Origin of the sequence: Sphaerisporangium fuscum, from assembly GCF_018531465.1 — a bacterium.
Taxonomy (GTDB): Bacteria; Actinomycetota; Actinomycetes; order Streptosporangiales; family Streptosporangiaceae; genus Sphaerisporangium; species Sphaerisporangium fuscum.
The window spans coordinates 1-223,402 of record NZ_JAHDTF010000021.1 but is presented as its reverse complement, the minus strand read 5'-3'; the positions used below and the strand labels follow the sequence as shown (position 1 = coordinate 223,402).

Here is a 223,402-nt window from a genome sequence, read left to right as displayed (position 1 = left end):
CCCGCCGCCGAGCCGCGCGAGGAGCGCGCTCCCGCGGCCGAGGCGCAGCCCGCCGAGCAGGCTCCGGCCGCCGCGGCGACCGCCTCCGCGCCCGCCGCCGAGACGGCGACGGCCGAGGCGCGTCCCGAGCGTGGCGAGTCCCGCCGTGAGCGCGGCGAGCGCCGTTCCCGCAACGAGCGGCGTGAGCGTGGCGACAACCGCCCCGACAACCGCAGCGACAACAGCCGTCCCGAGCAGCGCGCCGCCGACGCGGGCGAGGGCCAGGGCCGCCGCGAGCAGAGCCGCGACCAGGCCCGTGGCGACCAGGGCCGCGACCAGCAGCGCGACCAGTCGCGTGACCGCGACCAGTCGCGTGACCGCGACCAGGGCCGCGACCAGCAGGGCGACGACGACCGCCGCGGGCGCCGCGGACGGTTCAGGGAGCGCAACCGCCGGGGCCGCGACCGCTTCGACAGCAACGAGCCCGTGATCGGCGACGACGACGTGCTGATCCCGATCGCCGGCATCCTCGACATCCTCGACAACTACGCGTTCGTGCGCACCAGCGGCTACCTGCCGGGCGCCAACGACGTGTACGTCTCGCTGGCGCAGATCCGCCGCAACGGGCTGCGCAAGGGTGACGTCATCACCGGTGCGGTGCGCCAGCCCCGCGACGGCGAGCGCCGCGAGAAGTTCAACGCCCTCGTGCGCCTCGACAGCGTCAACGGCATGGACCCCGATCAGGCCCGCAACCGCCCGGACTTCACCAAGCTCACCCCGCTCTACCCGCAGGAGCGGCTGCGCCTGGAGACCGAGCCCAACATCCTCACCACGCGCATCATCGACCTGGTGGCGCCCATCGGTAAGGGCCAGCGTGGTCTCATCGTCTCCCCGCCGAAGGCCGGTAAGACGATGGTGCTCCAGGCGATCGCCAACGCGATCACCCGGAACAACCCCGAGTGCCACCTGATGGTCGTCCTGGTCGACGAGCGTCCCGAAGAGGTCACCGACATGCAGCGGTCGGTGAAGGGCGAGGTCATCCACTCGACCTTCGACCGTCCCGCCGAGGACCACACCACCGTCGCCGAGCTCGCCATCGAGCGCGCCAAGCGTCTGGTGGAGCTGGGCCACGACGTGGTCGTCCTGCTCGACTCCATCACCCGCCTCGGCCGCGCCTACAACCTGGCGGCCCCGGCGTCCGGGCGCATCCTGTCCGGTGGTGTCGACTCCACGGCGCTGTACCCGCCGAAGCGCTTCTTCGGCGCCGCCCGCAACATCGAGAACGGCGGCTCGCTGACGATCCTCGCCACGGCGCTGGTCGAGACCGGCTCCAAGATGGACGAGGTCATCTTCGAGGAGTTCAAGGGCACCGGCAACGCCGAGCTGAAGCTCAACCGCTCCCTGGCCGACAAGCGCATCTTCCCCGCGGTGGACGTCGACGCGTCCGGCACCCGCAAGGAGGAGATCCTTCTCTCCAAGGACGAGCTGCAGATCGTCTGGAAGCTCCGCCGCGTGCTCCACGCGCTCGACATGCAGCAGGCGCTGGAGCTCCTGCTGGAGAAGATGCGCGAGACGCAGTCCAACGCCGAGTTCCTGCTCCAGGTGCAGAAGACCACGGTCAGCTCCGACCGCGACTGACCCGCGCGAGCGCCCTTCGACGCCGAGCGTGGCGAGGCGATCAAGTATCGCCGCCTGAAGGCGGCGCCCTGAGCCGCCGAGCGGAGTGAGGCGATCCGGCGTAGGCGCCGGTGACCCGCTGTGCGAAAGGGGGCGGCAGGCTTTTCGGCCTGCCGCCCCCTTTCGCGTGCGCGCGGGCATCATGGGTTCGGCGGCGAGGCGGGTCGTCCGCGGGTGGGGCTGGCCCTACTCGGAAACTGGGGCCGGCTCCATGGCACGGCGTCCGGTGGCCTGGCAGGCTCGTCATCAGGCCGGGCCGACGCCCGGTCCCGGTGGTCGGCGGAAGGGGCGCGACGATGACTGCGGGGGCGCCCGGTGCCGCTCGCCGACCGCTGCGCGAACGCGTGCCGCTGGGGCCCCGCGGTCCCCTCGGCCTGCTCGCCGACCCGGCGACCTGGCGCGCCGTGCCGTACCCCTTGCTCAGCGCGGCCTTCGGCCTCACGTGGTTCGTGATCATCGCGGTGGCGGTGCCCGCCTCGCTGACCATGGTCGTCATCTGGGTCGGCCTGCCGCTGCTCGTGCTGACGATACTGGTGTGGCGCGGTGGCGCCATGCTCGAACGCCGCCTGCTCCGCCTGGCCCTCGGCGTCGTCATCCCCGACCCCTACCGTCCGCGCCCCGCCGGAGGAGGGCTGTCGGCGCATCTCGGATGGCTGTTCGGCGACCCCGCCACCTGGAAGGACCTCGGCTACCTCCTGCTCCTGTTCCCGCTCGGCCTGGTCGAGCTCGTGGTGTCGATCGCGTTGTGGTCGTGCTCCGCCGTGCTCGTCGCCCAGCCGATCGAGGCGCTGCTCGGACGGCCCATGGTGATCGGCCGGCGGCTCGCGACCGGCGGCGTCGTGGAGTCGCTGCCGTGGGCGCTCGGCGGCCTGCTGCTGGTGCTGGTGACGTTGTACGCCGCACGTGGCATCGCGTGGCTGCACGGCACGCTGGCCGCCGCGCTGCTCGGTCCGGGCGACGAGGCGAAGGTGTCCCATCTGCGGGCCAGCCGGGCCAGGGGCGTCGACGCCGCAGAGGCCGAGCGGCGCCGCATCGAGCGCGATCTCCACGACGGCGCCCAGCAGCGGCTGCTGGCGGTCGCCATGGAGCTCGGCCGCGCGCAGGCCAAGCTCGACTCCCACCCCGAAGAGGCCAGGGCGCTGCTCGCCCAGGCGCACCAGGGCACCAAAGCGGCGATCAGCGAGTTACGCGACCTCGCGCGGGGCATCCACCCGGCCATCCTCACCGACAGGGGCCTGGACGCGGCGCTGTCGTCGCTCGCGGCCCGAGCGCCCGTCCGCGTGGAGGTGTCGGTGGAGATCACCGACCGGCCGCCGGCCGCGGTGGAGAGCACCGCGTACTTCGTCGTCGCGGAGTCCCTGACCAACATGGCCAAGCATTCCAAGGCGACCGAGGCCTCGGTCCGGGTCACCCGGGAGGCGGGCCGTGTCCTCGTGGAGGTGCGCGACAACGGTCAGGGAGGCGCGTGGGCGAGGCCGGGCGGCGGCCTGGCCGGGCTCGCCGACCGGGCGGCCACCATCGACGGCACGCTGACCGTCCGGAGTCCGCCAGGAGGCCCCACGGTCGTCCGTGCCGAACTACCGTGCACCTGGTGAGGCGAGTGAGCGGGAAGCCGGGGTGGTGGCCGTGCGGGTGGTGATCGCGGAGGATTCGGTCCTGCTGCGGGAGGGGCTGATCAGGCTGCTCGACGACGGCGGCATCGAGACCGTGGCCGCGGTCGGCGACGGGCCCGCGTTCGTCGAGGCCGTCCGCCTGCGGCGGCCCGACCTCGCGGTCGTCGACGTCCGCATGCCGCCCACCCACACCGACGAGGGGCTGCGGGCGGCGCTGGCCGCGCGGGCGCTGCTGCCGCGCCTGCCGGTCCTCGTGCTCTCGCAGTACGTCGAGGAGCGGTACGCCACCGAGCTGATCGGGAGCGGCGCGGGAGCCGTGGGGTACCTGCTGAAGGAGCGGGTCGCCGACGTCGCGGAGTTCCTCGAAGCGGTGCGTAGCGTGGCGGCGGGCGGTACGGTGATCGACCCCGAGGTGGTGATCCAGGTGCTCGCCCGGCGCCGGCACGGCGAGCCGCTCGACTCGCTGACGGCCAGGGAGTCGGAGGTGCTGGCGCTCATGGCCGAGGGACGCTCCAACACCGCCATCGCCGCGCGCCTGGGCGTCACCGAGGGGGCGGTCGAGAAGCACATCACGGGCATCTTCGGCAAACTCGGCCTCGATCCCGCCCCCGACGACCACCGCCGCGTGCTCGCCGTCCTGGCCTACCTCGGCCACGCCTGACCGGGCGGTATGACCGGTGACGCTATGGCGTAGAGGATCTGTCACCCGAAGCCGGTCGTTACCCAATCTTTGCGCTCAAAGGCGGAGATTTCGGTGAATGTTGCCGCCCTCTGACCTAGGCTCGGGCGGGTCGCCGGGGCGTCACCCTGCACCGAGTGTCAGGTTCCTCATGCCACAGGGAATGACCGGTGGCCTGGCGTGGTTGGAGGATCTGGCACACTGGTAGCCGAACCACGGCGGTTCCGGTTCCCGCCCGCCCGCGCGTCACCTGACCGCGAGAGACGAAGGCGACCCGGCGACCGCGCCAGAGAGGATTGAGATGAAGCCCGACATTCACCCGGATTACGTCGTCACCACGGTGACCTGCAGCTGCGGCAACAGCTTCACCACCCGCAGCACCGCCAAGAACGGCGTCATCCACGCCGACGTGTGCTCGGCCTGCCACCCGTTCTACACGGGCAAGCAGAAGATCCTGGACACCGGTGGCCGGGTGGCCCGCTTCGAGAAGCGTTTCGGCAAGAAGGCCGCGAGCAAGTAGCTCAGCAAGGAACGCCGGCCCGGCACCGCCCTTCGCCAAGGGGGCGTGCCCGGGTCGGCGTTCTTGGTGATGGCCCAGGTTCTCGCCGGCTGTGAAGGAAGAAGGACGCACGGTGAATCTCGACGAGTTGCTCGGTGAGTACGCGGAGCTCGAGCTCAAGCTCGCCGATCCCGCTGTGCACGCCGACCAGGACCAGGCCCGCATGCTCGGCAAGCGCTACGCCCAGCTCACGCCCATCGTCTCGGTCTACCGCGAGCTCGAAGGCGTCCGCGACGACCTGGAGGCGGCCAGAGAGCTGGCCACGGAGGACGCCGCCTTCGCCCAGGAGGCCGGCGAGCTCGAAGGCCGCCTCGGCCCGCTCGAGGAGCGGCTCAAGCACCTGCTCATCCCGCGCGACCCCAATGATGAGAAAGACATCATCATGGAGATCAAGGCCGGAGAGGGCGGTGAGGAGTCCGCGCTGTTCGCGGGCGACCTGCTGCGCATGTACCTCCGGTACGCCGAGCGGATCGGCTGGAAGACCGAGATCATCGACGCCCAGCACTCCGATCTCGGCGGCTACAAGGACGTCACGGTCGCGGTGAAGGGCAAGGGCTCCGACGGCGTCTGGTCGCGCCTGAAGTTCGAGGGCGGGGTCCACCGGGTCCAGCGGGTGCCCGTCACCGAGTCGCAGGGGCGCATCCACACCTCCGCGGCGGGCGTGCTGGTCTATCCCGAGGCCGAGGAGGTCGACGTGCAGATCGACCCCAACGACCTCCGCATCGACGTGTTCCGCAGTTCCGGCCCCGGAGGCCAGAGCGTCAACACCACCGACTCGGCGGTGCGCATCACCCACGTCCCGACCGGCGTGGTCGTCTCCTGCCAGAACGAGAAGAGCCAGCTGCAGAACAAGGAGTCCGCGCTGCGCATCCTCCGGGCGCGGCTGCTCTCCATCGCGCAGGAGGAGGCGGAGGCCGCGGCCTCGGCCGAGCGCAAGTCGCAGGTCCGCACCGTCGACCGCTCCGAGCGCATCCGCACCTACAACTTCCCCGAGAACCGCATCTCCGACCACCGCGTAGGGTTCAAGGCCTACAACCTCGACCAGGTTCTGGACGGCGACCTCTCCGCGGTCATCCAGGCCCTGACCGACGCCGAGATGGCAGAGAAGCTCGCCGCCCACTCCTGACGATGATCACGAAGCTCCCATGACCTTGCTGATGGACGAGATAGCCCTCGCCACCGCCCGGCTCGCCGAGGCGGGGGTCCCCTCACCGCGAACCGACGCTGAGGAGATCGCGGCGTTCGTCCATGGCGTGCGGCGTGGCCAGCTCCATACGGTGCCCGACTCCGAGTTCGACGCCCGCTTCTGGGAAGGCATCGCGCGGCGCGAGGCGCGGGAGCCGCTTCAGCACATCACCGGGCGCGCCTACTTCCGCTACCTGTCGCTGGAGGTCGGGCCCGGGGTGTTCGTGCCGCGCCCCGAGACCGAGGTGGTCGCGGGGTGGGCCATCGACCGGCTGCGCGAGATGGACGTCGCCTCCCCGACCGTGGTCGACCTCGGCACGGGCTCGGGCGCCATCGCGCTGTCGATCGCCCAGGAGGTCGCGCTCGCCCAGGTGCACGCCGTGGAGATCGACCCGGTGGCCTACGGCTGGGCCAAACGCAACATCGTCGAGCACGGCCAGGGCCGCGTGTCCCTCCACCCGGAGGATCTCGCCGACTGCCTTCCCGAGCTCAACGGCAGGGTCGACCTCGTGGTCTCCAACCCGCCCTACATCCCGCCGGGCGCCGTGCCGCGCGACCCCGAGGTGCGCGACTACGATCCGTCGCGAGCGCTGTACGGCTCGGGCGAGGATGGTCTGGACGAGGTCCGCGCGGTCGAGCGTACGGCCAGGCGGCTCCTGCGGCCGGGAGGCCTGGTGGCCGTCGAGCACGCCGACCAGCAGGGGTCGGCCGTCTATCTGGAGTTCACCGAGGAACGAGGCTGGCGCGACGTGCGGAACCACGCCGATCTGGCGAATCGCGATCGCTTCGTCACCGCACGCTTCGGCCAGGAATGACGGCCGCGCTCCTGATCCCGGCACACCGTGGCCCCGCCCGCGTGGGAGGATGACAAGTCGTGAGTCGACGTTATGACTGTTCGAATGCCGAGCAGCGTGCCGCCGGGGTGGCCGACGCCGTGGCCGCCGTCCGGGGCGGCGAGCTGGTCGTCATCCCGACCGACACGGTGTACGGCATCGGTGCCGACGCCTTCACCCCTTCCGCCGTCATGGCGTTGCTCGACGCCAAGGGGCGCGGCCGCGACGTGCCCGTGCCGGTGCTCGTGGGCACGGTGCGCGCCGCCTCCGCCCTGGTGGAGGACCTCGGCCCCTACGGGCAGGATCTCATCGACAACTTCTGGCCCGGGCCGCTGACGATCATCTGCAAGGCCAGCCGCTCACTGAACTGGGACCTCGGCGACAGCAAGGGCACGGTGGCGGTGCGGATGCCGCTGCACGCCGTCGCCCTGGAGCTGCTGAAGGAGACCGGCCCCATGGCGGTGAGCAGCGCGAACCGCTCCGGGGCGACGCCCTCCACGACCGCCGCGGAGGCCGAGGAGCAGCTCGGCGAGTCCGTCGCCGTCTACCTCGACGGTGGAGCGTGCGTCGACAGCACCCCCTCCACCATCGTCGACCTGACGACGCCGGTGCCGCGGGTGCTGCGCAAGGGCGCGATCTCCGTCGAGAAGCTGCGCGGCGTGATCGGGTACGTCGCCACCGACGACACCCCCGAGCCCGCCGCCGGCAGCAGCGAGAAGCCCGAAGGCACCGCCACCCCCAACCCCACCGAGCCGGAGGTCGCCGAGGCCACCAAGCCGGACGCCTCTGACGTTGTGAAGCCGGCTACGCCGGAGGTCGTCGAGGCGGCGAAGCCCACGGAGCCGGAGGCCGCCAAGCCGGACGCCTCCGATGCGGTGAAGCCCGCTGAGCCCGAGACCGTCGGTACGGCGAAGCCCGCGGAGCCGGAGGTCGCCGACGCCGCCAAGGCCGCCGAGCCTCAGGTCGGCGGGCTGGCCAAGTCTGCCGAGCCCGGTAAGCCTGAGGAGACCGGGGACGCCGGAGCGGCGAAGGTCGCCCCCGTGTCCGGCGCGGCAGAGGCCGCCAAGAAGCCGGCCGACGGAGCCTGAGGCCGTCCGTCGGCCTGAGGCCGGCCGTCCATCCTCTGCTATCGGCGGGTCGATCACCGACGGTGAGGCCACCGGCCCCGGTAGGGCGGGAGGTCCCCGGTCGGCGCTCGCCTGCGTTCGATGCCGGGCCCGCCGCCGCACCGACCTGCGGTGACTTATGCCTTATGGATATCGCCGAGCCGTACGGCGGGTGGTTCTGAGTAGCGTGAGGTGCGGCTGTGCTCTTGAGTGGTGAGCTACCGCGAGGGAGCATAGCTGCGGGCGGGCGCGAGCCTGTCTGCGCGTGCGGAGCTGGGAGCGCGACCACGAGCATCGGAGACGCACATGGGCAAGCTCGACGGCATGGATCCTCAGCTGGTCCGTCAGCTGCTGGCCGAGGTGGGGCGCGCCGGTAAGGAGATGCGCACCGTCGAGGCCCGCATCAGCCAGCTCACCAGTGCGGCGGGCGTCTCCGTCCCGGCCACTCATCGTCCCGCGCAGGTGGCGGACGCGGGACAGACGCTGGTCCGCGACGTGAACGCCCGCCTCGTCCTGCTGGAGAAGAAGGAAAAGCAGCCGGAGCCGGTCACCGGCCCGAAGGGCATGAAGCAGACGGCACCGGACAAGCATCACGCCACCGCGCAGGACGACAAGTCCGGAAAGGCCGACAAGGGGGAGAAGGCCGACAAGCACGGCGGCCACGGTGCCGAGTCGCAGGACAAGGCACACAAGCAGGATCCTCCCCAGCCGGACAAAACCCAGCGGCACGACGACTCCAAGGGCGACAAGCACGACGGCTCGGTAGGGGACAAGACCGACAGGCATCACGCCCCCAAGGCGGAGAAGCCGGATCATGCGCCCAAGGGCGACGAACACCCCGCGCCGAAGGCGGAATCCCAGGACAAGGTCCACAAGGTGGAGCCCCCGCAAACCGACAAGCCGGAGAAGCACCACGCTCCGCAAGGCGACAAGCCGGAGAAACACCACGCTCCGCAGGCCGACAAGCCCGAGAAGCACCACACCCCCCAGGCCGACAAGCCCGACGGTTCGCAGGGTGACAAGCCGGACAAGCACCACGTGCCCAAGAGCGATCACTCGGATTCGCCGAACGCCGACAAGCCGGACAAGCACGCAGGGCCCAAGGCGGAGAAGTCCGACCCCGTGCCGAAGGTCGACCACTCCGACAAGCACGAGGGCCCTAAGGCGGACAAGCCGCAGAACAACTACGTCGAGCCTCAGGGGCCCAGCTCGCAGCCCAGTCCCCAGGGTGACACCACCGGCCCGGCACCCCAGGGCGACACGACCCCGTACGTCGAGGGGGGTCCCTACAGCGATCAGGCTCCGAACGGACACGCGACGCCGAACGTCCAGACGCCTCCCGACGGAAGTGCGGCCCCACACGGCGACGCGACCCCCAACGGCAGCGCGGGCCCTTACGGTGACTCCGGTGTCCAGGCGGACCCCGCGCAAAGCGGTGATTCCGCTCCGATAGTGGAGCAACCGCAGCACGTCACACCGACCGGCGACGCCCAGCAGCCCCTGAACGGTCAGGCCCAGCCTTCCCCCACCGGCCACGAACAGCCATCCCCGAATGGTCACGGGTCCCCCACCGGTCACGCTGACCCATCCCCGAATGGTCACGCGTCCCCCACCGGTCACGCTGGGCCGTCCCCTACCAGCCACACGCAGCCGTCGCCGACCGGGCACGCTGACCAGGCGCCGACGGGTGGGGCGCAGCAGGCAGCGCCCGATGGGCAGCTCGACACGCCCAGGGTCGACAACCCGAACGACATCGACACCTCCCAGGAGCGGACCCGGGTGATCGATGTCGACGGGGTCAGGGTGGTCGAGGTGACCATGAAGCCGCCCAGCGCCGAGCATCTCCACTGGCTGATGCAGAACATGGACAAGATTCCGCCGATGGAGCAGCCCGTGGTCGTACCTGACGGGTCCGCGCCCGGCCATCCGCACGCCGACGGCCCGGTGGGCTACGTCCAACCCAACGATCCGTCCGGCGTGGCCAAACCCACAGCCCCACTCGCCCCGGATGCCGGGAGCGCGGCGGCCGCCCACGGCGGCAGCGCGGCCGCCACGCACGCCGGCGGCCCAGCCGCCACGCACGCCGGCGGCGCGGGAAGCAGCGCCTCCCACGCCGCAGGTCCGGTCTCGCACATGGGGGACGCCTCCGGCCACCTCGGCGCGGGGGCTCAGCACGGTACAGCGGCTCAGCACGGCGCCGGAGGTCAGCATGGCGCGGGGCCCCAGCACGGCGCGGGGGGTCAGCAGGGCACGGCGGCTCAGCACGGTATGAGCGGTTCCCAGGGGAGCGTGGAACCGGGCCGGTTCGCGTACTCGGGCCCGCACCTCACCCCCCACGAAGCGGCCCGCCACGGCGACCTCAGCGGCGCCGGCGAGCCGGGCCGGGCCGTTTCGGCATGGAGCCCGCACGGCGGGGAACCGGGTGGCCGCGGGGATGACGGCTCGTATGGTGGGGAATCGAGCCGAGGGGATGACAGCTCGCATGGTGGGGAACCGGGCCGAGGGGATGACGGCTCGCATGGTGGGGAACCGGGCCGAGGGGATGACGGCTCGTACGGTGGGGAGACGGGGCGGGGGGATCAGGGTTCGTATGGTGGGGGGCCCGGGTTGCGTGAGGGGGACGTGTCCGGTGAGGCGGGTCCTGGTTCGCGGGACGGTTCGTAGAGGAGGGTTGCCTGAGATGTACTCCGATCCACCGGCGCCGCAGCCGCTCCAGCCGGGAGAGACGCCGCCGGCCTCGTCGACCGACCCGTTCGGCGCGGGCGGTCAGGCGTCCAGCTGGCGCTTCAACCCCGAGTACCAGAAGCTCGTCGACCTGTGGCAGCAGGTGCGTCCGATGCTGGACGGGCTGACGGGGTCGCTCGACAAGGCGTACCAGATGGCCCGCAGCCGGGATGTCTGGGACGCGCCGGTGGCCGAGCGCTACGTCCAGGACATGACCGAGTGGCGCAACCGGCTCGTCATGTACCGCCAGGCCGTGCTGACCGCGATCAGTGACCAGGCCGCCGACACCCCCCGCTGGATCCCGGCCTCGTCCGCGGCTCCTCACGCCTACAGCTGATTGCCGCCGACGGTTCCGGCTGCCGGCAGGCATACAGTGGGGGGATCCGGTGTTCCTCGCCGCGCGCGGCCTTCGCGCGGGGGGAAGGAGAGTGGTGAGCCGGCATGCATGCCAAGCGACGCGGCCCCGAGCGCGCCGACGATTTCTACGGCCCCGACTTCTCCCTGCTCCAGCGGCAGGATCCCGAGATCGCCCAGGTGCTGCTGGACGAGGTCGCGCGGCTGCGCGGCGGCCTCCAGCTCATCGCCAGCGAGAACCTCGCCTCGCCGGCCGTGATCGCGGCGCTGGGGTCGACGCTCACCAACAAGTACGCCGAGGGGTACCCCGGCCGGCGCTACTACGGCGGCTGCCAGGTGGTCGACCGCGCCGAGCGGCTCGCGATCGACCGGGCCAAGGCCCTGTTCGGAGCCGACCACGCCAACGTGCAGCCCCATTCGGGCGCCTCGGCCAACCTCGCCGCCTACGCCGCGCTGCTCAAGCCGGGCGACACCGTGCTGGCGATGGCGCTGTCGCACGGCGGTCACCTCACCCACGGCTCGAAGGTCAACTTCTCCGGCCGCTGGTTCGAGGTGGTGGCGTACGGCGTCCGGCGCGACACCGAGACGATCGACTACGACGAGGTCCGTGACCTGGCCCTGCGGCACCAGCCCAAGCTCATCATCTGCGGCGCCACCGCCTATCCCAGGCTCGTCGACTTCGCGGTGTTCCGGGGCATCGCCGACGAGGTGGGGGCGTGGCTGCTCGCCGACGTCGCCCACACGATCGGCCTGATCGCGGGCGGCGCGGTGCCTTCGCCGGTCCCGCACGCCGACGTCGTCACCTTCACCACGCACAAGTCCCTGCGGGGGCCGAGGGGAGGGGGCATCCTGTGCACCGAGGAGCTGGCGGCGAGGATCGACCGGGCGGTGTTCCCCTTCTCGCAGGGAGGGCCGCTGATGCACGCGGTCGCGGCCAAGGCGGTGGCGTTCGGGGAGGCGCTGCGCCCGGAGTTCCGCACGTACGCCGAGCAGGTGATCGCCAACGCCCGTGCCCTGACCGACGGGCTGGCGGCCGAAGGCATGCGCCCGGTCTCGGGCGGCACCGACACCCATCTGGCACTGATCGACCTGCGGGATCTCGACGTGACGGGCCTGGAGGCGGAGGAGAGCTGCGCTCGCGCGTCGATCACTCTCAACCGCAACAGCATCCCCTATGATCCGGAACCCCCGACCGTGACGTCCGGAATCCGGGTCGGCACACCGTGTGTGACGACCCAGGGTATGGGCGTCGCGGAGATGAAGGAGATCGCGTCGATGGTGGCGCAGGCCGTACGTGACCGGCATGCTGTACCGTCGGTGGCCGACCGGGTGGCTCAGCTCACGCGCGGTCACCCGGCCTATCCGCGAGGTTAATGAGCGGTTCTGTGCAGTTTTCCGGTCACATTTGGCCGGACAATCCGGGAAACTAGGTCCGTGCGCGAATACACTCTCATAGCGCTGGTGGCGGGGGCTGTCACCTACCTGCTGGTTCCGCTGGTCAGGGTCTTCGCGCTGCGCATCGGCGCCGCGCCCGAGATCCGCGAGAGAGACGTGCACACCGTCCGAACTCCGCGTCTCGGTGGTCTGGCGATGTACGCGGGCATGCTGGCCGGCCTGTTCGTCGCCGGCAATCTGGAGCACGTCGGGGTCAAACTCGCCGACCCACGCGTCGGGGACGGCCAGACGATCCTCGCTCTCGCCCTGGCGGGCGGGGTCATCGTGGTCACCGGCTTCCTCGACGACTGGTGGGGGATGGACGCCTTCATCAAGCTCGGTGGGCAGATCGCGGCGGCCGGGCTGCTCGTGGTGTTCAAGCTGACCCTGTTGTGGGTGCCGCTGCCGAACGGCGAGACCGTCAGCCTCGACAGCACGCTGCAGACCATCATCACGATCCTCGTCGTGGTCGTGGCCATCAACGCGGTGAACTTCGTGGACGGCCTGGACGGCCTGGCGGCGGGCATCGTCTGCATCGCGGCCATGGCGACGTTCGCCTGGACGATCGCGCTCACCAGCAACCTGGACCAGGGGCGGCTGAGCGCGACGGCGGCCGTCACCGCCGTCCTCATCGGGATGTGCCTGGGCTTCCTCCCGCACAACTTCCATCCCGCCAAGATCTTCATGGGTGACACCGGCGCGATGCTGATCGGGCTGGTGCTCGCGGCCTCGGTGGTCTCGGTGACCGGCACGGTCGACTACGGCGCCGCGGGCAACATCAACCGCTTCCCCGTCGTGCTGCCGATCCTGCTTCCCCTGGCCGTCATGGTGCTCCCGCTGGCCGACCTGCTCATGGCGGTGGTGCGGCGTACGTCGTACGGCAAATCGCCGTTCGCGCCGGACCGCGGCCACCTGCATCACCGGCTCCTGCATATCGGCCACTCGCACCGGCGCACGGTGCTCATCATGTACGCCTGGACGTTCCTGTTCGCGGCCACCGTCGTGGGCCTTTCGGTGGGCGGCGTGCCGCTGATCGTCTTCCCCGTGGTCGTGCTGCTGGCCCTCGTCGTGCTGGTGATGATGGGCCTGCCGCTGTGGCGTTCGGGGCGGGGCGGCCGGGGCGGCGGGGCCCACGCGTCCCGGCAGGAGCCGGGGCCCGGCCAGGGCCCGGGGGGCGATCCCCAGGTGCCCGGCGCGGCCGCCTCGCACGCCCGCGCGACCACCGGCTGAGACCCCTGCCGACTTTGTTCACACAGCGCTGACCTGCTGATCCTCTGAGGTCGTATCCTCACTGGGATCACGGGTTCACCTGCACGAAATCGCAGGTAAAGGCGGTACTTGCCGAGCTTGTGATACCTTTCACTAGCAGGGAGAGGGTAGCCTCACTCTGCAAGGTAGCAATCGCTCGCTTGACAATTTTTCTTGGAGCACCGATGCAGGCCAACGACGTGCGCGCACTCAAGAGCGCGGCCATACCGACCATCGCGGTGGGGTTGGTCGCGGTCGTCGTGGCGGCACTGCTGGCCGGTGGCGCGGGCGCACTCGGGGCGGCGATCGCGGTGGCGGTCGTCGCGGTGTTCTTCACACTGGGGCTCGCGGCCGTCACCTGGGCCGGCCGGGTCTCGCCGCAGATGATGATGCTCGCCGCCGTGCTGGGCTATCTCGTCAAGGTCGTCCTGCTGATGGTGCTGCTGAGCTCCTTCGCCGATGCCACGGCGTTCTCGCCGCGGGCCTTCGGATGGAGCGTCATCGTCTGTACGCTGGTGTGGACGATCGGCGAGGTGCGCGCCTTCCTCAAACTCAAGATGCTCTACGTCGACCCGGACACCCAGGTCCCCGGACAGGGTGCTCCGCGATGAGGCGTAGGATTCCTCGGGGCGCCGTGTGGGGTCCGATATGACTAGTCCCCTCACCGCCTGCTATCGTCGTGCCCGCGATGAGCGAGCAGCGCAAGCCCGAGGAAGACGGTCGCGACTTCGCCAATGCCGCATGGTCCATCCCGAGCACACTTCTCGCCGGGATGCTGGTCTGGGGTGGCATCGGCTGGTTGCTGGATCGTTGGCTTGGCGTGGGCGCGTTCTTCCCGATAGGCATCATCCTCGGGGTCGTGCTCGCTGTCTACCTGGTCTATGTGAAGTACGGCCGCTGAGCGCGCCGTCCACATCCCGCAGTCTTCTGTTGAACCACCATCTTGGAGGGAACGCCGCGTGAGCGCGCTGACGGTCCTCGCCGACGGAGGAGAGTTCGAGGCCCCCGGGCCCTCGATCTTCGACTTCCCCTCGCTCTGGCACGGCGCCCCGGCCTGGGCGAACAAGCCCGTGCTGCTCGCCGTGCTCGGCACACTCATCGTGTGCGTTCTCGCCTGGAGCGCCTTCGCCAGGCCGAAGCTCGTGCCCCGCGGCATCCAGAACCTCGGCGAGCTGGGCTATCTCTTCGTCCGCGACCAGGTGGCACGGCCGTTCCTGGGCAAGGACACCGAGCGGTGGATGCCGCTCATGGTGTCGCTGTTCTTCCTGATCCTGCTGTGGAACTTCTTCGGTGTCGTGCCGGTCGTGCAGTTCCCGGTGGCCTCGCACATCGCCTTCCCCATCGTCTTCGCGGTCACGATCTACGTGATCAAGGTCTACCTCGGCATCAAGCACCAGGGCTTCATCGGTTACTTCAAGAACATGATGTTCCCGCCGGGGCTGCCGAAGTTCATCTACGTGCTGCTGGCCCCGATCGAGTTCCTCTCCAACCTGATCCTCGCGCCCTTCACCCACGCGGTCCGACTCTTCGCCAACATGTTCGCCGGCCACATGATCCTGGCGTTCTTCAGCGCGGTCGGCTTCTGGTTCCTGTTCGAGCGGCTCACCATCGCGGGCGCCGGGATCGGCGTCGTGGGCGTCATCATGACGATCCTCATGACCGGTTTCGAGATCTTCATCGAGTTCCTGCAGGCGTTCCTCTTCACGATGCTGGCCGCGATGTACATCGGCGGCTCGCTGCACCCTGAGCACTGAGACTCTCCACTGACCTGGCACTGACCGGTGAACCCACACCGGCCGACAAGTAAAGGAAAGCATCACAATGAGCCTTCTCGCTGAGGTCTCCGGCAACGTCACCGCCATCGGCTACGGTCTCGCCGCCATCGGCCCCGGCATCGGCGTCGGCATCATCTTCGGTCAGGGCGTCCAGGCGATCGCCCGCCAGCCCGAGGCCTACGGCCTGATCCGCCAGAACATGCTGCTGGGCTTCGTCCTCACCGAGGCGCTGGCCCTCATCGGTCTGGTCGCGCCGTTCATCTTCCGGGCCATTTAGTAAATCGACGCGACCGTCGCTGACGGAAGGCGGCATCCATGACACTGGCAAGTAAATTCCTGGCGGAGGGGACCGAGAGTCCCCTGATCCCGCACGCCTACGAGTTGGTCGTCGGCACCTTCGCGTTCCTGGTCGTTTTCATCGTCGTCGGCAAGATCCTCACCCCGCGCATCCAGAAGACGCTGGAAGAGCGCACCGAGGCGATCGAGGGCGGCATCAAGAAGGCCGAGGACGCGCAGGCGCAGGCGCAGCGCACGCTCGAGGAGTACCGCGCCAAGCTCGAGGAGGCCCGTCACGAGGCGGCTCGCATGCGCGAGGAGGCTCGTGAGCAGGCCGCGCAGCTCAAGGCCGAGCTCCGCGAGGAGGCTCAGGCCGAGGCACGGCGCCTGGTCGAGGCCGCGCACGCGCAGATCGAGGCCGACCGTCAGCAGGCGTTCGCCCAGCTGCGCGGTGAGCTCGGCCGTCTGTCCACCGAGCTGGCCGGCCGCATCGTCGGCGAGTCGCTCGAGGACGAGGCCCGGCAGAGCCGCGTCATCGACCGGTTCCTCGAGGAGCTCGAGACCACGGGCGGGGCGGCGGTGCGCTGATGAGAGGTCTGAGCCGTAGCTCGTTCGCCGAGGTCGAGGAGCGTTTCAACGCGGTGGCCGCGACCGCCGACCTCGGCCGGCTGGCCGAGGACGCGCACGCGGTCGCCGTCCTGCTCGACCGCGAGCACGGGCTGCGCCGCAACCTCGCCGACCCGGCACGGCCCGCGGAGCAGAAGGCCGGCATCGCCCGGTCGCTCCTGGGCGGAAGGATCAGTGAAGCCGCGCTGGAGACGGTCGTCGCGGCCGTCTCCGCCAAGTGGTCCAAGCCCGGCGACCTCGTCGACGCGCTGGAGAGGTTCGGCGTCATCGCCTCGGCCGCCGAGGCGGAGTCGCTGGGGGTTCTCGACGACGTCGAGGACGAGCTGTTCCGGTTCGGCCGGATCGTCGAGGCCAACCCGCGGCTGCGGATGGCGCTGGCCGACCCGGCCGCCCCCGCCGACGCCAAGGCGGGACTGCTGCGTGAGCTGCTGGGCGGGCGGGTCTCGACCGTCTCGCTCGCGATGATCATCAGGCTCGTGCAGCACCCGCGAGGACGTAGCTTGGAAGCGGGGCTCGACGAGTACATCCACCTCGTCGCCGCGCAGCGACAGCAACTCGTCGCCGTGGTGCGCAGCGCCGTCCCGCTGAGCGACGGCCAGAGGCAGCGCCTCGTCTCGTGGTTGCGCACCACGTACGGACGCGACGTTCACCTGAACACCGAGGTGGACCCGCGGGTGATCGGTGGATTCTCGATCCGGCTGGGAGACGAGATGATCGACACCACGATCGCAGGACGTATCGAAGAAGTCCGCCGCCGATTGGCCGGCTAGAGAGTCAGGGCGGCCGATGATTAGGGAGACTGAAGAGAGATGGCGGAGCTGACGATCCGGCCGGACGAGATCCGGGACGCGCTTGAGCGCTTCGTTCAGGCGTACGAGCCGGAAGGCGCGGCGCGCGAGGAGATCGGGACCGTCGTCGACGCCGGTGACGGCATCGCCCACGTCTCCGGCCTTCCCTCCGCGATGGCGAACGAGCTTCTGGAGTTCGAGGACGGCACCCGTGGCCTGGCGCTGAACCTCGACGTCCGTGAGATCGGTGTCGTCATCCTGGGTGACTTCAGCGGCATCGAGGAGGGCCAGTCGGTCCGCCGGACGGGTGAGGTCCTGTCCGCGCCGGTCGGCGACGCCTTCCTCGGCCGTGTGGTCGACCCCCTGGGCAACCCGCTCGACGGCAAGGGCGCGATCGAGGCCGAGGGTCGTCGTGCCCTCGAGCTGCAGGCGCCTTCGGTCGTCCAGCGCCAGCCGGTGAAGGAGCCGCTGCAGACCGGCCTCAAGGCGATCGACGCCATGACGCCGATCGGCCGCGGCCAGCGCCAGCTGATCATCGGTGACCGCGGTACCGGCAAGACCGCGATCGCCGTGGACACGATCCTCAACCAGCGTGAGAACTGGGCGTCCGGAGACCCGACGAAGCAGGTCCGCTGCGTCTACGTCGCGGTCGGCCAGAAGGGCTCCACGATCGCGCAGGTCCGGGCCCGTCTGGAGGAGGCGGGCGCGATGGAGTACACCACCATCGTCGCCGCCCCGGCCTCCGACCCCGCCGGATACAAGTACCTCGCCCCCTACACCGGTTCGGCCATCGGCCAGCACTGGATGTACCAGGGCAAGCACGTCCTCATCGTGTTCGACGACCTCACCAAGCAGGCCGACGCCTACCGCGCCGTCTCCCTGCTGCTTCGCCGCCCGCCGGGCCGCGAGGCGTTCCCCGGTGACGTCTTCTACCTCCACTCCCGCCTGCTCGAGCGCTGCGCCAAGCTCTCGAACGAGATGGGCGCGGGCTCGATGACCGGTCTGCCGATCATCGAGACCAAGGGCAACGACGTGTCGGCGTTCATCCCGACGAACGTCATCTCCATCACCGACGGCCAGTGCTTCCTGGAGACCGACCTGTTCAACGCCGGCGTCCGCCCGGCGATCAACGTCGGTGTCTCGGTCTCCCGAGTCGGTGGTTCGGCGCAGATCAAGGCGATGCGGAAGGTCGCGGGCACCCTGCGTCTGTCGCTGTCGCAGTACCGCGACCTGGAGGCCTTCGCGGCCTTCGCCTCCGACCTGGACGCGGCCTCCCGTGCCCAGCTGGAGCGCGGTGCGCGTCTGGTCGAGCTGCTCAAGCAGCCGCAGTACACCCCGTTCCCGGTGGAGAGGGAAGTCGTCTCGGTCTGGGCCGGCACCAGCGGCGAGCTGGACGACGTGCCGATCGAGGACGTCGCCCGGTTCGAGGCCGAGTTCCTGGAGTTCCTGTCCTCCACCAAGCACAAGGGCATCCTCGACGGCATCCGCGAGACCAAGGAACTGTCCGACGACACGGTCACGGCGCTCAAGGAGGCGATCACGGAGTTCAAGAAGGGCTTCCAGACCTCCTCCGGTGAGCTGCTGGTCAAGGACGAGCCGGTCGAGGCCCTCCAGGCGGACGAGGTCGGCCAGGAGAAGATCGTCAAGCACGTCCGTCCTTCCACCGAGAAGAAGTAGCCCATGGGTGCCCAGCTAAGACTGCTGCGGCGGCGGATCCGATCGGTCAAGTCCACTGCGAAGATCACGCGCGCCCAGGAGCTCATCGCCTCGTCGCGCATCGTGAAGGCGCAGCAGCGCATGGACGCCGCCGTGCCGTACGAGCGAGAGATCACTCGTGCGGTCTCGGCGGTCCTGAGCAACACCGCCGACGTCGACCACCCGCTGACGGTGGCCAAGGAGAACCCCACCACCGCCGGCGTCCTGATCGTGACCAGTGACCGCGGCTTCGCCGGAGGCTTCAACGCCAACATCCTGCGCGAGGCCGAGGCGCTGGCCGGCCACCTGCGCGGCCGCGGCATCGAGCCCCGGCCGTACGTCGTGGGCCGCAAGGGCATCGGCTGGCACCGGTTCCGTCACCGGGAGATGACGGGGGAATGGTCGGGCTTCTCCGACAACCCCCAGTACGTCAACGCGAAGGAGATCGCCGACGTCCTCGTCGACGCCTTCGTGGACGAGAACGGCATCGACGAGATCCACATCGTCTACACCGAGTTCGTCTCCATGCTGACGCAGAAGGTGCAGGCCAAGCGGATCCTGCCGCTTGAGGTGGAGGAGACGACCGAGCAGCCCGCGGAGGGGCCGCTGCCGTACTACGAGTTCGAGCCGACGGCGGGTGAGGTGCTGAACCAGCTCCTTCCCCGCTACATCGAGTCGCGCATCTTCAACGCGCTGCTCCAGTCGGCCGCCTCGGAGCTCGCCTCCCGCCGCCGGGCTATGAAGTCGGCGACCGATAACGCCAACGAGCTCATCCGCGTGTTCACGCAGCAGATGAACCAGGCTCGTCAGGCCGAGATCACCCAGGAAATCAGTGAGATCGTCGGTGGCGCGAACGCGCTCGCCGATGCCTCAGCGGGGAAAGAGTGAGTAACCACAATGACTGTTGAGACCGTCGCGACCGCCGTGGGCCGTGTGGCCCGCGTCACGGGTCCCGTCGTCGACGTGGAGTTCCCCGTCGAGGGCATGCCCGACATCTACAACGCTCTCACCGTCGAGGTCTCCCTCGGCGAGGAGACCAAGACGCTGACGCTGGAAGTCGCCCAGCACCTGGGTGACAACATCGTCCGCGCCATCTCCATGCAGCCCACCGACGGCGTGGTGCGCGGCGCTCCCGTCACCGACACCGGCGCCCCGATCTCGGTGCCGGTCGGCGACGTCGTCAAGGGCCACGTGTGGAACGCCCTCGGCGAGGCCCTGGACACCAAGACCGCGTCCCTGGAGATCAACGAGCGCTGGGGCATCCACCGGCCGTCCCCGGCCTTCGACCAGCTCGAGTCGCGCACCGAGATGCTGCCCACCGGCATCAAGGTCATCGACCTGCTCACCCCGTACGTGCGTGGTGGCAAGATCGGTCTGTTCGGCGGCGCGGGTGTGGGCAAGACCGTCCTCATCCAGGAGATGATCCGCCGGGTCGCCCTGAAGTTCTCCGGTACCTCGGTGTTCGCCGGCGTCGGCGAGCGCACCCGTGAGGGCAACGACCTCTGGCTGGAGATGGAGGAGGCGGACGTCCTCAAGGACACCGCCCTGGTCTTCGGCCAGATGGACGAGCCCCCGGGCACCCGTCTGCGCGTCGCGCTCTCCGCGCTCACCATGGCGGAGTACTTCCGTGACGTCCAGAAGCAGGACGTGCTGCTGTTCATCGACAACATCTTCCGGTTCACCCAGGCCGGTTCCGAGGTGTCCACCCTGCTCGGCCGTATGCCGTCCGCGGTGGGTTACCAGCCGACCCTGGCCGACGAGATGGGTGTCCTGCAGGAGCGCATCACCTCCACCCGCGGTCACTCGATCACCTCCATGCAGGCGATCTACGTCCCCGCGGACGACATCACCGACCCGGCCCCGCACAACGCGTTCGCGCACCTCGACGCGCAGACCGTTCTGTCGCGTCCGATCTCGGAGAAGGGCATCTACCCGGCGGTGGACCCGCTCGACTCCAGCTCCCGGATCCTCGACCCCACCATCGTGGGCGAGGAGCACTACCGGGTCGCCCAGGAGACCAAGCGGATCCTGCAGAAGTACCGCGAGCTGCAGGACATCATCGCCATCCTCGGTATCGACGAGCTCTCCGAAGAGGACAAGGTCACCGTTCAGCGGGCGCGTCGCATCGAGCGGTTCCTGTCCCACCCGATGTACGCCGCCGAGGCGTTCACCGGCCAGCCGGGCGAGTTCGTGCCGGTCGACGAGACCATCCACTCCTTCAAGGGGCTGTGCGAGGGCGAGTACGACCACCTGCCCGAGCAGGCGTTCTTCATGGTCGGCGGCATCGACCAGGCCATCGCCAAGGCGAAGGAACTGGCCCGCTGACGACCGGATGCCGGTACGGCGCCGCCGTACCGGCATCCAAGGAAGGTGTGTGATGGCAAAGCTCCGCATCGGCGTGGTGTCGCCGGAACGTGAGATCTGGTCCGGCGAGGCCGACATGGTGATTGCCAAGACCGTGGACGGCGAGATCGGTATTATGCCGAACCACGCCCCTGTGCTCGGCGTCCTCGTCGAGGGCGGCGTCCTGCGCATCAAGCGCAGTGACGGAGGCGACCTCGCCGCAGCCGTCCACGGCGGGTTCATCTCGGTCGCGAACAACGACGTGTCGATTCTGGCCGAGATGGCCGAACTCGGCTCGGAGGTCGACGTCGCGGCTGCTCGCGACGCTCTGCAGCGGGCGCTCGCGTCGGTCGAGGCCGACGACGAGGACACCGGCGCGCAGGTCGAGGCCAAGCGTGCCCGGGCCCGGCTGCGTGCGGCCGGCGAAGAGGTTTGATAGACAGACGAAAGTAGACGTGGGGGGCGACGATGGCGGCGCTGGACATACTGATAAGCGTTGTGGTGGTCGCCGCCCTGATCGTCCTCCGCGGGGTCCTGCTGGCTCGGTCCCGCGGGAACGTCGTCTGTAGCCTGCGAACGGGGAACCGTGCCTGGAGGAGCGGAGTAGCCCGCTATGCGGGAGGGGAGCTCCACTGGATCCCGTTCCTCGGAGTGCGACTGAGGCCGCGCCACGCGATCGCGAGGCGCGGCCTCACCGTTTCCACCCGGCGTCCCCTCACGGTCGGTGAGGGCCCCGAGGGGTACTGGACGGTCGACTGCGCCGGTGTCTCTCTCGCCATGAGCGAGGACGCCCTGACCGGTTTCCTCGCCTGGGTCGAATCCGCCCCTCCCAGCGCCCACCTGGACGCCGCCTGAGGTCCGCTCGCCGGGCTCGGGCCTGCCTGAGGCGGCGGCCCCTCGTCAGCGGGTGCCGCCGGGTTTCCAGAGGAGTTCGTGGCCCGCGGCCGCGGTGCGGCAGAGGATGAACATCAGGTCGCTGAGGCGGTTGAGGTACTTCGCCGTCAGCGGATTGACGTCGTCGTGGGCCTCCAGGGCCGACCACGCGGTGCGTTCGGCGCGTCGGACGACCGTGCGGGCCAGGTGCAGCCACGCGGTGCCGGGGGCGCCTCCCGGCAGGATGAAGCTGCGCAGCGGCTTGAGATCGGCGTTGAACCGGTCGCACTGCGCCTCCAGCCAGTCGATGTAGGACTGTTCGACGCGCAGCGGCGGGATCTCGGGGTTCTCCGTGACGGGCGCGCACAGGTCGGCCCCGACGTCGAAGAGCTCGTTCTGGACGCGGGCCAGCACCTCGGCGATCTCGGCGGAGAGGTCGCCCATCGCGACGGCGACGCCGATGGCGGCGTTCGCCTCCTCCACGTCGGCGTAGGCGGCGAGCCGGGGGTCGGTCTTGCGGGTGCGGCTCATGTCGCCGAGTGTCGTGGTGCCGTCGTCCCCGGTACGGGTGTAGATGGTGGAGAGCACCACGGGCTTGTCGTTGTCAGCTCGGGTCATGCCGACAGCGTAACGGCCGTGAGATCCCCGCTGCCGGACGAGGTGTTCCCGGAGGTACGTCTCGGGTTCTGAGACGCTCCTGCGTGCCCTGTGGCCCCGGGAAGAGGCCAATGCGAGCCAGGCTCACAGGAGATCCCCAGGAATGACGGTGCGAGGAGTGGGCAGGGAAGCCGTGCGGTCTGCCGGGGCCGCCGGACGAGAGGAGACGGCATGCGGAGCCGAGGGAGTCCGAGGCGCCAGGTGGTCTTCGTCGGGTCACGTCTCGACGGGGGGACGGTCGCGATGCTGCGGCCGCGCCTGCACGAGGCGGTCGACTCGGGCGACGGCGAACTGATCGTCGATCTGTCGGAGCTCGAGATGATCGACGCCGCGGGTCTCGGGGTCCTGGTCGGCACGCACCGCAAGGCGCTGCGGGCCGAGCGCCGCCTCGTGCTCCGCGCGGTGCCGCCGCGGGTCATGCGGCTGCTCGCCATCACCCGGCTGCACCGCGTCCTGCGGGTCGAACTCCCCGAGCCCGCCGCGGCCGCCTGATCGTCCCCGCGAGGGCCCGCCGGTGGCCGTACGAGGTCCGCTCGCGACGACGGTCCCCTTCAGACGTCGAAGGTACGACGGAAAATGTGGACGGCGGCCTCGATGAGATCCTCCAGGGGCGGTTGCTCGGCGGCCAGCACCCAATCGATGAGCAGTTCCTGAATCGCGCCCACCATCCCGAGGGCCAGCAGATGCGACTTCCCGGGCAGCCCGCCGGGGAGATCCCCGAGGTTCTCCTTGATGATCCGGGTGAAGCCGTTGACCGCGCGCTGCCGGTGGGCGGCCAGTATGTCGCCGGCCCGCCGTACCTCCAGGTGCAGGATCCGCGCACGCCGGACGTCGCGCGTCACGAAGATGATGTATTCGCTGATGCCCGCCTTGATCCTGCTCTCCGGATCCGAGGGCGCCTCCGCGATCGCCTTGGCGACCGCGAGGAGGCTCTCCTCGACGCAGCGGTTGTAGACCGCGCGCATCAGGTCTTCGCGTCCGGTGAAACATTCATAGAACGCGCGGTTGGAGATGCGGGCGGAGGCGCAGAGCCGCTCGATGGTGGTGGCGGTGAACCCGGTTCCGGAGAACAGCGTGTAGGCGGCGGTCAGCAGCCGTTCCTTGCGGTCGGCTAATCGCTGCTCCGCCGTCATTCCGCGGTAGTCGCGTCCCGTCGCCACCTGTGCACCTCGCGTCCTGCTGGCCCCGTAAGAACCCATCATTATGGACGCAAGATCGTTTCTCGTGAAGTATCAGGACAACGGGCTCTTGCGCCGACCATGGAGAAAAGTGACCAATTTCACAAGCCTTTCCATCTCGGCCGGCGAGCGGGTGAACGATGTGATCTTCATTCCGGGAAGGGGGAACCGCTGCCGGGAGATCGCTTTCGGCCGCGTGAACTCGCGCAGCCCGTCGGCGCCGTGGATGCGCCCGAACCCCGAGTCGCCGACGCCGCCGAACGGCAGCGCGGGCACTCCCACGAAGGAGATGACCGAGTTGATCGCCGTCATGCCGCTGAGCATGGCCCTGGCCAGCTCCATCGCCCGGCGGGGGCTGCCGGAGAAGATCGTGCCGCCCAGGCCGTAGGCGACGGCGTTGGCCTTCTCCAGGGCTTCTTCCAGCGTCGCGACCTTGCGCACCGTGATCGTGGGCCCGAAGGTCTCCTCGCGCACGGCACTGGAGTCCTCGGGGACGTCGGTGAGCACCACGGGGTCGACGTACGGCGGCCGCACCGACTCCGCACCGCCGACCACGGCCTTCCCGCCCCGGGCCAGGGCGTCCTCGACGTGCCGGCGGATGATGTCGGTCTGGGCGGGCATGGTGATCGGGCCGTAGTCCTCGCCGCTGCGCAGCGCTCGTGCGCGTTCGCCCAGCTCGCGCATGAAGTCGTCGTAGGCGCGCTCCACGACGTAGATGCGCTCGACGCCCACGCAGGTCTGGCCGGCGTTCGACATCGCGCCCCACAGCGCCGCGTCGGCCGCGGCCGGGATGTCGGCGTCGGCGTCGACGATCAGGGCGTCCTTGCCGCCGCACTCGGCCACCAGCGGCGTGAGGTTGGCGGCACAGGCCGCCATGACGCGCTTGGCCGTGGCCGTCGAGCCCGTGAAGGCGATCTTGCCGATGCCCGGGTGACCGGCGAGGGCGGCGCCGGTCTCGCCGAGCCCGGTCACCACCTGGAAGACCTTCCGCTCGGGGACGCTCTCGGTGAACAGCTCGGCGAGCAGCACCCCGACGCCCGGGGTCAGCTCGCTCGGCTTGAACACCACGGCGTTCCCGGCCGCCAGCGCGTAGCCGATCGAGCCCATCGGCGTGAACACCGGGTAGTTCCACGGCCCGATCACCCCGACCACGCCGAGCGGCAGGTACTGGAGGGTGGCGGTGAGGTTGACGCCCATCAGGCCGGTCGGGACGCGTCGCGGGCCGAGCACCTTGCGGGCGTTGCGGGTGGCCCAGTCGAGGTGGCTGATGGCGAACACCGTCTCCAGGACGGCGTCGTCCATCGGCTTGCCGGTCTCCTCGTGGATCACCCGGGCGATGCGCGTCAGGTTGCGGGTGAGGACGGCCTTGTAGTCGAGCAGGCGGCGCTTGCGCCCCTCGAAGCCGAGCGACGCCCACCACCGCGCCGCCTCGCCGGCGCTCTCGACGGCCGCGTGCACCGCCGCGGCGTCGTGGAGGGGATGGGTGCCCACGACGGCCCCGGTGGCCGGGTTCACCGAGTCGAAGGTGCGCTGCTCGGTAGCCGTTGACATGGCGTCTCCTCCTCGGCCCTGGCGGCCGACGCTCCGCCCCGGGTGCGGGGGCCCGGGTCCACGCTGCTCCCGCGCGGGGAGATCTGGGGCCACCATAGCCCTATCGTTGCGCTCGAAACCATCGCTCGCGGCGCCGGAGACACCGGCGCCCCCGTACGGCACGCCGTACGGGGGCGGCAGTTCGGCGGGCGACGGTCAGGAGGACGTGCCGAGGGAGCAGTCCGGGTACTCCTGCGGGCTCTCCAGCTCCGACAGGAGCGCCTCCCAGCGGGCGCCGATGACCTCCTGGTCGTAGTTCGCGGCCGTGCGCAGCGCGTTGGCGCCGAGCGTGCGGCGGAACTCGTCGTCCTCGATCACGCGGCAGATGCCGTCGGCCAGCGCGACGGCCTTCTTGGAGCGGATGAGCAGGCCGTCGTACCCGTCGGTGATGATCTCCTTGGGGCCGTGGGGACAGTTGAAGCTGACCACCGGCACCCCCTTGCTCATCGCCTCCAGGATCGTCATGCCGAAGCCCTCGTAGCGGGAGCTGACCGCGTAGATGGACGACTTGGACAGCTCGATGCCGATCTCGGGGGTGCTGCCCATCAGGAAGACCTTGTCCGACAGTCCCGCCTCGTCGATGCGGTTCTGGAGCTTCGCCTCGCGCTCGGGGGTGCCGCCGCCGTAGATGCGCAGAACCCAGTCGGGGTGCGACTCGGCCACGGTCTTCCAGGCGTTGACCAGCCGGTCGAAGCCCTTGACCCACACGATGCGGCCGATGGCGATGACGACCTTCTCCTCCAGGGTGGAGATGTCCCCGGCCAGCTCGGTGATCGCGTTCGGGACGCGCAGCAGGTGCTTGGGGCGGTTCGACTTCAGGGCCTTGCTGTAGGCCTTCAGGTCGGCCTCGGTGAGCGTGGCGAAGGCGTCCAGGCGGCCGTACCGCCGCTTGATCTTGGTCTGGAGCTCCGGTCCGTGCGACTCGAAGGTCACGTGCTCCTGGCCGATGGTGATGACCTCCGGGGGCGCGAACAGGCTCATGATCAGGTTGAAGCCGGGGCGTGTCCCGATCACGACGCCGCCGCGCAGCGAGCGGAGGTAGCGCACCAGTCGCAGGTCGGTGAGGAGGCTGTTGGTGAGGTAGGCCTTCTCCTCCTGCGGGACCAGGCGGCTCGGCCGCTTGGCGAGGAACTCGGCGAACCGGCCGCGCGGGACGGTCCTGTCGTCCAGGAACGTCACCTTCACGCCCGGAGGTATGTCGAAGAACGGCTCCTCGTTCGTGCGCACGAGGCTGACGATCTCCACCTCGTGGTTTCGCGCGAGGTACCCGGCGAGGTTGAGGACGGTGCGGATCGTGCCGCCCATCCCGTAGGCGTGCAGGAGCAGAATGCGCACCGTCCGGGCGCTGCGTGGGGGCGCCTTTCGCGCCCGCCGCCTGTTCAGCAGCCCGAGTAGCCCGAACCCCGTACGGGCTACCGCCTGACGTGCCCTCGTCAACACGCTGCGGACTCCTCGCGTAATGCAGTCATCGTCATTGCCCTTTGTTTGACCCGTGGCAACGGGAGCGCGCGTAACCCCCGGGTGAGAGTAGTGATTGACCCCACCGCAGAAGGTAAGAATTCGGTTAACGCTCCCCTTACCTGTCCCCCGTGTTCATGATCTAGACGTTCGAGGGGGGCAGAAGCGTTGCACTGATTTTCCATGAATTCCCGCCGTAGCCGGTCGACTACGGAAGATTGCCCGGGTGCGCCCCTCCGCGGTCCGGCCGCGAGGTCCCCCGTGCCTCACGGCCGGACCGCGGAGGGGCGCCCCTGTTTCTACTTGCCCGAAACCCCGATCCGGGTTCCCGCTTTCTCGTGTCCCCATGGCTGTACCTACTGGTATGTACGCTGGAGGCATGGACACGGTCGAGCGGTTGATCCAGAGCACGCAGGAGCTCCTGTGGGAGCGCGGGTACGTCGGCACCAGCCCCAAGGCGATCCAGCAGCGCGCGGGGGCCGGGCAGGGCAGCATGTACCACCACTTCGACGGCAAACCTGACCTCGCTCTGGCGGCCGTCAGGCGCACCGCCGAGCAGGTGAGGGCCGCGGCGGAGGCCGACCTCGGCGGCCCCGGCACCGCCCTGGAGCGCGTCACCGTCTACCTGCTGCGTGAGCGCGAGGTGCTGCGCGGCTGCCCGGTCGGGCGGCTCACGCAGGATCCCGACGTCATGGCCAGCGATTCGCTGCGGCAGCCGCTGGAGGAGACGTTCGCGTGGCTGCGCGGGCGGCTGGCGGAGGTGCTCGCCGAGGGCCAGGCCCACGGTGAGCTGTCCGATCGGCTGGTGCCCGAGGAGACCGCCGCCGCCATCGTCGCCGTGCTCCAGGGCGGGTACGTCCTCGCGCGGGCCGCGGGGTCGGAGGAGCCCTTCGCTCAGGCCGTGAAAGGTGTGCTCGCGCTGCTCGCCTCCCACGCGCTGTCGTGAGCGCCCCCGCCGGGCCGCGGGCGGTCAGAACAGGGTGTCGGTGCGCTCGATGCCGCGCAGGGCGTCGTAGTCGAGGGTGACGCAGTCGATGCCGCGGTCGGTGGCCAGCACGCGGGCCTGCGGCTTGATCTCCTGCGCCGCGAAGACGCCCTTCACCGGGGCCAGCAGCGAGTCGCGGTTGAGCAGCTCGAGGTAGCGGGTGAGCTGCTCGACGCCGTCGATCTCACCGCGCCGCTTGATCTCGACGGCCACCGTGGCGCCCTGGCGGTCGCGGCACAGGATGTCGACCGGGCCGATCGCCGTGGGGTACTCCCTGCGGATCAGGCTCCAGCCCTCGCCGAGCGTCTCGATGTGCTCGGCCAGCAGCTCCTGCAGGTGGGCCTCCACGCCGTCCTTGCGCAGGCCGGGGTCGACGCCGAGCTCGTGGGAGGAGTCGTGGAGGATCTCCTCGATGGTGAGGATCAGCTGCTCGCCCGTCTTGCCGTGGGTGACTGTCCAGGTGCCGTCGTCCTCACGGAGCTTGCACGGGGGGTTCATCCAGTTGAGCGGCTTGAAGGCGCGGTCGTCGGCGTGGATCGACACGCTGCCGTCCGCCTTGATGAGGATCAGCCGGGGCGCCATCGGAAGGTGCGCCGTGAGCCGTCCCACGTAATCCACGCTGCATCGCGCGATGACCAGCCGCATGAGCGCCAACCTTACCGCTTGTCCCCGCCCCGGCGGGCGTGCTTGGCCGGGGGGCCGTCGCCGCCGGCGGGAGCGCTCTGGGAGACTTGCGGGCGACGGGACAGGAGGGGTGATGGCACGCGGTTTCGACAGGGTCGGAGTGGTCGGGCTCGGCACCATGGGTGCCGGCATCGCCGAGGTGTTCGCCCGGGCGGGCCTCGGTGTGATCGGTGTGGAGGTCGGCGCCGAGGCGCTCGAGCGCGGCCGCGGGCACATCCACAAGTCCACCGACAAGGCGGTCGCCAGGGGCAAGCTCAGTGAGGCCGAGCGCGAGGAGATCCTCGGGAGGGTCACCTTCACCACCTCGCTGGACGACCTCGCGGACGCCGACCTGGTCGTCGAGGCCGTCCCCGAGGTCATGGACTTCAAGCGCGCCCTGTTCACCGACCTCGACCGCATCTGCAAGCCCGAGACGGTGCTGGCGACCAACACCTCCTCGCTGTCGGTGACCGCGATCGCCGCCCTGACCTCCCGGCCGGGCCAGGTCGTCGGCATGCACTTCGTCAACCCGGCCCCGGTGATGAAGCTGATCGAGGTCGTGCGGACGGTCGTCACCGACGAGGGTGTGGCCGACGACGTCGCCGCGCTGGCGCGGCGGCTCGGCAAGACCCCGGTCACGGTCGGCGACCGGGCCGGGTTCGTGGTGAACCGCCTGCTCCTCGGGTACCTCAACCACGCGGCCACGCTGCTGGAGCGCGGCGTGGCGTCACTGGACGACATCGACACCGCCATGCGGCTCGGCGCCGGGCTGCCCATGGGCCCGTTCACCCTGCTCGACCTGATCGGCCTGGACACCTCTCACGAGGTCTGCGAGGTGCTCTTCCAGGAGAGCCGCGACCGCGTGCACGCCCCGGCCCCGATCCTGCGCGAGCTCGTCACCGCGGGCCTGCTCGGGCGCAAGACCGGGCGCGGTTTCCGTTCCTACCAGGGCGACCAGGCGCCGTCCGAGCCGGAGCCCGCGGGCGGGCCCGCCGTCGCGTCGGTGCACGTGCTCGGCGAGGGCGCGGAGCGACTGTCGGACGAGCTCGCAGCCGCCGGGTTCCCCGCCGCCGACGCCCAGGACGCGGACGTGGTGATCGCCCTGTCCGGCACCCCGGTGGTCGAGCACGCCGTACGGCTGGCGCGCCCCGAGCGCCTGGTGGGCCTCCACCTCGTCGGCGACGCCGTGGCGGAGGTCGTCTCGACCGTCGTCACCGCGCCCGAGGCGGCGCGGGCCGTCCACGACCTGGTCATGGCACTCGGGCGCACTCCGGTCGCCTGCGCCGACCGCGCCGGGTTCGTGGTCGAGGCGCTGCTGTACCCCTACATCAACGACGCCGTGCGCATGTACGACTCCGGCTACGCCTCCATCGACGACATCGACACCGCGATGCGGCTCGGCTGCGGCTACCCCGCCGGGCCGTTCGAGACGCTGGACGCCATCGGGCTGCGCGCCGTGCGCGACGGCCTGCGCGCGCTGTACGCCGAGTACCGCGAGCCGTCCTTCGCCCCGGCCCCGCTGCTCGACCGTCTGGTGACCGCTGGTGTGACCAGTATCCGGGATCGGTGACGGAAGAACGCCCGCGACATCGACGTTTGTGCCGATATGAGCCCCCGCCGCGCCCGCCGTTCGGACCCCCGCGACAAGGGCCGCCGCGGTGTCCCCGACCGGCCGCTGGAGGCCGCGCTCTGGGGCATGGAGCGGGTGGAGGACTGGCCGGACGGCGAGTGGAAGGTGCGGCGGATCTCCGGCGCGGGCTCGGAGAAGGTCTACCGCTGCCCGGGGTGTGACCAGGAGATCCACCGCGGCGTGCCGCACATCGTCAGCTGGCCCAACTGGACCGGCGGCGAGGGCGAGCGCCGCCACTGGCACACCGCCTGCTGGCGCAAGCGCGTCGACCGGGGGCCCGGCCGCTCCCGCTACTGAGCTTCGCATCTTCGCATTTGAGGAGTCCGCCTTGGAGATTCGCTCGTCGACGGTCCTGCCCGCCGTACGGGAGGACATCGAGCTGCACACGGCCGACGGGCTGACGCTGGTCGGCGAGCTGGCGCTGCCCCCCGAGGGACGGCGGCCGGTGGCGACGCTGCTCTGCCTGCACCCGCTGCCCACCGCCGAGGGCATGATGGACAGCCACGTGCTGCGCAAGGCGTCCTACCGCCTGCCGGCGCTCGCGGACATCGCGGTGCTGCGTTTCAACACCCGCGGCACCGCCTCGGCCCGGGGGAGGTCGGAGGGCGTCTTCGAGGAGGGCGAGGGGGAGCGGTTCGATGTGGCGGCGGCGCTGGAGTACGCCGAGTTCCACGAGCTGCCCCAAGTATGGCTGCTGGGCTGGTCGTTCGGCACCGAGCTGGCGCTGAAGTGGGGTCACGACCCGCTCGTGCGGGGGGCGATCCTGCTGTCGCCGCCGCTCAAGCGGGCCACCGACACCGATCTCGCGGCCTGGGCGGAGTTCGGACGGCCGCTGGTCGCGCTGGTGCCGGAGTTCGACGACTACCTCCGGCCCGACGAGGCGCAGCAGCGCTTCGCCGTGGTGCCGCAGGCCGAGGTGGTGGGTGTGGACAACGCCAAGCACCTGTGGGTGGGCGAGCCGTACGTCCGCATCGTCCTGAACGAGATCGTCAAGCGGGTGAACCCCTCGGCCCACCCTCTGCCGACCGAGGTGTGACGCCCCCCTTGTGCGGCGGGCGGCGCCTCCTCGTAGAATCTTGTTCGGTTTCTAGCGAGGAGGCTGCCGTGCAGGCGTTTGATCTTTCAGGGCGGAACGCGTTCGTGACCGGCGCGTCGCGGGGCATCGGGCGGGCCATCGCCCTCGCCTACGCCGAGGCCGGCGCCGACGTGGCGCTGGTCGCGCGATCGGAGGAGACCCTGACCGGGGTCGCCAAGGAGGTCGAGGCCCTCGGACGGCGAGCGGTCGTCATCCCGTGCGACGTGGTCGACCGGGACGCCGTGGCCGCGGCCGTCGGGCAGGCCGTCGAGCGCCTCGGGTACCTCGACATCGTCGTGAACAACGCGGGCGGGTCCAACTTCATCGTCCCCTTCAAGGACCTGCGCCTGTCGGGGTGGGACAAGCTGATGAGGCTCAACCTCGACTCCGCCATGACCGTCTGCCACGCGGTGGCCCCCCACCTGCTGGAGCGCGGCTCCGGCTCGGTGATCAACGTGGCCTCCGTGGCCGCCCTGGGCGCCCCCTTCATGGCCCCGTACGCCGCCGCCAAGGCCGGGCTCGTCGCCCTCACCAAGACCCTGGCCCTGGAGTGGGCCGCAAGCGGCGTGCGCGTCAACGCCCTGTGCCCCGGCTGGACCGCGACCGACCTCAACCGGAACCTGTGGGAGGACGAGAACGCCAACAAGGCGACCGTCGCCAACGTCCCCATGGGCCGCTGGGGGACGCCCGAGGAGATGGCCTACCCGGCGCTGTTCCTCGCCAGTGCCGCCTCCGCGTACATGACCGGCCAGGTGCTGTTCGTCGACGGCGGCGCCACGGCGGTCTGACCGTCCGCCGGGCCCGGCCCCGTCACAGCCGGGCCTGGCGGGGGAGCAGGACCTCGCGGATGATCAGTGCCACCGCGGCGGCCACCGGTATCGCGAGCAGCGCGCCCACCGCCCCGAGCAGCGCCCCGCCGAACAACGCGGCGATCACCGACACCGCCGGGGCCACGTCGACCGACCGGCTCATCACGCGCGGGTAGATCACGTAGTTCTCGACCTGCTGGTAGATCACGAAGAACACCACGCAGGCGATGCCCAGCGGCACCGACTGCAGGAACCCGACCGCGGACACCAGCACCGCGCCGACCGTCGCGCCCACCAGCGGGATGAGGTCGGTTACCGCGACGACCAGCGCCAGCGCCAAGGCGTACTTGGCCCCCGCGAACGTCAGGAACAGCCAGGACAGGCCACCGGCGATCACCGAGATGAGCACGTTGCCCGCCACGTACCCGCCGATGCCGTCGAGGATCTCGTCCCCGATCGCCCGGGTGCGGGGACGACGGGTCGCCGGCACCAGCAAGAGCAGGTACTCCTTGATCGCCGGGAGTGACCCGAGGAAGTACAGCGTCAGCACCAGCAGCGAGAACCCGGAGAAGAACGCGTCGACCACCACCGCGCCGGCACCCAGGATGCCGCCGGCCAGGGTGGCGCCGAGACCGCCGTTGGTGATGTAGTCCTGCAGCTTGTTGAGGATCTGGTAGTCGGCGTCCAGCCGCTTGATCGTGGGGTTCGCCAGGAGGTCCTGCACGTAGCCCGGCACGGCCTTGACGAAGTCGCTGGTCTCCTGGCTCACCGGCGGGACGATGGCCAGCCCGAACAGCACGAAGAAGACGATCACGCCGAGGAAGACGATGGAGATCGCCCAGCGCCGGTGCAGGCCCCATCCCTGCAACGCCTCGACGATGGGGTTCAGCCCGACCGCGAGGAACGCCGCCACCACGATCAGCACGATCACACTGCGGGCGCTGACGAGGGCCTGAGCCAGCCCCCAGGCCGTCAGCACGCCGAGAGCGGCTGTCAGGCCCCACAGGAAGGGGCCGCGGGTCAGCGGCTTCCCGGGCACGCCGTACGGCAGCGCCTCCGCCGCCGAGCCGTCCGCGTGGTCGTCCTCGGCACGCGGGACGGACGCGGTCGCCGTCCGGGCGGCGGCACCGGAGGGCGGCGCCGACGGCGTCACGGGCAGGATGTCCGTCGCCTCTCCTGCGCCGTCCGGGCCACCCGGGGCGCGAGGTGAGGGCACCGTCTCCGGGGCGGAATCGGGCACTGCTGCTCCTAGAGGCATCGAACGGGCGGACAACAGAGGAGAGCCTAGCGATACGAGATCGCCAGGCTCTCCTGATAGCCGTCCCTAACGCCCCTTTGGTGGTGAGGTTGTTACTCCTGCCACCACTCTGAGTCGTCGTCCGCGGCGGAGGTGGTGGTGGTCGACGCCGGTGCCGGTGCCGGTGCCGGGGCGGGCTTCTCGCTCACGCTCGGCGTCGGAGCCAGCGCGGGCTTCGGCGGGGCCGGGGCGACCGCCGGGGCCTCCTCCATGCCCGGCAGCGGCGCGCCGCCGAGCAGCTGGCGCAGCTGCGCGAGGTGGCTGGTGATGCTGTCGCGCTGGCGGGTCAGCTCGTCGACCTGGCGCTGCGCGACCGTGCGGTTGCGCTCGGCCTCGGCCTTGGCCTCCGACACGATCGTCTCGGCGCTGGCCTTGGCCTCGGCGACCAGCTGGTCGGCGTTCTTGCGGGCGTTGGCGAGCAGCTGCTTGGCATGGGTGTCGGCCTCGCGGCGGCTCTGCTCGGCCTGCTGGGTGGCCTTGGTGGCCCGCTGCTCGGCGGTCGCGGCGCGCTGCTCGGCCTCGGCGACGAGCTTCTGGGTGGCCGCCTGGGCGGTGGCGTGACGCTCGGACTCCTGCCGCTCGGCCTCCTCGCGGCGGGCGGCCAGCTGGATCTCGAACTCGGCCTCGTCCTGCGCCCGCTTGGCCTCGGACTCCTCCAGCACGCGCTGGGCCTGGGCCCGCATCTCGTCGGCCTGGCGCTTGGCCGTGGTGAGCACCTCGTCGCGCTCGCGCTTGGTGTTGGCCCGCAGCTGGGCGACCTCGCGCTCGGTGGTGGTGCGCAGCTTGGCGATCTCACGCTCGGCGTCGGCGCGCTTCTCGGCGACCTCGTGGTCGGCGGTGGCCCGCAGCTTGGCGACCTCGCGCTCGGTGGTGGAGGTCAGCTCGTCGGACTCGCGCCGCGCGGTGGAGCGGATGTCCTCGGCCTCACGCTCGGCGGTGGTGCGCATCTCCTCGGCCTCACGGGTGGCCAGCGCGCGCTTCTCGGCGGCTTCGTTCTCGGCGGCGGCCCGCAGCTCCGCCGCGTCGACCTTCGCGGCCGCCTTGATCTCGTTCGCCTCGGACCGCGCCGCCTGGACCAGCTCGGTGGCCTGCTCCTCCGCAAGGCGCAGCAACTGCTCGATACGAGCACCGAGCCCGGAATAGGTCGGGCGCTCCTGCTCCTGCAGCTGGCGCTGGGAGTCGGCCAGCTCACGTTGCAATGCGGAAAGCTGCTCACGGGCCTGTCGCAACTCTGTGTCAAGTTGCTTCAGGTGGTCGTGAACCTGGTGCCGGTCGTAGCCACGGAGAACCACGTCGAATTCCCGCGTGGGGGCGTCTTCAAAGAAATTGTTCAGCTGGGCGTCGATGTCGGACTGCATGAGGCTCGATCCTGGGTTGTCGAGACGGCTACACGGGCCGGACGGGGGGCGGACATCCGAGGCGGGGACCCGTGCCCGTGGTCGCGCTCGCGGAGCGCGGCTCACAAGGGCTCGCTGGCGCTCGCCCATGATCATCCTGCTCGGCTTGCCCATCCATGGCGGGGTCCACGTCCGGTGGTACGCCAGCGTACTCCGGTGTTGCCGAATTGGAGGTCCCGTCCGACTTTCTGCGCGACTTGTTACGAATAAGCCATTGTTAAGTTTCGACTGCTAGGACGGACGAGGGGGGGACTCGACCAGCTCTGTCAAGACTCCTCCCACATCTTTCGGATGAAGAAACGCGATTGAGGTGCCCATTGCGCCGTGCCGGGGCTGCTTGTCGATCAATCGCACCCCCGTACCGCCGATCTGCTCGATCGCCTGGGTGATGTCGCTCACGCCGTAGGCCACGTGGTGAAGGCCCTCACCACGCTTCGCGAGGAACTTCCCCACGGGGGTATCGGGGTGGAGCGGTTCCAGCAACTGGATGTAGGACCCGCCTCCCTCGCCGTCGGCCACGTGCAACATGGCTTCTTTCACCCCCTGCTCCTCGTTGACCTCGCGGCTGACCACTGTCACCCCGAAGGTCGACTGGTAGAACGCGATCTTCTCATCGAGATTCTCGCAGGCGATGCCCACGTGGTCGATTCTCAGCAGCATTGCGTGTCCCTCCGTCCGCGTTCGCGGTCCGCGCGGGCCGGGAATGTCCCCGGCGAGCCCCTTGTCGGCCATACCGGAGGCCTCGCGCGGGCCGGGTGGTTCGTCCTAGGTATGGTGGCAAAGTCGTCCAAGAGCCCATCATGGAGGTTCTGGTGTCCAGTTCTCCCGCTACGGCGTCCGGCATGTCGCGATCGGTGATCGTGGCCGGGGCCCGCACCCCCATCGGCCGGTTGCTCGGCTCCCTTTCCGGCCTGTCCGCCGTCGAACTGGGCGGGATCGCCATCAAGGCGGCCCTGGAACGCTCGGGAGTCGCGCCCGAGCAGGTGCAGTACGTCATCATGGGCCAGGTCCTGCAGGCAGGCGCCGGCCAGATCCCCTCGCGGCAGGCCGCCGTGAAGGCCGGCATCCCCATGACCGTGCCGTCGTTGACGATCAACAAGGTCTGCCTGTCCGGCCTCGACGCCATCGCCCTGGCCGACCAGCTGATCCGCGCCGGCGAGTTCGACATCGTGGTCGCGGGCGGCATGGAGTCCATGACCAACGCCCCGCACCTGCTGCCCGGGCTGCGCAAGGGCGTGAAGTACGGCGGCGCCGAGATCGTCGACGCGATGGCCTTCGACGGCCTCACCGACGCGTTCGACCAGGTCGCGATGGGCGAGTCGACCGAGCGGCACAACACCCGGCTCGGCCTCGGCCGCGAGGAGCAGGACGCCTTCGCCGCCCGCTCGCACCAGCTCGCCGCGGCGGCGGCCAAGGACGGCCGGTTCGACGACGAGATCGTCCCGGTCACCCTGCCGCAGCGCAAGGGCGACCCGATCGTGGTCTCGGCCGACGAGGGTGTCCGCCCCGACACCACTGCCGAGGTGCTCGCCAGGCTGCGGCCCGCGTTCGCCTCGGACGGCACGATCACGGCCGGGTCGTCGTCCCAGATCTCCGACGGGGCCTGCGCGGTCGTGGTGATGTCCAAGGCCAAGGCCGAGGAGCTCGGGCTGAGCTGGCTCGCCGAGATCGGCGCCCACGGCAACGTCGCGGGCCCGGACAACTCCCTGCAGTCGCAGCCGGCCAACGCCATCCGCCACGCCCTCGGCAAGCAGGGCCTCACCGTCGACGACCTCGACCTGATCGAGATCAACGAGGCCTTCGCCGCCGTCGTGCTCCAGTCGTCCAAGGAGCTCGGCGTGCCGGAGGACAAGGTCAACGTCAACGGCGGCGGCATCGCCCTCGGGCACCCCATCGGCGCTTCGGGCGCCCGCATCGTCCTGACCCTCGCCCACGAACTCCGCCGCCGCGGCGGCGGCACGGGCGCGGCGGGCCTGTGCGGCGGCGGCGGCCAGGGCGACGCCCTGATCATCACCGTCCCGTCGGCCTGACGCTCTTCTGAGACGGCCCCGGCGCGTGACGCTTGGCGCCACGCGCCGGGAAAAGGTGCCTTCGGCACGCCTTATTTGAGGCGACCCTCGCCTCCCCCGGACCTCACCGCGCCGCAGCCTGGCGTGGTCTCCTGGCGCGGTCGATCATTCGAGGGTCAATCCGTCTTGTCCCATATGGAGGTGCCGTACACCACCTGGTGCCTGTCGACAGGGATCACGATGTCGGCGGTCTCCACCGGGCGGGCGTCGGCATAGTAGGTGCGCTCGATCGTGAGCACGATCGCTCCGGGGGAGATGTCGAGCGCGGTGGCCTCTTCGGCGAGTGCCTGACGAGCCGAGACGACCTCGGCGGCATGTGTGATCTCCACACCGATCTGCCGCATTCGTTCGACCACTCCACGTCCCGCGTGAGGACCGTCTTCCGGCAACACGACAGGTGTGCCACGTGTCAACGCCAGCGGTTCCCAGCTGCTGCTGAGCTGGACGGGCTCTCCGTCGCCGCGGAAGACATATCTGGTGAACATCACATCCGGCTCGTCGCCCTCAGATGCCGGCAGCGCCAGTCGCTCTCGTACGTCAGTTGAGGCGTGAGCGGTGCGGCTCTCGTAGTCCCACGTGCCGCTCTGCGCGTAGTCGGTCATCGACTGGGCGAACGGACTGCCGCCGACCGCGTTCCGGTGCCAGTTACGTACCAGCCGACGACGCCGTGGTCGCGTGCGCACGTACGTTCCCGATCCCGGACGTGCCACCGCCAGACCTTCGGTGACCAGCAGGCCCAAGGCGTCCGACGCCGTGTTGCGCGCCACGCCGTACGTCTTGGCGATCTCGGGCGACGACGGAAGCCGGTCCCCTTCCGTCAGCTCTCCGGACAGGATGCGAGCCCGCAGCTCATCCGCGATCCGCACGTACACGGGTCGATCGGTTTCGTGATCCACCCGAATAGCTTGACGGGTTGCCTATGCAGCTTGCAAGCTGTGCATGCAGCTACTCAATCTGCCTAGGAAGCTGATGGTGACCGTGATGGGCGAGCCCTTCCAGCAGGCGTTTCCGGGGGAACCGGCGGCTGTCGAGGCCGCATGTACGTGGATGGGCGCGATCCTCCGCAGCCTGCAGTTCGATCAGGTCGACCTTGCCCTGAGGGTCACGAGAGAACTGATGACGGCAGCCGTGCGGCACACGCCCTTGTCGGAGAGGGTGCACCTTCGCGTCATCGCCTCCGAGACGAGCGTGGTGATCGAGGCATGTGATCCCGATGTTCCGGTCGGCGGCGGGAGGGCGGATGGCTCATGGGCCGTCGTGTCCCGGGCGGTCGTCGAGTTCGGCGCCAGGAAGATCGCAGGGCAGGGACATGTCGCCTGGGTCCTTCTCCCGCTGAGGAGGGCCCCGCATGACCGATCCTGAGGCGAGAGTGCCGCGGCGGGGACGACATCGGCGTGGCGAGCCCACAACGTACGTCGCTCCGCGCGTATGGGATCCCGCTGAGCAGGCCGCCGCCCAGCAGTTGAACCAGATCGAGCCCGGCTGGGTCATCTGGTACGGCGTGGGCGCGCGCCGTTTCTACGCGGTAGCTCTCCGCGTGACCCCTGAACCTCTACTCGTCGAGGCTCGCACGCCAGCCGAGTTGCGCCATCTCATGCGCGAGGCCGAAGGCGTCGGCTCCGCGCACAGCCCGTTTTCGGGAACCCCCTCACCTTCAGGAGTCGCCATGACCGAAGTGCCGGCCGGCCTGCGGACCGCCTGCTGGGATCTGCCGCCGGACCTGTCGGTGATCGGCAAGACCCGCGGCATGGTGAGCGACGTCCTCGTCTCCTGGTCGCTGCGGCCCCTCGCCGACGATGTGGTCCTGGTGGTCGGGGAGTTGCTGGCCAACGCGATCTCGTACGGCAGGCCGCCGGTCAGGCTCGACCTGTCGGCGGCCGAGGACCTGCGGGTCCAGGTCACCGACCACGGCCCTGCGCAACCTCGGCGGCTCGATCTCGGCATTGACGCCGTCCATGGTCGTGGCCTGGCCATCATCGAAGCGCTCGCCGACGAATGCGGCGTCATCCCGTTGCACGGCACTCCCGGCAAGACCGTCTGGGCCTGCTGGCGCCTTGCTTGACGTCGGAGGCCCTCGGGCGCGTCCTTGAGGCGCTGTAGAGGGGGTTTCCGCGTCGTTCCTGTGGCCTCAGGGCGTGGTGGTGAGGTGGGACGGGGGGATGATGCCCTCGATCTCGACCAGGAGGTCGTCGCGGCAGATGTCCACGTTCAGGTAGGCCACCGCCGCCTCGGAGGCGAGGGCGGTGGAGCAGATCCGCCGTACGACGGGGATGTCGGCCGCGTGCTTGACGTACACCTTCACGTTGTCGAGGTCCTTCAGCGTGGGGGCGGCGTCGATGCCGTGATTCGCCAGGTTCTCCCGGCTCACCAGAGCGGCGATATTGTCCAGGGTCGTGACGCACTGCCGTTCGACGTCGTCCTGGTGAACGGTTTCCGAACCGATGATGCTGGCCGTGCCCGAAATGAAAAGGGAGCCGGACCCGTCTGACGAAAGACAGGTCGCACGGGCGAAGCTGGGCGGCTTGATTCCGTATCGGGAGGGATATTCGTAGGCAGGCGTCTGCCTGGGGTTCTCGATATTGACGACGCCACCGGAACGGCACGCCAGAAAATAGAACGCCACCCCGCCGCCGTGGCTGCCGACGCAGGTCGCCGCGGGCATGAGTTTCGCCGAGACCTGACGTCGTTCGAAGGCCTGGGCCCGGCCGGCGCAGAATCGCATGTACAGATCGTGCCCCTGGCCGTCCGCCTCGTTGATCCTGTGGACCATGTTCCACACCCGGACGACGTTCCGGTAATCGAGGCGGTCGATCAGTTCGAGTGCCGCCAGGTAGGCCGCCTCGGTCGACGTCAGGTAGTCCTCGTCCTCGCCGGTCGCCCCGCAGCAGAACAGGTGCTCCCCGTCGTGTGCGTACGTGAGTCCCTTGTACGCCCCGATCGCGACGGGCGCGGCGGTGCGCCACACTTCCGTGAACCCCGGCCCCGCCGCGCCGGACATCGGGACGGCCAGGGCCGGATGGCCGTCCCGCAACGTCGGGCCGCCCGGCCGATCGGCGAATTCGACCACGCCGAGAACGCCGTCGCCGTGTCCGTATACGGCACCCACCGGCCGGAATTCGCAGTCCAGGGCAGGCAGGTACGTTTTGATGGTCATCGCTGTTCCCGTCCGCAGGAGACAATCCACGCTCAAGGATGATCGAACGGCGACGGGGTGCTCATCTCTCATAGTGCGGCCCAGGCGGCGTTCATTACTCCGGTGTTTCGGTCGCGACGAAATGGCCGACGTGAATGTGGGCCGGTCGTCGAGAACGCTTTCTGGAAGAAGCCGGGCCGGATCGAATGCTGAAATCGTTGGCCGGACAGGCTTCCCGACCGGAAGGCTCGATGATGAGGCAGCTGAAGGTTGAGCGGTACGGCGACCAGATCTTCAACCACTCCACGGTGACCGAGGACGAACGCCTCCTCGCGCTGGCGGCGGAGCTCGACCCGGGGACGTTCCGGCGCATCGAGGCTCTTCCCGTCCGGCCCGACTGGCGGTGCCTGGAGCTGGGCGCAGGCACCGGCACCGTGGCCCGCATGCTCGCCGAGCTCTGTCCCGAGGGCAGTGTGATCGCCACGGACCTCGACCTCGAGCTGGTGCGGGCGCGGCGCGAAGCCCAGCCGAACCTCACCTGGCTCCACCACGACGTCACCCGCGACGACTTCCCGGTGGGGACCTTCGACTTCATCCATGCCCGCTACCTGTTCTGCCACCTGCGCAGCCGGGACGTCGACCTGTCACGTGTGGTGAACTGGCTGGCGCCGGGCGGGTGGCTGCTGCTGGAGGAGCCGGCGAGCTTCCCGATCGAGTCCTCCCCGCACCGCGCCTACCGTGCGACCGGCATGGGCGTCTTCACGGTCCTGGCCGATCGCATCGGCACCGACTGCCGCTGGACGCGCGGGCTGTACGACCATCTCGCCGGCACTCGGTTGCGGGACGTCGGCCTGCAGATCGACCACTCCCTCGTCGGCGGCACCCATCCGATGGGCCGCTTCTGGGAGCTGACCGTCGAGCAGCTCGCCCCTGCCCTGGCCGCCCTCGACGGCATCACCGAGGAGATGATCGAGGAGACCCTGGCCCGGCTCCGCGACCCTGACTTCCGTGAACTCGGCATGGCCACCGTCGCGGCCTGGGGCCGCCGCCCCTGACGTTCGACGCCGAAGACGGGTGCCCGAGGCGCCGTCCCGAAGTAGCGGACCGGTTGGACGCGTAGGAAATCTCCTACCTATACTCGGGCAGGTGAACATCACCAAGATTCAGATGCTGTCCCTTCCTGTCGCCGACCAGGACAGGGCCAAGGACTTCTACGTGAACACGCTGGGGCTGGAGCTGGTGCGGGACAATCCGATGGGGCCCGACCAGCGTTGGGTGGAGGTGGCGCCGGCCGGGTCGCCCACCGGGATCACCCTGGTCACCTGGTTCCCGACCATGCCCCCGGGCAGCACCAAGGGGCTGGTCCTGCAGACCGGCGACATCGACGGTGACGTCGCCCGGCTCAAGGAGCGAGGCGTCGCGGTGGACGGCCCGCAGGACGCGCCCTGGGGACGGTTCGCCACCCTGGACGATCCGGACGGCAACGGCATCGTCCTCGCCGGCCCTCCGCCCGAGGGTGCGTGAAGCAACCGATGAGCCAGGCCCCGCCTGTGGGTACGTGAAGCACCAGTGGTCACGGGTTCCTCGACGCAGCCTCGCTGTGGACGAGCACCGCATCCGATGAGTGTGCCTCGACCGGTGCGCACCAGCCGGGCAGCGCAGGCAGGTCACATCGTGACGACGACCTTGCCCGTGGCGTGGCCCGCTTCCTGGTAGGCGACGGCCGCCGGGACGTCCTCGAAGGGGTAGCAGCGGTCGATGACCGGAGTGATCTTCCCGGTTTCGATCAGTTCGGTCAGCGTCAGCAGGTTGCGCTTGTTCTCCGTGCAGCGGACCACGTCGGCCATCGCCACTCGCTGGGGCACGAACGGGCCCGCCGCGAGCGCCGCGAAGACGTGTCCGACGGGTTGCAGCCAGCGGCCGGCCGGGCCGCCGACGCTGACGTAGGTCCCCTCGCGGGTCAGCGCCCGGCGGCAGGCCGACCCCCCGTGGCCTCCGGCGATGTCCACCAGAAGGTCGTACCGGCGCCCGTCCCGCGTGAAGTCCTCTTCGGTGTAGTCGACGACCTCGTCCGCGCCGAGCGACCGGACCAGGCCGAGATTGCGGGTGCCGCAGACACCGGTGACCTTCGCGCCGAACGCCTTGGCGAGCTGTACGGCGAACGTCCCCACGCCTCCTGACGCCCCGTTGACCAGGACGGACTGCCCCGGCTGGATCCGTCCCTGGTCGCGCACGGCCAGCAGGGCGGTGAGGGCCGCCAGCGGCACCGCCGCGGCCTGCTCGAACGACAGGTTCCCCGGCTTGGGCGCCAGCTCGCCCTCCCGGACGCACACGTACTCGGCGAAACCGCCCTGCTTGGGCATCGCGTACACCTCATCGCCCGGACGGAACTCCGTCACGTCGTCGCCGACGGCCTCGACCACGCCCGCGACGTCGGCGCCCAGGATGGCGATGGCCGGCCTGAACAGCCCCGGCCCGCCGGGCATCAGGCGCGCGATGTACGGCTCGCCGCGCATGAGATGCCAGTCGTACGGCTGGACGGAGGTGGCGCGCACCCGTACCAGCACCTCGTCGGCGCGGGGCACGGGCGTGCCGACGTCGGTGAGCTCGAGCACGTCGGGTGGGCCGTACGAGCGCTGGGCGAACGCCTTCATCACCGTCTCCTCTCATGCCGGACAGAAGCAGTGTGCCGAGGCCCCGGTCGCAGGCACCACGGCCGGAAGTACGACGTCCTGCTCGGCTGATCGGCCAGGTCAGGTCGGGCCGCCGGGGCGATGAGCCGGAGGCGCCCCGGCCGCGACGATCGGGTCATGACCGACGAGAGCATGACGATGGAAAAGGCCCGTCCCCACGGCCGGTCGGCGGACGTCCGGAAAAGGTCGGGCGCGGGCAGGGATCGGCTCGTGGTGGCCGGGCTGATCGCCCTCAGCGCCGTCCCCGTGATCGCCGGCTCCGCCCGGCTGACCCAGCTCGCCGGGGGCGCGCAGGTCACGGCGGACAACGCGCGGTTCTTCGCCTCACCCGTCTCGGTGGTGCTGCACATCATCGCCGTCACCCTGTACAGCGTCCTCGGGGCCTTCCAGTTCGCGCCCCGGCTCCGCCGCCGGAAGCTCGGCCTGCACCGCGCCGCCGGGCGGCTCCTGGTCCTGTGCGGGCTCGTCGCGGCGCTCTCGGGGCTGTGGATGACCCTGTTCTATCCCCGCCCCGCGCTGGACGGCGATCTCTTGGAGGCCTTCCGGCTGGTGTTCGGCTCGGCCATGGCGCTGTCCGTCGTCCTCGGGTTCGCCGCGATCATGCGGCGGGACGTCGCCCGGCACCGGGCCTGGATGATCCGCGCTTACGCGATCGGCCTCGGCGCGGGCACCCAGGTGCTGACCCACGGGTTCTGGTACCTGGTCCTCGCCGCGACCGGCCGGCCCGCCTCGCTCGACGAGCTCAGCAGGGCGATGCTCATGCTCGCCGGCTGGGTGATCAACGTCGCCGTGGCCGAATGGCTGATCCGCCGGGTCAGGTCCTGACGCGGTCGGTCTCGTACGCCCACATGGCGATCTCCACGCGGTTGCGGACGCCGAGCTTGGTCATCAGGCTCGCGATGTGGCTCTTGACCGTGCTGAGCGAGATGTGCAGCTCGTCGGCGATCTCGCCGTTGGTCCGCCCGCGCGCCACGGTGAGCAGGATCTCCTCCTCCCGCTCCGTCAGCGGTTCGATGGGCTGCGCGCGCGAGGCGGCCGGCGCGGTGCCGGCGAACGTCCTGAGCAGCCGCGCGGTGACGCTGGGCGCGATGAGCGCGTCGCCGTTGGCGGCGGCGCGGACGGCCTGGGTGAGGAGCTCGGTCCCGGCGTCCTTGAGCAGGAAGCCCCGGGCGCCGGCCCTGAGCGCGGCGTGGACGTACTCGTCGAGGTCGAACGTGGTGATGACGACCACGGCGAGCGGGTCGGCGACGTCCGGTCCGGCAAGGGAACGGGTCGCCTCGATGCCGTCGAGGAGGGGCATGCGGATGTCGAACAGGCACACGTCGGGCCGCAGGCGCCGCGCGAGCTCGACGGCCCGCCGCCCGTCGGCGGCCTGGCCGACGACCTCGATGTCGGGCTGGGCGTCGAGGATCATCGCCAGCCCCGTGCGGGCGATCTCCTGGTCGTCGGCGACGATCACCCTGATGCTCATGTCGCGGCCCCGGTTCGCGGTAGTACGGCGGTCACGGTCCAGCCTCCGTCGGGGTTCGGCCCGGCCTCGCAGGTGCCGCCGAGCAGGAGCGCCCGTTCGGTCATGCCGATCAGCCCGTATCCCGGCGACGCCGACGGGCGCATGAGGCCGCTCTCGCCGTCGTCGCTCACCCGCAGGCGTACGGAGGTGTCGTCGCCGGTCACGCGGACCTCGACGCGGGTGGCGTGCCGGGCGTGCCGCCGGGCGTTGGTGACGGACTCCTGGGCGATGCGGTAGATCGCGGCCCCGACCGACGGAGGGATCTCGTCGAGGTCGCCCGAGAGCTCCACCTGCACGGACGGACCCGAACGGCCGCTCCCGGCGAGCTGTTCGAGATCGGTGATCATGTGCTGGCCGGCCGCCGGTTCGGCCGACTCGCTCAGGCGCAGGACGCGGACCATCGCCCGCATCTCGGCCAGGGCCCGTGACGCCTCGGCCTCGATCACCCGCAGCGCCTCGGTGGCGGCCTCCGGCCGGGACGCCGCGGTGGCGAGGCCCGCCTGTGCGCGGATCGCCATCGCCGAGACGTGGTGGGCGACGATGTCGTGCAGGTCGCGGGCCAGCTGCTCGCGTTCGAGCAGCTTGACCTGGTCGAGCTCGCGCATCCGTGCCTTGGCCCGGTACCGGAACGCCGTGCCCAGGGTGACGGCCGAGAACATGACGGCGAACGCGCCGCCCGCGTTGGGAGGATTCAGGTCGTAGAAGGCCGTCGAGACGCCGATGGCGAGGAGCATGAGCGCCAGCCCGGTGACGGCCTCGCGGCCGGATCCCCAGCGGTACAGCGAGTACACCAGCAGCACCGCGAACCCCATGGTGTTCGTCTCCGCGCGGTGGCCGCCGGTCAGCAGGGGCGCCAGGCTCGTGACGGCGAAGGTGATCGCGAGCATCTGCAGCGGCCGGGTGCGGCGCCACAGCAGCGTGGGCACCAGCGCGATCGTGACGGCCACCGAGAGGGCCCGCCACTGGAGATCGGTCCGCAGGGCCCCTTCGAGCAGCGCGAGCGGCACCAGCACTCCGGCGAGCGCCCAGTCACGCCATGTCCGCATCGGCGGGCGCGGGGGGCGGGGCTCGTTCCACACGGAACGGAGGAGGCCGGGCACGGCATCATCGTACGAGAGCCGGCGCCGGTCCGGTTCGCCCCGAAAGCGCATCATTTGGTGACCCGTGGGCGGGCCGCCGGGTCAGGGCTCGTCGGCGTACTTCACCGTGACCTTGGTGAAGCCCAGTGACTTCAGCATGCCCTCCAGCATGAGCTTGGTGTTCTGGTCGGCGCGGTTGCGCAGGTCGCTCGACCGGGCCGCCTCGGCGATCTTCTGCTCGGCCAGCACGTAGAGCTCCTGCTGGTTCTGCGGCGAGCTCGACAGCATGTCCTGCACGCGGTCGAGGATGCCGCGCTGCTGGGCGTAGACGTAGGACTTCTTGTTGTCGAGGTTCGGCTTCTCCAGCTGCGCGCGGGGGAGCCGCACGGTGACCGCGGTGCGGTCCGGCGAGACGGTGATCGCGTCCTTGGGCAGGCCGGAGAAGTCGACGTAGGCGTCGACGCTGCCGGCGCCCACGAACAGGGTGCGCGATCCCTTGATCGCGTCGGGCAGGAAAGCGGCGTCCTTCTCCAGGTCGACGATCACCTGGAAGTTGCCGCTGGCCGCCTCGAAACGGCTCATGTTCTGGATCGACTGGAGCAGGACCGGCTGGCTGCGGTCGATGGTCGACTCGCCGAAGGGGTCGAGGTACGACCAGACCAGCTTGGCGCCCACGACCAGGAGCACGAGAAGGACGAGTAAGCCCGCGAGGTAGCGCCAGCCGCGGCGGGACCGGCGCTCGGCCGGCTCCTGGGGCGCCGCCGCCTGGGGGGTCGACGTCTGGCGGTTCACGGCCTTTGTCCTTCCCGAGATCGCGTCCTTCTCACATCATGCCCGGGGTACGGCAGTGTGACCCGGAGACGTTGAAGGATGCCGGAAAGCCCGTGCCCGCAGGGGGTCTCAGCCCGCGCCGGTGGCGGAGCGCGGGCTCGGCATGGTCGGGTAGGGAGAACCGACGGCCTCGCCGGGGGCGAAGGCCGCGGCACGCCCGTGACCGTGGGGCAGCGGACGCGAAAGGCCGCCGTTCGCCGGGCCCCCGCCGAAGTGCGACGCCTTGAGCCGGCAGGTGGCGAAGTCGGTGTAGAACATGCGCAGCCAGTCGCGGCGCTGGCTCTCGGCCAGCGCGGAGAACCACGCGGCCGCCGCCTGGTGACCGGGCAGGGGGCCGCTCGGAAGCGGCTCGCCGCGCAGCCAGGCCGTCACGATGGCCCGGTAGCCGTCGGCCTGGACGTCGCCGCAGGGCCGCGCCAGCCGTTCGACGAACTCCGCCGCCGCCCGCGCGGCGAACCCGGGGCTGAGGTCGTCGACGTGGACGACCACCACGCCCTGAGCCGGGGCGTCGTCGCCCCGGGGACGCTGCTCGACCCGGGAGAACGCCGCGGGCGTGCCGGTCAGGCGGGCGGCGATCGTGGTGAACACCGCTCCGAGCTCGGTCAGCCCGCTGCGCATCCCCGGATGGACGCACACCGTGATCGGCCACTCCTGGCAGCTGTAGATCATCGGGTCGGTGGCCGCGACCGCGCGGGGCTCCCCGAGCAGCCTCGCCATGCCGACGGCGGCGGCGAGGACCGCCAGCAGCGCCACGGCGAGCGCGAGCGGGCGCCTGCTGACCACCGCCGCCCAGGCGAGCAGCAGGGCCGCGGTGAGGCCGAGCAGCCACAGCGACTGGTTGGCGAACGCCGCCGGGCTCAGGCCCTCGAACGGGTCGTACGGTTCGGACGCGGCCGGCAGGAGCCTTTCGACCCAGGCCGGGCCCACCGCCAGGGTGGTGAACAGGGCGTAGCAGCCGACCCCCGCCAGCAGCGGCGTGACCGTCCACGGCAGCAGCCAGCCGATCACCCAGCCGATGACCCCGTACAGGGTCAGCCCCGCGGCCCCCACGGCGAGCCCGGTCGGGGCGAGGTGCCCCGCCTGCTCGGTGAGGGCGGCCTTCACCGCGAGCACGGTGACGGTCGCCCCGAACGACCCCACGACGACACCCAGGATCGCCAGGGGCACCCGGAGCGCGTGCCACGCGCCGAGCAGCCGCCCGCGCAGGGCGCGCCGCTTGCGCACGGCCACCCAGGCCGCGAACGCGGCGGCGACCGGCCCGGTCAGCCGGAGCGAGCCGATGACCGCGACGACGATGTTCTCCCATGCGGAAATGCCAGGAACCAGGACGCTCCACGCGGCGAGCAGGCCCAGCGCGAGCAGTATCCCTACCGCCACCAGCGCGCTGTGCTTCAGCTCTTCGCGTGAAACGCCCCTGTGCTCAAGCACGGCCCCGCGTGGACCGGATGGCCGGCCACGCGGCCCGTGCCGCACTCGTGATCTTCATTTAGGAACCCCCGTGCCTGGATGAGCGGCGCTGTCGGCACCGGTGCCGGCCCCTTGGCACCCGTGCCCGATCCGATCACGCCACGCCGTACGTCCACGGGCTCGCATAGCCGCGCCTCGCGTCGTACGTCTCGGCTTTCCCCGTGCTTTGGATCGGGCTTTGCCGCGCCTCACCTCTTGACGTGCCAACCATAACGGAGCGTGATGTTTGATGTCCCGCTTCTTGGGCAACCGATGAAAGATGGTCACCCTGCGTCAGTGGTCGCGGCAGGCGCTAGCGTAGCGTTGTGTCAATCGGTGCACCGAAGCCGCTTAACCTGCCGTTCGACCCCATCGAGCGCGCCGCCGAGACGTGGAGCGCCCGCTTCGGGCCGTCATCAGCCATGGCAGCCGTCACATCGATCATGAGAGCGCACCAGATCCTTCTCGGGCAACTGGACACGCTGCTCAAGCCGCACGACTTGACGTTCGCGCGGTACGAGGCGCTCGTGCTGCTGACCTTCAGCAAGAGCGGCGCGCTGCCGCTGTCGCGCATCGGCGAGCGGCTCATGGTGCATCCCACGAGCGTGACCAACACCGTCGACCGGCTCGAGCGCGCCGGCCTGGTGCGGCGCATGCGCAACCCCAAGGACGGCCGCGGGGTGCTCGCCGAGATCACCGGCAAGGGGCGCGAGGTGGTGGAGCGGGCGACCGCCGACCTCATGGCGGCCGACTTCTGCATGACGATGTACGGCGAGGGCGAGCTCGCCGAGATGTTCGAGACGCTGCGCACGATCAGGGTGGCCGCGGGGGACTTCAAGCCCGGCGAGTAGCCAACGAGGGCCGGCGGCCCCACGGGAAGGGGACCCGTTCCGGCGGAACGGGTCCCCTGACGGCAGGCGGGGCTCAGCGGCCGATCGCGCGGAGGGCGTCGACGATGCCCTTGCCGTAGAAGCCGTTCGACAGCGGCGTCCCCTCACAGGTGTGGGTCGCCGTCACGGTGGTGCCGGTCGGCAGGTGGCGGGTGTAGGTGTAGGCGGGCGGGTTCGGGCAGGCGGTCTTCGTGGCGGTGCCCTTCATGATCGCCTCGACGACGTCGGGGGCGAGGGTCTTGCCGCCGTCGCGGTCGCGGTGGCCGTACCTGCTGACGATCAGGGCGGCGACGCCGGCCGCGCGGGGCGAGGCCATCGAGGTGCCCTGGAGGTACTGGTAGTACGCGCAGGTCGCGCCGTCGCAGTCCTTGACCACGTAGTTCACCGTCGGGTTCCCGTCGGCGTCGATCTCGCCGTTGGCCACGGCGAGCGACTTCGGATAGGCCGACAGCGTGGCCTTGCTGATGTCGCGGGTGTTGTCCGGGGTGTCGTACACGTCGCCGCCGGGGGAGGCCACGTCGACGTACCCGTTGCCGTAGTCGGAGTAGTACGCCTTGCGCTTGCTGATGCCCGTCGAGGACACCGAGATGACGTGCTCGCCCTCGCTCGGCATCGAGGTGCAGCTCGGCGGGATGGTGCGGCTGTAGGGGGCCTCACCGGGCGTACTGGCGAAGTCGGGGCTGGTGGTGTCGACGAACGTCTTGGTGTAGTCGGAGGCCTGGTTGCCCGCCGCCGACACCAGCGTCACGCCGTGCCGGTGGGCGTAGTTCAGGGCCCGCTGGGTGGCCTTGACGATCGTGCTCTGCTCCAGCCGGTTCTCCGGCGAGTCGGCGGGGTTGTCGGCACAGTTGAACAGCCAGGGGTCGATGTAGTAGCTCATGTTGACCACGTCGACCCCGATGTCGCCCGCGTAGGTCAGCGCGTCGACGGTGGGCTGCAGGAAGAACAGGCCCGAGTCCTGGCCGACGCGGAGGTTCACCAGCGACACCTTCGGGGCCACGCCCGCGATGCCGAGCTTGTTGATCGGCGCGGCGATCGAGGAGGCGACGTGGGTGCCGTGGCCGTCCTCGTCCACGTCCGCGGGGTCGTTGCACGACTTGTCGGGCTCGGCGTCACACGGCCCGTCGACCACCGCGCCGTTGGCGTCGTAGGGGATGTCGACGGTGAAGTTGCGGCTGAGCGCCCGGTTGAAGTTGGGGGCGATGTCGGGGTGGGAGCCGTCGATGCCCGTGTCCATGACGCCGACCAGCACGCGCGGGTCGCCCTGCTCGTACTTGTGGGCCACGTCGGCGTGGATCTGCTTCATGTCCCACTGGAGGTCGGCCAGGGGCTCGTCCTTGACGTTGCGGCCGTGCTCGACGGCACCCCGCTCACGGCCTTCCTTCTCGACGGCCTTCGCCGCGTTCTGGGAGTTCTGGGCACGGGCGCCGGGGGCGGCGAGCCTGTCGGCCTTGGGGACGGCGCCGATGACGCGGTCACGGGCCACTCCCTCGATCGCACCGCTGTCCTTCAGCGCCGAGACGAACCCGGCGTTCGCGGTGGTGACGGTGGCGAGCCCGACGGCCTCGTTCACCTTGACGACGCTGCCTCCGGCGGCCTCGACGGCCTTCTGCGCCTCCGCGGCGGGGACGCCTTCCTTGTAGAGGACGACGTACTGGGTGGTCGGCGCGGGGTCGGCCGACGTTCGGACGGCCTGCGCCGGGAACGCCAGCGACGCGGCGATCACGGCGGCCGAGGCGGAGACGACGATGACGCGTTTCACACTCACCTCCATGTGAGCTTGCTTCGTGTCCGGGCCCATCGTTCGGGATGACCCGGCTACATGACAGATCCGTAGCAATTCGCGATAAAGGCGTGACAAAGCGCTGCCGCGCTCCGGCGAGGCACGGTCGCGACAATGAGCACGCGCCGGATGCGGCAGGATTGGATTATGAGCCCAAGGGACTTCACTCGACCGGCATCGTTGCAGGGGGCCATCGATCTCGGTGCGCGCAAGCAGGCACTGGAAGCCCAGGCGCGTCGCGAGGCGGCGGCGGCGAAGGCCGCCGAGGGAGGCGGCCCCGCGACTCCCGCCGCCCAGGCCGTCATAGACGTGACCGACGAGACCTTCGCCACCGACGTGATCGAGCGCTCCATGCGCACGCCGGTCGTCCTCGACCTGTGGGCGACGTGGTGCGAGCCGTGCAAGCAGCTCAGCCCGATCCTGGAGAAGCTCGCCGCCGAGGCGGGCGGCAGGTGGGTGCTGGCCAAGGTCGACGTCGACGCCAACCCCCAGATCAGTGGTGCCCTGCAGGTGCAGAGCATCCCGACCGTGCTGGCCGTCTTCCAGGGGCAGGCGGTGACCGGCTTCCAGGGGGCGCTTCCGGAGGCGCAGGTGCGCCAGTGGCTCGACCAGCTGATGGCGGCCCTCGCGCAGTACCTCCCGCCCGCGCCCGAGGGGCCCCAGGCCGCGCAGGGGCAGCAGCCTGCCGAGCCTCCGGCCGACCCCGACCTGCTGGCGGCCGAGCGGGCCGTCGAGGAGGGCGACCTCGACGGGGCGGCGGCGGCCTACGAGCGGCTCCTCGCCCGTTCTCCCGCCGACCCGGACGCCAAGATCGGCCTGGCGGGGGTGGGCCTCGTGCGCCGCACGCAGGGGCTCGACCCGGGCGAGGTGCTCCGTCGTGCCGCCGACGACCCCGGCGACGTCGAGGCGCAGACGCAGGCGGCCGACATCGAGATGCTCGGCGGCCGGGTCGAGGAGGCGTTCGACCGGCTGGTCGCGGCCGTGCGCCGCACCAGGGGCGACGAGCGCGACAGGGTGCGCCGCCACCTGCTCGGCCTCTTCGACGCCCTGCCCGCCGGCGACGAGGCCGTCGCCAAGGCCCGCCGCGCACTCGCCAGCGCCCTCTACTGACCCCCGGCGCCGCGCGAGGGGCGCGGCGGTGGTCTGAGGAGGAGGGAGGGTGAGGTACGAGCCCGTACGACGACGAAGACCACCGCCTCAAGGGCGCCCCTCGCCGCCGAGCGCAGCGAGGCCATCGAACACAGCGAGGCCATCGAACACAGCGAGGCCATCGAACACAGCGAGGCCATCGAACACAGTCAGGCCATCGAACACAGTCAGGCCATCGAACACAGCGACCGCTCCGCTTGGGGCGGTCGCTGTGTGGCGTAAAAATTCATCGCAGCCGCCACAATCGCCACAGAATGCGGCGGGTGTCGCGGGTCGTAGTGTGATCGTTCCTTCTGGGAGGCGGAAGCGCTCGGCGGTGTCTGGCACGATGGATTCCACGAACTGAGCAGGCGAGCCGGATGCACGACCCCGAGCAGCCGAGCGCGCGCGCGATGACGAGCACCCGCAAAGGAGCGCATTGACGTGGCCACCGTGCCGAGCGTGTCGTACTCGATAACCGTCCGTCTCGAGGTCCCGGCGGGCGGCAAGGCCGTCAGCCAGCTCACCCACGCCGTGGAGAACGCCGGGGGAGTGGTCACCGCCCTCGACGTCACCACCGCCGGCCACGAGAAGCTGCGCATCGACGTCACCTGCGCCGCCAAGGACACCGACCACGCGCAGGCCATCGTCGACAGCCTCGACGCCGTCGACGGTGTGGTCCTGCACAAGGTCAGCGACCGCACCTTCCTCATGCACCTCGGCGGCAAGATCGAGATGCAGTCGAAGGTGCCCCTGCGCAACCGTGACGAGCTGAGCATGGCCTACACCCCGGGCGTGGCGCGGGTGTCGCTCGCCATCGCCCGCAACCCCGAGGACGCCCGCCGCCTGACCATCAAGCGCAACACCGTCGCGGTGGTCACCGACGGCTCGGCGGTGCTGGGCCTCGGCAACATCGGCCCCGCGGCGGCGCTGCCGGTCATGGAGGGCAAGGCGGCCCTGTTCAAGCGGTTCGCGGGCATCGACGCCTGGCCGATCTGCCTCGACACGCAGGACGTCGACAAGATCGTCGAGATCGTCCGGGCCATCGCGCCCGGGTTCGGCGGCATCAACCTCGAGGACATCTCGGCCCCGCGCTGCTTCGAGATCGAGCGGCGGCTGCGTGACCTTCTCGACATCCCGGTCTTCCACGACGACCAGCACGGCACGGCCATCTGCGTGCTGGCCGCGCTCACCAACGCCCTGCGTGTCGTGGGCAAGTCGCTGCCCGACGTGCGCATCGCGATGGCGGGCGCCGGCGCCGCGGGCACCGCCGTGCTGCGCCTGCTGCTCGCGGCCGGCGCGCGCAACGTCGTCGTCTGCGACTACCTCGGCGCGGTGCACAAGGGCCGAGAGGACCTCGACGACTCGCTGCGCTGGATCGCCGAGCACACCAACGCCGAGGGCTACAGCGGCGACCTGCGGGGCGCGGTGAAGGGCGCCGACGTCTTCATCGGCGTCTCGGCCCCGGGCATCCTGACCGGCGACGACATCGCCACGATGGCCGAGTCGGCCGTGGTGTTCGCGCTGGCCAACCCCGAGCCCGAGGTCTCGCCCGACGACGCCAGGGAGCACGCCGCGGTGGTCGCCACCGGCCGCTCCGACTACCCCAACCAGATCAACAACGTGCTGGCCTTCCCGGGCGTCTTCCGCGGTCTGCTCGACGCGCAGTCGCGTACGGTCACCGAGTCGATGCTGCTCGCCGCGGCCAACGCCCTGGCGAACGTAGTGTCCGAGGAGGAGCTCGGGCCGAACTACATCATCCCCAGCGTCTTCCACCCCGACGTCGCCGGAGCGGTCGCGGCCGCCGTGCGCGAGTCGGCCGGCGGCCGGGTGCGGGGCCTCACCGAGGCGTAGGACGCCGTCCGCCGGGCCGGCCGCCCGCGCCCGAGCCTACGGGCGGCGGCGGCCGTACGGCGGGCGCGGGCGGGTGAGCGCCTGCTCGGGCACGCGGCGTGGCCAGAGCATGCCGACCCAGAGCAGCATCGCGCCGAATATGATCATGCCGGCGGCTGTGGCGATCTTGCCGTAGAAGTCGGCGGGCGGCCCGGTGTACGGCAGGTGGTTCGGCGCGGTGCGGATCAGCGGGTTGTACCTGTGGCGGCGGGTGACCGCGCCGCCGCTGTCGTGGCTGTCGCTGTCGCTGCTCTCGCTGTACACCCGCCGGTGGTACTCGCCGTACGACTCCTCCTGGCTGCCGCACCGCGACCGCACCTGGTATGTCGTGGTGCCCTGCCCGTCGAGCCGCACGGCGATGCGCGCGGTGCCGTCGTGCTCGACGTAGACCGGGATGCTGCGCTGGACTCCCGACCAGAGCACGCCGTCGCGCACGAGGCCGTTGTCACGGTAGACGGAGTATTCGACGGTGTCGTGGCCCCGGGGCGAGGTGAGCACGACGTCGGCCCGCCCTGCGGGGCACTCGACGCGGGAGACCGAGATCCGCACGCGCCCGCCGTCGTCACCCCTGTCGCCGAGGGGACGGGACGTCAGGACGCGTACGCGCCCGGTGCCGTCCCCCCTGTCGGTGACGGGACGGGACGCCAGGACACGGGTCCGCCCGGTGTCCTCCCCCCTGTCGGTGACGGGACGGGAGGTGAAGATCCGTACATGCGCGTCGTCGCCTGTGGGATGGGAGGACGTGACCGGCGGGCGGCCGCCCTCGTCGCCGGCGGCGCGCGTGCCGTGGGCCGCCGGGATGGCGATGGCCGCTCCCACCGCCACAAGCGTCACAAATATGAGGGGGGTCATGGGAAGTCTCCCCTTTCGTCACGGCCTTCTGCTCGGCATGCTCTCGGCGAACCGGTCCTCCTTGGCACGGATCTATGCACGGACAGTTCCCGTTCGAGCGCTCTCCGTAACATATTCGCAGATGGGCACCCGTCTGACGGGGGTCGGGCGCGCGGTCGGGGGGTGACGCGTCATGATGGATGCATGGCGGAGGCGATCTACGTCGGCGCGCTGCTGGTGGCGACGCCACTGCTTGACGACCCGAACTTCCGGCGCGGTGTCGTGCTGATCCTGGAGCACGACGATGACGGCGGCACTCTCGGTGTCATGCTCAACCGGCCGAGCGAGATCAGTGTGACCCAGGTGCTCCCCTCCTGGGACCCCCTTGTGAGCGGCCCCTCCGTGCTCTTCGAGGGCGGCCCCGTCCAGACCGACAGCGCGCTCGCCCTCGCGGCGGTCCCGAGCGGGCAGGAGCCCCTGGGGTGGCGGCGTCTCCACGCCGGCACCTCGGCGGTGTCCAAGCTCGGCACGGTCGACCTCGACGCGCCCCCGGAGATCCTGGCCGGCGAGATCACCCAGATGCGCATTTTCGCCGGGTACGCGGGCTGGACGGGCGGTCAGCTGGAGGCCGAGATCCGCGAGGGCTCGTGGTACGTCGTGGAGGCCGAGCCGGGCGACACCTTCGACTCCCGCCCGTCGAACCTGTGGCGCTCGGTGCTGCGCCGTCAGCCGGGCGAGCTGGCCTTCGTGGCGACCTGTCCCGACGACCCCAAGCTCAACTGATCCCAGCCCGAGCGCAGCACCTGTTCGGTGAGGTCGAGGGCGTGTTCGACGTTGTCGGGCACGGCGTCGAAGGACTCGGCGTCGGACAGGCATTCGAAGCCCACCCTCATGGCCGATGTCACCAGTGACACCAGCAGGTGGGGGCGCAGGTCGGTGGTGGGGTCGACGCCCTCCCGCCGCGCGATCTCCGCGGTGAGCCTCTTCTCGATGTCGCCCATGCGGGCGATGCTCTTCGAGATGAGGATGGGGTCGGCCTCCATGACCCGGCGCTGCTTCAGCGCGCGGCCGTGGTCCTCGGCGGCCTCGGCCCTGATCTGCTGGACGACCTCGCGGAAGGTCGCGATCAGGGCGGCGAGGGACGGCTCGTCCGCCGGACGGGCGGCGAGAGCCGAGGTCGCGATCCGCTCGAACTCGGTCGTGTAGTAGAGGACCAGGTCTTCCTTGCTGCCGAAGTAGCGGAAGAACGTGCGCGGCGAGATCTCGACGGCGGCCGCGATCTGATCGACGGTGGTGGCCTCGTATCCCTGGGCGAGGAACAGATCGAGGGCGGCGTCGATCAGAGCCTCCCGTGTCTGGTGCTTCTTGCGTTCGCGCAGACCCATGCCGGACACCTCCTCGACATCTTCACGTCACATTGTGCCACAAGTCACCATCTGTCGGATAAAAGCGTTTGTCATCTGTCATGGACTGTCATAATCTACCCAACAACGACTACTGAGGAAAACAACGAAAACAGGGGGACCTTTCCATGGCTCAAGTGCTGGCCGCGCCCGCTGACGCGCCGGCCCGACGCGGTCACGGTCATCCGTGGCTCACGCTGCTGGCGGTGGCGCTGGGCGTGATCATGGTAATGCTCGACGGCACCGTCGTCTCGATCGCCAACCCGGTGATCGGCAAGGAGCTGAACGCCTCGATCTCCGACCTGCAGTGGATCACGAGCGGCTACCTGCTCGCCCTTGCCGTGTTCCTGATCACCGCCGGCAAGCTCGGTGACCTGTTCGGGCACAAAAAGGTCTTCATCGTCGGCATCGCCGGATTCGCCCTCACCTCGCTCGCCATCGGCCTCACCTCGTCCATCGGGATGCTGATCGCCTTCCGGGTGCTCCAGGGCCTGTTCGGCGCGCTGCTCCAGCCGGCCGCCCTCGCGCTGCTGCGCGCCGCGTTCCCGGGCGAGCGGCTCAACATGGCGTTCGGCATCTGGGGCGCGGTGATGGGCTTGTCCAGCGCGGCCGGCCCCATCGTGGGTGGCCTGCTGGTCGAGAACGTCAGCTGGCAGTCGGTGTTCTTCATCAACGTGCCCGTGGGCATCGTCGCGGTCATCGTCGGGCTCTGGGTCATCAAGGAGAGCAAGGCCGAGGCGCTGTCGAAGATCGACATCCTGGGTGTGGTCCTGCTGTCCGGAGCGATGTTCTGCCTGGTGTGGGCGATCATCAAGGCCCCCTCCTACGGCTGGGGCGACGCCAAGACCATCGCCTTCCTCGCCGGCGCGGTCGTGCTGGGCGCGGTGTTCGTCTTCTGGCAGAGCCGCGCGGCCGAGCCGTTGCTGCCGCTCAGCCTCTTCCGCAACGCGTCGGTCTCCATCGGCACGGTGCTCATGGTCCTGATGGCCTTCGCGATGTTCGGCGCGATGTTCTTCCTCACGTTCTACTTCCAGGGCGTGCACGGGCTCTCGCCGCTGGACTCCGGCCTGCGCATGCTCCCCATGAGCGCGGGCATGATCGTGGCATCGCCGCTCGCCGCCGCCATGCTGAGCAAGTTCGGGCCGAAGCTGCCCATCGCCGCCGGCATGCTGATCACCGCCGTCTCGATGTTCCTGCTGTCCCGGCTCGGCCTGGAGGCCGGCTACGTGCAGACCGCGATCCCGTTCGCCCTGCTGGCCTTCGGCCTCTCGCCCGTCATGGTCGGCGCCACCGAGGTGATCGTCGGCAACTCGCCCGAGTCGCTGAGCGGCGTCGCGGGCGGCATGCAGCAGTCGGCCATGCAGGTGGGCGGCTCGCTCGGCACCGCCGTGCTCGGCGCGCTGATCACCGCGAAGGTGGCCGACGTCCTGCCGGGGCACTTCGCCGCCGTCAAGATCCCGATCAACGCCGAGCAGGTCGACCAGATCAAGAACGTCGTGGCGCTCGGTGTCGCCCCGGTGCAGCCCGGGATGCCGAAGCCGGTCGCCGAGGCGCTGACGCAGGCCGCGCACCAGTCGTTCCTGGACGGCATGCACTTCGGCTTCGGCGTGAGCGTCGCGGTCGCGGTGGCGGCGGCGCTGCTGGCGCTGTTCGTCAAGGCGGGCCGCAAGACCGAGGGGGCTCCGGTCCACGTCGGCTGATTTCTGGCCTGTCGAGGGTACGGCTCGCGCCCGGCGCGGGCCGTACCGTCGTTTCCGTGACCGGGCCCGGAGCCACGTAGACTCGGATGGCGTGAGCACGAAGATCCTTCCCGAGAGCGAAGTACGGCCGCGCCTGTCCCACGGTGACGACGGCGACCACGAGCGGTTCTCGCACTACGCCGACAAGAACAAGATCACCGAGAGCTACATCACCGGCGTCCCGATCCGCGCTCTGTGCGGCAAGGTCTGGACGCCGAGCCGCGACCCCAAGAAGTATCCGGTCTGCCCCGAGTGCAAGGAGATCTACGAGGGGCTGCCGAAGGGCGACTCCGGCGAATAAGGGCGGCCGCGCCGGGCCCGATCGAGTGTTGCTCCCGGCCGATCGGCGTCGTTGGGTTTAGCGTCAGCACTCTGACCTGAGTAAACGGGGGAGTGCATGGTGCGGCGCGCGATGGCCGTGTCTTTGGTGTGCCTGTCGGCGCTGGGGAGCGTGCCCGTTCCTGCTCGCGCGTCCGCCGTCCGTCCCTGCGCGCTCACGCGGCAGCCGCTGCGCACGCCGGCGCGGGGCGTGGAGCCGTACACGCCGGGTGCGGGCGAGGCGGCGCGCATGCTGGCCGAGATGCGCCGCAGGCTGCGCGCCACGCCCCACGCCCCCGTCCCGGCGTCGGTCATGGTGCCGCTCTGGGTGCACGTGATCACCGACGGACGGCTCGGCGCGCCCGACAGCGCGGTCCACGCCCAGGTCGACACGCTCAACGCGGCCTACGGGGGGCGGTACGGCGGCGTCGACACCGGCGTCCGTTTCGTCCTGAAGGGCGTGACGCGCACCGACAACTCCGAGTGGTTCCGGGAGCCGCTCGGCAACGAGGCGGCCATGAAGGAGCGCCTGCGCAAGGGCGGTCCCGAGACGCTGAACCTCTACATCGCCCAGTTCAGCCAGCTCGTCCTCGGCTACGCCACCTACCCCCACTGGTACCAGGACCACCCTTCCCTCGACGGCGTCGTGATCGACTGGCGCAGCCTGCCGGGCGGATCCCTCCGCGACTTCTCCAAGGGCTACACCGGGGTGCACGAGATCGGCCACTGGCTCGGGCTGCTGCACACCTTCGAGAACGGCTGCAACCCGCCCGGTGACTCCGTCGACGACACCCCGCCCGAGGCGCAGCCCACCCAGGGGTGCCCGCCGCGCAAGGACACCTGCCCCGAGAACGGCGACGACCCCGTCCACAACTTCATGGACTACTCCCACGACCGCTGCATGACGGAGTTCACGGCCGGGCAGGCCGGCCGCATGCGCGAGATGTGGAACGCCTACCGCGCGCCCGCCGTCTGATCCACGCCCTGCGCGCCCGATGTTCCGTCGTTTCCTTACCCAGAGTGCGGAAGTGCGTTGACGGATGGGCGGTCCCGGTGGCGATACTCGGTGCACCGGGAGGAGGCGTCGTGGACGAGCATCGGACCAAGCGGCGGCCCTACGGCGACCGGGTGTGGCCTCCGGCCGCGGAGGAAGGCCTGCCGCCATCCGCGCGGCTGTACGGCGCACCCGCCCCGCCGTCGCGCGTCAGGGTGCCGTTCTGGCTCAGGCGCACGCTGGCCTACCTCGCCGCCGTGGCGGCCGGGACCGCCGTGGTCGCCGGGGTCGTGGCCTTCGCGGTGGGCCGCCTGAACGCCCCAGGGCCCGCGCTGACGGTGGTGGACGCGGCGGCCGGGGTTCGCTACCCCCTGCCGCAGGGGTGGCGGCAGGGGGCCGTACCGCCCGTCACCGGCTTCACCTCCGCGGCGAGCCTCGACGGTTCCGCGGTCGTGATGGCCCGCCCCGCCGCGCCGGTCGGCACGGCCGGGCCGCGTCCCGCCGCCCTCGAACTGGCCGACCTGTACGCGCGGCTGCTGCTGCACGGCGACACCGTCGAGGTGGTGGACGACCGCTACGTCGCCGTCGGCGGGTACACCGGCCATTCACGATCCCTTCTCGCCAAGTACAGCGACGTGGTCAACCAGCCGTCGTACCTGCGCGTGACACTTCTCACCAAGGGCGACCGCAGCGTGGTCGTCGTCGGGCTCGCGCAGCCCGACGACCCGCGGCGGCGCGCCGAGATCGACGCCGTCGTAGACGGCCTGAAGTAGGCGGATCCGCGCCGGCCGGGCGGCCGTACGGGCCGGTCGGCGGGGTCCGGACGGCCCCGTGACGGGAGGCGCGGCGCGGCGGCCCTTCGCCGGATCGGCGCTTCCTGTCGGTGGTCCCCGCTATCGTGGCTTCACTGTGAGGGACGGACACGAGCGCAGCGACAAGATCATCAGTGGGGGAGACGCCACGGCGGCCCTGAGAGACCATCTGACGAGGAGGTCGGCGTGAGCTCCTTTGCCGCGTCCCATCTGTCACCCTCCTACCCCAACCGCGCCGCGTGGGGCACCGCCCCCAAGCTCCGCGCCTGGCAGCAAGAGGCCTTCGACCTCTACTTCCGGCGCGAGCACCGCGACTTCCTCACCGTGGCGACCCCCGGCGCCGGCAAGACCACCTACGCGCTGCGCATCGCCAGCGAGCTGCTCGCCCAGGGCGTCGTGCAGCGGATCACGATCGTCGCGCCCACCGAGCACCTCAAGCGGCAGTGGGCCGACGCCGCCGCTCGGGTCGGCATCGCCATCGACCCCGAGTTCAAGAACAGCCAGGGCACCACCTCCCGCGACTACACGGGTGTCGCGGTCACCTACGCCCAGGTCTCGATGCACCCCGCGCTGCACCGCACCCGCACCGAGAACCGCCGCACGCTGGTCATCTTCGACGAGATCCACCACGCGGGCGACGCCAAGTCGTGGGGCGACGGCGTCCGTGAGGCCTTCGAGCCCGCCACGCGGCGCCTGGCGCTCACCGGCACCCCGTTCCGGTCCGACGTCAACCCCATCCCGTTCGTCACCTACGCCGAGGACGGCGAGGGCGTGCGGCGCAGCGTCTCCGACTACTCCTACGGCTACGGCCCGGCCCTCGCCGACGGCGTGGTCCGTCCCGTGATCTTCCTGGCGTACGCCGGCGAGATGCGCTGGCGCACCCGCGCGGGCGACGAGATCGCCGCGACACTCGGCACGCCGCTCACCAAGGACCAGCTCGGGCAGGCCTGGCGCGCGGCTCTCGACCCCAAGGGCGACTGGATCCGCCAGGTGCTGCGGGCCGCCGACAAGCGGCTCACCGAGGTGCGCAGGCACATCCACGACGCCGGGGCCATGGTGATCGCCAGCGACCACGAGACGGCGCGCGCGTACGCCAAGCACATCCGTGAGATCACCGGCCAGGGCGCCACCGTCGTGCTGTCCGACGACCCGGGCGCCTCCGACAAGATCAAGCAGTTCAGCGCCTCGGAGGAGCGGTGGCTGGTCGCCGTCCGCATGGTCTCCGAAGGCGTCGACATCCCGCGCCTGATGGTCGGGGTGTACGCCACCAGCACCTCGACCCCGCTGTTCTTCGCCCAGGCGGTGGGGCGTTTCGTCCGTGCCCGCAGGCGGGGCGAGACCGCGTCGGTGTTCCTGCCCTCGGTGCCCACGCTGATGGGCCTGGCCTCCGAGATGGAGACCGAGCGCGACCACGTCCTCGACCGCAAGGTGCCCGAGGAGGGGCTCGACGACTTCCTGGTCGACGAGTCCCGCCAGAAGAAGGACAATCCCGACGTCCTCGGCGACGAGCTGCCGTTCGAGACCGTCGAGGCGTCGGCCACGTTCGACCGGGTGCTGTTCGACGGCGGCGAGTTCGGCACGCCCGCCGAGCCCGGCTCGCCCGAGGAGGAGGATTTCCTCGGCCTGCCCGGCCTGCTGGAGCCCGACCAGGTCGCGGTGCTGCTGCGCAAGCACCAGGCCGATCAGCAGGCCGCCAGGCGGCGCAAGGCCGCCGAGGCCCCGCCGCGGCCCACGCTGTCCCCCCACGAGGAGATCGCCGCGCTGCGCAAGGAGCTCAACGGCCTCGTGGGCGCCTGGAACCACCGCACCGGCCAGCCCCACGGCGTCATCCACGCCGAGCTGCGGCGGGCGTGCGGCGGCCCCGCCATCGCGCAGGCCACGGCCGACCAGATCCGCCAGCGCATCGACATGATCCGCAAGTGGGCCACCCAGAGGTCCCGCTAGCCGACGATGTGCCCCGGGGCGACGACGTACGCGGGCGTGCGCTCGTGATCGCCCCGAGTGGCCCCGAGCCTCGTCCCTTCACGCGCACCGCTCAGGTGGGCGCCGTGGAGGCCGGGGCGGTGGGTCAGCCGCAGTGGGTCCGGTACTTCGCGTTGTAGGCCGTGCCGTCCGCCCCGGCCCAGTCGATGCAGCTGCCGGCGGCCTGCAGGTAGATCGGGCCAGCGAAGTGGGTGAAATTGCCCTCGTTCTTGACCTGCCAGCTTTCGACGGACGACCGCTTGAGGTAGGCGCCCATGTGGTGCGCGGTGCCCTTGGTGTTGCGGATGGTGACCAGGCAGTTCCACCCGTTGTTGTAGGTCAGGAACATCGTGGCGTTGCTGCCCACCGCCGCCGAGTCGATGACCCGGTAGCCCGAGCCGCAGGAGCCGTTGTACGAGGCGGCCGACGCCGGTGACGTCACCGTTCCGGCCAGCGTCGAGGCGGCAACCAGTCCACCGAGCACCAGCGCTCTGAACTTCATTCGCTTCCTCCTTTTGGGTCGTGCGGTTACCCGCTTAATGGCGCAGTAACTTACTTGATCAAGATCCAAATGATCAAGAAACGACCAGTAGGTGAGAAAGCCCAGCCCAGAGCGCCGGTGAGCGTCCCCCGGCGTCAGCTCGTCCTGACGATGGGGGTGCCGGCCAGCTCCACCCCCGCGGCCTTCAGCTCGGCGAGGGCCGCCTCGGTGGTCTGCGGGGCCACCCCGGCGGTCAGGCCGAGCAGCACGCGCACCGCGAAGCCGTTCGCGGCGGCGTCCAGGGCCGTGGCCCGCACGCAGTGGTCGGTGGCGATGCCGACCACGTCCACCCGCTCCACGCCGCGCGAGGAGAGCCATTCGGCAAGGCCCGTGCCGTCGCCTGCGGCGCCCTCGAAGCCGCTGTAGGCCGCGCTGGTCCTGCCCTTGCTGAACACCTCCTCGACGGCCGAGACGTCGAGCGCGGGGTGGAACTCGGCGCCGCCGGTGCCGACGACGCAGTGGGCGGGCCAGCTGTTCACGTAGTCGGGGCTGTCGGCGAAGTGGGATCCGGGGTCGACGTGGTAGTCGCGGGTGGCGACCACGTGGTCGTACCCGCCCGTCGCGGCCTGCGGCCCGATGGCGGCGGCCACCTCGGAGCCGCCGGCCACCGGGAGGCTGCCGCCCTCGCAGAAGTCGTTCTGCACGTCGACGATGACAAGCGCGGTCTTCATCACGTTCTCTTTTTCAACGGGGGCAAGGGGTCAGGAGAAGACGGTGGGGATCACGGCGTCGCCCTGCGAGAGCTGGTGGGCGAGGACCGGGAGCTCCGCCACCGCGGCGCGGTGGCGCTCCCGGGCGGCCTCGAGGGGCTCGCGGCCGACGATCTCGCCGCCGCGCACCAGCTGATGGAGCAGCGGCCGGGCGCCGTCGGGGGCGGCGGCGCCGGGGGAGCAGGTGACCAGCTCGGCGGTGGCGACCCCGTTCTCCAGGGCGCGGAAGGCGGTCTTGCGGCCGCCCCTGCTCGGCTTGCCGACCGACTTCTTGGCCACCGGCCACAGCGCGCCGTCGGCGTCCTCACGGGCGACCAGCTTGTAGACCATGGCGGCCGTCGGCACACCGGAGCCGGTGACCACCGAGGTGCCGACGCCGTACCCGTCGACGGGGGCGGCGGCGAGGGCCGCGATGGCGTACTCGTCGAGGTCGCTGGTCACCACGATGCGGGTGCCGGTGGCGCCGAGGGAGTCGAGCATCTGGCGCACCTCCCGGGCCACCACGGCGAGGTCGCCGGAGTCGATGCGCACCGCGCCGAGCTCGGGCCCGGCCAGCTCGACCGCCGTGCGCACGCCCTTGGCGACGTCATAGGTGTCGACCAGCAGCGTGGTGTCGGCGCCGAGGGAGTCGATCTGGGCCTGGAAGGCGTCGTACTCGGAGCTGTGCAGCAGCGTGAAGGCGTGGGCGCTGGTGCCGGCCGTGGGCACGCCGTACATGCTCCCGGCCATGAGGTTGGAGGTGGAGGAGAAGCCCGCGAGGTAGGCCGCCCGCGCCGCCGCGACCGCCGCCAGCTCGTGGGTACGCCGCGATCCCATCTCGATGATCGGCCGCGAACCCGCGGCGTGCACCATGCGGGACGCCGCCGAGGCGATCGCCGAGTCGTGGTTGAGGATCGACAGGATCAGGGTCTCCAGGAGCACGGCCTCGGCGAAGGTGCCGTCGACGACCATGATCGGGGAGCCGGGGAAGTAGCACTCGCCCTCGCGGTAGCCGTACACGTCGCCCTGGAAGCGGTAGGAGGCGAGGAAGTCGAGGGTCTCGTCGTTCACCACCCTGTTGTCGCGCAGGAACGCCAGCTCGGCCTCGCCGAAGCGGAAGTCGGCGAGGGCGTCGAGGAAACGCCCGGTGCCCGCCACGACGCCGTACCGGCGCCCTCCCGGCAGGTGGCGGGCGAAGACCTCGAACACGGCCCGCCGCCGCGCCGCCCCGCTTCCCAGCGCCGCCTGCAACATCGTCAGCTCGTAGTGATCGGTAAGCAACGCGCTGCTCATGACCATCTTCACAAGTCGAAGACTATGGCCGGTCTAGGGCAGGATGGGAATGTGGGTAGTACCGCTCCAGCCGAGGTCGTGCGTCCGTCGTCCGATGTCCGGCCCGACCTTCCATGGCTGGCAATCGTCTGGAACGACCCGGTGAACCTCATGTCGTACGTCACCTACGTGCTGCAGACGGTCTTCGGCTACGCGCGGCCCAAGGCGGAGAAGCTCATGCTCGACGTGCACCACAAGGGCAAGGCCGTCGTGGCCAGTGGCACCCGTGAGGAGATGGAACGCGACGTGCAGATCCTGCACTCATACGGGCTGTGGGCCACCGTCCAGCGGGACTCGGCGTGAGCACGGGCTTCACCTCCTCGCGCGATGGCGGGGTGACGATCACGCTGGACGCCGGGGAGGCGTCGATCCTGCGCTCCCTGGTCTCCCAGGTCCTCGACCTGGTGGAGCCGGGCGCCACCGGGGACGACCCGCTCGAGCGGGCGCTCGGCATCGGCACCGCCGAGCAGCCGTCCGACCCGGTGCTGGCCCGGCTGTTCCCTTCGGCGTACGCCGACGACGACGAGGCGGCGGCCGAGTTCCGGCGCTACACCGAGGCCACGCTGCGCGAGGGCAAGCGCGCCGACGCCGAGACCCTGCTGGAGACCGCCGGGCAGGGCCGCGTCCAGCTCACCGCCGAGCAGGCGCTGGCGTGGCTGCGGGCGCTGAACGACGTACGGCTCGCCCTCGGCGTCCGCCTGGAGGTCACCGAGGAGATCCACGACGAGCTGGCCGACATGCCCGAGGACGACCCCCGGTATCCCGCCTACGTCACCTACGACTGGCTGACCTACCTGCAGGACACGCTGGTCCGGGCGCTTTGGTAACTTCCAGGCATGCTGACGATCTCAAGGGAACTGGTCGACAAGATCATCGCCCATGCCTGGGCCGATCACCCCGACGAGGCGTGCGGGGTGATCGCGGGTCCGGCCGGCTCCGACCGCCCCGAGCGTTTCGTCCCGATGGAGAACGCCGAGCGCTCGCCTACGTTCTACCGCTTCGACTCCATGGAGCAGTTCCGCGTGTGGCGTGAGATGGACGACCGTGACGAGGAGCCGGTGGTGGTCTACCACTCCCACACCTCGACCGAGGCCTACCCCTCGCGCACCGACATCAGCTACGCCTCCGAGCCGAACGCCCACTACGTGCTGGTCTCCACGGCCGATCCCGACGACGTCCAGTTCCGTTCGTACCGGATCCTCGACGGCGTCGTCACCGAGGAAGAAGTCGAGATCATCCCCTCCTGAAGCCGGATGAACACCGCCATCGGCGTGAAACGTCGGAACCTGTAGAGTTGGGCCCATGCTGACGATCGACCCGGAGGTTGGGGGCGCTGTGGCGCGCCCTGGGTTCTCGTCGCCCGTGCAGAGCCACCTCTTCGCGCACACTCCCTCTACCGTCGTCTACGACTGTTCCTGATCATAGGAATCCCCGCCCCGGTGCCCGTGTTCGCACCGTTGGGCGCCCCGTGACGACAACCGACCTAGGAGACTGACCCGCGATGGCCATCGAGGTTCGCATTCCGACCATCCTCCGCACCTACACCGACGGCGCGAAGTCCGTGACCGCCGCCGGCGCCACGCTTTCCGACCTGATCGGCGACCTTGAGGCCCGCCACCCCGGCATCAAGGAGCGCATCGTCGACGACTCCGGCCTGCGCCGCTTCGTCAACGTCTACCTCAACGACGAGGACGTCCGCTTCCTCGGCGGCCTGGACACCCCCGTCGCCGACGGCGACACGGTGACGGTGCTGCCCGCGGTGGCCGGAGGCAAGCGCTAGTCATGCGCTTCGACTCGCTGATCGACTCGGTCGGCCGCACTCCTCTGGTGGGGCTGCCGCGCCTGTCCCCGTCCCCGGACGTGCGCGTCTGGGCCAAGCTGGAGGACCGCAACCCGACCGGGTCGGTCAAGGACCGCCCGGCGCTGTGGATGATCGAGCAGGCGGAGAAGGACGGCCTTCTCACTCCCGGCTGCACGATCCTCGAGCCGACCTCGGGCAACACCGGCATCTCGCTGGCCATGTCGGCCCGGCTCAAGGGCTACAAGCTGATCTGCGTCATGCCGGAGAACACCTCAGAGGAGCGCCGGCAGCTGCTGCGCATGTGGGGAGCCGAGATCATCTCCTCCCCGGCCGCGGGCGGCTCCAACGAGGCCGTGCGGGTGGCCAAGCGGCTCGCCGCCGAGAACCCCTCGTGGGTGATGCTCTACCAGTACGGCAACCCGGCCAACTGGCGGTCCCACTACGAGTCGACCGGCCCGGAGATCCTCGAGGACCTTCCCTCGATCACCCACTTCGTCGCCGGGCTCGGCACCACCGGCACCCTCATGGGCGTCGGCCGCTACCTGCGCGAGCGGGTCCCGGGCGTGCAGATCGTCGCCGCCGAGCCGCGGTACGGCGAGCTGGTGTACGGCCTGCGCAACGTCGATGAGGGCTTCATCCCCGAGATCTACGACGCCGACGTGCTGACCACGCGGTTCTCGGTCACCTCGGCCGACGCGCTGCGCCGCACCCGCGAGCTGCTCGGCACCGAGGGCATCTTCGCCGGCATCTCCACCGGGTGCGCCCTGCACGCCGCCCTGGGCATGGCCGCCAAGGCCGTCAAGGCGGGGGAACGGGCCGACATCGCCTTCATCGTGGCCGACGGCGGCTGGAAGTACCTCTCCACCGGCGCCTACGAAGGCACCCTCGACGAGGCCGAGGACCGCCTCGAAGGCCAGCTCTGGGCCTGACCGCGCTTCGACCTGCGAGGGGCCGCGTACCGGCCCCTCGCAGGTGCGGGTCTCAGTCGACGAGCACGCGCAGGGTGAACGACGCGGTGTCGCCCGACTGCCGGGCGCTGAGGCCCACCGCCTTGAGCGCCTGGAGGTTCGCCCGCTCCTCGCCCCCCAGGCCGTCCAGGTAGTACTTCTCGACCTTGTCGAGGTCGACGAAGAGCGCGGCGCTCGCGCCGTCCGCGCCGGGTACGGCCGTCTTGAACGTCTCGTCGTCGCCGAGCGTGCCGCCCTTGGCCAGCCGGTCGGCGTACTCCTGGGAGCTCGCGAGCACCAGCCGCCCGTCGCCCGCCACGGTGAAGATCTGCGGGGTCGACGCGCCGCCCGACTCGGCGGCGGCGAAGCGCTCCAGCTTGGCGACGATCTCCTGCGCCTTGGCGGGGTCGGTGGTGAGCACGGCGCCGACGTTGGGGACCGGGCCGTCCAGACCCTGTTCGTCGACGGCCACGGTGATGTCGCGGCCGAGCAGGGTGACGAGGTCGGCGGGCAGGTCCAGGCCGTACGACCTGGCCTTCTCCTGGAAGCCGGTCGCCCCTTCGGTCGCCTTGACGAGCTTCGGCCACTGCTCGGCGAGGATGTCGCCGAGTCCCGTGACGGAGAACGCGCCCGCGGTCGAGGCGGGCAGCGCGCCCAGCCGTACCCCTTGGGCGGTGGGCGGGGCCGGCACGTCGGCGCCGCGGGTGATGCCGGTCAGCTCGGCGTAGCCGCCGTCGAAGCGCAGGGCGCCCGCGAAGCGCGCCCTGCCGAACATGCCGAGGGCCTGGGCCTCGGACGGCGCCATGGACCCGGCCGCCTTGGCGATCCCGCCCAGGTCGGCCCAGAACGACAGCACGCCGGGCTCGCCGAGGGCCGACAGGTCGCCCGCGAAGTCGGCCTCGTGTGACAGCGGCGCGGCCTTGGCGTAGGCGTCGGCGGCCTGCTGGGTCGGGGCGAGCAGCGCGTAGTCGTCGCGGAAGGCCAGGCCCGCCAGCTCGCCGCCGCCGTTCAGCCTGGCCAGCCCGGCGCGCGCCCTGGCCTGGTCGGTGACCTGGACGGCGACCACGACGGCGGGGTCGTCCGACCCGGCGGGCGGGGGGAGGAGCCCGAACCCGATCCGCTCGCCGATCCAGGGGGCGACGTCGCGGGCGTAGTCGACGCCCGCGAGGTCGTCGTCGCCCTCGCGCATCAGCTCGAACAGCGCCCGGCGCGGGTCGTCGCCGGAGAAGCTCGCGCGGACGGCGGGGAACTTCCGGGCCAGGGTGAACAGCGCGATCTTCTGGTTCGCGGCGGGGTCGAGGTCGAGCCGTACGTAGGCGAGCGTGTCGCCCGGCAGGACGTCCTCGGGCTGGGTGCCGCCGCCGCTGAGCAGGCTCACCGCGTACACGCCGCCGCCGCCCACCAGCACCACCAGGACGGCCGCGACGACGGCGAGGATCCAGCCCCGCCGCCTCCTCCGCGCCGGGGCGACCGGCGGGCCGAGCTCGCCCTCCTGCCAGGGGGACGGGCCGGCCGGCGGGGGCGCGTACGGCTGGGTGTACGGCGGGGGCGTCTGCCCGGACGCGGGGTGCCGGTAGGGCGCCGTCCGGTCGGGGTCCTGGTTGAACGGGTACGGGGGGAGCGGTTGACCTGACATGTTCTGCTTTCAGGCGGCTAGGAGGGACGGGTGGGGAGGGGTGCCCTTTCGCGGCGACCCTCGGGGATGCGCCGTGCGGCGAGACTAGATCGCCCTGGTAGCGAGACGCTTGCAGGTGGCTTTCGTGAGCCGTGGCGCGATATTCCCGGCATCTCCCGGGCTGTTCGTCGGGATCTCCCCGCCCCCGCACGCGCCGGACCGGGTGGCGCCGGTAAGGTATGGGGGGCTAGAACAACATTCGGTATTGCCGGGCGGAGCGAGGCAGAGAGCGCAGATGACGAAGTTCGACGAGGCGACGCAGGCGATCCGGGTCGACGAGAACACCTACGACGTGTGCCTCGACCCCGGCTACTCCATCGGCGGCCCCCTGAACGGCGGCTACCTCATGGCCGCGCTGCTGCGCGCGGTCGTCGACGCCTCCCCGCACGAGCATCCGGTCTCGACCGCCGCGCAGTTCCTCCGCGTGCCCGCGCCGGGCCCCGCCCGCGTGCGCCTGGAGCAGCTCAAGGCCGGCCGGACCGCCGCCATGACCCGGGCCACCCTGATCCAGGACGACACCGCCTACATCGAGGCGCTCGTCACCACGGCCACGCTCGGCGACGGCGCCACCGACTGGGCGGGCGAGCCGCCGGTGGCGATGCCGCCCGTCGAGCAGTGCCTCGCGCTGCCCGAGCCCAAGCCCGAGTCCAACATGACGTTCAGCACCCAGTTGGAGCTGCGCTTCGACCCGCCGACCGTCGGCTGGCTCGCCGGGAAGCCGACCGGGCGGCCGGAGTCGCGGGCGTACTTCCGCATGTCGGAGCCCCAGGACCCCGACCCGTTCGTCCTGGCCCTGGCCGTGGACGCGCTGCCGCCCGTGGTGTTCTCGGCCGGCGCCCGGGGCTGGGCGCCCACCGTCGAGCTGACCTGGCACCTGCGGGCCCTGCCCGCGCCGGGCTGGCTCACCCTCCTCGGCCAGGGACGGCTGATCAGGGACGGGTGGTTCGACGAGGAGGTCGAGGTGTGGGACTCGGCGGGCAACCTGGTCGCCCAGTCGCGGCAGCTCGCCCGTCTCGGCCGGGGCTGACCGGCTCGGTCCGGAAGGCGCGGGGCGTCGCCTTTCTGAGGGATTACTCCGATGTGAGAATTCTTACCAAGAGCGATTGTCCACGGTCCCCTAACCTTGGGAATCATGTCGGACATCGGGAGCGTCGCCCACGCGCCGTGGGTCAGCATCGTCGAATCTGAACAAGACGGCAACGGCCAGGAGGATCCCGCGATCGGGATCTTCGACAGCGGCGTCGGAGGGCTCACGGTCGCCCGTGCGATCATCGACCAGCTCCCGAGCGAGTCCATCCTGTACGTCGCCGACACCGCCCGGCAGCCGTACGGGCCCAAGCGCATCGCCGAGGTGCGCGCCTACGCGCTCGAGGTGATGGACCACCTGGTCGAGCACGACGTCAAGATGCTCGTGATCGCCTGCAACAGCGCCAGCGCCGCCGTGCTCAGGGACGCCAGGGAGCGCTACGACGTCCCCGTGGTCGAGGTCATCCAGCCGGCCGCGCGCCGGGCCGTGCGGGCCACGAGGAACGGCCGGGTGGGCGTCATCGCCACCCGCGCCACCATCGAGTCGATGGCCTACCACGACGCCTTCGCCGCCGCCCCCGACGTCCGCCTCACCGGCGTCGCCGCCCCCCGGTTCGTGGAGTTCGTCGAGCGGGGCGAGACGATGAGCGAAGAGCTCATCGAGGTCGCCCGCGAGTACCTCCAGCCGGTGATCGACGACGGCTGCGACACGCTGATCCTCGGCTGCACCCACTACCCGCTGCTCACCGGGGCGATCTCCTACGTGATGGGGAACGGCGTCACGCTGGTGTCCAGCGCGGACGAGACGGCCAAGGACGTCTACCGCGTCCTGCACGACCGGGGGCTCGCCGGGCGGGGGGACAGGCCCCGGTACCGCTTCCGCGCCACCGGCGACGGCACGCTGTTCGCCGACCTCGGACGGCGGTTCCTCGGCCCGGAGATCGGCACCGTCGAACGGGCCCTGGTGGGAGACGTTCCGGGCGAAGAGGCGCTGGCCGCGCCGAACTAGGAGGTCGCCGTGAAGTTGACGATCATCGGCTGCTCGGGGAGCTTCCCCGGGCCCGACAGCCCCGCGTCGTGCTACCTGCTGGAGGCCGAGGGCTTCCACCTGCTGCTCGACTTCGGCAACGGCTCGCTCGGGGCCCTCCAGCGGCACATCGGCCTGTACGACGTGGACGCCATCTGCCTGTCGCACCTGCACGCCGACCACTGCCTCGACATGTGCTCCTACCACGTGGTGCGCACCTACTCCCCGCGCGCCCCGCTGCCCCGCGTGCCCGTCCACGCCCCGAAGGACGCCCCCCGCCGCCTCGCCGCCGCCTACGGCATGGACGACGAGCCCGCCTTGGAGACCGCCTTCGACTTCGTCCCGCTCACGCCGGGCACGTTCGCCGTCGGGCCGTTCGAGGTGACGGCCGCGCCGATGAACCACCCCGTCGAGACCTACGGCTTCCGCGTCTCGCACGGCGGGCGCTCTGTGGCGTACTCCGCGGACACCGGCGAGTGCGCGGAGCTGGTGAAACTCGCGGCGGGCGCCGACATCCTGCTCTGCGAGGCCTCCTTCGCCGAGGGGCCGGGCCTGCCCGAGGGCCTGCACATGACCGGCAGGCAGGCCGCCGAGCACGCGGCCCGGGCGGGCGTCGGCACGCTCGTGCTCACCCATCTGGTCCCCTGGAACGACCCCGCGGACATCTACCGGGACGCCGGCCGGGGCGGTTTCGACGGCCGTCTGGAACTCGCGCGGAGCGGGGCCGTGTATGACCTAAGGTGAGCCTCATGGCACGTGAAGACGGGCGCGGTCCCGATCAGCTTCGACCGGTCACCATCACCCGCGGGTGGCTCGCGCACGCCGAGGGTTCGGTCCTCGTGGAGTTCGGCGGCACCAAGGTGCTGTGCGCGGCCTCCGTGCAGGACAGCGTGCCCAGGTGGCGCAGGGGGAGCGGCCTGGGCTGGATCACCGCCGAGTACGCCATGCTGCCCCGCTCCACCAACACCCGCAGCGACCGCGAGTCGGTGCGCGGCAAGATCGGCGGGCGCACCCACGAGATCTCCCGGCTGATCGGCCGCTCCCTGCGGGCCTGCGTCGACTACAAGGCCCTCGGCGAGAACAGCATCGTCCTCGACTGCGACGTCCTCCAGGCCGACGGCGGCACGCGCACCGCCGCGATCACCGGGGCGTACGTCGCGCTCGCCGACGCCATCGCCTGGATGCGCAAGCGCAAGATGTGCCCGGGCGACCCGCTGGTCAACTCCGTGGCCGCCGTCTCGGTCGGCATCGTCGGCGCGACGCCGCTGCTCGACCTGTGCTACACCGAGGACGTCGCCGCCGAGACCGACATGAACGTCGTCATGACCGGATCCGGCGAGTTCGTCGAGGTCCAGGGCACCGCCGAGGGCGTGCCGTTCGACCGCGACACCCTCGACACCCTGCTCGACCTCGCCGGCGCGGGCTGCACCGAGCTCACCCGGATCCAGCGGGAGGCCCTGGCGTGAGCGCCCTGCCGAAGATCGTGCTGGCCACCCGCAACCAGGGCAAGATCGTCGAGTTGCGCCGCATCCTCGCCGAGGCCGACCAGAAGATCGAGCTCGTCGGGCTCGAGGAGTTCCCGCAGATCGGCGAGGTCGCCGAGACCGGCCTCACCTTCGCCGAGAACGCCCTGCTCAAGGCGCACGCCGTCGCCGCCGCCAGCGGGCTGCCCGCCGTGGCCGACGACTCCGGGCTGTGCGTCGACGCCCTCAACGGCATGCCCGGGGTCTTCTCGGCCCGCTGGGCGGGCTCCCACGGCGACGACGAGGCGAACCTCCGCCTGCTGCTCGCCCAGGTGTCCGACGTCCCCGACGGCCGCCGGCAGGGCCACTTCGCGTGCGCGGCGGCGCTCGCGCTGCCGTCCGGCGAGGAGCACGTCGTCGAGGGCACCCTGACCGGCACCGTGATCCGCGCGCCGCGCGGCACCAACGGGTTCGGGTACGACCCGATCTTCGTGCCCGAAGGCGAGAGCCGTACGACCGCCGAGATGGCGCCCGGCGAGAAGGACGCGATCAGCCATCGGGGGCGCGCCTTCCGCGCGCTCGCCCCCGTGGTGCGCGAGGTGCTCGCGTCCTGACGACCCGGCGGGGCCTGCGGCGTTTCACCGTAATCAGTGCGTAAGAACCGGACACCCGCCACGGGCGTAGCGTTCGAAGGGTGAACAACCACCAGACGCCCCCCCGGGACCACCGCTGGGCGGCGGCGCTCGTCGGCGTGGTCGCGGGAGCGGTCGCCCTCGGGATCGGCCAGCTCGCGGCCGGCCTGCTCACCCCGGAGGCCTCACCGGTCATCGTCGTCGGGGACGCCGCCGTCGACGCCACCCCGGCCGCGCTGAAGGAATGGGCCATCAGCACCTTCGGCTCCAGCGACAAGCCGGTGCTGATCACGGGCATCGTGGTCGTGCTGGCCCTGATCGGCGCGGGTCTGGGCCTGCTCGCCCGCAGGCGGCCCCGGTACGCCGTCGCGGGCCTGGCCGCCTTCGGAGCGGTCGGCGTGCTGGCTGCCCTGACCCGCCCGGACGCCGGGCCGCTCGACGCGCTGCCGTCCGTCGCGGGAGCGGGCGCCGGTGCGTGGGCGCTCACCCTCCTGACCCGGCGCGCCTGGCCCTCCCTGACCCGGCGCGCCCGGCCCTCCGCTCCGGCAGAGCCGTCCGGCGACCTGGCGACGGATCAGGGGCCCTCCCCGATGGCCGTCATGCGGGCGGGCGGGGAGCCGTACGAGTTCGACCGGCGCGGCCTGCTGACCGGGGTGGTGGCGGGGGTCGTCGTCGCCGGGGCGGGTGGCCTCGCCGGTAGCGGGCTCGCCGGACGCCGCAGTGTGGACACCGCGCGGGCCGGCGTCGCGCTGCCCCGGCCCGCCACGCCGGCCAGGCCCCTCCCCGCCGGCGCCGACCTGCGCATCCGGGGGCTTTCCCCCTTCGTCACCCCGAACCGGGACTTCTACCGGGTGGACACGGCCCTGGTGCTGCCCCAGGTCGATCCGCGGACCTGGACGCTGAAGATCCATGGGATGGTCGACCGGCCCGTCGAGCTGACCTTCGCCGACCTGCTCAAGCGGCCTCTCACGGAGGCCGACGTCACCCTCACCTGCGTCTCCAACGACGTCGGCGGGCCGTACATCGGCAACGCCCGCTGGCTCGGCGCCCGCCTCGCCGACGTCCTGCGTGAGGCCGGCATCCGGTCCGGGGCCGACATGCTGCTGTCCACCTCCTCCGACGGCTGGACCTGCGGCACCCCCGTCGACGTGGTCATGGACGGCCGTGACGCGCTGCTCGCCGTCGCGATGAACGGCGAGGTCCTGCCGGTCGCGCACGGCTTCCCGGTGCGTCAGGTGGTCCCCGGCCTCTACGGGTACGTGTCGGCCACCAAATGGGTCACCGACATCAAGGTCACCCGGTTCGACCAGGACGAGGCCTACTGGACGCCGCGCGGCTGGGCGCCCAAGGGGCCGATCAAGACCGAGTCCAGGATCGACCTTCCGGGTGATGGCACGACGGTGCGCGCCGGCCGTACGACCGTCGCGGGGGTGGCCTGGGCGCAGCACCGGGGCGTGGACGCGGTGGAGGTCCGCGTCGACAGGGGGGCCTGGCGGCAGGCCCGCCTCGCCGAGACCCCCGGCCCCGACACCTGGCGGCAGTGGGTGTACGACTGGGACGCCGCTCCCGGCGCCCACACCATCGAGGTCCGCGCGACCGACGCGACCGGCTACACCCAGACCCCGGACAGCGCCCCGCCCGCCCCGGACGGCGCCACGGGCTGGCACTCCATAACGGTCCAGGTGAAGTAGTGCGTGAGCGGCGGTGACCCCAGGTGAATCCCGGAAACCGCCGCCGCCCCGCCGGGCTCCCCTTACGATCGGCCTCTGACCGGGGGGTCGAGTGATGGGGGAGCACATTGGCCGGAACACCGCGAAGTGGTGGGTCCCGGACGGGGGTGTCCGGGCGGCGTCCGCCGGAGGCGGGCCACTCGGGCTACAACCCCGTGGTCACGCCGGACGGCGTCCGGTGGCGCGACTACGAGCTGGCGGCGGACCTTCCCGCCGACGAACGGCGCCCGCCCGAGACACGCGAGACACACCGGCCTGCCCCGGGGGGCGACTGGGCCGACGTCCCGCAGCCGGTGCCGGGGGGTGACTGGGGCGACGTCCTGCAGCCGGTGCCGGGAGGTGACTGGGGTGACGTCCCGCAGCTGGTTCCGGGGGGTGACTGGGGCGACGTCCTGCAGCCGGTGCCGGGAGGTGACTGGGGCGATGTCCCGCAGCCGGTGCCGGGAGGTGACTGGGGCGATGTCCCGCAGCCGGTGCCGGGGGGTGACTGGGCCGGCTTTGCGATGCGGGTGCCGGGGGGTGACTGGCTGGACGGGCCGCACCGCCCGCCCCGCCTGGACGCCTCCCGTCCGTACGGCATCGCGGGCGGGCTCGCCTGGCCCGACCCCCAGCTCCAGCAGGACCTGTGCCAGGCCGTCCCGGACGGGGTGCGCTTCCCCGACCCGCGCGGCGTCTGGATCCGCCTCGTCAACGGCGACGGCCCCTCGGAGGACCCCTTCCGGGCCACCAACGCCCTCGACTGCGCGCTCGCGGTGATCTCGACCTGGCACGGCGAGCCGGTCGTCGCCGCGCCGCGCCGGCCGGAGTACGACCGGGTGGGCCGGCCGTCGCTCAGCGGCGAGCCCGGCGGGGTGACCCGTGCCGAGCGCTGGCTCGGGCACCGTTTCGCGTACGTCGGGCAGGGCCGCCGGGCGTACGGCGCGGTCGCCCGGCGCCTGGAGGCCGGCGGCCACGGGGCGGCGGCCGTGCTGATCACCCGCTGGCCGTCCGGGGGCAACCACGCGTGGAACGCGGTCAACTCCGCCGGCGAGGTCGTCTGGATCGACGCCCAGCGCGGCCACACCTCGCTCGAACCGCCGCAGGGCCCGGTGACCGGTGTCTTCTGCGTCGCGATCGACCGGCGGGGGAGGCGCCTGTGAACACGATCTCCCCTGCCCAGGCCCGGCTGGTGGCCGAGGAGTACTTCAACGGCCCGCTGCCCGCCGCGGAGGCCGTCGAGGTGGGCCTGTACCCGTTCGAGGAGGGGTACGTCGCCTGGGCGAAGGCGCCCGAGCCGGACGACCCGGGCGCCCTTCCCTCTCTCATCGGGGGAGGTTGCGTCGTCATCGACCGGCTGACCGGCGAGGTGTCGATCCGTCCCCTCCTCAACCCCGAGGCCGTCGCCGACCACTGGCGGGCCCGCCGTCCCCGATAGCGCCGTGCCTCAGTCGCTCGCGAGGGAGCCGACGATGGAGGCGCGGGCGGCGCGGCGGCCCGGAAGAAGGGCCGCCACCACGCCGGCCAGGCCCGACAGGGCGACGAACAGCAGCACCTGGGCGACCGGCACCCGGAACAGGACCTCGGCCAGCATGGTGTGGGTGGCCGCCCAGCCGAACGTCACGCCCAGCACCGCGCCGACGATCGCCCCGATGAGCCCGAGGATCAGCGCCTCCACCGACAGCATCCTGCGCAACTGCGGCCGGGTGAGGCCGAGGGCCCGCAGCAGCGCCGACTCGCGGGTCCGCTCGTGCACCGAGAGGCTGAGGGTGTTGGCGATGCCGAGCAGCGAGATGAGGATCGCGAGCCCGAGCAGGCCCGTGATGACCATCAGCACCATGTCCAGCGCCTGGTCGAACTGACCTCGCGCCTCGGTGGAGCTCAGCACCTTGACCGTCGGGTAGGCGTGCGCCGCCGCCTCGACCGCCTTGCGCGAGACGTCGGCGGCCACGCCGTCCTTGGCGTTGACCAGCAGCCGCTCGTCCTGCAGGTGACCGAAGTACTCCTCGAAGGAGGCGTCGGGCACCACGATGTCGGGGAGGGGCGCGGAGTTCTCGTCGAAGGTCCCCACGACCTTGACCTCCACCCGGCCGGACTTCGGGGTGGCCAGGGCGAGCGTGCCGCCGGGCCTGACCGCGAGATCCTTGGCGGCCGAGGTCGACAGCACCGCCGCCGCGCCCGTGAAGCCCCGCATGGAGCCCTGCCCCAGCGCGAGCTGGTACGGCCCGCTGTAGGTGCCGACGGGGAACGTCCGGTCTCCCTTGCCGACCTTGGCGTCACTGCGCCTGACCTCGACCACCGACGCCAGTTCCGGCCTGGCGCGCAGCTCGGCCGCGATGCTTCGCGGAACGCCCTGGTCCTGCTTGCCGGAGGACCCGCCCGCCTGGGCGGAGACCATGTAGTCGATCGGGAACTGCTCGTCGAGCTTCTGGGTGTAGGTGGCCCGGGTGGTGGCCGTGACGACCGAGATGAGCGTCATGAGCGTCACGCCCACGGTCAGCGCGACCGTCGTGGTGGCCGAGCGCTTCGGGTTGCGCCGGGAGTTGTCCATGGCGAGCCGTCCGGGCACGCCGAACAGCTTGGCGGGCGCCCAGCCCGCGAAGGCGCTCAGCGGCCGCACGATCACCGGCCCGAGGATCAGCACGGCGAAGAACGTCAGCACGCCTCCGGCCATCACGATGTAGAGCGCCTCCTGGCCCGGGGACTTCATGATCCCGAACGTGGTGACCCCGCCGCCGGCCAGCAGGAACAGGGCCGCGAAGACGCTCCTCAGCACGCCCGTCCTGAAGTTCTGTTCGTCGGTCTGCGTGCGCAGCGCCGCCATCGGCGCGACCTTGGTGGCCGTACGGGCGGGCATCAGGGCCGCGCCGACGGTGACGATCACGCCGACGGCCAGGGCGACGGCGATCGTGCGCGGTGCGAGCGACACGGCCGCGCCCTCGGCGGCCTGGCCCATCGCCTTGAAGACCAGTAGCGCGCCGGCCCCGAGGCCGAGCCCGGCGAGCAGGCCGAGCGCCGAGGCGATGAGGCCGACCACGGCCGACTCCAGCAGGATCGAGCCGAAGACCTGCTTACGGGTGGCTCCGATGCAGCGCAGCAGCGCCATCTCCCTGGCCCGCTGAGCGACCAGGATGTTGAAGGTGTTGTAGATCACCAGCGCCGCGACGAACATCGCGACCAGGCCGAACATCAGCAGGCCCGCGGCCAGCACCTCGGTGTCGGCCCCGTTGGCCTTGGCGAGCCGGGAGGCCAGCTCCTTCCCGGTGAGCACCTCGTGCCCCTTGCCGGGCAGGGCGGCCGCGACCGCGCTCTTCAGCTTCTCCGGGGTGACGCCCGGCGCCGCCGCCACGTCGACCTCGGTGAAGCCCTTCTCGCCGGTCATCGCGCGGGCGGTGGCCGGCGTGAAGCCGACCGCGCCGGTGTAGGCGAGGTACTGGTCGACGCCGACGTCGAAGAGCCCGACCAGCTGGAAGGTGTGCGGCTTGTCGTGGGAGTCGAGCACCGAGACCGTGTCGCCGGGCGCGAACCCGCGGGTCTTCGCGGTGTTCTTGTCGATCACGACCTGGTCGTCCGCCGCCGGCGCGGCGCCGGAGGTGATCTCCGTACGGTCCAGCCTGCCGCGGACGATCGCGATGCCGGTGGTCGGCATGTCGCCGACGGCCTTGCCGTCCTTGCCGATCAGCGCGGCCGAGCCCTGGACGAGGCCCTGCGCGTCGGCCACACCGGCGGCGCCACGGATCTTCGCCAGGTCGTCGTCCCGCAGGTAGGCGGGTTTGCCACCCTGCTGCTCGCCGGGGAGGACCGCCACGTCCACCTTGTCGGCCGAGGCGGCGATCTGCTGGGTGAAACCCGCCTGCAGCGTGTCGGTGAGCACGAACGTGCCCGTGATGAAGCCCACGCCGAGCGTGATCGCCAGTGAGGTGAGCAGGAGCCGGAGCTTGTGGGCCCGCAGTCCCGCCATGGTGGTGCGGAACACGGTCAGGCCTCCAGCTTCATCAGCGTGTCCAGCACGCTCTGCGGGGAGGGCTGCGTGAGCTCGGTCACCAGCAGGCCGTCGCGCAGGAACACCACGCGGTCGGCGTAGGAGGCGGCGACCGGGTCGTGTGTCACCATGACGATGGTCTGGCCGAGCTCGCGCACCGAGGAGCGCAGGAACGACAGCACCTCCGCGCCGCTGCGCGAGTCCAGGTTGCCGGTCGGCTCATCGGCGAAGATCACCTGCGGCTTGCTGATCAGCGCCCGTGCGACGGCGACACGCTGCTGCTGGCCGCCGGACAGCTCGCTCGGCCTGTGCTGGAGCCGCTCGCCGAGACCCACCGTGTGGATCACCCGGTCGAACAGGTCCTGGTCGGCCTGGCGGCCCGCGATGTCCAGCGGCAGGCGGATGTTCTGCTCCGCCGTCAGCGTCGGCAGCAGGTTGAAGGCCTGGAAGATGAAACCGACCCGGTCGCGGCGCAGCAAGGTCAGCTGCTTGTCGTTCAGGCGGGTGATCTCGACGTCACCGATGCGGACCTCGCCCTCCGTGACGGTGTCCAGCCCGGCCAGGCAGTGCATGAGCGTGGACTTCCCGGAGCCCGACGGGCCCATGATGGCGGTGAAGGCGCCGGTGGCGAATCCGACGTCGACGCCCCGGAGCGCATGGACGGCGGCGTCCCCGTCGCCGTACACCTTCCTGACGCCCCTGGCGACGACGGCGGGGGCGGTCCGCCGGATGGCTTCCTCTCCGGTGACGGTCACGTCTGACTCCTCAAGCGATAAGCACGGTGAAATGCGGAAACTCCGCGTGCTCCACGCTATTGGCGCCGATCGCCCAGGCCATGGGCCTCGGGAACGGACTTCGGGTCCGACTGCGGACGGGGCGTCCGGGCACTGTGCGACCCCTGTGGTAGGTGTGCCTCAACCTTTCGGCCGATCCACCGACCGGCGCCGCTACCGCTGTTCGGGGTCCAGCCTGCCCAGAGGGGTGATCACGCCGGTCTCGTAGGCGTACACGACGGCCTGGGCGCGGTCACGGACGCCCAGCTTGGACAGCACCCGGCCGAGGTGGGTCTTGACCGTGGCCTCGGCCAGGGCGAGCCGCTGGGCGATCTCGGTGTTGGACAGGCCCCGGCCCACCAGCACCAGGACCTCGCGCTCGCGCGCGGTGAGGTGCCGCAGGCCGTCCGGCTCGGCCACCGGCACCGACCCCGGCAGGTGCGCGGCGAACCGCTGCAGCAGCCTCCTGGTCGTGCTGGGCGCCATGACGGCGTCTCCGGCGTGTACCGAGCGGATGGCGCTGAGCAGGTCGGAGGGCGGGACGTCCTTCAGCAGGAACCCCGACGCGCCGGCCTTCAGCGCCGCGTAGGCGTACTCGTCCAGGTCGAACGTCGTGAGGATGAGCACCTTGGCCGGGTCCGGCATGGCCTGGATGAGGCGGGTCGCCTCCACGCCGTCCAGGCGCGGCATCCGGACGTCCATCAGCACGACGTCGGCCGTGACCGTGCGGAGCAGTTCCACGGCGTCGGCGCCGTCGGCGGCCTCGCCCACGACCTCGATGTCGGGCTGGGCGCCCAGGACCATGCGGAAACCGGCCCGCACCAGCTCCTGGTCGTCGACCAGCACCACCCTGATCTTCACGCCGCCCTGCTCACCGGAAGTCGTACGGCCACTTCGAACCCTCCTCCGGGGCAGGGTGAGGCCTGGACGCTGCCGCCGTACATCGCGGCCCGCTCCCGCATGCCGATCAACCCGTGCCCGTCGATGCCGCGGGGCGCGGCCGCGCCCCGCCCGTCGTCGGTGACCCGCAACATGATCTCCCGTGGGCCGTAATCCATCTCCACCCGCGCCCGCGCACCGGGCCCGCCGTGCTTGAGGGCGTTGGTGAGGGCCTCCTGGACGATGCGATAGATCGCCAGTTGCTCGCCTTCGGGCAGGTCGCGGCGTGTGCCGTTGACCGTGAAGTCCACGGGCAGGCCCGACCGGCGGGTCTGCGCCACGAGCTCGTCCAGGTCGTCCACGCCCGGCTGGGGCGCGTAGTCGTCGTCGCGGGCGTCGTCCTGCCGGAGCATGCCGACCAGGCGGCGCATCTCGGCCAGGGCCTGCCGCCCGGTGCGAGAGATCGTCTGCACGGCGCGGCGTGCCAGCTCGGGGTCACCGTCGATGGCGTACGCGGCGCCGTCGGCCTGGACGATCATGACGCTGACGTTGTGCGCGACCACGTCGTGGAGCTCGCGGGCGATGCGCGCCCGCTCGGCCGCGGTGGCGATGCGGGCCTGCTGGTCGCGCTCGCGTTCGGCGCGCTCGGCGCGTTCCTCCAGGCTCTCCAGGTAGCGGCGGCGCGTCTTGGCGTAGACGCCGGCCAGCCAGATCACCAGCATGAGCAGAGAGATGGCCACGATGGGCGAGGGGACCAGGTTCCCCCAGCGGCTCAGGGCCAGGAACCCGCCGAGCTCGGCGATCGCCGTCGCGGCGACGGCCCAGCCGAGGGGACAGGTGGAGGCGACCGCGTACAGCGCGACCAGCACGGCGAGGTTGGCGGGCAGCGGCTCGACCGCGGCCAGCCACTGCACGAAGCTGAGGAACGCGACGACGGCGAAGACGTGAACGGGCCGGCGTCGCCGCCACAGCAGCGGTGTGACGAGCACGGCCGAGATCGCCAGATAGCCGATCGCGCCGATGCCGTAGGCGCGGTCGAGACGGCCGGCGTAGTCGCCGGCCGAGAGCAGGCACACGAGGATCAGCGGCGCCAGCCAGGCGGCGTCGACCAGCCTCCCGTGGCGGGCTCCCCATGCGCGCAGTCTGCCGAACACGCAACCACCCTATGTTCGGCCAGTTCACGGCCCTTCCGCCTGGAGAGGGATCTGTCCCTACGACCCAGGTCGTAGACCCGTCGTTCGCCGCAAATGCCTTACAGCGGTCTTACGGGGCGTACGGGATAGTTCTTATTGGGAGCACCCCTTGAGGGTGAGTAAAGGGAGAATGAGATGCGCGGGGACAAAGACGACGGGTCGCGTGGCAGGGGGGAAAGTCACGCGACCCGGAGGCCCTGACCTCCATCCCCTCCCACGCTTGACGCCCCATGCCCAGCGGGCCGATGCGGTCGAGCCGCCTCCACCAAGTGGAGGCGGCTCTCGTACTGTCCGGGCAGTGTGGCGGCCCGGACGGAAACGGTGGGGCCGGTGGGATTCGAACCCACACTGTCAGGTACCTAAAACCTGTGCCTCTGCCATTGGGCTACGACCCCGGGCCTTGTTTCGCGGCTTGCGCCATCCTAGTTGAGCCCGGGGCGACAGCCGTACCGATTAAGCCAGGCCGAGATCTTTGCGCAGGCGCGCCACGTGACCCGTCGCCTTCACGTTGTACAGGGCCTTCTCGACCTTGCCTTCGGCGTCGATGACGAACGTCGACCGCAGCACACCGACGGTGGTCCTGCCGTACATCGTCTTCTCACCGTAGGCGCCGTAGGCCTGGTGGACCGTGAGATCGGGGTCGGAGAGCAGCGGGAAGGTCAGCGAGTCGCGCTCGGCGAACTTGGCGAGCTTCTGCGGGGTGTCCTTCGACACTCCCAGCACCGCGAAGCCGGCCGCCGACAGCGACTCCAGGCTGTCACGGAAGTCACACGCCTGCTTGGTGCACCCAGGGGTCATCGCGGCGGGATAGAAGTAGAGGATGACCCTCTTGCCGCGGAACGACTTCAGACTGGTGTTCTCGCCCGCGGCGTCGGGCAGGGTGAAGTCGGGCGCAACGTCGCCCGGCTGGAGTCTCGTCTGCGTCACGGAACCAACCTACCGGCACGCCCACCGTGCCGGTCGGACCTGCGACCTGACAGACTGATCGTCGGAACGTAGCGGGGAGCCGGGCGGGGCGGCTCACCGGAGGAAGAGAAGGGTATCGACATGGCGGACACCGATCCCGAGGCGCTCGAGAAGCAGATCGAGCGCACCCGGGCGGAGCTTGCTGTCACCGTGGACGCCATCGTGGACCGCGTCAGCCCGAAGCGCGTCGCGGAGCGCGGGGTGGCCAAGGTGAAGGCCAACGCCGAGCAACTGCTCACGGCGGCACGCGACATGGTCGGCGGCTCGGCCTACCCGGCGAGGTACGCCGAGCCCGGCGCTCCGGGGGAAGGCGAAGCCTGGCAGGAGGAGCACCCCGCCGCGAGCCTCGCCCCGATCCTCATCGGCGTCGGCGCCGTCGTCGTCCTCGGCGCCGCCATAGCCCTCTGGCGCCGCCGCCGCCGCTGACCACCACCCGCCACGCTACAAGAAGGTGCGGCCCTCGCCTCGGTACGTCGGTACCGTCCCGACGACCCGGTCTCCCTCGATCAGGTGCAGCGTGTCGAAGCGTTCGCACAGCTCGCCCGCCTTCGCGTGGCGGAACCACACGCGGTCACCGACGCGCAGGTCGTGGGCCGCTCGGCCGATCAGCGGGGTCTGCACCTCGCCCGCGCCCTCCCGGGCGTCGTACCGCAGCCCGGCCGGAAGGTACGGCTGCGGCAGGCGTGCGGCGTCGGCCGGGCCGGAGGCGAGGTAGCCACCGCCGAGGACGGTGACCACGCCGGAGGCGGGCCTGCGCACCACCGGGAGGGCGAACAGCGCCGCCGGGCGGCCCGAGAAGCCCCGGTAGAAGTCGAACAGGCGCGGATGGTAGAACCCCGACCCGGCGGCGACCTCGGTGATCGCCTTCTCGCGGATGGTCTTCTCGACCGATCCCGTTCCGCCGCCGTTGACGAACTCCAGGTCGGCGACCCGCCGCACCGCCGCCACGACCCGTCCCCTGCGCACGATCAGCTCACGCTGCGACCGGCCCTGCATCCACCGCACGGCCCGACCGTACGGGCCGGGCATCCGGTCGCCGACCCCGGCGATCTGGGCCTCGTACGCCATGAGCCCCACCAGCCGGAACCCGGGGCGTTTGGCGATCTCGGCCGCGAACTCCTCGGCCTGGCCCGGCTCCCTGATCGGCGAGCGGAGCACGCCCGCCCGCAACCGGCCCGCCAGGGCGATGAACGCGGTGTCGATGTCCAGGCAGACCCGGATCTCCTGGCGGGACGCCACGCCCTCGACCGCCTTGTCGATCACGTCCAGATGCTCCGGGGAGTCGACCATGATCGTGATCTGTCCGGCGGCTCCGGGGTCGCCTGCGAGGGTCGCCAGTGCCGCGCGGTCGGCGGTGGGGTAGGCGACCAAAATGTCGGCGAACCCCTCCGAGGCGAGCCACAACGCCTCGGGGAGCGTGAACGCCATGACTCCCGAGAAACCGTCCATGTCCAGCACCTGCCGGAGAACGGCCCGGCAGCGGACCGACTTGCTGGCCACGCGGATCGGCTTCCCCGCGGCCCGGCGCACCATGGAGGCGGCGTTGGCCCGCAGGGCCTCCAGATCGAGGATCGCGAACGGAGGCTCCAGATCCGCCGTCGCCCGGTCGTACCGCTGACGGTCATTCATGCGGGAAGCTTAGACCGGACCTCTTAGATGAGCCTAGTTCATGTTAGCCCTGATGTTTTCCGGAAGGTGAGACCTGCGGCCAGGCAGGCGAGGGGGATGACCGGCAGGACGTACCTGTGGTCGAAGGCGGCGATCAGAGGAGGGAGGAACAGCAGCGTCATGGCGACGGCCCACGGGAGGAGCACGGGGGCGCCGAGCCGGCGCCAGCGGGTCACCACGCCGACCAGGCCGGCGAGCAGGATCACCGCCAGGACGGGACCACGGACGTACCCCTGCTGCTGGTAGGCCCGCAACCAGCCCGCGTACGGCTCCACCATGACGGTGTCGGCGCGCCGCCCCTGATAGGCGGCGGTGAGCTGCGGCGCCGTGCGGCCCGACGAGGCGATCTTGTCGGTGAACGGTTTGACGGTGTCGGGGAAGACGTACGCGCTCTGGGGGCCGGGTGTGGGGTAGACCCGGCGGGTCCACTCGAAGCTCCACAGCGCGTCCTTGATGCCGGTGAGCACGAAATCGAACGGCTGGGCGATGATCGCTTCCTTGGCGAACGTGCCGGAGAGCCGCTCACGGTCGGCGTCCTTGCGCACCTTCGCCAGAGGCGACTTGGCGTCCCAGATGTAGACCGGAGGCGCGGGCCGCTCACCCACGGGGTCGGCGGGGCAGAGTGCCTTCTCCTCGCCGGCCGGCCTGATCTTCGCGCAGTCGGCGAAGCTCATCGTGCGCGCCCACAGCCAGACGTTGCTCTGGCCGAGGCCGTAGCTGCCGTGCTCGCTGTGGAACCACACGGCGTACCCGCCGATGCCGACGACCGCCGCCAGGGCCGTGGCGACCAGGGCCCGCAGGCCCGCCCTGGCGAGCAGCATGCACACGAGGACGACGATCAGCACGGGGAGGCCCACGGTGCGGGTGAGGGTGGCCGCCATCAGGGCCAGCCCGGCGAGGACCGCCATCCAGGCGGAGGGACGCTCACGCCACAGCAGCACCGTCACGGCGACCGTCACCAGGAAGGTGAACAGCAGGTCGGCCATGACCAGGTGCTCCAGTTGCACCATGTGGGAGTCGAACAGCACCGGGACGGTCGCCAGCGCCGCGCCCCAGCCGGGCAGCGCGGCCCGGCGACGGAGCACGGCGTAGACGCAGACCGCCATGGCGAGGCCCAGCAGGTGCTGCACGACCGTCACGGCGGCGAAGCTCCGCAGCGGCTGGAGCAGCCACAGGAAGAGTGAGTAGCCCGAGGGGCGCGACTCCAGCGGTTGCGGGTCGACTGCCGCGTTGACGTAGACGAACGAGTCGGCCCAGAACCACAGGGCCGGCCGGTACCCGAGAACGGCGACCGACCGCAGGGCCGTTCCGGCGGCCAGCGCGAGCAGGAAGACCCAATGGGCCCGCAGGAACCTCCCGACCGTCCCGAGGGCAGGGGTGGACGCATGACCTGCGCCGTCCTCGGGCGAGGACGCATGTGACGACCCCGTCCCGAGGCCAGGGGCGGACACGTGACCCGTGCCGGCCGGGGGCGAGGGCGCATGTGACGACCCGGGCGAGTGCGGAATCGACAGGTCGGCGGCTTCGCCGGGCTGTGGTGTCCGTGTGGACGCGGTCGGGCGGTCCGCGTTCGACGGCGTGCCGGGCAGCACGGAGACCTCCTCGGGGACGAGCGGACGATCAAGGCCGAGCGAACGGCTCGGCGAGAGTGACGGGCTCGACGAGCCGGTGGACGGCTGGGGACGGACGGACGGCTTGGGTGGGCGGGTTGCGAGAGGTGGACGGCTTGCGATGGGGGATGAGTGGGAGAGACGGACGGCTTGTGATGGGGACGAGTGGGAGAGATGGACGGGCTTTCGGGATGACCGGGACTCTGAGGGCGACTGGACGACCCATGCTAGGCCCCGGCCTTGGTCCTGTGGCCCGTCATCCACAGGACATCCCGCCTCTCGGCCGTCGAACAGGGTGATATCCGCGAGGGGCCGGCCGACTCCGGCCACCGGGGCTGAGATATCCACAGATATCAAAGTGGCCCAGTCAAAGGAACATGAACTGGCACTTACCGTCGGGCCACCGGCCACCGGACAATGGTGTCCCGCCTCGTTCTGCAGACAGCGGACACCCGTGAGGAGAGACTGCCGTGACGACTGCCCACATGTGGTTCGACCCCAAGTGCCCCTGGGCGTGGATCGCGTCCCGATGGCTGCTCGAGGTGGAGCAGGTCCGCGACGTCGAGGTGCGCTTCCATGTGCTGAGCCTGGCGGTGCTGAACGAGGGGCGTGAAGGCCTGGAGGAGTGGTACCGCGAGTGGCTCGACACGGCGTGGGGGCCGGCCCGGGGCGCGATCGCCGCCGAGCAGAAGTGCGGCAACGACGTGCTTCGGGGCCTCTACACGGCCCTGGGGGGCCGGATCCATCACGAGAAGGCGTCGATCGGCCGTGAACTGTACCTTTCGGCGCTCGCCGAGGTCGGCCTGCCGCTGGAGTTGGCCGACGCGGCCGACAACGACGAGTACGACCAGGCGCTGCTGGCGAGCAACCAGGAAGGTCTCGGGCCGGTCGGAGAGGATCTCGGCACCCCGGCGATCCATGTGCCCGGCGCCGACGGTGAACTCGTCGCCTTCTTCGGCCCCGTGGTGACACCGATCCCGCGCGGCGAGGCGGCCGGAAAGCTGTGGGACGGCGTGCTGCTGGTCGCCGGAACCGACGGCTTCTTCGAGCTGAAGCGCGCCCGCACCCGCCGCCCGACGGCCGACTGACTCCGGCTGCCAGGGCCTGTCACCGGAGGCCTTGGGAGGGGCGGGGGCGGCATCGCTGCCTGGTGTCCCGCCGTTGTGGTGTACGGCGATGGAGGTGACCGTCGGCAGAGGTTGGGGTGGCCTGCTGCCGGTGTGCGGTCACCTGCCGTCGTGGTGGTGCAGGTGGCGGGAGTGGCCGGCGGCAGGGGTCTCTGCCGGTGGGGTCAGCACTCGATGACGTTGACGGCCAGGCCGCCGCGGCTGGTCTCCTTGTACTTGTCGAGCATGTCGCGGCCGGTGTCGCGCATGGTCTTGATGGCCTTGTCGAGGGTGACGAAGTGGCGGCCGTCGCCGCGCAGGGCGATGCGGGCGGCGGTGATGGCCTTGATCGAGGCGACGGCGTTGCGTTCGATGCACGGGATCTGCACCAGGCCGCCGATCGGGTCGCAGGTCAGGCCGAGGTTGTGCTCGATGCCGATCTCGGCGGCGTTCTCGACCTGCTCGGGCGTGCCGCCGAGCACCTCGGTGAGGCCCGCGGCGGCCATGGAACAGGCGGATCCGACCTCTCCCTGGCAGCCGACCTCGGCCCCCGAGATCGAGGCGTTCTCCTTGAACAGCACGCCGATCGCCCCCGCGGTGAGCAGGAAGCGGATCACGCCCTCGTCGTCGGCCTGCGGGGTGAACTTCTTGTAGTACGTCAGGACGGCCGGGATGATGCCGGCGGCGCCGTTGGTGGGCGCGGTCACGATACGGCCGCCCGCGGCGTTCTCCTCGTTCACCGCCAGGGCGTAGAGGGTGACCCAGTCCATGGTCTGCAGCGGGTCCTTCTCGGGGGACTCGCTCTGCAGGCGCCGATGGAGCTGGTGCGCCCTCCGCTTGACCTTCAGGCCACCGGGCAGCACGCCTTCCTTGGCGGTGCCGCGCCGCACGCACTCGGCCATGACGTGCCAGATCTTGATGAGCCCGGCGCGGATCTCCGCCTCGTCGCGGCCGAAGGCCTTCTCGTTCTCCAGCATGAGGCCGGAGATCGACAGCCCGGTGTCGGCGCAGTGTTTGAGCAGTTCGCCCGCCGTGGTGAAGGGGTAGGGCAGCGCGGTGTCGTCCGCCTTGATGCGGTCGGCGCCGGTGGCGTTCTCGTCGACGACGAACCCGCCGCCCACCGAGTAGTAGATCTTCTCGCGGATCGTGTCGCCCTCGGGGGAGAAGGCGGTGAAGCGCATGCCGTTGGGGTGGTGCGGAAGCGAGATCTTGCGTTCGAAGACCAGGTCCTGGCCGACGACGAACGGGATCTCGCGGACCCCGTACAGGTTGACGGTGCCGGACTCGCGCATGGCGGCCAGCCGTTCGTCGACCGTGTCGACGTCGACCAGCTCGGGCTTCTCGCCCGACAGCCCCAGCAGGACGGCCTTGTCGCTGCCGTGGCCCTTGCCGGTGAGGCCGAGGGAGCCGTAGAGGATGGCCTCCACCCGGGCGGTCTTCTCGAGGAGCCCGTCCTCGTGCAGCCCCCGGGCGAACTTGTGCGCAGCCGCCATGGGACCGCCGGTGTGCGAGCTCGAGGGCCCGATGCCGATCTTGAACAGATCGAAGACGCTGATCGCCATTGATCTCGCCCTTCGGAACTGGTTGTGCAGGGGGGACGCTCCGGCGCGCACTGGGGCACGCCGGAGCGGGAGACGTCCGGGTCAGGATTCCGCGGAGGTCACGGTGGCGTACTCCTCGGGGGTCAGCAGGTCCTCGGGAGTGCCTTCGATGCGCACGCGGAACAGCCAGCCCTCGCCATAGGGATCGGAGTTGACGAGCGAGGGGTCGTCCACCACCACCTGGTTGATCTCGACGACCTCGCCGGTGACCGGCGCGTAGATGTCGCTGACCGACTTGGTCGACTCCACCTCGCCCACGGCGTCACCCGCCTCGACGGTCGAACCCGCCTCAGGCAGTTGGACGTACACCACGTCGCCCAGCGACTCGGCGGCGTACGCCGTGATCCCCACGGTCACGGTGAGGCCGTCGTCGATGCCGGCGACCCACTCGTGCTCCTTGGTGTAGCTGAGCTCCTCGGGAATGCTGCTCACATGCTCCTCCGATAAAAAGGCAGGTCAACGACGTCGACCGGCTCATGACTACCACGAATGTCGACCGCGAGCCCCTCGGACACGTTGGTGTCCACGTAAGCCATCGCGATCGGCTTGCCGAGGGACTGAGAGGGCGCGCCGCTGGTGACCTCCCCAACGACGGTGCCGTCGGTCAGCAGCACCACGGGGTAGCCGTGGCGCGGCACTCGGCGCCCCCGCGCGACCAGGCCGGTCAGGCGCCGGCGCGGCGGGACGTCCTTCAGCGGCGCGAGCGCCGCACGGCCGACGAAGTCGCCCGGCTTGTCGAATTTCACGACCTTGCCGAGGCCCGCGTCGAACGGGGTCAGCCCGGCGTTCAACTCGTTGCCGTACAGCGGCATGCCCGCCTCCAGGCGGAGCGTGTCGCGGGCGGACAGGCCGGCGGGGCGCAGGCCGTACGGCTCGCCCGCCTTGGCGAGCTCCTGCCAGACGGTGACGGCGTCGTCGGCGGCGACGAAGAGCTCGAAGCCGTCCTCACCGGTGTAACCGGTGCGCGCGATCAGGGCCTCGACGCCGGCGACGGTGCCGGGCAGGCCCGCGTAGTACTTCAGGCCGGGCAGGTCGGCGTCGGTGAGCGTGCCGAGGATCTCCTGCGAGCGCGGGCCCTGGACGGCGACGAGCGCGTAGCGGTCGGAGCGGTCGTCGACCTCGGCGTCGAAGTCGCCGGAACGCTCCCGCAGCTCGGCGGCGACCCGTGGGTAGTTCGAGGCGTTGGCGACGACGAGGAACTCCTCGTCGCCGAGGCGGTAGACGATCAGGTCGTCGAGCACGCCTCCGTCGGGCGCGCAGATCATGGTGTACCGGGCGCGGCCCGGCTGGAGCGCCGACAGGTGGCCGACGAGCGCGTGGTCGAGCGCCTCGCCCGCCTGCGGGCCGGTCACGAAGATCTCGCCCATGTGGGAGAGGTCGAAGAGCCCGGCGGCCGTGCGCACCGCGTTGTGCTCGGCGGACTCGCTGCCGTAGCGCAACGGCATGAGCCAGCCGGCGAAGTCGGTGAGCGTCGCGCCGAGGCTCTCGTGCACCTCGCGGAGCGGTGTGGGTCTGGACATGAAGCGCACCTCAGACAGGGTTGGATGAGAGCATCCTCCCCCTCTGTCATCGGTGCCTGAGAGTTTCGCCCGGGTTTTGCCGGACTTTCACCTTCGGCGAGGCCCTGCGGACAAGGCCTGCTTTCCAGAGACCACCTGGCCCGTACGGTCCTTTGCCTTGTGAGGTTCGCGGGGAGGACTTGCTCCTTCAGGGGTCCTGACCGGATGTCAGGACGCTCTCCCGCACGGGATCACCGGTGTTCCGCCCAACCATACCAATGGCGCCCTCATCCCGCGCGAGTGGAGCGAGCGCCGTCGGCACGGCACGCGGCGACCAGGGCCTCGAACAGGTGGCCCTCCTCGCCGGCCTCGGGGTGCCACTGGACGCCGAGCGTGAAGCGGTGCCCGGGCAGTTCCAGCGCCTCCACGCTGCCGTCGTCGCCGGTCGCCGAAACGGTGAGCCCCTCGCCGAGACGGTCGGCCGCCTGATGGTGGTAGTGCGCCGCGTCGATCTTCTCGGCGCGCAGCACCTCCGCCAGGCGGCTGCCCGCCGTGACCCGCACCGGCAGGTGGCCGAACTCTCCCGGAGCGGGTGAGTGGCCGGAATGGCCCACGACGTCGGGAAGGTGCTGGTGGAGCGTGCCGCCGAGGGCGACGTTGAGCACCTGGAGGCCGCGGCAGATGCCGAGGAACGGCAGGTCCGCCGCCAGCGCCGCGCGGACCAGCTCGAACTCCGCCTCGTCACGGAACTCCCGGACGTAACCGGTCTCCCCGTGCGGTGCCGCGTCGTAGCGGGCGGGGTCGATGTCGCCGCCGCCCGCCACGACGAGCCCGTCCAGCCGCTCGACCAGCCGGCCCGGCTCGCCGGCCGGGGGGAGGATGACCGGCTGGCCGCCCGCCCGCTCGATGTGCTCGATGTAGGCGTACGGCAGCAGCGCGGACGGCATGCGCCACACGGTGAAGGCCGCGGGCTCGACGTAGCAGGTGACGCCGATGACGGGTCGGGACATGACGGCGATCCCTACAGCGGGGTCACGTAGGCGCCGGAGATGCCCCCGTCGACCAGGAACTCCGAGCCCGTGATGAAGCTGGCGTCGTCCGAGGCGAGGAACGCGACCGCGGCGGCGATCTCGGAGGCCTCGGCGAACCGGCCCAGGGGGATGTGGACCAGGCGCCGCTGGGCCCGTTCGGGGTCCTTGGCGAACAGTTCCTGCAGCAGCGGGGTGTTGACCGGCCCCGGGCACAGGGCGTTGACGCGGATGCCCTCGCGGGCGAACTGCACGCCGAGCTCCCGTGACATGGCCAGCACCGCCCCCTTGGAGGCGGTGTAGGAGATCTGCGAGGTGGCCGAGCCCATCACCGCGACGAACGAGGCGGTGTTGATGATGGAGCCCTTGCCCTGCCGCTGCATGTAGGGGATGACGTGCTTGCAGCAGTAGTACACGCTGGTCAGGTTGACCTCCTGGACCCGGCGCCAGGCGTCGATGCCGGTGGTCAGGATCGAGTCGTCGTCGGGAGGGGAGATGCCCGCGTTGTTGAAGGCGATGTCGACGCTGCCGTAGGTGTCGAACGCCGTCTTGAACATGTCGGCGACGTCCGCCTCGTTGGCCACGTCGGCCCGGACGAACAGGCCGCCCACCTCGTCCGCCGCCTTGGCGCCGGCCTCCTCGTCGAGATCGGCGCACACGACCTTGGCGCCCTCCTCGGCGAAGCGCCGGGCCGTGGCGAGGCCGATGCCGCCCGCCGCTCCGGTGATCACGGCGACGCGGTCCCGCAGACGTTGCATGGTGACGAACTCCTTGGTGCTCGGTGTGGTTCCTGGCGCCCCTTGCGGGCGTGACCTCAGTGGGCGATGAAGACGTTCTTGGTCTCGGTGAAGGCGGCGAGCGCGTCCGGCCCGAGCTCCCGGCCCAGGCCGGACTCCTTGAAGCCGCCGAACGGCGTCCAGTACCTCACCGACGAGTGGGAGTTGACCGACAGGTTCCCCGCCTCGACCGCCCGGGCCGTCCGCAGGGCGCGCCCCACGTCGCGGGTCCAGATCGACCCCGAGAGCCCGTAGCGGGTGTTGTTGGCGATCCGGACGGCCTCCGCCTCGTCCTCGAACGGGACGACGCTGACGACCGGCCCGAAGATCTCCTCGGTGAACGACCTCTCGTCCAGCGACTCGTGGGTGAGCACGGTCGGGGGGAACCAGAAGCCCTTGCCCGCGGGGCAGGAGCCCTGGAAGGTGGGGACGCCGCTGACGAACGAGGCCACCCGCTCGCGGTGCTCGGCGCTGATCAGCGGCCCCATGGTCGTGCGCGGGTCGAGCGGGTCGCCCACCGTGACGTTCGCGACGGCCGCGCACAGGCGCTGGAGGAACTCGTCGTACACCGAGCGTTCCACCAGGATGCGCGAGCGCGCGCAGCAGTCCTGGCCGCTGTTGTCGAAGACGGCCGAGGGCGCGCTCGCCGCGGCCTTCTCGAGGTCGGCGTCGGCGAAGACGATGTTGGCGCTCTTGCCGCCCATCTCCAGCGTGAGCCGCTTGACGGTCTCGGCGGCCCTGGCGGCGATCTGCTTGCCCACCTCGGTGGAACCCGTGAAGACGATCTTGTTGACGTCCGGGTGCTCGACGAGGCGGGCCCCCGCGACCTCCCCTGCCCCAGGCAGCACCTGGAGCACCCCCTCGGGGAGGCCGGCTTCGAGGGCCAGCTCCGCCAGCCTCAAAGCCGTCAGCGGGGTCCATTCCGCCGGTTTCACGATTACCGTGTTCCCGGCGGCGAGCGCCGGCGCGGCGCCCCACATGGTGATCACCATGGGGAAGTTCCACGGCACGATCACCCCGACGACGCCGAGCGGTTCGGCGAAGGTGATGTCGACCCCGCCCGGCACGGGGATCTGCTTGCCGTGGTTGCGCTCGGGCGCGCCGGCGTAGAAGTGCAGCACGTCGCGGACGTTGCCCGCCTCCCAGCGGGCGTTGCCGATCGTGTGCCCGGCGTTGTCGAGCTCCAGCCGCGCCAGCTCCTCCCCGTGCCGGTCGACCAGGTCGGCGAAGCGCCGCAGCAGCCGGGCACGGTCGCCCGGCGCGACCTCGCGCCAGGCGGGGAACGCCTTCCTCGCGCGCTCCACGGCGCGGTCGGTCTCGGCCAGATCGGCGAGCTCGACCTCCGCGAGGACGTCCTCGGTGGCAGGGTTGATGATCTTCATGTCACATCCGCTCGAATCCCCGGAACAACTCCCAGTCGGTCACGGCCGCGTCGAAGGCGGCCAGCTCGACCCGGGCGTTGTTCGCGTAGTGCTCGACGACCTGGTCGCCGAACGCGATCTTCGCGATCTGCGAGCCCTCCCACAGGGAGAGCGCGTCACGCAGTGTGGCCGGCACGGTCTCCGCGCCGGCGGCGTAGGCGTTGCCGGTGTAGGCCTCCTCCAGCGGCAGTTCGTTCTCGATGCCGTGCAGGCCGGCGGCGATCAGCGCCGAGACGGCGAGGTAGGGGTTGACGTCCCCGCCCGGGACGCGGTTCTCCACCCGCAGCGAAGGCCCGTGCCCGACCAGCCGCAGGGAACAGGTGCGGTTGTCCACGCCCCACTTCACCGCGGTCGGCGCGAAGCTCCCGGCGACGTACCTCTTGTAGGAGTTGATGTTCGGCGCGAACATCAGCGTGAGCTCGCGCATGGCGGCGAGCTGCCCGGCGATGAAGTGCTCGCCGACCGGCGACAGCCCGTGGCGTCCCTTCCCGGCCATCACCGGCTCGCCCGCGCCGTCCCGCAGGGAGATGTGGATGTGGCAGGAGTTGCCCTCGCGCTGGTTCGGCTTGGCCATGAAGGTGATCGACATGCCCTCCTGGGCGGCGATCTCCTTGGCGCCGTTCTTGTAGATGGCGTGGTTGTCGCAGGTGGTGAGCGCGTCGGCGAAGCGGAACGCGATCTCGTGCTGCCCGAGGTTGCACTCGCCCTTGGCCGACTCGACGTACATGCCGGCGCCCTCCATGCCGAGCCGGATCCGGCGCAGCAGGGGCTCCACCCGGGCGCCGCCGAGCAGGGAGTAGTCGACGTTGTAGAGGTTGGCGGGCGTCAGGTCACGGTAGGCCTTGGTCCAGGCGCTCTCGTAGCTGTCGTTGTAGACCACGAACTCCAGCTCGGTGCCGACGAACGCCGTCCAGCCGCGCTCGGCGAGCCTGTCGGTCTGCGCGCGCAGGATCTGGCGGGGGGAGGCGGCGACGTCGGTCTCGTCCTCCCAGACCAGGTCGGCCATCAGCATGGCGGCGCCCTCCTGCCACGGCACCAGGCGCAGCGTGGACAGGTCGGGCCGCATGACGAAGTCGCCATATCCGCGTTCCCACGACGACATGCTGTAACCGTCGACGGTGTTCATGTCGATGTCCACGGCGAGGAGGTAGTTGCATCCCTCGGCGGCGTGGTGCACGACCTCGTCCAGGAAGTACCGGGCGGACAGCCGCTTGCCCTGGAGGCGTCCCTGCATGTCGACGATGGCCAGAATCACGGTGTCCACCCGCCCGGCGGACACATGTTCACGCAGTTGGTCGACGGTGAGCACGGCGCTCCCTCCCGTTAAAAGTCTGGAATCAGACCATTGGACGCATGCAAGCACCAGCGACCGCCCCGCGTCAACGGTGCGAGCCCCGAAAGCGGCCAAACGGGCTAATCTCGTACCATTGGCGTTCGGCGTGGGGAGGAATTGATGGGCGAGCCGCAGCTCGTCACGTTCCTCCGTCCCGTGCGGGCGGGCAACGCCTTCGAGGAGACCGTCGAACGGCTGCTCCAGGCCATCAAGCTGGGCGTGGTGGCGCCCGGCGAGAAGCTCCCCGCCGAGCGCGACCTCGCCGCCCAGCTCGGCATCAGCAGGGTGACCCTGCGGGAGGCGATCCGCGCGCTGCAGGAGTCGGGGTACCTCGACGTGCGGCGCGGCCGGTACGGTGGCGCGTTCGTGGTGTACGAGCCGCCGCGGCCCCGGCAGGGCGACCTGCGCCGGGCGGTCAACCGGATGGGGCCCGAAGATCTCGACGACGCCCTGACCTTCCGCATGGCGGTCGAGTGCGGCGCCGCCCAGGTCCTCGCCTCGATGGAGCTGACGGAGCAGCAGCGCGACACGCTCCAGCGGCGCCTGGCGGACGTCAACGAGGCCGCGCCCGCCGACTACCGGCGGCTCGACACCGCCTTCCACCTGTCGATCGCCGAACTCACCGGTTCGGCGCTGCTGGCCGCCACCGGCGCCGACGCCCGGCTCCGGGTCACCGACCTGCTCAACGCCATCCCGGTGCTCGGCCCGAACATCGAGCACGCCGCCGCCCAGCACGCCGCCATGGTCACCGCGATCCTCGCGGGCGATCAGGAGGGCGCGAGGCGGGCCGTGATGGAACACCTGGAGGGCACCGCGGCGCTCCTGCGCGGCTTCCTCGCCTGAAAATCGCCGAAGTCCCGGCGACCGGCGAGATATCGCGTCAAAATCCGTGAAGTTCCCGCGGCGGGGACGTCATGCCGTACATGTCCTGATCTGCACCGGCGCTGCCGGGCGGTCGTCCGGGGGCCGGATGGCCGGGCTCGCGACCGGGGATCACTGTCGGCGGGGACCGTAGCATCGGTAGTGGGGGATGTCTGTGGGGAGCTGGTTCCAGGAGCGGATCATCGACAGCGGTCGGCTGCCGCTCTTCTGCTTCGTCGTGGCGCTGATCGTCACGTTTCTCTTCACGCGCGTCAACGTCCGTCTGATCAGGGCCAGGGTCGGCTGGTTCCGCGACGTGAGCGTCGGCGACGTCCACGTGCACCACGTGGTCTTCGGCGTGGTGCTCATGCTCTTCGGCGGCGTCGCCGGGCTGGTCACCGCGGGCCTTTCGCCCGGCTGGTACGCCTTCACCGCCGCCGTCTTCGGGGTGGGGGCCGCCCTGGTGCTGGACGAGTTCGCGCTGATCCTGCACCTGCGCGACGTTTACTGGTCGGAGGAGGGACGCACGTCGGTGGACGCCGTTTTCGTCGCGATCGCCGTCACGGTGCTTCTGCTGCTCGGCCTGCGCCCCCTCGGGTGGGAGACCCCCGAGCCGTCCCCGGCGGGCAGGTGGACGGCGGTCCTCGTCCTGGTCGCCAACCTCGTGCTGGCCGTCGTCACGCTGCTGAAGGGGAAGATCTGGACCGGCCTGGTGGGGCTGTTCGTGCCCTTCCTGCTGATCGTCGGGGCCGTGCGCCTGGCGCGTCCCGGGTCGCCGTGGGCGCGCTGGTTCTTCGCCCCCGGGGCCCGCAGGCCGCGCCCGTCGAAGATGGCCAGGGCCGTCCACCGCGAGACCCGCTGGCGGCGGCCGGTCATCAAGGTGAAGATCGCCGTGCAGGAGTTCGTCTCCGGCCGCCACGACCTCCCGTCCGCCTGGAGCGGCGAGCCCCAGCGCACCAAGAAGTGATCAGACCCGGAGGTGCGCCACCAGGCGCCTGACCTGCTCGGCGTAGTGCTCGGTGAACTCCTCCGAGCCGGGGTCGGTGTCGCAGACCGCGCGGACGAGGTGGGGAAGGGCGACGCCCGCGCCGGCGGCGGCGAACAACACCAGTAGCAGGCAGGCGGGATCGAGGTCGGCGGGGAACTCGCCCTCGGCCTGCCGGCGTCGCAGGTCTTCGAGGTTGCGCCGCATGTCGTCGGCGAACCCTTCAGGTAGCGCGCCGCCGTCGTCGGTGAGCCCATCCCAGACGAGCATCCTGGCGAAGTCGCGGTTTTGCGCGTTGCCGCGGACGTAGGAGGCGGCGAGCTCGGGAAGCGACGCCGAGCGGGCGGCGAACGTGCCCTCCGAGCTCTGCCACTGACCGGTGAGCTCGCGGTAGAGACCCTCTTTTCCGCCGAAGTAGTAGGAGATGAGCTGCTTGTTCACTCCCGCGTTGGCCGCGATGTCGCTCACCCGGGCGCCGGCGAATCCCTTGGCGCCGAACTCCTCGACCGCGGCGCGCAGGATGCGTTCCTTCGTGCGCTCGGGATCACGCCGTCGCTCTCCGGCTGGACGTCTCATGGACCAACGGTAGCACTTTCATCCGTATGGATGACTGTTTCACCCGTACGGTTGACACAATCAACCGTACGGGTGATAGTCGAGTCATGAACCTTCGCATAGCGGTCATCGGCGGTGGCGTGGGAGGGCTTTGCCTCGCCCAGGGACTCCACAAGGCAGGCATGGACGTGACGGTCTACGAGCGCGACCGCACACCAGAAGATCGACTCCAGGGGTACCGCGTCCACATCGATCCCCACGGGGCGCGGGCGTTGCACGACTGCCTGCCCTCCGAGCTCTGGAAGGCGTTCCTGGCCACTACCGGCACAGGCGGCCAGGATTTCGGCTTCCTCACCGAACAACTGGAGGAACTGCTCGTCCTCCGGACGGAACACTCGGACGACCCGGCCGAGAACCACCACTCGGTCAGCCGCATCACGCTCAGGCAGGTCCTGCTGACCGGGCTCGACGAGGTGGTGCGCTTCGGCAAGACCTTCGAACGCTACGAACGTACCGAGGACGGTCCGATCCGGCTGCACTTCGCCGACGGCTCCAGCGCGACGGCGGACATCGTCGTCGGAGCCGACGGTGGGAACTCCCCGGTGAGAAGGCAGTACCTTCCGCACGCCCGGCGCGTCGACACCGGCATCCTCACGGTGGCGGGGAAGTTCCCGCTGACCGAGCACGCCAGGTCCGCGCTCACGCCGCGCCTGTGGGAGGGGCCGAACAGCATCATCCCCCCGCCCGGCGCGGGCTTCTTCATCGCCCCGCACGACCTCGGCGAGGATCCGGTGGTGCTGCCAGGGGGCATCGGCGCCACGGAGACGGGAGGAGCGTTGTTCGACAACTCCAGCAGCTACATCCTGTGGGCGTACGGGGCGGCGGACGGGCGCATGCCGGACGATGTCTCGACGATGTCAGGGGAGCGGCTCCGGGACACTGTGGCGGCGTTGATCGGCGACTGGCATCCCGACCTGCGCATGCTGGTCACGATGTCCCACCCCGAGGCCGTGTCGCTGCTGCCGATCCGCACCTCGGTGCCCGTCGCCCCGTGGGCCGCGACCACCGTCACGCTCCTCGGCGACGCGATTCACAGCATGACGCCCATGCGCGGCATCGGCGCCAACACCGCGCTGCGCGACGCCCGCCTGCTCTGCCTGGCCCTGACCGGCGGCAAGGATCCGGTCGAGGCGATCGCCGCCTACGAGGCCGAGATGAGAGAGTACGGCTTCGCCGCCGTGCGCGACTCCCTGCGGGCGGCCAAGCAGTTCGTCGGCGGCAGCGCCATGGCGAGGGCCGGCTTCAAATCGTTCCTGCGTACGGCGAGCCGCTTGCCCGCACTGCGCCGGCGGGTCTTCTCCTGACCGGTCCCGAGGCCCGGCGGCACGCCGCCGGACGCGAACGAAGCGGTCAGGCCCCGGGACCGTTCAGGAACGAAGTGGTCAGGCCCTGGGACCGTTCAGGAACGAAGCGGTCAGGCCCTGGGACCGTTCAGGAACGAAGCGGTCAGGCCCCGGGACCGTTCAGGAACGAAGTGGTCAGGCCCCGGGACCGTTGAGGAACGAGGCGATCACCTGGCGCACGTCGTCCCTGGCCAGGTCGACGTCGTGGTCGCCCGGGGCGAGGTAGGCCGTCACGGGGTGGCCCGAGGCGAGCAGGGCGTTGGCGAGGTCGAGGGTCTGGGTCGGCGGGACCACCGGGTCGTCGGCGCCGTGGAGGAGCAGCACGGGCACGCCGTTGCCCACATGGTTGGTGGGAGTGGCGTCGGCGGTCGGTTCGTCGCCGGCGGCGGGGACGTGACCGAGCAGCCGGGCCCATGGGCTGTCCTCGGCCCGGCATTCGGGCCAGTCGGCGGCCAGCGGGTCCACGGGGGGCGAGCAGGCGATGACGGCCGCGATGTCGTCGGGGGTGTCGACGCCCCGCAGGCCCAGGTGAAGGGCCAGGTGGGCTCCCGAGGACCTTCCCGCGACGAGCAGCGGCACGCCGGGACGCTCGGCGCGGATCTTCCGTGCCTCGTCACGGATGTCGTCGAGCTGGGCGGGCCAGGGGGCCTCGCCGCTCAGACGGTGGGTGACCGGCACGACCTCCAGACCGTGTGCGGCCATGATCTCCCGGGACCGCTCGCCGGGATGCCGCTCCATCCACGCCCCACCGTGCACCCACATCAACACCCGCCGCATCCCCCGATCCTAAAGGAGCCCCAGCGCCCCGACCCGCACGGCTGTCCCCCCTCCGGCGCCCGGTACCCACGTGGCGCGGCGACCGCCTCTCGTGGTCGCTTGCGGGTTTCGAGGTGGTGTGGTGACCGTTTCTCGTGGTTGCTGGCGGTTCCGGTGGTGGTTCCGGGGGTGGTGTGGTGACCGTTTCTCGTGGTCGGCGCGGTTCCGGTGGTGGGTTGCGGGGGTGGTGTGGTGACCGTTTCTCGTGGTCGGGGCGGTTCCGGTGGTGGGTTGCGGGGGTGGTGTGGTGACCGTTTCTCGTGTTCGCGGCGGTTCCGGTGGTGGGTTGCGGGGGTGGTGTGGTGACCGTTTCTCGTGTTCGCGGCGGTTCCGGTGGTGGGTTCCGGGGGTGGTGTGGTGACCGTTTCTCGTGTTCGCGGCGGTTCCGGTGGTGGGTTCCGGGGGTGGTGTGGTGACCGTTTCTCGTGGTCGCGGCGGTTCCGGTGGCGGGTTTCGGGGGTGGTGTGGTGACCGTTTCTCGTGGTCGGTGGCGGTTCCGGTGATGGGTTGCGCGCGTGGCGCCGCGGCCGTCTCTCGTGGTCGCTCGCTGTTCGGCGCCGGGGCGGCGAGAAGGGGTACGGCGATGCCGGCGCCGTCGTACGGCGATTGGCCCGGCGATCTCGGGGCAGTGGCGGGTCCGGGAACAGGACGATGTCAAGGGAGGCCGAGCGCGATGAGCCTGATCGACAAGTGGAAGCTTCGCGAGCTCAAGGCCCGGGCCAAGCGGCGCCTGGGCGCGACCACCGGCAACCGCGCGATGGCCGCCGAGGCCCGCACCGAGGAGGCCGAGGCCCGTCTCCTCCAGACCGAGGACCGGATCAGGCAGACGGCCCACGAGATCCGCCGCGAGCACGGCATTCTGAGGTGAAGGCTCAGACGGCGCCGGCGAGGCTGCGTACGGCGAGGCCGGCGCCGAGGACGACGACCATGGTGGCCGTGCCCAGTGGGGCGAGGCCCGCGAGGCGGGCGGTGAAGCCCCTGCGGACGGCCGCCAGGCGGTCGAGGCGGGCGGCCAGCTTCACCAGCAGCAGCCCTGTGGCGGTCAGGGTGGCCGCCATGCCCAGGCCGTAGGCCGCGACGAGCGCGACGCCGAACCACGTCCGGCCCAGGGCCATCGCGCCCAGCAGCACGATCAGGGCCGACGGGCTCGGCACCAGGCCCCCTGCCACCCCGAGCCCGACCAGCCCGGCACGCCCCTGGGCCCGGCCCCCGGCATCCGCTTCTCCCAGGACGCCGCTTCCGTGCCCGTGCCCATGCCCATGCCCATGCACATGGTCGTGTCCGTGCCCATGGTCGTGTCCGTGTCCGTGTCCGTGTCCGTGCCCGTGGCCGTGGCCAGCGGAACGGCCGTCCAGGCGGCCTCGGGCGGCCGACCACAGCAGGCGGGCGCCGATGAGGGCGATCAGCACCCCACTGGCCAGCCCGAGCCAGGACAGCACCGCCTCCCCGGCCAAGCCGGAGAAGGCGCTGATCAGCAGCCCCACCGCGAGCACGCCCGCCGTGTGCGTCGCGGTGACCGTGGCGCCGACGACCAGGGCGTCGCGAGGCCGTCCCCGGCGGCCCGCCAGGTAGGCGGCCATGATGGTCTTGCCGTGCCCCGGGATGAGCGCGTGCCCGGCGCCGAGCACGACCGCGAGCAGCACGGCGAGCAGGCCGAGCGGCAACGTCAGGGACGACGCGCCGACGAGGCCGGTGAAGGTGCGGTCGAGGGCGCTCAGCCAGTCGCCGACCGGCCCTCCGATGCCCGGCCCGGCGAGGGAGGCGCCCCGGGGAGCGGCCGCGCCCGCCGCGCCGGTCCCCGCCAGCCGCAGGGTGACCGAACGCTGGTCGAGCGGGCTGGCCAGCATGTCGTCCGGATATCGGCGCAACTGGTCACTGCCGCTCACCGACGGCACGCCCGAAGGCGCGAGCCGTACGCCGTCCGCCGCGGCGGTGATCTCGCGCCAGCCGATGCGCTCGGCCAGGAAGGAGTCGGAGAACGCGACGGTGGAGGACGCCGTCGCCGCGGCCGAGAGGGCGCAAGTCAGCCGGCTGGTGGGCAGCCCGCCCTGCCCCGGGCCGTACGTCAGGGACGACGCGCCGACCCGCCACGCCACCGGCCGGCCGTCCACCACCAGCCGCTGGGCCCCCGCCAGCTGCGCGCAGGTGGCGGCGGCGTACGCGGCGGTCTCACGGGCGGAGGCGTCGCCGGAGCGGTCGGCGTCCACCGACGGCCTGGCCTGCAGGGTGGGCAGTTCGGCGTAGTCGATGATCGCGGTGTTCTCGACCCGGTCCGGCAGGACCTTCAGCCCGTTGTAGTGGTTGACGGTGAAGTTGCCGAGCGGGTGGGCCGCCACCACGGCGGCGAGCACAAGGGCGATCATGAGAACCTCGCGAGAGCCGGCAGTTTCGGGTCGAAGCGCGGGTTGTAGATCTGGACCTGCGAGAACGACCGGGCGGAATCGCGTCCGAGCGCCTTCTCGATCACGCCCCGGTGGTACGCCGGCAGCGCGTTCCGCCAGCCGCGCCCGGTGGCCTTCCCGGCGTACGGCAGCGCCTCACGCGACCGGCCCGCCTTGTGGAGCGCCCAGGCCAGGGCGTCCGCCGCGACGACGTTGGGGTTGCGCTCGTACTCGGCCCTGGCGTGCCGCACGGCCTCCTCGGGGGAGCCGTGGTCGGCCTCGAACTCGGCCCAGGTGAGGTCGTCACGCACGCCGCCCGCCGCCATGAGCTTCTTCTGTGCCCGCAGCAGCTCCCACTGCTCGTCCGGGTCCTGGCCCTGCCTCAGCAGCACCTCGCCGTACTCGATGACGTACTGGGCCAGCGGCAGGCGGGCCACCACGGCGGCGTAGCCGGAGGCCGCGGCCGCGAGGCGTCCGCCGAGCGCGGCCACGCGGGCCCGGCCGGCGAGCGCGGGGACGAACCCGGGGAACGCCCGCAGCGCCTCGTCGTACATCTGGCCCGCCCGCTCCAGGTTGCCCGCGTGCAGGGCCAGTTCGCCGAGGTAGAAGCGGCAGTAGGCGACGTCCTCGGGGGCGAACGCGTCGCGCAGCGCCGCCTCCAGCAGCTCGCGGGCCTGTTTGACGTCGCCGCGCAGTTCGGCGTCGTAGGAGGCCCGGGTGAACGAGGAGATGCCGGGTTTGAGGTCCATCATGCGCTCGATGGCCTGGTGCGCCTCGGGGTAGTTCCCGAGCTGCGTCTCGGCGTCCGCCAGTACCCCGTAGGCGACCGACCCGTAGGGGTTGGCCGAGATCGCGCGCCGGGCCAGCCGTGCGGCCGCGGCGAACTCGTGGCGTCCGGCGGCCAGCGCGGCCTGGCCGGTGAGCACGGCCGGGTCGCCGGGAGCCAGGGAGGCCGACCGGCCCAGGGCCTCCTCCGCCTTCACGTAGTAGGACGGGTCGGCGGTCAGCCGGGCCTGCTGGACGTACGCCGCTCCGAGGGACGCCCAGGCGTCGTGGTCCTTCGGGAGCCGCTTCAACCTGTCCTGCAGATCTTCGACCGTCCGGGCGAGCCCGGCGGACGAGGCGGGCGTCTCGCCGTACGCGGCGGCGCCCGAGGCGGCGGTCAGCGTGGCCGGCGCGGCCGGCGGGAGCAGGGAGGCGCCGGTGGTCATGGCCACGGTGACGCCCAGGGCGCACACTCCCATGACGGCCGTCTTCCGGAACCCGCGACGAGGGCGATCGAGGTGAGACATGGTGGATCTCCTGGTGTTGCCTGGCCGGATGGTTCGCCGGACGGGCCGCCCGGCGCCGTGCCGGCTCCCGGAGGGAGGGCGGGAGCCGGCGCGCCCGGCTAGCGCTGGTTCACCGCCGCCGAGCTCGGCAGCGGGACGTACGGGAACCTCTGCTCGAACGGTTTGTCGTTGGCGTCGACCTTGTCGCCGGCGGCCAGGGCGTCGACCAGCTTGCCCGCCTGCGCGGCGCCCTCGACGGCCTGGATCGAGATGTCGATCACGTCGTCGCCGAGGCGGCGGCCGTTCGGGAAGCCCTGCAGGTCACCGGCGAGCACGCCGAGCCGGTTCGGGTTCTGCGCGGGCGGGACGGCCATGTTGAGCCGCAGCATCTCGGAGGGACGGAACGCACGGTGGTCGGCGTCCCTGTTCAGGATCTGCGAGTTGAGGTCGGCCTTGATGGGCCCGGCGGCCTTGGCGATGCCGGTGAGGAAGATCTCGACCAGGTCGTTGCGCGGCGTCCTGGGCGCGGGGATCTTGTAGATGCCCTCGATCAGCTGCGGCAGCTCGGGGTGGGTGACGCGCTTGACGACGGCGGCGATCTTGGCGTCCTTGTCGGGGCTGATCGAGTTGAAGGCGTCCTTCAGGCCCGCCGGGACGACCACCTCGTTGACCAGCGGGTTGCCCAGCCGCGACACCTGCTTGTAGCCGCTCGGGCTCCACTTGTCGGTGGTCGACCAGATGCCGACGACGGGGTTGCGGCGGGCGTCGTTCCTGAGGGCCAGCTCGTCCTTGGGCACCTGCAGCGCGATGCTGTGGACGTTGTAGCCCTTGAGGGTGTCGTTGCCGACCTCCGACAGGTCGCCGCCGTACAGCAGGTCGAAGACCCGCAGGTCGAGGAAGAACGGGTCGTCGGCCTGCCCGGCGAACGACCTGCCGCCGTGCGGCAGCGACGCCACCGACTGCGCGCGCAGCCTGGCGTAGTCGGGCATCGAGGCCTCGCCGACGTCGCTCGGCGCCACGATGCCGTCCCTGACGAGGGTGACCACGCCCCGGTGGGTGAACTTCTTGAGGGTGTAGTGCTGGCGGAACAGCAGGTTCTCGTCGTCGATCGAGGTGACCTGCCCGTTGTTGTAGAGGAACGTCGCGTTGCCGCGGCGGTCCTCGTCGCGGAAGGTCCACTGGTAGACGACGTCGGGCTTGGCGTCCCCGTCGTTGTCGATCTTGATGTTGTACCGCGAGCGGGTGTCGAAGGTGTAGAAGTTGGGCCCGCCGGTCGGCTCCTCGAACGGGATCCAGTTGGCCACGAGCGTGACGGTGTCCGGCTTGTCGGGGCTGACGAACGCGTACAGGTCGGTGTTGTCGTTGCGCGGGTCGCCGGAGATGAGCGGCGCCTCGCGATGGGATGAGGCCCCGCTGGTCTCGGGACGAAGGAGGGCGAACGAGGAGGCGGACAGCGCCCCCACGATGGCCAGCACGATAGGGGTGCGCCGGGTGATCCGGAGCTCCATGTCGTCACGGTCCTTTCGGCCGCCGGTCGCCTGCACGACCGGTCGCTGAGCAAAGGGAGAGAGGTCCGGCCGGGTCCTCGAGTGGCTATACGCAGCGACGGCGCGTTTGGATTGGTCGACAGGGAATTCTTTTTTTCTTGATCATCGGCGCGCCGGTCCGGATCGGCCGGCGCGCCCGTCCCGCCGGCGCCGGTCAGCCGGGAAGGGCCTCGGCGCCGGCGAGGAACTGGGTGGTGGCGAGGTCCCGGTAGAGGTCGTCGCAGGCGAGGAGCTCCCGGTGGGTGCCCACGGCCCGTACCCGCCCCGCCTCCAGGACCACGATGCGGTCGGCGCCGGTGACCGTCGAGAGGCGGTGCGCGATGACCAGCACGGTCGTCGTCCCGGCCACCTCGGCGATCACGTCGCGCAGCCGCATCTCGTTCACCGCGTCCAGCTGGGAGGTGGCCTCGTCCAGCAGGAGGAGGCGCGGCCTGCGCAGCAGCGCGCGGGCGATGGCGACCCGCTGGCGCTCGCCGCCGGAGAGCATCTGCCCGCGGTGGCCCACGGCGGTCTCCAGCCCCTGCGGGAGCCGCCGCACCAGGTCCTCCAGCCGGGTGCGGGCCAGCACCTCGGTGATCTCCTCCTCCGTCGCGTCCGGCGCCCCGAACACGAGGTTCTCCCGTAGCGTCCCGGACAGCACCGGCGCGTCCTGCTCGACGTACCCGAGGACCGAGCGCCAGCCGGTGAGCGGGAGCTCGCGGATGTCGCGCCCGTCGACGGCCATGGTGCCCGAGGTGGGCTCGTAGAAGCGCTCCAGCAGCGCGAAGATCGTCGACTTGCCCGCGCCCGACGGCCCCACCAGCGCCGTCAGGCCTCCGGCCGGGATCTCGAACGACACCTCGTGCAGCGCCTGCGGGCGGTCGTCCCCGTACCGGAAGCCGACCTCGGTGAGCGTCACCGCCGCCGGACCCGTTCCCGCCGGCGCGGGCGTCTCGGCGGGGGCGAGCGGCTCGGCGGGAAGGTCCTCGACCTCGCGCAGCCGGGGGATCACCGCGAGTCCCGCCTGCAGCTGCACGGCGGCCTGGACGAGCTGCGCGATCGGCGCCATGAGGTAGAAGAGGTACAGCAGGAACGCGATCAGCGAGGACACCTGCAGCAGACCGCTCGACACCCGCACGCCGCCCACGCCGAGCACCGCCAGGAAGGCCAGCTGGACCGCGAGCCAGGTCGAGGTGCCGGCGGCGGCGCTCCAGCCCGCCGCGCTCAGCCCGCGCCGCCACGCCGTCCGGGCCGCCTGCTCCACGGCCGCCGTCTCCCGCTCCTCCGCGCCCGACGCCTTGACGGTGCGGAACGCCTGCAGCGCCCGATCCAGTGACGAGCCCACCTCGCCGAGCGCCGTCTGCGCGGCGTTGGTCGCCCTGCGGATGCGCGGGAGCACCAGCAGGTTGATGGCGCCGACCACGGCGAGCACGCCCAGCGTGACCAGGAGCAGGACGGGATCCATGGCGGCCATCAGCGCGACGCAGCCGGCCAGGGTGAACACGGCGGTCACCCCGCTGGTGATGCCCGTCGTGCACACCGCGCGCAGGAGCGTGGTGTCGGCCGTCACGCGTGACTGCAGGTCGCCGGGCTCCAGCCGGTCGACGTCGGGCACGCGCAGGCGGAGCATCCGCCGGATGAGGCGCAGCCGCGCGGTGAGCACGACGCTCTCGGCCGTCCGTTCCAAGACGTAGTCGCCGAGGGCGGACACCACGGCTCCTACCATGACGAGGGCGCCCAGGCCGATCAGCGGCCCGGCCAGCGGGACGTCCCGGCCGAACGCGTCGATCACGTTCCGGGCCACCAGCGGAGTGGCGAGCCCCGCGAGGCTTCCCACGAGTCCGAGGGCGCCGCCCAGCACGAGCGTCCACACGTGCGGCCGGACATGGGTGAGCAGCAGCCGCCAGGAGCCCGCCGGCGGCGGTACGGGAGGGTTCATGATCCTGCGAACGAACAACGCGTAGTGTCGCGTTCCTGGGATCTTCGCCGTCTTGAAGGAGGCCCCGGGCCCGCCGAGCGGAGCGAGGGGAGAAGAACACCGCCCACTTCACTACCGACCGGCCGGTACCCTTCGGATGCTCGGGCTGAATGCCCTCATTCACCCGAGCAGGGGAGGTCGGGGCGGGACGGGATGACGAAGGCGATCGCCGACGTTGTCGATCGCGGGGCGCCTGTCCCGGGGGCTGGAGGTGGAAGTGGCAGACGGGCTCGAATGGCTGGTCGAGGGAAGACGGTTGTCCCCGGTCCAACAGCGCATCGCGCAGTACCTGAGCGAGCACCTGTCCGACGCGATCTTCCTGTCGAGCGTCGAGCTCGCCGAACGCGCGGGGGTGAGCCAGCCGTCGGTGACCCGGTTCGCGATGGCCCTCGGCTTCGCCGGGTACCCCGAGCTGCGCCACGCGCTCAGGCCGCTGGTGGTCGGCGGCGACGCCCCGGCCGACGCCGCGCCCGCGGCCCCGGACCCTCTGCCCGACGGGGCCCGCCTGCTGCGCGAGGTCGTCGACCACGAGATCCGCAACCTGACGGCCGTACGCGACAGCCTGACCGCCGGCTCACGGATCCCCGGCCTCCCCGGGGACGGCCTGTCCGGCCGCATCGAGGCCCTCGGCGCGGCCCTCGCGGCGTGCGAGCCGCTGCCCGTCCTCGGCCTGCGGGTCTCCTGCGGGCTCGTCACGACGTTCGCCTACTACGCCCGCCGCATCCACCCCGACGTCCGGCCGCTGATCCACGGCGGCTCCGAGCTGACCGACGGCCTGCACGCCGCCCGCCGGGCCGGGTCGGAGTGGCTGCTGGCCGTGATGCTGCCCCGTTACCCGGCCGAGGCCGTGCACGCCCTGGAGTACGCCGCCAAGCTCGGCTACCGCACGGCCGTGATCGCCGACCGCGCCGAGGTGCCGTTCCCGGCCGACGTCGTGCTGCCCGCCCCGGTGGGGGAGCGGCTCGTCTGCGACTCCCACGCGGCGCCGCTCGCCCTCGCGATGCTGCTGCTGGAGGCGATGGCCGACGCGGCGCCGCTGCGCACCCAGGCCCGGCTGGAGGAGCACGAGCGCATGACCGACGAGACGGGCGTGTTCCTGGAGCCCTGAGCGCCGTCAGGCCCCGCCCGCCCCGGTCACGGGCGACACCGGTGAGGGCCGGGGCATCTAGGCTGATCGCATGAGTGCACGACCTGTCGCCTTGATCACCGGTGGTTCCCGAGGAGTGGGGGCGGCCGTCGCCCGGGCGCTGGCGCCCACCCACGAGCTGCTCGTCGGAGGGCGCGAGAGCACGGCCCTCCAGCAGGTCTGCCAGGAGGTGGGGGCCCGCCCCTGGCCGGTGGAGCTGACCGACGAGCGCGCCGTCGCGGAGGCGGCCGCCGGGATCGACCGCCTCGACGTGCTGGTCCACTGCGCCGGCGTGGCACGGCTGGGCTCGATCGCCGACCTCACCGTCGAGGCGTGGCGCGAGTCGTTCGAGGTCAACGTCACGGCGGTGGCGGGCCTCACGCGCGTGCTCCTCCCGGCCCTGCGCGCCGCCCGCGGTCACGTCGTCCTGATCAACTCCGGGGCCGGGCAGCGTGCCAATCCCGGCTGGGCGGCCTACGCCGCCAGCAAGTTCGCGCTGCGCGCCTTCGCCGACGCGCTGCGGCTGGAGGAGGAGCCGCGCGGCGTGCGGGTGACCACCGTCTATCCCGGGCGGATCGACACCGACATGCAGCGCGGGGTGCGTGCGCACGAGGGCGGCGAATACGAGCCCGACAGGTACCTCGACGCGGGCTCGGTGGCCCGCGTGGTGGTCACGGCGGTGACGGCGACGCCCGACGCGCACGTCACCGAGATCACCGTCCGCCCCGCCGCCGGCCCGGTCAGCTGACGGCATAGGTGAATTGACGTCCGCTCTGGACAATTGATTCGCACATTAGGGCGAACATTGACTTATCCCCTGAGAGATTGGGGGAGTGTCCGACATCAGCTACTGGTGCGAGCTGGCGTGGCTGCATCCCGGGACGGCGGTGGAGGGCGTACTCGTCCGGGTCGAGGGCACCCGGTTCGCCGAGGTCGTGCCGGGCGTCGCCACGCCGCCCCACGACGCGGTGCGCCTGGCCGGGCTGACGGTGCCCGGCATGGCCAATGCCCACTCCCACGCCTTCCACCGGGCGCTGCGCGGCCAGGTGGAGGCGGGGGCGGACACCTTCCGGGCCTGGCGCCGGCGGATGTACGACCTGGCGGCCCGCCTCGACCCCGACAGCTACCTGGCCCTGGCCAGGGCCACCTACGCCGAGATGGCGCTGGCCGGGATCACCGGCGTGGGGGAGTTCCACTACGTCCACCACGGCGAGGGCGGCAAACCGTACGACGACCCCAACATCATGGGGCACGCCCTCATCGAGGCCGCCAGGAACGCCGGGCTGCGCATCACCCTTCTGGACGCCTGCTACCTCACCGACGGCATCGGCGCCCCCCTCACCGACACCCAGTTGCGCTTCGGCGACGGCGACGCGCACCGCTGGGCGGAGCGCGTGGACGACCTCGCGAGCGAGTACGCCCAGGTCGAGGACGTGGTGATCGGCGGCGCCGTCCACTCGGTGCGCGCCTGCCCTCCCGAGCAGATGCCCGTGGTGGTGGACTTCGGCCACCGCAGGGCGGCGCCGCTGCACGTGCAGGTCTCCGAGCGCCGGCGCGAGAACGAGAACTGCGTCAAGATCTACTGCGCGACCCCCGCCCAGGTGCTGTACGAGCACGGCGTCCTCGGGCCCCGCACCACGGCCGTGCACGCCACCTATCTGAGCGACGTGGACGTGGCCCTGCTCGGCGGCTCGGCGACCTACGTCTGCATGTGCCCCACCACCGAGCGCGACCTCGCCGACAGCGTCGGCCCCGCGCGCACGCTGTACGAGGCCGGCTCGCCCATCACGCTGGGCAGTGACAGCCACGCGGTGATCGACCTGCTGGAGGAGGCCCGCATGGTCGAGCTCAGCGAGCGCGGCAGCAGCGGCCAGCGGGGCACCTGGACGGCGGCCGACCTGCTGCTGGCCGCCACGACGGTCGGGCAGGCCTCACTCGGCCACCCCGACGCCGGTTTCATCGTCCCCGGCGCCTGGGCCGACCTGGTGTCCGTGCGCCTGGACTCGGTCAGGACGGCCGGCTCGCGCAGCGCCTCGGCGGGGGACAGCGTGGTCTTCGGCGCCTCGGCCGCCGACGTGCATTCGGTGGTCGCGGGCGGGCGCAGGGTGGTCGTCGAGGGAGGGCACCTGCTGGGCGACGTCGGCACCATGCTGGACCACGCCATCGCGGCCCTCCGCGACTGAGCTCGGGGGCGTCCGGCGGACGTGGAGCGATGAGGCGCCACTTTGATCACTCAGGGATTTCCGGCCCCTTGAGCTGCGCTTTCTTCTTCTGTCCCGGACTTTCGGTCAATGCAACTCATACTTGAGGAGGAGTTGTCAAACCATTCTGGGGTCCCATCCTTTTTGGGAATCTTTGCCGTGAACTGAACGTTGGTTGGGGCAGGAGATGGGGGCGAGGACGCGCCGCGGCATTCGGCCGCGGAGGCCGACTCCACCCGCTGACGGCGGGCGCGGCGAGACGAGGTGCCATAAGGATGGCAAGGCCGACGGGGAATCGTACGCAGGACCAGCAGATGGCCGAAAGGGATCTGCTCGGCACCTACCTGGCGGAGATCGGGAGGGTGCCCCTGCTGAACGCCGACGAGGAGGTCGAGCTCGCCAAACGTATCGAGGCCGGTCTCTACGCCGAGCAGCTGCTCGACGGCGGGGGGCCCGAGCCCAAGACCGGTGACGCCACCGACGAGGAGCTCGAGCGGCTCGCGGTGTCCGGCCGGCGGGCCAAGGACGAGTTCATCCAGGCCAATCTGCGCCTGGTGGTGGCCGTCGCCAGGAAGTACTCCGGCAGGGGGATGCCGCTGATCGACCTGGTGCAGGAGGGCAACCTCGGGCTCGTCAGGGCCGTGGAGAAGTTCGACTACCGCCGGGGCTACAAGTTCTCCACCTACGCCACGTGGTGGATCCGCCAGTCGGTGGGGCGGGCGATCCACGAGCAGGCGCGGCCGGTGCGGCTGCCCACCCACGCGGGCGAGCAGATGACCCGCCTGATGCGGGTCCGGCGCGACATGCTGGCCGAGTTCGACACCGAGCCGACCGACGCCGACCTCGCCGAGGTCCTCGACCTGCCGATCGAGCGGGTGCGCGAGCTGCGCCGCTGGGCCTCCGACCCGGTGTCGCTGCAGCTCGGCGTGGGCGACGAGGACGAGACGGAGCTCGGCGACATGATCGCCGACGAGACCTGGGCCGATCCCGAGCAGCAGGCGCTGGACACCCTGGAGCGCGAGCGCCTAGAGGTCTGGCTGCTCGGCCTCGAGGGCCAGACCCGCGAGATGCTGCGCTGGCGGTACGGGCTGGTCGACGGGCGCGAGCACACCCTGACCGAGGTCGGCGAGCGGTACGGCATCGGACGCGACCGCGCCCGCCGCATCGAGCGTGACGCCCTGGCCCGGCTCCGCAAGCTCGCCCAGGCGGCGTAACAGGCCTCAGCGGGACGCACGGACCTGTCCGGCGTCCCGCTTTCTCATGCGATCGCCCTTCCCGGGCACGATCGCCGGTCACACGCGCCTTCGATCGCCCCGTGACCCGCTTCACCCCTTCCCGGACCGCCTTTACGGTGATCCCGGAAGCTTTTGGTGAACCCTCCGAAACGTGGCCGAAACAACCTCTCCGCGAGTTTCACCTGTGCGAAACACGCCTGGTCGAGACCTGAAACGGCGGAAGAACACGCTTTCGCCCAACGTCAGTGCGCAGCCGGTCAACGAAGCCTTGGAGCGCCCACTGCGGGAGAAATCGGCCATACGCCATTTGTAAGGAGGGTCGCATCGAATGAAGATCGATAGCGGCACTACAGCCTGGATGCTCGCGGCCACCGCACTGGTGCTGCTCATGACTCCGGGCCTCGCGTTCTTCTACGGGGGCATGACCAGGGCCAAGAGCGTCCTGAACATGATGATGATGTCGTTCGCCAGCATCATCACCGTCACCCTCGCCTGGGTGCTCTACGGTCACGCGCTGTCCTTCGGCACCAACGGCAACGACTTCCTGAACAAGATCATCGGTGGCCTCAAGGAGGCCGGGCTGCAGAGCCTGGTCGACACCGCGACCAAGGACGACGGCACCGGCATGCCGAGCCTCGTCTTCTCGGCCTTCCAGCTGACCTTCGCCATCATCACCGTGGCCCTGATCAGCGGCGCCATCGCCGATCGCACCAAGTTCGGCGCCTGGGTGGTCTTCTCCGTCGTCTGGGCGACCCTCGTCTACTTCCCCGTCGCACACTGGGTGTGGGGCGGCGGCTGGCTCTCCCAGCTCGGCATCGAGGACTTCGCCGGCGGCACGGTGGTCCACGTCAACGCCGGCGCGGCGGGCCTGGCGCTCGCCCTGGTGATCGGCAGGCGCAAGGGCTGGCGCAAGGACCCGATGCGGCCCCACAACCTCACCCTCGTGCTGCTCGGCGTGGGCCTGCTGTGGTTCGGCTGGTTCGGCTTCAACGCGGGCTCCGAGCTCGCCGTCGACGGCACCGCCGGGCTGGCGTTCATGAACACCCAGGTCGCCACGGCCGCGGCCGCCGGCGCCTGGATCCTGGTCGAGAAGCTCCGCGACGGGCACTCCACCACCCTCGGCGTCGCCTCCGGCGCGGTCGCGGGTCTGGTGGCGATCACCCCGGCGTGTGGTTTCGTCGACCCCTGGGCCGCGATCGTCATCGGCCTCATCGCGGGTGCCGTCTGCGCCTACGCCGTCGGCCTGAAGTACCGGCTGGGCTTCGACGACTCGCTCGACGTGGTCGGCGTCCACCTCGTGGGCGGAGCCCTCGGCGCCGTGTCGCTCGGCTTCTTCGCCGCCTACCCGGTCTCGGGCACCGCGCAGCTCACCGGCCTGTTCTACGGCGGCGGCGCCACGCAGTTGGGCCGTCAGATCCTCGGCCCCGTGGTCGTCGGCCTCTACTCCTTCGCCCTGGCCTGGATCATCGGGAAGATCATTGACAGGACCATGGGCTTCCGGATCACCGAAGAGGACGAGGTCACCGGCATCGACATCACCACCCACGCCGAGACCGGCTACGACCTCGGCTCCGTTCACGCGTCGGGCGTGCCCTCCCTGAACGGTCCTGTCCCATCGGTGACGAAGAAGGTGGACGCATGAGGCTCATCACAGCGGTGATCAAGCCCTTCAAGCTCGACGACGTCAAGGCGGCCCTGGAGCAGTTCGGCGTCAAGGGCATGACGGTCAGCGAGACCAGCGGGTACGGCCGCCAGCGCGGCCACACCGAGGTCTACCGCGGCGCCGAGTACCAGGTCGACCTGGTGCCGAAGGTCCGCGTGGAGGTGCTCGCCGAGGAGGACGACGCCGAGGACATCATCGACGTCATCGTCAAGGCGGCGCAGACCGGCAAGATCGGCGACGGCAAGGTCTGGTCGGTCCCCGTGGACACGGTGGTCAGGGTCCGCACGGGAGAACGCGGACCGGAGGCGCTCTGACCGGATGATGAGAGGCGACGCTCGCTCATATGCCGCGGCCCGCAAGGAGCGGGCCGCGGACATCGACCGCTGGCTGGCCGACCTGTTCCGCACGGCGTGCCCGCCGCCGCACGGACGGGACGGCCGGACCGGGCTCGGGGGGGCCGGGAGCGGGCCGGCGCCCGCGGACGAACGCGGCGCCGGTGCCCCCCTCGCGGGGCCCGGCGCCCCCCTCGCGGGGCCCGGTCCGCACTTCGCGGGCACCGGTCTCGCGCTGGTCGCGGTGGGCAGCCATGGGCGAGGAGAGCTCGCCCCAGGAAGCGACCTCGACCTCGTGCTCATCCACAGCGGGCAGGACGACATCGCCCGCATCGCCGACCGCATCTGGTACCCCATCTGGGACTCTGGAATCGGGCTCGACCACTCGGTGCGGACGGTCGACGAGGTGGCGAAGGTCGCCCGCGAGGACCTCAAGGCGGTGCTCGGCCTGATCCAGGCCCGGCACGTCACCGGGGACCCGGAGCTGACCAGGGCCGCCCGCGAGGTCGTGCTCGCCGACTGGCGCGCCGACGCCCGGCGCAGGCTCGCCGAGCTGCGCGAGGCGGCGGACAAGCGGGCCGAGTCCTCCGGAGAGCTGGCCTTCCTCCTCGAACCCGACATCAGGGACTCGCGGGGCGGACTGCGCGACGTGCAGGCCATGCAGGCCGTCGCCGCCGCCTGGGTCGCCTCCGCGCCCGGGCCGCGCGTGCGCGAGGCGTACGAGTTCCTGCTCGACGCCCGCCACGGGCTCCACCTGGTCACCGCCCGCGGCGCCGACCGCCTGGTGCTGCAGGAGCAGGAGGCCGTGGCCGGCGCCCTCGGCCTGCTCGACGCCGAGGCCCTGATGCGCCGCCTGGCCGAGGCCGGCCGGACGGTCTCCCACTCCTTCGACGCCACCTGGCGCACCGTGGACCGCCTGCTGTCCGGCCCCGCGCCGCGCGGCCGGCGCCCGCTCGCCGACGGCGTGGTGGAGCACGGCGGGGAGGTCGTGCTCGCCCGCGGGGTCACTCCCAAGAACGACCCGGTGCTGACGCTGCGGGCGGCCGCCGCCGCGGCCGAGGCGGGGCTGCCGATGGCGCCGGCCACGGTGTCGCTGCTGGCGGCCCAGTCGCCGCCGATGCCCGTGCCCTGGCCGGACGAGGCCCGCGACGCGCTGGTGGCGCTGCTCGGCGCCGGGCGCGCGGCCGTACCGGTCTGGGAGGAACTCGACCAGGCGGGCGTCATCGTCCGTCTCATCCCCGACTGGGAGCGCGTGCGGCACCGGCCGCAGCGCAACCCCGTCCACCGGTTCACCGTCGACCGTCACCTGATCGAGGCGGCGTCGGGCGCGGCGTCGTTCACCCGGGAGGTGTCCCGCCCCGACCTGCTGCTGATCTCGGCCCTGCTGCACGACATCGGCAAGGGCTGGCCCGGTGACCACTCGGCGACCGGCGAGATCGTCGCCCGCGACATCGGCGCCCGGATGGGCCTGCCGGCCGCCGACGTCGAGATCCTGGCGACCGTCGTCCGTCACCACCTGCTGCTCCCCGAGACCGCCACCCGGCGCGACCTGGACGACCCGGTGACCATCTCCCGGGTCGCCGAGGCGGTCGGCTCCCGCGAGGTGCTGGAGCTGCTGGCCGCCCTTGCCGTCGCGGACGGCCACGCCACCGGCCCGGCCGCGTGGAACTCCTGGAAGGCCTCCCTGGTCTCGGAGCTGGTCCGCAGGGTTCGGTCGGTGCTGGCGGGCAGCCCGCCCGCCCCCGCGCCGTCCCTGTCGCCCCGGCAGGCGTCGCTGGCCAGGCACGGCGGCGGCGCGGTGCGGGTGAACGGGGGCGCGGTCACCGTGGTGGCCCCGGACCGGCCGGGCCTGCTGTGGCGGGCGGCCGGAGTGCTGGCGGCGCACCGCATGGTGGTGAGGTCGGCTTCGGCCGCCTCGGCTTCTTCCACGGCCGTAATCGAGTTTTCGGTCGTCCCCGAGTACGGCACCCCGCCCGACCCGGCCACGCTGGAGGCCGATCTGCGGCTGGTGCTGGCGGGCCGTCTGGACATCGAGCAGCGTCTCGCGCGACGCACCAGGTCAATGAGGCCGGCTCGCGTTCCGGTCGCGCCACCGAGGGTCACGCTGGTCGACGACGCCTCCCGGACGGCGACCGTCGTGGAGGTGCGCGCCCATGATCGTCCGGGACTTTTGTGGCGTATCGGACGTGCTTTTGGTGAATGCAACCTTGACGTGCGTGCCGCACGAGTGGAGACTCTCGGCGCGGAGGCGGTGGACGTCTTCTATGTGGTCGACCGGGCCGGACGGCCGATCACCGATGTGGTTCAGCGTGCGCAGGTCCGGGAGCACGTGCTCGGGGCGCTGCGCTGATCACCACTGGTCAGAAGCGTCTAAATTGCGGCGGGATTCATAACAATTACGTTCTGTGTCCCCGTTTCGGCCCGAGCATCGATGACCTTGTGGTCGAATTGTCCCGCTTATGTACTTATCAGCCATGCCGTCATCCATGCATGGAAGATCGTGGGGGGTGGCTCGGTGAGCACAACGGAAACCGAGACCAAGACCACATCGCCTGAAACAGGGCCGGGATCCGGCCCGCATCGGCGTAAGCGCCCGGGGGGGCAAAGCTCCGGAGGTCATCACGGCCGGAGCGGTGTGTCGCGGTTCTCGTTGCGGAACTGGCGCGTGCCCGCGCGCCTGACCGCACTCATTCTCGTGCCCACGATCGTGGGCGTGGTACTCGCGGGCCTGCGCGTGGTGTCGTCCATCGACAGCGTCGCCGCCTACCAGCGCAACGCCGCGGAGGCGGGCATCGCCGCGCATCTGCGCGACCTCGGCGAGCAACTGGGCCTGGAACGGGACAGGACGGTCTGGTACCTGGCGACCCGCCAGCAGAAGACCGCCCTGAGCAACCAGCGCCAGGTCGTCGACACCGGGATCACCACGGTGCGGGCGGACCTGGCCAAGATCGACGACGGCTACGGAGTGCGCGCGGTCGAGGACGCCCGCCAGGCCGCCAACCGCCTCGACGCCATGCCGGACATCCGCAAGGGCGGCCAGCCGGCCAAGTACACCGAGGTCGTCACCGCGCTGCTCCGGCTGCACGACGAGATCAGCCAGAGCAGTGAGGACCCGCAGCTCATCGGCTACGCCCGCGCCCTCAGCGCGCTCGCGCGCGCCAAGGAGGAGATTTCCGAGCAGCGCGGCACCCTCATCGGCGCGCTCTCGCGGGGAGTGCAGTTCACCCCCGACTCGCTCGAGGAGTTCATCGCCTCCCGCTCGCGCCAGAAGGCCGCGATCAACACCTTCAACGTGGAGGCCGGCGGCGACAACGGCCGCCTGCTCTCCCAGGTCCTGCGCGGCCCCCAGATCATCAGGGCCGAGCTGACCAAGTCGTGGGCCATCGCCCTGGCCGGCCGCAACCAGCCCCTCCAGGACGACAGCGGGCGCGGCGTCTCCGCGACCGTCAAGCAGTGGTTCGACGACAACACCAAGACGATCGGGGTGCTGCGGCAGATCGAGACGCAGATGGCCGCCTCCGTCGCCACCCGCGCCGCCGCCCTCGAATCCGCCGAGCGCCGCAACGCTGTCATCGCCGGGATCCTGATCCTGGCCCTGGTCATCCTCGTCCTCGCCACCACGATCCTCATCGCCCGCTCACTGGTCAGGCCGCTGCGCAGGCTCCGCTCCGAGGCGCTGGAGATCGCCGGGACCCGGCTGCCCGGCGTCGTCCGCCACATGCGCGAATCGGGCGAGGGCGAGGTGCCGGACGTCCAGCCGATCCTCGTGGGCTCCCACGACGAGATCGGGGAAGTGGCCACCGCCTTCGACGAGGTGCACCGCCAGGCCCTGCGCCTGGCCGCGGAGGAGTCGCAGCTGCGCGGCACGGTCAACGCGATGTTCGTCAACCTCTCCCGCCGCATCCAGACGCTCGTCGAACGGCAGATCTCGCTGATCGACGGCCTGGAGCGCGGCGAGCAGGACGGCGGGCGGCTGGCCGACCTGTTCAAGCTCGACCACCTGGCCACCCGCATGCGGCGCAACAGTGAGAACCTGCTGGTCCTCGCCGGCCACGAGGCGGCGCGCAAGCGCAGCCAGCCGGCCAAGCTCGTCGACGTGGTCCGGGCCTCGCTGTCGGAGGTCGAGGACTACGAGAGGGTCAGCGTCAAGGTCCACCGCAACGCCGCCGTGCTCGGCCACGCGGCCAACGACGTGGTCCACCTGATCGCCGAGCTCGTGGAGAACGCCCTCGCCTTCTCTCCCGGCAACACCCGGGTGGTGGTGTCGAGCAGCCTGGTCGAGGGTGGCGGCGTGCTCCTGGCGGTCAGCGACTCCGGCATCGGCATGGCTCCCGGGGAGATCGCCGAGGCCAACCGCAAGCTGGCCGATCCGCCCGTCATCGACGCCTCGGTGTCGCGCCGGATGGGCCTGTTCGTGGTCGGCCGTCTCGCGCGCCGCCACGACATCCGGGTCCAGCTGCGGCCCGGCGACTCGGCGGGGGTGATCGCGATGATGCTCTTCCCGCCGCAGCTCATCTCCATGACCGCCGGACGCGGCCCGGCGCTGCCGCAGCGCGGCACCGCCACCGCCGACGCGCCCACCCCGGCCTTCGGCGCCGCGGGCCCCGCCACCGGCGGCTCGCCCTTCGGCGGCCCCGGATCGGGCCGGTCGTTCAACGGCGGGTCCGCGTCCCCGTACAACGGCGGAGGGGCCCCCGCCTACGACGGCGGCGGGTCGGCCGCGCCGTTCAACGGGGCGGGACGCCCCCCGGCGTTCGACAACCCCGCCGGGCCGATGACTCCCGGCCCCGTCGGGGCGTTCGGCGGGCCGGCGCCCGCCGGGCCGGTCCCCGACTTCCCCGACCCCGTCCAGGCGGCGGGGGAGTCCGCCCTCTTCGGCCCGTGGACCGGGCCCGCCGTGCCGTCCGGCCCCGCCACCGGCCCCCAGCACATGCCGTCGGGTCCCGGTACCGGCCCCCAGCACATGCCGTCGGGTCCCGGTACTGGCCCCCAGCACACGCCTTCGGGCCCGTCGGCCCCGGCCGGGCCCGCCACGGGGCAGGGTGCGCCTTCGGCGCCCGCCGGGCCGGCCGTACCCTCCACAGGACCTGCCGGTCCCTCCACCGGCCCCGGCGGGCCCTCCACGGGACCGGCGCCGAGAAGGCCCGGCGCGCCGCAGAGAACGAGCCCGGCCGAACGGCCCGGGTCCCCCGCGGAGCCGGTGGCCCCGTCCGGCCCCGCCGTACGGCCGCCCGAGCCGTCCACGCCGCTGGAACACGGCGACGAGTTCCTGCCGATCTTCGCCTCGGTGGAGTCGGCCTGGTTCCGCCGTCCCGACCCCCAGGAGATCGCCGCGCAGGCGCGGGCACAGAAGTCCTCCGCGGAGGCCCCCGAGGCCTCGCATGACGAGGCCCCGCGCGAGGCCGCCGCGGGCGAAGGCTGGGGCTCCACGGCCGACACCGGCTGGCGGGCGGCGAACGCGGTCAAGGAGCCGGCCCTCGGCGGCATCACCTCCGCCGGCCTGCCCAAGCGGACGCCGAAGGCGAACCTGGTGCCCGGTTCGGTGTCGCCCCCGCCGGCGCCGAAGTCGGCGCCCGCCGCGCCCGCCCCGCGTCCCGAGGTGGTGGCCGAGCAGGTCCGCAACCGCATGGCCCGCTTCCAGCAGGGCATCCAGCGCGGCCGGGCCGACATCTCGCAGGCCCGCAACCGCGACACCGACCACCCTCGTGTTGACTGACGACTACCGACGAGGCCGTACCGATGATGAGGAGGGTTCGTGATTGAGCTGAGTCACGAGGCACGCAGGTTCGACTGGCTGATCACGGAGTTCGTCAGCGGAACACCCGGCGTGGCGCACGCCGTCGTGGTGTCCGCCGACGGTCTGCGGCTGGCGAACTCCCAGGGGTTCCCCACCGACCGCGCCGACCAGCTCGCCGCCGTCGCGGCGGGGCTGCTGAGCCTCACCGCGGGCGCTTCCAGGGTGTTCGACGGCGGCGGCGTGACGCAGACCGTGGTCGAGATGCAGTACGGCATCCTGCTGGTCATGGCCATCAGCGACGGCTCCTGCCTCGCCGTGCTGGCCTCCCCGGACTGCGACATGGGTCTGGTGGCGTACCAGATGACGTTGCTGGTCGAGCGCGCGGGCCAGGTGCTCACCCCCGCCCTCCGCGCCGAGCTGCAGACGTCCAGGATCCGGTGATGCTCGGAGGTGACGGGGACGAGGACGAGCCCCTCTTCCGTCCGTACGCCGTCACCGGAGGTCGTGCCGAGCCGAGCTACCATCTCGCGTTGGAAACTCTTGTCTCGTCGGCCCCGATAATGAGCGATGATTTGTCCCTGCTCACTCCCGAGCAGGAAGCGATCATCGTACTGTGCCACTCCGTCCGTTCGGTCGCCGAGATCTCCGCGCTGTTGCGGGTGCCGCTCGGCGTGGCCAGGGTGTTGATCGCCGACATGGCTGACGAAGGTCTGGTTCGCCTGCATCTGCCGCGGCTCAACCAGGGACAACCAGACCACAACCTGCTTGAAAGGGTTCTCAGTGGACTTCGCAGGCTCTAGCCGCGGCCCGGCGCTGACGTCGACGAAGATCGTCGTCGCGGGTGGGTTCGGCGTCGGCAAGACCACCTTCGTTGGAGCGGTGTCGGAGATCCTCCCGCTCACCACCGAGGCGGTCATGACCGACGCGAGCGCCGGCATCGACGACCTGGGTCTGACGCCGCACAAGACCACCACCACGGTGGCGATGGACTTCGGACGGCTCTCCCTCGACCAGGACCTGATCCTCTACCTGTTCGGCACGCCCGGACAGCACCGTTTCTGGTTCATGTGGGACGACCTGGTGCGCGGCGCGATCGGCGCCGTGGTGCTGGTCGACACCCGCCGCCTGGCCGACTGTTTTCCCGCGATCGACTACTTCGAAGAGGCCGGGCTGCCGTTCGTGGTCGGCATCAACGGCTGGGACGGGCAGTACCTCCACGCCGAGCAGGAGGTCAGGGAGGCGCTCACCCTGGCCCCGCACATCCCCATCGTGCGCACCGACGCCCGGTCCAGGGACGCGGTGAAGTCCACGCTGATCACGCTGGTCGAGTACGTGCTGACCCTCAGGTCGGTCTACGGCCACACCGGCTGAGCCGTGTCCGGTACGGCCACCGCCGCACCGGACACCCCGGGCTCAGCCCCGGGCCCACCACGTGCCGGCGACCAGCTCGGCCACCAGCGTCTCGGTCAGCAACGCCACCTCCGGGTGGTCGTCGCCCGCGTACCTCAGGCCGTGGGCTCCCTCCACCTCGCCGCCGACGGCGAGCACGGTGGAGCCCCGCTGCCTCACCCACTCCATCGCCTGTTCGTCGTAACGCGAGCCGGGGAACAGGATCGCCCGGTAGTCGAGGGTCTTGGTGAGGTACACGTCCACGTGCGCCCAGTCGCCCGTCTCGCAGGCGTCGGCCGGGCGGCGCGGGCCCTCGCGGAACATCAGCGCCGACTGCTCGGCCGACGACAGCCGCTCGGCGGGCGCGATCGTGTACACCCCGTGCGGCCCGTCGAGCAGCGACAGCACGCCGGGCAGCCACTCGCCACGGCGGTCCAGCAGGTCGGCGCTCGCCTCGGCGGCCCGGCGGACCAGGCCGGGCACGTCGGCCTCGACCCCGGTCAGGCGTGATTCGAGGGCGAGCAGCAGCGCCAGCGTGTGCTGGAAGGTGCGGCAGGAGACCCCTCCGCGCTCCTCGCCGGCCAGCATCTCGGCCACCAGGTCGGCGCCGCGCGTCACCGGCGACCCCGGCGTGTTCGTCAGGGCGAGGACCGTCGAGCGTCCGAGGTGCCGCGACAGGGCGTCCAGCGTCTCCCGGCTGCCGCCCGTGGCCGAGATGGCGACGACCAGCGTGCCCTCCCCGGGCGGGTACCCGATGGCGGCCGAGCCGTACTCGGCGACGGCGTCGACGCCCGCGGCGCGCAGGCGCAGCGCGGCGACCCCGGCGGCGTAGCGCGAGCTGCCCATGCCGAGGAAGACCACCCGGCGGATCCCCTCGGGCAGCCCCTCGAAGGGATCACGGCTCTCCAGGGCCCGCGCCAGGGCCGAAAGCGCCTCGGGCTTGGCGTGGAGGTCGGCCAGGTACAGTTCGGGGTTCACATGATCTCCTGAGGGCCGGGCGCGGCCCGCTCCGGGTAGCGGGCGCGCAGGACGCCCATGGGGGCGTAGCGCCACCGGGGGAGGTGGCGGGCGGCGTAGATCAGCTCGCGGCACTCCTGCTCGGCCTCGAAGGGGCGCAGCAGCGGCTCGGCCAGGAGCCACGACATGCCGAGGGCCCCGAGACGGCCGCGGTAGGACGACAGCAGGACCTCACGGGCCGCCGCCGCCCATCGCAGGGCCTCCGCGGGATCGGCGCCCCTGCGTTTGATCGCCACCTGGGCGACGTGCTCCAGGCTCGTGGCGAGCTGCGCGAGGTCGCGGGCGGCGGGCTGGAACGGCTCGGCCCCCCTGACCGTCGGGTTGCCGTCGAAGTCGATCACGGCGTAGCCGTCGCGCCAGCGCAGGATCTGCCCCACGTGCAGGTCGCCGTGGATGCGGATGAGCGGCGTCCCGCCGTCGCCGGTGCGGGCCGCGCCGAGCGGCTCCATCTCGCGGGCCAGGGTCCCGGCGTGCGCGGCGAGCCAGGCGCCGTCCTCGCCACCGGTCAGCTCCAGCGCCTCGCGCAGCGCCTCCCCGGCGCGCTCGGCCCATGCGCCGCCGGGGTGCGCGAGGCGCACCGGCTCGGGGAACGCCGGCGAGGGGGTCGCCATGGCCGCGTGCAGGTCGGCGGCGAGCCGCCCCAGGTCGGCGGCGAACGCCGTACGGCCGGCGACGGCCTCCTCGAGGCACCACTCCCAGCCGTCCGCGGCCTGCGGCAGGTAGGCCGTGACCAGGGCGACCAGGGTGCCGGGCCCGCCGGGCTCCTCGGCGGAGAGCGCGGCGTACGGCAGGGCCGTCTCGGTGAAGCCCACGGCCGTCAGGTGGGCGAAGACCTCGGGTGCGGGATAGGGGAGCGGCACCGGCGGGGTGAGCCATTTGACGACCACCCGGTCGCCGACGACCACCGAGTGGTTGGTCTGGTCGACGTCGAAGCCCCGTTCGGCGGCAGTGGTCTCGATGGGAGGCAGGGGATGGAAGCGCCGGACGGTGTACCCGGGCGGAGGAGCGGCGTCGCGGGACAGGGCGGCGACGAGACGCGCGCTGCCGCCCTCCCCGGCCTCCGGAGGCGACACGTACGGCCACGCCCCGCCGGGCTCTGTTGAACTCGGATTCAACTCGTCAACCAAACTGCGAGCTAACAATGTCGCGCAAAGTCTTGCCCATGTTGATATGGGCTGCAACACTCCTCCCTTAATTCGCCGTGCGCAGGTCAGGCACCGTGGTCCGCCGTACCGCGGGACCTTCACAATCCAAGGAGTAGCGGCTGTGCCCCGAACCCGGTACGCCCGTCGTCTTCCGGCCGCCGTCGCCGCCGCCGGTCTCGCGCTCACCCTCACGTCCTGCGGTGGCGCCGGCTCCAGCGGCGCCGATGGCGCGGCGACGGCCGGGGACGCCGCCCGGCTGGACCCGAAGGCCGACCTGAAGAAGCAGTCGCTGGCCATCACCATCTGGGACGGCTACAGCCCCGCCGACCTTCCGCAGAAGGTGCAGGAGAAGCTGGGCTTCCCCGTCAAGGTCGCCATCCACGACACCAACGAGACGGCCATGGCCAAGCTGACGGCGGGCGGCGAGACGGTCGACGTCGCGTTCGTCTCCGGTCAGTACGCCCAGGCCCTCGCCGAGCAGGGTCTTCTCGAGCCGCTCCACCCCGAGCTGATCCCGAACCTCGCCAACCTCTACCCGGAGGCGTCGCAGCTGTCGTTCGACAAGGGCACCAAGTTCGCCGTCCCCTACACGTGGGGCACGACGGGCATCTGCTACCGCTCCGACCTGGTGAAGACCCCGCCGACGAGCTGGAACGACCTGCTGAACTTCCCGGCGGACCTCAAGGGCAAGGTCACCATGATGACCACCGAGCGCTGGCTCGCGCTGCCCGCCCTGAAGATGCTCGGCTACTCCGTCAACACCGCCGACGACAACCAGCTCGCGCAGGCCAAGGACCTCCTGCTGAAGGCCAAGAAGGCGGGCATGCTCTACGACGACACGACCTTCGGCAAGAAGCTCGAGGACGGCCAGGCGGCGCTGGTCGAGGCGTGGGACGGCTGGTGCCCGACCAAGAACCCGAAGATCAAGTTCACGGTGCCCAAGGAGGGCAGCGACCTCTGGTCGGACACCATGGTGATCATGAAGTCGTCCAGGAACAAAGAGGCCGCCCACGCCTTCGTCAACTACATCCTGGACCCCGCGGTCCACAGCTGGGTGGCGCAGAACATCCTCTACAAGGTGCCCAACAAGGCCGCGATGGAACTCGTCGCCAAGAGCGACGGCAAGCTCCTGGACGAGAACCCGCCCTTGCGGATGAGCGCGGCCGAGCTCCTGAAGGGCGAGTCGATCGTGGACCTCGGCGAGGACTCCACCAAGTACACCCGCCTGGCCACCGAGATCCAGGCCGCGAGCCAGTGACGGCGGTTCCGCGGTGACCGCAGAGCAAGACATCTCCCGGCCCGCCGTCGCGGCCGGTCCCACGCCGCGCCGGCCGCGCTCCCTCGGGCGCGCCGCGGCGCGGCTGGCGTTCCTCGGCCCCGGGGCCGGCTACCTGATCGTCCTGCTGCTGGTGCCGCTCGCCCTCGTGCTGAGCTACACCATCTTCCGGAGGGGACGCTTCGGCGGAGTGGTCTACGAGGCCACCGGCGAGAACTTCGGCCGCCTGCTCGACCCGCTGTACCTCGACATCGTGGCCGGCTCGGTGAAGACCGCCGCGCTGACCACGGCCGTGGCGCTGCTGATCGGCTACCCCACGGCCTACGCCATCGCCCACCTGCCGAGGAAGTGGAAGACGGTCGCGCTCATCGCGGTCGTCATGCCGTTCTGGACGAACTTCCTGATCCGCGTCTACGCCTGGACGATCGTGCTGAGCGGGCCCGGCCTGGTCAACAAGGCCCTCACCGGCATCGGGCTGATCGACAGGCCGCTCGAACTGCTCTACAACCAGGCGGCCGTCGTCACCGGCCTGCTGTACTCCTACCTGCCGTTGATGATCCTTCCCCTGTACGCCGCGATCGAACGGCTCGACCCGCAGCTGCGGGAGGCCTCGGCGAACCTCGGCGCCCGCCCGGCCCGCACCTTCTGGTCGGTGACGCTGCCGCTGACCATGCCGGGGGTGCTGACCGGCTGCGTGTTCGTCTTCGTGCCGTGCCTGGGCAACTTCGTCATCCCCGAGATCCTCGGCGGCGGCCGGTCCACCATGGTCGGCACCCTCATCAGGGACCAGTTCCTCAAGGCCCGCGACTGGCCGTTCGGCTCCACCCTGGCACTGGCCGTGATCGCCGTGCTGGTCGTCCTGCTGTTCGCGCAGGCGTGGGCGTCGCGGGCGTACGGCGGATCGGAGGACCGCCGTGGCTAGGCGCCGCCTCATCTACGTGCCCTTCTGGGCCACCTACGTCTTCCTCTACACCCCGATCGTCGTGCTCGTGGTGATGTCGTTCAACAGCGGCAGATCCCCGTACATCTTCGAGGGGGCTAGCCTGAAGTGGTACGGCCGCCTGGCGGAGGACGACACGATCCTGCACGGCCTGGTGAACACGCTCATCGTCGCCGGGGGCGCCACCGCGCTCTCCACGGTGCTCGGCACGCTGCTCGCCGTCGGCATGGCCCGCCACTCCCGGTCGCGGCTGCTCGACGCGCTCGGCCTGCTCCCCGCGATCCTGCCCGACATCGTGCTGGCCATCGGCCTGCTGATGTTCTACGTGATGGTCAAGATGACGCTGGGCCTGCACTCGGTGATCCTGGCCCACACGGTCTTCGGGATGGCGTTCGTGGCCGCGGTGGTGCGCACCCGCCTCGCCCACGCCGACACCTCCCTGGAGGAGGCCTCCCGCGACCTGGGCGCGACACCCCTGGCGACGTTCGTCAGGATCACGCTGCCGACCCTGGCCCCCGGCATCGCCGCGGGGGCGCTGCTCGCCTTCACCCTGTCGATCGACGAGTTCGTGATCGCGTTCTTCACCGCGGCCCCGACCGAGCCGACCCTGCCCATCGTCATCTACTCGATGGTGCGCTTCGGGGTCACCCCAGAGATCAACGCGCTGGCCACGATCCTGCTCGCGGTGAGCTTCACCGTCGTCATCGTGGCCCAGCGGATGACCCGACTGACGGAGTCCCTGTCATGAGTGCTGTTCCCGACGCGCCCCCCGCCTCCCGGACGCTGGTGGCCATCGAGGGCGTCACCCGGCGGTTCGGCGAGGTCACCGCCCTCGACGAGGTCACCCTGGACATCCGGCAGGGGGAGTTCTTCGCCCTGCTCGGCCCGAGCGGCTGCGGCAAGACCACGCTGCTGCGCATCCTGGCCGGGTTCGAGTCGCCCGACGCCGGCGGCGTCACCCTCGACGGGGCCGACCTGCTGGCCCTGCCGCCGCACCGCCGCCCGGTCAACCTGATGTTCCAGTCGTACGCGCTGTTCCCCCACATGAGCGTGGCCAGGAACGTCGCCTACGGCCTGGAGCGCGAGAAGCTGCCCCGGGCCGAGGTCAGGTCGCGCGTGGAGGAGGTGCTGGCCACGGTCGGCCTCGGCGAGCAGGCGAACCGCCGCCCCCACCAGCTCTCCGGCGGCCAGCGGCAGCGGGTGGCGCTGGCCCGGGCCATCGTGAAGCGGCCCCGGCTGCTGCTGCTCGACGAGCCGCTGTCGGCGCTGGACAAGAAGGTCCGCGCCGAGATGCAGCTGGAGCTCAAGCGCCTGCAGAACGAGGTCGGCATCACCTTCGTCGTGGTCACCCACGACCAGGAGGAGGCCATGTCGCTCGCCGACCGCATCGCCGTCCTGCAGGCCGGCCGGGTGCAGCAGGTCGACGCGCCGGTGCCGCTGTACGAGCGGCCGGGCACGCCGTTCGTGGCCGGCTTCATCGGCGCCAACAACCTGTTCGAGGGGACGGTCGCCGAGGGCGGCCTGGCGGTGCCGGGGCTCGGCACGCTTCCCGCCGAGGGGGAACTCGCCGAGGGGGGGCGTGCCCTGCTCGGCGTGCGGCCGGAGTCGGTGCGCCTGGGCGGCGACGGGATCCTCAGGGGCACGGTCGCCGACGTGAGCTTCTATGGCGGCGTCTCCCACATCGCGGTGCGGGTGGACGGGCACGACCGGCCGATCCTGGTGGCCGCGCAGGGGCCGAGCCGCGTCGAGACGGGCGCGGAGGTGGGCCTGGACTGGGCGGCGGCGGACGCCGTGCTGATCGCGTCATGAACGCGGCCACGGCCTCAGCCGGCGGACGCCCCGAGCGGATGGCCGGTGACGGTGCGCGCGTAGCCGAGGATCAGCTCGGCCGCCTCCTCGGGGCCGATCACCGGGTGCCGGGCCGTGATGCGGTAGCCGTAGGCGTCCTCGAGCGCCACGAGGTTGCGCGCGATCGCCACCGGGTCGCCGGCCAGGGTGAACACCCCGAGCGCGGCGCCGGTGTCGAGGATCGACTGGTACATCGACACCTGGCGGTCGTACAGGGTGGTCAGCAGCACGGCGTAGACCCGGTTGCGCGCCGCGGCGCCGCCGAGCTCGTTGAGCAGCCGCACGCCGGGGTCGTCCGGACCGACGGGAAGCCCGGAGCGTATGGTGACCACGAGCTTCTCGGCGGGGTCGCTCAGCCCGGCGATGCGCTTGACGCGCAGCTCGTAGAACCTCTCCATGCCGGCGTGGTGGGCCTCCACCAGCAGTTCGCTGAGGTCGGGGTAGTGGTACAGGACCGCCCCGGAGGTCAGTCCGGCCTCCTCGGCGACGTGGTTGAGGTGCACTCCCTGGGTGCCGTGACGGAGGATCGCCCGCCGCGCCGCCTCGATGAGGTCGACCCGGCGGTCCGCCCGGCTCTTGCGCGCGGTCATGCGACCCCTCCCTGCGCCCCGTTGTTGAAGTCGGAGTCTAAAACGCGGCATGCGGTGGAAGCCATAGCGAGCAGTGTATTGACCCGCTTGCCCCACACGTATTTGAATCGTCCTTCAATTCTCTGGGAGTAGCCATGGCCACCATCTTGTTCATGCCCGAGAGCGCCTACGGGCCGACGAACAACTGCATCGGGATCGGCGACATCCTGCGTCGCCGCGGCCACCGCGTGGTCTTCGCCGCGGAGGCGTCCTGGAAGGGCAAGCTGGAGGCGCTCGGCTTCGAGGAGGACCTGGTCGACCTCGCCCCGCCGGCCGAGGAGGAGCAGGACCCCGGCCAGTTCTGGAAGGACTTCATCCGCGACACGGCCCCGGAGTACCGCAAGTCGACCCTGGCCCAGCTCGAGACCGTCACCAAGCCGATCTGGGAGGCGCTCATCGACGGCGTGAAGTACTGCGAGCCGCAGCTGAAGGCCATCATCGAGCGGGTGCGGCCCGACGTCATCGTCGAGGACAACGTGATCACCTTCCCCGCGCTGCTCACCGCCGGCAAGCCGTTCGTGCGCATCGTCTCCTGCAACCCGCTGGAGGTGAAGGGCGAGGACGTCCCGCCGGTGTTCAGCGGGCTGCCCGCCGGCGACCGCTCCGAGTGGGAGGCCTTCCGCGCCGAGTACGACCGGACCCACCGGGAGATCTGGACGGCGTTCAACGAATGGGTCGTCGAGCAGGGCGCGCCCGCGCTGCCCGACCTGGAGTTCGTCCACGAGGGCGACCTGAACCTGTACGTGTTCCCCGAGATCGCCGACTACACCGACGCCCGCCCGCTGGACGCGTCGTGGCACCGGCTCGACTCCTCCGTCCGGGAGACCGACGAGGCCTTCGAGCCGCCCGCGTCCCTGGCGGGCGGCGAGGGCGCGCTGGTCTACTTCTCGCTCGGCTCGCTCGGCTCGGCGGACGTCGAGCTGATGCAGCGGGTGATCGACGTGCTGGCCACCACGCCGCACCGGTACATCGTCTCCAAGGGCCCGCTGCACGAGGAGATCAAGCTGGCCGGCAACATGTGGGGCGCCGAGTTCGTGCCGCAGACGAAGATCATCCCGCTGGTGGACCTGGTCATCACGCACGGCGGCAACAACACCACCACCGAGGCGCTGCACTTCGGCAAGCCGATGATCCTGCTGCCGTTGTTCTGGGACCAGTACGACAACGCCCAGCGGATGGACGAGCTCGGCCTCGGCGTCCGCCTTCCGACCTACACCTTCACCGACGAGGATCTGCTCGGCGCCCTCGACAGGCTGCTCGGCGACACCGCCCTGCGGGCGCGGCTCGCCGAGGCCGGCGAGGAGATCCGCCGCCGCGACGGCCTGCACCGGGCCGCCGACCTCATCGAGCAGGCCTCCGCCTCCGCCTGAAGCACCGCCCACGCCGGTCCCGCCAGCGCCAGGAGAGGGCGCGGGGGAGCGGCCACCAGACACCGAGGAACCACCATGCGCAGGACGCCCGTCAACCCCGCCACCGGCACGTCTCTCACCGGCGTGCCCGACACCCCGCTTCCGGAGGTCGCGGCGGCCGTGGGCCGCAGCCGTGAGGCCTTCCGGCAGTGGTCGTCGGCCACCGCGGCGGAGCGGGCGCGCGTCCTGCTGCGTCTGGCCGACATGATCGAGGCGGACGCCGAGGAGCTGACCCGGCTTGAGGTGGCCGAGACCGGGAAGCCGGCGACGGTCTTCCGTGAGGGGGAGCTGCCGTTCGCGGTGGACAACCTGCGCTTCTTCGCGGGAGCGGCCCGCTCGCTGGAGGGCACCGGCGCCGGCGTGCTGAGCGCGGGGTACACCTCGGTGCTCGTACGCCGCCCGGTCGGCGTCGTGGCGTCCATCACGCCCTGGAACTTCCCTCTGATCATGGCGGTGTGGAAGCTCGGCCCGGCGCTGGCGGCCGGGAACGGCGTGGTGGTCAAACCGGCCCCGCAGACGCCCGGGACGACGCTGCGCCTGGCCGAGCTCATCGCCGAGGCGGGCTTCCCGGAGGGGCTCGTCGGCGTGGTGACCGGCGACGCCGAGGTCGGGGAGGCGCTGGTCGGCGACCCCGGCATCGACATGATCAGCGTCACCGGCTCCACGGCCACCGGCCGTTCCATCATGCGCCGCGCGGCCGGCGAGGCCGGCGACCTGCGTTCGGGGCCCAAGCGCGTGCACCTGGAGCTGGGCGGCAAGGCCCCGGCGCTGGTGTTCGCCGACGCCGACCTCGCCGCGATGGCGGAGGGCGTCGCGATGGGCGCCACCTACAACACCGGCCAGGACTGCACGGCCGCCACCCGCGTCTACGTGCAGCGTGAGGTGTACGACGACGTGGTGGAGGCGCTGCGGGACACCCTCAAGGGCATCCGCGCCGGCGACCCCTGGGAGCGCGACACGGACATCGGCCCGCTCGTCTCGGCGGCCCATCGCGAGCGGGTTCATGGATTCGTCCGGCGGGGTGTTGATCGCGGTGCTTCTATAGTTTGCGGTGGCTTTGTCCCTGACGGCCCCGGCTTCTACTACCCGCCCACGCTCGTCGTGGGTGCGGCGCAGGACAGCGAGCTGGTGCAGGGAGAGATCTTCGGTCCCGTGCTCGTCGTGCTGCCGTTCTCGGGAGAGGACGAGGCGGTCCGGCTGGCGAACGACACGCCCTACGGCCTGGCGTCGTCGGTCTGGTCGCGCGACGTGGCGCGGGCGCTGAGGGTGTCGCATCGGCTCGACGCGGGCGTGACGTGGGTGAACGACCACCTGCCCATCGCCTCCGAGGCTCCGCACGGCGGGGTCAAGGGAAGCGGGTTCGGCAAGGACATGAGCCAGGAAGCGGTGCAGGAGTACTCCGTGACCAGGCATGTGATGATCAAACACGCCGCAGCGGTGGCACGGGATGGTTTCCGTCCGGCATAGTTACGGAAGCGAGAACGGGCGTTTTGTCCGTGTAACTAGTCATTTGGTGTCATTTGTCAATGAATGTGCTGTTGGCCGATCTGGTAAGGGTGTGCTCCAATTACCCTCGCCTGATGGATGTCTCGGACGTCTCATGCGCCTCGCGCGTGACGTACCCCCCTGCACGCCAGGCTCGGTGAGAGGTTGCGAAAACCAGTGAGGACAGAAGACCCCCGGGGCAACCCAGGTCAAGGTGACCGTCCGGAGCGGTCGGCGCCGTCGGCGCGCACGCCCAAGAGCGGAAGCCGCCTGCGGCTGCAGAACTGGCGCGTGCGCACGCGTCTGGTAGCCCTGATCATCATCCCTACCATCGTCGGTGTCATCCTCGGCGCGGTGCAGCTCACCAACGCCATCGCGACCTCCGGCGACTACCGGCGCCTGGCGCAGGTGGCGGAGTTGGTGCAGAAGCTCGACACCTTGGTCCACGAGGTGGACAAGGAGCGTGACCTCACCGGCTGGTACATCGCGGAGGGACGGCACCAGACGCGGCTGAGGAAGGTCCGGCTCCAGCAGGGCGTCGTCGACAAGGCCAAGCAGCCGGTCCTCGCGGCCATCTCAGCCCTCGACACCTCGCACACCGCGCGTGTGCGGACCGAGGCCGAGCAGATCCGTACCGCGCTCGAAGGCCTGCCCGGCCTGCGTACCCACATCAGCGGCGCCGGCAGCGGCGTTCCTCCCCGCGCCGTCCTCGACATCTACGACCGGCTCGTCACCACCCTGCAGTCGATGCAGAGCGAGCTCGGCACCTCGGGCAACGACCAGCGCCTGTTCGGTGACAGCATCGCCCTCGGCGCGCTCAGCCGGGCCAAGGAAGAGGTCTCCCGCCAGCGAGGCATTCTGACGACCGGCCTCGCCACCCTCGCCATCCGCGGCACCCACCGCAGCAACTTCGACTACGAGAACTTCGACGACTACGACGACTTCGTCGACTTCCCCGGCTCCTTCAGCCGGCAGCAGAGCGAGATCGCGACCTTCCTCGCCGAGGCCACCGCGGACGACGTGAAGTTCTACAACGACACCGTGCGCCGCCAGGAGGTCGACAAGGCCACCTGGATGCGCTCGCTGGCGCTGGCGCAGCTCCGTCAGTTCAAGACGATCAAGGACCTCGACCCGGTCCGCCGCGACGACGCCACCGCCTGGTACGTCGCCAACACCTCCCTCGCCGACCGCATGCGCACGGTGGAAGAGCGGATGGTCGACTCGGTCGTGCAGCAGAGCCGCGCCCTGGAGGAGGACGCGCAGCGGCAGGCCATGATCTCCGGTGGCCTCATCCTCGTCCTGCTGCTCCTGGTCCTGATCATCACCGCCGTCGTCGCGAGTTCGCTGACCCGGCCGCTGCGCCGTCTGCGCGCCGAGGCCCTGGAGATCGCGGGCGCCCGGCTGCCGCAGACGGTCCAGAAGCTCCGCGAGAGCGGTGACGGCGCGACCACCGCGGAAGTCGTGCCCATCGGCGTCTCCTCCAGGGACGAGATGGGAGAAGTCGCCCGGGCGTTCGACGAGGTCCACCGCGAGGCGATCCGCCTGGCGGGCGACGAGGCGCGCCTGCGCAGCAACGTCAACGCCATGTTCGTCAACCTCTCCCGCCGCAGCCAGACCCTCGTCGAACGCCAGCTGAGCCTCATCGAAGGGCTGGAGCAGGGCGAGCAGGACGAGGGCCGTCTGTCCAACCTGTTCAAGCTCGACCACCTGGCCACCCGCATGCGGCGCAACAGTGAGAACCTCCTGGTCCTCGCCGGCCAGGAGACCGCGCGCCGCTGGAGCGAGCCGGTGCCGCTCGTCGACATCGTCCGCGCCTCGCTGTCGGAGGTCGAGGGCTACGAGCGGGTCGACATCAAGGTGCCGTCGGGCACGTCCGTCGTCGGCCAGGCCGTCAACGACGTCGTCCACCTGGTCGCCGAGCTGGTGGAGAACGCCATCTCCTTCTCGCCCCGCGAGACGCCCGTCGAGGTGACGAGCAACCGCGTCGACGGCGGCGGCGTCGTGATCACCGTCAGCGACTCCGGCATCGGCATGACCGACGACGAGCTCGCCGAGGCCAACTGGCGCCTCGCCAACCCTCCGGTCGTGGACGTCTCGGTGTCGCGCCGAATGGGCCTGTTCGTGGTCGGCCGCCTCGCGCTGCGCCACAACATCCGCGTCCAGCTGCGCCAGCAGGACAACGGCGGCCTCACCGCCATGGTCTTCCTGCCGGACGCGCTGCTGTCGGTCCCGGGCGCCGCGCAGTTCGCCGGCGCGCCCGCCGGCCCGATGACCGGCGTGGGCCAGTTCGGCGGCGCCCCGGCGCAGCCGTCGCCGTTCGAGGCCGCCGCCTTCGGCGCGCCGTCCGCCTTCGACGCTCCGTCGTCCTCCCGGGGCATGCGGGCCCCGGTCTTCGGCGCCGACGACCCCGGTGTCGTCGCCCCCGCCGGGCCGGTCAACCGCGGTCCCTTCAAGCGCGGGCCGTTCGAACGCGACCCGTTCGAGCGTCCCGCGTCGCCGGCCGGTCGGCGCGGCGGGTTCGGCGAGCCGCCCGGCGGCGAGCAGAGCCTGTTCGCCCCCGGTGCGCCCAGGGAGGACGACGCCGAGCAGCAGGACCCGTTCGACAAGTACTTCAACCCCAACCCACCGCTCGACACGCCGTGGCCCGCGGACGTCCCGCCGCCCGGTGGCGAGAGCGGCCGGGGCTCGCAGTGGGGAACGGACCTGGACAACCAGGACACCGCGTCCTGGCCGGCCGTCCCGCCGGCCGGGCACACGGGACCGGTGACCGGCGGGTACACCGGAACACCGACGGGCGGCTTCGGCGGACCTCCCACCGGAGGCGGCTACGGCGGACCTGCCACGGGCGGTTTCGGCGGGCCTGCCACCGGAGGCGGCTACGGCGGGCCTCCCACGGGTGGCGGTTACGGCGGGCCTCCCACGGGTGGGGGTTTCGGCGGGCCGATGACCGGTGGCGGTTTCGGCGGCCCGGCGGCCAACCCGGCCGACCGGTCCGGACGGTCCTTCCCGTCGATCCCCGACTCGGACAACACCGGCCCGCTGCCGGTGGTCCACAACTCGCCGCTCGACGACGTCTCCGAGGAGTTCCTGCCGATCTTCGCGGCGGTGGAGTCCGACTGGTTCCGCCGCACCGACCTCCCGGTTCGCAAGCCGGAGGACGGCGGGCGGGAGCGCCGTACGGCACCGCCCGAGTTCGACGTCGTCGAGGAGGCTCCGGTGGTGAAGCCGGCGGAGACCAAGACCTGGTCCTCCCCGGCCGACGCCGGCTGGCAGGCGGCCCAGGCCGCCAGCGACCCGACGCTCGGAGGCATCACCTCCTCGGGGCTTCCCAAGCGGGTGCCCAAGGCCAACCTGGTGCCCGGGTCCGCCGACCCGAGCCCCTCGTCGACCTTCACGGCCCCGCAGCCATCTCTCTCTCCGGACCGGGTACGCAGCCGGATGTCCAGCTTCCAGCAGGGCGTCCGGAGGGGGCGGGCCGTCGCCCGCGGCGAAGTGAACGACGACCTATCCCCCAATATGAACTTTGAACGCAACAAGGAGGACTCGTGAGGGAGCTGAGCCAGGCCGCCCGCGGAGTCAACTGGCTGATCACCGATTTTGTGAACAACGTCCCTGGCGTTGCGCACACGGTCGTGGTGTCGGCCGACGGATTGCCGCTGGCCTTCTCAGAGGGCTTCCCGAAGGACCGGGCCGACCAGCTGGCGGCGGTGGCCGCGGGCCTGATCAGCCTGACCCAGGGCGCTTCGCGGGTTTTCGAGGGCGGCGCGGTCACCCAGACCGTGGTCGAGATGCAGCGCGGGCTACTGCTGATCATGTCGGTCAGCGACGGCTCCTGCCTGGCTGTGCTGGCCGCCGCCGACTGTGACATGGGCTTGGTGGCCTACCAGATGACGTTGTTGGTGGAGCGTGCCGGTCAGGTTCTGACCCCGGCCGTGCGTGCCGAACTCCAGGCGTCTCAACCCCGGTAGAGAGGCCGATGACAGGAGGAGGAGGCTGTGGCACGCCGCGGCTGGACAGATGACGGTGACCCGCTGAGCAGCGGATCGCCGTACCCGCCAATCGAGGACCCCCGCCGGTTCACCGGTGCGGCGGCGCCTCTACCCGCACCGGAGCCGGTCGAACGCAGTTCGCTGGTCCGTGCGTATGCGCTGACCAAGGGGCGCACCGCGCCCCGGACGTCTCTCGCGATGGAGGCGCTCGTCTCCTCCGCGACGTCGCCACACCACGATCTTTCATCGCTGACTCCGGAGAAGCAGGCCATCAGCACGCTGTGCCGTCAGGTCAGGTCGGTGGCCGAGATCGCGGCGCTGCTGCGCATGCCCCTGGGCGTGGCGCGCGTCGTGATCGCCGACATGCTGGCCGAGGGCCTGGTGCAGGTGCACCAGCCGCAGCTGGACGCCGGTAAGCCGGATCTCAACTTGCTTGAAAGGGTTCTCAGTGGACTTCGCAGGCTCTAGCCAGGGCCCGGCGCTGACGTCGACGAAGATCGTCGTCGCGGGTGGGTTCGGCGTGGGCAAGACCACCTTCGTCGGAGCGGTGTCGGAGATCGTCCCGCTGACGACCGAGGCGGTCATGACCGACGCGAGCGCCGGGATCGACGACCTAGGACTCACCCCGCACAAGACCACGACCACGGTCGCCATGGACTTCGGCCGTGTGTCGCTCGACCAGGACCTGATCCTGTACCTGTTCGGCACGCCCGGGCAGCACCGTTTCTGGTTCATGTGGGACGACCTGGTGCGGGGTGCGATCGGCGCGGTGGTGCTGGTCGACACCCGGCGCCTGGCCGACTGTTTCCCCGCGATCGACTACTTCGAGGAGGCGCAGCTTCCGTTCGTGGTCGGCATCAACGGCTGGGACGGCCGCTACCCTCACGCCGACGAGGAGGTGCGCGAGGCGCTGACGCTGGCTCCGCACATCCCGCTGGTGCGCACCGACGCCCGCTCGCGGGACTCGGTGAAGAGCACGCTGATCGCGCTGGTGGAGCACGCCCTGACGATGCGTGTCGCGGTGCCCGGCTGGGGCGGCCGCTGAGCCTCCCGACGGGAGGCCCAGCGGCCGTGAGGCCGATCAGAGAGGGATGGCCTCGATGAGGCTGGCTTCGAGCGGCAGCGCGATCACATCGCTCACCGTCATGCCGGCCTTCTCGAGCAGCACGGCGTGCTCGGCCCTGCCGCGCTCGCGCCCCTGGCCGAACAGGCCCATCATCCGGATGTCCATGTCCTTGCCGAAGTGCGGCGTGTCGTCGTCCGGCAGGACGATCTCCACGAGCAGCACGCGGCTCTTCTCGCCCATCGCGGCCCGTACCGTCCTGAGGATGCGAAGGGCGTCGGTGTCGTCCCAGTTGTGGACGACGCTGCCCAGCAGGTAAGCGTCCGCTCCCTGCGGCACAGACGAGAAGAAGTCCCCGGCGACGAACTCGCACCGGTCGTCCAGGCCCCACGAGGCGAAGGCGTCGCGGGCGTCCGGCACGACGTTCGGCAGGTCGAACAGCACGCCGCGAAGGTGCGGGTTGGCCCGCATCGCCGCGGCCAGGATGTGGCCGCGGCCGCCCCCGATGTCGGCGAGCGTGCCGACGGAGGAGAAGTCGTACCTCTCGGCGACCCCCTGCGCCATGGGGGTGGCCCGGGCGGTCATGTAGTCGTTGAAGACGTGCCCGAGCTCGGGGTCGTCCGCCAGGTGGTCGTACAGCACGCCGAAGCGCTCCACGAACGCCGACCGTCCCGTCCGCACCGTCTCGGTGAGCTCGGTCATCGCGTACACGAAACTTGGATGGGTGTTCACCAGCACGGCCGTGCGCATCGACCCCGGCGCGTCGGCCGCCAGCATCGCGCCGGCCGCGGTGAGCTCGTAGGTGTCCGGGGCGACCGTCCGCACCATGCCCAGGGCGGCGAGCGCGCGCAACAGCCGTGCCAGGGAGGGGGCGTGCGCCCGGCACGCGCGCGCCAGCTCCGGCACCGTCAGGGGGCCGCCGGTCAGGTGGGCGGCGCAGTCCAGTTCGACCATGGCCTGCAGGGCCGCCAGGCGGGCGCCGCCCCGAAGGACGTCCCAGATCGCGGCTCTGGGGTCGGTCATGTTCCCTCCACTCATGGGTTGTCAGGGGAGTCGGGTTCGCCGCCGGTGCCCACGGTCGTGGGTCTCCGCTCGGCGTCGGGCTTGTCCTTGCCGCGCACCAGGCGGCCGACCTCGGCGCGCAGGTGCACGAACGCCGGAAGCTCGCGCGTGGCGATCTGGTCGCGGGGGAACGGCAGGCCGACGGTCAGCTGGCCGGCGACCCGGGCCGGCGACCTGGTCAGGACGACCACGCGGTCGCCGAGGTAGACGCTCTCGTCGATGTCGTGGGTGATGAGCAGCACCGTCATGCGGTGGTGCTCGCGCACCTTCAGGACGAGATCTTCCAGGTCCTCGCGTGTCTGGGCGTCCACCGAGCCGAACGGCTCGTCCATCAGCAGCAGGGAGGGCCGGTAGGCGAGGGCGCGGGCGATCGCCACCCGCTGCTGCATGCCGCCGGACAGCTCCCAGGGGTACTTCGACGCGGCCGCGCTCAGGCCGACCTCCTCCAGGGCCTCGGCCGCCGCCGCGCGCCGGGCCGCGCGGTCCAGGCCGCGGCGGCGCAGCGGCAGCGCGACGTTCTCGCTGACCGACATCCAGGGGAACAGCGACCTGCTGTAGTCCTGGAAGACCACGGCGAGGTCGCCCGGAGTCCCGGTGACGGCGGTGTCCCTGATGCGGATCTGCCCGCCGGTCGGCGTGATCAGGCCGGCGATCGAGCGCAGCAGGGTGGACTTCCCGCAGCCGGATGGCCCGACCACGCACACCAGTTCCCCCTCGGCGACCCTCAGGTCGACCCCGCCGAGGGCGTGGTGGGAGTTCGGGCCCCTGCCGTAGGTGTGGCTCAGGTTGACGACATCGAGCACGGTGCTTCCTCAGGTTGTCTGCCGGGCGCGCCGGTGCCAGGAAAGGACGCGCCGTTCCACCACGAGGAAGAGCGCGTTCAACACAAGGCCCAGGACGCCGAGGAGGACGATGCCGCCCCACATCCCGGGGTAGTCGAAGTTCATCTGCTTGAACATCAGCTGGTAGCCGATCCCGTCGGTGCTGTTGACCAGCTCGGAGATGACCATCAGGATCACGGCGAGGGACACGCTGAGCCGGAGCCCGGCGAAGATCTTCGGCGCCGCGGCCGGCAGGATGATCCGGAACAGCCGCTGCCGCCGTCCCATCCCGAACACCTGCGCGGTGTCGGCGTGGACGGGGTCGACGTGGCGGGCCCCGTCGATGGTGTTGACCAGGACGGGCCAGATCGCGCCGTAGACGATGGTCGCCACCTGCATCTGGGTCGCCACCTTGAAGACGACCAGGAACAGCGGCACCAGGGTGGGCGGCGGGACGGCCCTGCCGAACTCGATCAGCGGGCCCACGTAGTCGTACAGGGTCCTGGAGCGCCCCACCGCGACGCCGAGGAGGACTCCGAGGAGGCACGCCGCCGCCCACCCGCCGGTCATCCTGCCCAGGCTGGGAAGGAAGTTGCCGAGCGCCTCGTCGGTGAGGAACAGGTGCGCCGCCGGGCCCGAGAACCACAGGTCCTTCATCCGGACGAGGATCTGCGACGGCGGCGGGAAGAAGATCGAACCGCTCAGCCGGGTGCCGGCCTCCCAGGCGGCGAGCACGATGGGCACGAGCCACACGCGCGTCACCATCGAGGACAGCCGGCCGCGCGCCGCCCGCCCGCCGATCGCGGGCTCGTGCGCGGTGGTCGCGCTCATGCCTCACCTCCGGCTCTCATCGCGTGCCATCTGAACGCCCATCGCTGCAGCCGGAGGATGAGCGCGTTGGTGACGATCCCGAGGGCGCCCGCCCACAGCGTCGCGGCCAGGACGAGGTCGGTACGGAATCCGGCGCCCGCGGTGATCATGAAGGTGCCGATCCCGCCCGATCCGCCGGCCAGGAGCTCGGTGCTGATCACGACGATGATGGCGACCGCGGCGGCCAGCCGTACGCCGGTCAGCACGAACGGCGCGGCGCTGGGCAGCGACACTCGGCGCAGCACTTCGAGACGGCCGAACCCGAAGCTGCGCAGCGTCTCCTTCGCCACCGGGTCGACGTCCCGCAGGCCGTACATGGTGTTGATGAGGATCGGCCACGACGCCGCGTAGGCGATGACGGTGACCTTCACCCCGTCGTTGTCCGGGATCAGCAACGTGACCAGGGGGAGCAGGGCGAGCGAGGGGATCGGCCGCAGGAACTCCACCAGCGGACGGGCCGCGGACTCGGCCTTGGCGACCGTGCCGAGCAGCATGCCGAGGGGGACGCCGATCACGATGGCGACGAGGAGGCCGATCGCCCAGTCGGCGAGGGTGATCCCGACGTCGGACAGGAACTTCGGGTCGACCAGGAGACCGGCCGCGTCCGCCAGGACCGTCGACATCAACGGCAGCAGCTTGGGATCGACGACTCCCGTCCGCCCGGCCGCCTCCGCGGCGATGAGGACGGCCGCGACGCCGACGGCGCCGCGGGCCACTCGACGACCGATCATTGAGGGAGCGGGACCAGGAGGGAGTTCACGTCGAGCTTCTGCTTCAGATATTTGAATTCGAGCATCAGGTCGGCGACGCGCTGGATACGGGTCGCGTTGAGGGACGTCGGGTAGATGCCCAGGGTGATGACGCCGGCCACCTCGGGCTTGATGCCGCTGTAGCCCGGCAGCACCGCCTCGACCGCCTTACGGTCGGCCGCGGCCACCTGCTGTCCCTTGAGCAGGGCGCGCTGGAAGGCCGCCATCGTCTTGGGGTACTTCTTGGCCCAGTTCTCGGTGACGGCCCAGCCCGAGATCGGGAAGTCGGACATCGAGCCGGTCATGGTGTCCTGGATCGAGTGGATGCCGAGGTCCTTCTGGGCGCCGGTGAGGAACGGCTCGGTCAGCCAGCCGGCGTCGATCGTGCCGTTCTGGATGGCGGCCGGGACCTGGGGGAAGGCCATGGGCACCATCTGGACGTCGGTGTTGGGCACCGGGTTGAGTCCCGCGGTCCGCAGGGCGTTGGACACCGCCATCTCGCCGATGCTGTTGGGGGCCGGGATGGCGACCTTCTTGCCCTTGAGATCCTTCACCGATTTGATCGGTGAGTCCTTCTTGACGACGATGTCGAAGACCTCGTTCTTGGCCTGGTAGCCGTCGGCCACGTAGCGATACTGCTGGCCCGAGTTCCCGACCGCCGACAAGATCGTGAAGTAACTGCCGAGTGCCACGTCCGTGGCGCCGCTTTGCAGCTTCGGAAGAGCGAAGCCCGTGCTCTGGACCATCTCGGTCTTGATCGTGAGTCCTTCCTGCTTGAAGAACCCTTTCTGTTCGGCGATGAAGAGCCCGGCCACGTCGGCGATGGGAAGCGTGGCGACGTTGATGGTGGTCTTCTCGAGACCGCCGGTACCGGACTCACTCGAACCTTTGTCCGAGCCCCCGCCGCAGGCGGCGAGCGCCAGGATCGAGGCCAGGCCGACGACGAAGGTACGACCCCTAAGGCTTCTCATTGAGGTGTCCTTTTTTAGTTGTGTGGGGGAAGAGTTCCTGCCCTGCTCTCTGGGGAAGGTGTGGCAGGCGAGCGTGAAGCCTAGCGGAGGAAGATCGGCGCTAGGATGGATAAGCGGCTTTTGTCGATAAATCTAATTGAAGTCCGCTTTGTGGCTCTTGCGCTTTTTTGACGGGCTTTGGAGAGTTAAGTCGCGTTGGAGCGTGACATGTCGGTCATGGGATGGTTCATTGGCCGCCGTGATGGCTTTCCGCGGCCGTGAACTCGCGCCGGAACCAAGCTCTTGATCACATGTCTGTCAAATATCGATTGGACCGTTCTAATTACTCGCGGCTATTGGTCGAACTCATAGGCTTATGCTCCAATTGCCGCTTAACTTGCCATGTGTCACACAGGCCACATGGTCCACCCCCCAATGCAGACCAGCTGGCGAGAGGTTGCGACCAGTGAGGACAGCAACAATCGAGAGCGGTCGCCCCACCACGCCTGACGCAGCCCCGCCGCCTTCGGATCCGGGTGTGCCCAGCGATCCGGGCGCCGAACCGGCCCGGTCGGTGGCTCTGCGTAACTGGCGGGTGCGTACCCGTCTCATCGCGCTCATCCTGGTGCCCACCATCGTGGCCGTCCTTCTCGGTGGCCTCCGCGTGGCGACCTCGATCCAGAGCGCCGCCGAATATGAACGTGTCCGTACGGTGGCGGAGTTCGTCACCATCGTGGGCGACCTCGTCCACCAGCTCGACCTCGAACGCGATCTATCCGGCCGGTTCGTCGCGAACGGCCGCCAGGGGAACGAGGCCAAGCGCCTGATCCGCGACCAGCAGAACGTGGTCGACGGCGCGGTACGGAACGTGCTCGACCGCAAGGACGCCATGCGCTCGGCGTTCGGCGACATCGGCCTCCAGGAGTTCAACGCCGTGGTCGACCGCCTGGCCGGCCTTCGCGTCCTGCGCGCCAGCGCCGTCGAGTCCCAGCTGCCCGCGCTCCCGACCCTCCAGAAGTACAACCTGCTCATCGACGACCTTCTGGCCCTGTTCGACGAGACCGGCCGCGGCAGCACCGACGAGACCCTGGCCGCCAGCGCCACCGCCCTCGCCTCGCTCGCCAGGTCCGCCGAGCAGCTGTCGCGCCAGCGCGGGACCGTCTCGATCGCGTTGATCGGCCGCCGGTTCGACCGGGCCCTGCTCGACGCCTTCAACACCGCCAAGGCCCAGCAGATCAGCGAGCTCAACTCGTTCTTCTCCCGCGCCACCCCGGCGCAGCGCCAGGCCTACTCCGACACCGTCAGCAGCCCGAAGGCCGACGTCGCGGCGGGCCTGGTCGAGCGGATCCTCTTCCTCACCGACGAAGGAGCACCGCTTCGCGGCCTCGGAACCCGGGGCACCAGCGACGTCGGCTTCTGGTTCGAATCCTCCAGCGACGGCCTGAACCGCACCCACCAGGCCGAGCAGGCGCTCGGCCGTACCATCGTCGACCGGGCCCAGGAACTGGCGCGCGGCGAGCAGGGCCAGGCCGCGGTGAACATCGCGGTCGTCGCGGTGCTGCTGGTCCTGGTGCTGATCATCACCATCGTCATGGCGCGCTCGCTGGTGACCCCCCTGCGGCGGCTGCGCCGCGAGGCGCTGGAGATCGCCGGCCACCGCCTGCCCGACCTGGTGCAGAAGCTGCGCGAATCAGAGGGCAACACCGGGCCGCCCGAGGTGCGGCCCATCGGCGTGACCTCCGCCGACGAGGTCGGCGAGGTGGCGCGGGCCTTCGACGAGGTCCACCGCGAGGCGATCCGCCTGGCGAACGACGAGGCCCAGCTCCGCAGCAACGTCAGCGCGATGTTCGTCAACCTCTCCCGCCGGACCCAGACCCTGGTGGAACGGCAGATCAGCCTCATCGACGGCCTGGAACAGGGTGAGCAGGACGACAAGCGGCTCGGCGACCTCTTCCGCCTCGACCACCTCGCCACCCGTATGCGGCGCAACAGTGAGAACCTGCTGGTCCTCGCCGGTCAGGAGCCCGCGCGCCGCTGGAGCCGGCCCGTCCCCCTGCTCGACGTCACGCGCGCCTCGCTGTCGGAGGTCGAGAACTACGAGCGGGTGACCATGAACGTCCCCACGGGCGTCTCCGTCGTCGGCCAGGCCGTCAACGACGTCATCCACCTGCTCGCCGAGCTGGTCGAGAACGCCATCTCCTTCTCGCCCCGCGAGACCAGGGTCACCATGAGGGCCGGCCGCATCGAGGACGGCGGGGTGATGATCTCCATCACCGACGCCGGCATCGGGATGACCGACGAGGAGCTGGCACAGACCAACTGGCGGCTGGCCAACCCGCCGGTCGTGGACGTGTCGGTGTCGCGCCGTATGGGCCTGTTCGTGGTCGGCCGGCTCGCCCTGCGCAACGGCATCCGGGTGCAACTGCGCCGGCACGACGCCGGCGGGCTGACCGCGATGGTGCTGCTGCCCGGATCGCTCATCGGCACGCCCGCGGGTCCCGGCGCCGTCGCCCCTGACGGGCAGGCGTTCGGCGCCTCCGGCGCCCCGGCGTGGGCCGGCGCCGGGCAGAACCTGTTCGCCGGGACCTTCGACTCCCCGGTGAGCCCGGGCTCGGTCGGCGGGCTCGACTCCCCGGCCGTCTCGGGTTCCTTCGGCGACCAGCCGCCGTTCGGCGCCCCCAACGGCCTGGGCCCCCTGGGGCCGACCACGGGCGGCGGCTACGGCCCGAACACCGGTTCCGGCCGCGGCGGCTCGCCCAATGGGGCCGGCGGGTTCCACGGCCCGGCGACCGGCGGCTTCGGTGGCCCGCCCACCGGCCCCGGCGGTCCCCACACCGGTCCGGCCACGGGTTCGGGGGGCTTCGGCGGCCCGGCGAGCGGTCCGGGCGGTTACGGAGGCCCGGCCACGGGAGGCGGCCTCTTCGGTGGCCCGCCCACCGGTCCCGGCGCGGGCGAGCACGATCGCGAGGTCCGGCAGCGCCGGCGTCGCCACGACACCTCCGAGCTGGAGGCGGTCACCGGCCCGCTGCCCGCGGTGGACTCCTCCGCCGAGCAGCGGGAGGAGTTCCTGCCGATCTTCGCGTCCGTCGAGTCGGCCTGGTTCCGCCGGGTCGACCACAAGGACGACAAGGAGAAGCCCGACGGCACGTGGGACGAGAACCCCGCCGACGCGGGATGGCAGGCGGCGGCGGCCGTCCAGGAGCCGGCCCGCGACGGGACCACCGCGGCGGGCCTGCCCAAGCGGGTCCCGAAGGCCAACCTCGTCCCCGGCTCGGCGGCGACGGCCGGACCCTCCGCCTCGCCGGCGCCGGCAGGCCCCGCGCTGTCACCCGACCGCGCGCGCAGCCGGCTGTCGAGCTTCCAGCGCGGCGTCCGTGAGGGACGGGCGGTGGCCCGGGGTGAGATGAGCGAGGACGAGGTGGGCTTCAAGGCCGAGTCGTGGCGCATTCAGGGCGACAAGGAGGACAAGTGAGAGAGCTGAGCCAGGCCGCCCGCGGAGTCAACTGGTTGATCACCGACTTCGTCAGGAGCGTGCCGGGGGTGGCGCACACGGTGGTGGTGTCCTCCGACGGGCTGCCACTGGCGTACTCCGAGGGCTTCCCCAAGGACCGGGCCGACCAGCTGGCGGCGGTGGCCGCGGGTCTCATCAGCCTGACGCAGGGGGCCTCGCGGGTCTTCGAGGGCGGCGCGGTCACCCAGACCGTGGTCGAGATGCAGCGCGGGCTACTGCTGATCATGTCGGTCAGCGACGGCTCCTGCTTGGCCGTGCTCGCGGCGCCCGACTGTGACATGGGGTTGGTGGCCTACCAGATGACGCTGATGGTCGAGCGAGCCGGTCAGGTGCTGACGCCTGCCGTGCGCGCCGAGCTTCAGGCGTCCGCACCGCGGTGACATCGATGGGCGGGCCTGGCTGGGAGGACGGGTTACGGCCGTACCAGAACGAGCCGTCGTCGCCGGTGCGGCCCTTCACGGTCACCGGAGGACGCTCGACGCCGCGGACCCATCTGGCGATGGAGACGCTGGTGCATTCCATGATTCCGGCCTTCCAGGATCTGTCACACCTGATCCCGGAGTACCAGGCGATCATCTCGCTCTGCCGCTCGGTGCGCTCGGTCGCCGAGATCTCCGCGTTGCTGCGGGTGCCGCTCGGCGTGGCGAGGGTCCTCATCGCGGACATGGCCGCCGAGGGCCTGGTCCAGTTGCACCAGCCGCAGCTGGACGCCGGTAAGCCGGATCTCAACTTGCTCGAAAGGGTACTCAGTGGACTTCGCAGGCTCTAGCCGCGGCGGGATCACCTCGACGAAGATCGTCGTCGCGGGTGGATTCGGCGTCGGCAAGACCACCTTCGTCGGAGCGGTGTCGGAGATCGTGCCCCTCACCACCGAGGCGGTCATGACCGACGCGAGCGCCGGCATCGACGACATCGGTCTGATCCCGCAGAAGACCACGACGACGGTGGCGATGGACTTCGGCCGCGTGTCCCTCGACAGCGAGCTGATCCTCTACCTGTTCGGCACCCCCGGGCAGCACCGTTTCTGGTTCATGTGGGACGACCTCGTACGCGGCGCGATCGGCGCCGTGGTGCTCGTCGACACCCGCCGCGTGGCCGACAGCTTTCCCGCGATCGACTACTTCGAGGAGGCCGGGCTGCCGTTCGTCATCGGCCTCAACGGCTGGGACGGAAAGCACCCGTACTCGGAGGACGAGGTGCGCGACGCCCTCACGCTGCACCCGCACATCCCGATCGTCAGGACCGATGCGCGGCAGCGGGAGGCGGTCAAGAGCACGCTGATCGCCCTGGTGGAGCACGCCATGACGATGCGGCTGTCGGTACCCGGCGGCAGAAGCTAGGCCTGTTTTCCGCACGAGCCCGAATCTCCCTGGCCAGGTGTTATAAGCGGTTCGGTACCGATCGGTGATCGCCCCGGCTCCATGAGGGCGAGGTGCGGAAAACGGGGCTGGGAGCGTACGACCTCCCCGCCTGCCGCTTCCGACGCGTGACCGGCCTGCGGAGCGGATAGGCTGGGAGGTCGAGTCGCACCACAAGCGAGACCCCGGACGACCCGTAGCGCAGAGGCTGGCCAATCACGTGTTCGAGACGCTTTCCGACCGGCTGACATCGGTCTTCTCCTCCCTCAGGTCGAAGGGGAGGCTGTCCGACGCCGACATCGACGCGACCTGTCGCGAGATCCGCATCGCCCTTCTCGAGGCGGACGTCGCGCTGCCCGTGGTCAGGGACTTCGTGGCCCATGTCAAGGAGCGCGCCCGCGGCGCGGAGGTCTCCCAGGCCCTCAATCCCGCCCAGCAGGTCGTCAAGATCGTCAACGACGAGCTGATCGAGATCCTGGGCGGCGAGACCCGCCGGCTGAGGTACGCCAAGAACCCCCCGACCGTCATCATGCTCGCCGGTCTGCAGGGTGCCGGTAAGACCACGCTCGCGGGCAAGCTCGCCCGCTGGCTGCGTGAGCAGGGCCACGCCCCGCTCCTGGTCGCCGCCGACCTGCAGCGGCCCAACGCCGTCCAGCAGCTCCAGGTGGTCGGGCAGCGGGCGCAGGTCGCGGTGTACGCCCCCGAGCCCGGCAACGGCGTCGGCGACCCCGTCGCCGTCGCGCGCGGGTCGGTCGACCACGCCCGGCGCCAGCAGCACGACATCGTCATCATCGACACCGCCGGCCGTCTGGGCATCGACCAGGAGCTGATGAAGCAGGCCGCGGACATCCGCGACGCCGTCAGCCCCGACGAGGTCCTGTTCGTGGTCGACGCCATGATCGGTCAGGACGCCGTCACCACGGCCCAGGCGTTCATGGACGGCGTCGGCTTCGACGGCGTCGTGCTGACCAAGCTCGACGGCGACGCCCGGGGCGGCGCGGCCCTGTCGGTGCGGCACATCACCGGCCGCCCGATCATGTTCGCCTCCACCGGCGAGAAGCTCGAGGACTTCGACGCCTTCCACCCCGACCGCATGGCGTCGCGCATCCTCGACATGGGTGACATCCTCACCCTGATCGAGCAGGCCCAGCGCACGTTCGACGAGCAGGAAGCCGCCAAGATGGCGGGCAAGCTCGTCTCGGGCGACGGCTTCACGCTCGACGACTTCCTCGAGCAGATGATGATGGTCCGCCGCATGGGCCCCCTGAAGAACCTCCTCGGCATGATGCCGGGCATGGGGCAGATGCGCGAGCAGCTCAACCAGGTCGACGAGCGCGACCTCGACCGCATCGCCGCGATCATCCGCTCGATGACCCCGGGCGAGCGGCAGGACCCCAAGATCATCAACGGCTCCCGGCGCGCCCGCATCGCGCGCGGCTCCGGCGTCACCGTGACCGAGGTCAACAACCTCGTCACCCGCTTCTTCGACGCGCAGAAGATGATGAAGCAGGTGGCGGGCGGCATGGGCATCCCCGGGCTGCCCGGCGGGCGCAAGGGCAAGGCCGCGCAGAAGAAGGCCAAGAAGGGCCGCCGGGTCAGCGGCGACCCCCGCAAGGCCGCCCTCGGCAAGGCCGGCGCCGCCGCCGGCGGCTCCAGCACGCCCCCGCAGCTCCCGCCGGGGCTCGGCAACCTCGGTGGCGGTCTCGGCGGTCAGCTTCCGCCGGGCCTCGAGCTTCCCCCGGGCTTCGACCCCTCGAAGTTCCGTCTGCCCGGCCAGAAGTAGCCTGACGTCCCCGGCGGCCGTCCTCGTCCTGGACGGCCGCCGACCCCTGTGACCGGTCTTTCCGGGAGAATCCGGACGAGCTGCCGCCCAAATCGGCGCCGATTCGGAAACATGCCCGGTCATCTGGCACAATGGCACGTTGGAACATCGTGAGCGTGGGTGCCCTCTCACCCCCGCGGCTCGCGCCTGTCCCTCGGGCGGTCATCCCGTCGTGCCCCACTCGACGAGACACCGTTCACCCGCGCTCGAAAGCAGGAGAGACCACACCCGTGGCAGTCAAGATCAAGCTCAAGCGGCTCGGCATGATCCGCAACCCGCAGTACCGCATCGTGGTGGCGGACAGCCGCACCAAGCGTGACGGCCGTGCGATCGAAGAGATCGGCCTGTACCACCCCAAGGAGAACCCTTCGTTCATCCAGGTGAACTCCGAGCGGGCGCAGTACTGGCTGGGCGTCGGCGCGCAGCCGACCGAACCGGTCCTGAAGCTCTTCAAGCTCACCGGTGACTGGCAGAAGTTCAAGGGCGAGCCCGCCCCGCCGGCTCTGCTGGTCGCCGAGCCCAAGGCCGACCGCCAGGCGATCTACGAGGCCGCCGCCAAGGAGGCGCTCTCCGGTGACACCGGCACCGGCAACGCCACCACGCCGCGCAAGGCCAAGAAGACCGTGAAGGCCGACGACACCACCGCGGCCCCGGCCGAGGCCCCCGCGGAGGAGAAGCCGGAAGGCGAGGCCTGAGGTGCTTGAGGAGGCCCTCGAGCACCTGGTCAAGGGCATCGTCGAGCACCCGGACGACGTTCTGGTCCGCGCACGCCGCATCCGCAGCGGGCGCGTCCTCGAGGTCCGGGTCCACCCCGAGGACCTCGGCAAGGTCATCGGCCGTGGCGGCCGTACGGCGAAGGCGCTTCGCACCGTGATGAACGCCCTGGCCGACGGCAAGTACATCAGGGTCGACCTGCTCGACCTGAACGAAGCCCGGTAACGACACTTCAGAGGCCACGTGCCTCAGCGCAGGGGACCCCCGGAGGCCGGGTGGTCCCCTGTCGTGGTTCTCAACGACCCCTAGGAGGAGGAGCGACGTGCAGCTCGTCGTCGGCCGCATCGGCCGCCCGCACGGCATCCGTGGCGAGGTGACGGTCGAGGTACGCACCGACGACCCCGAGGCGCGCTTCGCCCCCGGCGCCGCGCTCGCCACCGACCCCGCGGGCACCGGCCCGCTCGTCGTGGAGGGCGCGCGCTGGCACAAGAACATCCTCCTGCTGCGGTTCGAGGGCGTCAGCGGGCGCGACGCCGCGGAAGACCTGCGCGGCACGATGCTGCTGATCGACTCGGCGGACGTCCCGCCGTCCGACGACCCCGACGAGTTCCACGATCACCAGCTGATCGGCCTGTCGGTCGTGACGGCCGAAGGCGAGAGCGTGGGCGAGATCGTCGACGTCCTGCATCACGGGCAGGACCTCCTGGTGGTCAGGCGCGGAGGCGACGAGGTGTTCGTCCCGTTCGTGAAGGCCCTGGTGCCCGAGGTCGACCTCGAAGCCGGCCGTGTCGTCGTGCAGGCCCCGCCCGGCCTGCTCGACCCGGAGGGGATGGTCTGAGCCGCCATGCGCGTCGACATCATCTCGATCTTCCCTGAATACTTCGCCCCCCTCGACGTCTCGCTGATCGGCAAGGCCCGCCGCAAGGGCCTGCTCGACATCCGGGTGCACCAGCTGCGCGACTGGACCCACGACGTGCACCGCACGGTCGACGACACCCCCTACGGCGGCGGGCCCGGCATGGTCATGAAGCCCGAACCGTGGAGCGAGGCCATCGACACCGTCATCGGCTCCGCCGAGACGCCTCCCCGGCTGATCGTGCCGACGCCGAGCGGGCGGCCGTTCACCCAGGAGGTCGCCCTCGAATACGCCAAGGAGCCGTGGCTGCTGTTCGCCCCGGCCCGGTACGAGGGCATCGACGCCCGCGTCATGGCCGAGTACGGCGCACGGCTGCGCCTCGACGAGGTCAGCATCGGCGACTACGTCCTCGCCGGCGGGGAGGCCGCCGTGCTGGTCATGGTGGAGGCCGTCGGCCGTCTGCTGCCCGGCGTGCTCGGCAACGCCGAGTCGGTCGCCGACGACTCCTTCGCCCCCGGCGCCATGGCGAGCCTGCTGGAGGGGCCCGTCTACACCAAGCCTCCGGTGTGGCGCGGCCACGAGGTGCCGCCCATCCTGCTGTCGGGCAACCACGCCGCCATCGCCCGCTGGCGCCGCGACGAAGCCCTGCGCCGTACGGCGGCCCGCAGGCCCGAGCTGGTGGCCGGACTGGCCCGCAAAGGCCTTGACAAACGAGACCTCGAGGTCCTTGACGACGCTTCGTTTCGCTTCATGCCAGAAGATATGGCAGACTGAATCGCTGTTGCCGACTGCCCTGCGGTCGGTCCGGCCGGGCGCGGTCCCGGCCTCCGAGACGTAATCAGCCCAGCGCTCGTGTCTTCCTCGTCGCCGTGCCCTCGCCGGGCGCGGCCGGGCGGACCTCCGGGTGCTCGCTTCAAATGAGGAACCGCTGCCATGCACACGCTGATCCAGGAGCTTGAGAAGGCCTCCGTACGTAGCGACATCCCGAGCTTCCGCCCGGGTGACACGCTCGAGGTCCACGTCCGCGTCGTTGAAGGCAACCGGTCCCGTATCCAGGTCTTCAAGGGATTCGTGCTGCGCCGCCAGGGCGGTGGCATCCGCGAGACGTTCACCGTCCGCAAGGTGAGCTACGGCGTCGGCGTCGAGCGGACGTTCCCGGTGCACAGCCCGGTGATCGAGAAGATCGAGGTCGTCACCCGCGGTGACGTCCGCCGGGCGAAGCTCTACTACATGCGCGACCTGCGCGGCAAGGCGGCCCGCATCCGCGAGAAGCGCGAGTCGCTGCCCGCCGGCAAGTAGGCACCGCCGCGATGTGGCCCGCACCCCCCGGGATGCGGGCCATTTTGCTGGGCGGGGGCGGTTTGTACCGTCCTGCGGGTGTGTAGGTACGACCAGTCGATGATCGCAGGGCCGGCGGTCCCCGCCGCCCGGTCGGGGGAGGAGGCGGACGTGGCCGCGGAGGACACCAAGCCGGTCGAGAGCGGCAACGACAAAGCCGAGGGCGGCAAGGAGAAGAAGAGCTCCTTCTGGCGCGAGCTGCCTGTGTTGGTGGTGGTCGCACTGGTGCTGGCTCTGATCATCAAGAGTTTCGTGATCCAGGCGTTCTACATCCCGTCGGAGTCGATGGAGAACACCCTGCTGGTCAACGACCGGGTCCTGGTGAACAAGCTGGTGTACCACACGCGCGACATCGAGCGTGGCGACATCGTGGTGTTCTCCGGCCCCGACACCTGGGACAGCGAGGTCAACGTCCCCGCGCCGTCCAATCCCGTGGCGGGGTTCTTCCGCTGGCTCGGCACTGCCTTCGGCGTGGTGCCCGGCGAGAAGGACTACATCAAGCGCGTGATCGGTGTCGGAGGCGACAGGGTCAAATGCTGCGACGCCCAGGGACGGGTCACGGTCAACGGCACCCCCCTGGACGAGAAGGGCTACCTCTACCCCGGTGACCAGCCCTCGCAGGGAGACTTCGACATCACCGTCGAGAAGGGCCTGCTGTGGGTGATGGGCGACCACCGCTCCGTCTCCTACGACTCCCGGGGCCATCAGGGCGACCCCGGCGGCGGCGCGATCTCGGTCGACAAGGTGGTGGGCCGGGCGTTCGTGATCGTGTGGCCGTTCTCGCGGGCGACGACGCTGCCGATTCCCGACACCTTCAACCAGGCGGCGTTGAAGACGGCCGCGCTGGCCGATGGGGCCTCGCCGTTGCTGCTGGGCTTCGCGGGGGCGTTCCCGCTGGTGGCGTTGCGCCGCCGGTGGCTGCTCAAGCCCGCCGTCGGCCCCCTGCCGCGCCGCCTCCTACGGGCCCGGACGGCGCCGTCGCGGCCGTCCCGTTGATCTCACGGCCGCCCCGGGTTTCTTTGGGCGCGTTGCCGAGTCGGCCACCCGCCGTGCAGGGTGCATCATTTAGGCTCGACAGCAATGACTAGCGATGGCCAGGGGGCCGGCGGTCCGCGCCGCCCTGTCGAGGACGAGGTAGACGTGGTCGCGGAAGACACCAAGCCGGCCAAGGGCGGCAAGGAGAAAAAGGGCTCCTTCTGGCGCGAGCTGCCTGTGTTGGTGGTGGTGGCGCTGGTGCTGGCTCTGATCATCAAGAGTTTCGTGATCCAGGCGTTCTACATCCCGTCGGAGTCGATGGAGAACACCCTGCTGGTCAACGACCGGGTCCTGGTGAACAAGCTGGTGTACCACACGCGCGACATCGAGCGTGGCGACATCGTGGTGTTCTCCGGTGTCGACTCCTGGGCCAGTGAGGTCGACATCCCCGAGCCGTCGAACCCGGTGGCGGGGTTCTTCCGCTGGGTCGGTACGGCGTTCGGCGTGGTGCCCGGCGAGAAGGATTACATCAAGCGCGTGATCGGGGTCGCGGGCGACACGGTCAAGTGCTGCGACGCCAAGGGGCGCATCACCGTCAACGGCGTCCCCCTCGAGGAGAAGGACTACCTCTACCCCGACGACCAGCCCTCGCAGAAGTTCTTCACGGTCAAGGTCGACAAGGACCGCCTGTGGGTGATGGGCGACCACCGCTCGGTCTCCCTCGACTCGCGCTCCCACCAGGGCGACCCCGGTAACGGCGCCATTCCGGTCGACAAGGTGGTGGGCCGGGCGTTCGTGATCGTGTGGCCGTTCTCGCGGGCGACGACGCTGCCGATTCCCGACACCTTCAACCAGGCGGCGTTGAAGACGGCCGCGCTGGCCGGTGGGGCCTCGCCGTTGCTGCTGGGCTTCGCGGGGGCGTTCCCGCTGGTGGCGTCGCGCCGCCGGTGGCTGCTCAAGCCCGCCGTCGGCCCCCTGCCGCGCCGCTACTGGACCCCCCGACGGGGGCGCCGGGTCGCCTGAACACCGCGGCGTCTCGTCCGGCGGCGACGTTTCGGACATCTTCTTTGTGGCCGTGGCCAGACGGCGCACATCCCCCGAGCAGACGAAGGAGAAGGGCTACCCCGGCCGAGGAGCACCGGGGAAGCCTGTACAGGCCCATGAGCGTCGAACACGAGAAGCCGGAGTCCGGAGAGCCCGGCGACCGGCAGCCTTCCGCCACCGAGGAGGGGCCGTCGAGCGGCCCGGCCGGAGGCGCCGCGGGAGCGGACACCGTCGAGCCGGTCGCCGGCGGGCCGAGTTCCTCGGGGGCGGATACCGGTGAGGCGGCCGCCGGTGGGTCGCGATCGGCCGGTGAACCCGCGTCGGCCGACGGGGACGCGGCCAAGGGGAAGAAGTCCGGGTGGCGGGAGTCGGTTCTGCTCGTGCTCAGCGGAGTGGCCGTCGCCGTGCTCGTCCGGCTGTTCGTCCTCGACTCCTTCTACATCCCGTCGGAGTCCATGGAGAACACCCTCCTGATCAACGACAAGGTGATCGTCAACCGGCTGTCGGGCGACGTGGACCGCGGCGAGATCGTCGTCTTCAAGGGCTGGGACGGCGCCACCACGATCAAGCGCGTCATCGGCGTCGGCGGGGACCAGGTGAAGTGCTGTGACGCCAAGGGCCGCATCACGGTCAACGGCGTCCCGCTCGACGAGCAGGCCTACCTCAACCCCCAGGACTTCCCCTCACAGGAGAAGTTCGACATCACGGTCCCGAAGGGACGGCTGTGGCTCATGGGCGACCACAGGGCGGCCTCGGAGGACTCCCGCGCGTTCATGAACGACAAGTTCCACGGCACGATCTCCACCGACGACGTGATCGGAAGAGCCTTCGCTCTCTACTGGCCGCCGTCGCGGATGACCACATTCCCGGTCCCCGAGACGTTCTCAAAGGTGCGATAGCGTACCCTCTTCGCCCATTGGGGCGTAGGCTTGTGGTCATGGTCGCGCTCGCATCGCCGTTCACCGGCCAGGGGGCTCGACTCTCCCGCAGGTCCGTCCCCTTGCGGCGGGGCGCCGAGCCGCCTGTCTCATGACCGTTCTCTTCCGCCCTCGCCCCAGCATCGTGCGGCGCGACTCCGGGTTGTACGGGTACGAGCGCGCGCTCGCGCGGCGGGGGCTGACCCCGGTCGCCGGCGTCGACGAGGCCGGGCGCGGAGCCTGTGCCGGGCCCCTGGTGGTGGCCGCGGTGGTGCTCCGGTCCGAGATCGACGGCCTGGCCGACTCGAAGCTTCTCACCCCCGCCAGACGCGAGGAGCTCCACACGCGCATCCTCGCCACCGCCCGGGCGGTGAAGATCGTGGTGATCCCGCCGGAGGAGATCGACACGCGTGGCCTGCACAAATGCAACATCGCCGGGATGCGGCGGGCCGTGGCCGGTCTCGGCTGCGATCTCGGGTACGTTCTCATCGACGGGTTCCCGGTGCCCGGCCTGCCCGCGCCGTCGCTCGCGGTGTGGAAGGGCGACCAGGTTTCGGCGTGCGTCGCGGCGGCGTCCATCGTCGCCAAGGTCACCAGGGACCGCCTGATGACCGAGCTCGACGATCAATATCCCCAGTACGGCTTCGCCGAGCACAAGGGCTACGTCACGGCCAGGCACCGCCAGGCGTTGACGGCTCACGGCCCAAGCCCACATCATCGGTTCTCCTTTGTAACGGTGAACTCGGTGGTGCGGGCTGGAGCGGGCGGAGAGATAGGCGAGAATGGTCTGGGGGCCGGTGTGGCGTGATCGGCCACGCCGGGGGAGGAAGGGAAGTGGAGGACCGGGATGAGCGCAGAGGATCTCGAGAAATACGAGACCGAGATGGAGTTGCAGCTCTACCGGGAGTACCGCGATGTGGTCGGCCTGTTCACCTACGTAGTCGAGACCGAGCGGCGCTTCTACCTGACCAATTCCGTCGATCTCGAAGTCCGCACGGCTGAGAACGGCGATGTCTTCTTCGATGTGAAGATGCAGGATGCCTGGGTGTGGGACATGTACCGTCCGGCGAGGTTCGTCAAGAACGTCCGGGTCGTCACCTTCAAGGACGTCAACGTCGAGGAGCTCGCGAAACCCGACCTCGAGATGCCCAAGGAGGGCTTCTCCAGCTGACCGAGCCCTGAGAACCGTTTCTTGGATCAGGTTCGGAGCCAGATGCCCAGAGCGGCCAGGGTGACGTGCTCGCGGTGGCCGTGAACGGCGGGGAAGCGCTGCGCTCGGCGATCGAGCACCGGCCTGACGTCGTGCTGCTTAGCGTCGACATGCCGGTGCCGAGGCGCGTTTGTCGCCCCTAGCGATGTCAAGCGGCAGAGGGAGCGGCCTTGGTGGGCGGTAGGTGGCGGATGATCCGGTAGATGTCGCGGGCGATGTAGCGATTGAGGCAGCGGATAGCCTCTCGGCGGGTTTTGCCGTCGGCGATGCGTCGTCCGACGTAATCGCGTAAGGGTGCCGCCTCGGGCCGTCAGTCGTAACGGGTGGCAACGGCCCGGAAGTTCTCCAACCGGTTGATCGCGCGTTCGACGACGTTGCGTGCCTTGTAGCGTTCGGCGCCGAAGCCGGCGGGCCGTCCCCCGGCTGAGCCTCGCCGGCGGCGGTCGGCGCGTTGGTCGCGGGGGGGCGGGGATGATGTGGCGGATCTTGCGGCGCAGTTGGCATGGGGGGAGTAGGCCTCATTCCCGGCCAGGCTGCCAGGCCGGGGGCGCGGGCGTCCCGGCCCGAGCCGGGGACTGCGGATGGTGGCGAGCAGCCGCCGCTAAGAAACAGCTCTTGGTCGCCGGACGGCGCGTCCCTGCCCACCTCGGAGGCCGCCCGTCGGCGATCCGCCAGAGGTAGGGGCCGCAGCCGTACGGCTTGACCGGCGTCCGGCCCGGGCATCGCTCACAGTGGTCGTGGGGGCCGCAGCCGTACGGCTTGACCTAGGTGCCCAGGGAGATCGCCGTCCGCCTCGACCTCGGCTCTCGGCCCCGCCAGGGAATCCCTGGGCCCCACAACCGACGCTTGCGTGCGTCTCCCCATGCCCGCCGGATCAGGCGGGTGGACTTCATCGAGTTGGGGCGAGCAGGCGCCTGACAGGACCGGTGCCGTCCGTGCCTGCGGAGGGAAGATTCAGGCCCGGTCGTGTGGGTGTGCAGTGCTCGGGGCGGCCGGCCGAGCCGTTCCCGCTGCTGCTTGGCCTATCTGGCCCGTCGGCAGCAGCCCAAGAGTTGTTGATCGCGGGTGTCGCGTGCGGATGAGGAGCCGCTTCACCCGCAACGCCCACACGGTGTGCAGGGAGTTGTCCACAGGTGCCGGAACGAACGGGACACCCCTGCCGTCCCACCTGCGGATTTCTGGTTCACGGCTCACCCACCCCTTCTCCGTCGTCCACAGAGCGGCATTCGGCCGGACGGTGACCGGGGCGACTGGGCGAAGGTCGGGACCCGGAGGTGGTCCCGATGGCCGCGACACACGACCTTGGCAAGCACGGCGAGCAGCTCGCCGTCGATTACCTGCGAGCAGCGGGTCTGAAGATCCTTGAGCGCAATTGGTGGTGCGCTGAAGGCGAGATCGACATCCTCGCCCGCGACGGGCCCGTTCTCGTGGTCGTCGAGGTCAAGACCCGGTCCGGCCGCAGTCACGGCACGGCTTTCGAGGCCGTGACCCCCGCGAAGCTGGCGCGGTTGCGCACGCTCGCCGCGAGGTGGCTCAGCGGGCAGTCGCAGTGGTTCTCCTCGATCCGCATCGACGTGGTGGCGCTGGAGCGGTTCGCCGGTGAGTTCTCCATCCGCCACGACCGGGGGGTGTGCTAGATGGCCGTCGCCCGCACGCGTTGCGTCGCCCTGGTCGGCGTGAGCGGCCACGTGGTCGAGGTGGAGGCCGACGTCGGCCACGGCATCGCGGGTGTCAGCCTGATCGGCATGCTCGACACCGCGCTCAGCGAAGCCCGCGACCGGGTCCGTTCCGCGATCATCAACAGCAGGTACGCCTGGCCCGACGCGCGGGTCACCATCAGCCTGTTTCCCGCCAGCCTCCCCAAAAGAGGCAGTCTCTTCGATCTGGCCATCGCCGTCGCCCTCCTCGGCGCGGCGGGTCTCGTGCCGAGGCAGCGCCTCTCCCTTCCGATCTTCCTCGGCGAGCTCGGGCTCGACGGGTCGGTGCGAGCGGTGCGGGGTGTCCTGCCTGCGGTGGTGGCAGCGGTCGAGGCCGGAGCCCAGTCCGTCGTGGTCCCCGTCGCGAACGCCGCAGAGGCGGCCCTCGTCCCCGGTGTCCTGGTGGTGCCCGTCCTCACTCTGGCCGAGCTGGTCGAGTGGCTGCGGAACGGCGATCCCGCCCAGAGGCCCAGCGTCGAGGAGGTGATGCGGGAGCAGTCCTGGGCCGAGCCGGAGGTCAAGGGAGGGCCTGTCCCCGACCTCGCCGATGTCGCCGGTCAGGCCGTGGCGCGTCGCGCTCTGGAAGTGTGCGCCGCGGGCGGCCACAACCTGTGGATGGTGGGGCAGCCCGGCACGGGGAAGACGATGCTGGCCGAGCGGCTGCCCACCCTTCTGCCGCCGCTCGACCGCGACCAGGCTCTGGAGGTCACCTCCATCCACTCGGTCGCGGGCACCCTGCCCCCGGACCGGCCTCTGCTGACACGAGCGCCCTTCATGGCGCCGCATCACACCGCGACCATCGCGGCGATCGTCGGCGGCGGCAGCGGCGTGATCAGGCCCGGGGCGGTGTCCCTCGCGCACAGGGGCGTGTTGTTCCTCGATGAGGCTCCCGAGTTCCCGTCGAGAGTCCTCGACTCGCTCCGGCAACCGCTGGAGTCGGGGAAGGTCACCGTGGCGCGTGCCGCCGGCACGGTGACCTTCCCGGCCCGGTTCATGCTGGTGCTGGCCGCCAATCCTTGTCCGTGTGCCCAGCCGTCGACACCTGAGAGCCCCTGCCAGTGCACGCCGAGCCAGCGCCGGCGCTACCTGGCCCGTCTCTCGGGGCCGCTGCTGGACCGCATCGACGTGAAGGTGCGACTGACTCGCTCGACCCGGCGCGAACTGCTGGCCGACAGACAGTTCATCGAGCCGAGCGCCGTCGTCGCGGAGCGGGTGGCCCTGGCCCGCGAACGCACGATGAAACGCCTCGCCGGCACGCCATGGCGGTGCAACGCCGAGATCCCGACCGCGGTCCTTCATGGCGACTACCGCCTGCCGTCCTCGGCGATGTCCCCTCTCTACCGCTGCCTGGACACCGGGGAGCTCAGCGCCCGCGGCCTCGACCGCGTCATGCGAGTCTCCTGGACGCTCGCCGACCTCCTCGGCAAGGAGAGACCCGAGGTGGCAGAGACCAACACCGCCCTCGGCCTCTGGCTGGGCACCGATTGACATCCTCCTCCGTGAAAGCCGGGGAGCTCGACCACCGCAGCTCGGTCCTCCTGCTTCACCGCCGGTCACCCGCACGGAGGTGTCCGCCGAGGCCATACACCGGCTCTACGGACGTCGGTTGTGTTGGTGCGCGCGCTGTGCGGGTGTCGATGGTGTGCGTTGAGGTGGTGCGCCTGCTCTACGGGCGTCCACCGGTGTCACTAGAGGTGGTGCCTGTTGTGCGTGTGTCGGTGGTGTCCGTGAGGTGGTGCGCGCTGTGTGGGTGTCGGTGGCGCGGGTTGAGGTGGTGCGCCTGCTCTGCGGGCGTCGGCGGTGTCAGCTGAGGCGGTGCCTGTTGCGCTTGTGGTGGTGTCGGTTCGGATGGTGCCTGTGTTGTGTGTGGGTGTCGGTGGTGTGCGTTGAGGTGGTGCGCCTGCTCTGCGGGCGTCGGTGGTGTCAGCTGAGGTGGCGCCTGTTGTGCGCTCACGGTGGTGTCGATTCAGGTGGTGCCTTTGTTGTGCCGGTGTCGGTGGTGTGCGTTGAGGTGGTGCGCCGGTTGTCCCGGTGTCGGTGGTGTCGGTTGAGGTCGTGCACCTGCTCTACGGGCGTCGGAGGTCCCCATTGCGGTCGTAGGCCGGCTCCACAGGGTTTCACTTCTCCACCGCGCCGGGCGGCGAGGATGTTCTCGGCAGCGTTGATGTCCCGGTCGTGACCGCTCCTCAGGCGCCCCCCCAGCTCCTGCCCCCAACGACATCGTGTCTCGCAGAGTTCGATACGCCAGCACAGCCTGGAGGAGGGAAACCGGCGCTCCATGGAAGGGACGCGGCGACCTTCCAAGCTGTGGGCGCGAATCCGCTCCTCCAGAGTCCCCTTGTGGTCGACGGGGACGCAGCCGAACCCCGGGCAAGCCCCCTCGGCCTGCTTCCAGCGTCGGACAGAAGTGGTGCTTGTACGCCCGCTACATGATCTGTGCCACGCCCCACATGAACGCAAGAGATCAACCACGGACTATCCATCGAAGGGAGGCGGGCGCTTCCCCCGCCTGAAGGCGTGGGTCTCCGCGCCAGAACTCTGATGATCAACGACGTACAAGCATGCCAACCTGGGCACCAGGAGAAGCCCGGCAAGGGCGACCCCAGCACCGACGGGTCCCCGTTCAACGAGGTCGGTGAGGCGGACCTGATGTGCCTACCGAAGACAGCGGAGCAGGCCAGAGCGATCGGCCCCTTGGATCTGACTGGAGAGGTAGATGCGGCTTTCGGGCGATTCGGTGCCGGGCAGGCCGGAGTGGCTGGTTCGCTGGTAGGTGTGGCTGCGGGGCCCTCGGGTGCGGAGCGTGCCGGTGTGGTCGGTTCGCTGGCACCGGCTGCGGAGGTGGATGTGGCTTCCAGGCGGTCGGGCGCAGGGCGGGCCGGAGCGGTTGGTTCCCTGGGTCGGGCCAGAGAGGTCGATGTGGCCGCGGGACCGTTGAATACGGGGCCGGCCGGAGTGGTTGGTTCGCTGGCTCGGGCTGCGGAGATCGGCGGGGCTCCGGGGCCGGTGAATGCGGGGCGGGCCGGAGCGGTTGGTTCCCTGGGGCGGGCCGGGGAGGTGGCTGTGGCTTCCGCATGGACGAGTGCGGGGGAGGCCAGAGCGGCGAGCCCCTCGGATTTGACTGGAGAGGTGGGGATGGCCACCGGGCGGACGGGCGGGGGGCAGGCTGTGGGGTCTGTCGTGCCGAAGGCGGTCGTGGATGACCTGCCGGAGAGTGCCTGGGATGAAGAGGTGGCCTGCGAGCCCGGGACTGCCGGCGTTCTTGGTCGACAACCGCCCCACGATCGTCAGGTCTTACGAGCGATTCCTGCGGCCGCAAGCGTGGATATGCCGCACGCGGACGTTCCGGCAGGTGGCGGAGGGCCGGAGACCGATGGTGGGCCCCATGCGGGCAGGGACGGCTGCGATGCCGGTTCGAGGGCGCTTTCGCGGCATCCGGGGCGGCTGGCCAGGGTGACCTTGATGCGAGTGGCCGACGCGGGAGACCGCGTCATGGGCAGGCTCGTCGCGGCGTACGGCCCCGAGGGGGCGTTGGGGCAGGTCCGGTGCGGGCGGCTGGACCCCGATTTCGTGGAGGAGATGTCGGCGAACACAAGGCGGCGTCCGGATTACGACCGGCTGCTGGCGGCATGGCGGGCACGCCTGCGGAACGCTGACCCCCTTGCCGACCTCGCCGAGGGAGAGCGCTCCGGTGCCCGGCTGATCATTCCGGGGGATGTGGAATGGCCGACGCAGCTTGACGATCTCGGCCCTGAACGCCCTCTGGGGCTCTGGTTGCACGGGGTGGGAGATCTGCGCTTCTCCTGCCTTCGGTCCGTGGCGCTGGTCGGCTCCCGCGCCGCTACACCGTACGGCAGACACGTCGCTGCAGAGCTCGCGGCCGATCTGAGCGAGGCGGGGTGGACCGTGATCTCGGGCGGTGCCTACGGCGTGGACTCGGCCGCTCATCGAGGAGCCCTGTCGGGAACGGCTGAGACGGTGGCGGTGCTCGCCTGCGGCACCGACATCGCCTATCCCGCGGCCAATCACGAACTGTTCTCGGCCATCCGGGCGAGAGGCCTGATCCTCAGCGAGTGCCCGTTGGGTGTCCGGCCCACTCGTCTGCGCTTCCTGGTCCGGAACCGCGTGATCGCCGCCCTGTCCCGGGGCACCGTGGTCGTAGAGGCGGCCGTACGCAGTGGTGCTCTCAACACCGCTGCCCATGCCGTGGCTCTCAGACGCCACCTCGCCGCTGTCCCGGGTCCGGTCACGTCTGAGAACTCCGCCGGATGCCATCGCCTGATCAGGCGTGGCGAGGCCGTGTGTGTGACCTCGGGTCGGGAGGTAATCGAGCTGGTGGGGGCCCTGGGGGCCGACCTTGCTCCGGAACCAAGGGGGCCCGTCCTGCCGCGTGACGCGCTGGACGAGGAGACCCGCAGTGTCCTCGAAGCGGTACCCGCCCGTACAGCGGTCGGCCCCGCCACGATCGCGGTGGCGGCGGGAGTCGACGTCATGACGGCGCTGGGCTGCCTGGGCGGCCTCGCAGCAGCCGGCTACGTCGAACGAACAGAACACGGCTGGCGCCTCCGCCGCAACAAGTAGCCCGACCCCGTCGAGGCTGCCGCTGCCGCTGTCGGTGTCGGTGTGGTCGTGATTTCGGTGATGGTGGTGCAGGGAGAGGACATGCGCTTTAGGCGCGCACGATTAGGACACCCGGTCAGGGCTCCTGTTGCCGTTATGGGTTCTACGGCCTTGGCTTCTACGGCTGGGGTAGCGGTAGTTCCCGCGCTGGGGGAGCGCGTTGAGGCGCGCACGATCACGGCACTCCGGCAGGGGGTGTCATCACGGTAGCCGCGGCGGCAAGGAGCCACCCATCCCAAAGTCGCCACCGTCGCAACGACCACGTGACTGTGAGGTGCTGGACAGATGGCTTGGGGGCGACGGCGAAGGCGACAGGCCCTGGGTGGCCCTGTTGGCCTAACTACGCAACACCGGTGTCCAGATGTGTGCGTCGCCGGCTGCGACGCCCTAAAGGAGTTCCGAGATTCGCAAGGCCATCCACACAGTGCGATCGAGAGCTTGAACGCCGGGTTCCGCCAAGCCACCGCCACCGCCACCGCGGACACTTCTCCACCGAGCAGGCCGCGCTCACAGTGCTCTAGCTGGTCACCCGAAACCCATTAAGAACCAGGTCAACATGACTGACAACGCCCAGGTCGGAAAGCCGCGCTGAACGCGCTGTCGCTGCCCACGGTGACCCCACCCCTCGACTGGCGGACGATCACCACCTCACCCACAGATCTTCAGACCGTCTCTTTCGGCGGCTCGCTCTGAGCTGACAGTCAGCGTTGCCGTTGCTGTGACCGCTTGACGTGACCCTGCTTGCGGCGATTGTCCTCACTAGACGAGTAAGTCCTAAGTCCGGTCAGTGGTCGTAGGCGATCAGTGACCGGGTGATGGGCGGTGGCCGCCGGAAGCGCCTGCCGCACCCGCGGCGGCAAGGCCGCCCCCAAGTACCACACCCCGCGCATCGTGCTCGTCCTCCAGCTCCGCGCCGAGCTGGAGGTGCGCGCGCTCGGGCGATCTGGGCGAGGGACGGCGCGGTGGCGTCATCGTGGCCGGTGACGTGCCGAGGGCGGTGCTGCCGGCCAGGCCGAGCCCGAAACGTACCCCGCGACGAACCCGGCGCCGAAGCAGCCCCCCGCGCCCGCCGGGTCGAGCGAGGTGTCCAGCTCGCCCTGTGACCACGCGTCCGCGAGGACCCCGGCGAGCCGGGTGCGCAGCCAGGCGAACGTCTCCTCGACCGAGCGGCGCAGCTCGGAACCGGAGAACTCCGCCTCCGCACGGGCGCGCAGGTCGTTGGCACTGCGGGCGATCGCGGCCGGCGCCAGGTCGGACCGGCTTCCGACGGGCCGGCCCCGCGCTTGGCGAAAGAGCGCGGGTGACAAGTTCACCCGCGGGCGCCGCTACGGCAGGGCGGGCACGGCCGGCGCGGTGTTGGTCCAGCCGGCCTCGAGCACGATCTGGGTGCTCGTCTCGTTGAGGGACAGCTTGCCGCTGATCGCGGTCGTCTGGCTCTGGGACAGCAGAAGCATCGTGCCGGTGTCCACGACTAGGTCGGTCTTCTCCTTGATCGTCAGTCCGTTGTCCTGAACGGCCTTCGGGTGGTCGATCGACAGGGCCGCGCCGGCTCTGCCCATGCTGTCCTTGGTCTCTCCCTGCGAACGGACACTGGGCATCGTCAGCAAGAGCTGGTAGGCCGCGGCGCGGACGTTCTTGGGCGCCGGAAGCTGGTTGAGCATGCCCGGCAGCGCCCCGGTGATGTACTGGTCCACGTTGTTCTGCTTGACCCGTGAGACTCGCGCGGCCTCGGAGAGCCAGGACTTCAACGCGGTCGGGTCCGCGGGCAGCCGCTGGACCTCCTCGTACGTCAACTTCTGCCCGGCCAGAAAGAACTGGTCGTCGTTGCCGCGTACGGGCCCGACGTGGCCCTTGTCCGGCTCGGTCGACAGCTTCACGACCTGGCCGTCGGCCGTGCGGGTCCACTTGGCCGGCGAGCCGTCGCGGCGCCACGCCTTCCGGTCCGTCGCGCTCTTCGGGTGCGCCCCAGCCTTCCGGTATCCGAACCAGGCCTTGCCGTCGGGCGCGGTCCATTCCTCACTGAGCTCCTGCTCCACCACCCAGTAGCGATTCGCGCCGCTGCCCATTTGGCGGGGACCGGTGCGCTGGGTCAGCACCCTCGTATGCCAGTAGGCGCCTTCAGGCGGAGCCGACGCGGCGGCCGCGAGCCGCGTCTCCGGCGCCTTCACGACGCTCGGCAGGCCCAGCAGGGCGGCGGTGCCCACGGCGGCCAGGCCGGTGCCGACGGCGATCAGCGGCCGGACCGGTGCTGTCGCGAGCTTCATGTGTTTCCTCCAGAGGTCCGAAGTGACGTCCCCCAATACGCCTGGGCGCCTCACAAGGTTGCCTGCGGCACTCGGGCAACCGCTGGAGGATCCAAGGCGTATTAGGAGGCGTGAAACGGGACAGACAGACGTGAGCGGCGCGAAGCACGACTTCGGCGCATTCGTGGCCGCAAGGGCCACGACGCTGCTGCGGGTCGCCTATCTAGCCTGCGGGAACGAGGCGGAGGCGGAGGACCTACTGCAGACGGCGCTGGAGCGTACCTACAGAAACTGGGACAGGGTGCGGTACGACAGCCCCGAGCCCTATGTGCGCCGCGTCATCATCAACACCGCCATCAGCCGGGCCCGCCGCCGGGCGATCCTGAGCATCATCCCGATGCGCATCCTGCCGGAGAGGGCGGCGCGCTCGACCGACGTCGATCTGCGCCACCTGCTCATGGACGCGCTGCGTGGCCTACCTCCCCGGCAGCGCGCGGTGGTCGTCCTGCGGTACTGGGAGGACCTCAGCGAGGCACAGACCGCGGAGATGCTCGGCTGCACGGTCGGCACGGTGAAAAGTCAGACGTTCAAGGCGATGGCCAAGCTGCGTGCAGCGCTCGGCGAGGCATCCGTGGAAGGAGTGATCGGCAATGCCCACGCTTGAGGAACGCCTCCGCCAGGTCATGGCGGACGAGACCGCGAGGCTGTACGCCGCGCCCGACCTGGTGGACCGGGTCGTCCGGTCAACCCGGCGGAAGAGGAGGCGGGGCGGGGTCGCAGCCCTGGCCACGTCGGCGGCCGTCCTCGCGGCAGGCTCCCTTTACCTGACGGTGGCCCCGGGCGCCATGCAGACGCCCGCTGTGTCGGAGACGCCAGCCGTCTCCGAGACGCAGGGGCCGCCCGCCATCGACGACATCCCGCCCGTGCCGTCCCCCCCTCCCAGCCTCGGGGACCTGGGCGACGGGAAGACGCTCAAGCACGTCAAGGTGGGTTACCTGCCCGAGGGCCTGCAGTGGGGCCACTGGTCGGTGGACTACGGCGACAGCTACTCGACCTCGTGGAACTTCGATGGCGACAAGCACGGCTTCTACTGCGTGCAGATCTTCGTGTACGAGGGTAAGGCCGTCCAGGAGGTCGACGACCGTGTGCAGGGGTACCGCGACGAGGGGGAGGGCGAAGAGGTGACCGTCGGCGACCGGACCGGCTATTCGGTCATCGCAGACGTCGGCGAGGACGGCATGAAGGGCACCCCCACGCTCATCCTGAACATGGGGGAGCAGCGGCGGGCCGAGATCATGTTCAGCCCCACGTACGCGAAGAGATTCACCAACGCCAAGGCCGTCGACCGCGAGCTGACCAAGATCGCCGAAGGTCTTACCGCCGACAACTGATCCGAGTAAGTCCTAAGTCGCTTTGAGGCGGGCTGTGGGGAAGGGTGAAGGGTGTCGATGATCCGTTTGTGACGACAGACATCAACACCCTTCTCACCGCCCTGCACGTCAAGATCGATGACTGGCTGGGGCGTCCGACCCGGATCGGACGCCCGCCCAAGCTCACCGACGCCGAGTTGCTCACCCTGGCCATCGCCCAGGCCCTGCTCGGCATCCGCTCCGAAGCCCGATGGCTGTGCTTCCTGCCCAATCACCTGCCCGGTGCCTTCCCCTACCTGCCCGGCCAATCCGGCTACAACAAGCGCCTGCGTGCCGCACTCCCGCTCCTGAAACGCGCCATCCGCGCCCTGGCCCGCGACACCGACCTCTGGACCGACACCATCTGGGTGATCGACTCCACCCCGGTCGAATGCGGCAGCTCCCGCCCCACCGCACAGCGCTCTGACCTTGCAGGCTGGGCCGGCTACGGCTACTGCCGCTTCCACTCCCGCTACTTCTGGGGCCTGCGCCTGCACCTGATCTGCACCCCGGCCGGCCTGCCGATCACCTGGGCCCTGGCCGCCCCGAAGGTCGACGAATGTCAGGTCCTGATGGCCGTACTCGACCACGACCCGCACCTGCTCGCCGAACGCCCCGGCCTGCTGATCGTCGCCGACAAGGGGTACGTCTCGGCGGAACTGGACGCCTACCTGGCCGAACGCGGGGTGCAGCTGCTACGCCCGTCCTACCGCAACCGCACACCCCGCCCCGGCGAACAGCACCGCAAACCCATCCGCCAGCTCATCGAGTCGGTCAACGACACCCTCAAAGGCCAACTCGACCTGGAACTGCACGGCGGACGCAGCCCGCTGGGCGTCGCCGCCCGCATCGCCCAACGGATCCTGGCATTGACCGCCGCGATCTGGCACAACCGCGCCACCAGCCAGCCCATTACCCGGTCACTGATCGCCTACGACCACTGACCGGACTTAGGACTTACTCGTCTAGGTGGGTGGAGGCGCAGGTGTGCTGGGCGGGTCTGCCTGGCGTCCTTGCCGGCATAGCGGCTATGGCGCGCCACATCCTGCCGATTGTCGGTGACGGGTCCTGCGATGACGTGTGGGCATCATCGCTGGTCGGCTCGCTCTCGATCCGAATGCTCGGGACCCTCTGCAGGGCTGCGTCGGTGTGGTGGAGCACGTACGTGCATCCTCCGACTGCCTTGACTTCGTGCTCGGCGCCGCCCTGATCGACGACGCGAACCGATGTCCAGGAGCGGTGAGAGATCAAAAAGGCTCTCCACGCCTTTCGGGGCTCCGGTACGGAAGAGGGACGCAGGGCATACGAGGGTGATCCGCAAGGCCGAAGCGCTTCAGTAACACCTATCACTAATCAGCCCCGTGTGATCCGGCCACTCCAGCATCCCCGCCCACCATGGCCCTGCTCCCTTCTGCTGCCGTCCTCCTGAGGTCCGACCAGCGTCGGCTGCCGTGGTCCTGCCGTCCTGTCTTTTCCTTCTGCCTTGGCTCTCCCAACCTCGGCCACTCCTGTCCGCTGTGGTCCTGAGGGCCCCGCTAGCCGCGGATCGGTCAGGGAGGTGTGAAGGGGGCAGTGGGCCAGTGTGGCAGGAGGCGTACCTGTCCCAGGCCGATGAGGAGAAGTGCGTCGAGGTAGTTGCCTTGCTTGATCAGACCCCAGTGGAGGCAAGGTACACGGCAGTGGCCTGTGGACTCCTCGAGGGAACCGATGACCTCGCCGAGCCGGACCACCTGCCCGCGCCGCACGACGGGATGAACGGGCAGGTAGGTGGTGCGTAACCCTTCGGCGTGGACGATCATCACCACGCCCCGACCGGCCAGTGGCCCGGCGTACCCCACCACCCCTGCCCCGGCGGCCCTGACGACGTCTCCGCCCGCAGCCGCGAGATCGACGCCTCGGTGTCCCGGAAGCCATGGCTGGGAGGGAGGAGAGAAGGCGCGCAGGATTCTCAGGGGCCCGCCGATTGGCAGGCGCCAACGAAGCGCCGTTGTCCCTGGCGGCATCGGCCCTGGGGCGGGGGAAGCGGTGACCAGATGGAGGGGCGGCGGGCTGGAGACGAGGGACGAGGTGGTCGACGGGGGGATCGGTGCCGATGGCGATGCCGTGCCCTGGAGCGGAAGGGCGTGCGGTGGAGTGATCGCTCGGGGTGAGAAAGGGAGCATCGGCCCGATGGAGGAGGCCGGTGACGAGCTCGTGGTTTGCGACGGTGGCCCGGTCGCCGTTCGAGGCGATGGCGAGGTCGTGGTTTCGGCCAGTGGTGAGGGCGGGGTCAGGGGCGGTGGTGAGCTGGCGATTCGCGGTGGTGCGGTGAGCGATCCGGGTGGCAAACCCGTTAGGACGGCGGTCCATTGCGCGGGCCCGGCCGGTGACAGGGGCATCGAGCGGGGTCGCAGGACTGTTGGGGCGGTGGTCGATTGGGTGGGGCTTGTCGGCTGTGGGGTGATGGATCGGGGTGGCAGGGCTCCCACCGGGTCGGTCTCTTGAGGAGATGTCGCCGAAGGACCCGCCGGGCCGGTCTCTTGGGGGGATGTCGCCGGTGGAGTGGTCGATGCGAGGGACAGAGGCGTCGTAGAAGCCGCCGATCGGAGTGGTGGGAAGGTCCCGGCGGCTCCCAGAGGGGGAGGGGCCGCATAGGTGATGGCGAGAGTGATGAGAAACACCGCCGGCAAGCGGATGGCAAAGGCACGCATGGGAGGAAACTTGCCTTCAGAAGCCGGGGCTCGGAGGGCCGAGCGGCGTTCTGTGCATAACTGCTCGGGCCGCTCCTCTGCCACCGAAGCAAGAGTTTCCGACGATCATCCGCAATCGGGAGGAGACCGCAAGACAGGGGTCGGTTCGGTGGTCGCTCGGAGCTGGGAAGGGCATCCCCCTCAGCAGTCAATTGGGTGATGGCTTCCAGCCGCAAAGGGATTCTCGGTCAGGGGGTGGTTCGGTGGTTGCCTGCGATCGTGGCGGGGGTGTGGTCGGGGGCAGTGTGACGGTCGCCCGAGTCGTGTGGAGGTTCTCAGTCAGGGTGGTTCGGTAGTCGCCTGCGATCGTGACGGGGGCGTGGTCAGGGGTCAGCTTGGCAGGTGCCCGTAGTCGGAAGGGGGTTCTCGGTCAGGGGGTGGTTCGGTGGTCGGCTGGTTGTGGCGGGGGTGTGGTCGGGGGTGCAGTGTGGCGGTCGGCCGAGTCGTGAGGGGGCTCTCGGACAGAGGGCGGTTCGGCGGTTGGCTGTAGTTGGGAGGGGCCCGTCAGGAGTCAGTGCGGGCCCGTAATTGCGAGGGGTCGCGGCCAGGAGCCAGGGGTGTGCTCCGGCGAAGGTGAATGCCTGTGGGGAGCGGCGGTCGAAAGGAAGGTGCTTTGTGGTCGAGAAGATCGTTCGTGCACTTGGGGCGGAGGTCGGTCTCGACCTTCCGCCTGTCGAGGTGACGGGACAAGATCCGGTACTCCCGTCGGTCTTCAAGGTCGGTACGGCGGCCGCCGCGGCCGTGGGGGCGATGACCGCCGCCGTGGCTCTCCTGGGACGCATGCGAACCGGTGAGGCGACCTCCGGTCCCGTAGTCACGAGCCTTGCCCCGATGGAGCATGAATCGCCCGAAGTGGGGCGGAGGGTGGACGGTGGCCGGCCGGTCGATGTGGCAGAGCGCGGCTTGGGGGATGGTGCTTCACGGGGCGCTGCGACAGAGCGCGGCTTGGGGGATGGTGCTTCACGGGGCGCTGCAACGGAGCGCGGCTTGGGGGATGGTGCGTCGCCGGTTGATGTGGCAGAGCGTGGTTTGGGGCATGGTGCCTTACTGGGCGATGTGGCGGAGCTGGGGGATGGTGCGTCACCGGGTGATGAGGGGAGCGCGGGGCGCGGGGGTGTCATCCGCCTAGCGGTCGGGTCGGCACCGGCCGGAGGAGCTGAGGGCGGTGGCGCCTCGGCTCTGTCAGGGGCGGGTACCGCGGATGGAGCCGCGGTCGGGTCAGCACTTCTTGCCAGCAGCGGAGTGTGGCCGAGCGGGGGTGAGGACGCTGCTGTGGAGGCTGGGCGGGATGGCTCCGCCGGGGTCACTGGGAGCGTCGGGCCGAGGGCGAGGGGGCAAGCACCGACGATCACTGTCGATGTCCGTGAGGCGGCGGCCGCGTTCCGGGACGAGCGCTATTTCCAGATCGACGGAGAGGTCGTCGTCGGATGGGCGCCCTTGTCCGGTGACTACCGGACGGCCGGTGGCGGCTGGGTGCGTTTGCACTGCAACTTCGATCATCATCGGGAGGCGGTGCTCCGGGCGCTCGAGCTGCCGTCCGACGCCGGCAAAGAGGACGTCATCAACGCCTGCGCCGGCCGTACAGCGCCGGACATCGAGCAGGCGGTGACGGACGCCGGAGGGTGCGCCGCCGCCATGCGAAGCCGGGCGGAGTGGCATGAGCACCCGCAGGGCCGTGCGGTCGCGGAGCTTCCTCTGATCGCTTTCAGCCGCCTCGACCATCAGAATTCCCAACCTCCGGCCGCCCATTCCGGCGCGAACAGCCCGGCACCAGCCACCCACCGCACAGACGCCGGCTCGTCCGGGGGAGGGGCGGCTGGGCGGCTGAGGGGGCGTCCGTTGGAAGGGATTCGTGTTCTTGATCTCAGCCGTGTGATCTCGGGGCCGGTCGCGACCCGGGCGATGGCCTCCTTTGGGGCGGATGTGCTGCGAGTGGGGGCCGCTCACCTGCCGGAAGTGCCCGGGTTGGTGGTGAGTACGGCCTTCGGGAAGCGCTCTTGCGAGCTTGACCTGCGGACGCGGGAGGGCGCGGCGGCGTTCAGGGAGCTGGTGGCGGGCGCCGATGTGATCGTCCAGGCGTACCGGCCGGGGGCGCTGGACCGGCTGGGCTTCGGGCCGGCCGACCTCGCCGCCATAAGGCCCGGCATCGTCTGCGTCGACATCTCCGCGTACGGCCACCGCGGCCCCTGGGCGGGAAGGCGCGGGTTCGACAGCCTGGTGCAGATGGCCGCCGGCATCGCCCACGAGGGCGGCGACGGGACCCGCCCGGTCCCGCTGCCCGCGCAGCTGCTGGACCACGCGACGGGCTGGTTCGCGGCGCTGGGGGCGGTCGCGGGGTTGATCAGGCGGGAGCGTGAAGGAGGGTCGTGGCACGTCCAGGCGTGCTTCGCCCGCACCGCGCTCTGGCTGGACGAGCTGGGCCGGATCGCTGGTGGGGAGATCGGCGAGCCTGACATGTCGGATCTGCTGGACGAGATGGACAGCCAGTTCGGACGGCTGACGTACGTGCGCGCGCCCGGGGTCATCGACGGCGTACGACCGTACTGGTCGTCACCACCACCGCGTCGCGGAGAGCATCCGCCGAGGTGGTGAACCCGGAGGCGCCGACACGGGCGACGAAGGCCGAGCCGCCACGCATGTCACCTGCCAGGAGATCGCTGCGCCGCGGATCCCAGGGGAGATGTGCGACACGGCCCGGCCACCGTCGCTGACCAGCACGGCCGAGTCGCGGCACGAACTGGCGGTCGGCGGCCGCTGGGTGGGAAGAGGGCTGCCATCAGCTTGATGTAGCGGGTGCGGATCGGGTGGACGGCGGACGCAGGGACGTTCCACGCGCGGCATGTGCAGCAGGGGCTCGGCTGTCTCCGTGTTCCCCCGGATGAGGGTTTCCGAGGAACGGAGGCGTCCCAAGGGGGGCTCGCATAGCTGTTTCGGCGTTCTCGCAGATGAGGGGCTTTCGGGAGCGAGGCGCCTCAGGCGCGGCTCGTGCAGCCGTGTCCGCATCCTCGCGATGAGGGCTTACGGGGATGGCGGCGCCTTGGGGTGCGGCGCGTGCGGGGCATTCGGGTGTGTGCAGGTTCTCGCGATGAGGGCTTCTGGGAGCGGGGGCGGCCCTGGATGTGGCGGGTGCGTGGGGTGTTTGGGTGTTCTCGGGCATGAGGGCTTAGCGGGGATGGCGGCGCCTTGGGGTGCGATGGGTGTGGGGTGTTCGGGTGGGTGCAGGGCCCCGCGATGAGGGCTTCTGAGAGCGGGGGCGGCCCGGATGTGGCGGGTGCGTGGGGTGTTCGGGTGTTCCGGCGTCCTCGGGCTTGAGGGCTACCTGGGAGCGGAGGCGGCCCCGGGCGTGGCGTGTGCAGGGGCTCGGGTGTTTGCACGTTCTTAGGCATGTGAGGGCTTCCGGGGAGCGGGGGCGCCCGGTGGGCGGCGTGGGCGGCAGGCGTTCGGGTGTTTGGGCGTTCTCGGGCACGAGGGGCTCCGGGGAGCGGGGGGCTCGAGGTGTGGCGGGTACGAGGGGCTCCGGGGAGCGGGGGGCTCGAGGTACTCGGGGCAGGGGGTGGCGGGCGGGAGGGGCTGCGGGGGGCGGAGTGGCTGGGGGTTCGGGGGTGTTCGGAGGGCGGGGTGGCTGGGGGGGTGTTCGGGAGCTCCGTGTTCTTGTGGGTGGGGGGTCCGGGGAGCGGGGCGATCGGGGCTTTGCCGGGAGCGGGAAGGCTTGGCCGGGTGGGGCGGGGGCGGCCGCGTTCCGGGTACACTTTTTGGTGGCTCGCCAGGCGGGCCGACTTCGCACGCCCACAGGCGAATCGTCCTCTCGGTCCGGGTCTTGATCCGGATGGGACGAGTCAGGGCGTCAGGGCGGGGACCGCAGGTCCCCGCAGGCAACCGAGGCATGCGCCTTCACGGCGCTCTACCCAGGAGGACCATACTCATGGCCCCCGTCGTCACCATGCGACAGATGCTCGAGAGCGGTGTTCACTTCGGGCACCAGACCCGTCGCTGGAACCCGAAGATGAAGCGCTTCATCCTCACCGAGCGCAACGGCATCTACATCATCGACCTGCAGAAGTCGCTGTCCTACATCGACCGCGCCTACGACTTCGTCAAGGAGACGGTCGCGCACGGCGGCACCATCCTGTTCATCGGCACCAAGAAGCAGGCCCAGGAGGCCATCGCCGAGCAGGCCGCGCGGGTCGGCATGCCGTACGTCAACCAGCGCTGGCTGGGTGGCATGCTCACCAACTTCTCCACCGTCCACAAGCGGCTGCAGCGCCTGAAGGAGCTCGAGGAGCTCGACTTCGACAACGTCGCGGGCTCCGGGCTCACCAAGAAGGAGCTCCTGATGCGCCGCCGCGAGAAGGACAAGCTGGAGCGCACCCTCGGCGGTATCCGCGACATGGCCCGCGTCCCGAGCGCGGTCTGGGTCGTCGACACCAAGAAGGAGCACATCGGGATCAGCGAGGCCCGCAAGCTGAACATCCCGGTCGTCGCGATCCTCGACACCAACTGCGACCCCGACGAGGTCGACTACCCGATCCCGGGCAACGACGACGCGATCCGCGCCGTCAGCCTGCTCACCCGGGTGATCGCCGACGCCGTCGCGGACGGTCTGATGGCGCGCGCAGGCGCCACCCGCGGTGACGACAAGCCGGCCGGCGCCGCCGCCGCCGAGCCGCTCGCCGAGTGGGAGCGCGAGCTGCTCGCCCGCTCCGAGGAGGAGCCCGCCGAGGCCCCCGCCGCCGAGGCACCGGCCGCTGAGGCGCCCGCCGCCGAGGCACCGGCCGCTGAGGCGCCGGCCGAGCAGGCCGCCCCCGAGACCGGCGAGGCCGGCGAGGGCGCCGAGCAGGCCTGAGGCCCGCGTCAGGCCGCATGGGCAGCCGTGCGGCATGCAAGGCTCTTTCCGGGTGGGTGTGCCTCGACCAGGGCACACCCACCCGATCCACGACGACTCGACGAGGAAAAGACAATGGCTTCCGTGAACATGGCCGACGTCAAGCGGCTTCGTGAGCTGACCGCCGCCGGCATGATGGACTGCAAGAAGGCCCTGGAGGAGGCGGAGGGCGACTTCGAGAAGGCCGTCGACATCCTGCGCGTCAAGGGCGCCAAGGACGTCGGCAAGCGCGAGGCGCGCACCGCCTCCAACGGTCTGATCGCCGTCAAGCACGAGGGCGACTCCCTCGCCGCCCTGCTCGAGCTCAACTGCGAGACCGACTTCGTCGCCAAGGGTGAGCGTTTCCAGGAGCTGGCGGCCAAGGTCGTCGAGCACATCCTCGCCACCCGCCCGGCCGACGTGCCGAGCCTCCTCGAGTCGGAGTTCGACGGCAAGACCGTCAAGGAGCACCTCGACGAGGCCAACGCCGCGCTCGGCGAGAAGATCGAGGTCCGTCGGTTCGTCGTGCTGGAGGGTGGCTACATCACCTCCTACATGCACAAGACCGACCCGCAGCTCCCGCCGGCGGTGGGCGTGCTCGTCCAGCTCGACACCCCGAACGCCGAGGTCGCCAAGGACATCGCCCAGCACACCGCCGCGATGGCCCCCAAGTACCTCAACCCCAACTCGGTCCCGGCGGACGTGATCGAGAAGGAGCGCACGGTCTTCGAGCAGATGACCCGCGAGGAGGGCAAGCCCGAGGCCGCCATCGGCAAGATCGTCGACGGGCGCATCAACGGCTGGTACAAGGACTTCACTCTCCTTGAGCAGGCCTTCGTCAAGGACAACAAGAAGACCATCGCGAAGTACGCGGACGAGGCGGGCGTCAAGGTCCTGGGCTTCGCCCGCTACAAGGTCGGTCAGGCATAGGCTTAGCCCCAAGAGGGATCCGACCAGCTTCGAAACCATCACCGAGGAGGCCGCCGTCGTGCAGGAGAACCAACAACCCGCTACGTCGGCGGCTTCGTCGTACAACTGGCCGCTTCGCTGGAAGCGGGTCATGCTGAAGCTGTCCGGTGAGGCGTTCGCGGGCGCCGAGCCGCTGGGCATCGATCCCGGGGTGGTCGCCAAGCTCGCCGACTCGATCGCCGAGGCCGTGCGCGAGGGGGTGCAGGTCGCCGTCGTCGTCGGCGGCGGCAACATGTTCCGCGGCGCCGCGATGTCCGAGCGCGGCATGGACCGCGCGCGGGCCGACTACATGGGCATGCTGGGCACGGTGATCAACTGCCTCGCGCTGCAGGACTTCCTCGAGAAGCGCGGTGTCGAGACGCGCGTGCAGACGGCCATCACCATGCAGCAGGTGGCCGAGCCGTTCCTGCCCCGCCGGGCCATCCGCCACCTCGAGAAGGGCCGCGTGGTGATCTTCGGCGCCGGGCTCGGCTCGCCGTTCTTCTCCACCGACACCTGCGCCGCCCAGCGCGCGCTGGAGGTCGGCGCGGAGGCGCTGCTCAAGGGCACCCAGGTCGACGGGGTCTACGATTCCGACCCGCGGAAGAACCCCGACGCCGTCCGCTTCGACCAGCTCGAGTACAGCGAGGTCCTCACGCGAGGGCTCGGGGTCATGGACGCCACGGCGATCAGCCTTTGCATGGACAACGGCCTGCCCATCGTGGTCTTCGACCTGATGGGTGAGGGCAACATTCTGCGGGCGGTCCGCGGTGAAAAGATCGGCACGCTGGTGAGTCCGGCAGGGAAATAGGGAGCCGCTGTGATCGAGGAAACCCTCTTCGAAGCCGAGGAGAAGATGGACAAGGCGGTCGCCGTCGCCAAGGAGGACTTCGCGGCGATCCGCACCGGCAGGGTGAGCCCGTCCATGTTCAACAAGATCAATGTTGACTACTACGGATCACCGACCCCGGTGCAGCAGCTGGCCTCGTTCCACGTCCCCGAGGCCCGCATGGTGATCATCCAGCCTTACGACAAGGGTTCGCTGAGCGCCATCGAGAAGGCGATCCGGGACAGCGACCTCGGGGTGAACCCCGGCAACGACGGTGCCGTGATCCGCGTGGTGTTCCCGGAGCTCTCCGAGGAGCGCCGCAAGGAGTACGTCAAGGTCGCCAAGAACAAGGCCGAGAGCAGCAAGGTCTCGGTGCGCAACATCCGCCGCCACGCCAAGGAAACCCTCGACAAGCTCGTCAAGGACGGCGAGGCCGGTGAGGACGAGGTCCGCCGCGCCGAGAAGGAGCTCGACGACCTCACCCAGAAGCACGTCGCGAAGATCGACGAGCTGCTGAAGCACAAGGAATCCGAGCTGCTCGAAGTCTGAGCGCGGTAGCAGTCGCAGGTCAGGTTGGGGCGCTTCCACTCCGGTGTTGGCCGCGGGTGGGAGCGCCCTTGCCGCGTCCGGGCCCACCGCGTTCCCTCCCCGCCCCCCGGCGGTACTGGCGCAGCGGGCCGCCGAGCGTGGTGAAGGTACGAGAGTGGGAACACTGTGGAAGGTACGGCGGCGGACGAGACCGGGCCGGCCGGAGGCCGGGGGGCTGACGCGCGTCCCGAGGACGCCAAGGGTCGTAACGGCGCCGAGAGCCTCAACGGTGCGCAGGGGTTGAACGATGCCGGCGGGCACGGTGGTGGCGGCAAGCCGGGGGGCATCCGTACCGGGCGCAACCTTCCCGCGGCGATCGGCGTGGGCGTGGCGCTCGGCGCCGTCGTGATCGGCTCGCTCTACACCGTCAAGGAGCTCTTCCTCGCCGTGATCCTGGCCGCCGTCGGCATCGGGGTGGTCGAGATGGGCCGGGCGGTCGCCGTGCGCGACGTCCAGGTGCCCGTGCGTCCCCTGCTGGCCGGCCTCGCGGGCATGCTCGCCGGCGCGTACTGGGGCGGTCCGATCTGGCTGCTGGGCGCCTTCGCCCTGACGGTCCTGACGGTGCTCACCTGGCGCATGTTCCAGGGCCAGGACGGGTACGTGCGCGACGCCTCCGCCAGTGTCCTGATATCGGTGTACCCGGCGCTGATAGCGGCCTTCCTCCCGCTGATGCTCGCCAAGCCTGACGGCCCTGACCGGGTCATCATCTTCATCGCCGTCACGGTCTCCAGCGACATCGGCGGCTATTTCGCGGGAATCCTCTTCGGCAAGCACAAGATGTCGATCATCAGCCCGAAGAAGACCTGGGAGGGTTTCGCCGGGTCGGTCGTGGCGTGCGTGGTGTGCGGTTCGCTCATGGTCCGCTTCATGCTGGAGGGGCAGTACTGGCAGGGCGCCATCGTCGGTGCCGTGGCGGCCATGTGCGCGACCCTGGGCGATCTGGTCGAGTCGGTCATCAAGCGCGACCTCGGCATCAAGGACATGGGGAATCTTCTCCCTGGTCACGGTGGGCTGATGGACCGGCTCGACTCCCTGCTCGCGACTCTGGTGCCCGTCTGGCTGCTCCTGGCCGTCTTCGTCCCCAACTGAGCGATCTTCAGGGGATGCGGCCCGTCAGGCGCAGCGCCTCGTGGCCGTGCTCGGCGGCGATCTGGAGCTCCTGCTCGGTGAGCGGGAGCAGCCACAGCCACCGGACCTCGTCCCCGCCGAAGGCGAAGCCCGACAGATCGGGCAGCCCCGGGACCGTTTCGAGCATCAGCACGCCGTGGTAGGTCCCGCCGAGCGGGAACGAGGCCGGTTCGCGGTACCAGCGGGCGGTGTGCCCGTGCCCCAGCCAGGTGATCGAATGCCAGGGGTAGCGGGCGAGCCAGAGGAACAGCTGGGCGGCCCCGGCCGGCTCGCCCCGGGTGGCGATCGCCAGTTCGATCCGCGCGTAGGCGTCGGGCCGGTCGACGTACTGTTCGACGGCCGGCATCCGCTGGCAGCTCATTCCCACCGTCGACAGCATCGTGTACCCGTCGCGCGGCCGTTCGGTGATGCCCACCGTCGGCAGCCGCTCGCCGCCGATGTCCCAGTACCGGGCGGCGGGGCCCACCCTCGCGTCGAGGTGGCTCATCACGAACTGCTGGAACGAGGGCCAGGCCCCGTCACCGTCGCGCCATTCCCAGTAGGAGCGCGCCTTGGTGATCCGCGGCGCCAGCCCTTCGAGCGCCTCCTCCAGCGACCAGGCGTACGGCGACTCGCCGACGGCGTCCCTGGCGTAGCCGGGCATGCCGCGTTCGAGATCGGACCAGCCCGGAATGACGGCCAGCAGCTCGCCGTTGACGAAGAGGGCGGCGCCGTCGCCCTCCTCGAACCACAGCACCGAAAGCTCGCCGGGCGCGAACGGCGGGGTGCCCCCGGGGAGACGGGTGTTCGATGCGGGCATGACGAAGGGCCGGCCGTCGCCGATGCCGCCCGGGTCCACGAAGGAAGGTGCGGGTCCGTGGTTGGCCAGCCAGACGGCCCCGTGGATCCCGCCTCTGGCGTCGCGCAGGTAAGCTACCGAGGACACCCCGTCGGATTCGACGGTCACCGCCCGGCTCCCGTAGGGGCTGGTGTCGGTGAGGACGACATCGGTGGTGCCCAACGCTCATCCGCCTTTCCGGTGGACCTCTCCCCCATCGGCCGAGGATCGCAATAGATCACATGGAATGGCTGTCCCGTGCAGCTTCCGGCAAACCGTTAAGAGAAGGACATGTCCGCCGAGCTAACCTTTGTCGCCCCCCGACGTGCGAAGCCGTCCCGCCATCTGGCCGACCTGTCGATGGCCGAGCGCCGTACGGCCGTCGCCGAGCTGGGGGAGAAGCCCTTCCGCGCCGAGCAGCTCTCGCGGCACTACTTCGAGCGGCTGACCACCGATCCGCAGGCCATGACCGACCTGCCGGCCGCGTCGCGCGACCAGCTGGTGAAGCACCTCATGCCCGACCTGCTGACCTCCGTGCGTGAGATCACCTGCGACGGCGGCATGACGCGGAAGACGCTCTGGCGGCTGTTCGACGGGGCGCTGGTCGAGTCGGTGCTCATGCGCTATCCCGATCGCGTCACCATGTGCGTGTCATCCCAGGCGGGCTGCGGCATGAACTGCCCGTTCTGCGCCACGGGGCAGGCCGGCCTGACCCGCAACATGTCGACGGCCGAGATCGTCGAGCAGGTGGTCGCCGGTGCCCGCGCGCTCGCCCGTGACGAGGTCCCCGGCGGGCCGGGCCGGGTCAGCAACATCGTCTTCATGGGCATGGGCGAGCCCCTGGCCAACTACAAGGCCGTCCTCGGCGCCGTCCGCCGCATCACCGACCCGGCTCCCGAAGGGCTCGGCATCTCCGCCCGCGGCGTCACCGTCTCCACGGTCGGCCTGGTCCCCGCGATCGAGAAGCTGGCGAACGAGGGGCTACCGGTGACGCTGGCGGTGTCGCTGCACGCCCCCGACGACGAGCTGCGCGACACGCTGGTGCCGGTCAACACCCGCTGGAAGGTCCGCGAGGTGCTGGACGCCGCCTGGAACTACGCGGCCACGACCAAGCGCCGCGTCTCGATCGAGTACGCCCTGATCAAGGACATCAACGACCACGAGTGGCGCGCCGACCTCCTCGGCCGGCTGCTCAAGAGCAAGCTCGTCCACGTCAACCTGATCCCGCTCAACCCGACTCCCGGCTCGAAGTGGACGGCGTCGCGCCCCGAGGACGAGCGCGCGTTCGTACGGCGGCTGGAGTCGCACGGCGTGGCCGTCACCGTCCGCGACACCCGGGGCCGCGAGATCGACGGCGCCTGCGGCCAGCTGGCCGCCGCCACGCCGGAGGCATAGAGGCGGACGTCAGATGTAACGGAAGGCGTTGGCGATCAGCGCCAGCAGGAGCAGGGTTCCCGCGCCGATGAAGATCATCCGCCGGACCGCCGCCCAGGCCGCGGACTTGGCGCCGGGAACCTTCTCCGCCGCCTCGGCCACGGCCTTCACCGCCTTGCCCCACCCCGCCCACGTGTCCACGGTGCGCTGGAAGTTCCGCCCCGCGACGAACAGGATCGTCGCGATGAAGACGATGATCAGGACCCGGCCGTCCGAATTCTCCACGGGCACTCCTGCTTCGGGGAAATCCGATTCACTCTTTCCCCGAATTTAATGGACCGCCCGGCGGGGTGGTAGGGGAATCCGTGCCCCGGGCGGCCGTCGGGTGCCGGTTTTATGCGTCTATATAGGCGCTTGCCGGTACGGATGTGCGCGAGGATCTCGCAGGTAGGGGAGTGCGAGAGGCCGCCGGGCGAACCGGCGGCGGAGGTGTTCCGCGCCGCCGGAATTACCGAGCCATCAAAAGTCGCGGTAAATGGACGGAAAATCAGGCACGGCACAAGATTTCGCCATGGAGGACGGTGAACCAGCCGTCCTCGGCCGCTCCCCACTCACGCCATCCCTCACGCATCCGTTCCAGTTCGCCGCGAGTGGCGTAGCCGTACGAGACGGCCTGTTCCGCGATGGCCGAGGTGGTGATCCGGTCGGCCCACATGCCGCTCCACCACTGCCGGTCGGCGGGGTCGGCGAAGCACCAGACCGACGCGCCGGCCGTGATCTCGGTGAATCCGGCCGACCGTGCCCACGACCGCAGGCGGCGCCCGGCGTCGGGTTCGCCGCCGTTGGCGCGCGCGACGCGCCGGTAGAGCGCCAGCCAGTCGTCCAGCGCGGGCACCTGCGGATACCAGGCGAACCCGGCGTAGTCGGAGTCGCGGGCCGCCACCAGGCCGCCGGGCTCGCACACCCGCCGCATGGCGGCCAGAGCGCCCACCGGGTCGGCGACGTGCTGGAGCACCTGGTGGGCGTGGACCACGTCGAAGGACCCGTCGGCGTACGGCAGGTCGTAGACGTCCGCCACCTCGAAGGTGACTCCGGTCAGGCCCCGGGCGGCGGCCGCGTCTTGGGCCTGGGTCACCACCGCCTCGGCGGTGTCGAACGCGGTGACCTGCCCGGGGGCGACCACCTCGGCGAGGTCGGCGGTGATGGTGCCGGGGCCGCAGCCGACGTCCAGCAGCGACATGCCGGGACGGAGGTGCGGCAGAAGGTACGCCGCGGAGTTGGCCGCCGTACGCCAGGCGTGCGAACGGACCACGGACTCGTGATGGCCGTGGGTGTAGACGGCGCGTGACACCGGCATGCCTACCTGCCTCCTCGCTCGGGTGAACGCCACGACCCTAGCGGGTCGTCCGGATCGCGAGAAGGTTCGTATCGAATGGCGAGACGCCTCAGGGTCGCGTACGGCGCAGGCGGACGTACGCGTGCAGCGCCAGGGCCGACCAGAACACCGTGGCCGCGGCGAGGCCGGGCAGCGAACCGGTGAGGAACCGCGGACCGTTGGCGGCCCGCATCCAGCCGATCAGCGGCACCGTGAGCCAGGGGACCGGCGCGAGGCTGACCAGCAGCACGGCGGCGTACCCACCGAGGAGGGTCAGCGCCGAGGTCGCCGGGTCAGGGATGATCGGCCGGCTGGTGAGCGCGCCGAGGGCCGTCCCGGTGAGAACGGCGAGCACCTGCAGTGCGAGGCCGCCGGCGAGCGCCGCCGGCCCCGGGAACGCGGCGAAGCCGATGCCGAGCGGCACGAGCAGGGCCAGAAGGGCGAAGGCCGCGTTGACGACGGCGGCGGCGAGGAGCCCGCTCACCACCTCGCGCCGCGGGTTCCCGGCCGTCGTGATGGAGATCAGCCGCTGTACGTCCGGCTGGGTGTCGAGCAGGCCGCGGGCGGCCCAGGCGAAGACGGGGACCAGCAGCACGGCGGAGTCGGCGTACGACGACAGCTCCTGTCCCGGGTTCACCCGGGTCGAGTACAGGACGATCATGATGCCGAGCAGGCCCACGAACGGCTGGACGACACGGTGGGCCCTGACGTACCCGCTCAGTTCGAACCGGACCAGCGGCACGATCGGCCTCGCCGCCGTTCCCCCGGGAGTCTGCGTCATCCGGCCTCTCCTTTGATCCGCGCCTGGTAGCCGTCCGCGCGCAGCTTGCCCGCGACCTCCTCGGCGTCCCCGGCGTCGACCACGACCTCGATCACCGCCTGCGCGCCGCCCGGGACGGACTCGCGCACCGAGCCGTTCTCGACGGTCAGGCGGGTCAGCCCGGGACGGCCCGCCAGACCGCTCTGGTGGTCGCTGAGCACCACGATGCCCCCCAAGGCGGCCAGCTCGCCGATGATCTGCGGTAGCTCGGAGTTGGTCTGCTTGTCGAGGCCGGAGAACGGCTCGTCGAGGACGAGCAGTCCCGGCCGGGGCAGCAGGGCCTGCGCCAGCCCGACCTTGTGGGCACTGCCCTTGGACAGGTCGCCCAGTGGCGTGCCGAGAAGGGCCGCCATCCCCAGGCGCTCCACCCAGGGGTCGATCGCCGTCACCGGGACCCCGCGCACGGCGGCCATGTGGGCGAGATAGGCGGCGACGGTGAACGGCTGCTCGACGGGGAAGATCTCGGGCGCGTACCCGACGACGGGCGGACGGTCGGCGACGGAGCCGCGGGTGGGCGGCGTCGTGCCGGCGAACAATCTCAGCAATGTCGACTTACCGGCGCCGTTACGGCCCGTGACCTCGGCGATCGTGCCCGGGGGCAGGTCAAGGTCGACGTCCTGGAGGATCCACGGTGCACGGCGGCCGTAGCGGAAGGAGAGGTTGGCGAGCCGCATAGATCCGCAAGCTTACCGCCCGGCCCGCTAACTACCTGGATTTCCCCATGTCATCCGCTCAGAATGGTAAAGAAGGGAAATGAAGGCGGGGGTGTGAACCGGGAGGATCGGCGTGAACCGTTTTCCACGCGTGCTCGGCGTGCGGACCGGCTACGACCCCGGCCAGGTCGACGCCCTCATACGGCGCATCGAGGCGACCCTCGGCAGGGGAACGCTGGAGGGATCGCCGGTGACGGCCGACGACATTCGTATGGCACGTTTCACCACCAAGCTCGGCGGCTACAACGAGCTGGCCGTCGACTACGCGCTCGACGCGTTCGTGGTGGCCATCGAGACGCGCGGGCGCGCCGCCTCCTCACCGCAGGTTCCCGAGCCGCCCGCGGCGGAGTCGTCGCGGGTGGCGATCGAGGCCGGCCCGGCGCATCCGCTCGCCCTGCCCCAGGCGCCGTCCACGGCGGTCGAGAGGCGTGAGGCCCGCGGGTTCGAGCGGTTGCAGGCGGCGCCGGTGCCCGTCGAGCAGTCGTCCGAGGCGGAGGACGACGACGCGCCGACGCTGCCGGGCTTCGCCGAGGTGGTGGAGGGCAAGGTGTCGCGGCATCCCCGGCAGGTGGTGGAGGCCCTCAACGCGGCCTGGCTGGAGACGCAGGCCGCGCGGGTCGAGCGGGTGCTGTTCCGGCCCGGGCGGCTCGGCGCGGGGTACAACGAGGACGAGGTCGACGTCTTCCTCGACCGCGTCGTGGCGACCTTACGCGGTACCACCGACCACCCGCTGACGGCCGACCAGGTCAGGAACGCGACCTTCTCCACCGTCCTCTTCAGGACGGGCTACGCCGTCGCCCAGGTGGACGCCTTCCTGGCGGAGATCGCGGACATCCTCGACCGCCAGTCCACCCGCCTCGGCGAGCAGGAACAACGCGTGTAGGGGCCGTCGAGCGGTGCCGGCACCGGGGCGAGGGAGGCGGCGGGGACCGCCATGGAGGTCAGCGGGTGCCCCAGGAGTAGGTCTGCTTGTGCAGTTTGAGGTAGACGAAGGTCTCGGTGGCGCGGACGGTGGGGATGGCGCGGATTTTGCCGAGAATTTCCAGCAGGTGGCTGTCGCCCTCGCAGACGACCTCGACCATGATGTCCAGGGAGCCGGCGGTGAGCACCACGTAGTCGATCTCGTCGATGGACGACAGCTTGTCGGCCACCGTCTCCAGGTCGCCCTCGCACTTGATGCCGATCATGGCCTGGCGGGGGAAGCCGAGGGTGAGGGGGTCGGTGACGGCGACGATCTGCATGACCCCGGCGTCCAGCAGGCGCTGCACCCGCTGGCGTACCGCCGCCTCCGACAGCCCGACGGCCTTGCCGATGGCGGCGTACGGCTTGCGCCCGTCGCTCTGGAGTTCCTCGATGATGCGCTTGGAGATGTCGTCGAGCACCACCGGACCCGGCTTAGCCTCGTTGTTGTGGTGGTCCCGTCGTGCCTTGGGCGGCGTCGTCATCTCCGTGCGTCCTCCTTGGCCCCCGTCGGGTTACCGCCATCTCATTACGCGACCGTTCCGGTCACGTTGCGGTCCTGGTGCGACATGTTGTCAGCTCATCGTGCCCTGTCAAGCGATTTCGTAGCAATTTGATATATTCGCGACGAAATCCCTTGTCGTAGCGCCTCGCCTCTGTCAGAGTCGCCGACAACTCAGCCACCTCACGAGGAGGTCAACGTTGACCACCCGTCTGCAGAACTTCATCAACGGTGAGCTCGCGGACGCCAAGAGCGGCCGATTCTCCGACGTCGTCGACCCGTGCACGGGGGAGGCCTACCTCCAGGCGCCGGTCTCCGGTCAGGAGGACGTGGACGCAGCCTACGCAGCGGCGGTCGCCGCCTTCGAGTCGTGGGGGCAGACGACGCCGGGCGAGCGTGCCGGTTACCTGTTGAAGATCGCTGACGCAATCGAAGCGCGGGCCGACGAGCTCGTCGAGGCCGAGTGCCTCAACACCGGCAAGCCCCGCGCACGGATGGCCGAGGACGAGATCCCGCCCGCCGCCGACCACTTCCGGTTCTTCGCGGGCGCCGCCCGCACGCTGGAGGGGCCGACCTCCGGGGAGTTCCTCGCCGACCACACCTCGGTGATCCGCCACGAGCCGATCGGCGTCATCGGGCAGGTCACGCCGTGGAACTACCCGATGATGATGGCGGTGTGGAAGATCGCCCCGGCGCTGGCCGCGGGCAACACCGTGGTGCTGAAGCCGTCCGACACCACTCCGGTGTCCACGGTGAAGCTGGCCGAGATCATTGGCGAGATCCTTCCGGCGGGTGTGTTCAACGTCGTCGTCGGCGACCGGGAGACCGGCGCCCTCGTCGTGGGGCACCCGTCGGCGTCGATGGTGGCGATCACCGGGTCGGTGGGCGCGGGCGTCCAGGTCGCCAAGTCGGCGGCCGAGGACCTCAAGCGCGTGCACCTCGAGCTGGGCGGCAAGGCGCCGGTCGTCGTCTTCGACGACGTCAAGGACGTCGCCGCGGTGGCCGAGGGCATCGCCGGCGCGGGCCTGTACAACGCGGGGCAGGACTGCACGGCCGCCTGCCGCGTGCTCGTCCACGAGAGCATCCACGAGCAGTTCGTCTCGGCGCTCGCCGAGGCGGCCGCGGCCACCAAGACGGGCGGTCTCGACGTCGAGGACGCCTACTACGGCCCGCTCAACAACGCCGACCAGCTCGCCCGCGTCGAGGGCTTCCTGGAGCGGGTCCCGGGCCACGCCAAGATCGTCACCGGCGGCAAGCGGGTCGGCGAGAAGGGCTACCTCTTCGAGCCGACCGTCGTGGACGGCCTGCGTCAGGACGACGAGATGATCCAGACCGAGGTGTTCGGCCCGGTCATCACGGTGCAGACCTTCACCGACGAGGCCGACGCCCTCGCCAAGGCCAACGACGTGAAGTACGGTCTGTCGGCCTCGGTGTGGACCTCCGACCACGGGCGGGCGATGCGCCTGTCGCGGCGGCTCGACTTCGGCGTGGTGTGGGTGAACACCCACATCCCGTTCGTCTCCGAAATGCCGCACGGCGGCTTCAAGCACTCGGGTTACGGCAAGGACCTCTCGGTCTTCGGCCTGCACGACTACACCCGGGTGAAGCACGTCATGCACTACATCGGCGAGTGATCGCCAGTACGAAAAATCGCTACATCGGTATATAAGTGCCGATATAGATGAGGGATAGCCTGGAATGACCGAAATCCAGGCGGGCAAGGAGGCGGCCACCTCGGCCGCCTCCGACATCTCCCCGGTGCCCGCCATCGAACTCGACGGGGTCGTCAAGGAATATCAAGCGCACGGCGAGGTCGTACAGGCGGTCAAGGGGGTCAGCCTGTCGATCGCCGAGGGCGAGTTCTTCTCCATGCTGGGACCGTCCGGATGCGGCAAGACCACCACCATGCGGATGATCGCCGGGTTCGAGGACCCCTCACGAGGCACCGTACGGCTGCACGGGCAGGACGTCACCGACGTCCCGCCGAACAAGCGCGATGTGAACATGGTCTTCCAGTCCTACGCACTGTTCCCTCACATGAACGTCTGGGAGAACGTCGCCTTCGGACTGCGGCGCAAGCGCGTGCCCGAGCAGGAGATCAAGCAGCGGGTCGGCGAGATGCTGGAGATCGTCGACCTCACCGGGCGCGAGAAGCGCCGCCCGCGTGAGATGTCGGGCGGCCAGCAGCAGCGCGTCGCGCTCGCCCGGGCCCTGGTCAACAACCCCAGGGCGCTGCTGCTCGACGAGCCGCTCGGCGCGCTCGACCTCAAGCTGCGCCAGGCGATGCAGATCGAGCTCAAGCGCATCCAGCGCGAGGTGGGCATCACCTTCGTCTACGTCACCCACGACCAGAGCGAGGCGCTCACCATGAGCGACCGCATCGCCGTCATGAACGACGGCGTGGTCGAGCAGCTCGCCGGGCCCAGGGAGATCTACGAGCGTCCGGCGACCAAGTTCGTGGCCGGGTTCATCGGCACGTCCAACCTGCTGAGCGGCACCGCCGCCGAGGTCGACGGCGGCACGGCCGTCATCAGGCTGGGCGAGCGCGACCGGGTGCTGGTGCCGGTGGGGAACGGCACCGAGCGGGGCGGCGCGGTGGAGGTCACCGTGCGGCCCGAGAAGATCAAGATCTCCCACGAGGAGCCGGGCGAGGGCGTCAGCGCCGTGCGCGGCACCGTGGCCGAGGTCGTCTACCTCGGCACCTACAACAGCTACGCCGTGAACCTCGCCGGGGGCGCCGAGTTCACGGTCTTCGAGCAGAACGCGCGGGACAGCAGCATCACGGCGGAGCGTGGTGACTCCGTCTGGCTGTCCTGGCAGCCGCAGCACTCGTACGCGATCGGAAGTTGAACGTCCCCATGAACGACCCTTCGCGTGACCCCGCATTCCTGCGCGGGCTGACGCAGAGCCGCGGTCGTGGCTCGCGCCTCACCCGCCGGGATGCCCTCCGTATGGCCGGGATGTCGGCCGCCGCCCTCGCCCTGTCGGCGTGCAGCATCCCCGGCCGGAAGGTCGCCGCGCCGCAGAAGGACGCGGTCGCGACCTACTGGGAGGGCAAGAAGAGGACCGGCACCCTGCGCTGGGCCAACTGGCCGCTCTACATGGACAAGCAGGGGAAGAGGTATCCGACCCTGGAGGCCTTCACCAAGGAGACCGGAATCCAGGTCACCTACCAGGAGGCCATCCAGGACATGTCCACCTGGTTCGGCAAGATCCAGCCGCAGCTGGCCGCCGGGCAGGACATCGGCTACGACCTGATGGTCATGACGAACGGCCTCCACCTGGGGAAGGCCATCGAGCTGGGCTACCTGGTCCCGCTCGACCACTCCAAGCTGCCGAACTTCGCCGCCAACGCGGGCGCGAAGTTCAAGAACCCCTCCTTCGACCCGGGGAACACCTACACCCTTCCCTGGCAGTCGGGCCTGACGGGCATCGCCTACAACCCCAAGTACGTGGACGGCGAGATCACCAGCATCCAGGAGCTCTGGAACCCGAAGTACAAGGGCAAGGTCGGCATGCTGGTCGACACCCAGGAGATCGCCAACTTCGGGATGTTCGCCGTCGGCGTCGATCCCGACAAGTCCGGCGAGGCCGAGTGGCGGAAGGCCGGGCAGAAGCTTCAGGCCCAGCGCGACGCCGGTCTTGTCCGGAAATATTACGAAAACGACTATGTCGACGCGCTGGTCCGCGGTGACATCTGGCTGTGCATGGCCTGGTCGGGCGACATCTACCAGCAGGTCGCCGACGGGCAGGACCTGAAGTTCGTCGTCCCGCAGGAGGGCGGCACCATCTGGACCGACAACATGTGCATCCCGAAGACGGCCCAGAACCCCGTGGACGCGCTGATCATGATGGACTACGTCTACCAGCCCAAGATCGCGGCCGCCCTGGCGGAGTACATCACCTACATCACCCCGGTGCCCTCGACCCAGAACCTCGTCCGGGAGGAGGCCGCCAAGGCCACCGGCGACGACAAGAAGTCGCTGGAGTTGATGGCGAACAGCCCGCTGATCTATCCCTCGGACGCCGACCTGGCCAGGGTCCGCTCGTACAAGTCCCTCTCGGAAGCCGAGGAAAAGGTCTTCCAAGGCATCTTCCAGCCGATCACCCAGGGCTAGGACCCATGAGACGCAAGATCGCTCCTTACCTGCTCATCCTTCCGGGCGGGCTGTGGCTGGTCATCTTCCTGGTGGTGCCGCTGGTCTTCATGGCCTCGGTGTCCACCATGGAGGGCGACGTCGTCAACGGCTTCCTGCAGACCTTCCACTTCTCCAACTTCAGCCAGGCGCTGGGCGAGTACAAGACACAGTTCCTCCGCTCGGTTATCTACGGCGCGGCCGGCACGATCCTGGCGATCGTGCTGGCCTACCCCATGGCCTACTGGATCGCGTTCAAGGGCGGCGCCCGCAAGTCGACGTACCTGCTGCTGGTGCTGCTGCCCTTCTTCGTGTCGTTCGTGCTGCGCACGGTGTCGTGGAAGTTCCTGCTGGCCGACGACGGCATCCTGCTGGAACCGCTCAAGAACATCGGCCTGCTGCCCGAGGACTTCCACATCCTGGCGACCACCGCGGCGGTGATCGGCGGTCTGACCTACAACTACCTGCCCTTCATGGTGCTGCCGATCTACGTGGCCCTGGAGCGGGTCGACCCGCGCGTCATCGAGGCGTCCTACGACCTGTACGCCACGGGGCGTGAGGCCTTCACCAAGATCGTCCTTCCGCTGTCGCTCCCGGGCGTGTTCGCGGGCGTCCTGATGACCTTCGTCCCGATGACGTCCGACTACGTCAACGCCTCGATCCTCGGCGGCCCGGCCAACACGATGATCGGCAACATCATCCAGACGGAGTACCTGGTGAACAACGACTACCCGGCCGGCGCGGCGCTGTCGTTCACGCTGATGGCGGCGATGCTCATCGGCATCTTCGTCTACGCCAAGGCGCTCGGCACCGAGAACGTCCTCGAGGCGGCGGCGCGATGAGCGGCCCGCTCAGCCCGGCCGTCCCCGCCACGAACGCCGCGCCGCTGCGCCGTCCGCGGGCCCGGTGGGGCGACCGCCTGCTGTTCGGCTACACCTGGCTCGTCCTGCTCTGGCTGTTCGCGCCGATCGCGGTGATGATCGCCTTCGGCTTCAACGACACCAAGAGCAAGTCCAACGTCACCTGGCAGGGCTTCACGCTGAAGTGGTGGGGAAGGCTCGGGGACTACCCCGACCTCACCACCGCCGTGGTGAACTCCCTCACCATCGCCCTGCTCGCCACCCTGATCACCACCGTGCTCGGCACGCTGCTCGGCATCGCCCTCGGGCGGTACCGCTTCCGCGGACAGGCCGCGACCAACCTGCTGCTGTTCGCGGCGATCTCCTCGCCCGAGCTCGTCATGGGCGCCTCGCTGCTGTCGCTGTTCGTCGCGCTCGGCGTGCAGACCGGTTTCGTGACGATCGTCCTGGCGCACGTGCTGTTCTCGGTGTCGTTCGTCGCGGTGACCGTACGGGCCCGGGTGGTCGGCCTGGACGGGTCGGTCGAGGAGGCCGCACGCGACCTGGGGGCCTCCACCTGGATCACGTTCTGGCGGGTCACCTTCCCGATGATCCTGCCGGGTGTCGTCTCCGGCGCGCTGCTGGCGCTCGCCCTGTCGATCGACGACTTCGTGATCACGCAGTTCACCAGCGGCGCGACCATCACCTTCCCGCTGTGGATCTACGGCGCGGTCCGCATCGGCGTCCCCCCGCAGGTCAACATCCTCGGCACGCTGATCTTCGCGGTGGGAGTGGTCATCGCCGTCATCAACACGCTTACCTCGCGCCGTCGCCGGTGACGGGGTATATCCGCCGGTAGGGACGCTGCCGGACCAAGACGACGCAGTTCGTTGGGACGTGAAATCCGTGGATCCGCTGAAAGCACTGGCTGACGCGGAGCGTAAGCCGTACTGGTTGGACAGTCCGGACAAACCTGAGCCTCTTCGCCGGCTCTTCGAGGACACCGCCGCGGACCTGGCCGTGGTCGGCGGCGGGTTCTCCGGCCTCTGGGCCGCGCTCATGGCGAAGGAACGCGACCCCTCCCTCGACGTGGTCCTGCTCGAGGGCAGGCGCGTCGGGTGGGCCGCGTCGGGCCGTAACGGAGGCTTCTGCGTCGCCAGCCTGACCCACGGGCTCGGCAACGGCCTCGGCCGCTGGCCGCAGGAGATCCTCTCACTCGTACGCCAGGGGAACCGGAACCTCGACGAGATCGAGCGGACGGTCGCCAGGTACGACATCCGGTGCGCCTTCGAACGCACCGGAGAGCTGCACGTGGCCACCGAACCATGGCAGCTCGACGACATGGCGAAGGACATCGAGATCGCCCGCGAGCTCGGCATGGACCACAGGCCCCTCAGCCAGGAGCAGGTGCGCGCCGAGGTGGACTCCCCGACGTACCTCGGCGGGGTGTGGGACCGCGACGGGTGCGCCATGCTCGACCCGGCGAGGCTCGCCTGGGGCCTGCGGGAGGCGTGCCTGTCGCTCGGGGTGCGCATCTACGAGCGCAGCCCCGTCCGCTCCCTGCGGGACGACGGGACGGCCCTCGAACTCGTCACCCCCCACGGCAGGGTACGGGCCGCGAAGGTCGCCCTCGGCACCGGGGCCTTCCCCCCGCTGCTCGGGCGGCTGAAGAACTTCCTGGTGCCGGTCTACGACTACGCCCTGATGACCGAGCCGCTGACCGCCGAACAGCTCGCCTCGATCGGCTGGCACAACCGCCAGGGCGTCGGCGACGGCGGCAACCAGTTCCACTACTACCGGCTGACGGAGGACAACCGCGTCCTGTGGGGCGGCTACGACGCGGTGTACTACAACGGCGGCAGGGTGAAGGAGGAGTACGAGCAGCGCGACGCCACCTTCGCCACGCTCGCCGCGCACTTCTCCACCACGTTCCCGCAGCTCGAGGGCGTCCGCTTCACCCACCGGTGGGGCGGCGTCATCGACACCTGCAGCCGGTTCAGCGCGTTCTACGGCACGGCCCACCGGGGACGGCTCGCCTACGCCGTCGGGTACACCGGCCTCGGCGTCGGCGCCACCCGGTTCGGGGCGAACGTCATGCTCGACCTGCTGTCGGGCGAGCCGACCGAGCGCACCGAGCTGCAGATGGTGCGGGACAAGCCCGTGCCGTTCCCGCCGGAGCCGATCCGGTCGGGGGTGATCCAGCTGACCCGCTGGTCGATCGCCCAAGCCGACGCCCACCAGGGCCGGCGCAACCTCTGGCTGCGCACCCTCGACCGGCTCGGGCTGGGCTTCGATTCCTGAACGAGGAGGTGGGCGCGGGCCGTCACATGGCGCCCGCGCCCGCTCACCCTGCGAACCGCTCCGTGCTGACAGGCATGATTCGGTGCCCATGGGCAGAAGGCCGTCATACCCCTTTCGGACGAAGGACGGTGGGATGACGGGGCTCACGGAGTCGGTCGCCGTAGGCGTCGAAGAAGAGTTCCACGTGGTGGACCTCGAGACTCGCCATCTCGTGCCACGCGCGGGGCAGCTCCTCGGGCGGCTGCCCGAGGAGCGCTTCACGCAGGAGTTGCAGCGGTCGGTCGTGGAGGCCAACAGCCGGCCGTACGTGCGGCTGGAGGACCTCGGGCACGACCTGACGGCGCTGCGGCGCCTGGTGGTGGAGGCCGCCGACGGGCTCGGGCTCGGGATCGTGGCGGCCGGAGCGGTGCCGCTGGTCGATCCGGCGGCCCTGAAGATCTCGCCGGACGCCCGGTACGAGCAGATGCTGGAGGACTACCAGCTCCTCACCCGCGAGCAGCTGATCTGCGGTGCGCAGGTGCACGTGGAGGTGGCCGACCGCGACCTGGCCGTCGAGGTGGCGCACCGGGTGGCCCGGTGGCTGCCGCCGCTGCTCGCCCTCAGCACCAGCTCGCCGTACTGGCTCGGCGTCGACAGCGGATACGCCAGCTCCCGCACCCTGGTGTGGCAGCGCTGGCCCACCACCGGCCCGGTCCGCCGGTTCGCCTCCGCGGCCGAGTACGACCGGATGGTCGCCGGCCTCATAGAGTCCGGGGTGATCAGCGACCCCGGCATGATCTACTTCGACGTCCGCCCCTCCGCGCACGTGCCGACGGTCGAACTGCGCATGTGCGACGCCTGCCCGCGCGTGGAGGACGTCGTGCTGCTGGCGGGGATCTTCCGCGCGGTGGTGCTGCGCGAGCTGCACGCGATCGAGAGCGGCGGGCCGTTCGAGGAGGTGCCGCTGGAGCTGGTGCGGGCCGCGACCTGGCGCTCGGCGCGCTCCGGCCTGGAAGGCGTGCTGATCGACCCGGCGGAGGGGGTGCCGTTGCCCGCCGCCCAGGTGGTCCGGCGGATGCTGGCCGGCCTGCGGCCCCAGCTGGAGGCGCAGGGCGACTGGGACCTGGTCAGCACCCTCGCCGAGGACGCCCTCGGCCGGGGCAGCTCGTCCGCGCGCCAGCGGGCGATCATCGAGCGCGGCGGCACCCTGACCGAGGTCGTCGACAGCCTGGTCGCCGAGACCCGGCCGGACGGCGAGCTCGCGCTGTTCGGCGGCGGCGACGCGGACACGGTGACGAGCCTGCTGAAGGGATACGAGGCGGTACAGGACGAGGCCGTCATCGAGGGGATCGTGCGCGAGCCGTACCAGCCGGTCTTCCAGGTCCTCGAACGGCTCGGGCCGGTCGAGCTGCGCGAGCGGGAGACCCGGCGCGACCGGCACATGAGCAGGGCGGGCATGACCTTCGACCTGGACGGCGAGAGCGCCGGGCGGAGCCGGAAGATCCCCCTCGACCTCGTCCCGAGGCTGATCGCCGGCGACGACTGGGCGAAGATCCGGCTCGGCATGCCGCAGCGGGTCCGCGCCCTGGAGGCGTTCCTGCACGACGTGTACGGCCGGCGCGAGGTGATCAGGGACCGGGTGATCCCCGCCTGGGTGGTGGACGAGTCGCCCGGCTACCGGCCCGAGGGCCGTCGCGTCCCCGCCGGCACGATCAGGTGCTCGGTGGCCGGGCTCGACGTGGCCCGCGACGGGGCGGGGCGGTGGGTGGTGCTGGAGGACAACCTCCGGGTCCCCTCCGGCATCGCCTACGCCGTGGCCAACCGCAGGGTGCTGACCCACGCGATCCCCGAACTCGACCGCTCGGCCGTCCTCGACCCGGAGGGGACGACGGCGATGCTGCGCGAGGCCCTGGCCGCCGCGTCCGGGGTGAGCGCCCCGCGTCTCGGCGTGCTCACCCCCGGGGCCGCCGACCCGGCGTACTACGAGCACCGGACGCTGGCGGAGGAGATGGGCGCGGTGCTCGCGGAGGTCGGCGACCTCACGGTGCGGGACGGCGAGGTCCGCGTCGCGGGCGAGCGGGTGGACGTGCTGTACCGCAGGGGCGATGAGGACGACCTGCTGACCGCCCCGGTGGGGCCCGGCATCCTCGACGCCGTGGAGCGGGGAACGCTGGTCCTGGCCAACGCCCCCGGCAACGGGGTCGCCGACAGCAAGGGCCTGTACCGCTACGTGCCCCGCCTCATCGACTACTACCTGGGAGAACGCCCGTTGCTGTCCAACGTCACGACCTACCTCTGCCGCGACCCGGAAGATCGCGAACAGGTGCTCGACCGGCTTTCTGAGCTGGTGGTCAAGCCGGTGGACGGCTACGGCGGGCACGGCGTGATCATCGGGCGGGACGCGACGGCCCGGGAGCTGGACGACGTCCGGGCCGAGATCCTCGACGCCCCGGAGCGGTGGGTGGCCCAGGAGACCGTCGAGCTGTCCACCCATCCGACCTTCGACGGTGAGCGCATGCGGCCGCACATGGTCGATCTGCGGGGGTTCGTCTTCACGGGGGAGCGGGCCGTCGTCCCGCAGGCGGCGCTGAGCCGCGTCGCCCCGGTGGGCAGCATGATCGTCAACTCCTCGCAGGGCGGGGGGACGAAGGACACCTGGCTGATGAAGGAGACCGTCTGATGTGCGGCCTCAGCGGAGAGATCCGGTTCGACGGGCGTCCCGCCGACATCGCCGCGGTGGAGCGCATGACGGCGGCCATGGCGGACCGCGGCCCGGACGGCACGGGGCTGTGGTCGCTCGGCCCCGTCGCGCTGGGCCACCGGCGGTTGAAGATCATCGACCTGTCGGACCGGGCCGCGCAGCCCATGGTGGACGCCGAGGCGGGCCTCGCGGGGGTGTTCAACGGCTGCCTGTACAACTACCGGGAACTGCGCGAGGTCCTGCTCGGAGAAGGGTACCGGTTCTTCTCCACCTCCGACACGGAGGTGCTGCTTAAGGCCTACCGCCACTGGGGGCCCCGGTGTGTGGACCACTTCAAGGGCATGTTCGCCTTCGCGGTGGCCGAACGGGACACCGGGCGGCTGGTGCTCGGACGCGACCGGCTCGGCATCAAGCCGCTCTACCTCACCCGTGACGCCGACCGGCTGCGGTTCGCCTCCACGCTGCCCGCTCTGCTCGCCGGTGGCGGGGTGCGCACCGATATCGACCGGGTGGCGCTGCACCACTACATGACGTTCCACTCGGTGGTGCCCTCGCCGCGCACCATCCTGACCGGCGTCGAGAAGCTGCCGCCCGCCACGGTCCGCACGATCGAGCCGGACGGCACGGCGCGCGACGACCGCTACTGGCACCCGACCTTCACCCGCCCGCGGGAGGGCGGTGTGCCGGGGACCGGGGCCGTGCAACTGGACCTGCTGCGGTCCGGCATGGGGGAGATGGGGCCCGCGCAGTGGCGGGAGGCGGTGCTGGACGCCCTGCGGGCCGCCGTGCGGCGGCGCATGGTGGCGGACGTGCCGGTCGGCGTGCTGCTGTCCGGCGGCCTCGACTCCAGCCTGATCGTCGCCCTGCTCGCCGAGGAGGGCCAGCGGGACCTGGCGACGTTCAGCGTCGGCTTCCAGGCGGCCGGGGGCGAGTCGGGTGACGAGTTCGCCTACTCCGACCTGGTGGCGAAGACCTTCGGCACCGACCACCACCGCATCCTCGTCGACGACCGGCGGCTGCTGCCCGCCCTGGGGGAGGCCGTCGGCGCGATGAGCGAGCCCATGGTCAGCCACGACTGCGTCGCCTTCTACCTGCTGTCGCAGGAGGTGGCCCGGCACGTCACGGTGGTGCAGTCGGGGCAGGGCGCCGACGAGGTGTTCGCCGGCTACGACTGGTATCCGCCGCTGGAGCACGTCGCGCGGCCCGACGCCGTCGAGGCGTACGCGAAGGTCTTCTTCGACCGCCCGCACGACGGCCTGGCCGAGATCCTGCAGCAGGACTACCTGATCGGGCACGACGCCAGTGCCGAGTTCGTCCGCGAGCACCTGGCCGTGCCGGGCGCGGACACCGCCCTGGACGCCGTCCTGCGTCTGGACACCACGGTCATGCTCGTCGACGACCCGGTCAAACGGGTCGATAACATGACAATGGCCTTTGGTTTGGAGGCGCGGACGCCGTTCCTCGACCACGAGCTGGTCGAACTGGCGGCCATGTGCCCACCGGAGCTCAAGCTCGCCGCCGGAGGCAAGGGGGTGCTCAAGGAGGCCGCCCGGGGGCTCGTACCCGACGAGGTGATCGACCGCCCGAAGGGCTACTTCCCGGTCCCCGCCATCCGCCACATCCACGGGCCGTTCCTCTCGATGGTCCGCGACACCCTCACCGGCCCGACGGCGCGTTCGCGCGGCCTGTTCCGCCCGGCCATGGTGGACAAGCTGCTCGCCGCGCCCGACCAGTACAGAACGACCCTCGGAGCCAACGCCCTGTGGCAGCTCGGGCTCCTGGAGTTGTGGTTGCAAGCGCAAGGAGTATGACCGTCGACGTTCCGTGGACCTGCCGCTTCCCCTCCCTTTCACCCGACGGCACCGCCGTCGCCTTCGTCAGCGACCGCGACGGCCGTCCCCGAGTGTGGGTGCGATCCCTGCTCGACGACACGGCCGCCGCCCAGGTGATCGACACCGGGCCCGAGCCGGTGGAGAACGTGCTGTGGTCGCCGGACGGCGAGTGGCTCGCCGTCCTCGTCGCGCCCGGCGGGGGTGAGCACACCCAGGTGTGGGCCGTGCGGCCGGACGGCACCGGCCACCGCCTCCTTGCCGGGCCCGCCGACGACCTCGCGGGGTCGGCGGCGTTCATTCGCTGGACCGGCCAGGGGGCGACCCTGCTCGTGGCCGAACTGACCCCCTCCGGCGTGGCCGAGGCCGTCCTCGTCGACGCCGCCCGGGGCCACCGGGAGACCGTCGCCTCCGGGACGCTCATGTGGCCGGCCGCGGTGAGCCGCGACCACAGCCGCGTGCTGCTGCGCCAGGGCCCGAGGGGCAGGCGGGAGATGTCCGTCGCCGACCTGCCGGCGGGGGACGAACGGCCGCTGCTGCCGCCGACCACCGACCTCGGCGTGCTCTCCCCGGACGGCGAGGTGGCCTACGTCCGCTCCGACGCCGGCCGCGACCGCCTCGCCCTGGTCGAGATCCCGGTCGGCGGAGCGCCCCGCGTCCTCGCCGAACGCCCCGACGGCGAACTGGCCGGGCTCTCCCTCAGCCTGGACGGCCGCCTCGCCCTGTTGCTGTGGAACATCGCCGGGCGTTCCGAACTGGAGGTCGCCGACCTCGTCGACGGCGGCGTCCGGCCGCTCCCGCCGCCCCCGGCGGACGTGGTCAGATCGGCCCGCGTGTCGTACGACGGCACCCTCGCCGTCATGGCCGCGGAGGGGCCGGCCACGCCCTCGCACGTGCTGGTCTGCGACCTCGCGACCGGCCGTTACCGCCGCGTGGCCGGGGACGACCCCCTTCCCGAGAAGATCGAGACCGAGCTGGTCCGCTTCCCGGCCAGGGACGGCCTGGAGCTGACCGGCTGGCTGTACCGGGCGGGCCCGTCCCCGACGCCGTGCGTGATCTACCTGCACGGCGGGCCCGAGAGCCAGGAGCGCCCGGGGTTCAGCCCGCTGTTCCAGCGGCTCCTGGCGGCGGGCATCAGCGTCTTCGCCCCCAACGTGCGCGGCTCCTCCGGGTTCGGGCGGGCCTTCCAGGACGCCGACAACCACGCGCTGCGGTTCAACGCCATCGACGACGTCGCCGACTGCGTGGAGTACGTCGTGCGGGCGGGGGTGGCCGACCCCGGCAGGGTGGCGTGCATGGGCCGCTCGTACGGCGGCTACCTGACCCTGGCGGCCCTGGTCACCTACCCCGAACTGTTCCGCGCCGGGGTGGACGTGTGCGGGATGGCCGACTTCGCCACCTTCTACGAGCACACCGAGCCGTGGATCGCGGCGGCCGCCGTCGGCGAGTACGGCGACCCGGTGGCCGACCGCGACCTGCTGCGGGCGCTGTCGCCCATCCACTCCTTCGACCGGCTCGCCGCGCCGTTGCTGGTCGTCCACGGCGCCCAGGACACCAACGTGCCCGTCTTCGAGGCCGAACAGGTCGTCGCCGCCGCCACCGCGCGCGGCGTCCCGTGCCGCTACCTGCTGTTCGAGGACGAGGGCCACGAGACGCTCCGGAAGGACAACAAGATCCTCTTCATGGAGGCCGTCGTCCACTGGCTGCGGCGGTGGACCGCCGATCCTCGGTGACCCCTTGGAGGACGGGACGGCCGCCGATGCGGTTGACTTGCCGCATGGTCGATCGAGTCGAGTTCACCGCCGACGGCATCACCCTCGCCGGGCACCTCAGGGTGCCGGAAGGGCCGGGCCCGCACCCGGCGCTGGTCTTCACCGGGCCGCTCACCGGAGTCAAGGAGCAGGTCACGGGCCTGTACGCCGCCCGGCTGGCCGCCGAGGGCTACCTCACCCTCGCCTTCGACCACCGCAACTTCGGCGAGTCGGGCGGCCTGCCCCGGCGGCACGAGGACCCGCAGGGCAAGCTCGCCGACCTGCGGGCCGCCGTCTCCTACCTGCGCGGGCTGCCATCGGTGGACGGCGCGCGCGTCGGTGCCGTCGGCGTCTGCCTGGGCGCGGGCTACGCCCTGCGCCTGGCCGCCTTCGATCCCCGGGTCAAGGTCTTCGTGGGCATCGCGGGCGCGTACAACAATCCGTACGCCATGCGGTCGGGGATGTCCGACGCCGGGTACGAACAGGCGCTGGCGTCCTTCACCGAGGTGCTCGAACGGCAGGACCAGGGCGGCGAGGTGGAGTACATCCCGGCGGTGGCCGCCTCCGGGGAGGCCGCGATGCCGGGGGACGAGCCGCAGGCGTACTACGGCACCGAGCGGTCGGCGGCGGAGAGCTGGGTCAACGAGATCACCAGGGCCTCGCTGCGCGAGCTGATCACCATGGACAACATGATCGGGGCCGACTTCCTCTCCCCGAAGCCCGGCCTGATCGTCCACGGCGTCGTCGACCGGATCTGCTCCCCGGAGGGCGCCGAGGAGGTGTACAAGCGGCTGTCCCAGCCCAAGAAGATCGCCTGGATCGACGCCAAGCTCCACATCGACCTCTACGACACCGAGCCCCACGTCACCCGGGCCGTCGCCGAGACCACCCGCTTCCTGGCCGAACACCTCTGACACGAGCAGGGACCGTCGCTGTTCTATCCTGCGCAGGTGTCCTCGCGTGAGCTCGTCGTTCTCGGCACCGGAAGCCAGACGCCCACCCGGCGTCGCAACCACAACGGGTACTTCCTGCGGTGGGACGGCACCGGGCTGCTGTTCGACCCGGGTGAGGGCACGCAGCGGCAGATGATCCTCGCCGGGGTGGCGGCGAGCGACGTCAACCGGATCCTGGTGAGCCACTTCCACGGTGACCACTGCCTGGGCCTGCCCGGCGTCATCCAGCGCATCTCGCTCGACCGGGTGCCGCACGCCGTGTACGCGCACTTCCCCGGCTCCGGCGCCGAATACTTCTCCCGCCTGCGGCACGCCAGCTCGTACCACGAGGCGGCGACGGTCGTCGCGCAGCCCGTCCAGGAGCCCGGTGTGATCGCCGAGGGGGCCTTCGGGCGGATCGAGGCGCACCCGCTGGAGCACGCCATCCAGACGTTCGGCTACCGGCTGGCCGAGCCGGACGGCCGCCGGATGCTGCCCGACCGGCTCGCCGCCCTCGGCGTCACCGGGCCTCGCGTGGGCGAGCTGCAACGGGAGGGCCGCATCCGCGCCGCCGGGCGCACGGTGACGCTGGAGGAGGTCAGCGAGGTCCGGCGCGGGCAGCGGTTCGCGTTCGTGATGGACACCCGGCTGTGCGAGGGCGTGTTCACCGTCGCCGACGGCGCCGACCTGCTGGTGATCGAGTCGACGTTCCTGGACGAGGACGCCGGTCTGGCGCACGACTTCGGGCACCTGACCGCGGGCCAGGCAGGGTGCGTGGCCCGGGAGTGCGGGGTGCGCACCCTCGTGCTCACGCACTTCTCCCAGCGCTACGCCGAGCCGGAGACGTTCGGCGTCCAGGCCGCGCGGCACTTCGCCGGCGACATCGTGGTGGCCGAGGACCTCACCCGCGTCCCCGTCCCACCGCGCCGTCGACACGACGCCTAGCGAGGAACGACCGAGGCCCTGGTCTCCGAAGGTTCGGAGACCAGGGCCTCGTTTCAGTAGCGGGGGCAGGATTTGAACCTGCGACCTCTGGGTTATGAGCCCAGCGAGCTACCGAGCTGCTCCACCCCGCGTCGGCATGACCTACCTTACCGTCGATCTCCCCAAGCGCAAACCGGAAAGGTGAATCTCACCCCGGCCGGGGAGCGGTGCTGGCGCGGAGGACGACCTCGCCCGTGACGCGCTCGACCCGGCTGCGCGGCCCCGCCGGGCGCAACGCCATGGCCATCACGCGTCTGCCGAGCTCCTCCAGCGGGAGGCGGACGGTGGTCAGCGGGGGCACGAGGTCGGCGACGACCGGGATGTCGTCGAAGCCCGCCAGCGACACCTCGCCGGGTACGGTCAGACCGTGCTCACGCAGGGCGGTGAGCGCGCCGACCGCCATGACGTCGGTCAGCGCGAAGACGCACGTCGCGCGCAGGCCTCTCCGGAGCAGTTCGGTGGCCGCGTCGTATCCGCCGTCCCGGCTGAAGGCGCCCTCGACGATCTGGTCGGGGGCGATCGTGACGCCGGCCTCGGCGAGCGCCTCCTGGAACCCGCCGAGGCGGTCGGTCACCGTGGTCAGCGAGGCAGGCCCGGTCAGGACGGCGAATTCGCGATGCCCGAGGCCGAGCAGGGCGCGGGCGAGGGCGGCGCCTCCGGCGCGGTTCTCGGGAAGGACGGCGTCGACGCGCAGCCCCGGGTGCCGGCTCACGGCCGCCACCCGGCCGCCCGCGGCGGTGTAGAGGGCGAGCTCCCGCCGCATGGCCCGCTGCCAGGCACGGTCCTCGAATCCCGACCCGATGAGCAGGATCGCCCGTACGCGCTGCCCGCGCATGGTGGAGACGTAGGACGCCTCGCGCCCGGGGTCGCGGAACGTGCTGCCCAGCATCACTTGCAGGCCCTCCTCGTCGGCGGCCCGGACGACGCCCCGCGCGATGCCGGCGAAGTACGGGTCGCCGATGTCGTGGCAGATCACGCCCACCGCCCGGCTGGACGCGCGGGCGAGGGCCTGGGCATGGGCGTTCGGTGTGTACGCCAGCCGGTCGGCGGCGGTGAGGACGCGGTCACGCAGGTCGGCGCGGACGTGGGTGGCGCCGTTGAGCACCCGGGACGCCGTCGCGGCCGACACCCCGGCCTCCTGCGCCACGTCGTCCAAGGTCACCTGCGGCCGTTCGCGCACTGCGGTTCACCATGCCCCTTGACCGGTACTCGAGATCAAACTTATGGTAGCGCCCAGAAAGCGCTTTCAGAATGCGCTTTCCGATCAAGCTGCAGAAAGCGCTTTCCCGGCCCGCGGAAGGCGCGAGAAGGAGGCGCGTCATGGCGACCCCCGGCCCCGGCCCCGATCGCGTGCTGCCCGGCGCGGGTTCGGCCGCCTGCTAGCGGCGGCTTCCACCACTACAGAACAGGAGACCCACAGGTGACGACACGGACCCTCGGCGTTGTCATGAACGGCGTGACCGGCCGCATGGGCTATCGCCAGCATCTGGTCCGTTCGGTCCTGGCGATCAACGAGCAGGGCGGGGTGGCGCTGTCCGGCGGCGACCGCGTGCTGCTCGAGCCCGTCCTGGTCGGCCGCAACGACGCCAAGCTGCGCGACATCTGCGAGCGGCACAACGTCAAGTCCTGGACCACCGACCTCGCCGGCGCCCTGCGCGACCCGGACAACCAGGTGTACTTCGACGCCCAGGTCACCTCGGCCCGCGTCGGCGCCGTCAGCCTGGCCCTGGAGGCGGGCAAGCACGTCTACGCCGAGAAACCGACGGCCGAGAACCTCGACCAGGCCGTCGAGCTCGCCCGTCTCGCCCGGCGGGCCGGCGTTCACAACGGCGTCGTGCAGGACAAGCTCTTCCTGCCGGGCCTGCTCAAGCTCAGGCGTCTGGTCGACGGCGGCTTCTTCGGGCGGATCCTGTCGGTGCGCGGCGAGTTCGGCTACTGGGTCTTCGAAGGCGACTGGCAGCCGGCGCAGCGGCCGTCGTGGAACTACCGCGCCGAGGAGGGCGGCGGCATCACCCTCGACATGTTCTGCCACTGGTCGTACGTGCTGGAGAACATCTTCGGCCGGGTCGAGGCCGTCACCGCGCGGGTCGCCACCCACGTCCCGCGGCGGGTGGACGAGGCGGGGCGGGCGTACGAGGCCACGGCCGACGACGCCGCGTACGGGATCTTCGAGCTGGCCGGGGGCGTGGTCGCGCAGATCAACTCCTCCTGGTGCGTCCGGGTCAACCGGGACGAGCTGGTGGAGTTCCAGGTGGACGGGACGCACGGCAGCGCGGTCGCCGGCCTGCGCGGTTGCAGGATCCAGCACCGCGCGGCCACCCCGAAGCCCGTCTGGAACCCCGACCTTCCGCTCACGCACTCCTTCCGGGACGACTGGCAGGAGGTCCCGGACAACGAGGAGTTCGACAACGGCTTCAAGGTCCAGTGGGAGATGTTCGTGCGCTCCGTGGTCGAGGACACCCCCTTCCCGTACGACTTCCTGGCCGCGGCGCGGGGCGTCCAGCTCGCCGAGGGCGGGTTGCGCTCCTCCGCCGAAGGCCGCCGCGTCGAGCTCACGGAGATCGTCCTGTGATCGCTTCCAACGGCGGGAAGGAGGCTCCTTGATCACGCTGCCCACGCCGGACGGGCGCCTCGCGGCGTACGAGCCGCGGGAGCCGGTCGACTGGCCGCGCCCGTCCGGGCCGCCCCGCGCGCGCGTCGCCTACGCCGCCGCGCACGTCGTGGCCGACCCGCTCGGCGACAACACCCCCGGCGCGCCGGCCGCCGTCGACTGGGAGGCGACGCTCCGCTTCCGCCGGCACCTGTGGTCGTACGGTTTCCGCGTCGCCGACGCCATGGACACCGCCCAGCGCAACATGGGCCTGGACTGGGCCGCGACGCGCGAGCTGATCCGGCGCACGGCCGCCGAGGCCAAGGGCTTCGGCGACCCGGCCGAGCTGGTGTCCTTCGGAGCGGGCACCGACCACGCGGCGGAGGCCGCCTCCCTGGCCCAGGTGACCGCCGCCTACGCCGAGCAGATCGACACGGTCCAGTCGGCCGGCGCCGGGGTGATCATCATGGCCAGCCGGCAGCTCGCCGCCCTCGCCCGCACGCCCGAGGACTACCACGAGGTGTACGGGCGGCTGCTCGCCGAGGTGGACCGCCCGGTGATCCTGCACTGGCTGGGCGAGATGTTCGACCCGGCGCTCGCCGGCTACTGGGGGTCCCGTGACGTCGCGGCGGCCACCGAGTCGCTGCTGGCGCTGATCCGCGACAACGCCGCGCGGATCGACGGCGTCAAGGTCTCGCTGCTCGACGCCGGCCACGAGGTGCGGCTGCGCGCCGCCCTGCCGCCGGGGGTGCGGCTCTACACCGGGGACGACTTCAACTACCCCTCGCTCATCGAGTCGGGCAGCGACGCCCTGCTCGGGATCTTCGACGCGATCGCCCCCGCGGCCTCCCGCGCCCTCCAGGCCCTGGACGCCGGTGACACCGCGGCCTATCGAAGCGTCCTGGAGCCCACCGTGCCGCTGTCGCGCAAGATATTCCAGGCGCCGACGTACCACTACAAGACGGGCATCGTCTTCCTGGCCTGGCTGGCCGGGCACCAGGAGGGGTTCACCATGGTGGGCGGAGCGCAGTCCGCGCGCTCGATCGTCCACCTCGCGGAGGTCTTCCGGCTGGCCGACCGGGCCGGTCTGCTGCCCGACCCGGGCCTCGCCGAGTCGCGCATGCGGGCCCTGCTCGCCACGGCGGGGGTCGGCGCGTGAGCCCGCGCGAGGAGGTGGACGTCCCGAGCGGACGGCCGGCGGCCATCCCGACCCCCGCGCCGGGCGACCCGCGTCTGGCCCGGCTGTCCCTCAACCAGTGGACCACCCGGCACCTCGGGGTGGCGGAGGCGGTCGACGGCTGCGCGCGCTCCGGCATACCGGCCATCGGGCTGTGGCGGCAGCAGGTCGCCGAGCACGGCCTGGCGGAGGCGGCGAAACTGGTCCGCGACGCGGGGCTGCACGTGTCGTCGCTGTGCCGGGGCGGTTTCCTGACGGCCGCCGGTGCCGCCGCGCTGGACGACAACCGCCGCGCGATCGACGAGGCGGCCACGCTGGGCGCCGACTGCCTGGTGCTGGTCGTCGGCGGGCTGCCCGAGGGCTCCCGCGACCTCGCCGGGGCCCGGGCCAGGGTCGCCGAGGCCGTCGGCGAGCTCGTGCCCTACGCCCTCGCCGCCGGGGTGCGGCTCGCCCTGGAACCGCTGCACCCCATGTACTGCGCCGACCGGGCCGTGCTGTCCACTCTCGGCCAGGCGGTGGACCTGGCGTCCCGCTGGCCGTCGGAGGCGGTGGGGGTGGTCGTCGACACCTTCCACGTGTGGTGGGACCCGGAGGTGATCGCGCAGATCGCCCGGGCCGGCGAGCGGATCGCGAGCTTCCAGGTGTGCGACTTCCTCGTGCCGCTCCCCGCCGACGTCCTGCTGGGCCGCGGCATGATGGGCGACGGCGTCATCGGCTTCCGCCCGCTGCGGGAGGCGGTCGAGGCCGCCGGGTACACCGGCTTCACCGAGGTCGAGATCTTCAACGCCGACGTGTGGGCCGCCGATCCCGGCGAGGTGATCGCCACGCTGGTCCGCCGCTACGTGACCGAGGTCCTCTGAGTGCTCAGGTGGCCGGCAGGCACTCGGTCTTGCCGAGGATCTCCACGTTCGGCCTGGAGGGCCTGATCGTGACAGTGAAGACGATGCCGAGCGACTCCTTCTTCAGCACGCTGACGTTCATGCCGAACTGGGTGCCGGGTCCTTCCTCCGCCTGGTAACCCATGCTGTGGAAGTCGGAGGCGAGGGCCGACATGACGGCCGTCGCGCCCTGGCGCGGGTCGGCGCCCGGGGGGAGATCGCCGGTGATGGTGTAGACGCCATGCTCGGTCCCGGCCGGACAGCCGGAGGCGTCCCGGCCGGGACCGGCGGTCTTGCCGGTGAGGTCCAGCCCGCTCAGCAGCGTGCCGTCCTGACGGAGGATGGCCGTCGTCTCCTCGGCGGTCATCCCGTCACCGCACGCCGCGGCCAGCACCACAACCAGAGCCACCACCCCGAGACGCCGCATCCCGGTCACTTTACCCATCGCACCCCGGCACAGGACGAATTCCGTGACGGCGGGACGACCTCGTGGTCCATCGGGAGGCCGTCCGGGGCCGATCACCGGGGGAGACCCGCCGGCCGGATATCCGCTGGACCGGAAACGTCTATTTGTTCGTAACAATTCGCGCCATGGGCTGTGCCATGATCATCCCGTTTCCGATCAAGCGAGAGGACGCGTCGTGGCACACCATGGAGGTCTGTTCCGCCGGGCCGCGCGCTCGGTCGCCGGTGCGGTGGCGGCCGTGGCCGTACTGGCCTCGGTCCAGCCGGCGAGCACCGCGCAGGCCGCGGCGGCCGACATCACCGTCGACTTCGGCACGGCCCTGCGGGCGGTGCCGCGCGCCACGTTCAGCGCCGACATCACCGGCTACGGCTACCACCACTACATCACCAACGACGCCCAGCACCGCGCCATGCTCACCGGCCTGTACGGATTCGCCCGGATGCAGCTCGTCTACAAGGTCCCCGGCGATCCCACCAGCGCCATCGTGGCCGGGGGGACGGGGGCGGACACCACGGTGAGCGGCGACGACTGGGTCTCCTCCACCCGTTCCCTCGGCGCCGAGCCGATGGTGATCGTCCCCGAGGACCCGGTGGACGCCGCCAACCTCGTCCGCCACTTCAACGCGGGATCCGCCAAGATCACCCGGTGGGTCGTCGGCAACGAGCCCGACCCGCGCATGGACGCCGCCACGTACTCCGCCAGGTTCAACGCCGTGTACGACGCGATGAAGGCGGTCGACCCCACCATCTCGGTCGGCGGGCCGGCGGCGTCCAACCCGAACATGGCCTACCTGCGGACCTTCCTGGCCGGCAGCGGCAGCCGTACCGACTTCGTCGACTTCCACAAATACGGGGCCGGGGAGAAGGCGGCCTGCGACGGCAAGCTGCTGGCCGACACGCCGGAATGGTCCGGTGACGTGGCGGCGGTCCGCGCCCTCGTCCAGGAACTCGCGCCGTCGCGGGCCGCGCGGATCGGCATCCAGGTCGGCGAGACCAACTCCGACTGGGGCGTCCACCCCGCCCCCGCCGGATGCGACAACATCGGCGCCGAACCCGTCCAGTACCGCAACGCCGCCATCTGGTGGGCCGCCAGCGTGTTCGGGCACCTGGCCGAGGCGGGGGCCTGGGGATTCGCCTTCGGTGACAAGAACGGCGCGCTCGGCCTGCTGTACGACGAGCCGAACGCCAACGGAGCCGGGCTGAACGAGCGGATGCCCCTCTACCAGGGCCTCGGGTTCTTCACCGGCCAGCAGGGCACCGCGCTGGCCCACTTCGGATCCACACTCGTGAAGTCGTCCACCACGCTCGACGGGGTGGAGGTCTTCGCCTCCAGCGACCCCAAGGTCGTCGTGGTGGTCAACAAGAGCACCTCTCCGCGCAGCGCGGTCGTCTCCGCCGGCACCGGGGTGACCAAGGCCACGGTCCACCAGAAGGACGGCACGACCGTGAGCTATGCCAAGCCCACGCCCCTCGGCACGCTGCCGGTGACGAACGGCACCCTGACCCTCACCCTCCCGGGACCGTCGGTCACCCAGCTCGCGCTGTCCTGACCTCACGCCAGGACCGGCGGCGGGAGCTCACGTCATCCGTGCCGCGCGCACCTGTCGCGGAGTGCGGGGGAGAGGTCGAGGCCGGAGACGGTGGGGAAGAGCGACCGGGCCTCGTCGCGGCCGAGCGCGGTCTCCCGCATCCAGGAGAACTGCCCGGGGACGTGCTCGGTGAAGATCGGAGGGTCGCCCGCGACGGGCCAGCGTTCGACCTCCTGCCCGGCGGACTGGATGAGCCAGACCGGCACGGGCGTCCGTACGGCGAGCAGGCCCCGGTGCAGGGACAGCGTCTCGTCCGGCGTCCACCGTTCTCCCGACAGCGGACGGCAGTCGATCGCCAGGACCGCCCCCCGCCGCCCGGCCGCCCGGCACGGCCACTCGGTGCGGAGGAATTCGTAGGCCACCAGCACGTCCTCGAGCGCGGCCGCGCCGTCGCCCAGATCCGGCATGCGGTCCAGCATCTCCAGGTCCAGCGCCATCTGCTCGGCGCTGTAACCGGACGGCAACCGCACCGCCGCGGCCGTGGCGCCGGGGTCGCAGACCGCCTGGAGCTCGCGGAATATCGCCCGGTAGTCGTGCCAGCCGCCCGGGCTGTTCATGGGGGCGGGGCCGGGGAAGTCGGTGTCGCCGAGGAGGAACTGGGCGACGAACCGGTTGGTCAGGTCGGCGCCGGCCATGATCGTGTTGATCACCCGCAGCGCCGCGCCGGCCCGCAGCATGGCCGTCTCCCAGGCGGGCATCGGGCGCGGCGTCCACACCTCATGCGGCGGCGGGAACGCGGGCGGCTCCCGGCGCGGCCCGGAGGCGGAGGGGAAGGGCTCGCGCGGGGGCCGGGTCCAGGTGGAGTAGGAGTCGTCCAGGAGGCGCAGGTCCAGCAGGTCGACGTCGAGCACCCACCGCTCCGCCAGGAAGTCCGCCCGTTCGACCAGGTGGCGAGTCAGCTCCGCTTCCCTCAGGCACCAGACCGACTCCTGGTACCGGGGGGAGCGCAGCCGGACGACCGCCGGGGTCGTGCTGAACAGCCCCCACATCATCCCGGTGTTGGTCTCCCAGGAGGGGACGCAGGTCGCGTCGATGGCGCACCCGCCGGACGCCCAGAGCTCCGTGCGGGCCAGCACCGCCTTGGCGTCTCCCGAGCGGTGGCTGACGCCGACGGCGCGGCGGGGCCAGTCGGGTTTGGCGGCGTTGAAGGCGAAGCAGGCGAGGTCCTGCGGACGCAGGTGGGTCCAGGTCTCCCGGGTGGCGTCCTCGAGCCAGGCCATCGCCTTCAGGGTCAGAAGCCAGCGCCGCGCGACGGCCGGCGCGAGCGCCCTGAGGTGGGGGTCGTCGGAGCCCGCGGTCCGCCGCAGCGCCTCGACGACGGGATCGCAGCGCATGAGACGCGCCGCCAGCCGCAGCGCCTCGCGCATCTCCGGCAGGGGGAGGTCGCGGCTGAGCCATGCCCAGTGCTCACGCCAGCCCTCGCCCTGGCCGGTCCTGATGTCGGCCGCCCCGCGGAACGACAGGCGGCCGTCGGCCGAGGTCGTGAGGTTGTAGAGCAGGTCCAGGTGCCTTTCGGCGAACTGGTTGGCCAGAGCCCACGAAACCGGGAGGTTGATCTGCCGGGGGATCGAGAGACGTTCGGCGGCCAGATCGGCGAGGTCGCCGGGGGAGTCGTCGGGCGTGAGCATGACCTCCCGTAACAGCGGCCCGACCGCGGAGGTGAGCCACGCGCGCACGTGTTCGGCCGGGACCGTGCGGGTGTCCCGCATGCGGGTGAACTCGCCGACGGCCGCGCCGCGGCCGGACTGGGCGACGGACGGCGGCCTGTGCGGCCGGGTGCGTACGGCCGTGGCGCGAAAGGACTCCACCAGGGAGGTGACGTCGTACGACGGCCACTCGTCCAGCGGTTCGGGAGGGTTCCAGGTGCCCGGGCCGCGGGCGAGCCAGGGGTCGGAGGTCCAGCCCGCCGAGGGCGGGAGCACCGGGTCGTACGGCCGCCGCATCCGCTCGCGGATCTCCGCCCACGCCTCGGCGACGGGACCGGGGCGTGCGCCGCCGGCGAGGCCGAGGGCGCCGGTCAGCCAGGCGAGCGAGGCCGCCGCTTCGTTGCGCTCCGGGGCACGGCCCATCGCCGTCGTGTTCGACGTCATCGTCGGTGCTTGCCTCCACACCGCAGGACGGGAGCCGGACCGTGCGAGCTTGCCTCAAAATACTGCCCCGCCGCCGCGGTTGTCCCGTGCCTTCCCGACGACATCGGGTGCCCGGAGGGCGACTTCTCGGCAAGGATCCTCTCACGGCGAGGTCCGCGATGGTCCCGCTAGGGGTGAAGGTTCGGCTGCTCGCGGCACACGCGTACCATTGGGACGCCAACTAGAATTTGATTCTGTAAGGTCGGTGACCATGCGCATCGGGTTGTACCTCAACGAGCCCTCCGGGCCGGACGCCATCGCCAAGCTCGAAGAGCGGATCGCCCGGACGGCGGAGGACGGCTTCGCCTCGGCCTGGGTCTCCAACATCTTCGGTCTCGACGCGCTGACCGCGCTCGCCGCCGCCGGAAGCCGCGTGCCGGGCATCGAACTGGGCACGGCCGTCGTGCCGACCTACCCGCGCCACCCCGCGGTCCTCGCCCAGCAGGCCCTCACGACCAGCACGGCCCTCGGCGGACGGCTCGCCCTCGGCATCGGCCTGTCGCACCGGATCGTCATCGAGAACATGTACGGGTACAGCTACGACAAGCCGGCCCGGCACATGCGGGAGTACCTCTCGGTGCTGCTGCCCCTGCTGCGCGGCGAGCAGGCGGACTTCGACGGCGAGACCCTCAGGGGGCGCATCGGCCTCACCACCCCGCGCGTCGCCGACGTCCCGGTGCTGATCGCGGCGCTGGCCCCCCGCATGCTGCGCCTGGCCGGCGAGGTGGCCGACGGCACCGTCCTGTGGATGACGGGCCCGAAGACCATCGCCGAGCACGTGGTCCCGTCGATCACCGAGGCCGCGCGAGCCGCCGGGCGCCCCGCGCCCCGCGTCGTCTGCGCGCTCCCGGTCGGCGTGACCGACGACAAGGACGCCGCCAGGGCCCGCGCGAGCGAGGTCTTCGCCGTCTACGGCTCGCTGCCGTCGTACCGGGCGATGCTCGACCGGGAGGGCGCGGGAGGCCCGGCCGACGTCGCCATCGTGGGCGACGAGGACGAGGTCGCCGCCCAGATCGAGGCGCTCGGCGAGATCGGCGTGACCGACTTCGCCGCCGGGACCTTCCTCTCCGGCGAGGACGCCGTCCGCACGCGCGCGCTGCTGAAGCGCTTGGTCGCCTAGCCCCCGTTCGCCCTTTTGGAGCGGATTTGCGGTGAAATGTACAATTTGACTGCCGCCGAAGAGAGGGGACCGGGCGCTTGAAGGGACGATCGAACGCGATCGCCATGCCAAAAGCCCTCCCCCTTTTCGTGTTCGCGACCCTCGTGTCGCTCGTCGGCGTCCTCGCCACCGCGGGCCTGCCGAGCCCGCCTCCGGCGGCGCTCCACCACCGCGCTCCGGACATCACGGCCGTCGACCACCCGCTCCTGGTCACGGCGGCGCCGCCGGCGCCGCCCCGGACCATCCCGGCCGGCACGCCGCCCACGCCCGGCGCGCCGCGACGTACGGCGCCGGCGTGGACGACCGTCGTCCACGAGACCTCCCCTCCCGGCCCGGTCTCCCACCGGCCGTCCCGTCCCCGCGCGCCTCCCGCGGCTCCGATCGGCATCCAGTGACGTGACGTCCGCACAGACCGGCCCGCCCCTCGCCACCAGGAGGTCGCGAGGAGGTGTGGCACGGCCGGATCGGCCCAGGAGGTTTCGATGATCGACCGACACGCCCGCACGCTGCCCCTCTTCACCCGCGAGGGGAGGCACCATGGCACCGGCTGACGAGCTCGTCGCCCTCGGCGGATCCTTCCTGGCCGCGGGGGTCGTCGCCCGGCTCGGCAGCAGGATCGGCCTGCCGACCATTCCACTGTTCATGCTCGCGGGCATCATCTTCGGCCCGCACACCCCGGGCCTCGCCCTCGTGCAGGACCCCACCGACCTCAAGGTCGTCGCCACGCTCGGGTTGATCTTCCTGCTCTTCTACCTGGGCCTGGAGTTCTCACTCGACGACATCGTCCAGGGCGGCGGCCGGCTGCTCGCCGCAGGCGGGCTGTACCTGCTGCTGAACGTCGGCGGCGGCCTCGCCTTCGGGTTCGCCCTCGGCTGGGGGAGCAGGGAGGCGCTGCTGCTGGCCGGCGTGATCGGCATCTCCTCGTCCGCGATCGTCACCAAGCTGCTCGTCGAGCTGGGCCGGCTGGGCAACCCCGAGAGCCGCCTGATCCTCGGGGTCATCGTCGTGGAGGACATCTTCCTCGCGCTCTACCTCGCCCTCCTGCAGCCGATCATGGGCGGCGCGAGCAGCGGGGGCGAGGCCGTCCTGGCCGCCGGCAAGGCGTTCGCGTTCCTGATCGCGCTGACCGCCGTCGCCCGCTGGGGCTCCCGCCTCGTCCGGAAACTGGTGGAGACCCGGGACGACGAGCTTCTCGTCGTGCTGTTCACCGGCCTCGCCGTGCTCACCGCCGGAGTGGCCGAGAAGCTCGGCGTCTCGGACGCCATCGGCGCCTTCATGGTCGGCCTCATCCTGGCGAGCACGAAGGCCGCGGGACGGATCCGCACACTGGTCCACCCGCTGCGCGACGCGTTCGCCGCGCTGTTCTTCTTCGCGTTCGGCCTGTCGATCGCCCCTGGCGACCTCGGGCCGGTCGTGCTGCCCGTCCTCGCGGCGGTCGCGCTGACCCTCGTGCTGAACGTCATCGCGGGGGCCGTCGCGGCCCGCCTGCACGACCACGGCAGGCAGCAGGCCGTCAACATCGGGCTCACCGTCCTGTCGCGCGGGGAGTTCGCGCTGGTCCTGGCCACGCTCGCGCTGAGCGCCGGACTGGACGACCGGCTCGGCCCCTTCATCGCGGGGTACGTGTTCGTGCTCGCGATCGCGGGCCCGCTGCTCGCCGGGCGTTCGGGAGCGCTGACCCGTCTCCTGCCCGCCAGGCTCTTCCCGTCGCCCCGCCCCGCCGCGGACGGCGTCAGCGAGCCGGTTCCTCGGCGATGACGGCGCCGGCGGTGCCGTCCACGGTGATCTTCTGACCCGTGGTGATCCGCGAGGTGGCGTCCGGGACGCCGACCACGGCGGGGATGCCGTACTCGCGGGCCACCACGGCGCCGTGGGAGTTCGCCCCGCCCATCTCCATGACCAGGCCGCCGGCGGTGAGGAAGAGGGGCGTCCAGCCGGGGTCGGTGGACGGGGCGACGAGGATCTCCCCGGGTTCGAGGTGCGCGCCGACCGGGTCGAGCACCACCCGGGCCACGCCGGTCACCGTCCCCGGTGAGGCGGACGTACCGGTCAGAGCGCCTTCGGCCGGCGCGGCCCCGCCCACCGCCTCGGGCTCGGTGCCGTCGGACAGCAGCACCCGCGGCACGTGCCGGCGCCGCAGTTCGCGCTGGTACGTCTCGCGCCGCCGCCGCACGAGGTCGCGCTGGTCGGCGCCGCCGAGCGCCGCCCTGATCTCGCCGAGGCCCAGCATGACGACGTCGTCGGCGGCGTCGAGCAGCCCATCGGCGGCGAGCTCGCGGCCCACCGCGAGGACGTGCTCGCGCATCGCGGCCAGGGTGACGATGAGGTAGTTCTTGGGCATCTCGCGGTACCCGGCGAGCTCCCGCACACGGCGCAGGGCGAAGCGCACGAGCATGCCGCGCATCCCGCCGGCCCGGCGGGCCAGGGTCGCGATCATCGCCTCCGCCTCCTCGGCGCCACGCGCGAACTGCGCGTCCGGGGCCAGGGCGCGGTCGTCGAGCCGCAGGTAGTTGGCCAGCACGCCGAGCACGTGGGAGGGGTCGTCCGACCATCGCGGCATGCCGAGGTCGATCTCCGCCACGGCCCGGTGGCCGTACCGGGCGAGGAACCCCGAAAGTTCCGCGCGCAGCACCTCCGGCAGCGGGCCCTCGGGCAGGGACGGGCCGGACAGGGCGCGCACCGATTCCGCGTCCTCGCGGACGCGGGTGGCGGCGTGCCACAGGGCGAGGTCCATCTCGGTGGTGACGTTGTGCGGCAGGCCGCGCAGCACGGTGAGCAGCTCGCCGGGACGCGTCCGTCCCTTCAGCAGGCGACCGGCCAGTCCCAGCATGAGGAGGGCGGCGGCCGGCCCGGGGACGACCGTGGGGATCACCGGCACGAGCCGCGAGCCGAGGACCCGCTCCACGTGGTCGAGCCGCTGCGCGGCGCTGGCGCCCGGCGGCAGGACCAGCCGCGCGCGCAGCCGTTCGCCGGCCTGGGCGATGCGCCGGTGCGCGCTCGCCGGGCGCGCCAGAGCCTGCGCGATCCTGACGGGGATGCGATACCTCATCGCCAGCCTGAGCGTCCTGCGCAGGGCGGGCAGCGGCGAGCGCCGCGTCACGCGCAGCCGCGGGTCGGCGAACAGCCCGCGGAGCACGACCGCCGACCGCGCCTCCATGATGTCGAGCATCCGGGGGAGGACGGCACGGCCGGCGCGGCTGCGCAGCAGGCCGGTCACGTCACCGAAGATCCGCATGCCGGCCTCGACGACCGGGAGCGCGCCGTCCGGCCCGGTGGCGGACGGCGCGCCGTAGAGCCTGAGCGCCGAGCCGGCGATCGTCCGGAACGCCGAGATCCCCAGCGGCGTGATGGGCCGGTGCAGGCCCTGCGCCAGGCTGAAGCAGAAGTAGACCCGCAGGCCGTCGGGCCCGTCGGGCAGCGGATACAGCGTGGTGATCGGCCGTGCCTGGGTGAGCCAGAGGGTGCCGGAGGAGTCGATGGCCCACTCGATGTCCTGTGGCGCCCCGTAGTGCGCCTCGACCCGGGCGCCGAGCCGGGCCAGCGCGACCACCTGCTGGTCGGTGACGCACGCGCTCGGACGGTCGTCGCCGGGACGGCTGATCCGCTCGGTGCCGCCACCGGGAAGGGGACGGATGGCGACCAGCTTGTCGCCGAGCCGCCGCGCCGTGATCTTCATCGAAGGGCTCACCACGAAGTGGTCGGGGTTGACGGCCCCCGAGACCACCGCCTCGCCGAGCCCGGGTCCGGCGTCGATCACGCTCTCGTGGCGGCGGCCGGTGACGGGGTTGGCGGTGAACATGACCCCGGCGACCTCGGCCGGCACCATCCGCTGGATGACGACGGCCAGGCGGACGGCGGCGTGGTCGATGCCGTTGACCGCCCGGTAGGCGACCGCCCGGTCGGTCCACAGCGAGGCCCAGCACCGGCGGACCGCGTCGAGCACCGCGTCGGCGCCCACCACGTTGAGATAGGTGTCCTGCTGCCCGGCGAAGCTGGCGTCCGGCAGGTCCTCGGCGGTGGCCGACGAGCGTACGGCGACCGCGCCCTCCGCGCACTCCCGCACCGCTCGCGCGACGTCGCTGGGGACGGGCGCGGCGAGGACCAGGCCGCGGGCGCGGCCGGCCAGCTCGGCGAGCGCCGCGGTGTCGCCGGGAGCGGTGCGGGCGAGGGCTTCGAGCACGTCGTCCAGGCCCGCGTTCCCGGCCACCCGGCGGTACGCCTCGGTGGTCAGGCAGCAGCCGGGAGGGACGGGGAACCCGGCCCGCGTGAGCACGCCGAGGTTGGCTCCCTTGCCCCCGACCAGGGGAAAGCTCTCGGCCGTCATGTCGTGGAACTTCAGGATCAGCGGACGGCCCGCCGCTTCCGCGCCCGCCGTCCGGCCGTCGTCCCGAGGCTTCGCCATCGCCCCGCCCTCCTGCGGCACTCCAGTGGAGGGGGAGTCCCTCCCTCGATGACCCCAGCGTAAACTCATCAACTGATGAAATCAACGGTTGATGAAATGGATCGGCGGTCAGGTCATGGTGTTGCCGCCGTTGACCGCCAGGCGCTGGCCGGTGACGAACTTCGCGCCGGGGGAGGCGAGGAAGGCGACGGCCTCGGCCACGTCGGCGGGGACGCCCATGTGACCGAGGGGCACGCCCGCCACGTACCCGCTGGTGTCGTCGCCCGCATGGCGCTCCACCGGGATCCACCCGGGCTCCACGGTGTTGACCGTGATGCCGAGGGGGCCGAGCTCCCGCGCCCAGGAGCGGGTCAGGCCGTGCATGGCGGCCTTGGCCGAGACGTAGTGACCGAACTCCGGGTTGCCGAGGTCGGTCACCTCGCTGCCGACGTTGATGACGCGCCCGCCGCCGGCGGCACGCAGGTCCGGGAGCACGGCCTGCAGGAGCAGCAGCGGCGCCTTGACGAAGAACCGCAACTGGTCGAGATGGTCCTCCCAGGTCTGCTTCTCCAGCGGCATCATCGGCTGCGGTCCGGTGGCGTTGTTGACGATCACGCTGATCGGGCCGGCGTTCGCGCGGATGTCGGCCACGCCCCGCCGTACGGCCTCCTCGTCCGTCACGTCGAACCGCGACACGTAGGCCGCCTCGCCGATGCGCTCGGCCACCGCCGTCGCCCCCGCCGTGTCGTTGGCGTAGTTCACGACCACCTTCCAGCCGTCGGCGGCGAGCCGCTCGGCGATGACCGCGCCGAGCCCGCGTGAGGCCCCGGTGACAAGTGCGCACCCCATGTTCGTCCTCTCCGTGATGCGAACACCCCGCTTGGGGCGTAAACGTCACCATCCTTGCCCATATCGGACACGGAGCCGGAGGAGGCGCGGCCCACGAGCGTTAGCCGTCGAACGATTAGCCGCGCAGTTACCCTGACACCATGAGAGACGAGCTCATGGTCCTGTTCACGCGGGTGTCGAAGGCGACGCGCGCCGCCGCCGAGGCGGCCGTACAGCGCCACGGCGTCCGGCTCGGCCAGAACCTCCTGCTGGAGGCCCTCTGGGAGCGTGACGGGCGCACGCCGGGCGAGCTCGCCGGGCTCATGCGGGTGACGACCCCCACCGTCGTCAAGATGGCGCAGCGCATGGAGACGGCGGGCCTGGTGACGCGCCGCCGCGACGACGCCGACAACCGCCTGGTCCGCCTCTACCTGACCGAGAGAGGGCGGGAGGTCAAGAAGCCGATGGAGGAGGAGTTCGCCCGCCTCCACGGACATCTCCTGTCCGGCGTCACCGACGAGGAGCGCCGCCACTTCATGTCGGTGCTCACTAAGCTCCTGGGCAACGCCGAATCCCTGGGTGCCGGTCCGGGCTCGGACGGCTGACGCCTACCCGGCGGCCGGACCGGTCGTGATGGCCGCGGCGGGCGAGTCGGTGTGCATGCGGCGCAGCACCCGGCGGAAGGCGTAGATCGAGACGCCGACCGCCGCGCAGCTGATCGCCGCGACCACGGAGGTGCGCACCAGCAGGTAGGTGCCGATCGACTGGTGCAGCAGCAACCAGATGCTCACCGTGGAGTTGGCCAGCAGCACGAACGCCCACAGCAGCGTGATGCGGGCGAAGAACCGCCGCATCCGCTCGTGCCGCAGCAGGGCCGAGGGCAGGTGGATGTAGTCGAGGGTGAGTTTCTGCACCAGCGGCCGGTTCAGCCGCACGGAGGCGAGGAAGGCCATGCTGATGCAGATCGTGCCGAGCTCCGGTTGCAGGAAGTAGACGACCGCGCTGCCCGTCCACCAGCCGAGCGCCGCCCGCGCGGTGATGGCGATGGCCGCGAGCACCATCGTGCCCGGCACGGGACGGCGGCGCACCACCCGCCACAGCACTCCGGCGTACACCCACGCCACCGCGGTGATCAGCGCTCCGTCCAGGCCGAGCACCGCGAGGGCGGCGTAGAAGACGGCCAGCGGTGCCACGACGCCTTCGAGGACCTTGGGGACGGCCTGCTTCAGCAGTGCGGTCATCCTCGGGAGGGTGAAGGGCGGGTGATTCATACTTCTCCCATGGACGGCGGCGGAAGACCGACGCTAAAGCTTCGGCGCCTACCCTGAGATGGGATTGCCGAAACTTGCCCGAAATGCCAGATAGTTCTCAGTCGGCCCAACGTTACCTAATGGGCAGGTCAAGGGCATACGGCGGGAAAAAGATCCTTTTACTGGATCAACCGATTGAGCTGCTCTTGCCGCCTCTGCCCTGTATCGGTTGAACATTGGATAACGGTTCGGGAACGGTGGGTTTCCGGATGGGGAGCGGACCGGGACGATGAAGGTATGGCAGTGCTCTCGCGCGCACACGACCGGTCGGCCGAGTGCGTAGCCGATGTCGCCGTTCAGCTCACACGCTGGCCCGACCTGGTGGTCAGCCGCACCCGAAAGTCGATCCGTTTCCGCGCCCGGGGCCGGGAGATCATCCGTATGTCCGGTGACCACACCGCCGAGCTTCTGCTCACCGCGCCGGTCATCGACCGATGGGCCCGGGTCCTCGCCGACTCCCACCGGGTGACACCGGGGCACAACGTCGGGTGGATCAAGGTCGAGATCGAGGATCGCACCGACGCCGAGATGTTCCTGTCGCTGGTCAGCGTGGCGCTGAAGGCCAACGAGAAATAGCCGGGAGCCCGCTCAGCTCAGGCTCGCGGTGGCCAGCTTCACGCCGAAGCCCAGGAACAGCGCCCCCACACCCGACGTCAGGCCCGCCGAGAGCCTGCGCCGCCGCCGGAACTGCGCGGACAGGTAGACGCCGCCGAAGATCAGCGTGGAGAGGTACGCCATGCTGAACAGCTGGCAGATCGCGCCGAGGATCAGGAACGACAGCGCCGGCGCGCCGTAGTGCGGGTCCACGAACTGCACGAAGAACGAGATGAAGAAGAGGATCGCCTTCGGGTTGAGGAGGCTGATCGTCAAGGCCTTCCTGAAGGGGTCGGCCAGGTCGACGGACGCCTGCGCCGGCTCGTCCTCCGTGCCGGCGCCGCGCCACGACCTCACCGCCGAGCGGATCATGCCGAACCCGATCCACGCCAGGTAGGCCGCCCCGGCGTACTTCACCACGGTGAACAGCAGCGGGTTGGAGTGCAGCAGCGACGCGACCCCCGCGGCCGACAGCACCATCAGCAGCGTGTCGCCGATGAAGACCCCCGCCGCCGCGCGGTAGCCGGTCCGCACGCCGCGCCGGATCCCCGTCGTCAGCACGTACAGCGAGTTGGGGCCGGGAAGCAGGATGATCAGAAAGGCGCCTGCCGCGTAGGCCCAGATGTTGGTGATGCCGAAGAACATGCCGCCGAGCTCCAGGGATCCGAGGGGTACACCACGTTATACCGGGGCATCGCATCCGTTCTGCGTGACGGGTGCCGCCTGAGCCGGGGAGCGCAGGATTCGGCCCGAACCATATGTCTCCAGGCAGAGGGGTAGACCAGCGGGTCAGCGGCTGTCAGGGCGGGTCTGCCTGCGGGAAAAGGGCGGAGTTTGGGTCTTGTGGGCGGGCGGCGGCGGGGCTACGATCGCGACAACTCTTAGGAAACTTTCCTAAAAGAAATGGCCAACGGAGGCGTCCGTGCCCCGTCCTCCTCCCCAGTCGCAACCCATCTGAAATGCGGAAACGAACGGCGTGAGCCTCCTTTCCCGCCTCCGTCCTCTCCTCGTCCCTCCCGGACGTACATGCGCCCCTTTCACGACGGCACCGCCATGCCACACGCCACGCCCCGTGCCCTCGTGCTCCTCCCGGCGCCAACCGCCACGCCGACCCTTCTGACCTCCGGCGCCGCATCCATCCGCCGCGCCGGCAGAAAGAGGAGTTTCCATGCGATTTGTCCGCCTGTTCGTCGCGGCTCTGGTGGCCGCGGCGGCCACCCTGGTCGCCACGACGGGGACCGCCTCGGCGGCCTCGGTGACCGCGACCTTCACCAAGCCGCAGGACTGGGGGAGCGGCTTCGAAGGCAAGTACACGATCACCAACGGCACCTCCAGCGCTCTCAACGGCTGGACCGTCGCCTTCGACCTGCCCGCCGGCTTCTCCGTGACCACCTCCTGGGACGCGGTCATGACCAGGAGCGGTCAGCACTACACCTTCACCAACCCCGGCTGGGCCCCGACCCTGGCCGCCGGCGCGAGCACCAGCTTCGGCTTCAACGGCAGCCCCGGCAACTTCGGCGCCCCGGTCAACTGCACGATCAACGGCGCCTCCTGCTCCGGCGGCACCACCAACCCCGGCGCCCCGGGCACGCCCGGCACCCCCACCGTGACCGGCACCTCCAACTCCTCGATCTCGCTGTCCTGGTCGGCCTCCAGCGGAACCGTGACCGGCTACCGGGTGTACGAGGGCTCGGCGGCGCAGGCCACGGTCACCGGCACCTCGGCCACGATCGGCTCGCTCGGCACCTGCACGACCCACACCTACACCGTCAAGGCGTACAACTCGGCCGGAGAGTCGGCCGCCAGCGGCTCGGTGACCGCCACCACCAGCGGGTGCACCAACCCGCCCCCCGGCGGCAGCGGCGCCCCGTACCTGTACCTCGGCTGGGGCAACCCCCCGAGCCCGAACACCGTCATGAGCGCGACCGGCATCAAGTGGTTCACCATGGCGTTCGTGCTCTCGGGCGGCGGCTGCACCCCGGCCTGGGACGGCACCCGCCCGCTCACCGGCGGCGTGGACGCCTCCACGATCGCGCAGATCAAGGCGGCCGGCGGTGACGTCGTCCCGTCGTTCGGCGGCTGGAGCGGCAACAAGCTCGGCCCGAACTGCTCCACCCCGCAGGCTCTGGCGGGCGCCTACCAGCAGGTCATCAGCGCCTACAACCTGAAGGCCATCGACATCGACATCGAGAACAGCGACGAGTTCGAGAACGAGGCCGTCCAGGACCGCATCCTGAACGCCTTGAAGATCGTCAAGCAGAACAACCCCGGCATCAAGACGATCGTCACCTTCGGCACCGGCACCAGCGGTCCCACCTACTACGGCACCCGCCTGATCAACCAGGCCGCCGCGCTCGGCGCCAACATCGACGTGTTCACGATCATGCCGTTCGACTTCGGCGGCGGCGCGAACATGTACCAGAACACCGTCAACGCGGCCGAAGGCCTGAAGAACGCCCTGAAGTCCGCCTTCGGCTGGTCGGACGCCACCGCGTACGCCCACATGGGCATCTCGGGCATGAACGGCCTGTCCGACCAGCAGGAGAACACCACCCCGGCGATCTGGACCCAGATCCGCGACTGGGCCAAGTCGAAGGGCCTGGCCAGGCTCGCCTTCTGGTCGGTGAACCGCGACCGCGGCTGCCCCGGCGGCGGCGTGCAGTCCAACTGCAGCGGCATCGCCCAGAGCGACTGGCAGTTCACCTCGATCACCGCGGGTTTCTGACCCGCGCGAGCACACCAACCGCCCCCTGGACCGTACGGCCCGCACGGCCCGACCCCCCAAGCGTCGTGCGGGTCGTACGCACCACCCCCCGCATCCCGGCCCGCCCCGGGGTGCGGGGTCCGCGACCTCGGCCCTTCACCCCCCGAGAGGTTGTGTCATGAGATCGCGCCCCGCCTCCTGGCCCCTCGCGGCCGCCGCGGCGGCGGTGCTCGCCGCCACCGCGGCGCTCGCCGTCCCCGGGCCGGCCTACGCCGACACCGCCGTCTTCACCAGAACCTCGAGCTGGGACACCGGCTACAACGCCCAGTTCACGATCACCGACACCACCCCCACTCCTCCGCCCGGCGGCGGAGCCGGATCGCTGTACCACGCGCCGTACGTCGACATGGGCTCCTGGCCCACCCCCGGCATCACCACCATGAAGGCCGCCTTCTTCGACGTCGAGGGCTCGGCGACGGCCGAGACGGCCTCGGTGACCCGCAGGTCGCAGGCGATCGCCGGACTGCAGCAGGCCAATCCCGGCCTGAAGGTCTCCCTGACCCTGCCGGTCCTGCCCGAGGGCCTCACCACCGACGGGCTGAACGTGGTGAAGTCCGCCCGGGACACCGGGGTGGACATCGACGTCGTCAACGTCATGGCGATGGACTACTACCGGTCCGCCGACTACGGGGACGCCGCCGTCCAGGCCGCCCAGAGCACCTTCGGCCAGCTCAGGTCGCTGTACCCCGGCAGGTCCGACGCCCAGGTGTGGCGCATGGTCGGCGTCACCCCGATGCTCAGCCAGAACGACGACGGCCACGTCTACGACCAGGCCGACGCCCGGCAGCTGGTGACGTTCGCCAAGGGCAAGCACCTCGGCGAGCTCGCCTTCTGGGAGATGACCCGCGACCGCAACGCCTGCAACGGAGCCCTCTACATGTGCACCAACATCGCGCAGTCGCCCTACGAGTTCTCCAAGATCTTCGCGGGGTACGCCGGATGACCGGCCGCGCGGGAACGCTCACCCGGTTCGCCCGATCCGCCACCGCGACTGCCCTCCTCGCCCTCGGCGCGGCCGTGCTGCCCGCGACCGCCGCCCTGGCCGCCAACATCGCCGCCAACCCCGGCTTCGAGAGCGGCCTGACCGGCTGGACGTGCGGCTCGACCGCCAGGACGGTGACGAATCCCGTCCACTCGGGCACCTCCGCCCTGGAGGCCACCCCCGGCGGCGCCGACTACGCCCGCTGCTCCCAGACCGTGAAGGTGAAGCCCTCTTCGTCGTACACGCTGTCGGCCTGGGTGCGCGGCAGCTACGTCTTCCTCGGCGCGCTCGGCACCGGCACCACCGACGTCAGCACCTGGGGCACCCCCGGCTCCGGCTGGGCCCAGCTCGGCACGTCGTTCACCACAGGGGCGTCCACCACCTCGGTGACGATCTACCTCAACGGCTGGTACGGCGCGGGCGCGTACGACGCCGACGACGTGGTCCTCGACGGCCCGCCCGGCGACGGCGGCGGCACCCAGGTCCCCGCCACTCCCGCCGGGCTCGCCGTCACCGGCACCACCCCGTCGAGCGTCTCGCTGACCTGGTCGCCGTCGACCGGTGCCACCTCCTACAACGTCTACCGGGACGGGACCAGGGCCGGCACGACCGCCGCCACCTCCTACACCGCCACCGGGCTCACCGCCGGCACCACCTACCGGTTCGCCGTCAGCGCCGTGAACGCGGCGGGGGAGTCGGCCAGATCGGCCGAGGTGCCGGCCACGCCGTCCGGCGACCCGCCACCGCCGTCGGGAAACCTCCCCAAGCGGGTCATGGTCGGGTACCTGCACGCGTCGTTCGCCAACGGATCCGGCTACATGCGGATGAGCGACGTGCCGGACGCCTGGGACGTCATCGACCTCGCCTTCGGCGAGCCGACCTCCGTCACCTCCGGCGACATCAGGTTCACCAGGTGCGCGGCCGCGGAATGCCCGAACGTCGAGAGCGACGCGGACTTCACCGCCGCCATCCGCGCCAAGCAGGCGGCCGGCAAGAAGGTGCTCATCTCGATCGGCGGCCAGAACGGCCAGGTGCAGCTCACCACCACCGCGGCCCGCGACAAGTTCGTCAGCTCGGTCGGCGCGATCATCGACAGGTACGGCCTCGACGGGCTCGACATCGACTTCGAGGGCCACTCGCTGTCGCTGAACGCCGGGGACACCGACTTCAGGAACCCCACCACGCCCGTCGTGGTGAACCTGATCTCGGCGCTGAGGACCCTCAAGGCGAAGTACGGATCGAAGTTCGTGCTCACCATGGCCCCGGAGACGTTCTTCGTCCAGCTGGGCTACAAGTTCTACGGCCCGGGGACCGGCGGGGCCGACCCGCGCTCGGGGGCCTACCTGCCGGTGATCCACGCCCTGCGCGACGACCTGACACTGCTCCACGTGCAGGACTACAACTCCGGGCCGATCACCGGCCTGGACGACCAGTGGCACACCATGGGCACGGCGGACTTCCACATCGCCATGACCGACATGCTGCTCGCGGGCTTCCCCGTGCAGGGGAACGCCGCCGCCTTCTTCCCGCCGCTGCGCCCGGACCAGGTCGCCATCGGCCTGCCCGCCGCGCCGTACGCCGGGAACGGCTTCACCACGGTGGGCGAGGTCCAGAAGGCCTTCGACTGCCTGGCGAAGGGGACCAACTGCGGTTCCTACCGGCCACGAGGGGTCTACCCGGCCCTGCGCGGCCTGATGACCTGGTCGATCAACTGGGACAAGTACAACGGATCGGAGTTCTCGGCCAACCACCGCGCGTACCTGAACTCACTGCCTTGACGGGCCGGGGATCTTGACCGTCACATAACGGAGTCAAAACACTTCTTTAAGTGAATGATTCTGTGTAGATGATGGCAATTTTCGTCCCCGAGTGGCCGGTTTGGCCGGCGTTCCGGCAGGCTAGTGAGCGTCATGGACTACGCAATACTCACGGGGTCCGTCCTCGTCACAGGTGTCGTGCTGGCGATCGTCGCCCAATGGAAGGGCTGGAGACCGTCCCTCGCCGTCGCTCTCGCGGTGGGCATCGGGGTCCGCCTGCTCATCATGTGGCTTTCGGTGATCGACACCTGGCAGCCGGTGGACTTCATGGAAAGCTTCAAGCCTGCGGGCATGGCGATCCTCGCCCACAGGGACCCCGTGCTGGAGAGCAACGGCGGCTGGCACTTCCTGCCGACGATCCCGTACGTCTACGGGCTGCTGCTGTGGTTGCACATCCCGTGGGAGATCGCCGGTCGCCTCGTCACCGTGGTCTGTGACATCGTCCTGATCCCGCTCGTCGGCAAGCTGGCGGGCGGGAAGGACGCCGGTCTGCGCGCCTTCCAGTACGCCTGCAACCCCCTCGCGGTGCTGGTCGCCTGCGTGCACGGGCAGGTGGAGCCGGTCTCGCTGCTGTTCGGCGTGGCCGCGTTCATCGTCGCGCGGAACGCCCGCGTCTCGCGCCCGGTGCGCAACGCGATCCTCGCGGGCCTGCTGATGGGCCTGGCGCTGTGCGCCAAGAGCTGGCCGATCTGGCTGGTCCCCGGCATGCTGCTCTTCCTGCCCGACCTGCGTGCCCGCGCCTACGCGTTCTTCGCCACCGGCGTGGCGCCGATCTTCTTCCTGGTCACCCTGCCCATCGGCGCGGGAACGTCGCTGGCCCAGCTTCCCAAGGTCATCCAGACCATCGGCGACGTACGGCCGATCATCGGCGAGTGGGGATGGACGGCGCTCCGCGTCGGCGGCGACTGGACCCTCGACGCCGACCTCGCCCGCTACGGGCAGTGGGCGATCTACATCACGCTGCTGATCGTCGGCTTCCTGTGGCGCAGGGCCGACCCGATCGACCTGACCACGGCGCTGCTGCTCGCGTTCATGGTCGTCACCCCGCGCCTCGGCGCGCAGTACCTCATGTGGTTCATGCCGTTCCTCGTGGCCCGGCCGACGCGCTTCGCCTGGCCGGTGATCATCGGCGTCTCCACGTGGGCGGGAGTCGGGTACATGTACCTCACGCAGTTCGACACCGATACCTGGTGGAGGCTGCACTCGACGTGGGCGATGAGTTCGGCCGTGCTGCTGCCGGTGCTCGTCGCCGCCCTGCCGTGGGGCAGGCGGAGGACGATGGGCCTGGACGCCGCCCCGGTCAAGGAGTCGTCTCCGTCGCCGGTCGGGGCGTCGGCCTGAGCGGATCCAGGTGGGCGGCCCCGCCCCGTTGACGCACACCAAGCGCTTGCTCAAAATCGGTGGGTGGCGACCTTCGCGGAGATCGTGGAGGCACGTGCCCACGACGGGCACGCCGGCCTCCTGTTCGAGGACGAGACCTACACATGGGCGCAGGTCGTCCACCAGGCACGGAAGCGGGCAGACCTGGCGCTCGCCCTGCGCGACCCCGACCGCCCCTTCCACGTCGGCGTCCTGCTGGACAACGTCCCCGAGTACGTCTTCTGGATCCTCGGCGCCGCGCTCGCCGGCGCCGCCGTCGTGGGCATCAACCCGACCAGGCGCGGGGCCGAGCTCGCCGCCGACATCCGGCACACCGACTGCCTGTTCCTGGTGACCGGCACCGAGCAGGCCGGCCTTCTCCAAGGCCTCGACCTCGGACTGCCCGTGCTGCTCGCCGACGCGCCCGCCCTCGCCGTACTCCCCGCGCCGGCGAAATCCCCGCCCGGACCGCAAACGGCGCCGGGGGAGGGCGATCCGCTGCTCCTGCTCTTCACCTCCGGCTCCACCGGCGCCCCCAAGGCGGTCATCTGCTCCCAGGGCCGCCTGGCGGACATCGCCGCCCACGGAGTCGCCTTCGGCATCGGGCGCGACTCGGTCACGTACGTCGCGATGCCGCTGTTCCATGGCAACGCCGTGATGGCCAACCTCGCCATGGCGGCGCACGCGGGCGCGACGGTCGCGCTGCGCCGGCGGTTCAGCGCCTCGGGCTTCCTGCCCGACGTCCGGAGATACGGGGTCACGTACTTCAACTACGTGGGACGGGCGCTCGCCTACATCCTCGCCGTCCCCGAACGCCCCGACGACGGCGACAACCCGCTGGCCACCGCCTTCGGCACCGAGGCCTCCGCCCGCGACATGACGGAATTCGGCCGCCGCTTCGGATGCCGCGTCATCGAGGGGTACGGATCCAGCGAGGGCGCCATCGCGATCAACAAGGTGCCGGGCACCCCGCCGGACGCCCTCGGCCTCCCGCGCCCCGGCATGGACGTCGCCGTCCACGACCCGGTCACCGGACTCGAATGCCCGAGGGCCGCCTTCGACGAGACGGGCCGGCTCGTCAACGCGCACGAGGCGATCGGCGAGATCGTCCGGCGCGGCGCGACCTTCGAGGGCTACTACAACAACCCCGAGGCCGAGGCCCGCCGGCTGCGCGACGGGTGGTATTGGAGCGGCGACCTCGGCTACCGCGACGAGGACGGATACTTCTACTTCGCCGGCCGGGACGCCGACTGGCTCCGCGTGGACGGCGAGAATTTCGCCGCCGCGCCGGTCGAGCGCATCCTGGCGCGGTACGCCCCCGTGGTCATGTGCGCGGTGTACGCCGTACCCGACGCGCGCACCGGCGACCAGGTGATGGCCGCCCTGGAACTCGCCGGCCCCTTCGACCCGGCGGACTTCGCCGCCTTCCTCGCCGAGCAGCCGGACCTGGGGACCAAATGGGCGCCCAGATACGTGCGGCTGACGCCGGCCATGCCCCTGACCTCGACGAACAAGGTGGACAAGACCGGACTGCGCCGGGAGCGATGGGACTGCGCCGACCCGGTGTTCCGGCGGCCCGGCAGGGAACCCCGTTACGTCCCCCTGACCGACGCCGACCGCTCGTCGCTGAGAAAGAGCTTCGGCGAAGCCGGCCGGGAACACCTGCTGTACTGAAGCCGACGGCGGCCGCCGGGACGCCTTCCGGGGTCACGGCCGCCGGAACGTCCTCCGGGGTCGCGGCCGCCGGGACGCCCTCCGATCAGGCGGCGTTGCCGCCGAGCAGGTGGCCGAGCGACGTCCCGGCCAGGCGCCGGACGTCGTTCGCCATGTGCGCCTGGTCGGCGTACCCGCACGCCGCGGCGACATCCGCCGGCCGCACCCCCGACCTGGCCAGCGCCAGCGCCCGCTGGAAGCGGACGACCCGCTGCAGGATCTTCGGGCCGTACCCGAACGCCGCCCGGCATCGCCGGTTGAGCTGCCTCTCGCTCAACCCCAGATCCCAGGCCACCCGGCCGACCGTCGTCCCCTGCCGCAGCGCACGCATCACCGCGGGGACGGACGCGTCGGGCTCGGCGCTCTCGCGAAACCGTGCCGCCACCACGCGCTGGATGTCTCCGGGCCCGCGCGGTTCCATGCCGGGCAGGTCGGCCAGCGACACCCGCCGGTCGCGCAGCTCCTCCACGGGCACCCCGAACACATCGCCGACCGCGCCGGGACGGAACCGCAGGGCGGTGAGCCGCTCGCCCGCCCGCATCGGGGCGAGGAACGCGGTGGTGTCCGGGCCGGCGACGTACGCCCCCTCGGGACCCCAGATGAGGTCGACGCAGCCGTCCGGGACGACCCGCTGAACCCGCGCGCCGCCCGCCTCCCGCGCCCACAGGCACGCCACCCGGCCGGCGAGGGCGGGGGGCGGGGCCCATTCGACGTACCTGTCGGTCGTACGGTCTGGGGTCGTTGCCGGGCACATCCTGCCAGCTTACGAGCGTGGCCGGTCCGCTGGTATCTCCCCCGAGATGAGCGCGGCCGACCACTTGGCCCCGGGGTCGCTGTCGATGAGCAGGGCACGGGTGAGCAAGGTCAGCGGGATAGCGAGCAGAGCGCCGAGCGGGCCGAGCACCATCGCCCAGATGATCAGGGAGAGGAAGGTGACGGACGTCGTCAGCCCCACCGCGTCGCCGAGGAACTTCGGCTGGATGAACGACTGGACCACGACGTTGATCAGCACGTAGGCGGCGATCACCAGGAGCATGGTCTTGACACCCCCGGCGAGCAGCCCGAGCAGCGCGGGCGGCACCAGCCCGATCACGAACCCGATGTTCGGGATGTAGTTCGTGATCAGCGCCAGCACCCCCCACAGGAGGGGAAGCGGCACCTGCAGGAGATAGAGCGCCACCACGTCGAGTGCCGCGCAGACCAGGCCGAAGATCGTGGAGACGAGGATGTAGCGGCGCGTCTTGTGGGCGAACGTCGTCAACGCCCTGGTCAGCGTCGGCCGCTCCGCCGCCGCGGCCGACATGACGCGGGAGAGGACCGGCGCGTCCAGGCTCATCGCCAGCAGGAGGACGACGACGAGGAAGAGGCTCGATACGACGCCGAGCACGCTGGACAGCAACCCCTGGGCGAACTCGAAGATCTTGCCGGGATCGAGGGATTGGAGGGCCTTGTTGACCTGGGGGGCGATGCCGTGCCCGGCGGCCCACTTCTGCGCGTCGGCGACGAGCTTGTCGAACTGCGGTGCGTAGCCCGGCAGCAGCACCGCCATCTGCACCACGGCGGCGGTGAGGGTGGCCACCATGCCGAGCAGCACCACGAGCACCACGGAGAGCGGGACCAGGACCACCAGCCAGCCGGGGGCGCGTCTGCGGGTGAGCCAGCTCCTGATGGGCGATACGGCGATGGTGAGCACCAGGGCCAGCACGACGGGGCCCACGATCGAGTCGATGGCCTTGATTCCGGCGAGCACGATGACGGCCGCCGCCGTGAGAAGCAGCATGACCAGTGCCCGGGGTACCGCTCGATCGTTCACGCGTGGCCTCGTGTCGTGGGGAACGCTGGGGTCGTACCGCTTGCTGTAGGTATGTTCCCTCCAGGATCGGAAGCTTTTCCTTGGTGCTTGCCCGGAATGGATCGAGGGCTGTCGGGGAACTGCTAATCTTTTGTTGTCGGCACCGCCCGGCCAAACATCCCCGCACTGACCACCTTCGGGTGGCTCGCGCGCGGGTTTGTGCAGGTCAGGGTGTGTCGGCTCCCTCTATCTTGAAGATCTACCAAGCGTCGTTTGCGTCGCTCGGTGGGGTTGGGTAAGTTAGAGGGGTTGCCCTGGAGACGGGGCGGTCCGAATGCTAGTGGGTTCGGGTGGCTGGAAGTCAAGTGCCGGTAACGGCGCGATTTGCTCCCGGTCAAGCGGATCCGCTAAAGTAGAGGACATAAGTGAACGAGATGGAAGCCCCGGAGCTTGGGCCTGCTGGTCTGGGTGATGGTGTACGCGTCCGTTTCTTGAGAACTCAACAGTGTGTTAAAAGCCAGTGCATGAATATGCATTACCTCCGTCTTCCACGCCCTGTGGGGTGTGGGGATGGTTCCTTTGATTGGCACCACGGTGTGTGGTGTCTGTCGGGATTTTCTTCAGACATTGTTTGGAGAGTTTGATCCTGGCTCAGGAC

At 70.8% G+C, this 223,402-nt stretch carries 206 protein-coding genes, 2 tRNA genes, 1 pseudogene and 2 riboswitches; of the genes and pseudogenes, 138 read left to right on the top strand and 71 right to left on the bottom strand.

Annotated features, from left to right (window positions below):
- From rho to KIK05_RS26520, 22 genes and pseudogenes are all read left to right on the top strand, one after another.
- Window positions 1-1,617, top strand: a 1,617-nt coding sequence (gene rho, locus KIK05_RS26625) for a transcription termination factor Rho (protein ID WP_214413556.1), incomplete at its 5' end; no start/stop codon positions are given.
- 335 nt (window positions 1,618-1,952) lie between these two features.
- Window positions 1,953-3,251 (top strand): sensor histidine kinase, encoded by a 1,299-nt coding sequence (locus KIK05_RS26620; protein ID WP_214413555.1) that lies wholly within the window; start codon window positions 1,953-1,955, stop codon window positions 3,249-3,251.
- Between the two features lie 31 nt (window positions 3,252-3,282).
- Window positions 3,283-3,930 (top strand): response regulator transcription factor, encoded by a 648-nt coding sequence (locus KIK05_RS26615; protein WP_214413590.1) that lies wholly within the window; start codon window positions 3,283-3,285, stop codon window positions 3,928-3,930.
- Window positions 3,931-4,249: 319 nt separating this feature from the next.
- Window positions 4,250-4,468, top strand: coding sequence for a 50S ribosomal protein L31 (gene rpmE / locus KIK05_RS26610; protein WP_214413554.1), 219 nt, complete (start codon window positions 4,250-4,252; stop codon window positions 4,466-4,468).
- A gap of 112 nt (window positions 4,469-4,580) precedes the next feature.
- Window positions 4,581-5,633, top strand: coding sequence for a peptide chain release factor 1 (prfA, locus tag KIK05_RS26605; protein WP_214413553.1), 1,053 nt, complete (start codon window positions 4,581-4,583; stop codon window positions 5,631-5,633).
- Window positions 5,634-5,652: 19 nt separating this feature from the next.
- Window positions 5,653-6,507, top strand: a complete 855-nt coding sequence (prmC, locus tag KIK05_RS26600; protein WP_214413552.1) for a peptide chain release factor N(5)-glutamine methyltransferase — start codon at window positions 5,653-5,655, stop codon at window positions 6,505-6,507.
- Window positions 6,508-6,566: 59 nt separating this feature from the next.
- A pseudogene (locus tag KIK05_RS26595) lies at window positions 6,567-7,262 on the top strand (L-threonylcarbamoyladenylate synthase); the annotation flags it as partial.
- Between the two features lie 675 nt (window positions 7,263-7,937).
- The gene (locus KIK05_RS26590; RefSeq protein WP_214413551.1) at window positions 7,938-10,295 is read left to right on the top strand and encodes a hypothetical protein; all 2,358 of its coding nucleotides are present in this window, start codon (window positions 7,938-7,940) and stop codon (window positions 10,293-10,295) included.
- Window positions 10,296-10,311: 16 nt separating this feature from the next.
- Window positions 10,312-10,692 (top strand): hypothetical protein, encoded by a 381-nt coding sequence (locus tag KIK05_RS26585; RefSeq protein WP_214413550.1) that lies wholly within the window; start codon window positions 10,312-10,314, stop codon window positions 10,690-10,692.
- A gap of 104 nt (window positions 10,693-10,796) precedes the next feature.
- Window positions 10,797-12,083, top strand: coding sequence for a serine hydroxymethyltransferase (gene glyA, locus KIK05_RS26580; protein WP_214413549.1), 1,287 nt, complete (start codon window positions 10,797-10,799; stop codon window positions 12,081-12,083).
- Window positions 12,084-12,143: 60 nt separating this feature from the next.
- Window positions 12,144-13,373 carry an MraY family glycosyltransferase gene (locus KIK05_RS26575; RefSeq protein ID WP_214413548.1) on the top strand — a complete coding sequence of 410 codons (1,230 nt, stop codon included), beginning with the start codon at window positions 12,144-12,146 and terminating at the stop codon, window positions 13,371-13,373.
- Window positions 13,374-13,576: 203 nt separating this feature from the next.
- Complete coding sequence (locus tag KIK05_RS26570) at window positions 13,577-14,002, top strand: Cg1360 family ATP-synthase-associated protein (RefSeq protein ID WP_214413547.1); 426 nt, start codon at window positions 13,577-13,579, stop codon at window positions 14,000-14,002.
- Window positions 14,003-14,079: 77 nt separating this feature from the next.
- Complete coding sequence (locus KIK05_RS26565) at window positions 14,080-14,292, top strand: AtpZ/AtpI family protein (protein ID WP_214413546.1); 213 nt, start codon at window positions 14,080-14,082, stop codon at window positions 14,290-14,292.
- Window positions 14,293-14,350: 58 nt separating this feature from the next.
- Window positions 14,351-15,145 carry a F0F1 ATP synthase subunit A gene (atpB, locus tag KIK05_RS26560; protein WP_214413545.1) on the top strand — a complete coding sequence of 265 codons (795 nt, stop codon included), beginning with the start codon at window positions 14,351-14,353 and terminating at the stop codon, window positions 15,143-15,145.
- Window positions 15,146-15,212: 67 nt separating this feature from the next.
- Complete coding sequence (atpE, locus tag KIK05_RS26555; protein ID WP_214413544.1) at window positions 15,213-15,443, top strand: ATP synthase F0 subunit C; 231 nt, start codon at window positions 15,213-15,215, stop codon at window positions 15,441-15,443.
- 38 nt (window positions 15,444-15,481) lie between these two features.
- Window positions 15,482-16,030 (top strand): F0F1 ATP synthase subunit B, encoded by a 549-nt coding sequence (locus KIK05_RS26550; protein WP_214413543.1) that lies wholly within the window; start codon window positions 15,482-15,484, stop codon window positions 16,028-16,030.
- Window positions 16,030-16,839, top strand: a complete 810-nt coding sequence (locus KIK05_RS26545; RefSeq protein WP_214413542.1) for a F0F1 ATP synthase subunit delta — start codon at window positions 16,030-16,032, stop codon at window positions 16,837-16,839. The genes KIK05_RS26550 and KIK05_RS26545 overlap by 1 nt, the downstream gene beginning before the upstream one ends.
- A 39-nt stretch (window positions 16,840-16,878) precedes the next feature.
- Window positions 16,879-18,534 (top strand): F0F1 ATP synthase subunit alpha, encoded by a 1,656-nt coding sequence (atpA, locus tag KIK05_RS26540; RefSeq protein ID WP_214413541.1) that lies wholly within the window; start codon window positions 16,879-16,881, stop codon window positions 18,532-18,534.
- A gap of 3 nt (window positions 18,535-18,537) precedes the next feature.
- Complete coding sequence (locus KIK05_RS26535; protein WP_214413540.1) at window positions 18,538-19,440, top strand: F0F1 ATP synthase subunit gamma; 903 nt, start codon at window positions 18,538-18,540, stop codon at window positions 19,438-19,440.
- Between the two features lie 9 nt (window positions 19,441-19,449).
- Window positions 19,450-20,877: a F0F1 ATP synthase subunit beta gene (gene atpD, locus KIK05_RS26530; RefSeq protein WP_214413539.1), complete on the top strand. Its 1,428-nt coding sequence runs from the start codon at window positions 19,450-19,452 to the stop codon at window positions 20,875-20,877.
- Between the two features lie 52 nt (window positions 20,878-20,929).
- A complete protein-coding gene (locus KIK05_RS26525; protein WP_214413538.1) occupies window positions 20,930-21,331 on the top strand; it encodes a F0F1 ATP synthase subunit epsilon in 402 nt (133 codons plus the stop codon).
- Window positions 21,332-21,363: 32 nt separating this feature from the next.
- Window positions 21,364-21,750 carry a DUF2550 domain-containing protein gene (locus tag KIK05_RS26520; RefSeq protein WP_214413537.1) on the top strand — a complete coding sequence of 129 codons (387 nt, stop codon included), beginning with the start codon at window positions 21,364-21,366 and terminating at the stop codon, window positions 21,748-21,750.
- 45 nt (window positions 21,751-21,795) lie between these two features.
- Here the strand turns inward: KIK05_RS26520 and KIK05_RS26515 are convergent, their stop codons facing one another.
- On the bottom strand, window positions 21,796-22,386 hold the full coding sequence (locus KIK05_RS26515) for a cob(I)yrinic acid a,c-diamide adenosyltransferase (protein WP_214413536.1): 591 nt from the start codon (window positions 22,384-22,386) through the stop codon (window positions 21,796-21,798).
- Between the two features lie 210 nt (window positions 22,387-22,596).
- Between KIK05_RS26515 and KIK05_RS26510 the strand changes: the two genes are divergently transcribed.
- Window positions 22,597-22,917, top strand: a complete 321-nt coding sequence (locus tag KIK05_RS26510) for an STAS domain-containing protein (protein ID WP_214413535.1) — start codon at window positions 22,597-22,599, stop codon at window positions 22,915-22,917.
- A gap of 59 nt (window positions 22,918-22,976) precedes the next feature.
- On the opposite strand, the gene KIK05_RS26505 is transcribed toward KIK05_RS26510, so the two are convergent.
- The 3 genes from KIK05_RS26505 to KIK05_RS26495 all read right to left on the bottom strand — a co-directional run bounded on the left by KIK05_RS26505 (window position 22,977) and on the right by KIK05_RS26495 (window position 26,528).
- On the bottom strand, window positions 22,977-23,585 hold the full coding sequence (locus KIK05_RS26505) for a TetR/AcrR family transcriptional regulator (protein ID WP_308250126.1): 609 nt from the start codon (window positions 23,583-23,585) through the stop codon (window positions 22,977-22,979).
- Window positions 23,586-23,657: 72 nt separating this feature from the next.
- Window positions 23,658-25,154: an aldehyde dehydrogenase family protein gene (locus KIK05_RS26500; protein ID WP_214413534.1), complete on the bottom strand. Its 1,497-nt coding sequence runs from the start codon at window positions 25,152-25,154 to the stop codon at window positions 23,658-23,660.
- 195 nt (window positions 25,155-25,349) lie between these two features.
- Window positions 25,350-26,528 (bottom strand): glycosyltransferase family 4 protein, encoded by a 1,179-nt coding sequence (locus KIK05_RS26495; RefSeq protein WP_308250125.1) that lies wholly within the window; start codon window positions 26,526-26,528, stop codon window positions 25,350-25,352.
- Between the two features lie 502 nt (window positions 26,529-27,030).
- On the opposite strand from KIK05_RS26495, the gene KIK05_RS26490 reads away from it, so the two are divergent.
- The gene (locus tag KIK05_RS26490; protein ID WP_214413533.1) at window positions 27,031-27,597 is read left to right on the top strand and encodes a TetR/AcrR family transcriptional regulator; all 567 of its coding nucleotides are present in this window, start codon (window positions 27,031-27,033) and stop codon (window positions 27,595-27,597) included.
- A gap of 24 nt (window positions 27,598-27,621) precedes the next feature.
- Here KIK05_RS26490 and nucS read toward each other — a convergent pair whose 3' ends face one another.
- Entirely contained in the window at window positions 27,622-28,281 is a 660-nt protein-coding gene (gene nucS, locus KIK05_RS26485; RefSeq protein ID WP_214413532.1) for an endonuclease NucS, read from the bottom strand.
- 112 nt (window positions 28,282-28,393) lie between these two features.
- Here nucS and KIK05_RS26480 point away from each other — a divergent pair, with 112 nt between their 5' ends.
- The 4 genes from KIK05_RS26480 to KIK05_RS26465 all read left to right on the top strand — a co-directional run bounded on the left by KIK05_RS26480 (window position 28,394) and on the right by KIK05_RS26465 (window position 31,792).
- Complete coding sequence (locus KIK05_RS26480; RefSeq protein WP_214413531.1) at window positions 28,394-29,869, top strand: 3-hydroxyacyl-CoA dehydrogenase family protein; 1,476 nt, start codon at window positions 28,394-28,396, stop codon at window positions 29,867-29,869.
- Between the two features lie 36 nt (window positions 29,870-29,905).
- Window positions 29,906-30,226 (top strand): Rv1322 family protein, encoded by a 321-nt coding sequence (locus KIK05_RS26475; protein WP_214413530.1) that lies wholly within the window; start codon window positions 29,906-29,908, stop codon window positions 30,224-30,226.
- A 31-nt stretch (window positions 30,227-30,257) separates the two neighbouring features.
- On the top strand, window positions 30,258-30,965 hold the full coding sequence (locus KIK05_RS26470; protein WP_214413529.1) for an alpha/beta hydrolase: 708 nt from the start codon (window positions 30,258-30,260) through the stop codon (window positions 30,963-30,965).
- 68 nt (window positions 30,966-31,033) lie between these two features.
- On the top strand, window positions 31,034-31,792 hold the full coding sequence (locus KIK05_RS26465) for an SDR family NAD(P)-dependent oxidoreductase (protein WP_214413528.1): 759 nt from the start codon (window positions 31,034-31,036) through the stop codon (window positions 31,790-31,792).
- Window positions 31,793-31,814: 22 nt separating this feature from the next.
- Here the strand turns inward: KIK05_RS26465 and KIK05_RS26460 are convergent, their stop codons facing one another.
- The 3 genes from KIK05_RS26460 to mce all read right to left on the bottom strand — a co-directional run bounded on the left by KIK05_RS26460 (window position 31,815) and on the right by mce (window position 35,167).
- Window positions 31,815-33,053 carry an AI-2E family transporter gene (locus KIK05_RS26460; protein ID WP_308250124.1) on the bottom strand — a complete coding sequence of 413 codons (1,239 nt, stop codon included), beginning with the start codon at window positions 33,051-33,053 and terminating at the stop codon, window positions 31,815-31,817.
- A gap of 110 nt (window positions 33,054-33,163) precedes the next feature.
- Window positions 33,164-34,468, bottom strand: coding sequence for a DivIVA domain-containing protein (locus KIK05_RS26455; protein ID WP_214413527.1), 1,305 nt, complete (start codon window positions 34,466-34,468; stop codon window positions 33,164-33,166).
- A gap of 270 nt (window positions 34,469-34,738) precedes the next feature.
- Window positions 34,739-35,167, bottom strand: a complete 429-nt coding sequence (gene mce, locus KIK05_RS26450; protein ID WP_214413526.1) for a methylmalonyl-CoA epimerase — start codon at window positions 35,165-35,167, stop codon at window positions 34,739-34,741.
- A 182-nt stretch (window positions 35,168-35,349) separates the two neighbouring features.
- Here mce and KIK05_RS26445 point away from each other — a divergent pair, with 182 nt between their 5' ends.
- Window positions 35,350-36,537 (top strand): acetyl-CoA C-acetyltransferase, encoded by a 1,188-nt coding sequence (locus tag KIK05_RS26445; protein ID WP_214413586.1) that lies wholly within the window; start codon window positions 35,350-35,352, stop codon window positions 36,535-36,537.
- Between the two features lie 155 nt (window positions 36,538-36,692).
- Here the strand turns inward: KIK05_RS26445 and KIK05_RS49030 are convergent, their stop codons facing one another.
- Window positions 36,693-37,442, bottom strand: coding sequence for a GntR family transcriptional regulator (locus KIK05_RS49030; RefSeq protein WP_308250128.1), 750 nt, complete (start codon window positions 37,440-37,442; stop codon window positions 36,693-36,695).
- Window positions 37,443-37,515: 73 nt separating this feature from the next.
- Here KIK05_RS49030 and KIK05_RS26435 point away from each other — a divergent pair, with 73 nt between their 5' ends.
- Both KIK05_RS26435 and KIK05_RS26430 read left to right on the top strand, forming a co-directional pair.
- On the top strand, window positions 37,516-37,938 hold the full coding sequence (locus tag KIK05_RS26435) for a hypothetical protein (protein WP_214413524.1): 423 nt from the start codon (window positions 37,516-37,518) through the stop codon (window positions 37,936-37,938).
- A 304-nt stretch (window positions 37,939-38,242) separates the two neighbouring features.
- The gene (locus KIK05_RS26430) at window positions 38,243-38,638 is read left to right on the top strand and encodes an ATP-binding protein (RefSeq protein ID WP_214413523.1); all 396 of its coding nucleotides are present in this window, start codon (window positions 38,243-38,245) and stop codon (window positions 38,636-38,638) included.
- Window positions 38,639-38,704: 66 nt separating this feature from the next.
- Here KIK05_RS26430 and KIK05_RS26425 read toward each other — a convergent pair whose 3' ends face one another.
- On the bottom strand, window positions 38,705-39,730 hold the full coding sequence (locus KIK05_RS26425; protein ID WP_214413522.1) for an FkbO/Hyg5 family chorismatase: 1,026 nt from the start codon (window positions 39,728-39,730) through the stop codon (window positions 38,705-38,707).
- A 233-nt stretch (window positions 39,731-39,963) separates the two neighbouring features.
- Here KIK05_RS26425 and KIK05_RS26420 point away from each other — a divergent pair, with 233 nt between their 5' ends.
- Together KIK05_RS26420 and KIK05_RS26415 are read left to right on the top strand one after the other, a co-directional pair.
- A complete protein-coding gene (locus KIK05_RS26420; protein WP_214413521.1) occupies window positions 39,964-40,764 on the top strand; it encodes a class I SAM-dependent methyltransferase in 801 nt (266 codons plus the stop codon).
- A 91-nt stretch (window positions 40,765-40,855) separates the two neighbouring features.
- Entirely contained in the window at window positions 40,856-41,233 is a 378-nt protein-coding gene (locus tag KIK05_RS26415) for a VOC family protein (RefSeq protein WP_308250123.1), read from the top strand.
- A 143-nt stretch (window positions 41,234-41,376) separates the two neighbouring features.
- Here the strand turns inward: KIK05_RS26415 and KIK05_RS26410 are convergent, their stop codons facing one another.
- Window positions 41,377-42,363, bottom strand: coding sequence for an NAD(P)-dependent alcohol dehydrogenase (locus KIK05_RS26410; protein ID WP_214413520.1), 987 nt, complete (start codon window positions 42,361-42,363; stop codon window positions 41,377-41,379).
- A 156-nt stretch (window positions 42,364-42,519) separates the two neighbouring features.
- Here KIK05_RS26410 and KIK05_RS26405 point away from each other — a divergent pair, with 156 nt between their 5' ends.
- A complete protein-coding gene (locus KIK05_RS26405; protein ID WP_250563453.1) occupies window positions 42,520-43,227 on the top strand; it encodes a DUF2306 domain-containing protein in 708 nt (235 codons plus the stop codon).
- On the opposite strand, the gene KIK05_RS26400 is transcribed toward KIK05_RS26405, so the two are convergent.
- The 4 genes from KIK05_RS26400 to KIK05_RS26385 all read right to left on the bottom strand — a co-directional run bounded on the left by KIK05_RS26400 (window position 43,217) and on the right by KIK05_RS26385 (window position 47,250).
- A complete protein-coding gene (locus KIK05_RS26400) occupies window positions 43,217-43,873 on the bottom strand; it encodes a response regulator (protein WP_214413519.1) in 657 nt (218 codons plus the stop codon). The genes KIK05_RS26405 and KIK05_RS26400 overlap by 11 nt on opposite strands.
- Window positions 43,870-45,012, bottom strand: a complete 1,143-nt coding sequence (locus KIK05_RS26395; RefSeq protein WP_308250122.1) for a sensor histidine kinase — start codon at window positions 45,010-45,012, stop codon at window positions 43,870-43,872. Before KIK05_RS26395 ends, KIK05_RS26400 begins: the two co-directional genes overlap by 4 nt.
- Before the next feature lie 81 nt (window positions 45,013-45,093).
- The gene (locus KIK05_RS26390) at window positions 45,094-45,783 is read right to left on the bottom strand and encodes a DUF4230 domain-containing protein (protein ID WP_214413518.1); all 690 of its coding nucleotides are present in this window, start codon (window positions 45,781-45,783) and stop codon (window positions 45,094-45,096) included.
- Window positions 45,784-45,891: 108 nt separating this feature from the next.
- Window positions 45,892-47,250 carry a hypothetical protein gene (locus KIK05_RS26385; RefSeq protein WP_214413517.1) on the bottom strand — a complete coding sequence of 453 codons (1,359 nt, stop codon included), beginning with the start codon at window positions 47,248-47,250 and terminating at the stop codon, window positions 45,892-45,894.
- Window positions 47,251-47,600: 350 nt separating this feature from the next.
- Between KIK05_RS26385 and KIK05_RS26380 the strand changes: the two genes are divergently transcribed.
- Window positions 47,601-48,119, top strand: a complete 519-nt coding sequence (locus tag KIK05_RS26380) for a MarR family winged helix-turn-helix transcriptional regulator (RefSeq protein ID WP_214413582.1) — start codon at window positions 47,601-47,603, stop codon at window positions 48,117-48,119.
- Window positions 48,120-48,192: 73 nt separating this feature from the next.
- Here the strand turns inward: KIK05_RS26380 and KIK05_RS26375 are convergent, their stop codons facing one another.
- Window positions 48,193-49,920, bottom strand: coding sequence for a S8 family serine peptidase (locus tag KIK05_RS26375; RefSeq protein WP_308250121.1), 1,728 nt, complete (start codon window positions 49,918-49,920; stop codon window positions 48,193-48,195).
- A gap of 168 nt (window positions 49,921-50,088) precedes the next feature.
- Here KIK05_RS26375 and KIK05_RS26370 point away from each other — a divergent pair, with 168 nt between their 5' ends.
- Window positions 50,089-51,051: a tetratricopeptide repeat protein gene (locus KIK05_RS26370; RefSeq protein ID WP_214413515.1), complete on the top strand. Its 963-nt coding sequence runs from the start codon at window positions 50,089-50,091 to the stop codon at window positions 51,049-51,051.
- Between the two features lie 87 nt (window positions 51,052-51,138).
- Here the strand turns inward: KIK05_RS26370 and KIK05_RS26365 are convergent, their stop codons facing one another.
- Window positions 51,139-51,429, bottom strand: a complete 291-nt coding sequence (locus KIK05_RS26365; RefSeq protein WP_214413514.1) for a hypothetical protein — start codon at window positions 51,427-51,429, stop codon at window positions 51,139-51,141.
- 84 nt (window positions 51,430-51,513) lie between these two features.
- On the opposite strand from KIK05_RS26365, the gene KIK05_RS26360 reads away from it, so the two are divergent.
- Window positions 51,514-52,923, top strand: a complete 1,410-nt coding sequence (locus KIK05_RS26360) for an NAD-dependent malic enzyme (RefSeq protein ID WP_214413513.1) — start codon at window positions 51,514-51,516, stop codon at window positions 52,921-52,923.
- Between the two features lie 36 nt (window positions 52,924-52,959).
- Here KIK05_RS26360 and KIK05_RS26355 read toward each other — a convergent pair whose 3' ends face one another.
- The gene (locus KIK05_RS26355; protein ID WP_214413512.1) at window positions 52,960-53,814 is read right to left on the bottom strand and encodes a hypothetical protein; all 855 of its coding nucleotides are present in this window, start codon (window positions 53,812-53,814) and stop codon (window positions 52,960-52,962) included.
- A 183-nt stretch (window positions 53,815-53,997) separates the two neighbouring features.
- Here KIK05_RS26355 and KIK05_RS26350 point away from each other — a divergent pair, with 183 nt between their 5' ends.
- A complete protein-coding gene (locus KIK05_RS26350) occupies window positions 53,998-54,576 on the top strand; it encodes a YqgE/AlgH family protein (protein ID WP_214413511.1) in 579 nt (192 codons plus the stop codon).
- Here KIK05_RS26350 and KIK05_RS26345 read toward each other — a convergent pair.
- Entirely contained in the window at window positions 54,519-55,178 is a 660-nt protein-coding gene (locus tag KIK05_RS26345; RefSeq protein ID WP_214413510.1) for a TetR/AcrR family transcriptional regulator, read from the bottom strand. The two genes, KIK05_RS26350 and KIK05_RS26345, sit on opposite strands and share 58 nt — an antisense overlap.
- Before the next feature lie 146 nt (window positions 55,179-55,324).
- Between KIK05_RS26345 and KIK05_RS26340 the strand changes: the two genes are divergently transcribed.
- The 5 genes from KIK05_RS26340 (at window position 55,325) to KIK05_RS26320 (ending at window position 61,003) form a co-directional block, all read left to right on the top strand.
- Entirely contained in the window at window positions 55,325-56,896 is a 1,572-nt protein-coding gene (locus KIK05_RS26340; protein ID WP_214413509.1) for a DHA2 family efflux MFS transporter permease subunit, read from the top strand.
- Between the two features lie 91 nt (window positions 56,897-56,987).
- Window positions 56,988-57,236 carry a DUF3039 domain-containing protein gene (locus tag KIK05_RS26335; RefSeq protein ID WP_214413508.1) on the top strand — a complete coding sequence of 83 codons (249 nt, stop codon included), beginning with the start codon at window positions 56,988-56,990 and terminating at the stop codon, window positions 57,234-57,236.
- Window positions 57,237-57,347: 111 nt separating this feature from the next.
- Entirely contained in the window at window positions 57,348-58,229 is an 882-nt protein-coding gene (locus KIK05_RS26330; protein ID WP_250563452.1) for a zinc metalloprotease, read from the top strand.
- Window positions 58,230-58,339: 110 nt separating this feature from the next.
- On the top strand, window positions 58,340-59,020 hold the full coding sequence (locus KIK05_RS26325) for a hypothetical protein (protein ID WP_214413506.1): 681 nt from the start codon (window positions 58,340-58,342) through the stop codon (window positions 59,018-59,020).
- Between the two features lie 225 nt (window positions 59,021-59,245).
- Entirely contained in the window at window positions 59,246-61,003 is a 1,758-nt protein-coding gene (locus KIK05_RS26320; RefSeq protein ID WP_214413505.1) for a DEAD/DEAH box helicase, read from the top strand.
- A gap of 124 nt (window positions 61,004-61,127) precedes the next feature.
- Here KIK05_RS26320 and KIK05_RS26315 read toward each other — a convergent pair whose 3' ends face one another.
- The 3 genes from KIK05_RS26315 to KIK05_RS26305 form a co-directional block, all read right to left on the bottom strand.
- Window positions 61,128-61,523, bottom strand: coding sequence for a spore-associated protein A (locus KIK05_RS26315; RefSeq protein WP_214413504.1), 396 nt, complete (start codon window positions 61,521-61,523; stop codon window positions 61,128-61,130).
- 134 nt (window positions 61,524-61,657) lie between these two features.
- Window positions 61,658-62,233: an isochorismatase family protein gene (locus KIK05_RS26310; RefSeq protein WP_214413503.1), complete on the bottom strand. Its 576-nt coding sequence runs from the start codon at window positions 62,231-62,233 to the stop codon at window positions 61,658-61,660.
- Window positions 62,234-62,263: 30 nt separating this feature from the next.
- On the bottom strand, window positions 62,264-63,550 hold the full coding sequence (locus KIK05_RS26305) for a nicotinate phosphoribosyltransferase (RefSeq protein ID WP_214413581.1): 1,287 nt from the start codon (window positions 63,548-63,550) through the stop codon (window positions 62,264-62,266).
- 45 nt (window positions 63,551-63,595) lie between these two features.
- Here KIK05_RS26305 and clpS point away from each other — a divergent pair, with 45 nt between their 5' ends.
- The 5 genes from clpS (at window position 63,596) to KIK05_RS26280 (ending at window position 66,313) form a co-directional block, all read left to right on the top strand.
- A complete protein-coding gene (gene clpS, locus KIK05_RS26300) occupies window positions 63,596-63,886 on the top strand; it encodes an ATP-dependent Clp protease adapter ClpS (protein WP_214413502.1) in 291 nt (96 codons plus the stop codon).
- A complete protein-coding gene (locus KIK05_RS26295; RefSeq protein WP_214413501.1) occupies window positions 63,883-64,410 on the top strand; it encodes a DUF2017 domain-containing protein in 528 nt (175 codons plus the stop codon). The genes clpS and KIK05_RS26295 overlap by 4 nt, the downstream gene beginning before the upstream one ends.
- Window positions 64,411-64,419: 9 nt before the next feature.
- The gene (locus tag KIK05_RS26290; RefSeq protein WP_214413500.1) at window positions 64,420-64,830 is read left to right on the top strand and encodes a M67 family metallopeptidase; all 411 of its coding nucleotides are present in this window, start codon (window positions 64,420-64,422) and stop codon (window positions 64,828-64,830) included.
- 254 nt (window positions 64,831-65,084) lie between these two features.
- Window positions 65,085-65,363 (top strand): MoaD/ThiS family protein, encoded by a 279-nt coding sequence (locus KIK05_RS26285; RefSeq protein ID WP_214413499.1) that lies wholly within the window; start codon window positions 65,085-65,087, stop codon window positions 65,361-65,363.
- A 2-nt stretch (window positions 65,364-65,365) separates the two neighbouring features.
- Window positions 65,366-66,313: a PLP-dependent cysteine synthase family protein gene (locus tag KIK05_RS26280; protein ID WP_214413498.1), complete on the top strand. Its 948-nt coding sequence runs from the start codon at window positions 65,366-65,368 to the stop codon at window positions 66,311-66,313.
- A 52-nt stretch (window positions 66,314-66,365) separates the two neighbouring features.
- Here KIK05_RS26280 and KIK05_RS26275 read toward each other — a convergent pair whose 3' ends face one another.
- Window positions 66,366-67,967, bottom strand: a complete 1,602-nt coding sequence (locus tag KIK05_RS26275) for a DUF3352 domain-containing protein (RefSeq protein ID WP_214413497.1) — start codon at window positions 67,965-67,967, stop codon at window positions 66,366-66,368.
- A gap of 274 nt (window positions 67,968-68,241) precedes the next feature.
- Here KIK05_RS26275 and KIK05_RS26270 point away from each other — a divergent pair, with 274 nt between their 5' ends.
- From KIK05_RS26270 to KIK05_RS26235, 8 genes are all read left to right on the top strand, one after another.
- On the top strand, window positions 68,242-69,033 hold the full coding sequence (locus KIK05_RS26270) for a thioesterase family protein (protein WP_214413496.1): 792 nt from the start codon (window positions 68,242-68,244) through the stop codon (window positions 69,031-69,033).
- Between the two features lie 105 nt (window positions 69,034-69,138).
- Window positions 69,139-70,041: a glutamate racemase gene (gene murI / locus KIK05_RS26265; protein ID WP_214413495.1), complete on the top strand. Its 903-nt coding sequence runs from the start codon at window positions 69,139-69,141 to the stop codon at window positions 70,039-70,041.
- Window positions 70,042-70,050: 9 nt separating this feature from the next.
- Window positions 70,051-70,803, top strand: a complete 753-nt coding sequence (locus tag KIK05_RS26260; protein ID WP_214413494.1) for an MBL fold metallo-hydrolase — start codon at window positions 70,051-70,053, stop codon at window positions 70,801-70,803.
- A 5-nt stretch (window positions 70,804-70,808) separates the two neighbouring features.
- Window positions 70,809-71,525: a ribonuclease PH gene (gene rph, locus KIK05_RS26255; protein ID WP_214413493.1), complete on the top strand. Its 717-nt coding sequence runs from the start codon at window positions 70,809-70,811 to the stop codon at window positions 71,523-71,525.
- On the top strand, window positions 71,522-72,136 hold the full coding sequence (rdgB, locus tag KIK05_RS26250) for an RdgB/HAM1 family non-canonical purine NTP pyrophosphatase (protein ID WP_214413492.1): 615 nt from the start codon (window positions 71,522-71,524) through the stop codon (window positions 72,134-72,136). Before rph ends, rdgB begins: the two co-directional genes overlap by 4 nt.
- A gap of 80 nt (window positions 72,137-72,216) precedes the next feature.
- Complete coding sequence (locus KIK05_RS26245; protein ID WP_214413491.1) at window positions 72,217-73,845, top strand: molybdopterin-dependent oxidoreductase; 1,629 nt, start codon at window positions 72,217-72,219, stop codon at window positions 73,843-73,845.
- Between the two features lie 146 nt (window positions 73,846-73,991).
- On the top strand, window positions 73,992-75,023 hold the full coding sequence (locus KIK05_RS49025; protein WP_308250120.1) for a toxin glutamine deamidase domain-containing protein: 1,032 nt from the start codon (window positions 73,992-73,994) through the stop codon (window positions 75,021-75,023).
- Window positions 75,020-75,298, top strand: a complete 279-nt coding sequence (locus KIK05_RS26235; RefSeq protein ID WP_308250119.1) for an SUKH-4 family immunity protein — start codon at window positions 75,020-75,022, stop codon at window positions 75,296-75,298. Before KIK05_RS49025 ends, KIK05_RS26235 begins: the two co-directional genes overlap by 4 nt.
- A gap of 9 nt (window positions 75,299-75,307) precedes the next feature.
- On the opposite strand, the gene KIK05_RS26230 is transcribed toward KIK05_RS26235, so the two are convergent.
- From KIK05_RS26230 to bcp, 6 genes are all read right to left on the bottom strand, one after another.
- Complete coding sequence (locus KIK05_RS26230) at window positions 75,308-77,836, bottom strand: ABC transporter permease (protein ID WP_214413490.1); 2,529 nt, start codon at window positions 77,834-77,836, stop codon at window positions 75,308-75,310.
- 2 nt (window positions 77,837-77,838) lie between these two features.
- Window positions 77,839-78,597, bottom strand: a complete 759-nt coding sequence (locus tag KIK05_RS26225; protein ID WP_214413489.1) for an ABC transporter ATP-binding protein — start codon at window positions 78,595-78,597, stop codon at window positions 77,839-77,841.
- A gap of 192 nt (window positions 78,598-78,789) precedes the next feature.
- A complete protein-coding gene (locus KIK05_RS26220) occupies window positions 78,790-79,476 on the bottom strand; it encodes a response regulator transcription factor (protein WP_308250118.1) in 687 nt (228 codons plus the stop codon).
- The gene (locus KIK05_RS26215) at window positions 79,473-80,648 is read right to left on the bottom strand and encodes a sensor histidine kinase (protein WP_214413488.1); all 1,176 of its coding nucleotides are present in this window, start codon (window positions 80,646-80,648) and stop codon (window positions 79,473-79,475) included. The genes KIK05_RS26220 and KIK05_RS26215 overlap by 4 nt, the downstream gene beginning before the upstream one ends.
- Before the next feature lie 361 nt (window positions 80,649-81,009).
- Window positions 81,010-81,082 (bottom strand) — tRNA-Leu (locus tag KIK05_RS26210).
- Window positions 81,083-81,140: 58 nt separating this feature from the next.
- The gene (gene bcp, locus KIK05_RS26205) at window positions 81,141-81,614 is read right to left on the bottom strand and encodes a thioredoxin-dependent thiol peroxidase (protein WP_214413487.1); all 474 of its coding nucleotides are present in this window, start codon (window positions 81,612-81,614) and stop codon (window positions 81,141-81,143) included.
- Window positions 81,615-81,734: 120 nt separating this feature from the next.
- On the opposite strand from bcp, the gene KIK05_RS26200 reads away from it, so the two are divergent.
- Window positions 81,735-82,079 (top strand): DUF3618 domain-containing protein, encoded by a 345-nt coding sequence (locus KIK05_RS26200; RefSeq protein ID WP_214413486.1) that lies wholly within the window; start codon window positions 81,735-81,737, stop codon window positions 82,077-82,079.
- A gap of 15 nt (window positions 82,080-82,094) precedes the next feature.
- Here the strand turns inward: KIK05_RS26200 and KIK05_RS26195 are convergent, their stop codons facing one another.
- Both KIK05_RS26195 and KIK05_RS26190 read right to left on the bottom strand, forming a co-directional pair.
- Window positions 82,095-83,282, bottom strand: a complete 1,188-nt coding sequence (locus KIK05_RS26195; RefSeq protein ID WP_214413485.1) for an amino acid deaminase/aldolase — start codon at window positions 83,280-83,282, stop codon at window positions 82,095-82,097.
- Window positions 83,283-83,320: 38 nt separating this feature from the next.
- Window positions 83,321-84,772 carry a hypothetical protein gene (locus tag KIK05_RS26190; protein WP_214413484.1) on the bottom strand — a complete coding sequence of 484 codons (1,452 nt, stop codon included), beginning with the start codon at window positions 84,770-84,772 and terminating at the stop codon, window positions 83,321-83,323.
- A gap of 644 nt (window positions 84,773-85,416) precedes the next feature.
- Here KIK05_RS26190 and KIK05_RS26185 point away from each other — a divergent pair.
- Window positions 85,417-86,019: a DsbA family protein gene (locus KIK05_RS26185; protein ID WP_214413577.1), complete on the top strand. Its 603-nt coding sequence runs from the start codon at window positions 85,417-85,419 to the stop codon at window positions 86,017-86,019.
- Between the two features lie 203 nt (window positions 86,020-86,222).
- On the opposite strand, the gene KIK05_RS26180 is transcribed toward KIK05_RS26185, so the two are convergent.
- From KIK05_RS26180 to KIK05_RS26150, 7 genes are all read right to left on the bottom strand, one after another.
- Window positions 86,223-87,599 carry an L-serine ammonia-lyase gene (locus KIK05_RS26180; protein WP_214413483.1) on the bottom strand — a complete coding sequence of 459 codons (1,377 nt, stop codon included), beginning with the start codon at window positions 87,597-87,599 and terminating at the stop codon, window positions 86,223-86,225.
- Window positions 87,600-87,680: 81 nt separating this feature from the next.
- A complete protein-coding gene (gcvH, locus tag KIK05_RS26175; RefSeq protein WP_214413482.1) occupies window positions 87,681-88,070 on the bottom strand; it encodes a glycine cleavage system protein GcvH in 390 nt (129 codons plus the stop codon).
- Window positions 88,067-89,158, bottom strand: coding sequence for a glycine cleavage system aminomethyltransferase GcvT (gcvT, locus tag KIK05_RS26170; RefSeq protein ID WP_214413481.1), 1,092 nt, complete (start codon window positions 89,156-89,158; stop codon window positions 88,067-88,069). Before gcvT ends, gcvH begins: the two co-directional genes overlap by 4 nt.
- A gap of 33 nt (window positions 89,159-89,191) precedes the next feature.
- Window positions 89,192-89,293: riboswitch (glycine riboswitch) on the bottom strand.
- Window positions 89,294-89,391: riboswitch (glycine riboswitch) on the bottom strand. It abuts the riboswitch before it with no gap.
- 33 nt (window positions 89,392-89,424) lie between these two features.
- Complete coding sequence (locus tag KIK05_RS26165) at window positions 89,425-90,147, bottom strand: gamma-glutamyl-gamma-aminobutyrate hydrolase family protein (RefSeq protein ID WP_214413480.1); 723 nt, start codon at window positions 90,145-90,147, stop codon at window positions 89,425-89,427.
- Between the two features lie 11 nt (window positions 90,148-90,158).
- Window positions 90,159-90,923 (bottom strand): 3-oxoacyl-ACP reductase, encoded by a 765-nt coding sequence (locus KIK05_RS26160; protein WP_214413479.1) that lies wholly within the window; start codon window positions 90,921-90,923, stop codon window positions 90,159-90,161.
- A gap of 56 nt (window positions 90,924-90,979) precedes the next feature.
- A complete protein-coding gene (locus tag KIK05_RS26155) occupies window positions 90,980-92,323 on the bottom strand; it encodes an aldehyde dehydrogenase family protein (protein WP_214413478.1) in 1,344 nt (447 codons plus the stop codon).
- Window position 92,324: 1 nt separating this feature from the next.
- A complete protein-coding gene (locus tag KIK05_RS26150; protein ID WP_214413477.1) occupies window positions 92,325-93,671 on the bottom strand; it encodes a glutamine synthetase family protein in 1,347 nt (448 codons plus the stop codon).
- A 144-nt stretch (window positions 93,672-93,815) separates the two neighbouring features.
- Here KIK05_RS26150 and KIK05_RS26145 point away from each other — a divergent pair, with 144 nt between their 5' ends.
- A complete protein-coding gene (locus KIK05_RS26145) occupies window positions 93,816-94,538 on the top strand; it encodes a FadR/GntR family transcriptional regulator (RefSeq protein ID WP_214413476.1) in 723 nt (240 codons plus the stop codon).
- A gap of 187 nt (window positions 94,539-94,725) precedes the next feature.
- On the top strand, window positions 94,726-95,523 hold the full coding sequence (locus KIK05_RS26140) for a hypothetical protein (RefSeq protein ID WP_250563451.1): 798 nt from the start codon (window positions 94,726-94,728) through the stop codon (window positions 95,521-95,523).
- Here KIK05_RS26140 and KIK05_RS26135 read toward each other — a convergent pair whose 3' ends face one another.
- The gene (locus KIK05_RS26135; protein WP_214413475.1) at window positions 95,524-96,117 is read right to left on the bottom strand and encodes a TetR/AcrR family transcriptional regulator; all 594 of its coding nucleotides are present in this window, start codon (window positions 96,115-96,117) and stop codon (window positions 95,524-95,526) included.
- 86 nt (window positions 96,118-96,203) lie between these two features.
- Here KIK05_RS26135 and KIK05_RS26130 point away from each other — a divergent pair, with 86 nt between their 5' ends.
- Window positions 96,204-97,460, top strand: coding sequence for an FAD-dependent oxidoreductase (locus tag KIK05_RS26130; RefSeq protein ID WP_214413474.1), 1,257 nt, complete (start codon window positions 96,204-96,206; stop codon window positions 97,458-97,460).
- 174 nt (window positions 97,461-97,634) lie between these two features.
- Here the strand turns inward: KIK05_RS26130 and KIK05_RS26125 are convergent, their stop codons facing one another.
- Window positions 97,635-98,276 (bottom strand): alpha/beta hydrolase, encoded by a 642-nt coding sequence (locus tag KIK05_RS26125; protein WP_214413473.1) that lies wholly within the window; start codon window positions 98,274-98,276, stop codon window positions 97,635-97,637.
- A gap of 712 nt (window positions 98,277-98,988) precedes the next feature.
- On the opposite strand from KIK05_RS26125, the gene KIK05_RS26120 reads away from it, so the two are divergent.
- Window positions 98,989-99,183, top strand: a complete 195-nt coding sequence (locus tag KIK05_RS26120; RefSeq protein WP_214413472.1) for a hypothetical protein — start codon at window positions 98,989-98,991, stop codon at window positions 99,181-99,183.
- Between the two features lie 4 nt (window positions 99,184-99,187).
- Here the strand turns inward: KIK05_RS26120 and KIK05_RS26115 are convergent, their stop codons facing one another.
- From KIK05_RS26115 to KIK05_RS26100, 4 genes are all read right to left on the bottom strand, one after another.
- Window positions 99,188-100,678, bottom strand: a complete 1,491-nt coding sequence (locus KIK05_RS26115; protein WP_214413471.1) for a nickel/cobalt transporter — start codon at window positions 100,676-100,678, stop codon at window positions 99,188-99,190.
- Window positions 100,675-101,988, bottom strand: coding sequence for a tetratricopeptide repeat protein (locus tag KIK05_RS26110; RefSeq protein WP_214413470.1), 1,314 nt, complete (start codon window positions 101,986-101,988; stop codon window positions 100,675-100,677). Before KIK05_RS26110 ends, KIK05_RS26115 begins: the two co-directional genes overlap by 4 nt.
- A 98-nt stretch (window positions 101,989-102,086) precedes the next feature.
- Window positions 102,087-103,475: a DUF4331 domain-containing protein gene (locus KIK05_RS26105; protein ID WP_214413469.1), complete on the bottom strand. Its 1,389-nt coding sequence runs from the start codon at window positions 103,473-103,475 to the stop codon at window positions 102,087-102,089.
- Between the two features lie 193 nt (window positions 103,476-103,668).
- Entirely contained in the window at window positions 103,669-105,432 is a 1,764-nt protein-coding gene (locus KIK05_RS26100; protein WP_214413468.1) for an ABC transporter ATP-binding protein, read from the bottom strand.
- Window positions 105,433-105,688: 256 nt separating this feature from the next.
- Between KIK05_RS26100 and KIK05_RS26095 the strand changes: the two genes are divergently transcribed.
- The 11 genes from KIK05_RS26095 to KIK05_RS26045 all read left to right on the top strand — a co-directional run bounded on the left by KIK05_RS26095 (window position 105,689) and on the right by KIK05_RS26045 (window position 119,136).
- The gene (locus KIK05_RS26095) at window positions 105,689-106,579 is read left to right on the top strand and encodes a MurR/RpiR family transcriptional regulator (protein WP_308250117.1); all 891 of its coding nucleotides are present in this window, start codon (window positions 105,689-105,691) and stop codon (window positions 106,577-106,579) included.
- Between the two features lie 70 nt (window positions 106,580-106,649).
- Complete coding sequence (locus tag KIK05_RS26090; RefSeq protein ID WP_214413467.1) at window positions 106,650-107,345, top strand: SDR family oxidoreductase; 696 nt, start codon at window positions 106,650-106,652, stop codon at window positions 107,343-107,345.
- Window positions 107,346-107,430: 85 nt separating this feature from the next.
- The gene (locus KIK05_RS26085) at window positions 107,431-108,780 is read left to right on the top strand and encodes a formimidoylglutamate deiminase (protein WP_214413466.1); all 1,350 of its coding nucleotides are present in this window, start codon (window positions 107,431-107,433) and stop codon (window positions 108,778-108,780) included.
- Between the two features lie 332 nt (window positions 108,781-109,112).
- Window positions 109,113-110,012, top strand: coding sequence for a sigma-70 family RNA polymerase sigma factor (locus KIK05_RS26080; RefSeq protein ID WP_250563449.1), 900 nt, complete (start codon window positions 109,113-109,115; stop codon window positions 110,010-110,012).
- A gap of 349 nt (window positions 110,013-110,361) precedes the next feature.
- Window positions 110,362-111,675, top strand: coding sequence for an ammonium transporter (locus KIK05_RS26075; RefSeq protein WP_214413464.1), 1,314 nt, complete (start codon window positions 110,362-110,364; stop codon window positions 111,673-111,675).
- A complete protein-coding gene (locus KIK05_RS26070; protein ID WP_214413463.1) occupies window positions 111,672-112,010 on the top strand; it encodes a P-II family nitrogen regulator in 339 nt (112 codons plus the stop codon). The genes KIK05_RS26075 and KIK05_RS26070 overlap by 4 nt, the downstream gene beginning before the upstream one ends.
- Window positions 112,011-112,014: 4 nt before the next feature.
- On the top strand, window positions 112,015-114,378 hold the full coding sequence (locus KIK05_RS26065; RefSeq protein ID WP_250563448.1) for a [protein-PII] uridylyltransferase: 2,364 nt from the start codon (window positions 112,015-112,017) through the stop codon (window positions 114,376-114,378).
- A 345-nt stretch (window positions 114,379-114,723) separates the two neighbouring features.
- The gene (locus KIK05_RS26060) at window positions 114,724-117,744 is read left to right on the top strand and encodes a nitrate- and nitrite sensing domain-containing protein (protein ID WP_214413462.1); all 3,021 of its coding nucleotides are present in this window, start codon (window positions 114,724-114,726) and stop codon (window positions 117,742-117,744) included.
- Window positions 117,745-117,783: 39 nt separating this feature from the next.
- On the top strand, window positions 117,784-118,206 hold the full coding sequence (locus KIK05_RS26055) for a roadblock/LC7 domain-containing protein (RefSeq protein ID WP_372455609.1): 423 nt from the start codon (window positions 117,784-117,786) through the stop codon (window positions 118,204-118,206).
- A complete protein-coding gene (locus KIK05_RS26050; protein WP_214413461.1) occupies window positions 118,206-118,565 on the top strand; it encodes a DUF742 domain-containing protein in 360 nt (119 codons plus the stop codon). The genes KIK05_RS26055 and KIK05_RS26050 overlap by 1 nt, the downstream gene beginning before the upstream one ends.
- A gap of 13 nt (window positions 118,566-118,578) precedes the next feature.
- Entirely contained in the window at window positions 118,579-119,136 is a 558-nt protein-coding gene (locus KIK05_RS26045; protein ID WP_214413572.1) for a GTP-binding protein, read from the top strand.
- A gap of 42 nt (window positions 119,137-119,178) precedes the next feature.
- On the opposite strand, the gene KIK05_RS26040 is transcribed toward KIK05_RS26045, so the two are convergent.
- Window positions 119,179-120,132, bottom strand: a complete 954-nt coding sequence (locus KIK05_RS26040) for an SIS domain-containing protein (protein ID WP_214413460.1) — start codon at window positions 120,130-120,132, stop codon at window positions 119,179-119,181.
- Entirely contained in the window at window positions 120,129-121,244 is a 1,116-nt protein-coding gene (locus KIK05_RS26035; RefSeq protein WP_214413459.1) for a hypothetical protein, read from the bottom strand. The genes KIK05_RS26040 and KIK05_RS26035 overlap by 4 nt, the downstream gene beginning before the upstream one ends.
- Window positions 121,245-121,437: 193 nt before the next feature.
- Between KIK05_RS26035 and KIK05_RS26030 the strand changes: the two genes are divergently transcribed.
- The 4 genes from KIK05_RS26030 to KIK05_RS26015 are packed head-to-tail and all read left to right on the top strand — an operon-like array spanning window position 121,438 to window position 125,341.
- Window positions 121,438-122,574: a polyamine ABC transporter substrate-binding protein gene (locus KIK05_RS26030; RefSeq protein ID WP_214413458.1), complete on the top strand. Its 1,137-nt coding sequence runs from the start codon at window positions 121,438-121,440 to the stop codon at window positions 122,572-122,574.
- A gap of 13 nt (window positions 122,575-122,587) precedes the next feature.
- Complete coding sequence (locus KIK05_RS26025; protein ID WP_308250116.1) at window positions 122,588-123,514, top strand: ABC transporter permease; 927 nt, start codon at window positions 122,588-122,590, stop codon at window positions 123,512-123,514.
- Window positions 123,507-124,280: an ABC transporter permease gene (locus KIK05_RS26020; RefSeq protein ID WP_214413457.1), complete on the top strand. Its 774-nt coding sequence runs from the start codon at window positions 123,507-123,509 to the stop codon at window positions 124,278-124,280. The genes KIK05_RS26025 and KIK05_RS26020 overlap by 8 nt, the downstream gene beginning before the upstream one ends.
- A complete protein-coding gene (locus tag KIK05_RS26015; protein ID WP_214413456.1) occupies window positions 124,277-125,341 on the top strand; it encodes an ABC transporter ATP-binding protein in 1,065 nt (354 codons plus the stop codon). The genes KIK05_RS26020 and KIK05_RS26015 overlap by 4 nt, the downstream gene beginning before the upstream one ends.
- Before the next feature lie 14 nt (window positions 125,342-125,355).
- Here the strand turns inward: KIK05_RS26015 and KIK05_RS26010 are convergent, their stop codons facing one another.
- Window positions 125,356-125,970, bottom strand: coding sequence for a TetR/AcrR family transcriptional regulator (locus KIK05_RS26010; RefSeq protein WP_214413455.1), 615 nt, complete (start codon window positions 125,968-125,970; stop codon window positions 125,356-125,358).
- A 134-nt stretch (window positions 125,971-126,104) separates the two neighbouring features.
- Between KIK05_RS26010 and KIK05_RS26005 the strand changes: the two genes are divergently transcribed.
- From KIK05_RS26005 to KIK05_RS25980, 6 genes are all read left to right on the top strand, one after another.
- Window positions 126,105-127,379: a glycosyltransferase gene (locus tag KIK05_RS26005; RefSeq protein ID WP_214413454.1), complete on the top strand. Its 1,275-nt coding sequence runs from the start codon at window positions 126,105-126,107 to the stop codon at window positions 127,377-127,379.
- Window positions 127,380-127,454: 75 nt separating this feature from the next.
- Window positions 127,455-128,885, top strand: coding sequence for an aminobutyraldehyde dehydrogenase (locus tag KIK05_RS26000; RefSeq protein WP_214413453.1), 1,431 nt, complete (start codon window positions 127,455-127,457; stop codon window positions 128,883-128,885).
- 195 nt (window positions 128,886-129,080) lie between these two features.
- Window positions 129,081-132,452, top strand: coding sequence for a sensor histidine kinase (locus tag KIK05_RS25995; RefSeq protein ID WP_214413452.1), 3,372 nt, complete (start codon window positions 129,081-129,083; stop codon window positions 132,450-132,452).
- Entirely contained in the window at window positions 132,449-132,871 is a 423-nt protein-coding gene (locus tag KIK05_RS25990) for a roadblock/LC7 domain-containing protein (protein WP_114028917.1), read from the top strand. The genes KIK05_RS25995 and KIK05_RS25990 overlap by 4 nt, the downstream gene beginning before the upstream one ends.
- A gap of 27 nt (window positions 132,872-132,898) precedes the next feature.
- Window positions 132,899-133,360 carry a DUF742 domain-containing protein gene (locus KIK05_RS25985; RefSeq protein ID WP_214413451.1) on the top strand — a complete coding sequence of 154 codons (462 nt, stop codon included), beginning with the start codon at window positions 132,899-132,901 and terminating at the stop codon, window positions 133,358-133,360.
- Window positions 133,361-133,373: 13 nt separating this feature from the next.
- On the top strand, window positions 133,374-133,937 hold the full coding sequence (locus KIK05_RS25980; protein WP_214413569.1) for a GTP-binding protein: 564 nt from the start codon (window positions 133,374-133,376) through the stop codon (window positions 133,935-133,937).
- Between the two features lie 36 nt (window positions 133,938-133,973).
- On the opposite strand, the gene KIK05_RS25975 is transcribed toward KIK05_RS25980, so the two are convergent.
- From KIK05_RS25975 to KIK05_RS25955, 5 genes are read right to left on the bottom strand one after another with little or no spacing between them, the layout of a single operon-like run.
- On the bottom strand, window positions 133,974-134,978 hold the full coding sequence (locus KIK05_RS25975) for a methyltransferase (RefSeq protein ID WP_214413450.1): 1,005 nt from the start codon (window positions 134,976-134,978) through the stop codon (window positions 133,974-133,976).
- Between the two features lie 11 nt (window positions 134,979-134,989).
- Window positions 134,990-135,820, bottom strand: coding sequence for an ABC transporter ATP-binding protein (locus KIK05_RS25970; protein WP_214413449.1), 831 nt, complete (start codon window positions 135,818-135,820; stop codon window positions 134,990-134,992).
- 9 nt (window positions 135,821-135,829) lie between these two features.
- A complete protein-coding gene (locus KIK05_RS25965; RefSeq protein WP_250563446.1) occupies window positions 135,830-136,669 on the bottom strand; it encodes an ABC transporter permease in 840 nt (279 codons plus the stop codon).
- On the bottom strand, window positions 136,666-137,439 hold the full coding sequence (locus KIK05_RS25960) for an ABC transporter permease (RefSeq protein WP_214413448.1): 774 nt from the start codon (window positions 137,437-137,439) through the stop codon (window positions 136,666-136,668). Before KIK05_RS25960 ends, KIK05_RS25965 begins: the two co-directional genes overlap by 4 nt.
- Window positions 137,436-138,428: an ABC transporter substrate-binding protein gene (locus KIK05_RS25955; protein WP_214413447.1), complete on the bottom strand. Its 993-nt coding sequence runs from the start codon at window positions 138,426-138,428 to the stop codon at window positions 137,436-137,438. The genes KIK05_RS25960 and KIK05_RS25955 overlap by 4 nt, the downstream gene beginning before the upstream one ends.
- A 517-nt stretch (window positions 138,429-138,945) precedes the next feature.
- Between KIK05_RS25955 and KIK05_RS25950 the strand changes: the two genes are divergently transcribed.
- The 19 genes from KIK05_RS25950 (at window position 138,946) to KIK05_RS25855 (ending at window position 159,453) form a co-directional block, all read left to right on the top strand.
- Window positions 138,946-141,879: a sensor histidine kinase gene (locus tag KIK05_RS25950; RefSeq protein WP_214413446.1), complete on the top strand. Its 2,934-nt coding sequence runs from the start codon at window positions 138,946-138,948 to the stop codon at window positions 141,877-141,879.
- Window positions 141,876-142,298 carry a roadblock/LC7 domain-containing protein gene (locus KIK05_RS25945; RefSeq protein ID WP_443729130.1) on the top strand — a complete coding sequence of 141 codons (423 nt, stop codon included), beginning with the start codon at window positions 141,876-141,878 and terminating at the stop codon, window positions 142,296-142,298. Before KIK05_RS25950 ends, KIK05_RS25945 begins: the two co-directional genes overlap by 4 nt.
- A gap of 5 nt (window positions 142,299-142,303) precedes the next feature.
- On the top strand, window positions 142,304-142,687 hold the full coding sequence (locus tag KIK05_RS25940; protein WP_214413445.1) for a DUF742 domain-containing protein: 384 nt from the start codon (window positions 142,304-142,306) through the stop codon (window positions 142,685-142,687).
- Between the two features lie 10 nt (window positions 142,688-142,697).
- The gene (locus KIK05_RS25935) at window positions 142,698-143,258 is read left to right on the top strand and encodes a GTP-binding protein (RefSeq protein ID WP_214413566.1); all 561 of its coding nucleotides are present in this window, start codon (window positions 142,698-142,700) and stop codon (window positions 143,256-143,258) included.
- A gap of 238 nt (window positions 143,259-143,496) precedes the next feature.
- The gene (ffh, locus tag KIK05_RS25930) at window positions 143,497-145,059 is read left to right on the top strand and encodes a signal recognition particle protein (protein WP_214413444.1); all 1,563 of its coding nucleotides are present in this window, start codon (window positions 143,497-143,499) and stop codon (window positions 145,057-145,059) included.
- A 269-nt stretch (window positions 145,060-145,328) separates the two neighbouring features.
- Window positions 145,329-145,793, top strand: coding sequence for a 30S ribosomal protein S16 (gene rpsP, locus KIK05_RS25925; protein WP_214413443.1), 465 nt, complete (start codon window positions 145,329-145,331; stop codon window positions 145,791-145,793).
- A 1-nt stretch (window position 145,794) separates the two neighbouring features.
- Window positions 145,795-146,037, top strand: a complete 243-nt coding sequence (locus KIK05_RS25920) for an RNA-binding protein (protein WP_214413442.1) — start codon at window positions 145,795-145,797, stop codon at window positions 146,035-146,037.
- 97 nt (window positions 146,038-146,134) lie between these two features.
- Window positions 146,135-146,650: a ribosome maturation factor RimM gene (rimM, locus tag KIK05_RS25915; RefSeq protein WP_214413441.1), complete on the top strand. Its 516-nt coding sequence runs from the start codon at window positions 146,135-146,137 to the stop codon at window positions 146,648-146,650.
- Between the two features lie 6 nt (window positions 146,651-146,656).
- The gene (gene trmD, locus KIK05_RS25910) at window positions 146,657-147,442 is read left to right on the top strand and encodes a tRNA (guanosine(37)-N1)-methyltransferase TrmD (RefSeq protein ID WP_214413440.1); all 786 of its coding nucleotides are present in this window, start codon (window positions 146,657-146,659) and stop codon (window positions 147,440-147,442) included.
- Between the two features lie 159 nt (window positions 147,443-147,601).
- Complete coding sequence (rplS, locus tag KIK05_RS25905) at window positions 147,602-147,967, top strand: 50S ribosomal protein L19 (RefSeq protein WP_214413439.1); 366 nt, start codon at window positions 147,602-147,604, stop codon at window positions 147,965-147,967.
- A gap of 99 nt (window positions 147,968-148,066) precedes the next feature.
- On the top strand, window positions 148,067-149,002 hold the full coding sequence (lepB, locus tag KIK05_RS25900) for a signal peptidase I (RefSeq protein WP_214413565.1): 936 nt from the start codon (window positions 148,067-148,069) through the stop codon (window positions 149,000-149,002).
- Between the two features lie 84 nt (window positions 149,003-149,086).
- A complete protein-coding gene (gene lepB, locus KIK05_RS25895; protein ID WP_214413438.1) occupies window positions 149,087-150,004 on the top strand; it encodes a signal peptidase I in 918 nt (305 codons plus the stop codon).
- A gap of 137 nt (window positions 150,005-150,141) precedes the next feature.
- Window positions 150,142-150,924, top strand: a complete 783-nt coding sequence (lepB, locus tag KIK05_RS25890; RefSeq protein WP_214413437.1) for a signal peptidase I — start codon at window positions 150,142-150,144, stop codon at window positions 150,922-150,924.
- 130 nt (window positions 150,925-151,054) lie between these two features.
- Window positions 151,055-151,750 carry a ribonuclease HII gene (locus KIK05_RS25885; protein ID WP_214413436.1) on the top strand — a complete coding sequence of 232 codons (696 nt, stop codon included), beginning with the start codon at window positions 151,055-151,057 and terminating at the stop codon, window positions 151,748-151,750.
- Window positions 151,751-151,789: 39 nt separating this feature from the next.
- Window positions 151,790-152,113: a DUF2469 domain-containing protein gene (locus tag KIK05_RS25880; RefSeq protein ID WP_214413435.1), complete on the top strand. Its 324-nt coding sequence runs from the start codon at window positions 151,790-151,792 to the stop codon at window positions 152,111-152,113.
- A 1,322-nt stretch (window positions 152,114-153,435) separates the two neighbouring features.
- Window positions 153,436-153,789: a YraN family protein gene (locus KIK05_RS25870; protein WP_214413434.1), complete on the top strand. Its 354-nt coding sequence runs from the start codon at window positions 153,436-153,438 to the stop codon at window positions 153,787-153,789.
- A complete protein-coding gene (locus tag KIK05_RS25865; RefSeq protein ID WP_214413433.1) occupies window positions 153,790-155,337 on the top strand; it encodes a YifB family Mg chelatase-like AAA ATPase in 1,548 nt (515 codons plus the stop codon).
- Between the two features lie 2,004 nt (window positions 155,338-157,341).
- Complete coding sequence (dprA, locus tag KIK05_RS25860; RefSeq protein WP_250563445.1) at window positions 157,342-158,430, top strand: DNA-processing protein DprA; 1,089 nt, start codon at window positions 157,342-157,344, stop codon at window positions 158,428-158,430.
- Between the two features lie 861 nt (window positions 158,431-159,291).
- A complete protein-coding gene (locus KIK05_RS25855) occupies window positions 159,292-159,453 on the top strand; it encodes a zinc finger domain-containing protein (RefSeq protein ID WP_214413432.1) in 162 nt (53 codons plus the stop codon).
- Here the strand turns inward: KIK05_RS25855 and KIK05_RS25850 are convergent.
- On the bottom strand, window positions 159,438-159,782 hold the full coding sequence (locus KIK05_RS25850) for a hypothetical protein (protein ID WP_214413431.1): 345 nt from the start codon (window positions 159,780-159,782) through the stop codon (window positions 159,438-159,440). The two genes, KIK05_RS25855 and KIK05_RS25850, sit on opposite strands and share 16 nt — an antisense overlap.
- 12 nt (window positions 159,783-159,794) lie before the next feature.
- Window positions 159,795-160,733 (bottom strand): hypothetical protein, encoded by a 939-nt coding sequence (locus tag KIK05_RS25845; protein WP_214413430.1) that lies wholly within the window; start codon window positions 160,731-160,733, stop codon window positions 159,795-159,797.
- Window positions 160,734-160,863: 130 nt separating this feature from the next.
- Between KIK05_RS25845 and KIK05_RS25840 the strand changes: the two genes are divergently transcribed.
- The 3 genes from KIK05_RS25840 (at window position 160,864) to KIK05_RS25830 (ending at window position 163,065) form a co-directional block, all read left to right on the top strand.
- Window positions 160,864-161,376, top strand: coding sequence for a SigE family RNA polymerase sigma factor (locus KIK05_RS25840; RefSeq protein WP_308250114.1), 513 nt, complete (start codon window positions 160,864-160,866; stop codon window positions 161,374-161,376).
- Window positions 161,363-162,103: a hypothetical protein gene (locus tag KIK05_RS25835; RefSeq protein ID WP_214413428.1), complete on the top strand. Its 741-nt coding sequence runs from the start codon at window positions 161,363-161,365 to the stop codon at window positions 162,101-162,103. Before KIK05_RS25840 ends, KIK05_RS25835 begins: the two co-directional genes overlap by 14 nt.
- Window positions 162,104-162,171: 68 nt before the next feature.
- Complete coding sequence (locus tag KIK05_RS25830; RefSeq protein WP_214413427.1) at window positions 162,172-163,065, top strand: IS982 family transposase; 894 nt, start codon at window positions 162,172-162,174, stop codon at window positions 163,063-163,065.
- A 606-nt stretch (window positions 163,066-163,671) separates the two neighbouring features.
- Here KIK05_RS25830 and KIK05_RS25825 read toward each other — a convergent pair.
- Window positions 163,672-164,124, bottom strand: coding sequence for a murein hydrolase activator EnvC family protein (locus tag KIK05_RS25825; RefSeq protein ID WP_214413426.1), 453 nt, complete (start codon window positions 164,122-164,124; stop codon window positions 163,672-163,674).
- 1,476 nt (window positions 164,125-165,600) lie between these two features.
- On the opposite strand from KIK05_RS25825, the gene KIK05_RS49020 reads away from it, so the two are divergent.
- The 6 genes from KIK05_RS49020 (at window position 165,601) to KIK05_RS25795 (ending at window position 173,165) form a co-directional block, all read left to right on the top strand.
- Complete coding sequence (locus KIK05_RS49020) at window positions 165,601-167,442, top strand: CoA transferase (protein WP_308250127.1); 1,842 nt, start codon at window positions 165,601-165,603, stop codon at window positions 167,440-167,442.
- A gap of 1,330 nt (window positions 167,443-168,772) precedes the next feature.
- Complete coding sequence (rpsB, locus tag KIK05_RS25815) at window positions 168,773-169,693, top strand: 30S ribosomal protein S2 (RefSeq protein WP_214413425.1); 921 nt, start codon at window positions 168,773-168,775, stop codon at window positions 169,691-169,693.
- 114 nt (window positions 169,694-169,807) lie between these two features.
- Complete coding sequence (tsf, locus tag KIK05_RS25810) at window positions 169,808-170,641, top strand: translation elongation factor Ts (protein ID WP_214413424.1); 834 nt, start codon at window positions 169,808-169,810, stop codon at window positions 170,639-170,641.
- Between the two features lie 58 nt (window positions 170,642-170,699).
- Entirely contained in the window at window positions 170,700-171,470 is a 771-nt protein-coding gene (pyrH, locus tag KIK05_RS25805; protein WP_214413423.1) for a UMP kinase, read from the top strand.
- 9 nt (window positions 171,471-171,479) lie between these two features.
- Entirely contained in the window at window positions 171,480-172,037 is a 558-nt protein-coding gene (gene frr / locus KIK05_RS25800; protein ID WP_214413422.1) for a ribosome recycling factor, read from the top strand.
- Window positions 172,038-172,202: 165 nt separating this feature from the next.
- Window positions 172,203-173,165, top strand: coding sequence for a phosphatidate cytidylyltransferase (locus tag KIK05_RS25795; RefSeq protein ID WP_308250113.1), 963 nt, complete (start codon window positions 172,203-172,205; stop codon window positions 173,163-173,165).
- A gap of 7 nt (window positions 173,166-173,172) precedes the next feature.
- Here the strand turns inward: KIK05_RS25795 and KIK05_RS25790 are convergent, their stop codons facing one another.
- Window positions 173,173-174,204, bottom strand: coding sequence for a suppressor of fused domain protein (locus KIK05_RS25790; RefSeq protein ID WP_214413421.1), 1,032 nt, complete (start codon window positions 174,202-174,204; stop codon window positions 173,173-173,175).
- Window positions 174,205-174,312: 108 nt separating this feature from the next.
- Between KIK05_RS25790 and rlmN the strand changes: the two genes are divergently transcribed.
- On the top strand, window positions 174,313-175,416 hold the full coding sequence (gene rlmN / locus KIK05_RS25785) for a dual-specificity RNA methyltransferase RlmN (RefSeq protein ID WP_214413420.1): 1,104 nt from the start codon (window positions 174,313-174,315) through the stop codon (window positions 175,414-175,416).
- A 9-nt stretch (window positions 175,417-175,425) separates the two neighbouring features.
- Here rlmN and KIK05_RS25780 read toward each other — a convergent pair whose 3' ends face one another.
- The 4 genes from KIK05_RS25780 to KIK05_RS25765 form a co-directional block, all read right to left on the bottom strand.
- Window positions 175,426-175,680, bottom strand: a complete 255-nt coding sequence (locus tag KIK05_RS25780) for a hypothetical protein (protein ID WP_214413419.1) — start codon at window positions 175,678-175,680, stop codon at window positions 175,426-175,428.
- Between the two features lie 262 nt (window positions 175,681-175,942).
- Window positions 175,943-176,752 (bottom strand): methyltransferase domain-containing protein, encoded by an 810-nt coding sequence (locus KIK05_RS25775; RefSeq protein ID WP_214413418.1) that lies wholly within the window; start codon window positions 176,750-176,752, stop codon window positions 175,943-175,945.
- Between the two features lie 88 nt (window positions 176,753-176,840).
- The gene (locus KIK05_RS25770) at window positions 176,841-177,551 is read right to left on the bottom strand and encodes a hypothetical protein (RefSeq protein ID WP_214413417.1); all 711 of its coding nucleotides are present in this window, start codon (window positions 177,549-177,551) and stop codon (window positions 176,841-176,843) included.
- Window positions 177,548-178,264, bottom strand: coding sequence for an ABC transporter ATP-binding protein (locus KIK05_RS25765; protein ID WP_214413416.1), 717 nt, complete (start codon window positions 178,262-178,264; stop codon window positions 177,548-177,550). The genes KIK05_RS25770 and KIK05_RS25765 overlap by 4 nt, the downstream gene beginning before the upstream one ends.
- 112 nt (window positions 178,265-178,376) lie before the next feature.
- On the opposite strand from KIK05_RS25765, the gene KIK05_RS25760 reads away from it, so the two are divergent.
- Window positions 178,377-179,186: a DivIVA domain-containing protein gene (locus KIK05_RS25760; RefSeq protein ID WP_214413415.1), complete on the top strand. Its 810-nt coding sequence runs from the start codon at window positions 178,377-178,379 to the stop codon at window positions 179,184-179,186.
- A 58-nt stretch (window positions 179,187-179,244) separates the two neighbouring features.
- Here KIK05_RS25760 and KIK05_RS25755 read toward each other — a convergent pair whose 3' ends face one another.
- Complete coding sequence (locus KIK05_RS25755) at window positions 179,245-179,748, bottom strand: Lrp/AsnC family transcriptional regulator (RefSeq protein WP_214413414.1); 504 nt, start codon at window positions 179,746-179,748, stop codon at window positions 179,245-179,247.
- A gap of 217 nt (window positions 179,749-179,965) precedes the next feature.
- Between KIK05_RS25755 and KIK05_RS25750 the strand changes: the two genes are divergently transcribed.
- From KIK05_RS25750 to KIK05_RS25700, 11 genes are all read left to right on the top strand, one after another.
- Window positions 179,966-181,399, top strand: coding sequence for an aminobutyraldehyde dehydrogenase (locus KIK05_RS25750; protein ID WP_214413413.1), 1,434 nt, complete (start codon window positions 179,966-179,968; stop codon window positions 181,397-181,399).
- A 64-nt stretch (window positions 181,400-181,463) separates the two neighbouring features.
- On the top strand, window positions 181,464-182,615 hold the full coding sequence (locus KIK05_RS25745) for an ABC transporter ATP-binding protein (protein WP_214413412.1): 1,152 nt from the start codon (window positions 181,464-181,466) through the stop codon (window positions 182,613-182,615).
- An 8-nt stretch (window positions 182,616-182,623) separates the two neighbouring features.
- Window positions 182,624-183,883: a polyamine ABC transporter substrate-binding protein gene (locus KIK05_RS25740; protein WP_214413411.1), complete on the top strand. Its 1,260-nt coding sequence runs from the start codon at window positions 182,624-182,626 to the stop codon at window positions 183,881-183,883.
- A 5-nt stretch (window positions 183,884-183,888) separates the two neighbouring features.
- On the top strand, window positions 183,889-184,743 hold the full coding sequence (locus tag KIK05_RS25735; RefSeq protein ID WP_214413410.1) for an ABC transporter permease: 855 nt from the start codon (window positions 183,889-183,891) through the stop codon (window positions 184,741-184,743).
- On the top strand, window positions 184,740-185,579 hold the full coding sequence (locus tag KIK05_RS25730; RefSeq protein WP_214413409.1) for an ABC transporter permease: 840 nt from the start codon (window positions 184,740-184,742) through the stop codon (window positions 185,577-185,579). Before KIK05_RS25735 ends, KIK05_RS25730 begins: the two co-directional genes overlap by 4 nt.
- A gap of 67 nt (window positions 185,580-185,646) precedes the next feature.
- Window positions 185,647-187,041: an NAD(P)/FAD-dependent oxidoreductase gene (locus tag KIK05_RS25725; protein WP_214413408.1), complete on the top strand. Its 1,395-nt coding sequence runs from the start codon at window positions 185,647-185,649 to the stop codon at window positions 187,039-187,041.
- A 133-nt stretch (window positions 187,042-187,174) separates the two neighbouring features.
- The gene (locus tag KIK05_RS25720; protein ID WP_214413407.1) at window positions 187,175-189,700 is read left to right on the top strand and encodes a carboxylate--amine ligase/circularly permuted type 2 ATP-grasp protein; all 2,526 of its coding nucleotides are present in this window, start codon (window positions 187,175-187,177) and stop codon (window positions 189,698-189,700) included.
- The gene (locus KIK05_RS25715) at window positions 189,700-191,532 is read left to right on the top strand and encodes an N-acetylglutaminylglutamine amidotransferase (protein WP_214413406.1); all 1,833 of its coding nucleotides are present in this window, start codon (window positions 189,700-189,702) and stop codon (window positions 191,530-191,532) included. Before KIK05_RS25720 ends, KIK05_RS25715 begins: the two co-directional genes overlap by 1 nt.
- On the top strand, window positions 191,529-193,283 hold the full coding sequence (locus KIK05_RS25710; protein WP_214413405.1) for a S9 family peptidase: 1,755 nt from the start codon (window positions 191,529-191,531) through the stop codon (window positions 193,281-193,283). Before KIK05_RS25715 ends, KIK05_RS25710 begins: the two co-directional genes overlap by 4 nt.
- Window positions 193,284-193,327: 44 nt before the next feature.
- On the top strand, window positions 193,328-194,215 hold the full coding sequence (locus KIK05_RS25705) for an alpha/beta hydrolase (RefSeq protein ID WP_214413404.1): 888 nt from the start codon (window positions 193,328-193,330) through the stop codon (window positions 194,213-194,215).
- Between the two features lie 36 nt (window positions 194,216-194,251).
- Window positions 194,252-195,178, top strand: a complete 927-nt coding sequence (locus KIK05_RS25700) for a ribonuclease Z (RefSeq protein ID WP_214413403.1) — start codon at window positions 194,252-194,254, stop codon at window positions 195,176-195,178.
- 57 nt (window positions 195,179-195,235) lie between these two features.
- Here KIK05_RS25700 and KIK05_RS25695 read toward each other — a convergent pair.
- Together KIK05_RS25695 and KIK05_RS25690 are read right to left on the bottom strand one after the other, a co-directional pair.
- A tRNA-Met gene (locus KIK05_RS25695) sits at window positions 195,236-195,309 on the bottom strand.
- A 56-nt stretch (window positions 195,310-195,365) separates the two neighbouring features.
- A complete protein-coding gene (locus KIK05_RS25690) occupies window positions 195,366-196,397 on the bottom strand; it encodes a LacI family DNA-binding transcriptional regulator (RefSeq protein ID WP_214413402.1) in 1,032 nt (343 codons plus the stop codon).
- 240 nt (window positions 196,398-196,637) lie between these two features.
- Here KIK05_RS25690 and KIK05_RS25685 point away from each other — a divergent pair, with 240 nt between their 5' ends.
- From KIK05_RS25685 to KIK05_RS25675, 3 genes are read left to right on the top strand one after another with little or no spacing between them, the layout of a single operon-like run.
- Complete coding sequence (locus KIK05_RS25685) at window positions 196,638-197,789, top strand: Gfo/Idh/MocA family protein (protein ID WP_308250112.1); 1,152 nt, start codon at window positions 196,638-196,640, stop codon at window positions 197,787-197,789.
- A gap of 28 nt (window positions 197,790-197,817) precedes the next feature.
- Window positions 197,818-198,966 carry a dihydrodipicolinate synthase family protein gene (locus KIK05_RS25680; RefSeq protein ID WP_250563443.1) on the top strand — a complete coding sequence of 383 codons (1,149 nt, stop codon included), beginning with the start codon at window positions 197,818-197,820 and terminating at the stop codon, window positions 198,964-198,966.
- Complete coding sequence (locus KIK05_RS25675; protein ID WP_308250111.1) at window positions 198,963-199,844, top strand: sugar phosphate isomerase/epimerase family protein; 882 nt, start codon at window positions 198,963-198,965, stop codon at window positions 199,842-199,844. The genes KIK05_RS25680 and KIK05_RS25675 overlap by 4 nt, the downstream gene beginning before the upstream one ends.
- 4 nt (window positions 199,845-199,848) lie before the next feature.
- Here the strand turns inward: KIK05_RS25675 and KIK05_RS25670 are convergent, their stop codons facing one another.
- Complete coding sequence (locus tag KIK05_RS25670) at window positions 199,849-200,289, bottom strand: hypothetical protein (protein WP_214413401.1); 441 nt, start codon at window positions 200,287-200,289, stop codon at window positions 199,849-199,851.
- A gap of 214 nt (window positions 200,290-200,503) precedes the next feature.
- Here KIK05_RS25670 and KIK05_RS25665 point away from each other — a divergent pair, with 214 nt between their 5' ends.
- Window positions 200,504-201,877, top strand: a complete 1,374-nt coding sequence (locus tag KIK05_RS25665) for a glycoside hydrolase family protein (protein WP_214413400.1) — start codon at window positions 200,504-200,506, stop codon at window positions 201,875-201,877.
- 32 nt (window positions 201,878-201,909) lie between these two features.
- Here the strand turns inward: KIK05_RS25665 and KIK05_RS25660 are convergent, their stop codons facing one another.
- Window positions 201,910-204,006, bottom strand: a complete 2,097-nt coding sequence (locus KIK05_RS25660; protein WP_214413399.1) for a hypothetical protein — start codon at window positions 204,004-204,006, stop codon at window positions 201,910-201,912.
- A 250-nt stretch (window positions 204,007-204,256) separates the two neighbouring features.
- Here KIK05_RS25660 and KIK05_RS25655 point away from each other — a divergent pair, with 250 nt between their 5' ends.
- The 3 genes from KIK05_RS25655 to KIK05_RS25645 all read left to right on the top strand — a co-directional run bounded on the left by KIK05_RS25655 (window position 204,257) and on the right by KIK05_RS25645 (window position 206,962).
- Window positions 204,257-205,165, top strand: coding sequence for a TIGR03564 family F420-dependent LLM class oxidoreductase (locus KIK05_RS25655; protein ID WP_214413398.1), 909 nt, complete (start codon window positions 204,257-204,259; stop codon window positions 205,163-205,165).
- A 104-nt stretch (window positions 205,166-205,269) separates the two neighbouring features.
- On the top strand, window positions 205,270-205,599 hold the full coding sequence (locus KIK05_RS25650; RefSeq protein ID WP_214413397.1) for a hypothetical protein: 330 nt from the start codon (window positions 205,270-205,272) through the stop codon (window positions 205,597-205,599).
- Between the two features lie 142 nt (window positions 205,600-205,741).
- Window positions 205,742-206,962, top strand: coding sequence for a cation:proton antiporter (locus KIK05_RS25645; protein WP_214413396.1), 1,221 nt, complete (start codon window positions 205,742-205,744; stop codon window positions 206,960-206,962).
- Here KIK05_RS25645 and KIK05_RS25640 read toward each other — a convergent pair.
- Complete coding sequence (locus tag KIK05_RS25640) at window positions 206,937-209,606, bottom strand: PEP/pyruvate-binding domain-containing protein (protein ID WP_214413395.1); 2,670 nt, start codon at window positions 209,604-209,606, stop codon at window positions 206,937-206,939. The genes KIK05_RS25645 and KIK05_RS25640 overlap by 26 nt on opposite strands.
- A gap of 108 nt (window positions 209,607-209,714) precedes the next feature.
- Window positions 209,715-210,434 carry an SDR family oxidoreductase gene (locus KIK05_RS25635; RefSeq protein WP_214413394.1) on the bottom strand — a complete coding sequence of 240 codons (720 nt, stop codon included), beginning with the start codon at window positions 210,432-210,434 and terminating at the stop codon, window positions 209,715-209,717.
- Window positions 210,435-210,574: 140 nt separating this feature from the next.
- On the opposite strand from KIK05_RS25635, the gene KIK05_RS25630 reads away from it, so the two are divergent.
- Window positions 210,575-211,018 (top strand): MarR family winged helix-turn-helix transcriptional regulator, encoded by a 444-nt coding sequence (locus tag KIK05_RS25630; RefSeq protein ID WP_214413393.1) that lies wholly within the window; start codon window positions 210,575-210,577, stop codon window positions 211,016-211,018.
- Between the two features lie 3 nt (window positions 211,019-211,021).
- Here the strand turns inward: KIK05_RS25630 and KIK05_RS25625 are convergent, their stop codons facing one another.
- Window positions 211,022-211,654, bottom strand: a complete 633-nt coding sequence (locus tag KIK05_RS25625) for a VC0807 family protein (protein ID WP_250563442.1) — start codon at window positions 211,652-211,654, stop codon at window positions 211,022-211,024.
- Between the two features lie 306 nt (window positions 211,655-211,960).
- Between KIK05_RS25625 and KIK05_RS25620 the strand changes: the two genes are divergently transcribed.
- Window positions 211,961-212,299 (top strand): luciferase domain-containing protein, encoded by a 339-nt coding sequence (locus tag KIK05_RS25620; protein ID WP_214413391.1) that lies wholly within the window; start codon window positions 211,961-211,963, stop codon window positions 212,297-212,299.
- Window positions 212,300-212,311: 12 nt separating this feature from the next.
- On the opposite strand, the gene leuE is transcribed toward KIK05_RS25620, so the two are convergent.
- Window positions 212,312-212,962: a leucine efflux protein LeuE gene (leuE, locus tag KIK05_RS25615; protein WP_214413390.1), complete on the bottom strand. Its 651-nt coding sequence runs from the start codon at window positions 212,960-212,962 to the stop codon at window positions 212,312-212,314.
- A 523-nt stretch (window positions 212,963-213,485) separates the two neighbouring features.
- On the opposite strand from leuE, the gene KIK05_RS25610 reads away from it, so the two are divergent.
- The 5 genes from KIK05_RS25610 (at window position 213,486) to KIK05_RS25590 (ending at window position 220,913) form a co-directional block, all read left to right on the top strand.
- Window positions 213,486-215,042, top strand: a complete 1,557-nt coding sequence (locus KIK05_RS25610; RefSeq protein ID WP_214413389.1) for a cellulose binding domain-containing protein — start codon at window positions 213,486-213,488, stop codon at window positions 215,040-215,042.
- A gap of 157 nt (window positions 215,043-215,199) precedes the next feature.
- Entirely contained in the window at window positions 215,200-216,024 is an 825-nt protein-coding gene (locus KIK05_RS25605; RefSeq protein ID WP_214413388.1) for a glycoside hydrolase family 18 protein, read from the top strand.
- Window positions 216,021-217,841, top strand: coding sequence for a chitinase (locus KIK05_RS25600; protein WP_214413387.1), 1,821 nt, complete (start codon window positions 216,021-216,023; stop codon window positions 217,839-217,841). Before KIK05_RS25605 ends, KIK05_RS25600 begins: the two co-directional genes overlap by 4 nt.
- A gap of 132 nt (window positions 217,842-217,973) precedes the next feature.
- The gene (locus tag KIK05_RS25595; RefSeq protein WP_250563441.1) at window positions 217,974-219,221 is read left to right on the top strand and encodes a putative hexosyltransferase; all 1,248 of its coding nucleotides are present in this window, start codon (window positions 217,974-217,976) and stop codon (window positions 219,219-219,221) included.
- A gap of 63 nt (window positions 219,222-219,284) precedes the next feature.
- Window positions 219,285-220,913: an AMP-binding protein gene (locus tag KIK05_RS25590; protein WP_214413386.1), complete on the top strand. Its 1,629-nt coding sequence runs from the start codon at window positions 219,285-219,287 to the stop codon at window positions 220,911-220,913.
- 85 nt (window positions 220,914-220,998) lie between these two features.
- Here the strand turns inward: KIK05_RS25590 and KIK05_RS25585 are convergent, their stop codons facing one another.
- Together KIK05_RS25585 and KIK05_RS25580 are read right to left on the bottom strand one after the other, a co-directional pair.
- Window positions 220,999-221,706: a helix-turn-helix transcriptional regulator gene (locus KIK05_RS25585; RefSeq protein WP_214413385.1), complete on the bottom strand. Its 708-nt coding sequence runs from the start codon at window positions 221,704-221,706 to the stop codon at window positions 220,999-221,001.
- A gap of 9 nt (window positions 221,707-221,715) precedes the next feature.
- Entirely contained in the window at window positions 221,716-222,765 is a 1,050-nt protein-coding gene (locus KIK05_RS25580; protein ID WP_308250110.1) for an AI-2E family transporter, read from the bottom strand.
- Window positions 222,766-223,402: the final 637 nt, after the last annotated feature.

Bases quoted from the DNA above. Each gene is read 5' to 3' on its own strand.
- KIK05_RS26620 (WP_214413555.1), top strand. From the start codon at position 1,953: ATGACTGCGGGGGCGCCCGGTGCCGCTCGCCGACCGCTGCGCGAACGC.
- rpmE (WP_214413554.1), top strand. From the start codon at position 4,250: ATGAAGCCCGACATTCACCCGGATTACGTCGTCACCACGGTGACCTGC.
- prmC (WP_214413552.1), top strand. From the start codon at position 5,653: ATGACCTTGCTGATGGACGAGATAGCCCTCGCCACCGCCCGGCTCGCC.
- KIK05_RS26590 (WP_214413551.1), top strand. From the start codon at position 7,938: ATGGGCAAGCTCGACGGCATGGATCCTCAGCTGGTCCGTCAGCTGCTG.
- KIK05_RS26585 (WP_214413550.1), top strand. From the start codon at position 10,312: ATGTACTCCGATCCACCGGCGCCGCAGCCGCTCCAGCCGGGAGAGACG.
- glyA (WP_214413549.1), top strand. From the start codon at position 10,797: ATGCATGCCAAGCGACGCGGCCCCGAGCGCGCCGACGATTTCTACGGC.
- KIK05_RS26570 (WP_214413547.1), top strand. From the start codon at position 13,577: ATGCAGGCCAACGACGTGCGCGCACTCAAGAGCGCGGCCATACCGACC.
- KIK05_RS26565 (WP_214413546.1), top strand. From the start codon at position 14,080: ATGAGCGAGCAGCGCAAGCCCGAGGAAGACGGTCGCGACTTCGCCAAT.
- atpE (WP_214413544.1), top strand. From the start codon at position 15,213: ATGAGCCTTCTCGCTGAGGTCTCCGGCAACGTCACCGCCATCGGCTAC.
- KIK05_RS26550 (WP_214413543.1), top strand. From the start codon at position 15,482: ATGACACTGGCAAGTAAATTCCTGGCGGAGGGGACCGAGAGTCCCCTG.
- KIK05_RS26545 (WP_214413542.1), top strand. From the start codon at position 16,030: ATGAGAGGTCTGAGCCGTAGCTCGTTCGCCGAGGTCGAGGAGCGTTTC.
- atpA (WP_214413541.1), top strand. From the start codon at position 16,879: ATGGCGGAGCTGACGATCCGGCCGGACGAGATCCGGGACGCGCTTGAG.
- KIK05_RS26535 (WP_214413540.1), top strand. From the start codon at position 18,538: ATGGGTGCCCAGCTAAGACTGCTGCGGCGGCGGATCCGATCGGTCAAG.
- atpD (WP_214413539.1), top strand. From the start codon at position 19,450: ATGACTGTTGAGACCGTCGCGACCGCCGTGGGCCGTGTGGCCCGCGTC.
- KIK05_RS26525 (WP_214413538.1), top strand. From the start codon at position 20,930: ATGGCAAAGCTCCGCATCGGCGTGGTGTCGCCGGAACGTGAGATCTGG.
- KIK05_RS26520 (WP_214413537.1), top strand. From the start codon at position 21,364: ATGGCGGCGCTGGACATACTGATAAGCGTTGTGGTGGTCGCCGCCCTG.
- KIK05_RS26515 (WP_214413536.1), bottom strand. From the start codon at position 22,386: ATGACCCGAGCTGACAACGACAAGCCCGTGGTGCTCTCCACCATCTAC.
- KIK05_RS26510 (WP_214413535.1), top strand. From the start codon at position 22,597: ATGCGGAGCCGAGGGAGTCCGAGGCGCCAGGTGGTCTTCGTCGGGTCA.
- KIK05_RS26500 (WP_214413534.1), bottom strand. From the start codon at position 25,154: ATGTCAACGGCTACCGAGCAGCGCACCTTCGACTCGGTGAACCCGGCC.
- KIK05_RS26490 (WP_214413533.1), top strand. From the start codon at position 27,031: ATGGACACGGTCGAGCGGTTGATCCAGAGCACGCAGGAGCTCCTGTGG.
- nucS (WP_214413532.1), bottom strand. From the start codon at position 28,281: ATGCGGCTGGTCATCGCGCGATGCAGCGTGGATTACGTGGGACGGCTC.
- KIK05_RS26480 (WP_214413531.1), top strand. From the start codon at position 28,394: ATGGCACGCGGTTTCGACAGGGTCGGAGTGGTCGGGCTCGGCACCATG.
- KIK05_RS26475 (WP_214413530.1), top strand. From the start codon at position 29,906: ATGAGCCCCCGCCGCGCCCGCCGTTCGGACCCCCGCGACAAGGGCCGC.
- KIK05_RS26455 (WP_214413527.1), bottom strand. From the start codon at position 34,468: ATGCAGTCCGACATCGACGCCCAGCTGAACAATTTCTTTGAAGACGCC.
- mce (WP_214413526.1), bottom strand. From the start codon at position 35,167: ATGCTGCTGAGAATCGACCACGTGGGCATCGCCTGCGAGAATCTCGAT.
- KIK05_RS26445 (WP_214413586.1), top strand. From the start codon at position 35,350: ATGTCGCGATCGGTGATCGTGGCCGGGGCCCGCACCCCCATCGGCCGG.
- KIK05_RS26435 (WP_214413524.1), top strand. From the start codon at position 37,516: ATGCAGCTACTCAATCTGCCTAGGAAGCTGATGGTGACCGTGATGGGC.
- KIK05_RS26430 (WP_214413523.1), top strand. From the start codon at position 38,243: ATGACCGAAGTGCCGGCCGGCCTGCGGACCGCCTGCTGGGATCTGCCG.
- KIK05_RS26425 (WP_214413522.1), bottom strand. From the start codon at position 39,730: ATGACCATCAAAACGTACCTGCCTGCCCTGGACTGCGAATTCCGGCCG.
- KIK05_RS26420 (WP_214413521.1), top strand. From the start codon at position 39,964: ATGAGGCAGCTGAAGGTTGAGCGGTACGGCGACCAGATCTTCAACCAC.
- KIK05_RS26410 (WP_214413520.1), bottom strand. From the start codon at position 42,363: ATGAAGGCGTTCGCCCAGCGCTCGTACGGCCCACCCGACGTGCTCGAG.
- KIK05_RS26405 (WP_250563453.1), top strand. From the start codon at position 42,520: ATGACCGACGAGAGCATGACGATGGAAAAGGCCCGTCCCCACGGCCGG.
- KIK05_RS26400 (WP_214413519.1), bottom strand. From the start codon at position 43,873: ATGAGCATCAGGGTGATCGTCGCCGACGACCAGGAGATCGCCCGCACG.
- KIK05_RS26370 (WP_214413515.1), top strand. From the start codon at position 50,089: ATGAGCCCAAGGGACTTCACTCGACCGGCATCGTTGCAGGGGGCCATC.
- KIK05_RS26355 (WP_214413512.1), bottom strand. From the start codon at position 53,814: ATGACCCCCCTCATATTTGTGACGCTTGTGGCGGTGGGAGCGGCCATC.
- KIK05_RS26350 (WP_214413511.1), top strand. From the start codon at position 53,998: ATGGCGGAGGCGATCTACGTCGGCGCGCTGCTGGTGGCGACGCCACTG.
- KIK05_RS26345 (WP_214413510.1), bottom strand. From the start codon at position 55,178: ATGGGTCTGCGCGAACGCAAGAAGCACCAGACACGGGAGGCTCTGATC.
- KIK05_RS26340 (WP_214413509.1), top strand. From the start codon at position 55,325: ATGGCTCAAGTGCTGGCCGCGCCCGCTGACGCGCCGGCCCGACGCGGT.
- KIK05_RS26330 (WP_250563452.1), top strand. From the start codon at position 57,348: ATGGCCGTGTCTTTGGTGTGCCTGTCGGCGCTGGGGAGCGTGCCCGTT.
- KIK05_RS26315 (WP_214413504.1), bottom strand. From the start codon at position 61,523: ATGAAGTTCAGAGCGCTGGTGCTCGGTGGACTGGTTGCCGCCTCGACG.
- KIK05_RS26310 (WP_214413503.1), bottom strand. From the start codon at position 62,233: ATGAAGACCGCGCTTGTCATCGTCGACGTGCAGAACGACTTCTGCGAG.
- KIK05_RS26305 (WP_214413581.1), bottom strand. From the start codon at position 63,550: ATGGTCATGAGCAGCGCGTTGCTTACCGATCACTACGAGCTGACGATG.
- KIK05_RS26290 (WP_214413500.1), top strand. From the start codon at position 64,420: ATGCTGACGATCTCAAGGGAACTGGTCGACAAGATCATCGCCCATGCC.
- KIK05_RS26285 (WP_214413499.1), top strand. From the start codon at position 65,085: ATGGCCATCGAGGTTCGCATTCCGACCATCCTCCGCACCTACACCGAC.
- KIK05_RS26280 (WP_214413498.1), top strand. From the start codon at position 65,366: ATGCGCTTCGACTCGCTGATCGACTCGGTCGGCCGCACTCCTCTGGTG.
- KIK05_RS26275 (WP_214413497.1), bottom strand. From the start codon at position 67,967: ATGTCAGGTCAACCGCTCCCCCCGTACCCGTTCAACCAGGACCCCGAC.
- KIK05_RS26270 (WP_214413496.1), top strand. From the start codon at position 68,242: ATGACGAAGTTCGACGAGGCGACGCAGGCGATCCGGGTCGACGAGAAC.
- murI (WP_214413495.1), top strand. From the start codon at position 69,139: ATGTCGGACATCGGGAGCGTCGCCCACGCGCCGTGGGTCAGCATCGTC.
- rph (WP_214413493.1), top strand. From the start codon at position 70,809: ATGGCACGTGAAGACGGGCGCGGTCCCGATCAGCTTCGACCGGTCACC.
- KIK05_RS26200 (WP_214413486.1), top strand. From the start codon at position 81,735: ATGGCGGACACCGATCCCGAGGCGCTCGAGAAGCAGATCGAGCGCACC.
- KIK05_RS26195 (WP_214413485.1), bottom strand. From the start codon at position 83,282: ATGAATGACCGTCAGCGGTACGACCGGGCGACGGCGGATCTGGAGCCT.
- KIK05_RS26185 (WP_214413577.1), top strand. From the start codon at position 85,417: ATGTGGTTCGACCCCAAGTGCCCCTGGGCGTGGATCGCGTCCCGATGG.
- KIK05_RS26180 (WP_214413483.1), bottom strand. From the start codon at position 87,599: ATGGCGATCAGCGTCTTCGATCTGTTCAAGATCGGCATCGGGCCCTCG.
- gcvT (WP_214413481.1), bottom strand. From the start codon at position 89,158: ATGTCCAGACCCACACCGCTCCGCGAGGTGCACGAGAGCCTCGGCGCG.
- KIK05_RS26165 (WP_214413480.1), bottom strand. From the start codon at position 90,147: ATGTCCCGACCCGTCATCGGCGTCACCTGCTACGTCGAGCCCGCGGCC.
- KIK05_RS26160 (WP_214413479.1), bottom strand. From the start codon at position 90,923: ATGCAACGTCTGCGGGACCGCGTCGCCGTGATCACCGGAGCGGCGGGC.
- KIK05_RS26155 (WP_214413478.1), bottom strand. From the start codon at position 92,323: ATGAAGATCATCAACCCTGCCACCGAGGACGTCCTCGCGGAGGTCGAG.
- KIK05_RS26145 (WP_214413476.1), top strand. From the start codon at position 93,816: ATGGGCGAGCCGCAGCTCGTCACGTTCCTCCGTCCCGTGCGGGCGGGC.
- KIK05_RS26140 (WP_250563451.1), top strand. From the start codon at position 94,726: ATGTCTGTGGGGAGCTGGTTCCAGGAGCGGATCATCGACAGCGGTCGG.
- KIK05_RS26135 (WP_214413475.1), bottom strand. From the start codon at position 96,117: ATGAGACGTCCAGCCGGAGAGCGACGGCGTGATCCCGAGCGCACGAAG.
- KIK05_RS26130 (WP_214413474.1), top strand. From the start codon at position 96,204: ATGAACCTTCGCATAGCGGTCATCGGCGGTGGCGTGGGAGGGCTTTGC.
- KIK05_RS26125 (WP_214413473.1), bottom strand. From the start codon at position 98,276: ATGCGGCGGGTGTTGATGTGGGTGCACGGTGGGGCGTGGATGGAGCGG.
- KIK05_RS26120 (WP_214413472.1), top strand. From the start codon at position 98,989: ATGAGCCTGATCGACAAGTGGAAGCTTCGCGAGCTCAAGGCCCGGGCC.
- KIK05_RS26115 (WP_214413471.1), bottom strand. From the start codon at position 100,678: ATGATCGCCCTTGTGCTCGCCGCCGTGGTGGCGGCCCACCCGCTCGGC.
- KIK05_RS26110 (WP_214413470.1), bottom strand. From the start codon at position 101,988: ATGTCTCACCTCGATCGCCCTCGTCGCGGGTTCCGGAAGACGGCCGTC.
- KIK05_RS26105 (WP_214413469.1), bottom strand. From the start codon at position 103,475: ATGGAGCTCCGGATCACCCGGCGCACCCCTATCGTGCTGGCCATCGTG.
- KIK05_RS26100 (WP_214413468.1), bottom strand. From the start codon at position 105,432: ATGAACCCTCCCGTACCGCCGCCGGCGGGCTCCTGGCGGCTGCTGCTC.
- KIK05_RS26090 (WP_214413467.1), top strand. From the start codon at position 106,650: ATGAGTGCACGACCTGTCGCCTTGATCACCGGTGGTTCCCGAGGAGTG.
- KIK05_RS26080 (WP_250563449.1), top strand. From the start codon at position 109,113: ATGGCCGAAAGGGATCTGCTCGGCACCTACCTGGCGGAGATCGGGAGG.
- KIK05_RS26075 (WP_214413464.1), top strand. From the start codon at position 110,362: ATGAAGATCGATAGCGGCACTACAGCCTGGATGCTCGCGGCCACCGCA.
- KIK05_RS26070 (WP_214413463.1), top strand. From the start codon at position 111,672: ATGAGGCTCATCACAGCGGTGATCAAGCCCTTCAAGCTCGACGACGTC.
- KIK05_RS26065 (WP_250563448.1), top strand. From the start codon at position 112,015: ATGATGAGAGGCGACGCTCGCTCATATGCCGCGGCCCGCAAGGAGCGG.
- KIK05_RS26050 (WP_214413461.1), top strand. From the start codon at position 118,206: ATGCTCGGAGGTGACGGGGACGAGGACGAGCCCCTCTTCCGTCCGTAC.
- KIK05_RS26015 (WP_214413456.1), top strand. From the start codon at position 124,277: ATGAGTGCTGTTCCCGACGCGCCCCCCGCCTCCCGGACGCTGGTGGCC.
- KIK05_RS26010 (WP_214413455.1), bottom strand. From the start codon at position 125,970: ATGACCGCGCGCAAGAGCCGGGCGGACCGCCGGGTCGACCTCATCGAG.
- KIK05_RS26005 (WP_214413454.1), top strand. From the start codon at position 126,105: ATGGCCACCATCTTGTTCATGCCCGAGAGCGCCTACGGGCCGACGAAC.
- KIK05_RS26000 (WP_214413453.1), top strand. From the start codon at position 127,455: ATGCGCAGGACGCCCGTCAACCCCGCCACCGGCACGTCTCTCACCGGC.
- KIK05_RS25975 (WP_214413450.1), bottom strand. From the start codon at position 134,978: ATGACCGACCCCAGAGCCGCGATCTGGGACGTCCTTCGGGGCGGCGCC.
- KIK05_RS25965 (WP_250563446.1), bottom strand. From the start codon at position 136,669: ATGAGCGCGACCACCGCGCACGAGCCCGCGATCGGCGGGCGGGCGGCG.
- KIK05_RS25960 (WP_214413448.1), bottom strand. From the start codon at position 137,439: ATGATCGGTCGTCGAGTGGCCCGCGGCGCCGTCGGCGTCGCGGCCGTC.
- KIK05_RS25955 (WP_214413447.1), bottom strand. From the start codon at position 138,428: ATGAGAAGCCTTAGGGGTCGTACCTTCGTCGTCGGCCTGGCCTCGATC.
- KIK05_RS25940 (WP_214413445.1), top strand. From the start codon at position 142,304: ATGGGCGGGCCTGGCTGGGAGGACGGGTTACGGCCGTACCAGAACGAG.
- trmD (WP_214413440.1), top strand. From the start codon at position 146,657: ATGCGCGTCGACATCATCTCGATCTTCCCTGAATACTTCGCCCCCCTC.
- rplS (WP_214413439.1), top strand. From the start codon at position 147,602: ATGCACACGCTGATCCAGGAGCTTGAGAAGGCCTCCGTACGTAGCGAC.
- lepB (WP_214413565.1), top strand. From the start codon at position 148,067: ATGATCGCAGGGCCGGCGGTCCCCGCCGCCCGGTCGGGGGAGGAGGCG.
- lepB (WP_214413438.1), top strand. From the start codon at position 149,087: ATGACTAGCGATGGCCAGGGGGCCGGCGGTCCGCGCCGCCCTGTCGAG.
- lepB (WP_214413437.1), top strand. From the start codon at position 150,142: ATGAGCGTCGAACACGAGAAGCCGGAGTCCGGAGAGCCCGGCGACCGG.
- KIK05_RS25885 (WP_214413436.1), top strand. From the start codon at position 151,055: ATGACCGTTCTCTTCCGCCCTCGCCCCAGCATCGTGCGGCGCGACTCC.
- KIK05_RS25880 (WP_214413435.1), top strand. From the start codon at position 151,790: ATGAGCGCAGAGGATCTCGAGAAATACGAGACCGAGATGGAGTTGCAG.
- KIK05_RS25870 (WP_214413434.1), top strand. From the start codon at position 153,436: ATGGCCGCGACACACGACCTTGGCAAGCACGGCGAGCAGCTCGCCGTC.
- KIK05_RS25865 (WP_214413433.1), top strand. From the start codon at position 153,790: ATGGCCGTCGCCCGCACGCGTTGCGTCGCCCTGGTCGGCGTGAGCGGC.
- dprA (WP_250563445.1), top strand. From the start codon at position 157,342: ATGGGCAGGCTCGTCGCGGCGTACGGCCCCGAGGGGGCGTTGGGGCAG.
- KIK05_RS25845 (WP_214413430.1), bottom strand. From the start codon at position 160,733: ATGAAGCTCGCGACAGCACCGGTCCGGCCGCTGATCGCCGTCGGCACC.
- KIK05_RS25835 (WP_214413428.1), top strand. From the start codon at position 161,363: ATGCCCACGCTTGAGGAACGCCTCCGCCAGGTCATGGCGGACGAGACC.
- KIK05_RS25825 (WP_214413426.1), bottom strand. From the start codon at position 164,124: ATGCCGCCAGGGACAACGGCGCTTCGTTGGCGCCTGCCAATCGGCGGG.
- KIK05_RS49020 (WP_308250127.1), top strand. From the start codon at position 165,601: ATGACCGCCGCCGTGGCTCTCCTGGGACGCATGCGAACCGGTGAGGCG.
- rpsB (WP_214413425.1), top strand. From the start codon at position 168,773: ATGGCCCCCGTCGTCACCATGCGACAGATGCTCGAGAGCGGTGTTCAC.
- tsf (WP_214413424.1), top strand. From the start codon at position 169,808: ATGGCTTCCGTGAACATGGCCGACGTCAAGCGGCTTCGTGAGCTGACC.
- rlmN (WP_214413420.1), top strand. From the start codon at position 174,313: ATGTCCGCCGAGCTAACCTTTGTCGCCCCCCGACGTGCGAAGCCGTCC.
- KIK05_RS25775 (WP_214413418.1), bottom strand. From the start codon at position 176,752: ATGCCGGTGTCACGCGCCGTCTACACCCACGGCCATCACGAGTCCGTG.
- KIK05_RS25770 (WP_214413417.1), bottom strand. From the start codon at position 177,551: ATGACGCAGACTCCCGGGGGAACGGCGGCGAGGCCGATCGTGCCGCTG.
- KIK05_RS25765 (WP_214413416.1), bottom strand. From the start codon at position 178,264: ATGCGGCTCGCCAACCTCTCCTTCCGCTACGGCCGCCGTGCACCGTGG.
- KIK05_RS25755 (WP_214413414.1), bottom strand. From the start codon at position 179,748: ATGACGACGCCGCCCAAGGCACGACGGGACCACCACAACAACGAGGCT.
- KIK05_RS25745 (WP_214413412.1), top strand. From the start codon at position 181,464: ATGACCGAAATCCAGGCGGGCAAGGAGGCGGCCACCTCGGCCGCCTCC.
- KIK05_RS25740 (WP_214413411.1), top strand. From the start codon at position 182,624: ATGAACGACCCTTCGCGTGACCCCGCATTCCTGCGCGGGCTGACGCAG.
- KIK05_RS25735 (WP_214413410.1), top strand. From the start codon at position 183,889: ATGAGACGCAAGATCGCTCCTTACCTGCTCATCCTTCCGGGCGGGCTG.
- KIK05_RS25730 (WP_214413409.1), top strand. From the start codon at position 184,740: ATGAGCGGCCCGCTCAGCCCGGCCGTCCCCGCCACGAACGCCGCGCCG.
- KIK05_RS25720 (WP_214413407.1), top strand. From the start codon at position 187,175: ATGACGGGGCTCACGGAGTCGGTCGCCGTAGGCGTCGAAGAAGAGTTC.
- KIK05_RS25715 (WP_214413406.1), top strand. From the start codon at position 189,700: ATGTGCGGCCTCAGCGGAGAGATCCGGTTCGACGGGCGTCCCGCCGAC.
- KIK05_RS25710 (WP_214413405.1), top strand. From the start codon at position 191,529: ATGACCGTCGACGTTCCGTGGACCTGCCGCTTCCCCTCCCTTTCACCC.
- KIK05_RS25705 (WP_214413404.1), top strand. From the start codon at position 193,328: ATGGTCGATCGAGTCGAGTTCACCGCCGACGGCATCACCCTCGCCGGG.
- KIK05_RS25670 (WP_214413401.1), bottom strand. From the start codon at position 200,289: ATGCGGCGTCTCGGGGTGGTGGCTCTGGTTGTGGTGCTGGCCGCGGCG.
- KIK05_RS25660 (WP_214413399.1), bottom strand. From the start codon at position 204,006: ATGACGTCGAACACGACGGCGATGGGCCGTGCCCCGGAGCGCAACGAA.
- KIK05_RS25655 (WP_214413398.1), top strand. From the start codon at position 204,257: ATGCGCATCGGGTTGTACCTCAACGAGCCCTCCGGGCCGGACGCCATC.
- KIK05_RS25650 (WP_214413397.1), top strand. From the start codon at position 205,270: ATGCCAAAAGCCCTCCCCCTTTTCGTGTTCGCGACCCTCGTGTCGCTC.
- KIK05_RS25645 (WP_214413396.1), top strand. From the start codon at position 205,742: ATGGCACCGGCTGACGAGCTCGTCGCCCTCGGCGGATCCTTCCTGGCC.
- KIK05_RS25640 (WP_214413395.1), bottom strand. From the start codon at position 209,606: ATGGCGAAGCCTCGGGACGACGGCCGGACGGCGGGCGCGGAAGCGGCG.
- KIK05_RS25635 (WP_214413394.1), bottom strand. From the start codon at position 210,434: ATGGGGTGCGCACTTGTCACCGGGGCCTCACGCGGGCTCGGCGCGGTC.
- KIK05_RS25630 (WP_214413393.1), top strand. From the start codon at position 210,575: ATGAGAGACGAGCTCATGGTCCTGTTCACGCGGGTGTCGAAGGCGACG.
- KIK05_RS25625 (WP_250563442.1), bottom strand. From the start codon at position 211,654: ATGACCGCACTGCTGAAGCAGGCCGTCCCCAAGGTCCTCGAAGGCGTC.
- KIK05_RS25620 (WP_214413391.1), top strand. From the start codon at position 211,961: ATGGCAGTGCTCTCGCGCGCACACGACCGGTCGGCCGAGTGCGTAGCC.
- leuE (WP_214413390.1), bottom strand. From the start codon at position 212,962: ATGTTCTTCGGCATCACCAACATCTGGGCCTACGCGGCAGGCGCCTTT.
- KIK05_RS25610 (WP_214413389.1), top strand. From the start codon at position 213,486: ATGCGATTTGTCCGCCTGTTCGTCGCGGCTCTGGTGGCCGCGGCGGCC.
- KIK05_RS25605 (WP_214413388.1), top strand. From the start codon at position 215,200: ATGAGATCGCGCCCCGCCTCCTGGCCCCTCGCGGCCGCCGCGGCGGCG.
- KIK05_RS25600 (WP_214413387.1), top strand. From the start codon at position 216,021: ATGACCGGCCGCGCGGGAACGCTCACCCGGTTCGCCCGATCCGCCACC.
- KIK05_RS25595 (WP_250563441.1), top strand. From the start codon at position 217,974: ATGGACTACGCAATACTCACGGGGTCCGTCCTCGTCACAGGTGTCGTG.
- KIK05_RS25585 (WP_214413385.1), bottom strand. From the start codon at position 221,706: ATGTGCCCGGCAACGACCCCAGACCGTACGACCGACAGGTACGTCGAA.